The sequence below is a fragment of the Seinonella peptonophila genome (assembly GCF_900129355.1).
Classification (GTDB): Bacteria; Bacillota; Bacilli; order Thermoactinomycetales; family Thermoactinomycetaceae; genus Seinonella; species Seinonella peptonophila.
In genome coordinates, this window is record NZ_FQVL01000001.1 from 634,386 (window position 1) to 865,071 (window position 230,686).

The window sequence follows — 230,686 nt, forward strand, 5'->3', positions numbered from 1 at the left end:
TCTATTTTGCTCACGTACACGTCGCGTCATGTAAACAATAGAAATTATAAGTAATGCTAATGATGCCAAAACACAGTAAAAAATATCTTTACGTTCCCCAACCTGTAGGAGAACATAGATTAATAACAAAATGGAGGGGCTAAAAGCTAAAAGCCATTTCCTTGTTTCCGCATCCATAAATTCGCTCTCCCTTCATTCATAAAAAAAACCCTAGCAACCGAATGGCTAGGGTTCCATCAATCTTGATTAAGCTTCTGCGGTTGCTGCCACTTCCGCCTCCGTCACTGGATAGATGCTGACCTGCTTACGGCTGCGACCGACACGCTCAAAACGGACAACACCATCAGCTTTGGCAAACAGTGTATCGTCACCACCAATACCCACATTATGTCCAGGGTAAATTTTGGTTCCACGTTGACGAACTAGAATGCTTCCAGCGGACACTAATTGTCCATCTGCACGTTTAACACCTAAACGTTTTGAATGACTATCACGTCCGTTTTTTGTTGAACCAACACCTTTTTTAGAAGCAAAAAATTGAAGATCCATCTTTAACATATTCATTCACCTCTTTTCAGTTTGTAACTTTACAAAATCTGTATATCCGTCAGCAATGTTTTGTAATGAATAAATCATTGCTTCTAGTAATAATTGCAATTTTTCACTTGATGATTGATCTAGATTGGATGGTACTTCTATTGAAAGTAGACCATCTGATGTGGGCGCTGGACATATGTCAATCGATAGTAGATGTTCAATTGCATTGACAATGCCAATCGCAATTCCCGAAACAGCAGAACAGACAATATCGGAACCGTATTCAGCAAAATCTGCATGTCCTGAAATGTACACATTGGTTATTGCATCACCATGTCCGCGCCTCACACGAATATCAATCATGAGAATTGAATCTGTTCAATCTGGACTTGAGTAAACGGTTGGCGATGCCCTTTTTTCCGCTTATAATTTTTCTTTGGCTTATATTTAAAGACGATGATCTTTTTACCACGCCCATGTTTTACTATTTTAGCCGTAACTTTCGCGTTTGCAACCAGAGGTGTACCTACATTTATCTCACCATTATTGTTGACAAGTAAAACCTTATCAAAGGTAATCGTATCTCCCTCGGATACATCTAATTTCTCAACTGTCAGGACTTGATTTTCTTCCACACGATATTGCTTTCCACCTGTTTCAATAAGTGCGTACATATTGATCCCCCTTTTACTTAGGACTCGCCAGATGTGGGAGCATAGTTGCTTTTGATCCCTTTCTGAGCGGTATAACGACAATGAACAGGCCTTATTCTACCAAAAAAAAAGCTATTTGTCAAAGCGTAAGTGATCTTTAAAATATCTTTGAAGCAATCGATCCTCAGTGATCGTTTCGTGAACTTGATTCTTTTCATCAACGAGCTGGAAAAAGTGATACCTCTCTCGAAAAAGATAGTGAAACCAATATTTATAGGGTAAGCCTTTCTTTATCTTGGTCCATTCGACCTTTTGACTTATCTGCTGCTGCTGTGTGCGATGAAGTAGAAAACGCAACTGATAAAAAGGTATTTGTCTTAGAAACTGGATATTTAAAACAAATAAAAAAATACCGACTAACAGCATCGTTAAATGAACCGTTGCACCTGGTGACAACAGAGCGAAAATGATCATCAGTAGACTCAGACACAGACTTAAAATACCAGTTACCCTTAATGCAATCCGATAAGGAAAATATAAGCTTAAAAGAGCCTGTATAACTCGCCCACCATCCAAGGGATAAATAGGCAATAAATTAAAACATGCAATCATTACATTACACCAAATAAAAAACTGAGTCCATTCCTTATTCCACCAATCTACTCCATAAAAAAATAGACCAGCTATGATCAAAAATACATGTTGAAAGGGACCCGCCAAAGATACAACCAATTCCTCTTTTGCTGTAATCCCTCCCCACTGATCTAGCTGAACCAACCCACCAAAAGGAAGTAATTCAAGTCCTCTTATTGACCAGCCATAAGCCTCTGCTGCAAGTAAATGACCCCATTCATGAACCACTACTAAAACAAGCAAAGTCAATATTTCAATAAACTGCCCTGTCCAAACAGCAATCACAATGACTAAGCCCAGTAACGGATGAATCTGAACAGGGTACCTAAACAGCAAAAGGAATCACTTCCACAGGATCAATAAATCGTCCACTCTTTCGATATGCGATATAGACAAACGACCCCCGATCTTGATTCATTACTTTCCCTAATAGATCACTTGATCGAATCCATTGTTTTTTCTTTACATGTAATTCTTTTAGAAAGCCAAACCAAGTTTGTCTACCATCAGAATGTTGAATTACAACTGTTTGACCTAATCCTTTTTTCAGTCCTGCAAAAACAACCCAACCAGCAGCCGGTGCGGTTACAACAGCATTTTTTTGAGTCTTTAATAGAATCCCTTTCCGTTTTGGATCAAAAGGCATTACAACCTCACCACGAACAGGCATCGTCATGAATTCTGTTCGTTTTGTGGTGGTTGACTTCTTCGGTGAAAAAACAGGTAAAAAGGCAACTTGATTTCCCCATTTTTCACGATACCATTGGGAAAGTGCCGAAAATTGAAAATCCTGATTGACCGCTGTATTTATCCAGTACTGAACTTGATGTGCCTTGATCGAATTAGATTGATAAATTGTATAGGTAAATGCAAAGAGCAGAATCGATATAACTGTTTGAATCAGTAATTTTTGCTGGAAACTTCTCTTCTTATATGATGGATGTTTCGCTTGTCCATCCCATTTTACCTCGCTAGATCGAATTTCCTGCCAAGGAGCAGGATATGAAGCGGGCGGAATTCCATTTGAAAATCCTTGCTGAATTAGCTGGAGTTGCTCTGCTCTTCTTTTTTTAATATTGTTTTCCCAAGGTTGCATAACCTCTTCCTCCCTACCTTTGTCCACTCTGGTACAAGGTATGTGAAAAAAGTTAAGTTATGCTTATGAAGCACTAATCGTTCATTTTTTGTTGATTATCTACATGTGCATTTTCAAGGATTTCAAGCGAATCTTTATATTCTACTGATTCGATTTGGCAATTACGTCCGATTGTAATTCGATTGCCTCTTACAATTTTCGCTTTTGTGCATTCCAGATATATTTCTTCACCTTCAATCACATCAACCTCTAAAATGCCTGACCAATCAAAAAACTTCTTTATCATAGTTTGAAATAGATAATCATTGGGGTATTGAATCTTAATGTTTTGCCCACCAATTTCTTGAATTTTACTATTTGTATATGGCATTATTTCAATCGTTTCTGCATTTAGAAGACCATTTATTTTTAAAACACCTCTTGATTTGAACTCTTCAACCTCACAATCCTTTTGCACCTGTAAACTACCAAATGATTGAAGTTGATGACCTCGAAAATTGCCTTGTACACTTAAAATGCCAGGCGCATATAAAGTGTGAGCCTCTAGATCTTCCTCAAATTTTGCATGTCCATGAAGCGAGAGTTGCTTGATCTTTGATGATTTTCCTACCTGAATCACACCTGTCACTTTTACTTCTTCACCAACTAATCCTCCATTGATTGTTGAATATCCATGACAAACGAGCGAATTTGTGCGAACTGATCCTAGTACCTTGCTTGTTCCACTAATATGAAATGTCTCGCTTTCAACAGAGCCGGTAATTTTACCCGTGCCATTAATTTGAATACTTTTACCCCGTACATCACCAGTGATTTGTCCTGATCCATTAATGTGAACTTGAGAAGCATCGCCAACATTTAAGTTTGTAGAGTCATCGTGAATGAATCCCTTCTCTTCCATCCATAACACCCTTTCTATTCAGCTCTTATTTTGTCAACCATCTCTTGAAGGTCAATCTCTACAATTTTTCGTGCCTCAGGATCAATTAAAATTTTTTCTTCTGCTGATGTGATGAACCAAATACCTACTCCAAACTTCCTTAGTAAAATTAAATATTGGTGATCACCAACCGTAACGCTTTCTTTCACTAAAGCAACCATTTGTTTACCCTCGTCCCATGTAACTTGACCTGACTGCATCAAGTCCTCGAAAATACGCAAGCTAAGCAAAGCAGGGATCGTGAGGGTTTCTTCATTAGGATAAAGAGAATGATAAAGTTCAATGCTCTCTCTTCGTAATAATTCCTGCTCTTCAATCTCCGTGATCTTTAAGATGACATCATTTCTTTTTGTAAACATTTTGGCAATGTCATCTAGAGATAATTGATCTTTTAATTCCTTGATCTTTTGAATCCTTAGTAACACTTTATCTTCAGGAAAATATGTCTCTTGACCAGTATAACTAGACTTTTTTATAAACCATTCCTCAGGGATCATTTTTTTCCGTTTCCAACGATAGAGTTGTCCATATGAAATCCCGGTCAATTTGAGCAATTCTTTCTTTGAAATCAAACGAGACACCATACATCCCTCCTTTACAAGCATCGTAACATAACATTGTTTCGCTATCAAGCCGATTCCATACAATTTATGCTTTTTTTCAAATAAAATAGAAGACACCGCAGAAAACGGTGCCCTTTTAAAACACTATGCAAACCCTAGCCATTTTTTCATTCGAAAAAACATATTCGATTTCTTTTGTAAAATCATTAAGGGAACCATTTCACCTTGAATTCGTTTAGCGATATTTCTGTAAGCCTTTCCTGCTAAACTATTAGAATGGGCAACAGGTTCTCCAAGGTTTCCACCTCGTATCACCTGTTCGTCATCAGGTACGACGCCTAATAAGTCTATTGCTAGCATAGCAACCACTTCATCTATGTCCATCATTCCACCATCGCGGACCATCTGCGTACGTAGACGATTGACGACCAATTTAGGTTGTGCTATGCTCTCTTTTTCCAAAAGCCCGATAACACGATCTGCGTCACGTACTGCTGTGCATTCGGGAGTTGTCACTATAATTGCTCTATCAGCTCCAGCTATCGCATGTTGAAATCCTGTTTCTATGCCAGCAGGACAATCAATAATGACAAAATCAAATTCTTCTTTTAACTCAGCTACTAGCCAACGCAGTTGATTCGCATTGAGCGCTGTCTTATCTTTTATTTGTGCAGCAGGTAGTAAATATAATTCCTCACAACGTTTATCCTTGATAAGAGCTTGACGGATTCGACATTTCTTTTCTACTACATCGATAATATCGTAGATAATACGATTTTCTAAACCAAGTAGCACATCAAGATTCCTTAATCCAATATCGGTATCGATGAGGCATACCTTTTTATTTGACAGAGAGAGGGCGGTACCGATGTTAACCGACGTTGTCGACTTTCCCACTCCACCCTTTCCTGAAGTGATCACGATACTCTCTCCCATAATCGATTACGAGGTTGCTAGAAATTTCGGCAACATCTCGCAATTACTCCCTCCCTTCATGCTTACCCATTCAAATCCCACGATGATAAGGCTCTTTCCATTCTTTTTCGGGTCGTATTTGGCTTAGTAGATGCATTTTTTCTACAGATATTTGCTCTCCATGAACATAAGCAAACTGCATTTCAACTTCTTTCTCTTCCCAATGGTCTGGAGGACGAGATATAATTTCCGCAATACGCAGTTGAGTAGGGCGTAAAATAGATGCAGCAATAATTGCCGTATGATCTCCTTTCACTCCCGCATGTGCAAGTCCCCGTAAAGCACCTAACACAAAAATACTTCCTGTTGATTGGATAATACCGCCTGGATTTACATCGCCAGCAAAAAGTAAATCTCCAACATGTTGTAAAACCTGACCAGAGCGAACAGTACCAACAAGCATTTGAATACCATGCTCGGGTTCTAACAGATATGAGCCAGCTTCTGATTCAAACCCCTGAATCTGTAAGTTCTTTCGAATCGCAAACAAATTACGGAGTTCTAACTCTTCTTGCTTGGTAATCTGTCGTTTACCTAGTTTGATCTGTACCTTCATCTCTGGTCCATCCCAAATATGAGCAGCATTATTATGTTCTAATTTATATTTCAGCTCATTCATAATAGCTGTAAAGGGGCGCGAGTCATCAAGAAAAAAGAGGAGTCCTTCTTTTGTCCCTTTTATGGTTACGCCTGGTTTCAACACTTTCCCCATCCAACGTCACCCCGTCTCACTTTTTACATTTCGATATCTTCCTTCTTTTTCCTTCTCTATCAAGATCCGAAAAAAAAGAGAACCTGATGAAAACCTTTCATCATCTTCTCTTTCACTGGTGTATGAATCTTTCATCAGGAATCAAACCATTTTCCTTCATACTAAAATAATTAAGATCACCGATCACTATATGATCCACTACCTCGATCCCAATCATTTTTCCACTCTCCACCAATCGAAATGTAATTTCTATATCTTCTGTACTTGGACTTGGATCACCACTTGGGTGATTATGTATACAAATAATTCTGGCTGCACTACATTTTACAGCCTCACGAAAAATCTCACGTGGATGAACAACAGAAAGATTAAGACTACCAATAAAAATACATTTCTTATCTATTACCCTATTTTTCGTATTCAGAAACATACAGATAAAGTGTTCTTGTTGATAGAACCGCAATTCGTTTCTAATCATGTCTACAGCGTCAATAGGTTGATGAATAAATTGTCCATCCGTACTTGTCACTTGCCTAACTCGCTTCCCCAATTCAAGCCCCGCTAATAGTTGAACAGCCTTTGCAGGTCCTACCCCATGAATTGCTAATAACTCATGAAAAGAAATCTGCGCCAAGCTTTGTATACCACCGACTTCCACTAAAATCTTCTGAGCCAGCTCCATTACCGATTCCCCAGCACTACCTGTACGTAACAATAGTGCTATCAATTCTCCATTAGACAAAGATTTAGGACCATTCTCAATCATTCGTTCACGTGGTCGATCTTCTAATGGGAGTGATTTTAATAGCAACCCTGATTCTCCTTTCTTACAATATTCATTTTAGACTCATAGCATTTTTTCAGCGAAATTGATTCATAGACTTGTCAATTTGACGAAATAGATCCTGTAATAACACTAACGAAAGGCCTACTACATTAAAATAGCATCCATCAATTCGATCAATTAATGTCGCTCCAATCCCTTGAATGCCATATGAACCAGCCTTATCCATTGGTTCCCCTGTCAAAACATATTCTTCTATCTCACTTTTCAATAAAGTTCTCATCCAAACTCGTGTCATACGCACTCCGCTTTTACACTCTTTCACAACCCCATCAACCAGCTCTATCAATGTAATGCCTGTGTAGACTTGGTGCTCTTTCCCCTGTAGCTGAGTTAACATTTGAATCGCTTCATGTTGATCCTTAGGTTTGCCTAAGATTGATATTCCGTCAAATACTATTGTATCTGCCCCGATTATCAAGGCATCTGTAAAATCTTGTTGTGCAGCTTTGGCCTTACGTATTGATAATTCTTGAACAATCTTTTCAGGAGTTAAAGAACAATTTGTAATCGTTTCATCCACTTGATAATTAACTGGTGTAAAATGAAGACCTAACTGGGAGAGTAGTTCACGCCTTCTGGGAGAGCCAGATGCTAAAACTAATTCCATTTTACGAACCTCCGTTTATCTATGTTGTACTAAGAAACTGTTTATAAGCAATTATATATCTGATCAGCTCTTCCTGCATCTGAGCGACTGAACCATCCTTAAACAAAACATCACGCAAAGACTCGAGCATCTCAACTAGGGGCTCTTTTTGAATCATCGTTAATGAACGAGTTTGATCCTGAATCGAACTTTCTAAATCAAAGAACGAATTTTTGAGTGATTTTTTATCCGAGAATGATTGATTTGTTTGCAAATTCACCAATTGATTCCAAATTTGATTGCTTTTTCGAAGAGAAATTTGAACAGATGGGGGAACAGAAGGTTTCTCATTAGCCAAATGCCAGTTAACTGGATAAACTTGAATCCCTTTGCTTTGAAAGAGCTTAACATATTCTCTTGCCTTTTGTTCATTATTTGTTACGCTGACATAGACCCGATAAGGTGTCCTTGAGGAAATCACAGCAGATAATCCCTTTATATGTAACTTCCTAGCTTTTTGTATAGCTCCTTGCTGATTGCGATAATGACCCGCCTGTAGTAGATAAATAGTCGATAACTCATGGGATGAAGATTGGTTTTTTATGATACTCTGCTCTTTTTTCGGAGGAAGATACAAGTGAGAATCAATCGTTCGATCTGAATATTTGAATTTATCGGAAAATATAGAGAGGACTGAAAAGCCTAATACCAATCCCACCAAGATCGCACCTAAAATAGAGACCAGAAAAGGTAACGCACGACGCCATAACTCTCTAAAAGTACTTCTATTAGGAGTGATGGTCGATTCTACTGAAGGACTACGCCAATATAACGCTTCCTCATAATCATTTCCTGGGTTCTTCATTGTTTGATGTTGTACCAATTTATTTGTTACAGATGACTTAGGTAAACTTGCTAATTTCTTCTTTTGCTGTTTTCCATTTTTTGTTTGAATGTTTATTTTTGGATCTGGCAATTTACTCATCCTTTCTACCTTCTAATACAAAAGTGATGATAGCCACTGATATCCGTATATGTAACTACAGATGATACCCATTGAAAGGTGAGGAGCAAAGGGAATTTTGGCTTTCCAATCGACAGATTTACTTCTGATCCATTCAATCAAAATCATAATGAAAGTGCTCATTGAAGCAAGCCATAAAGCGAGTATAAATATATATCCATCAATAAATAATGAACTTATGGCCAGCAGTTTAACATCTCCCCAGCCCATACATCTTGTCCAACTAATAAGAAACGACAACAGAGAGGTGATCGCAAAAAAACGAATGAACTCATCAAAAGAGATGTTAGTAAGAAAAATAAATTTGCTGATGATGTAGATGATAAGTCCAATATAAATACATAAATCCGGAATAAGCCCTGTCCATTGATCAGCACAAGTAGCGATCAACAGTACAGCTAGCAAGCCAACAAACAAAAATTGTTGTTCTAATAACATTTGCTGTACCTTAGAAGCTGTCATGAAACCAATGGCAACTGAAAACAAACAAAAATATAGTGAATCAATCCGCGGAATCAATATCTGATACCTTTTTTGTAGAATCCATTTTGTCAACCATGGAGTCAATGCATAGATCATTTGAGCTAAAATGAAAGAAATGATAGACACAAGCCGTCTCACCTAATCTTGATCGTATTTTGTAAAATAAAGAATCGCTCATGTGTTCGATATTACCATATTTTACATATTTTTTCCATAGTGTTTTTTTGTAATATTTCGTCCAAATCTAGGCTGTGCGTAATAATCAAAAACCGATATTGTATAGATTATAAAATTTAATTTAGGAGGCATCTCATTATGCTACAAGTTGAAAAAGTAACAGGTGGATACTCTCTATCACATGCAGTCATCCACCAATTAACTTTTTCAGTTACAAACGCCGAAATAGTTGGGTTAATCGGTCTAAACGGAGCTGGTAAAAGTACAACGATTAAACACATATTGGGACTTATGTCTCCGCATACTGGAACGATCAAATTAGATGGAAATTCATTGAAAGAAGATACCAAATCATATCGATCAAAAATAGCATATATCCCAGAGGTTCCACAATTTTATGAAGAGCTTACTCTTTGGGAGCATCTTGAATTAACTGCTTTAGCCTATCAAATCCCTACGGAAACTTTTCTATCACGTGCTAACGACTTATTAGAACTGTTCCGTATGCAGCGCGCAAAAAAATGGTTCCCAAATACATTTTCAAAAGGGATGCAACAAAAAATTATGATCTTATGTGCCTTCTTAGTTGAGGCAAAGTATATGGTGATTGATGAACCGTTTGTTGGTCTTGATCCTCTCGCCATCCAAGCTATTCTTCAACTACTCCTAGAGATGAAACAAAAAGGAATGGGCATCCTCCTTTCAACCCATATTTTAAGTATGGCTGAAAAGTACTGTGACCGCTTTTTAATTTTAGATCAGGGACGAATCAAATTAGCAGGTACTCTACAAGATATCCAACTACAATTAAACCAACCATCTATATCATTAGAAGAATGTTTTTATAAAGTGGTGAACGACTGATGACAACGGAACAATTGTTTCAAAAGCGAATGAAGCATAGTTGGCGACAAGCGATACATATCCTCGTCTCGATCAGTAGAGGGAGTGGATTTCCAATTTTAATCGGAATGATCGTCATATTTTTCTATATGGGCTATCAACAATTTTTAACTTGGTATCCCGCTGATTTTCCATTAGCCCTAATGCTAGCTATTGTTTATGCTCCCATAATCACTTTTACAAATATTCGGACTTGGCTTCAAAAGGCAGATCTCATATTTCTATTACCCTTGGAACATCGCATGCAAAGTTATTTTAAACAAAGCTTAATCTACACAGGCAGTGTTGACCTGATTCGAATGTTATTTTTGTTTTCGGTTGCTTATCCTGTTTTCCGTTTACATATGGGCTCTTCACTCGATTATCTACTTACATTGTGTTGGATGATCGCTCTGCAAATCATGAATTTACTTCTAAAATGGAATGTTCTACGTTCTAAACAACTCTTTACTCCCTTTCAACAAAAACTATGGGATCTATTACGAGTCTTCATCATTTTTTTTGCTCTCTATACGTTTTTACAGCATTACTGGAGTGGAGCATTGATCAGCATCATCATTATGCTTGTTCTTCTCTTTCAGTCTCAACGAAATGCGTCCCGTATTTATCCTTGGGAAAAAATGATCCAAATTGAATCGAATACCCGGGTCCGGTTTTTAAATTGGGTTAATTGGTTTGTTGATCTTCCATTTCATGCCGAACGCACAATATATGCTCGTAAATGGCTCATGTGGATCATTCAAAAGACAGAGAGACATCAAGACGCATTTCTTTACCTGTATACCCGCTCTTTTATCCGTGATAGGGATTTATTTCCAATGTATTTACGTATTAACTTCTTTTTCGCATGTCTGATCATCTTTATACCTTCTGTTTTCTTCCAGTTTTTTGCCATTGCACTAAGTATGATTTTAGAAGCGATTCAACTATTAGATATTGCAAATCCAAATCGTTATCCAATCTGGATTTCACTATATCCACAGCAAAATACATTACAATGGTCGAGGCTAATCAGAAATTTACTGTTTGTACAAATGTTTTTCTTATCATTCGTCGCATATTTCTCAAACATACCTTTATTAAGTATCTGCACGCTATTATTGATTGGTGGAATTTCTATCGTTTTATATGTCTATCTTTATTTACCTTTTAAATTTAAAAAAGCTAACCCTACATTATTGGGTTAACTCTTGAATATCTTGCGCAATTTGTTTTGGATTTGGACGAAGCCCATCATAAAATTTACGAACTTTCCCTTGCCCATCTATTAAATAAAATTGTGAAGGATGATTGACTAATAAAGGCATCTCTTTTGATGGTCCAGGTTGTTGAGTGATGGTTCCTTTAAAAGCAGTCTGGACTATCTTCTGTACATCTGTTAGTGAATATCCTGTTAAAAAAGACCAGTTACTCAAGTCAGCAGAATATTTTGTAGCAAACTTTTTTAGTATCTCAGGCTGATCATAAACCGGGTCCGCACTAAATGAAACAATGGAAACATCTAATTTTTGATTCTTTAGCTCTTTTTGAACTCGGCTCATGTTTGCAGTCATGGGTGGACAAATATTAGGGCAGCGAGTAAAGATAAAATCAGCTAGCCATACCTTGCCTTTCATTTGAGGCAATCCAAATGACTGACCGTTTTGATCCACTGCCTGAAAAGAAGGTACGTGCCAATTCATATCGGATACATCATTTGTTTGCTGTTTCTCATTCGATGTTAATGACTCTTTTTGCTCCTGCGAAGAACATGCTGTAAGCAGTAGACTGATCGAAAACAAAATCATAATACTCAATCTAACTAAATTCATAAAAAGTCTCCTTTCCACTTCTCTCCTCGTCATTTTTAGCATAGCACATAAAGAAAAAGCCAGCGCTTACGTCACAAATTTGCAACGAAACCGTTGGCTTTTTCATATTAAAATAAACAGACTCACGAACGTGTGATGGTATGCTGCTTTAATCTTTCGACTAACTGATACGAAACTCGCCAGATATCACCTGCACCCATTGTGATAACCAAATCTCCCGCTTTTATCTCTGTTAGTAAATAATTTAGTACATCTTCTTTTTGATCAATAAACACTGCTTCTTCATTGCTATTTTTACGGATTAACTCTGTCAATCGTTCGCTGTTTACTCCTTCAATCGGTTGCTCACCAGGAGGAGCATAAATCGTGTTAATCACTAACTTGTCCGCTTGAGTAAAGGCGCGACTAAATTCATCCATTAAAAGATGCGTTCGTGAATAGCGCTGCGGTTGAAAAACAATGATCAGACGCCGATTTAGTGCTTTTGCAGCTTCGAGTGTAGCTTGAATCTCCGTTGGATGATGGGCATAATCATCCACTACCAAGACCTCATCGTGTTCTCCAATCACTTGAAACCTTCTTTTCGCTCCTTGAAACTGCGAAAGTGCACTTGCGATTTCTTCAAAAGATAAACCCATTTCTAAACAAACAATAATCACAGCCAAAGCATTTGAAACATTATGCTTACCAGGAATCCCTAAAGTCACGTCTCCTAGAGCTATTTCACCTTTCTTCACAGTAAATGTAATTTTCCGTTCTTGTTTACGCAAATTGACAGCTGTATAATCGGCTTGTTGATCTACACCATATGTAATAGCTCGGCCTCCTACATGATCATGAAGCTCTCGAACATAGGAGTCATCCCAACAAAGTACAGCGATCCCTTCCGAATGTACCTGACTAACAAAAGAACGATATGCTCGCAATAGCTTTTTAAAATCGCCATCATAATTTTCTAAATGGTCAGCTTCAATATTGGTGATCACAGCCATCATTGGATAGTAATTGAGAAAACTACCATCACTTTCATCTGCTTCAGCAACAACATATTCGCTTTTGCCCGCCTTTGCGTTCCCTTTTAAACCAACTACTTCACCACCAATAACATAAGTGGGATCTACACCGCAAATTTCCAATGTCTGTGCAATCATGGAAGAAGTTGTTGTTTTCCCATGTGCCCCAGCTACTGCAATTCCCCTTTTATCATTGAATAGTCTTGCCAACATCTGTGAACGGTGCAGTGTTTCAATATTGCTCTTCTCCGCAGCAACACGTTCAACATTATTTTCAGCAATACTAGTCGAATAAACGACAATATCTGCTCCATCGATATTGGACGCCTGATGTCCAATTGTTACCTTTGCTCCGCGCTGAATTAAATTTTCAACCAGTTTATTTTTTTCAACATCAGAACCGGTTACATAGCAACCTTGATCAAGTAAAACACGTGCAATCGCACTCATACCATAACCGCCGATGCCAATGAAATGAACATGTTCTTTTTCGTTCATATCAATCACCAACCTTTTTCTTAGATGTATTCAGATCACTGATGTACCAGAAGCAAACGAGCCTCTGCAACCAGATACAATGATCCAATCACAAGTATTAAATCATCTTCAGTGGCAATGTTTTTCGCCTGTTTCAAAGCCTTTTCTACAGAGGAGTTTGCTTCAATTGTGATGGAAGGAGATGTTAATAAAGCCTGCTCCGCTAGTTGATCAGCCGGAACGCTCCGCGGTTGCCTATCTACTGTTGTAGTGATCAAAAAGTCTGTGACCTCTCCCAACATTGATAACATAGACTCCACATCTTTATCTCGCATCATAGCGGTAACAACAATACACTTTCGATATGTATACAAACGTGTAATGGTTTCTAAAGACTTTCGCATACTATCTTCGTTATGAGCTCCATCCAATAAGAGAAAAGGTCGCCTTCCAATCTGCTCCAAACGACCTGGTATAAAGGCTTGTAGCATACCCATTTCAATTTGTTCTTCAGCCAGCATTACAGCATATCGCTGTTGCAAGATTTCGAGTGCCATCAATGCCACTCCGGCATTCTCAATTTGATGCTGTCCACGAAGTTGAATAGCAAGCCGAGAATATGTACGAAATAACGTTTCAACTTTAAACTCTTGACGCTCTTCATTTTCTATCAGTTTACTCACATGAAAATGTTGATTTCCTTGATAATAGGGAGCATTTCTCTCTTTTGCTATCTGTTGGATTACAGCTTGCGCCTGATCAGATGAAAAACCACAAACAACTGGAACTCCTGCTTTAATGATCCCAGCTTTCTCAAACGCGATCTGCTCCACAGTATCACCCAGTTGCTCACGATGATCAAGTCCAATTTGTGTAATCACTGAAATCAAAGGAAAAACAACATTTGTAGCATCAAATCGTCCTCCAAGACCTGTTTCTAAAACCACATAATCTGGAACCGCTTCTTTTGCAAAATAGCATAGTGCAACAACTGTCCAAAGTTCATAAAAACTAGGCGATTCAATTCCCTTTTCCTTCATTTCCTCAATAAAAGGCCAGAGCTTATTTACCCATCTTAAAAAAGATGCTTCGGAAATAAATTTACCATCTACTTGAATTCGTTCATTCCAAGCTAAGATTGGAGGAGATAAAAACACTCCTACCGAATAATTCGCTTCACGCAACACCGACGATATCATCATCGATGTTGAACCTTTCCCGTTTGTCCCAGCGATATGAATGATCCTTAACCTTCGCTGCGGATTTCCGATCCGCTCTAACAACCATTCAACACGCTCTAAACCCAATTTCATTTCATGTTCTGGTCGTAATTGTTGAAATAACTCATTCGCCGAATAAAAAAAAGGGCGATCCTCTTTCAATCTAGTTCCTTCCTTTCCCACTACTTCTCCAACAAAATCCTGCACCTCATTTTTTCATAGGATCATTTTTCCGTCAATCAAAGAATAGCAGAGATCGACATAAATAGACAATTAGTATTTTTAATAAAAAAACCTTCACCGTAGTGAAGGTCTTTAAATCAAGATACTGGCTCAATTTAGTGTTTTAATCCAAACACCTGTTTTATATGTTCAAACATTGCCATCGGATCAGCCAAAAATGTGATTAACAAAACTGTACCGATTAACAAAACACTTAAAAAAATAATAAATATCATTCCACGATACGTTTTTTTTACCATGGACTTAACCAAATTCAAGGCAATATTCTCCTTCCATAATCTCCCAAAAATCAATGGTCTCATTTGTCGACCGCTTCTTCTTTGGAAAAAAGCTCAAAATCGCCTATTCCTATTCTCCACTTTTCATTGGGTTCTGTCTAGGGGCAAATCAACGATACACATTTTACATAGGTGCATATATTTGAATAATAGCAACTTTATTTACTCAGGGAATTTTTGTTGAACACTGGGTAGTCCCCAAAAATTAGAGGGTGATCATATGGGAGAAAGTATTATCTGGACCTTACTGCTGTATCTGCCGATCTTTGGTATTCAACAAATGATTTACAAAAAAATAAAATAGTCCATTAAAAAGTCCCCATTTCTGAATTTAAAATGGGGACATATTTGATCAATCATGCCTCATTTGAAGTTGGGGTGTGAGATGCCGTTTCTTCTTTGCATTGTGGAAGATGAATAATCTGCCCTTTCGTAACACCACCTTGTTCAGAAAATCGATTTAACCTCTGTAAATGTGATGTAGAGACCCCATACTTTTCAGCTAAGCTCTCTAATGTATCCTCTTGCTGGGCAATAGCCATTCGAATCGAAGTAAAATCTTCTTTTCCTTCCCTCAGTAACCAAGATGACCATTTCTCTTCTGCTTCTGTTTTCTGCTCGATCGCTGATTCCTCAGTCTCATCAGCGGAAACATCTTCTTCAGTAACATCCTCTTCGCTGGAATCTTCTTTCATGTGTTTAGCTCTTTGATCTATCACTTCATCTGTTACATGTTCAACTTTTTCTTCCTTTGTATCAGGTGGTTGTTCATGAACATTTTCTAAATCTTTTTGTTCCTCAATAATCTGCTCCGCTTCTGTTGGTATTGCCTTTTCTTCCTCTAATCGCTCATCATCATTTTCATCTGAAAATGTATTCTGTACCTCTAAGCCAGAAAATGTTGGGGTAACACCAATTTCTTCAGATTCCAATGCTCTTTGTCTTTCTTCAGGCATTAAACCATCGATTGCTAAAATCGCCTCAATTTGTAGCTCAAATGGAGATAGAACTGTGTAATCAAAGGACTCCACTTCTGCCGATAATTGATCTTGCTGTGCACGATCTGCTGGCAAGGTGATCTCAACAGGTATAATATATGAAATCTCTTCTTGCGCTTCATTTTGTTCAAGTTCTAATAAATTACTCTCTTTTGACGAATCCCTATCTTCATCTTCAGCAAGATAATGCCCTCTCAAGCGTAAATACCCTTGAATCTTGAGATGATTTCCTTTGTCAAGAATCTCAACCTCAGGATATAAATTCAAGTCAAGCAATGAGCCAATACCCGCTTGCTGTGGATGCAAACGAACATTTTCACTGATATCAAATCGCAATTGGCTAAAATCTTTCTCTTCCAACAAGCATTCCCCCTAAGATCGCCTTATTTCCCCTATTTATATGCGATAGAAAAGGTAATATACTTGGATAGGAAGAACATAACAAAACCAAAACGATCTAAATCTACAAAAAAACCCTCTTTTCAGAGGGAGTTTTTATTTTATTCTATTCTCTAACTTTCTGTCGCTAGTTTTTTAAATACACGGCGAATAATAGCAACTGTTTGCTCAATCATTTCATCAGTATGTGCGGTTGAGACAAACATCCCTTCATACTGTGATGGTGCTAATAGAATACCTTCGTTTACCATCTGTTGATAATATTTTAGAAAAAGATCATTGTTAGATTGTAATGCCTGCTGATAATTCGTAACGGGTTGATCGCTAAAAAACAGTCCTACCATGGAACCAACACGATTTATTTGAACTGGAATCTTTGTTTCCTGTCCTGACTGTATAATACCTTCAGCTAGCTTTGCTGCTGCTCGTTCGAGCTTTTGATAAGCCTCTTCGGTTAACTGTTCTAATGTCGCTAATCCAGCCGCCATTGCCAGTGGGTTTCCAGATAATGTACCTGCCTGGTAGACAGAGCCTTGGGGAGCGACCAGCTCCATAATCTCTCTTCTTCCTCCATATGCCCCTACTGGAAGTCCACCGCCAATTACCTTACCCATTGTTGTCAAATCGGGGGTTACTTGGTACAATCCTTGCGCTGAGTAATAATCAACACGGTATCCTGTCATTACTTCATCAAAAATCAGCACTGTACCGTATTTTTCGGTTATTTCTCTCAATGTTTGCAGAAAACCGGGCAAAGGCGGAACCACGCCCATGTTTCCTGCAATGGGCTCTACAATGACGGCAGCCACATCATTACCATATTGCTCCATCACTTTGGTAAAAGATTCAGCGTTGTTATAAGGAACCGTCATCGTATATTGCGCAACCTCTTTTGGTACTCCAGGGCTATCTGGAAGACCTAAGGTTGCGACACCTGAACCGGCACGAATTAATAGACCATCCGAATGACCATGATAACTACCTACAAATTTGAGAATGCGACTGCGTCCTGTATAAGCACGTGCTAGACGCAACGCACTCATAGTTGCTTCAGTACCTGAATTCACCATACGTACTACATCAACGGATGGCATTCGCTTCGTTACTTCTCTTGCCATCTCAATTTCTAGCTCAGTTGGTAATCCAAAGCTAGTCCCTCGATGCAAAGCTTGTTCGATTCGCTTTACAACTTGAGGATGTGCATGGCCTATAATCAAAGGTCCCCAAGAACCAATATAATCGATATAAGGATTACCATCTACATCGACTACTTTAGCACCCTGTGCTTCCTTTACATAGATTGGATTCATATCAACAGAGCGAAATGCTCGTACAGGACTATTGACGCCTCCGGGAATCATCTCGACTGCCTCTTTGTGAAAGGCAATCGATTTATCAAATGTGAGAGCCATTCAGCTTTAACCTCTTTTCTTCCCATTGATCCATTTCAGGTGTAAAATACTGTAATCTTGTTTTCTTATACTCTTTTGTGGAGTAGAGCGTAATACGATTTGTAACCTTGGTTTCATCTTCAATCGCTTGAAGAATATTTTCACACTCTTCTAGTGACCGTCCATGTACCATTGTAAAGATGTTATATGGCCAATCTGAATAGGTAGGTCGAAGGTAACAATGGCTCACTGCTTTGAACGAAGCCATCTGTTGACCGATCAAATCAACCTGATCTTCTGGGACTGCCCAAACTCCCATACCATTAAAACGAAAACCCGCCTTACGATGATTAAGCACCGCTGAAAAGCGACGCATCTGTTTCCGCTCAATCATCTTTCGTCCAGCTTCGAGCAACTCTTCTTCTTGAATACCTAGTCTTGCCGCACTTTCAGCGAATGGTCGTGACGTAATCGGTAAATCACGTTGTAATTCACGTATAACAGCAATATCAAATTCAGTAAGTACTTTATCAGCTTTTTGACGATCCTCTTCATTATATGTTGGCTTTGCTTTTGCCTTTGTACCATCTTCTTTTCCTGTCATATCAAGTTGAACCCCAATTTTAAATAACTTCAAAGTTGGCATTAAACGAATCGATTCAACCTGAGCCAACTCACCTAATAATTCAACTGTGCGTTCCAGCCCAATTCGACTATTGGGAGGTACAGCAATTGTAAACCATAGATTAAAAGCATGATTACGCTTATAGTTATGGGTCACACCAGGATGATCATTAATCATTGCTGCCGCTTCATCCAAACGCTCCTCAGGAATCTTTGCAGCAACCAAACTTGACTTATAACCCAAGGTTCTCGTATCAAAAATAGCAGAAATTTGTCTGATGGGATCACCTTTTAACGCTTTCACTCGTTCTATAACTGTTGACTCATCTATTTCTAACTGCTCCGCCAGTACTTGAAATGGATTGGGTACTAGCTCGATTCCAGCTTGTAGTCGATTGAGTAACATTTTATCCAATTCGTTCATTTTCCTCATCCTTTCAGCCAATTCGCCATATCTTTTGCATGATAAGTTAAGATCAAATCAGCTCCTGCACGTTTAAAACCAACTAATGTCTCTTCTACCACTTTCCGCTCGTCGATCCAACCTTCTTTTGCTGCTGCTTTCACCATCGCATATTCTCCACTCACATTATAGGCAACAATCGGTAATGAGAAAGCTTCACGAACTCGATAAATAATATCCAGATAAGCAAGCCCTGGCTTAACCATTAATAAATCTGCACCTTCAGCTATATCAGATGTTGCCTCTCTCATCGCCTCACGTGCATTTGCTGGGTCCATCTGATAGCTTCGTCGATCTCCAAACTGAGGTTTTGACTGCGCAGCGTCACGAAAGGGCCCATAATATCCTGAAGCATACTTCACAGCATAAGACAATATCGGAATATGTTCATACCCATGTTGGTCTAATGCTAACCGTATTTCAGCAACAAACCCATCCATCATATTGGAAGGTGCAATCATGTCAGCACCAGCTTCAGCTTGTGATACTGCAGTAGCCGCTAAAAGAGAAAGGGAGGGATCATTTAACACTTCACCATTTTCTACTACACCACAATGACCGTGAGATGTATATTGACAGAGACAAGTATCCGCAATCACATAGAACTGAGGAAACCTTTCTTTGATCCATCGAATCGCTTCTTGCACGATTCCATGACTATGATAAGCTTGACTGCCTTGTTCGTCCTTTTCAAGAGGCACACCAAAGACCATGATCGACAAAATGCCCAATTGCATTAGCTCATTTAATTCAGTTTCCAATTGGTCAAGTGAATATTGATAAATACCAGGCATTGAGTGTATCTCGTTTTTCATACCCTTACCTTCCACTACAAAAAGCGGATAAATCAAATCATCAACACGAACATGATGTTCGCGAATCATAGTTCGAATAGCATCGTTCCGACGAAGTCGTCGATGTCGAATAAATGAGTTCATTTGACTACCCCCATCTGTACATCATTTTGAATTGTTTCTAACAACCCATCTATGGTGTAGGTTTTCGCTACTGCATCTGCTTTTACCCCATACTCAGACAGTGTCTGAGCAGTAACAGGACCAATACAGACTAATGACGCATGCGCAATGCATGATCGCCAATTATCAAGATGATCTTTTAAAGACTGAATAAAATTATGTACTGTTGAAGAACTAGTAAACGTGATGATATCAATTTCTTTTTGTTCCAAACGTTGAATGATCTGTTTCGCATAATGGGTATTGATCTCTGTTTGATATATGGAAAGATCGGTCACTTCCGCATTTAGCTTGGTCAAAGCATCTACTAAATACTGCCGTGCAATATTGGCACGAGGTAAAAGTACTTGATCGCCTGCTTTTATTTTCTCTTGTAGTGCCTCTACAAGCGCTTCTGCGCGGTACTCTGATGGGAGCTGGTCAATCAATAAACCTCTTTCTTGTAATGCTTGAGCAGTACTTGGACCAATTGCTGCAATCTGAGCTTTCTCCATTCTACGAATATCAACTTGATTTCGTTTTAAGCTATCGAAAAAGTATTGAACACCGTTTACGCTAGTAAAAACTACCCAATCGAAGATTGATAACTTTTGCATCGCATCATGAATCGCAGCTTGATCAGTAGATTCTTTCATTTCAATTACTGGGAATTCAATTGGCTCCCCACCCAGCTCACGAATGCGATCAGATAATTGACTTGCTTGCGTTCTAGCTCTTGTAACAAGAATGCGATTGCCAAACAAAGGCTTTTTTTCATACCATTGCAGCTTTTCCCTTAGTTGTACAACTTGTCCTACAATGATAACAGCAGGAGAGCGAAAGTTATTTTTCTCAACTTTTTCTACAATATTTCCAAGTGTGCCCACCAATGTTTCTTGTTCAATTCGAGTACCCCAACGAACAAGTGCAATCGGAGTTTGGCTATCTCGTCCATGATCGATCAATTGCTGACATATATATGGTAGATTTTTAACCCCCATTAAAAATACAATCGTCTCTGTTGCTGTAGCTAATGAAGCCCAATGAATGGATGATGATTCCTTTTCTGGACGTTCATGTCCTGTTACAATAGCAAACGATGAATTAAAATCACGATGAGTAATAGGAATCCCAGCATAAGCGGGAACAGCAACTGCTGAAGTAATACCAGGCACAACTTCGAACGGAAGATCTGCAGCCACGAGCGCCTCTGCCTCTTCGCCACCGCGTCCAAAAATAAATGGATCTCCTCCCTTTAATCGTGTCACAATCGAACCAGCAGCAGCTTTTTCAACCAATAACTGATTGATCTCATCTTGTGTCATGGTATGACGATCAGGTAGCTTACCGACATATATCCGCTCTGCGCCCGGCTTGGCGTATTCTAGCAATTGTCTAGGTGCTAAACGATCATATACTAATACATCTGCTTCCTGAATGGCTTTCTTACCCTTTAATGTGATTAAACCAGGATCACCAGGCCCAGCACCTACCAGATAAACCTTGCCACTCATGACGTTTTCCCTCCCCTCTGACCCTCGATCTGCTCTTGTAACCAAGCTTGAAAATAATCCATCACTTTTGTAGGATAATAGCGACATAGATCAAGCCAATCATCCGACATTAATTCCTGTAATAAACGCTGACGTTCTTTCCGATCTGTAATACGTTGTTGCACCTTTTTCCTTGCTTCTCCTAATAAATCAATGTATAGCGAAAACTCATCTCCATATTGCTGTTCCAAATCTTGGCGAATTCGTTTGGAAAACATAGGACTTGCCCCTTGCGTTGAAATAGCAATTGTTAACTTACCTTGTCTCATCACTGAAGGAACAGTAAAGTTACAGAGCTCTGGTTGATCGACCACATTAATCCATTGATTTCTCTTGATCGCATCCTCATAAACTGTTTTATTCACATGGGGCCAATCTGTAGCAGCAATTACTAAGAAGGCGTCCTGTCCATCATTCGAATGATAAAGTCTTTGTTCCCACTGCAAATTCCCCTTTTTTACTTGCTGCTTTAAGGATTCTGTAATGGTAGGACTTACAATCTTCACGCGGGCACCACTTTCGATTAGTGAATGCACCTTACGCTCAGCAACTCTACCACCTCCTACTACTAAACAATTACGATCTGTTAAGCTGATCATCATCGGATACATTTTTGTCATTTTTGGGAATCCTCTTTTCTACACCCAATTGTGAAATGAAAAGCTAGTATTTAAAAAATAATAATTTACCATTAACAACAGTATGGACAAAAAGTTCCACCAAGCTAGCTTTCGATTTTGACATCCTTTCATCTTCCAATACAAAAGTATACAAGTATACACGATTAAAATAATAATAGATCCAATCGTTTTAGGATCAAAGAAAATGGAATGATCCATACGTTGATAAGCAATCCAAAAACCTTGGATTAATGAACATAAAAGTAAGGTAAGCCCAATTTGCATCAATCGTTTGGATATTAACTGAACCTGTCCCAAACTAGGTAAAAGACGTAAAATAGAGTGCCATTTCTTTTTCTTCAATAAGTAATTAGTAAATAAGTACATGCCTGCGCTACAACTTGATAATGAAAATGCTGCATAAGCTACCATCGCCATTACAACATGGATAAATACCCATTTTGACATCATCAGTTCTGTTATTAAAAAATCACTGCGAGGAAAAATTAAATGTTGCAGCCAGACAAGAAAACAAAAGAAGTTGGCAAAAACCAAAAGTACATCTAATTTTACAAAGTAAAGACAAATCAATGATCCAGTTAACATAGCCCATGAATAGAGAAAGAAACTTTCAAAACCTTGAAACGAGAAAAGTTGTATCAACCATAAAATAAATAATAACGACTCCATACCCCAAGCAACGATTGTGAAGGAAATTGTAACTTGACGAAGTCGTGTTTGGGGAGAGAAAAAATAAGTTAATGCAAATAGCAGATTGAAACCAAATAGGTAAATGAAAAAATTATATAACCAACCATCTGACATAAAACTCTTCTCCCGTTAAATAGATGTTGAAGAAGATAAACGGCTTTTCGCAAATTGAGCCGGCTCTTCCTTAGATCCCTCCAATCCTTCTTCTTCAAGAGCAAACAAATGAGCAAATAAAGTAAATATCTGCTCCCGATCCGGCTGTGCGGCAAGTTCTTTCACTCTTACAATCGGATCTCGTAAAAACTGATTGATTAAGCTCTTCATTTGTTTACGAATGATCCGTCGTTCTTGCTCTGTTAGATCAGGGAGTTTGCGCTCAATGCGCTGCATGACTTCTTCTTGTGCTCCTAGAGCTTTCTGACGTAATGAGTCGATCAATGGAATCACGCCAAGCGTATTTAGCCAATCAAAGTATTTACCTACCTCTGTTGTAATCCATTCCTCAATTCGCGATGCTTCTTGCTGTCGTAATTTTAAATTCTTAGCTACAATCTCCTGTAAATCATCTATATTATATAAAAATACGTTATCTAGTTGATGTAGTTTTGGATCAATATCACGAGGTACAGCGATGTCAATTAAAAATAATGATTCTCGCCGTTTTGCTAAGATCGGGGCAAATTCTTCTTTTGTAACCACTAACTCTGAAGCTCCTGTAGAACTAACAACAATATCAACTTCTCGTAGAGTAGTCGCCAAGTCTGCCCAAGCTCGAGCCTCTCCTTGGAAGATACCAGCCATTTTTTTTGCTCGTTCAAATGTACGATTGATAACAAAAATTTGCGAAGCCTCAGCATCAGCAAAATGTTTTGCTGTAAGTTCACTCATCTTACCAGCACCAAGTAACAATATTTTCTTATTTGCAAGGGAGGTAAAGATTTTTTTCGCTAGCTCAACTGCTGCATAGCTAACAGAAACAGGGTTTTTACCAATACTTGTTTCTGTATGAACACGTTTGCCAAATTGAATTGCCTGACGAAACAACGTATTAAATAAAGTTCCTGTTGTGCCCTGTTCTTGCGCATCCAAAAAGAATCTCTTAATCTGGCCTAAAATCTGCGTTTCACCAATCACTAACGAATCCAAACCTGCTACAACACGAAGCATATGATTTACTGCACCTTGATCTTGTTTGCAATAAAGATATTCTTGAAAGTCTTCTCTGGGAATACGAAACCACTCTTCTAAAAATGTTTTGCTATAATACTCACCTGTATGTAATTGATCACAGACCACATAAAGTTCCATTCGATTACAAGTGCTGACAATGACACATTCAAGGATGCTTTTCATTTGTCGCAAGTGCTGGCGAGCCAACGCTAAACGATCATCAGCAAAGGTGAATCTCTCTCGTAATTCAATTGGTGTTGTTTGATGATTACATCCCATCACAAGAATGTGCATTTTTCTCACTCCAAACTGTCATAAAAAGAATGATATCGTATTACTTGATTTCTTCTATTCTATGAATCATGCCCATTATAGCATAGTAAAAACAAACCCTAGTAGCAGGGTGTGAACAGATTTTGAAGGGAAATCACTTCATTGGTAGAATTTTAAAATTAGCTACACACTAACAAATCATACAGTATGTTAAGATAAACAGAAGATAGACAAAGGAGGTTGCTACCTTGCCACAAAAGAAGTTCATTGGCTTTTTTTTAGTCTTTTTTAGCGCATTGCTTTTGTTGTATCAAACAGGTAAAGCGCCGATCTCATCTTTTATAACTTGGCCTTTTATTCTTTTTTTTATTGCTTCACTACTTGTATTTATAGGATTTATTAAAGAAAATGCTCAATTAGTATTAATTGCAGGAATTGCCGCTTCAGTTGGTCTCTTTATTTGGGGAATGCAAAATATTATTAATTGGCCAACTCATTGGAGTATCCTTATTGTAATGTTTGGTATTGTAATCTTTTTGCATTATCTCGTATCTAAACATCATTTAGCAATTTCAGTTGCAATCATTCTCATTTTAAGTGGGTTATGTGCTTGGCCTGGATTACGTGATGTATCAGTACTTGCCCCAATTGCACCACTTTTAAACACATACTGGCCTGTTTTCATACTGGGTTTAGGGATTTATTTTCTTTTTCGCAAGTAAAAAGGAGCCTATAACACATTGGCTCCCAAACGAATCCAAAATCTATTTTGTTCATGATCTACTACTAATGGTACTTCAAAAAATTGACTCAGCCCATCAGAAGTTAGAACTTCAGCAGTTGGCCCTGACTTCGCAGCTTGGCCATCTTTAAGCAAAAGTGTATGGCCAAAACAAGAAGCAATCTCTTCAATATGATGCGTAACATAGATCATAGTCGGCGGATTGGGCTGCTGTGCAATTCGTTTAATCATCTTTAATACCTGTTCTCGAGCCAAGATATCTAAGCCTGTACAAGGCTCATCGAAAATCAATATCTCGGGGTTCGCCATCATTGCACGTGAGATCAGCACCTTTTGTCGTTCACCCTGTGATAAGGTTCCATACGACTGTGAGGAAAGAGGTGTCAATCCAAACATATCTAGCAATTCAAGCGCAGTTTGTTCATCCTGTTTTTCGATTTGATCATATAGCCGCAATGACCCATATTTTCCACTTAAAACAATCGAAAGCACACGATCCTGAGCATGAAGTTGTTGCTGCAAAGAAGAGCTTACCCACCCGATCCGTTGGCGCACTTTTTGGATTTCAACTTCACCAAATCGCGCACCTAATACTTCTACACGACCCTTTGTTGGCCATAGATACCCTGTAATCATTTGTAATAGCGTTGTTTTTCCGGCTCCATTTCGTCCCACAATTGCCCAATGTTCATTTTCCTGGACGTCCCAAGTGATCTGTTTTAGTATCCAGCGCTCTTCACGTTTCCACGATACCTGATCCAAAAAAAGTCTTCTTTTCGACACAGGAGCCCCTTCTTTCTAAACTTTTGTGCGAAGTTGTGATTTTTGAGCATATCGCTGTAATCCTAATTCGATTAATTGATCAATCAATTCTGGATAAGATATTCCCGCATGTGCCCATACCTTCGGATACATGCTATGTTCAGTAAAACCTGGCAATGTATTGATTTCGTTAATCAGAATCTCACCTGAGTCTTGACGTACAAAAAAATCAACCCGTGCCAATCCTGACCCATCTACAGCAGAATATGCTTTCAATGCCATCTCTCTCACAATCTCGGTCTGCGTCTCCGAAATTTCGGCAGGAATATGAATAAACAACTGTTCTTCGTCAAAATATTTGGCTTCGTAATCGAAAAATTCGTTACCTCCCCCGATTTCTCCTGGTACTGAGGCTTTAGGTTGTTCATTTCCCAAAACAGCTACTTCAACTTCTTGCGCTATAACACCTTGTTCGATCAAAATTTTTCGATCAAATTCAATCGCTAATCTTAACGCACTCTTCAGTTCTTCTCTTGTGTTTGCTTTTGAGATCCCTACACTAGAACCAAGATTAGCAGGTTTTACAAAGCATGGATACCCGATTTCCTCCTCGATCTCTGTAATGAATCGTTCTTCTTCTGTTTTTATTTGTGCTGAATAATACCATAGATACTTTACTTGATTTAAACCTACTTGATCAAAAATCGTCTTAGTAGTTACTTTATCCATCGAAACAGAAGATGCCAATACACCTGCTCCCACATAAGGAAGGTTTAACATCTCTAATAATCCCTGTACTGTTCCATCTTCACCAAAGGTACCATGTAGCACTGGGAAGACAATATCAATTTGATCACGGTCGGTTAGTGAGAAGACTTGTCCATTACGATTTGAAAAACCAGGTGGTAGTTGCTCTCTGAGTTGCTCGATTTCAGTGGGCTCCAAATATTCTTGTAACATTTCGAACGCTTGTTCAGCAAATTTCCAATCACCTGTTTCTGTAATCCCTACAGGCAAAACCTGATATTTCTGTTTATCAATTGCTTTAAAAACTGAAGATGCTGAAAGGTGAGACACAATATGCTCTCCCGATTTCCCTCCAAAAAGAATTGCTACACAAATTTTTTCTTTTGTCATTCTTTTTGTCCCCTCTCCGTTGCTTAAACAATGTATGTAACTTGCTGTGAATTTAAATAAATAATAAGTCCTGAAAAAAGCATAAAAAATTAATTATTTTTTTGTCAATCCGTATCCTCAAGCAACGCTTCTAGTCGCTGCCATAATTCATCTCTACCCATTTTCGTTGTAGATGAAAAAAGAATCAAAGGATGCTCTTTCGACATTTGCAAAGTATCTTTTACGATTTTTGCATGTTTATTCCATTTATTACGTGAGATTTTATCCACTTTGGTTGCAACAACCATAATAGGTAACTCCAAATACCGAAGGAATTGATACATTTGTTGATCCTCACGTGAGGGCGCGTGGCGGATATCGACTAGTTGAATCATTCCCCTTAATGTTTCACGTTTTGTAAAATAAGTCTCCATCATTTTTTGCCATGAATTCCTTACTGATTTTGGAACTTTTGCAAACCCATAACCAGGAACATCAGCAAAATAGAAAAGATCATTGATGCGATAAAAATTAATTGTCTGGGTTTTTCCTGGCTTTGAGCTTGTCCGGGCTAAATTCTTACGTTGCAACATACAATTGATTAGAGAAGACTTTCCTACATTGGAACGCCCAGCCAGAGCAAACTCTGGCAGGGCATCATCTGGATATTGGGCAGGCTTTACTGCACTCAACACATATTCAGACTTGATTACTTTCATGTTCAAGCGGACTCCTTATCAGGGCCAATTTTAAAACTTCATCCATTTGACTGACCGGAAGAAAAGATAAATCTTTCCGTACACTCTTTGGAATCTCTTCGAGATCTTTTTCATTCTCATAAGGAAAAATAATTCTTTTAATTCCTGCACGATGAGCACTTAGTGATTTTTCCTTTAGTCCTCCAATCGGCAATACACGGCCTCGTAAAGTGACCTCGCCTGTCATTGCTACTTCTTTGGAAACAGGAATTCCTGTCAATGCTGAAATTAAAGCAGTTGCCATTGTAATACCTGCAGATGGACCATCTTTTGGAATAGCTCCTTCTGGAATATGGATATGGATATCATTCTTCTTATGGAACTGAGTGTCAATTCCCCAATCATCCGCTCTTGAGCGAATATAGCTAAAAGCTGCTTGAGCAGACTCTTTCATGACGTCACCCAATTGTCCAGTTAGGGTTAATTTTCCGGTACCCGGCATTACAGAAGCTTCCACAGAAAGTGTATCTCCACCTGCCTCAGTCCAAGCAAGTCCGGTTACTACCCCAATCTGATCCTCTTGCTCTGCTACACCATAACGATAGCGAATCGAGCCCAAAGATTTTTGCAAACTACGAGCAGTAATGGTAATTCGCTCTTTCTTGCCGGAGACTAGCTGCTTTGCCGCTTTACGGCATAATGTTCCAATCATCCGCTCTAAATTTCGCACTCCAGCTTCACGTGTATAATTTCGAATTAACTTTCGAACAGCATCCATTCGAATTTTAATTTGATCATTTGTTAGCCCATGCTCTTTTAACTGTTTAGGAATCAAGTAGTCTTTTGCAATAAATTCCTTTTCTAATTCGGTATAGCCAGAGATATAAAGCAATTCCATGCGATCTAAAAGAGGCTGCGGAATATTATGCATGGTATTTGCTGTTGTAATAAACATAACTTTTGAAAGATCATATGGAATTTCCACATAATGATCACTAAATGTAGCATTTTGATTTGGGTCTAACACTTCTAATAAAGCTGAGGCTGGATCCCCGCGAAAATCCATTGCCATCTTATCGATTTCATCGAGCAAAAAGACAGGGTTTGCACTACTCGCCGTTTTCATTCCTTGAATAATTCGCCCTGGCATTGCCCCAACGTATGTCCTCCGATGTCCCCGAATTTCCGCTTCGTCACGAACACCACCTAAAGAAACTCTGACAAATTTTCGATCTAAAGCACGTGCAATGGAACGAGCTAAAGATGTTTTTCCGACACCTGGCGGTCCTACAAAACATAAGATCGGTCCTTTTAATTTCTTAACCATCCGTTGAACTGCCAAGTACTCCAAGACTCGCTCTTTCGCTTTTTCTAAACCATAATGATCCTCATTCAGTACCTGCTCCGCCTTTTGGATGCTCAAGTCATCTTTTGTTTCTTTCTGCCAAGGTAACTCAAGTAACCATTCTACATAAGTTCGAATGACACCACCCTCTGCAGAGCTAGTTGGTACCTTCTCCAGACGATCAATCTCTTTTGCTACTTTTTCTTTTACATCGTCTGGTGCCTCCAATGCTGCAAGTTGTTCACGAAGTTCTTCAACTTCTCCTAAGCGACCCTCTTTTTCACCTAACTCATGTTGAATCGCTTTCATCTGTTCGCGCAAATAGTATTCTTTCTGGGTCTTTTCCATTTGCTTTTTTACCCGCGAACTAATTTTATGCTCAAGTTCGAGTACTTCTTTTTCGTTGTTAATAATATCTAGCAATTGATTTAATCGCTGTTGAACATCTAACTGCTCTAATAAAGCTTGTTTATCTGATATTTTCAGTGGTAAATGGGAAGCGATCAAATCAGCTAATCGTCCAGGCTCTTCAATATCAGCAACCGCAGTATAAACATCTGGGGAAATTTTCTTAGATAACCGTAAATAACTTTCAAAATGATCTAAGACTGAACGCATCAATGCTTGCGTATCCAAATCATCATGTTCTACTTCAGATAATTCTTCAATCATCACATTATGATACGTTTCATTATCCAGAAAACGTTCGATTCGAGCACGTTTTAATCCTTCCACTAAAACGCGCATGGTTCCATTAGGTAACTTTAACATTTGTCGAACACGGGCAACGGTTCCTACTTGATAGATATCCTCAGGAGACGGTTCTTCGATGTGAATCTCCTTTTGAGTTGCCAATAGAATCATGCCCTCATCCACCATCGCCTTTTCCAAGGCTTCAACCGACTTTTCTCTCCCTACATCAAGATGTAGTACCATTGCTGGAAAAACGAGTAATCCACGCAAGGGGAGGAGTGGCAGATATCGTTCCTCTTTATTTACAGCCATATATGCACCTCCATTGCTGTCTTACATAAGGAACCGATTAACATTGTGATTTTATCCTATTCGCTTTTTTTTGTCCATGATTAGCGCATATAACCCAAAGCACATACCATAGTAAAAAAGCAGGTTTACCAATTAAGACCAATCCAACTTCAAGTATACTATGTCATCATACATTCGAGAAGAAGCTTTCTGACTAATGCCCCAGCGAAAGAGGGGGATACGCAGCTGGAAATGAAGAAGGGCAAGGGAAAACTTGCTTGAGTACTTGCTCAAAGGTTTGAACAGGTATCACTTCAATTCCTTTCATCGTTTGAAATATTGCTTGTTGATTATCATATGGAATCAAGACGCGCTTCGCTCCAGCGGCTAATGCTGCTTCCACCTTTGCGATTACTCCACCTACGGGCTTTACTCGTCCATGAATGCTTAATTCTCCTGTCATTGCCAATTGATGATCAATTGGTTCACCTTGAATGGCGGAGTAAATGGCTGTTGCAATCGCTATTCCCGCAGATGGACCATCAATGGGAGAGCCACCTGGGAAATTAATATGAATATGATAATCCTCAGGTTTTAGACCACATTTACGTAATACTGTCCATACATTTTCGATTGATCCACGCGCCATACTTTTTCTTCGAAGTGTTCGGCTGCCGCCCCCCATTTCTTCTTCTTCAACAACCCCAGTAATTTGTATACTTCCTTGTCCACTCGTTGTCGGAGTGGCAGTTACTTCGATTTCAATAATCATGCCCATATTGGGTCCAAAAACAGCTAAACCATTTACAAATCCAACCTGTGGATGTGAAGGAATCTTCATTTCTGGTCTTGGAGAGAGCTGACTGCTATGCACAACCCATTCTATATCAGTAGCAGTGACTCGATTATGACCATCTGCCAAAGCTAAACCTACAGCAGTTTGAATCATATTGACAGCATCACGGCCATTATTGGCAAAACGTTTGATTACTTCAATTGCTGCTCGTTCATAGGGAAATGAAATTCGCCCTAACGCTTGACAAGAAATTTGCTCGATCTCAGTAGCTAATAATGGGCGAAAGAAAATCTCCATGCAACGTGATCGAATAGCAGGTGGAATTTCATCAGGTGTTCGTGTGGTAGCACCAATTAAACGAAAGTCAGCAGGTAATCCATTTTGGAAAATATCATGAATATGCTTAGGTGTTTGTTTATCCTCTGCATTATAATAGGCACTTTCAAAAAAAACTTTACGATCTTCCAATACTTTTAATAACTTATTCATTTGAATCGGATGAAGCTCACCAATCTCATCTATAAATAATATTCCACCATGTGCTTTCGTGACCGCCCCTGGTTTTGGTTGTGGGATTCCGGCCATGCCCATAGAACCAGCTCCTTGGTAGATTGGATCATGAACAGAACCGATTAATGGATCTGCAATTCCTCGTTCATCAAAACGAGCAGTCGTGGCATCAATTTCTACAAAACATGATTGATCATCAAAAGGTGAATGTATTTTCTGCTTTGCTTTCTCTAAGATGACGCGAGCGGCTGCTGTTTTACCAACTCCAGGAGGACCATAAATTAAAACATGTTGAGGATTAGAGCCACACAATGCTGCTTCCAATGCACGTATTCCTTCTTTTTGTCCCACGATATCATCGATCGTGGCAGGTCGTGTTTTTTCTGCAAGTGGCTCTGTCAATGAAATTTTCCTCATTCGTGCCAATTTGTCCAATTCACGACGTGATTCGCGATCCATCGCACTTCGACTTGATTGTTGATTGCGTAATAAACTCCAAAAATAAATGCCTATCACGATGGAGAAGAAAATTTGAATAAAAATCACCATCGCTGTCCAATTCATCACGGCCCCATCCCTTCCAAATTTCAAGAATATCATGTTCTACATGAGAAAGAGCTTATTCAAGAAATTAGCTTTACACTTTCATTCAGAGATAGTATGACCGTGATCTCATTGACTTATTAACGACGTTTCATATACATATCAAAAGCCCAATGTAGCATAGGAATAACCGGAAAGTCCCATTCTCCCATCAATTCGCAAGCCTCTCCAGAAAAACCTAATTTAAATTTTAATAGATCATAATCTGCATCTTGTTCATCCAAACCAATACTTACCCCTCGAAAATCAAATATTTGATCACCCATCTGATGCGCATCTTGAATCATTTTCCATCTTAATAATATACTAGCCAACTCAACTGAAGTATCTTCACCTTGTACACCGTAAATATCCCATGTATGACCCTCCACACGAATCGCTAAGGATGCACAAATGAGACGATCACCTTGTTTGGCTAAATATAGCCTAAGTCGATGAGGATCTTCAAAAGTTAATGCTTCAAACATTTTCATAAAATAGTCTAGTTCCCGAATGTGTTCACCCTCGCGCTCTCCCTGTTTTACCATCATCTGATGGAAGTTTGGCAAATCATCTTCAGTTCCCAATTCAATTTGAATTCCCTCATTTTCAGCTTGAAATATTCTTTCCTGCCATAATGGATGAAAATCATTATAAATTTCTTCTAATGTTTTTCCCTTCATTGATAAACGGTAGACAAATTGCGGTTGAACTGTATCAAAGCTATCTATCGCTGGGTTTAACTTCCAACCCATTGCAGCTAACTCTTGACGTACGTATTCTACCTCATGAAATACTTCAGAGGGTAAAATATCTGTCAGCTTTTTATTTTTCAGTCGATATTTACGAAATTGACTGAGATGTTCACGAATTGCTTCTGCTGTCCATCTTTTTCGAATCAATGGTGGATCAATCTTAACCGAAAAAGCATGTGATCTTTTTAGATGATTAAACAACGGATTAAACCATTCTTGAAGGGAATAATCGCTAAACCAATCGATCAGAGGTCCACGTGGGATATAAGCCAAATATTTATTTAATCCAGGTACTTTCCGATACAATATATTTGCTGCTCCAACTAACTGATTTTGCTGGTTAAACCAACCAACGAATTGACTTGACCATTTCCATTCTGTCTTCAAATCAGACCATGATGGATACTGTAAAAAATTTCTCAATGGATGCTTTTCGACAAATTGAATATATGGATCACGATCAACTAATTCAATTTTTAACAAACGAGTTCACTCCAATTCGATGCTGTTACTACTCATTCAAGTAATAGAAATAAAATCATATAAATTGAGATATCTAATGATCAATCGTGAAAATTGCAACAAGTTTATTGTAACACGAGTCATTTTGAATGGCGAAAAAAAACATCTGCTAAATAGCAGATGTAAGCATGTAGACAAATGAATAGCTCCATCAATATTTCACGCTTCGGATCCATTTTGGGCTGAGCAGTGTTTACAAAACGCCACATCTGCTCGCTCAGGATGGTATAAACTCGGCTATGCGCGTCATAGTAAATAATTTACAGCGTTAGTTGCTTAGCGAAACTGGTGAACGGAGAGTGCAAACAGTACTAACACCTATTCTTCGCTACACTTAACGTGTCTTCAAAGCGCCTAGAAATTCGGGTCTAGGAGCATTATTCCGCTCCGGCGCGAAATATTGACTTCACCAAAATTATCCCTATCCAAATGTTTTTAACCTCTTTTTTCATCATTTGGAGTTTTCGTAAGTCTGACAGGTTTACGCACTCTCTTCTTTTGGATTGATAACGCGACCTTCATGTGTTGTCAACTTAGGAGCAGCCTTTCTTTGGACTGTCTCTTTAGTCACAGTACATTTTGTTACATCATCACGAGAGGGCAAATCATACATAACATCAAGCATAATCGATTCAATAATCGCCCGTAACCCACGCGCGCCCGTTTTCCGTTGAATCGCTTCATTTGCAATTAATTTCAATGCTTCATTTTCAATTTTCAACTCCACATTATCCATTTCCAAGAGCTTTTTATACTGCTTGACCAAAGCATTCTTCGGCTCTGTTAAGATTCTAACCAAAGCTTGTTCATCTAATGGTTGTAATGTGGAGATAATGGGTAAGCGCCCAACAAATTCTGGGATTAAACCAAATTTAAGCAAATCCTCAGGCAGTACTTTTGACAAAAATTCACCAGCTTTTAATTCAGTTTGCTCCATGTCTGAACCAAAACCGATCACTTTCTTACCTAAACGTCGCTTAATCAGTTGCTCTAACCCGTCAAAAGCTCCACCGCAAATAAACAAAACGTTGCTCGTATCGATTTGGATAAACTCTTGATGTGGGTGTTTTCGTCCACCTTGAGGAGGAACACTTGCTACCGTTCCCTCTAAAATTTTGAGTAGAGCTTGTTGAACACCTTCACCTGAAACATCACGTGTAATCGAAGGATTTTCAGACTTGCGTGCTACTTTATCAATCTCGTCTATATAAATAATCCCTCGTTCTGCTTTTTCCACATCATAATCGGCAGCTTGAATCAGTTTGAGGAGAATATTTTCCACATCTTCACCAACATAACCTGCCTCAGTTAAAGATGTAGCATCTGCAATAGCAAACGGGACATTTAGAATTTTGGCCAAAGTTTGCGCTAACAGCGTTTTACCTGAACCCGTAGGTCCCAGCATTAAGATATTACTCTTCTGCAGCTCAACATCTTCCATCTTTGTCGAGGTATTAATTCTCTTATAATGGTTGTAAACTGCCACAGAAAGAGACTTTTTGGCAGCATCCTGCCCAATTACATATTGATCTAAAATCTCCCGAATTTCTTGCGGTTTAGGGAGGTTTTTAAGATCAATTTCTTCTTCACTTCCTAGCTCTTCTTCCACAATCTCATTACATAGTTCGATACATTCATCACAAATATAAACTCCAGGTCCTGCTACGAGTTTACGAACTTGATCTTGAGATTTACCACAAAAAGAACATTTTAATTGACCCTTGTCTTCGCTAAATTTAAACAAGATGGATCACCCCTTTTGCATGCCGGTACGTGAGATTACTTTGTCAATCAATCCATATGCCTTCGCTTCCTCTGCGGTCATAAAGTAATCACGCTCCGTATCTTGAGCAACTTTATCAATCGGTTGACCCGTTCGGTCGGCAAGAATATGATTCAGTTGGTCTTTGGTACGTAATATCCAATCCGCATGAATCTTAATGTCTGAAGCCTGACCCTGAGCACCTCCTAGAGGTTGGTGAATCATGACTTCACTATTTGGCAAAGCAAAACGCTTTCCTTTTTCACCTGCTGCCAATAAGAAAGCACCCATACTAGCTGCCAAACCGATACAAATTGTTGATACATCTGGTTTTATCAATTGCATTGTATCAAAAATTGCCAATCCCGCCGTGACAGAGCCGCCAGGAGAGTTTATGTACATCTGAATATCTTTATCCGAATCCTCAGCAGCCAAAAAAAGCAATTGGGCTACTACAAGGTTGGATATGTTATCATCTATCGGACTCCCAATTAACACAATCCGATCTTTTAGCAGTCTTGAATAAATATCGTAAGCACGTTCACCTCGATTTGACTGCTCCACAACCATTGGCACCACAGGCATGTGAGACACCTCTTTCGAGTCGGCTAGGGTTTAAGAAGCTAGGCATGTACTCCTAACAGGCCTAGCTCCTCTCCCTCCATATATCCATTATGCCGTATTTTTACTGCTTAATACAAGTAAATCGATTGTTTTCTTAATCAGTAATTGTTCTTTTAAAGGTTCAGTTCCACCCTGTGCTTCAAGCAATTTTTTGATCTCGTCAACTTCTCGACTCATCTCTTTTGCCATTCGATCAATTTCGTCTTCAATTTCCTGCTCACTTACTTCGATCTTTTCAGCCTTACCAATCGCTTCTAAGACCAAGTTTGAACGAACTTGTTTTTCAGCTTCCTCTATAAATTGCTTTTTCAGATCATCGCGACTTTGACCTGTAAACTGTGTATAAATATCCAAGTTCATGCCTTGATAACTAAGTTGATGTTCAAATTGATGCAATCGTTGGTCAGCTTCATTATCGATCATCACTTGTGGAATCTCTACTTCAGCGTTTTCACTAGCTACCTGAACTAACTCATTACGAGTATACTCTTCTTGTTGTTTTTTTGCATTTTCTTCGAGTCGATTGCGGATATCCACTTTTAATTCCCCGAGAGTATCAAATTCACTCACATCTTGCGCAAATTCATCATCTAACTCAGGAAGTTCTAAACGCTTTATTTCATGTAACTTTACTTTAAATAGTGCTTCTTTTCCTGCTAAATTCGCGGCATTATAATCCTCAGGGAACACAACATTTACATCGCGCTCTCCACCAATTTCCAATCCAATTAATTGCTCTTCAAATCCTGGAATAAAGGTACCTGAACCTATCTCAAGGTTATATCTCTCAGCTGATCCACCTTCAAAAGTTTCCCCATCAATAAAACCTTCAAAATCAAAGATAATTCGGTCACTGTTCTCCACAGCTCCCTCTTCGATTGCAACAAGCTCGCCTTGTTGTTTTTGCATTTTTTCAAGGTCTTTTTCTACATCTTCATCAGATACAGAGAAATCTTTTTCCGGTACTTCTAAGTTCTTGTACTCACCAAGCGTTACTTCTGGTTTTACAGTAACAGTTGCCTGAAAAATAAAGGCTTTTCCTTTTTCAATCTGTTCAATATCAATTTCAGGCTGATCTACAGGAACAATACCTGTTTCATCAATTGCTTCCTCATACGCTTTCGGAAGGAGAATATCTACTGCATCTTGATAGAGCGCTTCTACTCCAAAGCGTCGTTCAAAGATAGGACGTGGCACTTTCCCTTTACGAAAGCCAGGAACATTTACCTGTTTTACCACTTTTTTAAATGCTTGATCCAATGCGTTTGCTACGGATTCAATATCAGTTTCAACTGTGAGAACTCCGCGATTTTTCTCAGTTTTTTCCCAACTTGCCTTCATTTCGAAGTAACCTCCTGCTATATCTAATCATATGGATCAACTGTCCATGGAATGCCGCTCTTTTGCAACTTAATTATTATAACACAGGAAGAGGCGATTTCAATCAGTGATCTAGGGGAGAATTTTTTGGATTTTTAACGAAACCGATTCCGAGGACGATCAAGGAATGGACCACGACTTGATCGTTTTAATTTTCGTTCTGTTCTAGTGAGTAAATCACCGACTACCTCAAAATGAGGAGGAGGTAGACGTTTTTTTTGTCTAGGTCGAGCAGGGTTAAAATGACCTGTTTCTCCATAGGCCTGGATAATTAAAGGTAGTGAACCCCATAAAATTGTTTCAAATATCGATCGACGGATAAAGAGGCATTTTGAATCGATGGATATTTGAACATCTTAAATGATTTTGATCCTTGCTGAATTGGAAGACGATTCGATGCTTCATTTTTGATTAAAAACAACGGTTTTTCCGTTTTCTCCTTTGATCGATTATATTCCACAAAATGTTGCTTCACTTCAGTCCATAGAAGTGGTTTTTTCCTCCAATATGCCCGAGCACGATTAAACTTCACTGTAAATGCTTGAATTTGCTTATCCAATTCAGCCTCTGTGACTAGACCTTGTTCAAAACTTTGCTGGATACGAACTGTATCAATAATCGCTGATTTTACCATCTCATACATGGTATAGGACTCTATATCTTGTTCCGCATTACGTGTATATTGCTCTGGCATTCGTTGAAACCAGAGATTGGTAAACTGTTGCTTCTCATCTTCTTTATAGTTCATTCGTTCCAAATGAAAAACAAGTTCAGCTACAGGGTCCGACATCATCGCCTGTTGCCAGTCAATAAGAAACAACTTTCCATCTGGGTCTTTGATGATATTATTTCTCCATGAATGAGCATAAACGATCTCGGATGCATTTTGGGTACCTGTTTTTCAACTAGGAAGACGAACCTCATTTGAAAAAATCAATTTTTTTATTTTTACATCCTCTGTTTCTAACAGCTTTTTTCGCAATCGACAACGTAACAATTCCTGTTGAAATTCTTCTATATAAAAAAGCAAATAGTTACAAACTTCAATAAAATCGCTTTGTATATGATATCCTAGTGCAGTACTTGTATTTTTATTCCGATCCCTATATCGCTTCATTACATGTTCTTTTATTTTCTCATTATTTTTTTTCATATATTGTATCAAGTGTAGAACCATTGGTGATGTAGTCGGAACATGATTTGATTCAAACAAATGGTCGTTGATGATCTCTTCGATTTGATTCATGATTTCAAAGACCGATTCATATAAATACTGGGTTTTTAATACCTCCGAATCATAAGACATTCTCGAACTCTACTCCTCCTTCTGAAATAAAAGAAAATATATTAGTAACATGTAGACAAAATAAAAAGGTTTTCATTTCTGGGAGTCAAAATTTGCATTTTGCCAAAGGTTCAGGCTGCATGGCAAGCCATTTCTTCTTGTAAACAAATGTTATTTTCATTTGACTCTTAACCAAAATGTAGGTTTTTTCTACAGTATGAACATATTATAAATAATGTTTTATTGAGTTATAATAATAAAAGAGTTCAATTCAATTTTAAAATACAATATTTAGAGGTGACAATAATGAAACGGAAGCTAAAAAAATTTATTCGCCCATTTACGACTGAATATTGCCCCAAATGTAATAGTAGTGATGTCCGCAAAGACATTGGTGGAGGGCGTGTCTGCCGGGCTTGCGGACATACTTGGATGACCTATTAAAATGAACAGGGCACTTTCGGCCCTGTTTCGTCTCCATTTAGGATTCCTCTCCCCATCGATGCAGCTTCCCAGTATCAATTCCAAACAAATCTAATACGCGACCGATAGTATGCTCTACCATTTCATCGAGGGAACTTGGCTTTGTATAAAAAGCAGGTACTGGAGGTGCAATAATCCCACCATTCTCAGTAACTGCTAACATATTTTTAATATGGCCTATGGTGAAAGGTGTCTCCCGCAATAATAGTACAAGCCTTCTTCTTTCTTTTAGTGTAACATCTGCGGCTCGAACAAGTAGTTGATTCGATAAACTATTAGCAATTGCCGACAACGTATGCACAGAGCAGGGAGCAACGATCATCCCCATTGCTTGAAAAGACCCGCTTGCAATTGCAGCTCCAACATCTTGAATCGGATAAGTAATATCTGCAAGCCCTCTCAACTCTTTTACTGTCATATCTGTTTCATAATGCAATGTCATTTCCGCAGCTTTTGAAATAACCAAATGCGTCTCGATTCCTAGTTCTTTCAGTGTTTTAAGCAACTTAATTCCATAGATGATCCCAGTAGCACCACTAATTCCAACAATCATTCGCTGTTTCATATGCTGTCGCTCCTTTTTTATGCTCTGTTTCATTATAGAGATTTTCCATCCTCAGCCATACATCAGATTGAATTTCATAGAATTCAAATATGTTATAATAGAGTAGTTGAACTGAGAGTGTAGGAGAGAGATGAAAGTGCATCAACGTGAAAGAGTCAAACTATTAACCGTGACAGATGGAGATACGATCGTTGTAAACTGGCATGGAAAACGTGAACGTGTTCGACTGTTGCTAATCGATTCACCTGAAATGAATTATTCACTGAAAGACTCGTCTCCAGACCCATATGCCTTTGAAGCTAAAATTTTTCTAGAAAATGAACTATTATTAGCTGAAACAATTGAACTAGAATTTGACTCTCAACAACGAGATAACCATGGACGTCTTTTGGCTCATCTATTTGCTGATGGAAAGAATGTCAATCTAGCTTTACTCGATGAGGGTCTAGCTCGATATGCGTTTGAATTTGCTGAATACAAATACTCCGCAGACTATAAGGAAGCGGAGCGAAAAGCTAAAGAAAAGAAGCGAAATATCTGGTCTAGAGAAAATTATGTTACGCAACGTGGCTTTTATAATCCACAACCGAAACGCATTATGCGTCTACGTTGATTATTAACGCATTAACTTAGAACGAAAATTAGCAATTGTTCCATTTTCATAGCTACAAAAATGCTCGTATCGACGTGAGTCGTAAAGCATTTTTGGTAGAAAAAAGGGAACGTTGTCTGCAATTCCTTGATTTTCTTGATGCAAAACCCAAGAAATCCATTTCCAATCTAACACCCCTTCTGCAACTTTTTGAGGTGTCTTTAACTGTTGATTGTTTGGCATGATAGCAAGATAAAGATACATGCCTCCGGTCTCAACGCCATTATCTGTCCAACGGACAATTCCTTTATCAGTAACAGATGGTAACAAAATACCTGATTCCTCACAAACTTCACGGATAATCCCCTTCTGTGGAGTTTCTCCATGTTCAATTTTTCCACCAAGCCCATTCCACTTCCCCATCCATGGCGGATATTGACGATTTAGCATTAAAATTGATTCATTACAAGTGATAAAACAGAGGGTAAACAATATTTTTGGTTTTTTTCCTTGTGATTGCATCATGTTTCCCCTCACGCCCCTTCTTTTCGTTCTTACTCACAGTGTATCGATCATCATAATTGATGGAATCATCATTTGATGATCAACCGAAAAAAAAGGGCAAAGAGTAATGAACCGATCATTCCTACCAGCAGAGCAAGCCCTCCCAACTTACGGAAAGATGACCATTCTACTTGCAGCCCCAACCCCGCCATTGCCATTGCAATAAAGAAATATGCAGCTGACAAAATGATATGGGTTAAAAACGAGGGAATGTCGATCCAAGAATGAATCATGCCAACCAACAAAAAGCCAAACACAAACCATGGCATAGGGATTTTCTTCAAGCTGATCCTCTCTAATTGTGCCGATTTTCTTGAAAACCACAAACTAAGCAGAATCGACAGAGGTATAAGACATAAAACACGGATTAACTTCACTAAGATTGCCAAATCCATCACTTTGCTTCCATGAGATTGGGTAGCGGCAACGACATGTGCGACCTCATGTAAAGTTGCACCCGCAAATAATCCATATTCACCATTAGTAAGTCCTAACCAAGGATATAAAATCGTATACGAAAGTGTAAAAATAGTCCCTAATAAAGCTACAGTTGCGACACCTATTGCTGCTTCCTGCTGCTTTGCTCTGATTTGGGGAGCGATTGCTCCCACAGCAGCAGCTCCACATATAGCAGTCCCACAAGCAACCAACAAGCTGACATTTTTATTTAATTTGAAAAGATATCCAATACTAATGACAATTAGCAAAGCAAACAATACCCCACAAAGGATCGAAAACCAAGTATAGCTATCTAAAGTAATCAACTGAGAAAAATCAAAGCGAATACCAAGTAATACAATGCCTAAACGAAGTAACGTTTTACTGGCAAATTGGCTACCTGTTAACATTTCAGGTGTAAACTGAACAATGGTACGAAAGCTCATACCTAATAATATTGCAAGCATCGGGGCGCCTACTACTTGTAGATATGAGAAAGTACCTAACCAATTGGAGATCCAAGCAAGCATAGCAGTAACAAAAATCCCTAACATAAAACCTATTTTTATTGATGTATTTGGTAAACTGATTTGACGCAAATTGTAGTCACTTCCTTATCATTTTTGATTTATAACCCATGATAAGGAACAAAATGATTCATTGGAAATATATGTTTTCTATGATCAAGATTAAAAATCTTAATGATGCTCAAGGAGAAATGGTCTAATGCTTGAACCACTACTTATTTTTGTAACGGTTGTTGAACAAAAAAATTTTTCTCGAGCTGCAAAACTTCTTCATATTAGCCAACCAAGCGTAAGTCTACATATTCAGAATCTAGAAAAGGAATTTGGAAATAAATTATTTCATCGTTCTCCTCAATATGTACAAGTAACGGCGGCTGGTGAATTGCTTTATCAATCTGCCAAAAAAATGATCACTTACTATCAACTAGTACAAGAGCAAATCGATCAATTAAAAAATCGAGTAACTGGTAAAATGAACGTTGGCGCCAGTTATACCATTGGCGAATATATTCTTCCTTATTTATTGGAAAAATACATAAAACAATATCCTTTAGTCGATCTTGAAGTCACGATTAAAAATACAACTCAGATCATGAATGAACTAACCGGTGGTCAACTAGATCTGGCACTTGTGGAGGGAAAAGTACAGGATACTGGTTGTCTCATTTCAACTTTTATGATAGACGAATTGATATTATTAGTATCTCCCTCCCATCCATTGGCATCACATCCTGCTATCCAGCCCACTATGTTACATGACCATGTATGGATATTACGAGAACAAGGCTCCGGAACTCGTCACTATGAAGATCATCTGATTAATCATTTTAAACTACGAGTAAAAAAATCTTTTATTTTTAGCAGTAATCAAGGGGTCAAGGAAGCCATAATCGCTGGCTTAGGAATCGCCATTTTATCGAGGTTAACAGTACGCAGAGAAGTGGAGAACGGGGTATTGCGAGAGATTCCAATCCATAACTTTTCACTTAAAAGACCTTTAAGTATTGTACAAATGAAAAAGAATGCTATAAATTCAAAAGCGGTGGAGATTTTAACGCAACAACTACAAGATATAGCTACACGTTGAACTACTACGACCTACAGAGGTGGTAGATTCCTGCGAACACCAGACCAACGTCCAGTTATCTTAGCAGACTCTACCCGCCGTCCCAGCGGTGAAAACAAAGTATGCTCTGCTATGCTCCCTACTTTCGCTTGGTTTTCGCAACTTCGGTGAGCTGGGTGGTTGAAGATTTTACGTTACTGACCCTTTCCAGCAACAACCCCATATCTTCAGTTTTCAAAGAGCTACAACTATTCTAACAAAAAAAGCGGTTCTAAGCATCCCCGCAAAAGGGATACCGAACCACGTCCCATTCATCTCACCACTTGTAGAAGCGGGAGTACTCTTAGACGAATTTGGATAGAAATATTTTCATATTTGATCGTGATTAGATAGAGCAGTTCATTAACTTAACCTCAACAAAAGGAACTCCCTATGCTCTGCATAAGGAGTTCCTTTTTGCTTCTCAAATAAGCTATCTTTTAGCTTTAAATGGGACAATCATCATCAAGCAAAGCTTTTGCGTTTTTGGCGTCCCAGGAAGGATTCGAACCCTCGACCGACAGCTTAGAAGGCTGTTGCTCTATCCTGCTGAGCTACTGGGACAAGCAAAAGTTATTCTATCGTATATCTTATGCAGTTGTCAATAACTTATTTCTGAAATTGACCACCCAATTGTGAAATAGGTTGACCATCTACTCGATAGTAATGAATATCAATTTGCGCTGGTTGTAAATCTGCAATCACATAGCTTGGATAGGGGAAGCCACCTCTTGGAGAGGAGATGCTACCAGGATTCATGATTAGAATTCCATTGTTCTGTTCACAAAATGGAATATGGGTATGCCCGTAACAAATGAGTTGTGCTTGCTCCTCCTCACCCCGATATCGCAAGGGAAGTAGAGTTGTATTCACTTGATAGCGATGACCATGTGTTAAAAAAACTCGCCAATCCTCTCCTTCCCAGATTGTTTCACGAGGAGCATTAGCAAAATCGCAGTTTCCTTCAACATATGTTATCGATTGCTTAGGTAATTCTTCGAGTTCGGTACAAAAGTCTCCACAATGCAAGATATGTTCAGGTTGTACCTGATCAACAATTGATTTCAGTCGATCTGCCATCCCATGAGAATCACTTACAATTAATAACTTCATTTTTACACCCCCGAAAAATCATATCGACTTTCAAGTTGTTGAAGTAATTTTTGGCTTGCAATGGCACGATGACTTAATTGGTATCTTCTAGTGGCAGGTAACTCAGCCATCGTTTTTCCCTCACTGGGTATGTAAAAAAGTGGATCATATCCAAAACCATCAGTTCCTCTTCCTTCTGTCAACACAATTCCATTACATCTACCTTCAACAACTTGTGTTGTTTCTCCTGGAATGGCTAATGCCATCACACAAACATAATATGCAGCACGGTCTTTTTGACTCAAAGAAGTCATTTCCCTTATTAATTTACGATTATTCTCCTCATCAGTTGCATCAATTCCTGCATAACGAGCAGAATAAATGCCTGGGCGACCATCTAATGCTGGAACGACGATCCCCGAATCGTCAGCTACAACTGGACCATTAATCTCTTCTGCCAATGCTTCTGCTTTCTTACGGGCATTACCGGCAAATGTGTCTTGATCCTCTTTCACAGGCTGGACTCCAGGAAAATGGTCTATGCCTACAACTTCCAGTGACAAGCTTTGTCCTAACAAATCTTGAAACTGCTTGATCTTATTTTTATTTCCAGTTGCGATGATTAATTGAGAAAAAGGCCATTTTTGCTTCATAGAACAATGTTCTCCTTCATTTTATTTATCAAATGGAAGCCAAGTGGCAGTCTTTGTGAGCTCTTCCTGTTGTATCTTCACTAACGCTCGTGCCCCTTGCTCTGCCAAAGCTAATAAATCAAATAATTGCTCTTGGGAAAAAGGCTTTTCTTCCCCTGTCCCCTGTATCTCTACAAACTCTCCATTACCCGTCATGATAATATTCATATCGACTACAGCACTCGAATCTTCTTCATAACAAAGATCGAGCATCGGCTGATTGTCAACTATTCCTACACTAGTCGCAACCAAATAATCTGACACAAGATTAGCAGATATGGTTCCACTGTTTACTAAAGGTGTGAATGCATCAATCAAAGCAATATATGCACCTGTAATTGCAGCTGTTCGTGTACCTCCATCCGCCTGAATCACATCGCAATCTATCCAAATGGTTCGTTCACCTAACTTTTTTAAATCAATAACAGATCGTAAAGCTCTGCCGATCAATCTCTGAATCTCCATCGTACGTCCACCCAGCTTACCTCGACTTGCCTCACGAATCGTTCGGGTATGCGTAGCGCGCGGTAGCATTGAATATTCAGCAGTAATCCATCCTTTACCAGAGTTACGAAGAAAAGGAGGAACTCGCTCTTCAACTGATGCTGTACAGATCACCTTCGTCTCCCCTACGCAAATGAGCACGGAACCTTCCGCATTTTTGATAAAGTTTCGAGTAAGCTCTACCTTGCGCAGTTCTTCATAGCCGCGTCCATCTTTTCTTAACAATGATTCTTCCTCCTTGCTATTTCTTCCCGATCAGCATACCCATTTTCCAAAAGACAAAGAAAAAAGGAATGAGCGAACATCATTCCACAATCTTGCCAAAGAAATCAATTCTAAGATTAGAGTTTGCTTGGGTTAATCTGTTTGGGTCTTTCCACAGGCTGTTTGATCAATCGTGAATTCCCTGTAACATTGACCTGTGATCCATTTACTGTTACTTTTACTTTTTGTGCCGTTGTATTCTCTGTAATCGAAAATAGAAGCGATGTCATTACATCTTGTGAAACGCTATTCTTTCCTCCATACTGCAAAAGATTCTCGTTAAAGTCAACCATTGCAGTTTGGTCTTTTATGCTTGCCTGTTTTAAGCGTACGGAAGCATCAATAGGACCAATTAAGTCTGAACCTTGCATAGGACCACGAATCAGCTCGTTCACTGTCACTTGAGCCACATTATTCTGCCGATTTACCATCCTTGTTACAGGGACATGATACGTTTGATTATCGACTGTTTGCCCAACAAAATAGAGCGTTACAGGCATGCTTTGGGTAATATTCACACCCTCTGCTAACTCCAGGTTGATTCCTCTGTTTCGGGTTAATCCTATGAGTAAAGATTTCTTTTTAGGCATAACTGACAACTTTTTCCCTTCTACTCGTATGTTTACCTTCTCAACTGTTGGGAAACCAGTTAATGACCATGTCACAGCATCGAGAATTTTCTCTTCGTGTTCAGGTCGATAATTTAAAAATTCCTTCGAAAAATCGACTGTAGCTTCTCTTCCTCGAATATCAATCCCGTTGATCTTTGTACCTTTTGGTAATAGACATGAAAAACCTTTTGGTAATAAGTTCTCACCAGGTCCATCTTGAACCATATATTTCATCGCTTCTTTGGCAATCCCTTTTACAGCAGGAATGTTTAACGAATATGGGACAACATAATTAGTATCAGATAAAAAATAGAGTTCCATTCCATTGCGAATTGCAGGATTTTTGTGCGCCATCACTTCTTTTTCATATTTTTGCTCTACCTCTTTTGGCGGTGGATCAATTGCTCTGGCGTTTTTTTGTTCACTTACAGAACATCCCGACAAGCCAAAAGCAATCAATAAGCTCCAAAGACTTATTCTGAAAAGAAAACGCATCAACTTCCCTCCTAGGACAAGGTTTTTACCTTATGTATACGAGCCCTAGAAGGATTTAGAATCATTTTTTAGTCAACCATTGATAATCTTTTGGAAGAAGGTAGCTGTACATGCTCGACAGTCATCTGTTGATCTAGCCAAGAATTTGCAAAACTTTGAAATGCAATGGGATCACCTGTTGTAAATAAATGATGAGTTGGGTTTGGATTACTTGAGAGCATCTGTTGATGTTGCAGAATCGTGCTTAATTCCTTTGCTGTCTCTTCAGCGGAGCTAATAATCTCCACATGGGTGCCCATTGCCTTCGTAATAGGTTTTGTTAACATCGGATAATGTGTACAACCAAGAATGAGAGAATCCAGCTGATAGCTAGCCAATGGTAGTAGACTACGTTTGACAATCTCTTCTGTCTTCAGATCGTGCTGTAATCCTTGTTCAACAAGCGGGACAAAATCAGGACAAGCCAAGCTATAAACTTTTAGCCCAGGGTGAATCCGCTTCAAAGCACGTTCATAAGCCCCCGATCGAATGGTTCCAACAGTTCCAATTACGCCAATTCTACCTGTTCTACTCTCTTTAATCGCTGCTCTTGCTCCTGGATCGATTACACCTAAAATCGGGATGTCATACTTCATCCTCACATTCGTTAATCCTGCAGCTGTAGCAGTATTACATGCAACAACAATTGCTTTCAACGGAAATTGAGCTAAAAATTCGATAATCTCCTCTGTAAAACGACGCACCTCATCCTTTGGTCTAGGACCATATGGTACACGGAGATGATCACCAAAATAATAAATGGATTCTTGTGGAAGTTGACGCATCACTTCCTTTGTGACTGTAAGACCCCCAACACCTGAATCTAAAATACCGATCGCTCTTTCGCCTTTGTTTAGCTGCATATGTTTCTCCTTTCAGTAAATTAAAAGCTCTATTGTTGTTCATGCATACTTTTATGTAACAAGTTTAGATGATCTCGAATCGCTACCACTTGATGAACTGGTATCAACTGTAAGAGTTCAGTAAAATATTGTCTACGTGCTTCAAGCACCTGTCTGATCATTTCATTACCACGTTCCAGCAAATGGATTTGAATCATCCTACGGTCTTTTAGATTGCGCACCCGTTCGACTACTTTGTTCTTTTCCATACGGTCCACTAAATCGGTCATCGTACTACAAGCTAAGCTCATCCGATGGCTCAACTCCCCGATTGTCATTTGCCCCTCCTGCTTTAACAGTAAGAGGGCATTGAATTGCGGAAGAGTAATCGCATGCCTAGCAACAATTTCACGTTCTCTCAGTCTGCATAGATTATTAATTTCTCGTATATAACTTTCGATTTCATAAATTACATGCAGGGTGTCATTGTTAGTCTCCACAATCGTTCCCCTTTACCCTATTATCGTTAGAAATTATATCACAGTCACTGGGTCCATTCACTTTCGGGATTGGTGAATTGTCAAGAGTTTGTGTTTTTTAAAATATCCCCTTCTTAAAATGATCGATATACTATTCAATAGCTGCCTAATTGAAAGGAGTATTGTCATGTCCGAACAAAAAATCAAGCAACGTAACTATACACCGCTTATTGTTACACTTACTATTGTAATTAATTTGATTATTGTTGTGCTAATCTTTATGCCTAAATTTAACGGTTTCTCACATCTCGATCTTACTTTCTTACCCATGTTAAATGCAATTTTCAATAGCTTCACAACAGTGTTCTTACTCACTGCTCTCTTTTTTATCAAACAGAAAAATATTAAGATGCATCGTCGATTTATTTTTGCCGCTTTTTCATCGACTGCACTGTTTTTAATCACATATCTGACTTATCATAGCTTAGCCGAATCTACATCATATGGCGGTGAAGGTCCACTCAAATACATCTATTACTTTATTTTGATTACACATATCATCCTTGCAGCACCTACAGTCTTATTGGCATTATTAACTGCTGCACGTGGACTCAATATGCAAGTTGAAAGACACCGTAAAATAGCCCGTTGGACAATGCCAATCTGGCTTTATGTAAGCATTACAGGTGTACTCGTATATTTATTGATCGCACCTTACTATTGATATGACGTACAAGTACCAAGAATCAAATAAAGAACCATTTGGTGAATGCCAAACAGTTCTTCATTCGCAATCAAAATATCTATGCAAAGTGCATCCTGTTCATATGTTCATCATCTTTTATGCATGTCTCATTTGCTCGATCTTATGATAGATTTCTGCCCAACATTGTTCAATCATTTCTTCCACACTCTGACACTGACTAAGATGACATATGATTTTTTCTGTCTGTTTTAAGATCGGAATATAAAAATCACCCTCTTTTTTACAATACTGAAATCCAATATCGATTGAAATATTAGGGAGACCATAGTGAATCTGTAAACCGAGTACCATACATTCTTGATCTTGTTCACTTGGAATCTCCCATAACACTTTGTTTTTAAACCATGTCTTGCGCTCTCGCTCCATAACAATTCCTTTTTTAACTGCTTCCCACGTCTTTTTTTGCTCCTCCAATTTTTGCTTCTTCCACTCTAAATCCCGTCTTTGTTTTTTTAGCTTATACTCAATGTTAGAAACCTTCTCGTCTGCTTTTCGTAACTTTCGCTCTAATTCATCTCGCTCAGCTTTTCTCTGCCGATTCTTTCCGAGTAGCCATTGCAGAAATGGCACTTCTTTTAATGCGACCTGAATCGCTTCAAAACGTCTTTTTGCTGCTTGAAATTCTCTATTTGCTTGTTCAAGTTCTTTTTTTAATTTTTGTTCTCGCTCATGATAGCCTTTCACCTGCTCCTCTTGGACTTGCTCAATTTCAGCAGCAGAAGGATAATCTTTCTCCCATACTGAAGAAAAATATTCTTTTGAAAATGAAGGATCTCCCAAGCATATTGAAAAATACTCAATTCCTTTCTGAAATAATTGTTGTTGAAAGTAAATGGCAAGATCATAATTAGAAGAGTTTAAACTTGGGGTATTCAACAACCCTAAATAAGCTAGTTGGTGATGGATCGACCAAATCTCTATTTTTAGTGAACTCTCATCTACTCGTTGACCATATCCGGTCACAGCAATTCGACGACCTACTAATTGATTAATCGATAAAAATGAATATAAAAAACGTGAAAAAGATAACCAACAGGTTATTTCCTGTTCTGATTCTTCAGCCACAACTTTGACCATATATTGATGACCAACGCATTTCATTTCTTGTACATGACCTAAAAAGAGTAATAAAGTAAGTTCTTCATTTTTCAATGGATCATAGTCAATTAATTGTCGAAGCGATATCTGCTGATCATGTGCAAATTGAAGCTTCAACGTGCTTGAGTTGAGTGGCGTTAGATAAGGAAAATGACGCCCCACTTCCTGTATCCACTGATTCCATTTCTGTAGCTCTAATTGTGTAAAATAAGATCGTTTCTCTACGAATGGTCTTTCTAAAAATGTCAAAGGCTGCTTCCAAGCGATTGTGGGAAGTAAGAGGGTATTCTTTTGGATGGAGAGGTTCATATCTTTTGCTAAACGAATCATATGGGCTTCATGATTCTGATAAGGACATCCTAATAAATGTTGTTCTTCACTTGATCTTCGACGAAATTTAGCATGCTTACCGGCAACTGGAATTACTTCGATTCGACTTTCAACATCAATTTGTAAACATCCAATACAAAAAAATGGCTTCAATTCATCCTTCTCTTGTAATGCTTCCTCTATCATTACCAATCGACCTGTTGGCGAATCCTGAAAAGTAACTGCTATCGGAAACGAAATCTCTTCCTGATTCCTCTTAAAGAGGCGCATCGATATACTCCTTTATGCAAATTTTTAACGTAAAAAAAGATTCACCATACAGATTCTAAAAGAATCATCATTCAATCAATTCCACTTTTCCCTTGCATCAAAACGCTAAACATCAATAGAAATAAGGGTTTAAGCTTGCCCAACAACGGGTAGCAAAAAAAATCTTTACATTTCATAGAAAAGAAGTGAATCATTGTAACAGAGTGGTCGGGCGTCTCCGAAAATACTTCCATCTCTGATGCACTGGGTATTCTTCGAATGCTCCAAAAATGAATGTAAGAAACACCCTAGAAAAACGGAGGAAATGGCGAGGAAACGAGCTTCTTAATCTCAGGTTATTAACTGATTCTGTAAAATAAAAAAAGACGGGTACCATAAGCTAGATCACCCGTCTCTTTGATATTTCTACTCCCTTATCTGGCCTGTGCCACGAACCAGATACTTATAACTGGTCAATTCTTGCAAACCCATTGGCCCACGCGCATGAAGTTTTTGTGTCGAAATGCCAATCTCAGCACCTAGTCCGTACTCAAATCCATCTGTGAAGCGTGTTGAAACATTATGATTCACCGCTGCAGCATCCACTCGATTTAAAAATTGTTTGGCAGCCTGTTGATCTTCTGTAACGATTGCTTCTGTATGTTTGGTTCCATAATGATGAATGTGTTGAATTGCTTCCTCTAAATCTTTGACTACTTTTACAGCAATGGTTAAATCTAAAAACTCAGCCGCATAATCTTCCTCTGTGGCCACCTTCTCTACTTCGATAATGCTATTTGTTTTCTCACAACCTCGAATCTCAACCTCAGCTTCACGATATAACGGTACAATCTGAGCTAAAAAGTCATCTGCGATCTTCTGATCAACGAGCAAGGTCTCAATCGCATTACAGACAGACGGACGTTGCACTTTGGCATTAAATGCGATCTCTTTCGCCATCTTTAGATTGGCAGCCTCATGTACATATAGATGACAATTTCCTACGCCTGTTTCAATAACAGGTACCAATGACTCTTCAATGACTCGTTGAATCAAACCGGCGCCACCACGAGGAATGACTAAGTCAAGCCATTCCTTTGCGCGAATCAAAATCCCTACCGATTCACGCTCTGTCCGTTCGATTAACTGGATCGCTGTTGATGGTATGTTTGCTCTTTCTAATCCCAGGCGAAGAGCATTCACCAATGCTTGATTTGTTTTCAAAGCTTCCCGTCCTCCACGCAAAACGACAGCATTACCTGTTTTAATCGCTAAACCTGCTGCATCTACTGTAACATTTGGACGCGATTCATATACCATGCCAATTACTCCAAAAGGAACACGAACTTTTTCTAACTTCATTCCATTTGGTCTTGTCACTTGTTCGATCACTTCTCCAACAGGATCAATTAACGCAACAAGTTGATGTAAACCTTCAATCATCCCTTCAATTCGTGCTTCATCAATCATTAAACGGTCAATACGCGTTTCGGGAATCCCATTTAACTGCGCTTGCTTGATATCCTGTTTGTTCGCGTCTAATATTTTCTGCCGTTCTTGCCAGAGTAATTCCGCCATTTCAGCAAGGGCTATATTTTTCTCTTCCGTTGTTCGCATTATTAATTGATCGGATGCTTGTTTTGCCTCCTTAGCACATTTTAAAACATATGTTTCCAAATCAAATGAACTCATTTATTTCTCCTCCTCTTGTAATACTACCAATTGATCTCGATGAATACATTCATGATAATTGTTAAATCGCTCACCTAATGACTGTCTTTCTAACAAATGAACCAAATCTCGATCAGAAAAATTAACCATCCCCTTTCCAATCAATTGATCATATTCAGAAATGATGTCAACGACTGCTCCTACTGCAAAATTCCCCTTTACTCCTTTTACACCAGCTAACAGTAGACTTGAACCACGACTTGTCAATGCTTGCGCTGCCCCTTGATCAATTATTAACTTCCCTTCACTTCGTGTACTGTAGGCCAACCAAGACTTTTTGCTAGACATACGCTGTTGCGGGTAAAATCGCGTTCCAATCGGCTCATTACGGAGAACTTTTTCGACTACATTCGGTTCTTCAAAGGATGCAATGACGACATCAATACCCGAATGTGTTGCTATTTTTGCAGCACTTACCTTGGTGCGCATTCCACCTGTCCCCACCATACTTTCTGAACCAGCAGCAAGTGATTCAATCTCTTTGGTAATCTCATAAATTTTATCAATTCGCTTTGCTTCGGCCACTCGGTGTGGGTTTGCTGTATATAGTCCATCAATATCTGTTAACAGAATGAATCGTTGTGCTTCGGTTACCAAAGCGACAAAGCTTCCTAAAGAATCATTGTCACCAAATTCAATCTCTTCCACCGCAACGGTATCATTCTCATTCACAATAGGAACGATTCGATGCCGTATTAACGTCTCCATCGTATTACGAATATGAATAAAACGCTTGCGATCTTCAATATCTGCGCGAGTTAGTAGCAATTGCGCCACTTGTAAACCTTGCTTAGCAAAAAGCTGTCGATATTTTTCAATGAGTAACCCTTGACCTACTGCAGCAGCAGCTTGTTTTTCAGATACTGTAATTTGACGTGACCAGCCAAGCGATTCCAGTCCGATTGCAATGGCTCCTGAAGAGACTAACACAGGTTGCCAAACTTCCGATCTCTGTAACTTCGCTACCTGATGGACGATTTTCTTCATTTTCACTTCAGACAACTGTCCCTTTTGATCTGTAAGACTACTTGTTCCTATCTTAATTACTACTCGATTCATTTCACTTCATCCTTTATTCTAAAACATAAAAAACCTTCCATCCTGTGAAGGACGAAAGGTTCATTTCGCGGTACCACCCTCATTAACGCATCATACAGCGTTCACTCATCTTGGTTATCGGTTTTCGCCGTCCCGCTTTTCACGGGAAACTCCGGAGTTGGGTACTGCTTGTATAAGCGGTGAGAACTTCCAGCGCATCATTCTCACTCTCTGAACGCTTATTAGCTCATTTTTTACAAACAGCTTTCTCCATCATCGATCAGATATATTTAAAACATATTGTAACGAATTCATATCACCTTGACAATCCTTTAAAACTGAAAGAGTGCTAATTGATTACTATCTGGCATATCTCCTAAACAGCCTAATCGATCCAACACTTCAATCACAGTACTCGAAAGTCGAGCCCGTTTTTGCAGATCCTGTTTTGATAAAAACTCACCTTCCTTCCGCGACTCTACAATACTCTGTGCGGCACTTTCACCAATTCCTGCAACCGATGCGAAAGGAGGTAACAATTCTCCATCAACAACTCGAAACCGCGTTGCTTCTGATTGATACAGATCAATCGAGCGCATTTTTACGCCCCTAGCATACATCTCCATCACTAATTCTAACGTTGTAGCAAGTCCTTTCTCTTTCTGAGATGCTTTCATTCCTAGTTCGTTTAATTCCTGTAACCGTTTCTTAACTGATTGATACCCTTTGAGTGCTAGCTCTATATCAAAATCATCAACTCTTGTACTAAAAAGTGCAGCATAAAATTCTGCAGGATAATAGACCTTAAACCAACCGATTCGTACAGCAGAAGTAACATAGGCAGCAGCATGTGCCCTAGGAAACATATACTTGATCTTTTGACAGCAGCCAATATACCATTCTGGCACATCATGTTCACGCATTAAAGCCTCTTCTTCTTCGGTTAATCCCTTGCCTTTCCGCACCTTTTCCATGATTTTAAAGGAGTCTTTCTTGGGTAAGCCCTTTCGAATCAGATAAAGCATGATATCATCGCGACAGCAAATGGCTTCAGCAATTGTACATACATTATTATTGATCAGGTCTTGCACATTGCCTTGCCATACATCTGTTCCATGAGAGAGACCTGAGACGCGTACAAGCTCACTAAAGCGCTTCGGCTTTGCATCTTTGAGAATATTACGAGCAAAGTATGTTCCAAACTCAGGAATTCCTAAGGTTCCATGACTAATACCATTAATATCCTCAGGGGTAATATTTAAACTGTTAGTGCTTCGGAACAGCTCAATCACTTTATCATCACTTAATGGAACTTTGTTCGGGTCGACACCTGTCATATGATGTAAAAACCGCTGAATAGTTGGATTGGTGTGCCCAAGAAGATCCAGTTTTAGAATCATCCCGCTAATCGATTTATAATCAAAATGGGTCGTAATCACGCCTGATTTCATATCATCAGCAGGATGCTGAATGGGTGTAAAATCATGAACATCCATATTTTGTGGAACAACCATTAGACCACCTGGATGCTGCCCTGTTGATCGCCTGACTCCAACCACACCTGTCGCTAAACGATCAATTTCAGCTTGTCGAATCTGAAGTTCCCGCTGCTCAGCAAATTTTTTCACATATCCATAACCCGTTTTATCTTTTACTGTGTTAATACTTCCAGCACGATAGATATACTCTTTGCCAAAAAGCTCCTCAGTATAGGCATGCGCCCGAAGCTGATATTCTCCATCGAAGTTTAGATCAATATCAGGCGCTTTATCGCCTTCAAAACCTAAAAAAGTCTCAAAGGGAATATCATGTCCGTCTTTTAACAATGGATGCCCACAATTTGGACAATCCTGATCTGGTAAATCAAACCCACTCTCATATTGACCATCTGTAAAGAACTGACTATGTTTGCACTTTTCACAACGATAATGAGGGGGCAATGGGTTTACTTCGGAAATATAACTCAAAGTGGCAACGAGCGAAGAACCGACTGACCCCCGAGAACCAACCAAATACCCATCATCTAATGATTTTGCCACTATCTTTTGCGAAATCATATATAAAACACTAAACCCGTGCTTAATAATCGAACCTAGCTCTCGATCCAGCCTCTCCTCTACGATTTTAGGAATCGGATCACCATACCACTCATGAACAGTACGATAACAAATCTCTTTTAATTCATCCTCTGCTCCCTCTAATTCAGGGGTAAAGGTTCCATCTGGAAAAGGCTTCACTTGTTCAATTTGTGCTGCAATCTCTTGCGTATTTTTAACTACAACCTCCATAGCTTTTTCTTCACCAAGATATTGAAACTCTTCCAGCATCTCCTCCGTGGTTCGTAAATACGCTTTGGGCAATTCACCTTTTGGTTTTGCACCTGGACGGTTTGCTACAACTACTTCACGATATATCTTCTCATATTCATCTAAGTAATGAGCATTTGAAGTGGCAACAACTGGCTTATTGAGTTTCTCGCCCAGTTCGACAATCAACCGGTTGGCTTGACGCAGCCGCTCTTCACTATCCACCAGCCCTTTTTCGACCAAGTGGCGATTCACCTCAATCGGCTGTATTTCTAGATAATCATAAAAAGAGGCTATTTCTTCTACCTCTGCTGGCGATTTATTTAATGCAGCCTCGTAAAGCTCTCCCCTTTCACAAGCCGAACCAATCAAAAGCCCTTCACGATACTTGATTAACTCGCTTCGAGGAATCCTTGGTTCCCGATAGAAGTAATGAAGATGTGAGCGGGAAATCAATTGATATAAATTCTTCATGCCTGTCTGATTTTGTACAAGAATAATCGTGTGAAATGGGCGAATTCTCGAGTAGTCGCGACCTTCTAAATCATCATTAAACTGTGTTAAACGCTCAATTCCTCGCTCCCCTGATTCTAATAAAAGTTTCCAAAGCACATAACCTGTCGCCTCTGCATCATAGATAGCACGGTGATGTTGTTCTAATCTGACTTCCAATTTACTAGCTAAAGTATTTAATCGATGGTTCTTTAATTTTGGAAATAAATAGCGGGCTAATTCTAATGTATCAAGTACTGGATTGGTTACCTTTGGCTTATCAATTCGCTTTACTGCTTCCTGCAAAAATCCCATGTCAAAACGTGCATTATGTGCCACTAAAACCGTTCCCTCAATAAAATCTAAAAAACGCTTGACGACATCATCTATTTCAGGTGCGTCAAGGAGCATATCATCCGTAATATGAGTCAAATCAATAATCGTTTCAGAAAGTTTACGATGCGGATTTGCAAACTCCGAAAAACGATCAATAATTTCTCCATTTTTGATCTTCACTGCAGCCAACTCAATGATTACATCATGAACTGCAGATAAACCTGTGGTCTCAACATCAAAAACTACATAAGTATCATCTGTTAATTGCCCTCGATCCTCAGCAACTTGCATAGCAATGGGTACACCATCATCAACAATGTTTGCTTCAACCCCATAGATCACTTTTACACCTTGCTTTTGAGATGCCTCATATAAATCAGGAAATGCTTGTACGACAGCATGATCTGTAATCGCAACTGCGGGATGTTGCCATGAGGCGATCCGATTAATCACTTCTTTCGGTTGTGTAATCCCATCCATTGCCGACATTGCTGTATGCAGATGTAATTCAACCCGTTTCTCCTCTGCTTGATCGATTCTTTCACGCGGTGCAATCTCATTTAAATCGGTAACCATTAACACTAGATCCCGTGAAAATGTATCAAACTGCACCGAACCACGAACACGCAACCAATCACCATTATGAATTTGCTTTAATATAGCTGACTGTTCTTGGTCCTTTGGGGAGGCAAAAAACTTACAAGAGAAAGAGCTAGATAAATCTGTCAAATTAAATGTTAGCAACTGGCGTCCACTTCGAAGCTCTCGAATCTCTGCCTTAAAAACTTTTCCTTCAATGACAACACGACGCTCTTCTTCTTGGATTTGATTCATGGGAATCGAAGGGTCTGTAATGGTAATGCCAATCTTTTTTTCAATGTCTTGAGCATTCGATTCTACTACTTGACGACTCGCAATTTGTCGCTGTTCGGCCAATACTTTCTCTTTTAATACTTGCTCTTCGCGTGCTCTTTTTTCCACAAATTTCTGTCTGCGCTCCTGCTCAGACTCTACTTGTTGCTCTGCATACGATAAAAACACAGGCAATCGCTTTCCTGATATATGTAAATAATATCTTTCAATTAGACGATCGAGCTCACGTTGTTTGGCCATTTCTAATACAGCCGGATTGGGCAACTCAACTTGGATTGATTCGCCATTTGTAGACCATTCTGCTTGTCCAAACCATGTTGCAGCAGCAGGCGTCACACGTTCCTGAATCTGTTTTTGAATCAAGTATTTATAGCTTTTCAACACAATTTCATGTTGGAGATGATCATATGAGAAAGATAACATGACCCGAAAATCGGGCGTAAAATGTTCTTTTACTCTTTTTTGCAGCTCAAACCATATATCAGCGGGGATCACTTCTGGAAAATGAAAAAAAATGCGCCAACTATTTTGTTGTTCGCTTACTTGCACTTTTCGTATTGTAGCATGTCGAAAATGATCTTTTAACCAATCTTCAGGCAGTTGTACTTCAGAAAAAAAACGCTTTACAGCCTCTCTTTGTTCCAAACTTCTCCCTCCCAATGGAACTGATATGGAAAGTCTATCGTAGTTAACAACTTCTTTCAATCAACAAAAATCACTTTGGAGCTGTTTTTAAATTCTACTTGGCAACTGTGAAATTCCGGTATATAATTTAGCCTAAGGAAACTTTTTTTGACGTGGACATATTTATACGTTTACAAAATAACCTCTCTTTTTTTAGTTCTTTTTTTGCCTTTATACAAAATATATGTATATATCCACATTTTGAAGATTGGAGGGAATCATGATGAGCAGCAACTCGGAACAAGAAGCTATCCATAAACTCGGTTGGCATCAAAAACGTGATCAACCCTCTCTCACAGAAGTATATCGAAGCATGCCTGTTCCTAAAAAAGGAAACTGGTTACGTAAGTTCATGGCATTTGTTGGTCCAGGATACTTGGTTGCTGTTGGCTATATGGACCCTGGAAATTGGGCGACCGATCTCGCTGGAGGCTCCATGTTTGGCTATACACTCTTATCCATTGTTTTCATTTCCAACATCATGGCGATGGTGCTGCAATCACTCTCTGGTAAACTTGGGATTGTCACTGGTCGTGATTTAGCACAAGCATGTCGTGATCATTATTCAAAACCAATCTCTTACATGCTTTGGATTCTCTGTGAATTAGCGATTATCGCTTGTGATTTAGCCGAACTGATCGGAACAGCAATCGCTCTCAACCTATTGTTTGGCATTCCATTACTTTACGGTGTAATCTTAACAGCACTTGACGTTTTACTGATCCTTCTTCTCCAAAATAAAGGCTTTCGTTATATAGAAGCATTTGTTATTTCATTAATTGCATTAATCGGAGGATGTTTCTTGATTGAACTCTTACTGGCACAACCTTCTATCTACCAAATTGCACAAGGATTTATACCAAAAAAAGAGATTATCACCAATCCAACGATGCTCTATATCGCAATTGGTATACTTGGAGCCACAGTAATGCCACATAATCTCTACTTACATTCGTCGATTGTCCAAACACGAAAATATGAACAAACTGAGTATGGAAAAAGACAAGCCATTCGATTTGCAACACTTGATTCAACCGTAGCTCTCTTCTTTGCTTTATTCATTAATGCAGCAATCTTAATTCTGGCTGCTGCCACTTTTCATCCGATGGGCAAAGTAGTGGACGACATCAGTCAAGCATATCATCTACTAGCACCATTGATTGGCACTTCCTTGGCAAGTATTCTCTTTGGGTTAGCATTATTAGCTTCTGGACAAAATTCCACCTTAACTGGAACTTTAGCTGGTCAAATTGTAATGGAAGGTTTTCTTAACTTTCGAATCGCCCCCTGGCTTCGCAGACTCATAACAAGGTTACTCGCCATTACACCAGCTATCATTGTAACTGCCCTATATGGCGCAAAGGGAACTATGCAATTGTTAGTTCTTAGTCAAGTCGTTCTGTCATTCCAACTTCCGTTTGCTGTCATCCCGTTAGTGCAATTTACAAGTGACCGTTCAAAAATGGGTATTTTCACCAATTCAAATTGGTTAAAATGGCTCTCTTGGTTTATCGCTTTGATCATTATCGTCTTAAATATTATTTTGCTTATCCAAACCTTTCATCACTGATTGGTCATCTTACAAAAAAGACAGAGAACGAGATGGGCTTCCATCCATTCCGCTCTCTGTTTTTTAAGCTCCTTTATGAATATGGGATTCTGGTCTTTGTGATGTTATCCACTCTTCATAAAGCTGTCCTCCTTGTTGACAAATAGACAAAATAAACTTAATATTCAAACAAAAAGGAGTTGAAACAATGATTGCAGCATGTGGATGGACTATTGAAACCAAAAAGATCAAAGAAGCAGACAAAAAAATTAAGTCAGGTTGGCATGATACAAAAGACAACAAAAAAGAACTTGCAAAAATAGCTCCTTGGTTAAAATAAACACACTATTCCGCATATTAAAAACCCCGGTATATTACCGGGGTTTATCTATGAAATTAGCAACCGCAGTCGTCACCACAACCATCTCCAAAACGGATCATCTAGATACACCCCCTACCTATGTATTCGCACTTATTATACCTCTTATAGCAAAAATCTGCAAACTGTTGAAACCGCAGTAAATTTGACTTTTCATCCTTTTTTCGCTTAAAAGCTTCAGGAATTTTTCACTTTCATCGATTCAAAAACTCTCAATATTTAATTTATGATCTTACTTCAAGGAACCCATTTCTTTTCCTTGCATACGATATAAAACCGATTGGCAAAGCGCCTAAATCGCACAGTTGGACACACAATGATCCATTTTCACACATACAATAAATGGACTGAATCCCTGACCTTATGTTTCGACTGTTCAGGCAAGGAAGGGTGGCACAACATTGGCGAATCAGAAAGGAAAGCCCTTACTGACAAATCGAGAGAGGGAAGTTTTCGAATTGCTGGTACAAGATAAAATAACAAAAGAAATCGCACAACAACTCTTTATCAGCGAGAAAACTGTGAGAAACCATATCTCGAATGTTATGCAAAAATTAAATGTCAAAGGGCGTTCACAAGCAGTTGTCGAGTTAGTCAGGTTAGGTGAACTAGAGATATGAAATAATGAAAAATTACCCTACACTTAGGAGAGCTGTAGGGTTTTTTGTAGTTGATCCGAATGTCCACTCCTGATATTCATAGTAAATTTAATACTGATTGTATGATGCAAAAACGTATGATAATCTTTATTTATTCAATAATCAATCATTACTCAAAGTGTACAAATAAGAGATTAAACTGATTACTACCCGCATACTATTCAAGTTGGAAAAATATATTCACACATCAAAAACTAATGACAAAAGCTATTTCATAGAATCAGTCGATACATAATGGAATTAGTGAAATCAGTTGAAATGCCCGATCGGGGTTTTAATGATATTAATTAATGGGGGCTATATTTTGAAAAAATGGATTCTCACAGTACATATGTTAACAATCATTCATCTCTTCGTTTATATTACATTGGTAACCATTTACTGGGGTGAGGATACTGCCTTTACCAAAAACATCATGCATTATTTTGGCATCAGTATTCCTGGTTTTGGAGCAATATCCATGTGGGCCCTATGGTATCAAGAAATGAAAAAAACAGGAAAAATGGCGTTATCGGTTCTTTTGGTGGCGATTTTCTTAGTTATCTTATTTTTCGTGAACAGTATCATCATATTATTTTATCCGATATGAAGCATAAAAACGAAAGTTAGTAACCATATTTTGAACATAATGCACACCGATTACAAACAAAGAGACATATTTTTTCACTATATTTTTCAAAGATTTATATTTATATCCTTTTTACCATGAATATAATATTACTTTCTTCCGCAAGTAAAGTTTGAAATACTACAATAAATGCTCCTTTTCTACCACAAGGATTTTAAACACCTGATTGGTTGAGATTTATCCGAATTAAGGCTGACTCCTCATGAACGGTATTGGATAAAAATTTGGGAAATAGTTATAAATGAGAAATAAATGATAGCAAAACAGTTGAACCCTGATATAATGAGTTGTCATGCTTATACACAAGAACGGATTAAAAAATAAGTAAATTTAAGAATGACGTTATAAAAACCGGTCATTACTAACAACAGATACAGAAAATAAGGAGGATATTTCGTTTGACTACATCATTTTCAGAACTACATTTAAGTACTACCTTACAATACGCCCTAGAAAAAATGGGCTTTACAGAGGCTACTCCGATTCAAGCTCAGACCATTCCACTAGCATTGCAAGGATATGATGTGCTAGGACAAGCACAAACCGGTACTGGGAAAACAGCAGCTTTTGGGATTCCACTGATTGAAACAGCTTCATTAGAGGAAGAACAGATTCAATCGCTAGTGATCACCCCGACACGCGAATTAGCAATTCAAGTAGCGGAAGAGCTAAATCGAATTGGCGCTGCAAAAGGAATACGATCTATTCCCATCTACGGTGGACAGGATATAAATCGGCAAATTCGTTCTTTAAAAAAACGTCCTCAAATCATCGTCGGTACGCCTGGACGTCTTCAAGATCATATTCAACGAAGAACGATCCGCTTACAAGGAATCCAACAGGTCGTATTAGACGAGGCGGATGAAATGTTACAAATGGGATTTCGCGAAGAAATCGAAGCGATCCTTTCTCGAATCCCTTCTGAAAGACAAGTGTTACTGTTTTCAGCTACAATGCCGAATGACATACGGGCGTTGGCCAAAAAATTTATGAATGATCCAAAAGAGGTCAAAATCAAAGCGAAATCATTGACGATAGCCAATATCAAACAAGCATATATCGAAGTGACACCACGACAAAAATTTGATGCGCTATGCAATCTAATTGATTTTCAACGGCCTGAGCTCGCTATTGTATTTGGTCGTACAAGGCGTAGAGTTGATGAGCTTGTAGAGGGATTATCTAAACGTGGATACTCAGTTGAAGGTTTACATGGCGACTATTCTCAAGCTCACCGCGACCGTGTAATCAAAAGTTTACGTGAAGGACGTATTGATATCATGGTGGCAACAGATGTTGCAGCACGTGGTCTCGATATTTCAAATATCTCCCATATCTATAACTTTGACCTGACCCATGACGCCGAAATCTATGTCCATCGAATTGGTCGTACAGGTCGTGCTGGAAAAGAAGGAACCTCAGTTACATTTGTCACACCAAAAGAGCGAGATGACTTACGAAACATTGAGCGAGTAATCAAGAAGAAAATGAAAAAAATCCAAGTACCATCTGCCAAAGAAGTGACTGTGGGACATCAGCTCTTTGCCGTGAATGAATTAATCAATGTAGCAAAAAATAAACAGCATCATCAATTTATTGATCTGGCCGAAAAATTATTAGAAGAAAATGATGCTGTCACGCTTCTCTCGGCCGCTTTAAAAATGATCACCAAAGAAACAGATCAGACACCTGTTCAGATATCCCATGATTCAGGCTTGCGCAAGCGCTCTTCCAATAACAAGCGTTCTTCTGATAACAGAAGAAAAGGAAAGAGAAACTTCTCCTCTTCCCGTCGGCAGCAGAGGCGTAATAAAGCCTATAGTTAATCCCAATCAGATTTGACTATTCAAAGATAAACTGATATAGTATGTGTTTGAAAATTGACGAGAAGATACTTTTTTAAATAACTAATTCTGGTGGCGCGGTCTTCGGAGCCGCAACGATGAAAGAGAGGTTGGGCTTTCATTGTTTTAGATGTTTAATAGGTAGTCTTTTTAAAAGGAGTCAGCATTTCAGCTGACTCCATTTTTTATATCGTTACAATTATATTGATCAAATTTCACCATTGTTCGCCATTTATGCACATACATTGTCGTAAAAGGTAGTGAAGGTTTGATTCTATTCCTTTCTAAAGCGCTATACTTAATTCTTTATATTATTTTTTTGAATAGAAATTATATTTTATTGTATAATAAATTGTAAATTAACCATTCAGAGGTGAGGTTATGTCCAATTCAAGTAGAAATGGATTAAATGATCCAGAAAAATTTAAAGAGATGGTTGGCGATCTCGTATTTACAGCAACAGAACATCGAGAAGCTCGAGAATCTGGAGAACCAGCTGCAGGTAACCGGGCAGTTGATGATTTTAAAGCAAAGTATTCACCGGAAGAGCCTGAACGCGAACGATAATCTGCACACTTTACGAGTTGATAGGGAAATCATATCTCCCTATCAACTTTAGCGAATATGATGATTATAACAATTAATTAGCACTATTCAATAAAATCAACTAGGCGATTACTTTATAAATTATGTCTTCACTAACACCTTGTTGTAAATCTGATATATGAATACGATGTTTTTTTAACGCTGGCAATCTCTCCACATCGATTTCACTTTCATAAAAATGAATAAGCAAATAGACTCCATGGAACTTTTCCAAAACCTTTGTCAATTCACCAATTAATTCACTGTTGAAAAACAATCTTTGATCCATTTTTTGACTAATAAGATCACATGAACACATATGGTCAATGATGTAGAATGATTGATAGATATATTTCTGAAATCTGATAGTAGAACGATTGATTTTTCGCTTCGATAAGCTGATACTTACTGGATAAATTTGATTGTAAAAAAAGTTTTCTATCTTTCTTTTTGATTGATATCGTCATAAAATAACACAATAGATTCATATCCTCTCACTCATGTATAAACCATCATACCCTTGCTCATGATTCAAATCTGTTGTTATTCATTTGTTCAGGGTTAAGGTATTTATTGAAACTTCACTCATAACACACCCTGTAAAGAACAAGACGCTATTAAACTATGCTTTTCTATGAAAAACCCCTCTTAACACAAAGGCAACGTTAGCGGGTCGCTCTGCCAATCGCCTCATAAAGTAACCGTACCAATCCTCGCCATATGGCACATAGACACGCACACGCTCACCTTCTGCCACAAGTTTTTGCTGTAGATCAGGGCGAATTCCATATAGCATTTGAAACTCATAATGGTCAAGGGGAATATTTAACTCTTTAACAACTTGCTTTGTATAAGTAATAATCTGTGGATCATGGGTTGCAATCGCCGCATAATTCCCTTGTGCTAATTGCAACCGTATTAACTTTCGATAATTTTCATCGACATCACTTTTATTCGGGAAAGCAACTTTTGCTGATTCCTTATAGGCACCCTTTACTAAGCGCAAGTTGGTTTTCCAAGTAGAAAGCCTTTTGATATCATCCTCACTTCGATAAAGATAAGCTTGAATAACAAGCCCAAATCCTGAAAAACGTGGTCGCAATGCCTGATAAATAGCGAATGTTTTCTCTAGCCTCGTATAATCTTCCATATCAATCCGTACAAAAATCTGATTCTGTTCTGCCACCTCTAAAATACGAGTTAAATGTTTTTGACAAATTTCCGGGTCCAAATCGAGTCCTAATGAGGTTAATTTGAGTGATAAATTCCCCTTTACTTGATTGTGATTAATCTCATGGAGTGTTTTTACACAATGGTTTGCCATTTGCTCCGCCTCTTCATTCGTCTTGACAAATTCACCTAAATGATCCATGGTGACGAGCAGATTTTGATCATTGAGTTGCTTTGCAACTTGTATGACAGAGGAAAGACTTTCACCTGCTACAAAACGTCTAGCACCCAAATGCAATCCAACCTTTTTTGCTAACCGATTGAGTAACCGTTGACCTGCTAAAAAGAGAAAGAATGACCTCATCCATTGTTCAAACATTTCACTCCCTCATTTCTCCTTTGGAGTACAAACAGATATTAACCATATTATTCCCCCTATTCCCCTTGTTCATCTCTTTTATTTTTATAAAAATATAGATCGCAAAATAGCGATCTAAAACATGAAATAGGCCCTGCTCCAATTCGATCCAAATAAACCGACGGATGGGCCAAATATATAGATTAAACTAATGAAATTCTATCTACCTATCAACGTAAAGTGGAATGATGGATTAAGCAGATGTATAACGAACGAACATCATGTCCTTCATCGTTAATAACCCAAATGATTGTTGAGCAGCCATTGCCTTCGTCATATTTATAATGATCGAAGCAGTCGCTGAATCCCCAAAGATACCCTCCGGAATTACTAAGTTTATGTTCATATCTCCTTTTATTTCGATCCGATCTTCAGAGATCATATCTGTGGCCATGATTAAGTCAAGTTCAATTTGCTGATTGTTTACTGTTGTCGCTATTGACGTTTGATGGAGCCCATTTACCTGCCCAGCTTGTAGAGAAAATGATGACAATTGAACAGCCTTCGGTGTAATAGTAGGCTCAATTGTATTCGTAACTTTCCTCACATCTAAATGTAAGCCAGCAGCAAGCAAACGAAGTGATTCTTCTAAACCAACATGTCCAATTTGATCACGTTCTGCTAGTTGATTAAATTCCTCTACTGATTTACCCACTCCTACTTTTTTCTGTAAAGGTAAACGACGTTTGGTAACATCTACTCTTCTCATAACGCGAATTGAATAGATTTCACTCACTACTGAGGTTATCGTCATGGTTAAAGTATCCATGACAAATCCAGGATTTACACCTGTACCAATCACACCTCTGTTCATTTCTTTTGCATATGCATCAATCTCTTTGGATAACTCTGGATAACGAGTCCATGGGTATGAGAGCTCTTCACATGTGGATACAACATGGTAACCTAGGCTAAGTAACTCTTTAATCTGAGGCCAAACACTTGGTAAATGTGAACTCGTAGCGTGAATGGCCACCAATGGTAATTCTGTTTGTGCTTCAATTTGTTGAATAGAAGATACAACAGGAACATCGCGGTGTTTTCCACCTGTTAACACACCAATATCTTTTCCTATCTTGGATGGATCGATATCGACAGCACCTATCACTTTTCCAGGAAGCTGTTCCTCGCACTTTTTTAGAATTTCTAATCCAATTGGTCCCAAACCATAAACAACAATTTGTAAATTCATTTCATACACTCCTTGATCATTTCTTACACAAAATGCTAGCAAATGAAATAATCAAGGGGAAATATTGGATTCTTATATATTAATAAGCTCTTATTATGAAAAGAGTCATTTTAATTATTTCAATATATGTTTCATTCTTCTAAACGCTTCAACTCATGTAGAACTTTGATCAAATGTTTTGTGTTGAGCCGGATTGTGTTTTTTAGCCAAACAGCTGAAATCGAGCTTTCAATTTGTTGATCTTGAATATCTAATGAACATATTTTTGAAAATTGAATTAACGAAATCATATCTGTAGGCATAAGCGTTACCCCGATGTTTGCTGAAACCAAATAAGAGATGGTGAGTAATTCAGATCCTGTACAAATCACTTGAGGAGTAAAGCCGGCTTTTTGGCATGCCTCATTGACCAAATGAAATAAAGCAGGAGAATGAGCTGAATCATAATGCAAAAAAGGAAAATCTTTGAGTTCATTCAGTTTAATACTTTTGCGATTAGCTAAAGGATGACTTGTTGAGACAACAGCCTGAAAAGGAAAACGTCGGAATTCTAAATAATGAAGTTCCTTCGATTTTAATTGAGCAAGATTTTGTGGTGTACGAATAAATCCAACATGACATTCTTTATTATGAACAGATTCTATGACATGAAAAGAAGTTGTTTCTTTCATTTGAACTTCAAGATCAGGTTGATGTTCATGAAGCTGTTGAATCACTTTTGGTACATAAAGACTAGCTGCAGAAGGAACTGTCGCTATTTTTATTGCTCTAGGTAATGTTTTCGCTTTCATCATGCTGAAAATAGTATTTTCAATAAATGCTAATGAGCTAGCTAGTTCATCATATAGAAACCGTCCTTCCTCTGTTAATTCAACTTTGCGAGTGGTTCGGTAAAATAATTTCATTCCTAATTGTTTTTCTAACAATTTCATTTGCTGACTTAGCGCAGGCTGTGAGATATGCAGATTCTTAGATGCTTCAGTGAAATTTAATGTTCTTGCAATTTCGAGGAAGTAACGAAGTGAGAGTAAATTCATAATACCTCCAAACTTGTGGTTGATGATCATATACATATGTTTAAGCCAACTCACAAATCATAACATGTTATTTATATATAATTTTAACTTATTGTTTAATAATATTTATATATTTTTCAAATGATAAAACCAATGATATGATACGATTTACATAAATCCCACTGAGAAGGAAGGTTGTTACATGGAGCATACACAAACTGCTAAACTCAACAAGTCACAGGGGAATTTATCATTAGCAAATCTTAATTTTTGGGAAGGCGTAGCAATCATTGTAGGTGCAAATATTGGTGCTGGTATTCTAAGTATGGCCTATGGTGCCAAAAATGCTGGCTGGCCAGTATTATTATTTTGGATTGTTGTAGCAGGTATATTCACCACAATCTCTATGCTGTATATCGCTGAAACAACGCTTCGAACAAAAAAGCCTTTACAATTAAGTGGCTTAGCTGCCAAATATGTAGGAAAACTTGGCTCATGGCTCATGTTCCTCTCAGTGTTGATTAATTCAATAGGAGCTTTAATTGCTTATACTTCAGGCAGCGGAGAAATACTATCAAAATTCTTAGGAGTTCCACCTGCACTAGGCAGCATAATTTTCTTCACACCAGGAGTAATTGTAATCTGGTTCGGACTAAAAGCCACAGGTGTTGCTGAAAAAATCATTACATTTGGCATGGGAATTTTAATTCTCATTCTCGTTTTAGCATCTATATTTGGCCCTGGACTCAAATCGGAATTTCTCATGTATAACAATTTTAAATATGCTATTCCTGTATTTAGTTTAGTTATTTTTGCTTTCCTCGCACAATACACTGTCCCCGAACTAGCCAGAGGCTTTGCCAAAGGTAAAGCAAAACAACTTCCACGCGCCATTATCTTGGGAATGGTGTTAACAGGTATATTGCTAGCAATTGTACCGATGGCAGCACTTGGATTAACTGGCCCCGATAAGGTTACGCAAGTAGTAACAATTGCTTGGGGGGATGCTTTAGGTTCCTGGGCACTTTTTACTGCAAACGGTTTCGCTTTGCTGGCCATGATTACCTCTTTCTGGGCTGTTGGTGGAAGTTTTCTTACCAATATTGTTGATCAGTTCAAATTACCATCTGAAAATAATCCCAAATATCGATTCATCTCGTTAGCATTTGTTGCAATTCCTCCATTTATCCTTGCATACAGTGGACTAGTTGGTTTTGTAGATGCTCTTTCAATTGCCGGAGCCTTTGCTGGGGTCATTATGGCAATTTTACCAGTATTAATGTTAAATAAAGCTCGAAAGATAGATGAACGCGAACCAGAATGGACATGTGGTAAACTGGCTCATCCGCTCATTCAAGTATTGCTGATCATCCTATTTTCTGGTGCAGCGATCTATACTTTATTAGGTCTTTTCAATCTTTTGCCGAAAGGTTGGTAGTCAACGAGAGGAGGTTTGCTTATGAAGCGTTTTTCTAAAAACCATACGATTACTCATTTTGATCCGCAAAACAACCCTGCTTATTACTGTGATCTTGAAGAAAAGGTAACAGTTGAAGTACATGATTGTTATGGAGGTCAAATCGATAGTGAAAAAATAAAAAGACCAGATATCGATTTATCGCTGATGAACTTAGCTACTGGTCCCATTTATGTCAACCAAATTGAAAGCGGTAACTTTTTATGTGTAGAAATTTTAGATATTCGATTTCATCCCTACGGGATTATGGTGACTTCGCCAGGGCTAGGACCATTGGGAAATCACATTAAAGAGCCGACCACAAAATTATTACCCGTCTCTGAAGGACTGGTTCATTTGACCGAGAATATATCTTTTCCCATCCATCCGATGATTGGTGTGATCGGTGTAGCGCCTTTAACAGACTCTATTCACTGTGCGATTCCTGGTGCTCATGGAGGCAATATGGATACCAAAGATATCACGATTGGGAGCAAAGTCTATTTCCCTACTTTTCATGATGGTGGACTTGTTGCATTTGGAGATATGCACGCAGCTATGGGAGATGGAGAATTAGATGGAACAGGGGTCGAAATAGCTGGTGAAATCGATCTGCAATTCCATAAAAAATTATCATCTCAATCTATATCAATGCCTGTAGTTGAAACTTCCGATCATTGGCTCTTCATTTCCTCTGCCAAAAGTTATCATGATGCGATTCAAATGGGTTTAGAAGAAACCGTTCAGCACATTTCATCTTTCAATAACCTTTCGTTTGCTGATGCATATCGCTTACTAAGTGCAACTTGTGATTTAAAAATAAGTCAAATCGTTAACCAATTACTTACCATTCGCATAGCCGTTCCTAAAACCGTACTCCCTCAATTATTCTACGACGAACATGTTTAACCATATCTCAATTAAATTTTGGTTTCCATAAAGAAATAAGGTCGCTTAACTGCGACCTTGGGAAATCAAACTTTTTAATTCGTTCAAACTGGTAATCGGTTGCTGACAAGCATAATTTTCACAAATGTAGACAGCTAATGTTTGTTGACTTTTGCGTGTTGGTAGCTGTCCCAGTGAAGGAATAAGTGATTCCCGACTTGACTGTTCGCGAAATAGGATCACCGCTTCTGGCAAATATGCTTGTTGCAGTATAGCAGTTGCTTCTTGTACATCAGAATGATCTTTCTCTCCATCGATCACGATTTCCATCCGATTTGCAAAAGCGAACTGAATAGCGAGTAGAAAGAAGGAATGTGATGTAAGCGAATCTTGAATAGCACGAGCAAATGCCTTCAATTGTTGATCGGCCATTTTTTCAATCGACTGATCTCTTGTTAAGGAAGCCAACCGCAATAAATTATATCCGGCAACCGCGTTACCAGAAGGAATCGCTCCATCATAATGTTCCTTATGTCTAGTAAGTAACAACTCACCATCGCTTCCTGAAAAAAAGAAGCCACCATCATGTTCGTCCCAAAATAACTCTTTCATCTTTATTGTAAGTTCAAATGCCCAGTTTAAATACTCCTCATCTAGCGTCGCTTGATAGAGTTCAATAAATCCCCAGTTCATAAAAGCATAATCATCGATAAAACCATTTACTTTTGCATCTCCGTCTCGATAGCGAACCCAGAGACGACCATCTGATTGGGTCAATCTTGTATGAATAAATTGAGCGGCTCTTTTTGCTACATCGATATATTCAGGCAATTGAAACGCACGTCCAGCATAAGCAAAAGCGGCAATCATCAATCCATTCCATGAGGTTAGAATTTTATCATCTTTATGTGGATGCACTCGTTTTTCTCTGCATTTAAACAACTTTTCCCGGCTCTTCTCTAGCCGATCTGCTAATTCTTGCTGTGAAATCTGCCCCTGTTTGGCCATTTCTGAAGTCCTTGAACGTAAAAGATTTGGAATGCTTCCATACTCTTCAAAATTACTTGACTCACGAATATCGAAGGCTTTACAAAACAAAGCTCCATCTTCTTCCCCTAGCACTTCTTTCACCTCTTGAGGTGTCCATACATAAAACTTTCCTTCTATCCCTTCAGAATCAGCATCTTCAGCAGAATAAAACCCGCCTTTTGGATCGGTTAATTCCCGTTGTACATAAACAAAAATCTCTTCTACTACATGACGAAAATAAGGATCTTGCGTCAATTGATACGCCTCAGTATAAGCAAGAGCCAACATCGCCTGATCATAGAGCATTTTTTCAAAGTGAGGAACTAACCAATGCCGATCAACCGAATAACGTGCAAACCCAAAACCAATTTGGTCAAAAATACCACCTCGACGCATCATACGAAGGGTTCGCTCTACCATTTCTTTGGCTTTTGATTTAGGGTTTGCTCTAGCATAACGAAGTAAAAAGAGCAAGTCATGAGGTCTTGGGAATTTCGGTGCCTCACCAAATCCACCAAATATCTCATCGTACTGTTCCACAAACTCTTGGTACGCTTGGTCTAAAACCTTCTTTGAAATCTCCCCTTGCTGGGAAATCTGCAAGAATGTTTGAACACGATCTGTTACCTCTTCTCCTAGATCAATTGCACGATGGCTCTCTTCATTCCACATGATTGTGACCCGCTTTAATAAAGCTAAAAGGCCTGTTCTTCCATAGCGATCTTCCTTTGGAAGGTAGGTTCCAGCAAAAAACGGCTTCTGTTCAGGTGTCAACAAAATCGTCAACGGCCAACCACCTTGACCTGTCATCGCCTGGCACACCATCATATAGAAATGGTCAATATCAGGGCGCTCTTCCCGATCCACCTTAATTGGGACAAAATCTTGATTTAATACCTCTGCCACTTGTTCATCTGCGAACGATTCCTCTTCCATTACATGACACCAATGACAAGAACTATATCCAATAGATAGAAATATTGGTTTGTTTTCCCTTTTCGCTTTTGCAAATGCCTCATCATTCCAAGGATACCAATCGACAGGGTTATAGGCATGCTGCAAGAGATATGGTGACTTTTCATCGATCAAGCGATTTGGTTTGTGATGTTTAGGTTTCAATGAGATTCCTCCATAGTATGAAAGACTGGATGTTAACCTTTGATTTCATGAAATAATTTACTTCTACCCTATTGTATTTCCCATTCTTACCCATGATATATGATCAATAATTGTTTTGTACAATTCATTTAATTTCTCTCCTCCTAATTTTTTACTCTTTGGAAAATCCACATACTGATGAAGGAATGGTTATCTTCCCTCGAAAGGAATATCATTAATCAGATACGGAAATAATTGTATAAATTCCGGCTATCGACAATCGCTGAGAACTATAAATAAGCCTTCGCGCTGCTCATGTAGCGTTTTATCATTTTATATTACAATTTTCTAACATTATTTTCCGATGTTTTATTTAATTTTTATATAAAATTATATTGACGTAAACAATTAATTTGTTTAGTATACAAATTAATTGTAGGCATTAATATGGAGGCCATAATGAAATCAAATGTACCAAATACTTTGCGCGTGTTAAATAAAACTCTAGTCTTAAATATAATTCGCCAAAACTATCCACTATCACGTGCTCAAATTGCCAAAAAGGCAAATTTAACACGTTCCACCATTTCTGAAATTGTCCAAGAATTACTAGATGAAAATATGATCTATGAAAAAGGAGTAGATCATGGAGGTCTTGGACGTAAGGGGGTGTTACTACACTATAACGAGGATTATGGCTATGTAATTGGGGTTGACTTAGGGGGTACGAAAATCTCTCTAGGCCTCGTTGATTTCAATGGGAATCTCAAACACCAAAAAACGGTTCCAACATTTCAAGTAGCAGATAATCAAGTGTTCATCCAGATGCTTGTAAAAGAAATTGAAACACTAATACTAGAAACAAATCACGATCCTAAAAAGCTTCGAGCATTAGGGGTGGCCAGTCCAGGAATTATAGATTATCAAAATGGAGTGGTGCTTGAAGGATCTCCTAACCTACCACAATGGGAAAATTTATCATTGAGACAAATCATGACAAAACACTTCCATGTGCCTGTGGTAATCGAAAATGATGTCCGAGCTGGATTAATCGGTGAGATATGGCAAGGTTCTTGTAAAAATACGCAAAGCGCAATGCTACTTTCACTAGGGACAGGGATTGGATCAGCATTATTAATTGATGGAAAGATTGTCAGGGGTTCACATAATGCAGCAGGTGAAATTGGATATATGCTGTTCAGTAAACAAGATTTAGAGGTAGATTGGTCTGATCGAGGAGGAAGGTTTGAATCACTCGCTTCAGGACCAAGTTTTGCTAAACTTTATGCTGAACGTAACCCAACGGCCATGAACCTTTCTACGCCTGAAGTATTTCAACTTGCCCAATCAGGAAATGAAACTGCTAAACAAGTGATCGATGACATCGTTGAATACATTTGCATCGCCATTCTAAATGTGATTACCATGATTAATCCTGAAAAAGTGATTATCACAGGCGGTGTTGCTCGATCAGGGGAACTATTTTTGGACAAACTAAGAGAAAGAATTCAGTTTCATACCTTAAACCGTACAAATGTTGAGATTCAACTCTCGAATCTTTATGAACTGGCCGCAATTTATGGAATTTCCATTCTTGCCTTAAGTTCTTTAGAACCTTCCATTCAATTTGTGGATGTTGATATCTGTTAGTCAGGAAAGGAGAACACCCCTTGAACAAGCTTGAAATTCATGGACTAAGTAAAGTATTTCAGAGCCAAATGGGACCTGTTACCGCACTTGAAAACATACATTTCGATGTCAAAGAAGGGGAGTTTATTTCCATTGTTGGAACATCTGGATGTGGAAAATCTACATTACTTAACATCATTTCCGGATTAGAGTCCCATACCACAGGTGAAATTCTACTGGATCAAATTCCAGTGCAGGGTCCTGGCTCAGATCGTGCTGTTGTCTTTCAATCTGACGCCACTTTCCCTTGGCTTACCGTTTATGAAAACATTGAATATGGTTTAAAAGTAAAAAAAATAGATCCTAAACAACGTAAACAAATAGTGGAGGAACTGCTCTCTCTATTGGAATTGGACAAATTCTCCTCTGCTTACCCCAAAGAACTATCCGGAGGCATGAGAAAGCGAATTGATATTGGACGAGCATATGCTGTTCAACCTGAGATATTACTGATGGATGAACCTTTTGGTGCTTTAGATATCGTTACTCGTGAAATGATGCAAGATGAATTATTACGTATCTGGTCAGAACGAAAAAAAACAGTCATTTTTATTACCCATGACTTAGAAGAAGCAATGTATCTGTCAGACAGAATTATTTTACTAAGTCCAAGACCTGGGCGAATTAAAGAAGTGATTCCCATCGATTTTCCTAGACCACGTTCAGGGCAGCTAAGGGAATCACAGGAGTTTTATCAATTACGAAACCAATTACGTCATATTATGGGGCAATAAATATGAAAAAAATGAACATCAAGATTTTTAGTTTTCTCTCTGTATTGATCTTAATTGGGATTTGGTTGTTATTAACTTTAAGCGGATGGGTGAAACCTCTTTTTTTACCTGGACCGAAGGAATTATACGAAGTGATAACCACATCCTATAAAGATGTTTTTATGCACATGGGCTATACTTTAATTCGTCAGCTTGGTGGATTTGTTATTGGCTCTCTAGCGGGAATTATCGTAGGGCTACTGATTGCTTCCAATCGTTATATAGAGGCTTTTATGGACCCAATCATTGAGATTTTGCGTCCGATTCCTCCTTTGGCCATCATTCCTCTGTTGATCTTATGGCTAGGAATTGGAGCCTTACCACAAATGCTGTTAGTTGTGTTTGGCTGTTTTGTCATTGTGATTGTGAGCACAGTTGAGGCCGTCCGCAATGTTCCCCGCATTTATATCAATGCCGCACGAACATTAGGTGCCAATTCTTTTTCTGTATATCGCACCATCGTATTACCAGCTATTATCCCTTCGTTGGTTGGCGCTATCCGTGTAGCTGCTGGAGCTTCATTTGGACTCGTGGTTGCTGCGGAGTTTATGGGTGCACAAGAAGGTATTGGGTATTATATGATTATTGCTCAACGATATCTACGCACAGATATGATTTTACTTTCTATTATCATCATTAGCGCACTCGCTTGGTTAACAGATCAAGCAATTCGTATCCTTGAGCGACGTTTAACTCGCTGGTCAGAACGCCATAGCTAAACTGCTTCAAACACATGTAGTTGAAGTTATCGATTTATGTAATCGATTACAATATTTCTAGCTTTCTAATATATGCAGCAAGAAACCCATTATTGAGAGGAGCTCTATACATGAAAAAGTGGTCTATTCTTGTTTTAATCTTCGCATTCGCAATTAGTATGGTTGGTTGTAGCAGTGGTTCTGAATCAGGTGATTTGACCAAAGTAAACGTAGGGTTAATGCCTTATTATGATTACTCGCCTTTAGCTTTTGCAGAAGAAAAAGGTTTCTTTAAAGCAGAAGGAATCGATTTTAAATCAACAATGTTTCCAGTAGAAGGAAATGTAGCACCAGCATTGGTACAAGGTTCAATCGATATTGGGGCATTTTCAGATACACCTTCCATTACACTAGCTTCTCAATTTCCAGACCTAGAAATGGTCAGCTTTCACAATGTCTTCAAAGGGTTTGCTATTGTAGGTAGAAAAGGTAGTAAAACATACGATCAACTAATCAAAGAAGGAAAAGATGGTCAAGCAGCGGCTGTGGAGTTAGGAAAACAATTAAAAGGAAAATCTATTATTACCACATCTGGCGCTTCATTTTATATGGTCATTGAACAAGCTTTAAAAAATGCAGGTCTGTCTAAAAAAGACGTAAAAATCATTGATATGGAGCCAGATCAAGGTGCTTCGGCATTTATCTCAGGCACAGGAGATTTTTACTTAGGCGGACTTCCCCAGCGAGAAAAATTAGAACAAGAAGGCTATCCAGCTATTATCAGTGGTGATCAAATCGGTTCTGGTGCCGTTATCCTTGCCGGACTGGCATCTACGAAAAAATTTGTTTCTGAGCACCCAGAAGTGATTCAAAAAATGGAAAAAGTTTGGTTTAAAACATTGGACTATATGCAAAAACATCCAGATGAAGCATATAAATTTGTTGCTGATTGGTCTAATAAACAATCAGGAGGCAAAAGCAAACCAGCAGATGTGAAGAAATTTTTCACTGACTATATTACATTTGCTCACTCGAAAGCAGAAGCCCAAAAACTATTTTACGATCCTAATTCACCAACGAATTGGAAAAAAAGATATGAAAATTTAATCCAATATCATGAGGAAAGTAAAGAAATTAAAAAAGGGTCTGTTAAACTCGATCAATTGGTTCCTGCTGAAAAAATCTTTTCAGATCTTAAATAGAAAAAGGAGCATGTAATATGGCCGGTATTCACCTCCATCCTCATGACATCCTTGATGAAGGAATAGAAAATATTTACCGACATCTTGCGAAAATGGGTCATATCAAGACCCTTTTTCCGCAAGTGAATACCATCTTTGAACGCAATCCAAACCCAATCGGTCACTTGCCACATAATCCTGTTCATCCTGTTGTTATGGGAAATGGTAAACTTTATGCCCCGATAGATCCACAATCAGTATCTCCCCGACTCTATCAAGTTGGGGATCAAGTAATCCAAGACCATGATCCTTTACAAATGCTCTTGGATTTTAATCAAGCACAATATCAAGTAATACCTTGGGTAAATATTTTTAATGGTCAGTTTGCTGGAGAGATACAAGAAAATGCTATTTATGATTTTAGAGGAAACATAGTGAAAGAATGGCTTTGTCCCAATAGTCCCGATGTATTGCCCATGTGGACGAAAACCTTAAGACTGCTTGCCGAGAAATATGGCTTCCATACTTTTATGATTGATCGGATTCGTTATCCAGATTGGTCAGGTAAACATATCAACCCACAAGAGTTATTCACTTGTTTCTGTTCACATTGTCAATCAAAAATGAAACACCAAGGAATTGAACCCAAGCAAGTCATATTGGAAATGGAACAGATTGCTTCAATGTTGAAAAAAAATGATTTTCAAATAGCAGTGGATACCTACTTACAGTCCACATTTATACAGAATTGGTTGCGATTTCGTCAAAACAGTATTACCCAATTTGTGCAATCCTTACAACATCAAACTCCTGAACTTACTTATTGGATTGATCTATGGCCTCCCGCCTATTCATGGATTCTAGGTCAAGATTACCAGGAATTAACCAAAATATCGAAGACTCTCAAACATTTCCCCTATCACAAATTAGGGGGAGGAGCCGATGTACAAGGATTCATTGAGTACTTTGCAAAAGATGAACCAACGCAAGAAGCTGCATACCATGCTTTTGGTCAGCTTTTCAATCTTCCTTTTAAACAAACCTATCAAGAATTTAAACGGTTCGGATTTCCTATCCAATTTGTTCAAGCCGAAAACCTTAAGGCTCGTATCCTCTCGCAACCAGGAACATTTATCTATAGTGGGATCCAAATGTGGAATATCAGTAACGAACATCTATCTGAAGCAATCCAAGCAGGACGATCTTCTGAAGCTGATGATCTAATCTACTATTGTTATGGTTGGGCAGAATTAAGGCACTTTAAAGTGATTGAATCATTGACAGATTCGTAAAGGAAATGAGGAATCACTGCAAATAAAAAGACTTGAGCACCCAACAGGCGACTCAAGTTTTTTTATGTTAGCATAGGAAAGGGAGTATTCTTCATTTTACTTTATTTGGTGTTATCTTTCATAACCACTTTATCGTTCTCTTATATCTGTCTCTCTATTACGCAATTCGGGCTGTTGAGTTATTTGTTTATAGGCGCATCTTGTTAATTCGGATATTAATCTCCCATTATTTAAAAAAATCTTTTGATACTTGAATCCATTATTATCTGTTAATGTTCTATCGGTATTCGTTAATATAACTTTCTGTAGATTAATACATTCTGAAATGATATTGACCTGTTCTTCAAGCCTAAATTGTGTTAACGCCTCTACCATATCAGAAGGATTCATCCTATTAAAGCTATTATGTATTCCCAACATATTTTTCCTCAAATAATCGCTCGTTTCGATCATATCACTAATCCCACCAATTAGCTGAGGAAGTCTCTGAATATCTTTTGAGTTCAAACTTAACGGATGTTGAATAGCTCTTTTAATCACATTCAACTCTCCTCTCTCAATGTATCTACTATTAGTAGGTCTTATGGGGAAGATCCTTGCAAGGCTATTGTACAAAAAAGAAAGTGAGCGATCGACTGGAAATTGCCCCTCTGGTGGTCGCAAAGCATTCCGATAATTTAATAGTCCTAGTTTATAACCCAGCTGTGACATGCCGCTAGCCACAGCTAATCGATTATGTATTGAGTTCCCTTCAAACATCAGTGGTGTTCGTCTCTTCCTAGTCATTAACTTATTTGTCTTAATTTCAATATATTCTAAATTACGCTTCCATAATGCAATCATTTCTTTAGATACTGGTGATTTTTTTGATAAACCTACCATCTTTGTTGTCCATTTAGTTAGCAGATCAATTGCCTCAAGACCTTTCTGAGCATCTTCTCTTGCGTTTTTGTTACTCAACACTTTCGCTACCCAATCTAATCCTTGTCTATTGATAATTAGAGAATCGCCGAATTCTTTTTGCCATTCCCTTTTCTTTAGATACTGGTTATACCGTTGCGAAGTTACTTTATAAATATAACCCGAATTTTCAACCAACAAAGTTTGCACTTGAGTAGATTCATCTGGTGATAGATTCGAATCTTGTGCATATTTTTTTGTAAGCATTTGCTGTACATAAATCAACGCAGCTATAGGTTGTGCTCGAACAGACGGCTGCATAGATTCCAATAATTTACTATTACTAGGAAATATTAATTGGCTTAGCAATTTTATCTCATTCACTGATAAATCTGGTCTATTCAGTAATTTTCCCACCTTCACGATTGCACCTACATAGGACTCTAATTCATTCTTACTCAGTTCATGAGATCCAGCCGCTACCTTTTGCATAAGCCCAAACTCTTCATCTGTCAGTTGAGATGCTTCGAGACTGGTTTTTAAAGGCATAATTCTACTCATACTTTCGAGAATGAATTGTATGGTTTGTGCAAGTCTTTCTGGTGTTGAACCAGTAACAGCTGTTTCATTACGTAATCGATTCACTTGAACTAATATTTGAGAGAGTGATACCACTATTTTAAATTGCCTCATTGTTTTATGCGGGCTGATTAAGTTTTCATCAATCTGTTCAGATTGTTGTCTTACTTCCTTCTCCAAATCAAAAAGCACTGGAAAAGGATTCGTCTCATTCATTGGAAAAAGAGAAAACGTTTTAGCAAAATCATTCCAAATTCTCTCTGCTCTTGCGAAATCAGAACTACTTTGCTGTTTCATCGTAATTGTGTTAGCAATAATCATCCGTTCATTCTTTGATAACTGATAAGATTCCATGATCAACCATTCCTTTCGTATTCGATATAGATACATTACCAACTGACGAGCTCTGTAGTGTTCAAATTTAACTTTGATGAATCGTATATGGTATTAGATTTTTCTGTATTTATCTGATCGAATAATTGATAAATTCTCTTTTGGTACTGTTAGTCTGTTTCTATGAGAGGAAATAAAGCGACGGATGACTTTTTTTAACGTCGGGGGAACTCTTTTTTCCTGTAATTTTCCAAATGAATATTTATTGATCTTTTGAAGTTTGTTATACCAATCCTCCAGCTTTACTGCATCAAGTGGTTGATCAGAAACTAGACTCTGTACTGTGAATTGATTCAGTTGACGATCTTCCCATGTACTACTAGATAACATATAAACCCTTGCCTGAATACCAAGTAAAGACAGATAAACATCATGCTTATTTTCTAAAGGCGCGTGTTCTTGATGCTCTTTTGGTATCGGATGTCTACTCTTCTTCTCCAGTTGTTGCTGTAGTCGAGTGGTCATCCATCTTGCTTGCTTGACATTTCCTTTCTGCACATTTTCATCTAAAATTCCTGTAAATACTCGACAAGCTACCAGGAGATTTTCCATTTCTGCAGCATCCATCTGATATGGTGGTGACGTCCCTTGAAGAAACCGTAACCCTTTTGCAATCGGTTCAATAATACATGTATCCATCCGCTCTGTTGTAGAAATTGGATAACCATGGTATTTCAAAATACGAAAAATATTTTCCTTTTCCTGTAAAGATACAGCTAATGGATTTAGTCGAAAATCTAGAAATTGCTCAGCACCTTGAAACCAATTCCAATCTTGACTTGATCTATTTAGTTTTCCTTTACTAAGCTTAACCTGTACATATAATCTGTACCACTTCAAATCGTCTTTCATCGGTATTTCCGGCCGCTCTACCTCGGACCAAATTCGCTTTAATATACCTCGATCTCTCTCACCTTTATTCCATTGATCAAGTACGTTTAAAAATAAAGGTAAAAGTATTTCTTCTTTCTGTTGTACACTCCGAATATACTTGGGTGAAAGCAATTGACTAGGTAATTGAAAGACATAAGAAAAACGGGAAACTATTTGATAAAAATCAGAGTTAGTTTCAATTTCTAGTTGACCCCCTTTCTCTTTTATTAACTCCAATTTCAACTGAGTTTTCTGAATTAAACGAGCCAATTCCAATGAATTTCCATACAGTGATTTCTTAGCTGTAGGAAACAAATACAGTGGCTTTTGTCCGATCAAATCAGGCATTAATATTCGCGACGTTTGTTTTTCAAACGATTCTCTATCTTCTATTGTATTCAGTCGATCTAACTCTTCAGAGTAGGCTTCTAAACACTGTCTAATTTCATTCATCTTTTGGGTTGAGATTATTGTTGGTTTTGATAACTCAAATAAGCCTCTCTCTAATTTTTCAGTTTCCCATTTCTGAATCCTTGGCTGGATGTATTTATCCATGATCGGCTCTGGTATAAGATACCCTTCCTTAACTACTTGGTGCACCATTCGCTCCCTGTCCGCTTTAGTAAACAGACGACTGGAGAGCTGAATGTTCTGAGCGAAACGTTCCATCGATCTATGGAAATCCGAGTTCGTTTCAATTCCTAGTTGACTCCCTTTTTCTTTTATTAACTCCAATTTCAATTGTGTTTTCCGAATGAAACGAGCCAATTCCAATGAATTTCCATACAGTGATTTCTTAGCTATAGGAAACAAGTGCAGTGCCTGATTTCCGATCAAATCAGGCATTAAAATTCGCGACGTTTGTTTTTCAAATGATTCCCTATCTTCTATTGTATTCAGTCGATCTAACTCTTTAGAATAGATTTCTAAATGCTGTCTGATTTCATTCATCTTTTGGTTTGAGATTGTTGTTGGTTTTGATAACTCGAATAAGCCTTTCTGTAATTCCTCAATTCCCCATTTCTGAATCCTTCGCTCCATATGCTCATTGATCCGTTTAGAAGAAGATAAATTTACATTTGTAGCTTGCTGTTTCATGTTTTCTCTATCGACGGCTGTAAGAATATGGACTGGTAATTGAATCTTATTAGTAAACTGATCAATCGTCTGATAGAAATAAGATTTATTTTTAATCCCTAATTGGTTTCCGTTTTCTTTAATCGATTTGAGTCTTGACTGAGCATTCTGAAGTAAACGCGCCATCTTTATACTATCCATACTAGGCGAGGTTTCCAAAGGAAACAACTGCAATTGCTCATGTTTTCCTAAAAAATTAGGCATTAGAATTCTTGGGATTTGTGTCTCTAATATTTCTTTATCTTTGATTTTATCGAGTCGATCTAACTCCGCACAGAATTCTTCCAAAAGTTTTCTAACTTCAATCATCTGTGTAGATGAAGGCATCATTGGTTTTGATAACTCAAACAAGCTTTTCTCTAATTCTTCAATTTCCCATTCTTGTATCCTTCGCTCAATATGTTCATCAATGTCCAGTTTGGAAGGAAAGAAACCATCATTCTTTGCTTGTTGCACCAATTGTTCCCGACTCTCAGATGAAAATAAACGCCCAGATAATTGAATATTACGTGTAAAACGATTGATTGATAAATTAAAATAGCTTCGACGTCGAATCCCTAATTTCTTTCCTTTTTTTTTAAATAGCTCAAGCTTTAACTGAGCACTTTGAATCAAACACGCCAATTCCAATTCATTTCCACTCAGTGGAGTTTGTGCGGTTGAAAACAAACGAATTTGTTCATGTTTACCTAAAAGATTTTTCATTAAAATTCTTGGTGTCTGTTTTTCCAATGTTTCTTTATCTTCCGTTGAATAAAGCCGGTCTAACTCTGCATGGAACGATTCAAATAACGACTTGGCTTTATCTATCTGTTTAGGTGAAGTTGTTTTTGATAATCCAAGTAAAACATCTTCTAATTCTCGAACTTCCCATTCCCAAATCTTTCTTTTGATATATTCCTCATTAATCGCCTTTGATAGAGAAAAACCATCTTCTACTATTTGTTGTACCATTAGTTCTCGATCTTTGGTTGTAAATAAACGACTGGATAATTGAATGTAATGATTAAAGCGATCAATTGATCTATAAAAATAGGAACCTTGTTCAATTTCTAATCTCTCTCCGTTTTCTCTAATTAATTTGAGCTTTATTTGAGCCTTCTGAATGAATCGAGCCAATTCCAATTCATTTGCACTGAGCGATGTTTGCGGTTCTGAAAATAAGCGTAATTGCTTATGCTTCACTATAAAATCAAACAGTAAAATCTTAGGAGTTTGCTCCTCTAATATTTCTTTATCTTCTATCATAAAGAGTCGATTTAACTCTGTATGAAATGATTCCAAGAGCTGTTTGGTATGATCAATCTGTTGCGGTAACCGTACTGTTGGTTTTGATAACTCAAATAAGCCTTTCTGTAATTCCTCAATTTCCCATTCTTGTATCCTGCTCTCGATATATTTATCAATCGTCAATTTAGAAGGAAAAAAACCACTATATGATAATTGTTGGAGGATTTGTTCTTTATTCTCTGATGTAAACTGTCGGCTTGGTAATTGGATGTTATGATTAAAACGATCAATTGATTGATTGAAATGAGTATGCGTTTCAATTCCTAATTTATTCCCTTTTTGTTTGATTAACTCGAGTTTTAATTGAGCTGTCAGAATCAAACTAGTTAATTCCAATTCATTTTCGGTGAGAGGAATTTGTGTTGCAGAAAACAAGCGTAGTTCCTTTTTCGCTAAAAAATTATGCATTAAAATTTTTGGCGTCTGTGATGCCAAGTCATTTTTATCTTGGAGTTGAAAAAGTCGATCTAACTCTGCATGGAATGATTCAAATAGTTGTTTCGTTTCATCAATCAGTTCTGCTGATCGTAATTCGAGTTGAGCTAATTTAACTAAATTCCTCTGTATTTCGGTAGGTTTCCAGTCCTTAGTTTTCTGTAACGATTGCTCTATCTCTATGGGAGGAATATTCATTCCCTTTTCATTAGCCAGTTGCAATTCTCTTTCTCGTTCTTCTAACGATAAATAATGCTGAGGAAAACGAATGGCATTCATCAATTGATGTAACTTTTGATGAGTCAGGTCTTTTTCAGGAATTTTCGTCTCCAATATTGCTAAATTAGTCCTTATTTTTCGAAGCAAGAGAAAAAACTCGGCTTCTTGGTCTGTTAATGGAAGTTGGATTGCATTCAAGTCTAAACTTTGATCCTTTAAAAAATCTGGGATCACACTTTGGTTGAATTGTTGTCGAAGCAAAGTATGATTCTTAAATCCATTCAAACGATCCAGCTCTTGATTAAAATCATTCAATAACTTACATGAATTTTCAATCGATTCGTGATTCCTATGAATTGCAACATTATGTAAATTCCACTCTAATGATCTTTGCTGTTCAATTTTCCATGGAGTTAACCATTTTGATTCCATTTCCTCAGATAACGCAAACCCCTCAAAGGCGATCTGTTGAGCCATTTGTTGCTTGTCAGATAATGATAAAACCGAGGAAGGAATTTCAATTTTAGTTACAAATAAACGAATAGCTTCAGAAAGATTGAATCCATCTTTCATCGCAAATCGACTAGCCATTGCATCATATTTCAGTTGAGCTTGCCATAATAAATGAACTAATTTTTGCTCTTGACTTTCTAAAGGAGGTTTAAAACATCGAATTTGTATAAATTTATCTCTTAATGGATAGGTCATCAAAACATTCCAAACCTGTACTTGCACTTGCTGAAGCTCTTCTATTTCATTAAGTCGATCCAATTCAACATGAAGCTTTTCGAATAGGTCAATTAATTTTTCAAGGCTGTTTGATGAAATAACCTCCCAATTCAATTTAATTAGACCTTTTTTGAGTTCTCTTATCTCCTCTAATTGAATTGCTTGACCGTTCATTTCATCATTCACCCCAATTCACTCTGATGTGTAAGTAGATTAGATAATTTACTTGTTCATATCTGAACCATGCCAATCTACTATATCCTTATTATAATTTCTATTCTTGTAATTTCCCTTTATTATCATAACATTTCTCTTTTAGATTTAGCATACTTTGCGTACATTTCTGAGAAGTTAAAGATAGAACTGCACCAGTATTGATTGTAGTCAGTCTGTTCCAATTGATGAATCGCACAACAATTTCTAATATAATAAATGATAATGAGTAATATCCGAATTACTCGCCTAGTAATGGATGGAGTATATTCTAGGCAAGATTCAGTAAACTGAAGCAATCTGATATCCGAAGGCCCTATAGAGGGCCCATTGCTCTAGGAGCAGCCATGTGTCTGAAACAAATTGCACTCCAGATTGTGAAGCTCTCGATCTGGAGTGTGCTGACAGTTGCTGTCATGCAGAAAAAAACCCCTTGGTGGGTTAAAAGTCAGGTCATCCTCAATCTAATGTCCCTAGGTATCCTACACATTGCCAACGGACAGTTACTCTTCAACGGGATCGGCATCCATCTAGAAAGCCAAGGCAAAGGCAAGTACATCGCAGGATTTTTCATGACAGCGATGATCTGCCAAGTAGTTTCGAGCTCGATCAATGCTTGGGCAATGAAACGCTGGCGAGAAAAGACCGTACTGATGTGGTCAGTCACTCTCGAGCTAATGGGACCTGCGCTCCTGATCATCGGCATTCAGCATGGGAACATCCTATTCTACTTTGTTTCCGTGACTATCATTGCCTTTCTTGGGACACAAACCCTTCTAGCGTGTCAACTCCTGTTGCGTCAGCAACTAGGGAAGGACCACATAGTGGGAACATCTTCTCAAAAGCTGGTGTTAGCGGCGGCAATTGCCCTAGCCACATTCTTTGCCTTTCAAGCCCCACTGATCGTATGGGCATGGGTCATGGCAGGGATCGGTGTACTGAAATTGGTCATGGCGATCTTCGTCAAGCCACTGGCAGTGGAATCTGGTGATTTGACATCTGAACATCTGCCAAATCTCTTCTCCATCTCGAAAGAGATCACTGCGAAATCGATCCAACACATCCGCTGGAACTGGTTCCCGAAATGGATGCGTGATCCAGCAACTCGCGTATCACTCGGTGGATTCCCCGCTCTTATCGGCAGCTATTGCTTCGGAAAACTGCTTCCGTTAAGCTCAGTGTTCGCTAATCCACAACAAGCGGGAACGATCTTAGCACTTATCTCCTTAACCACGGGACTCCTACAGTTCCAGTTAAGCCGATTTGTGGATCAATATCGACAGTTCAACAATCTCGTCATCTCATTCTGCCATTTCTTTGCCTTGATTGGGCTCTGCTTAATCTGGTTGGAAGGATGGTGGATCATCATCGCTACTATGTCGTGGATCATGGGTTTGTGCTCGATCAGTCTGGTCAGCCATACCGCCTACGCTGTAGCACACAATAACAAACTAGGCAATAGCCTGCCAACCGTTACATCGAACACTGCGGGGGTCGCTGGTGGTTTTTACATCGGCTACTTCGAAGCTACAGCAGGATATGACGCTGCCCTAGGGTGGCTCTCCCTGTTTACTGGCGCCTCTTTCGTCTGTTCGATATTTCTGTGGCGAGTTCACAAACTGCCACAAAAATAACGGCCCCCCACTCGGTCAAGTAAGGAGACTGCGTGGGGGATATGTATAATTAACTGAAAAATCCGATATTTATAATCCCCTCTACTATGAAAGAACAGTATGTGGTTCTGCTTTGCAGAATTTCTACTGTAATTCCTACTCTTTACTATATAATATGCAACAATCTCTATTTACTTCAGATTTTAAGGCTTTCTCTTGATATTGAAAAAGCTCTAAATCCATTCCATGCTCCTATTCGTTGGGATTTTCTTGATGAAAGCGCTCTACCGTTTTATTTATTTCTTCATCTTCAGTAAAGAGCAAAGCTGTAATTACCGCTCCTTAACAAACCTAATGCCATTTGGTATAATGGCTCCGCAAACAGACTGAGTAAAGTAAAATTATTTTCTGAGGAAACAAATGAAATTTATAGATCCAAGGAGGAATACTATGAATAGATCGGTAGAGGCTTTATTCAAGCCTTTCCACACCAATAAACTAACTCTCCCCAATCGGATTGTAATGGCACCAATGACTCGTGCTTTTTCACCAAATGGAATTCCTACAGAAGAAGTTGTAGATTACTATAAACGCAGAGCAGAAAATGAGGTGGGTTTAATCATTACGGAAGGAACGGCAATTAACCACCCAGCTGCTTCTAGTGATCCAAACGTACCTTTTTTCTATGGGGAGGCAGCACTCAAAGGATGGGAAAACGTAGTAACGGCTGTTCATCAAGTAGGAGGTAAAATGATTCCTCAGCTTTGGCATGTAGGTATCCAGCGCCCTGTGGGAAGTCTACCATTTCCAGATGTAAAGCCAATCAGCCCATCTGGTATCACATCTTCTGGTGAGAAAGTAACTGAAGCAATGACAGAGAAAGAAATCCAAGCAGTTATCAAGGCTTATGCTGATGCCGCGACAAATGCCAAACGAATTGGCTTTGATGGTATTGAACTACATGGCGCACATGGATATTTAATCGATCAATTTTTTTGGAAAGCTACCAATAAGCGAACCGATAAATATGGAGGAAATATAGTAGATAGAACGCGTTTTGCAGTGGAGGTAATCAAAGCTTGTCGAGAAGCCGTTGGAGAAGACTTCCCGATTGTATTTCGATTTTCTCAATGGAAAACTGGAGCATATACAGAAAAACTAGCAAAATCTCCACAAGAACTGGAACAATTCCTGCTTGCCCTTTCCGATGCTGGTGTAGACATCTTCCACGCCTCTACTCGACGTTTTTGGGAGCCTGAGTTTAAAGATTCCACCCTGAATCTTGCTGGTTGGACCAAAAAACTGACTGGAAAACCAACGATAACAGTAGGCTCTGTCGGTTTAGATGATATATTTGCACCAGGAGTAAAGGCAAAAAATGCACCTATTGATGAATTGATCAACAGACTTGAGCAACAAGAATTTGATCTTGTAGCTGTCGGACGAGCATTACTTGTTGATCCTACTTGGGCACATAAGTTGCATACTGGGAATACAAAAGATATGATTCCTTATTCCCCTGAAGCTTTAAAAACATTGTCTTGACCACTCCACACGCATGAATGCGGGGGATTCTTGGGTAATCTCACGCAACCGAGTGAAATGGGGACCAAGTATAGACCGTGAGCCCACGGCAAGATGTTAATGGCTGCGTTCATGTCTCGATCATGATGCTTGTTACAATCTGAACATATCCATTCTCTGAAGTTTAAATCCTTCACATCCTTGCTGAAGCATCCGCTACAAAAGCAACGTTGACTGGATGGGGAATTCTTCCTCACTTTTACAAGCGTTCTTCCATACCATTTGCTTTGTATTCGAGCATGGAAACAAACTCAGACCAATGAGCTAAAAACTTCTTCTATTTATATAGACGATTATTTGTATAGTTCTTCAAAAAACTCGATTTATTAAAATCGAGGTAGCTTTTCAAAACACAGCTATAATTATATACAATCCGTACTATTGAACCTAATTCAACCGAAGATAGTATTATAAAGTTTCCAAAGCCCTAAGGACTGGTGGAGCTGAGATATTGCTTTTGGATCCATTTCGCTGGCTTCAGTCAATTGATTGAGCCGAAAGTATCCAGCTCCAGCAAGGGCACTATATGCTGACTTTTTTTGTTTTTCATGTTTCTTCAACTATGATTACCTTTTTTTGTGCCAACTCATTAAAGTGTATTTGTCAAATACATATTCTCCTACCATCTACATAACGCCCTTCACCAAATACCATATCCTTAGATCAAACATACTGCTTCCTTATCAACTCGATCTTTTTGTTTATATATTCGATCGCTTCTATCGGTTCTATAATTTTTGCCTCATGCCCTAATCCCCAAATCATATCAACATAAAAATATAGATCTTTACGAGGTATTTTTAGACGAATCGTTGTGCCTCCATCTTCATTTTTTTCATAGTCGGCAGTATGGAACCAACTATTTGAATCAATTTTTGTAATCCCATTGGGTGTAAGTTTTATGGTGAGCATGACATTTTCAAGATGCTTCTTTTCAAATGTATCCCAATTAAATACTGTTCGTTGATCAATCTCATCTTGAAAAGGAATTGAGTCATTTAGTTCAGCATGAAGAATTCGATCTGCCCGGAAAAGGCGGTATTGGTTACGCATAAAACAAAAAGCTGGGCAATACCAATATCCTTGACTGGCATAGATCCCAATCGGTTGGATATTTCTTAGGGATTCTTGTTTGTTTGAACTATATTGAATAGCTACAACTTTTTGTAGCATGATTGCCTGCAATAATGTTTTTACAATGGAAGAGGATATTGATCGTTTAGGGTTCCAGATTACAAATTTGTTTTTTAAACGATCAATTTGTTCCTTTGTATCTTTTGGTAAATAATGATAAAACTTATGCAATGCTGATGTGGCCTCATCTTCAAACGGCACTGATCCAAAATATTGCAATGATTGACAAGCGAAAAAAATAGATATCGCTTCTTTTTCCAAGAATGCAATGGGTGGAAGCATCCTTTCACGTAACAACCGATAGCCTCCTCCACGACCTTGAACAGAATAGATAGGAAACCCTAGATCACTTAAATCCTGTAAATCTCGGGAAATCGTGCGAGTGGATAAATTGAATTCCTCAGCTAATTCTCGTGCAGTGAAGCTCATTTTCATATTGATAACCATCATTAGTTGAAGCAGTCGCTGGGACTTATGCATACCCTTCTACCCTTTCAATTTTATTTTTTACATAAAATAAACGTTTTTTGTCTTATTTACGTGTTACAGTATCAATCGTACCAAAGTAGTCAAGAAAAAGATAAAAAAGGAGGGTATTTTTATGCAAATGAAGCCATTTACATTAGAGCTATCGGAAGAAATATTAGATGATTTATTTACAAGAGTAAAACATTCTCGACTTCCTGATGAATTGGATAATGCAGGTTGGGATTATGGTGTACCTCCTGCTTATATAAAAGAGCTCATCCATTATTGAACCTCTTCTTATAATTGGAGAAAACAGGAAGAACGATTAAATGAATATCCTCAATTTATAACAGAAATCGATGGAGCAAATATTCATTTTCTACATGTTCGTTCCCCTGAACCAAACGCTACACCATTATTACTTATTCATGGATGGCCAAGTTCGATTTTTGAATTTCTTGATATCATTAAGCCGCTTACTGACCCTAGAAGATTTGGAAAAGACCCAGCAGATGCCTTTCATCTAGTCATTCCATCAGTACCTGATTATGCTTTTTCAGGTCCCACTCCTGAACGTGGATGGAATCGCACACGAATTGCCAAAGCGTTCAATAAATTAATGCACCAACTTGGCTATCAGCAGTTTGCTGTACATGGTGGTGACATAGGCGCTCACATTTCTCTTGAACTAGGAGTTACCCAACCTAAGAGCCTGCTAGGTATACATGTTTTACAAGTTTTCGCGTTTCCGAATAGTCCTGAAGAGATGGAAAAGTTGTCTGAAGAAGAAATGAAACGGTTACATCATATGTTTGATTTTCAAAAACGAGCTGGATACCTAGCTATACAATCCACTCGTCCGCTGACTCTAGCCTATTCTTTGACCGATTCTCCCATTGGACAACTGAGTTGGAGCGCTGATTTTTATGCTGTTTTCGGTGACACCATTGACGAAGTAGATAAAGATTTCCTCCTCACAAATGTAATGATTTATTGGATTACTCAAACTGCCAATTCCTCTTCCTGCCTGTATTTTGAAGATGAGCAAAGTGGTGTGACGAGAGAAAAGAAATTAAATACCGTCCCTACAGGGGTAGCTGTGTTCCCTAATGATTTCCAATCATTTCGCAGATTTGCGGAACGAGAAAATCATATTGTTCACTGGTCTGAATTTGATCAAGGTGGTCATTTCGCTGCCATTGAAGAACCTGAATCGCTAGTTGGAGATATTCGCACTTTCTTTAAAGAGATTAGAAATACGCGTTAATTTGTACAAGAAGAATGAAACACAATCTAACCCTTATTTAGATCTCGCACTCTTATTTCACTTTAGATATCCAGTAAAAACAGAACATATTTTAAGTGAATTTAATCGTACATGAATAAAACCAGCCAATATTTAGGCTGGTTTATTTATTATGGAACTAAGGATTCATTCATAATGGGAGAAACTGCAACTGTCTCCTATTGCAAAACCAAAATCTGGTGGTATATCCGATTGTGTAATAATTGAATTTCTTTGGAAAAGGGGATATCCTGATCAATCTAGGTAATGGTTTTACCTTGAATCTTAGAGAGTATTTGTATAGATCGATGCGATCGCTTTCACTTGGGAGACAACCTTCGCCCGTAATTCCTCTGGTGCCAAAACTTCAACAAGAGGGCCATAGCTGAGAATAATTTCACAGGCGGATTCAAGCGTCTCGAATTCGATGTCCAGCTCCGTCCACTCACAACCTTCCTTTGTTTCATGGCTTCGCATAATTTTGGTATACCGCTCTTTCCCAATGCGCGTACGTAGCTTTTCATTGATCCTCAACCGAGCTGGATAACGGGGCAGATTTTTCTTGAACCGATCCATAGATTGCTCCCAATACCTTTCCAGATCGAAGTCGACCGGCCGCTCAAACGATTCCTCCAACATGCGGGCGTTCATAAGGCGGGAAATTCGATACGTTCGCATGTCTCCGTCCGATTCTGCGACCAAATACCAGACGTTTCGTTTGGCGACGATGCCGAGTGGATGGACGACCCTTTCCACGATCACTTCTTCCCTGCGATACTGCATGTACAGCTTCCGCTCTTCCCAGACAGCTTCCTGAACTGTCCGCAAATGTTCGAACGATTCATCCGACTGGTGCCAGCTAGCCCCGTCAATAAGCATCCTCTGACGCACCATTTCGGCATCCTTCTTTATTGACTTTGGAGACGCAGCTAATAATTTTTGAAAGACAGCTTCAAAATCAACTTTAATGCCAAGGTCATCTAGCTGTTTGGACGGATTGGACAGCAGCAGTGATAAGATTTCCTCTGTCTTCATCCCCGTCAAATTGGTCTTATATCCTTCCGATAAAACCCATCCCCCTCCGGCTCCGCGCTCAGCGTAGACCGGTATGCTCGCCGCGCTTAACGCTTCCATATCGCGAAAGATGGTACGCTCCGACACCTCCAGCTTTTCCGCTAACTCCCGCGACGTCATTTTCCCATAATTTTGCAGCAATAACAGAATAGAAAGCAATCGATCCGCTCTCAAGTCGATCCTCCTTACTGAATCGTTTATATATGTTTTTTATTGTACCACTCTAATATGACAGCAGTTGTCATATTACATTTGCTACACTGCAAATGCAGAAATAAACTTTAAAAGGATAGGGGAACGATCGCATGAGCAAACAACAAAGAAATATCGTACGATACTTTCCAATATTGCCTGGAGGGTGCATTTCATTATCCAAAGGAAAGCATTCAAAGGTTCCTTTGGGGCTGAAAGAGGTTCAGCAGCACGACATGCAAATCTTCCAGGTTCGTAATAGGCTTCACTCACAAGCAGGTGAAAAAATATGAAGGATATTATTGAAATACGGGGCGCACGAGAGAACAATTTGAAAAATATTTCTTTGACCATCCCCAAACATAAGCTCATCGTGTTAACGGGGGTCTCCGGTTCCGGCAAATCGTCGATTGCCATGCATACGCTGCAAAAAGAATGCCAAAGACAATACATGGAATCAATGGGGATGGTCACCGATTATTTAAACAAGCCTAACGTTGACTCCATAACCGGATTGTCCCCTTCCATCAGCATTGGACAGCATAATAACAATCGCAATCCGCGGTCTACTGTCGGTACTGTGACCGAGATTTATACATACCTTCGGGTACTCTATGCACGCCTTGGCGAACGTCCCTGCCCTTCCTGCGAGCGTCAGGTGAAGCCGACTTTCGAACGACAGATCAGCTTATCGACGCCCGATAAGGAAAGCGATCAATTGTTGGAGGAAGAAAGCGATGAGGAGCACATCGTGGAGTGCCCTTTTTGTCAACATAAGCTCCCCGAACTGACAATGGCTCATTTTTCTTTCAATAAAGCACAAGGTGCCTGCACGTCTTGCGGTGGACTAGGATTTACAAGCCAGATCATACAGGAGGCGATTTTCGATGAAAAGTTAGGTGTCGCTCAAGGCGGCGTCAAGGCATGGGATACAGACTTCATACTCTCGTATTATATGGATTCGCTGCAATCGGCAGCGGTTCACTATGGCTTCGAATTTGATGTTCATCTCCCGATCAAAGACTATAACGAAGTGCAGCGTACGCTGTTATTTTACGGTGTTTCCAGCGAGCCTTTCCAGGCAATGTTTCCAGGCAAAAAGCCACCGAAGAAAGTCGGAGAGGGCAAATTCGAAGGGATCATCACCACATTTCAGAAAAAATACCATGAAGCTCTGAACGATGAAGAGAGCCGCAAAAAGTGGACTTCTTATTTTGCCTCGCAAACATGCGAAGCATGCCATGGTACCCGGCTAAAGAAAGAAAGCCGGGTGGTTACGCTTGACGGAGCATCGATCGTAGAGGTTAACGAATACGCTCTGGATGAGCTGTGGGATTGGCTGCAACGGCTACATTCTAAGCTCAGCGAGGAAGCAAACGTGATCCTTCAACCGATTCTTCAGGATTTAACAGAACGAATCCGGAGATACCTCGATATCGGTCTTTACTACTTGACGTTGTCTCGTTCCGCAGTTTCCCTGTCTGGGGGAGAAGCACAACGGCTGCGGATCGCCTCCTTGCTTGGTTCGGGGTTAACCGGGGTACTGTATATTCTGGATGAGCCGACGACAGGTCTGCATCCAAGAGATTCGTACAAGCTGTTGGCAGCGCTGAAGCGTCTTCGCGATTTGGGCAATACTGTATTACTGATAGAGCATGATGTCGATGTGATGGAACAGGCCGACTACATCATCGATATCGGGCCGAAAGCCGGCAAGGACGGCGGTTATATTGTAGGAGTGGGATCACCTCAAGAGCTACAACGCATTCCCTCATCCGTTACAGGACCCTATTTGTTTACACATACACCCTATCGTGGAGCTCCAAGGCGAACAAAGGGAAATCAATCACTTGTGATTAAGAATGCTTCAGAGCATAACTTGAAAAAGGTGACAGTGTCCGTTCCACTGCATCGGTTCGTTGCAATTACCGGCGTTTCTGGCTCGGGGAAATCCACATTTTTATTCGATGTGGTGGAACAAGCAATTCAGCAGGGTCGTTCGGATGAACGTGTCAGCGGAATGGAGTATATCAGCAAAATGATCACGGTTCATCAAGAACCGGTCGGCAAAATCTCCCGCTCGAATATCGCGACCTACACGGATTTATTCACGATGATCCGCGCCCTCTACGCCGGGCTGCCAGATGCCAAACGTCGAAAACTGAGGGCCAAGCATTTTTCGTTTAACACAGCCGGTGGACGTTGCGAGAAGTGCAAAGGTCTTGGTGTGTTACAGATGGGCATGCACTTTCTGCCCAATGTCGAAGTGAAATGTCCTTCCTGTAATGGAAAAAGATTCAAGAAAGACGTTCTGGAGGTGAAATATCAAGGGTACAGCATCTCCGACATGTTGGATTTGACCGTGGAGGAGTGTCTTCCACTATTCGAGAAGCATGAGGAGATTAGGCGCAAGCTGGAGTTGCTAATCGAAGTGGGGCTCCATTATATTAAACTGGGGCAGCCTACAAGCACGTTATCCGGCGGAGAAGCGCAGAGAATGAAATTGTCCAGAGAGCTCGGGAAAAACAGGGGCAGCCATACTCTGTTTTTACTGGATGAACCAACGACAGGACTGCATCCGGCAGATGTAGAGCGGCTCATCGCTTTCCTGAACAAGCTTGTTGACCAAGGGCATACAGTCATTGCGATCGAACATCATCTGGATGTCATTTGCGCTGCCGATTGGATCATCGACTTCGGACCAGCAGGCGGCAAATCGGGTGGAACCATTATAGCGCAAGGGACGCCTGAAGAGGTGCAACATGTCGAATCCTCTTACACCGGACAGTACTTGAAAGAGCGTCTGTCGTCCGGACATTGATTCATCTGCGAAATAGAACCTAATAATTGATAGTGGTCTCATCTATGTGAGTACCGTCGGTCGAAAGCCTCAGACTGTTTCGTAATACGGGTTGGCGAAGTTATAATTGCCTGATACCTCCAGTCAAGGGAGCAGCAACGATTCGTTCTTTTTTATGTCATAAGATATATTACATTACAACCTTTGGTTTCTTATAGAGATCGAAGGTTGTTTGTTATTTAAAATAAAAAAGACCAACCAATCCCTACTCGTACATAAGTGGGTGAGATTGGTTAGAAGTCATGCATTTATCTCCATTTATTCCTCACAATAAATCACTTAATAATTCCATCACCTCTTTTACTCGTTCTGGTTGCAAACAGTAATAAATCCGTTTTCCCTCCCTCTGCTCAGTAATAAACTTCTCTTCTTTCAACAGTCTGAGATGATACGACAGCTTTGATGATGTAATTTGATCTAATTTAAATTGGAGATCAGTGGGACAAAGAGCGGTTGGTACTTCATTGCAAATAGGTGCTAGACACGTTTCATCTCGCCCATTCTTTAACAAATGCAAAATCTTGATCCGAATTGGATCACTGAGTACTTTTGCTGGTTTTGCTAACAATGATTCGTCAATGGTTTTCATAAATTAATTATAACATGTCGAATTGACATTTCAAATTTATTTGAGGTATAATCAATTCAAATTTATTTGAAATGAAGGTGTAAATATATTATGTCCACTCTTGTTAAAACTCGTTATCTCACTTTTAGCTTAGTCTTATTAGCTTTGGCTCAATTGATTTATGCCCTAGATTTAAACATTGTATTTGTGGCCTTGCCTGAAATTGGGCGCGAACTTGGATTTACAGGTCAAACTCTCCAATGGGTTGTTAGTGCTTATACAATTTTTTGCGGCGGTTTTATGCTGTTTGGAGGTCGTGCAGCCGATTTAATTGGACAAAAAAAGATGTTCATATTTGCCTTACTCGTTTATGGACTCTCATCATTACTCGGCGGATTGTCTTGGAATACAACAGTGATCATTATCGCTCGCTCTATTCAAGGGATTGGAGGAGCATTACTTTTCCCTGCTACGTTATCATTAATTAATCGCTTATTCGAAGAAGGTCCTAGTCGAAATCGTGCACTTGCAGTCTGGGGAGGTGCAGGCGCAAGTGGTTTAACAATCGGCTCACTTTTAGGTGGCGTTTTAACAAATAGCTATGGCTGGGAAGCTGTCTTTTACGTTAATGTTCCACTTGCAGGGATTGTCGCACTCGCTGCTCTATTTGTTTTACCTGCTGATCAAATAAGAGATCATAAACGAAGTTTTGATATCCCTGGTGCAATCACGGTCACTTTAGGTGCCACATTACTTGTTTACGTTCTTGTACAAGGTCCTGAATCAGGTTGGACTTCATTAAGCGTAATCATTTGTGCAATCGGTTCGATCATTCTTCTTACCAGGTTTGCTTTGATTGAGCAACGAACATCCGATCCATTAATGCCCATTAGCTTGTTACATAATCGCCATTTGGTTACTGGTTTGACCACCACGTTTATCTATATGGGTACGTTTGGTGCGCTACCTTATTTCCTAACAGTACTCTTTCAAAATGTGCAACATTTTAACGCGCTGCAAACTGGATTTGCTTTTTTCATTCCCTCAATAGCGATTGCCATTGGAACACAACTTGGTGCACAGTTTACCACACGTTTTACAGCGCGCAACACGTTATTAACAGGATTTATGATTGGAGTAATCGGCACTGCTCTACTACCCTTAGGATCATATCCAGATAGTAATTATTGGTTCATTGTACCCGGACTCGTTATCTCAGGAATTGGTCAAGGAATCACTTGGACATGTATGTGGATCATTGCTTCCATCGGCGTGAAAGATAAAGAGCAAGGAGTCGCTTCAGGCATTGCTTCAACATCTTTAAATATCGGTAACGCAATTGGTATGGCTGTTTTAATTGCCATCGCCAATGCAGGAGTACATGGAAAAACAGGTTCACTTCTTCTTACTTCTATAGCGTCTGGCAGCCGGACCGCTTTTTATCTAGCATCCGTTGGCATGCTAGTTGGAACCATCGTCGCTTTAACCCTACCGCGCCAAAAGAAACAGATCAATCAATAAAATCTCGTTCATCAGTTTGTAGACAAAGTCACATGATCAACTCGTGATCATGGTTCACGGCGACGCTCTGACTCGATTTTTCTAAAATATGGGGCTGTCCTGTGGATTTTTTTGGACCATTCAATTAAAGATCCATATGGGGTTGACATCAAACTTAAATAGAACTAGAATAGTTCCATTAAGAGGAGGTGATTGGATGGCCGTGGTAAGTCGGTATACAATTGCTCTTCACAGTTTGACATTTATTGCTTTTATGACCCAAGAGAGAGATGAATTTGTGATATCGGATCGAATTGCTAACAGTGTGAATACAAGCCCTGTCTTTATTCGGCGTATTCTAAGAATGCTTGCAAAAGCTAAATTGGTCGTTGTCCAACAAGGAGGTAAAGGAGCTGGATGGAAGCTAGCAAAGGACCCTAAAAAAATCACTTTGTTAGAAGTATACGAGGCCATTGTGGATAAACCATTGTTTGAGTTACATCATAGTCCACCAAACACCCATTGCCAAATTGGGAAAAGTATTCAACCTGTACTTAATCAAATCTACAATTACACTGAAAACACCATGAAAGAGCAGTTGAGACAAACAACAATTTCAGATCTATTGAATGAGATGATCTTTGAATAACAGCATTATTTTTTTGTATGTAAATAGAACCAAATTAGTTTCATTTATATTTTTTTACTTCCAAATAGAACCGCACCAGTTTCATTTAGACGAACAGAGAATGGAGAGTGCATATATGAATTATCGTATTCTTTTATTGGCGATTGGTACATTTGCCATCGGTATGGAAGGCTTTATGATAGCTGGCTTACTTCCAGCAATCGCCAAAGATTTCAATATTTCTTTATCTATTGCAGGTCAACTTGTAACCGTTTTTTCGATTGCTTTTGCGATTGGTTCACCGATTTTAACTACAACGACAGCATCATTAGATAGAAGAAAAGTTCTTTTTTGGTCTTTGCTTTTGTTCGCTACTGGAAATATTTTATGTGGTATAGCCACCAATTATTGGATTGAGATGGTATTTCGAGTAGTAACTGCTCTGGGAGCAGGGATATTTTCACCTGCAGCTACCCTTACAGCATCTAAATTGGTAAAGCCTGAAATGCGTGGTCGAGCGATATCAATTGTGGTAAGTGGACTTACCATTTCCCTTGTTCTTGGAGTTCCACTGGGTATATGGATTGCTTCGCTTTCAAGTTGGAGATGGACATTTTGGATTGTTGGAGGTGTATCGTTGATTGCAGCATTGTTCATTCGCCTTTTTTTCCCAACAGTTCCTGTAACAGAACAAGCGATATCAATAATGAAACGCCTTTTATTCTTGAAACGCCCTTCAATTTTATCTTCATTAATGATCACTTTAACTTGGTCCATTGGCATTTACACAGTCTACACATATATCTCTGATATTTTCGGAAGGGTTGGAGCAACTGAACAAACCATCGCCTTGATGCTTTTTATCTGTGGAATTGGAAGTTTCCTTGGAGTTACCTTTGGTGGATATTCTGCAGATCGCTTTGGTGCGGTCAAAACCATGTTTTTCGCACTTACATTGCTCTTTATTGCTAACACAGCTCTATCTTTTTTTCAAACGATTACTCTTGGGATTGCAGCCATGGCACTGTTTGGATTTAGTGGGTTTACCTTTAATCCAGCTCAACAGCACAGGCTGATTGGGATATCTAAGAAAGATTCTGGAGTTGTTCTTTCTTTGCATAGTTCATTCATTTATTTGGGAAGTGGATTAGGATCATTGTTTGGTGGGCTTGAATTGAAATATGGATCGGTGACAAACCTTGGGTTAATATCTGGGGGATCAGTGTTGATCGCAATTCTTTTTGTTTGGTTGAGTATTCGTTTCATGAAGAAAACAGCTGAAACTCATTTATCTCAGTAATATGCTTGATTTGATTTACCTTTAGATCATACGATCTACCCGTAGTACTTACTAATTGATTATAAGAAGTGGTCGTCCAATTGGATAGAAGAAGGAGAATTCGCGGAGTCAATATTTCGCTATTGAGTGACTTTCAGACGCTTCAAAGCCTTGTTAAGTGTAGCGAAGAATAGACGGTAGTATGTCTGAGGCGATAGCCGAGTTGATACCGCCCTGAACGAGCAGATGGGGCGCCTTCAAGACATCTGTGCAGCCTGAAATGGAGTCGAAGCGTGAAATATTGACGGAACCATTACTTTATCTACAAGCTGATGTCTACTATTACTTGTAGACGTGTTTATCTGTTTATGAACTGATAACTCGATGAGTGTAGACATATCTCTCGTCACAGCAGATATGTCTACATTCTGAGCAATTCTCTATCATGTGAATACTAATCATGAAATACGCTAATCTACTTAAAATTCACTTACTGGTTTTCATCCACTCGTAATCCGGGTTTGAGTTGAAATGCGAATATTAATGAAACAGCATTTATAATAAGCAGTAGAGTAAAAGGAACAGAATATCCATTAGTAATTTCTTGTAATGCACCAAGTGCAATGGGACCAATAGCAGCAACAATATAAGCAACTAGGAAGGCCATTGCTGTAAGCTGTCCTGCAATTCTAGGCTGTGGAGCAAATGCAACGAGTAGAACCAATCCAAGCGAAAAAGATGCAGTTTGTCCAAAGCCAAGAATAATAACAGTGAACCAAGATAGTGTAGCGGGTATAAACGTGAGTAAAGAAAGGCCGGTCAAAGCACAACATACAGAACCTATCATGATTGGACGCTTATCTTTCCAACGATCAGATAATGTTGGGATCAACACTGTAGCGACTAATCCTGCAATGCTGTAGATTGAAAAGAGAAAACCAGCCTCCTTTTCTGAAAAATGATTGGCTACATATAGAGGTGCCAACCATGCCATTTGACTAAAAAATAATAATGATTGAATGGTAACATAACCAGTGATCAACCATGCAACAGGATGTCTCCAAGGAAGTGAAATTCGACTCTGCTGACCTTGATGCTTCTTATTAGCTCGACTGAGAGGAATCCAAAATAGAAATGCAACAAAAGCAGGAAGTGCCCAGACAGAAAGGGATTTTTCCCAAGAATCGAATGTGTCTCTCAGTGGAACGGCAGCTCCAGCTGCAATTGTAGCTCCTAATGCCATAGCTCCAGCGTAAAGACCTGTCATCATTCCAGCTCTTGATGCAAAATGTTCACGGATTAATCCTGGAAGAACAGCTCCTGTAACAGCTATCCCACACCCCGCAACAGTAGTAGAAAAATAAAGAACCGTTAACGAATCTCCCCAAAATCGCCCGCCAATACCTAGTGTGAGCATGCCTAAAGACCAAATGATCGTATTCTCTCTTCCAAATCGATTGGTCAAACCTGGAACAATTGGAGCAACAATTCCCATCGCTAAAACTGGTAAAGTGGTAAGTAAACCTGCTCCGATTGCACCTAAACCTGTCCATCGCTCGATATCTCCTACTAATGGAGGAAGAGATGTTAAAGCAATACGAAGATTGAATCCTGTAAGGATTAATGCGATGATGAATAAACTAAATTGAGATTTCTTTTTTGACTCAATCCTAAGATTCTCCGTATGATTCATATGGTTGCCTCATTTCTTTTTTTAGTTGATCACTTAGATGTCAAGTTCTCCAAAAGATCAAATATCTGCTCTTGTCTTCATTTCGGGACTAGATGACGCAGAATTAAACTGTATATCTTTTTTAGGTGGATACTTGTCCAATGTGCAAATGAGGTTGAAATATTTGTTTGTACTTGACAACATCCGAATAAGTTCTTGCAAGCTGATCACCATACTCTAATATTTGTTCGTGTACTTTTCGACGAGGTGCGTAGCGTGATTTTAACAGTTGATTAAGCACCTGGACATCGTGAAATCCATCCAATATCACCTCTGCTAAAATTTTAGCGTCTTCAAGGGTATAGCTCATCCCAAGACCGGTCATGGGGTGGAAAGAAAAAGCTGCGTTCCCTAGTGCGATTACATTAAAGTGATGATAAATTGATGCCAATGAAGAACTGACCGGAATCTTATGAAACCTGACAGATGTGAGTCCTGTTAAAACATCAATACTTTCGGATACAAAGGTTGATAAATGGTTAATGAGCTTAGATGGGTGAATGATATTATTTAAATGAATCGTTGAGGGAATACCAATAAAGATACGGGTTATCCTTTTGTCAAGTGGATAAAAATAAGCAAACCAGCCGTCTGAACTAAAATATAGTCGATTAAACTCCCAAACACTTGGTACCGCTTGCATAAAGCCTCCATAGATGGAATGGTTATACTGTCGAGTTTCTATCTGTGCATTCATATAGGGATGTACAATAGACTGAACTCCATCGGCACCAATAAATACATCTGCTTTAATAATCCGACCATCTTGCAGATATAGACGAGAAGCTATATCTGATTCAGTCTCAATGTATGACACAGTAGAATTAAACCAATACTCTACCTTCGGATAATTACTACATGCTGTTGTCACCGTTCCTACGATCTCTTTATAGGGAGCTATTATGTAATCAGAACCATATTTTGAAAAATCGAAGTGGTCAATCAGTTGCCCATCATGATAGTATTTTATAACTTTACGTTTGAGAGCTCCTCTGTGCAAAAGTGATGACAGTAAACCATAATGCTCAAATATACGAATTCCACCAAACTTGAGAAATTCAGCTCCTCGATTTCCAATGGTTAAACCTCGTTCGAGAACTACAACGTTTAATCCTGCTCTCCCCAGTAAAAATGCGAGAAAGGCCCCTCCGATTCCGGAACCAATGATCGCTACATCGAATTTATCCCGGCTCATTTGATATCTCTCGTGTTCAGATAACGTCCTGGAGAGATAATATCTTGGGGATCAAGCAGTTTTTTGATTGCATGAAGATGATGGAGTTCTTCACCCCGATCCAATATTTCATTTTCAATGTGATCTATATTTGACCGGTAGGGAAAAGCTCCAGACTCAATAAATTTTTGTCTTGCAGAATGACGCATAGCATGAGCACGTTTGATTGCTTCTTCTGACCGTTCAAATGAGATTTGAATGACCATATTGGCTGTATGAGATGAAATAAAGTTGAATTCAGCCGCAAGTGCTGTTGGATGCTCGTTCACTGATTGTTGGAGTTGTTGTAATGCAGTTATAGGACTTGTTGCATTTAGTCCAATAAGGGGTAGAAAACAAAGAAATCCCATTGAACCATTATCTACATCACATGAATCTAAGCGTAGTCCTCTTCGGATGGGTAAACAAGTAGGGATTCCCTGCGCCAATTGTGCTCGCACATATAAAGGATCATTTTTTGGAGTATTTTTTGCATCTAAAAATCGAGCACCAGCATATCCATCTAATGAGTGAAGTTTACGAATAAGCATTTGTTCAGATATTTTTACAGTCTCAGGAGTTCCAAGTAATGGTATCAAAATAACAAAATGTTCAGGGTCGGCACCATTTGGCAAAAGATATGATCCTGTCTCAGGTACTAAATATAACTCTCGTAAACGAATCATTCCTGTTGTTGGTAACCCCACTCGATATAATTGAACAAGTGATTGAAATACCTTTGGAAAAAAGTCTTTTCGAAAACGTGCATAATATAAATAGATTGATTCTGGACGTGGAATGAGCGAAATGGCCATTGCAGTTACAATGCCTAAATTGGATTGAACAAACATCTGGGTAAAATCAGGACCTGCTGTTCGTCCAGAGTAATAATTTTTTTGATCAAGTCCCCCTGTAGTTACCACTGAACCATCTGCAAGTACTGCCTCCACACCCAGAATATCTTCAGAACGAGCTCGAATGGTGCCATCCCCTCGATCCAAAGCGTTCCCAACTACGCTAGAATCAGCACAGGAAGCAGTTACATTAAGCATCCAATTAGTGCCTTCTAATGTTTTCGAAAGTTGTCTCTGCGTTACCCCTGGTTCAATTACTGCATATCCCCGCTCTAAATCCAATGTCCGAATTTGATTCATTTGTTTTAAGTCCACAATCGTTGTTTCATCTTTTATCGGAATGCGTGAGCCCATACCCCAGTTAAACCCTGTACTGATTGGATAAATAGGATACTTTTTTGATTTAGCATCTATTACGATTTCACGAACATCTTGTAGACTCTTAGCAGTTCGTACATCTTTCACAGTACGAGGTCGGTGACCACCAACGTCTGTGAGATTTTGTTTTGAATTAAAAATGTTATTCATAACACTACCCCTTTTGGGACAATATTTATTAATACAAATATACAGTTATCAAATACTATTATCAATTAAATTTATATATTTATGTTTCGAAATATTATTGCACAATACAATCCAACATCTTGAAATCGATAGATTAGATGTGAGTTATATTGATAGTCTTTTCCTCGTAAATTCGATCATGTTAAAAATATTTTCTTACTATCCGAACTCGACATATATTAATATTAGTCTAAGGATTGAGAGTTCTTGTTTTTCTAGTTGATGGGAGCTTATTACCCCCTAGATTAATCTCGGGACAGAGCAGTCTTGAGGCAACCGTAGAAGGAATCTCTAATGCGAGACCAAACGGGAGGTACATTGGTCCAGGTGACGTTCTCTGACATTGTCCAAGCAGCGGACAATATCGAGGGAAAAGTCGAAAACACCCCACTTTTGTACTGGGATGATGTATCGAACCTAGCAAAAGCAGAAGTCTGGGTCAAGTTCGAGAATTGGCAAATCGGGGGCGCGTTTAAAGCAAGAGGAGCTTACAATTTAGTGAGCTCTCTGGGGTCAGGGGATTTCGTTACGGTTTCTTCGGGAAGTTTCGGCAAAGTGATGGCAAAAGCCATTGCCGAGAAGCCGGGAGCCTCTCTGACGACGGTAGTGCCCTTTACGGTACCTGAACACAAAATCAAAGCTATCCAGTACTATGGAAGCGAAGTGATCAAGTACGGTGCTGAGTACAAGGAAGCAGAAGCTTTCGCTTACGATCTAGCCGCTCAAACTGGACGTAGAATGCTTGATCTGGAATCCAAGGAGGCAATAGCTGGTCAAGGAACAGTAGCGCTAGAGGCATTGGAATTCGAAGATTTCGATGTGATTCTTGCACCGGCTGGTTCTGGTGGTCTAGTCTGTGCAACGGCGATTGTTGCCAAAAACTTGTGCCCCAGAGCGAAAGTCTTTGGTGTGCAAAGCGAGGCTTCACCAGCATGGTACGCCTCTTTCCAAGCGAAAAAGTTGGTGCCTGTGGAGTACAAGTCGTCAATCGCCGAATCGCTTCACGGTGGCATCTCCCAATCGTTACTCGATTTAGCACTGGAGGTTGTGGATGGGTTTGTGCTGGTGTCAGAAGCCAGCATTGAATATGCAATCAATCTTGCTGCCAAGAAGATCTGCATGATTTTTGAAGGTTCTGGTGCTGTTGGCATTGCCGCCTTGCTAAGCCGCCGAGTTCCCGATGTTGAAGGGAAGAAAGTTCTCGTCATCGCAAGTGGTGGGAATTTGAGTTTGGATGCATTGACCGATATTTTCAAGCGTTACCGAGACTAAAACACCCTGTCGCCACATGGCGGCAGGGTGCTTCTCTTTTCAACATACAAATAACCGCTGCTTACTTGCCTATGTCTATCAAGGATTTAATATCCTTTTATGGTGTTATCCAAGCAGCACCTTTTACAAACATACTTAAAATGGTTCCTCTGTTTTACAACATTTGTTGATATTGTTTCAATTGAAAATGCCAACCTTGAACAGATTCATTTTTGCTGTCAAATCACCTTTCTGAATTTGTTTCAATAGATTTACTCATGAAGCCCCCCTGTCAGTCTAGAATATGGTCTGAAAGGACCAATAGGTACTTGAATAAGGCTTGTTTGTGACAGACTATCTAACTGATAGAGTTCATCACATGATTGGACATCAAATCCTAATAAAGGATGTCCGCCCATATCCAATGATGATGCGGTGAGCAATAAGCGCTGGACTAACATACCCGCTTCCATCTGTTGGATACGATAACCCCGATAACCCCAAGTGGATTGGAGTTGTTTTTTATCACCAACTACATGAACACATACAGGAACTTGATAAAGATTCATATTGTACACTGTCAAGCTTTGCTGTAGTTTTAATCGATGATCACCTAAGCGGATGATATGTAGTTCATGGTTAATAGGATCATAGTAATAAGCACCATTTGGTATATCTTCCACTTGATAAAGACAACAATAGATGGATAACCGAGAACCGATCTTTCCGATTTCTTCATCCAGATCATTTGCATAGACAAAAGCAGCACATGCTTCATGCAACAAAATCGCCAACTGATGTTTCTTAATTTTTTTCAAGGTAAAGTCCAATCCAGGAGAGTAACGTTTTTGGCAAACAGACAACCAATCAAAAGAAAAGTCTTTAACAGGAGGAAGAGAGAGAGGATTTTCTGTTTTTGGAAGCAGTCTCATTTTTTTATTACAAAAACGAAATGATTGAGTTGATTGGATTGAGGAAGCTTTATTTAATAGGGTAATTTCGGGAAAGGTCCATTGTTTCACAGATGAATATGTCCTCTGCTTGGGTAAGACAGGTATTTCTCTGCAAAGGGATTGATCATCAAAAGATGTCTTATTGTTTAATTGATTCGTACATTGATCGAAAACAGCACTTGTAGACAGGGGAATCACGGTATACGTAACTTCCTCTTGATTATTTAATCCTAGTAAATGGTTCACCGCTTGATCTAAAAACTGAAAATGAATCCTTGCTGAAAAACCAAATCGTTTCACTACTTCTAATAACTGTCCCATTAAAGCACCTGCATCGAGAGCTTGCAAACGATATGAGAAGTTATGATATTTAAAAAAGTTCTTTTCAAATCGAGTGGTAACAAAAACTGTGCTAAATAGTGATGAATGAGCACACTGATTACCAAGAGTCTGGTCTAAGTAGTCATCCACATTCCCTTCACGCAATAAGACCAAACAATGATGAGCAACGTCATAATGATATATCCCAACTGGTAAACTTTCCATTTTTAGATAAATATACAACTCATTTGGATATAGAGCACCACCTGATGGAACAAATCGTCGATAATATTGTGTATGGTCGATTGTTGATTGATTCGGAACACGTAAAAAAGACGTCTGGCAAATATGAGAAATTCCATATACATACCAAAGAAAATGACCAATGGTATGTAAATTTGGAGTACCCGTGTAAATTCCCTTTTTTAAATTTAGCGGAATATCTAAAGGAAGAGTGATTGTTGGTAAACCCTGGTATAACTTATATGGAATCGGTGCGTTTTCCCAATCCACTTCCCAATCATCAGGATATATCTTCTCAGGCTTAAAGTGTAAATGATATAAAAAATCATGAAGATCCAAAAACAACTCCTCCTTTTGTCTTATGGGAAAGGATGTGGATGAGGATTTAATTCTTCTAAGGATAGTGGTCGCTGTACATATCCTAATTGCATAGGTACATTTCTCACCCGATCTAATCCTGTTAAACGTGTAAGGTGATGACCAAATGTCATCGGTAACATTCCTGGTATCAGAACTTTTACACAATAAAGGTTATTTCTCTTTAGTTCAGGTGTTGTCTGATTAATCACAATTACGTTCATATCTAAATCTTTAAATTTGGTAAGCATCTTTCTAAGATCACAAGTAATGTCATTCGGATCGATTGCCCATCGTAATTCATCAAACGTTTGAACTGGAGTCCGAGTATCTAATAAAAAATCGAATCGTTCTTCTGCTTCTGGTAATCCATACAGCAAGGAGTGATCTTCCATTTGTTGAACGAGAGAAGGATTGGTAAGCATCTCTCTGCACTTTTGCATATCTGATGCATGTGTTCCTGTATGCAAATTTACCATTCCTGCAATTTCATGAATGGCACTTTTAACAGCTTGGATCGGATTTAAATGAGCTCCAGCTGCACAGATAAGATGAAGTCCAGCCGATTTACGATTTTTTGCCAGTGCCCATATAGTAGGAATATCATTCTCCATCGTCGCATTGAAAAGATGAAGATTATATCCAGCAACAGATTGCAAACGTTGAACCATCCACGCAAGTTCAGTGTCATTAGCTGAAGCAAGTTCAAGTGGAGCAAGTGCTAACTTACCATACCAAGCCATTAAAAATGCATCTCTTTCCACTACTTCTAGGATGCCATAGAAAATGGCTTCTTCTAAACTTCCTCCTAAAGCACATCCATTAGAAGTTTCATATACAAAACCATCTTTGTGCCCCAAACTATAATAAGCTAACACCTCAGGAACTAAAATTGGACGTTTCTGTATCAATGAATATCCCCATACCCACTTGATGGGCTGTTGTGGATCAAAGGGACGAAAGGGAAATTTCGGAAGAGAATATTGCTCAGGCGAATGAACACCGACTTCAAAGGGATTTAATGCCTCGGTTTGGAGATGATGATAACAATCAAAAACAGCAGTTTGTTTGCCACGTGGTGATAGACCGCAATAACGTTCAAGTCCTTCTAATATGGCTGCTGATTCACTATCGGCAAATGATAGGGTACGCCCAGCTGTCGCTTCATCAACTGTAAATAAAGGGAGATTCACAACTACATCAGCAAAAGGAGTAGTCGTATCTTTTGCGCATCCATTTAAACAACCAGTTCGGTTATCTAGATAGTCATTTGCAAGAATTTGTTTAAGTTCATCAAGCGAAAGAGTACGAGATGTATATGGTTTCACTTTAGGACTAGATTGAAGTGTAATTCGTGCTTGTTCAGATGAATCAAGAGCAACCTGACTACAAACAGGACATAACGGGTTTGGTAAAAAAGAGTGCAATGAACTTTGTAAGGTACGTAAATGAAGGCAACGAATTTTTTCTTTAACATATGAAGGTTTCCCTTGTAAAATCCGATCCACTTCATATGTTACTAACTGAGCTAAATAGCGTATACTCGTGTAAGTTCCCCATATCTCTTGATTTGCATCTTTAGAAATGTTCTTTCGCTGGTAGATCTCCCACATATATTTACGGTCACGCCCTGCCATGAGTCGACGATAAATCGCACACTGAGAGCAACCAGGTGTACCTGGGTCAACAAGTGGACCGATAAATCCCTCACCAAACGAAAGATAACCACTTAACCAAGGAACTGAAGCTTTTTGAAGTAACTTTTCGGCTGTTTGATGAATAGCTGGATACCATGCATCGTGTAAAACAAGTGCTAATCTAGTGTTAGGGAGATCTTTTACAAAATCCAAGTGACGAATTATTGAATATTGACTCGATAAATTGCTTGCGACAAAATTAGCTAAATGCCCTTTTCCAACAATCCACACATCTGCACTCATTGGAAATCCCTTCCTTCCAAGCTGACTCCAAAAACGCCTCCCAGTTTCTCTTTAAAAAAAGGTTCCAAAGCGAGATCATATAAAGTGAGTTGATTCCGTCTTTTGTCTAGAGTTTTTAAAGCATCTCGTAAAAGCATCTCCATATCATGTTTTTCTTCACATGTGGGAATGGAAATTTCTTGACTATCTGCTGGATAACTAGAAATAAATAACTCCATTTGATTGGAATAGACCCCTGAGTCGCTATGCATGAATGCTTGTTTAAGCGCATTACGAAAAGCAATCGTTGTGTTTAATCCAATACCTGCATACCATTTCTCATTTACGACTACCCAAAATACGGGAAATCCAGCTACTTCTTCTCCTTGATAAATAATAGACTCCCCATTAGCTATCGTTAACATTTTTAAATAATATGAGCATCTTTCATCATCAATGGCACTTAAATGGACTCTCTTCATAAGCGAACGATAGATCGGTGACCAAGATTGTTTATTCATTTTCCTGTTCAGGATACTTTGAATACCACGACAAATACCTTCTGTCGACGACAAACCTGTACCGATACCGAAATTTTCCATTTGATCTTTAAAAGGATTTTCTATACCTTCCAAAAGACGAGAAACATATGTTTCTATACCTGTAAAGCCAGCCTCTAATTGAGCTTCCTGATGAGTATAACCAATACAGATGATCTCTGGTAACAAATGAGCTCGTTCATTTGATAAAGGATCAGCAATTTGTACTTTGCATTGTGCGAAAGGAAGTTGTTTTAAATCGCCCTCTTCCCATGTATGAAAAATCCCAGTAGTTTTAGAAGTGATTTGGTGGAAAAAGGAAAGTAATTGACTAGAATCTGATGCTGAACTTTGTTTATTGATATACTGAAGGATTTCAACCTCCTTAATAACAGGTTTTGTTCCAACTAACGGATGAGGTATAAAAGAATGCCAGTCCCCCTCCAACGTTTCTATATTTAATAAATAAAAAGGATGCTTTTTTTCTAAAGGTGTTACACCCGTTACCTGTTTAAAAAGCTCAAACACCATTGTATTAGCGAGTATTGATCCAACTGTGGCTGAAGGATAATCTGGTTGTGGTTGTTCACAAAGTGAGGTTTGATGCAGGCGTCGCCATGCTGACTCCCAACAGGTTTCTGATCCAGGATGAACGAGAGGTCCGACCATTCCAAATTGCTGTAAATGGATAGCAGGAAGAAAATTTTTTCTTTCTTGACGACATATATTGTGCAGGAGTTTTAATAATTCGATATCTCGACCTGAGGATGCGAATAAAACAGTATCAAAAGGTTCTATGATTTCTCTCCAACCGATCTCTATGTCATTTTTTATGTAAACTTCTCGAAGCGATAATTCTGGATCATCTTTCTGATAATGCTCAGTCAACTCAAGAATTCTTTGCTGTTGTCTAGAAGTAAGACCTTCCATAACAGCATGTACCTGTTTGAGTCCAGATTCAAAGAGCGCAGAAATTAGTGACACAAAAATTGAGTCAGATCCAATGGACAAAATATTGCTCTGACGATAACGTTGAAATAAATAGGCTCCTGAATGAACCAAATGGTCAACAAATTCAATTTGAGGTGCATATTTTTTTCGGATTGCCTCTGATAATTCGTCTGGAAGATCCCTACTTATATCACGAACAAAACCGTATTTGTATAAAATTTCAGCAATTTCATACACTCGTTTTTGATGCGCTTGTGACAATCCTTCTGCGATCTCACTTAATGAATATTCACCTGAAAAAAAAGGAATCAGTTTTTCAACCCACAAATCCATTTGACTTCCTTCGATTCGAAAGGAACGTTGATTGTTACGAAGATATACTCCACCTTTATGATCAGGTAAATAAAACACATCGCCCTGAATTTTCAATCGCATTGAAGCATTCAAATTTGACATTTGATGCCTCCTTTTGGAAATCATTTTTTACTTTACTACTTTATGTTCAATTTTTTGTTTTATTGCTCAATTTAAAAGCCCCCAACATTTATTAAGAATGATGGGGTATAATGCAGAAAAAGAATAACTATATGGTATCAATTTAGAAAAAGAAGAAAGGGAAACATGGAAAGCAAGGAAAACCTCCAAAACACCCTCCACATCTACCACAAACAAAGCCACATCGTCCACATCCCCCGCATCGTCCGCATCGCCCGCATCGGCCACATTGGGTAACTTGATAATCTTGATCATACATCTGTTGATAGTCCCAATCAGCCATCTCTTCTTCAGTATAATCATCAATCTTTAACTTCTTCAGATCTTTTTTCAAATCACTCATTTTTCGTAACCTCCGAATTTTAAATTGTCTGGATATATTTATGATTGGATTTATGTAGTGGTTACAAATGAATTAAATTTTTCACCCAAGTGGTTGCCGTCTATCTCATCTTTTTACATAAAGCACCAAGAAAAGCTTTGGCAAAAAGAAAAATAATTTATTTGCGAAATGGTTTTAAAGTTGCTTTTCTATGAATTAATCCAACTACTATGCAAATACTACTAGCTTAAACCATAATGAACCAGCCACAAATCATTTAGTGGCTGGTTCATCTCATTCAACTATGCTTTGTCATCGATAAATTCCAATTTCCTTTATTTGAGTTATAGGGAAAAGTCGCTCTAGATGATTACTTTGTATGGTTACAAAAGATTTATTCTCATACATGATTTGATGATAAAGCTCTTCAGCTGCTTTCCCTTTGACCTCAATCGTTTGACCACTTATTAGGTTTATAATCGCTTTCATTTAATTCCTCCGATCCCCTCTATTCAAATAGACTACAAGGCTTCAAATTCTTTAAGTTGATTTGGGATCAAACTAACTCAAATTAGATCCCTAGAAAATCACTAACCATAGACAAAATGAGTGCTAATCCCATCACTCCACTATTCAGCCAACTGAAACGAGTACTTCCACCCATTCGATAGGTATATTTACCATAGAGAATGATTGCTAACAAGATAAGAATTCCTTCAACACAAGCTGCGGTAATTGGAGAAGTCCATAATCCAAAACCGAGCAAAGGGAAATGTCCGATATTTCCAGGAAGAATTGGAAGATCTGGGCGATGTACTAACAAATCTAATAGCCAATGGCTAAAGTTAAGTCCAGCCACTGTTAGTGCACCTTTACTTCCCCAACGATTTTTTGTGATGAAGAACATAATCAAGGAGAAGAGGACAACTGTTAAGAGTGAATGGGAATATCCGGCATAAATTAAATTAGCACCATAATTCCCTTCTCCTACTTTTGTCATTTTCTCTACCCCAGATAGCATGAAAACAACAAACAAAATATCTAGCCATTGAGTCGATAACATCAAAACCCATAAAGGAACCTGTTTTTGTTTTGTTTTTACAATCGCCGCCAAAGCAAAATGTCCAGCAAACATTTTCAAACCTCCTAAGATGTTAATTTAGATTCAAGCCACGGACAAAAGATGGTGAAAATAAGCATAAATAAGATAAAGCTCAATTTGGGTCAACCCCCTTCTGTTTTCCCTCTAGAAGAGTAGAAATTCCAATAGTACCTAAAGTTACTATCTGATCACCTGGATTTCTGGAGAATTGGAGAGTTAATCCATCAATCAGTGCCAAAATCAATGTGGCATATGTTTCTAGTTGATCGGTAGACCAATCTGATGACCAACGATGTAATAATTCTTTAATCGTTTCACGCATGGCCATATAGATTTCTTCAAGCGTTTTACTTAGAGCAGGATTTCGTCGTGCTTCTAGCCACAGACTGAGCATCAAAGTAAACCAACCTTGATTCTCATTTCGAAAGTTTGCAACATGTTCAATCGCCATACGCATAAGATCATCTGAGTCTTCTGCTTTCTTTACATCTTCGAAAACTTCTACTAATCCTCGATTTACGATCCATTCTCGAACCACTTCAATCAACAAACCTTCTTTTGTCCCAAAATGATGAAGAATTAAGCCATGACCCACTCCAGCTTCTTGGGCAATCTGTTTGATCGATGTATGGACATAACCTTGCTGTCCAAATAAAGAATAAGCAGCTTCTAAAATAGCAAATCGACGATCTTCAATATCATTTTTACCTCGTACCATAAACATCCCTCCCAAACCTAACGATTTACTAGACACAGTATAACATTGACTGTACATACAGTCAATGTTATACATAGGTTATCTACCAAAATCATTGCCAACTCTATCCAATCAACTAGACTGAATGAAAATCGCTCCAAGAATGTTTATTCAAATAAATCTATTCTATAGACACTTATTTTCATTGGACGTACCAAGATATCCAGTAATCTTCGTCATCATCTCAATCATTTATCGAAAGCCCTAAACTTTTATTATGGCGTTCTCCATAGCTGATTGACCGTCCAGAGACCTGCTAGGCATGGTAGAATTCCAATCAAACCTATGCAGTCCAGTATCCCCAGAAGTATCTTTTACAAGTAGATTGAACAATGCGATGATCGTGCCGAGTGCAAACATCCCCGTTGCCACCCAATCAACTTTTAAACTCATCATCAATGCTAGATCATTGTTATTTAGTTAAAATTTTAGGATTATATTCAAGATAACAATGGATTAACTTATATAATTCCCTTATGAAAATTGTTAACCTTTGCTGTCAATCCGGGAATAACCAACAGCTATTTCAGCGCTAACGTAAACAGCCGAGTATTCCAGCTATCGTGTATCAATGTATCAATCCAGGATATTAGCTTTGGCATGAAGTATACAGAATAGCAAAATGAAATAATATTGACAATAGAAATATATAAGAATATATTTCTAATTAGAGGTATAGCTTTTCATTTCCTATTAGAAAGATAATTATATTTAAACAAATCATGGGGTGATTGAGTGAGGAAATTTAAAATAACTGTTTTACTTCTTGCTTTGTTCTTAGCGCTACCTACGACAGTTTTTGGTGCAGTAATGAATGATGCATCATACAACATTGCAGGAAATAATGAAAAGATGAATAGCCATGATGATCAGAAAAGAGATAAAATTAAATCGATGATAAAAACACTTAAAAAATTAGTAAAAAATAATGGCACTAACAACCTCCCTCGTATTGTCTATCAGATAGGAGGAAATCGACCACCAAATAGTAATTATGTCGGACATCTTGATGGTGCAAGTTTTACTCAGTGGATATATAAGAAATATTTTGGAATCAAGCTACCTCGAACAGTCTATGATCAATACAAATTGATGATAAAAGAAAAAAAAGCAGTCAAAGTTACTAAAGAGAATCTAAAACCTGGTGATTTAGTTTTTCATGAAAACACCTACAATTGCGGTGTTTGTAAGGATGATAACATTACACATGTAGGCATCTATATTGGTGATAATAAATTTGTCTATAATTCCTCCTCTAAAGGTGGAATTGTTATTAACGATCTAAGAGAACCTTATTTTACATCTCATTACTATGATGCAATCCGGATAAACGGGGTAGGAAGTAAGTAACGGCCTATTAATCACTAACCTTAAAAGATATGGGAATTAGACAACTTACTTGGTATAAAAGCTGAATTTTAACAGTAATTATTTCACCCCATTTATTCTGATCTATCCAAACATAACGGATATTCAGGGAATGAACCGCCTAGTAAAGCTATAAACGTTATCCTATTAACCTTACCCTAACGTTCACATCTAAATCTTATACAATGATTTATCAAATCATAGGATTCCTAAACTGATTATGAAAGAACCAGTTAATTAGGTATTAACTGGTTCTTTCATGCTATTGGAAGAGCGAGTCTATTTATATCCTATTACACCTTTTCAACACGTTAAATATTTGACTGACAACTAATTACTTAGTTAACTAACGTTTCAATCATAACAATTCTTAGCATCGTCCACTAAGAATTGTTTTTTATTTCAGCCAATTTTTTTTGTAAAGCTATTTCTAACCCCCCAAGAGAAATAATATTCGTAATCCATTGTGCCTAGAGTCTATTTCATCAAGAAGCAAGTGCCTTCTCAATCTGTCAGGTTCATCTTCACACTCGATAAGTGATAGAGGCTGTTTCCAAACATCGAACAAGTATTCAAAGGAACCTTGTTGAACTACTACTACCTACAGAGGTGGTAGATTCCTGCGAACACCAGACAAACGTCCAGTTATCTTAGCAGGCTCTACCCGCCGTCCCAGCGGTGAAAACAAAGTATGCTCCCTACTTTCGCTTGGTTTTCGCAACTTCGGTGAGCTGGTTGGTTGAAGATTTTACGTTACTGACCCTTTCCAGCAACAACCCCATATCTTCAGTTTTCAAAGAGCTACAACTATTCTAACAAAAAAAGTGGTTATAAGCATCCCCGCAAAAGGGATACCGAACCACGTCCCATTCACCTCACCGCTTGTAGAAGCGGGAGTACTCTTGGACGAATTTGGATAGAGCCGAAAGTATGTCAGTCAACATCAACTTTGTACTCATAGAGATGTGTTTTACAAAAAAACTTACCAACTTCCTGGAACAGTGTTCAACTTGTCACCATGTACGTTCCCGAACAGCTGAACCCGAATGAAACCTACCTTTTTATTTCGACCATTTCCATTCGTCACTTTTGCGTATGGTCAAAAGACCTTCCGAAATATCCCGAATGATCTGCTCAAGCCATATTTTTTCAGCCTCCAATAGAGCCAATTCATACTCTGTTTCAATAATAAAAAGTCTACTGACTCCTGACTGTTGTGTAATATCTATTGAGGAACGAATTGTCTTGATTTGTTCAGCTAAATTGCTTTTACGTTTTCGAAGCAGTTCATATGCCTCATGGGGTGATAAATGTGCCAGGAACGCAAGTCCTGCTGCAAATTGCGTGTATTCTTTTACTGGTTTTTGCACCAAATACCTTAGCCAATCAAAAAATTCATCGTAACCAGCAGGTGTAAGTTCGTAAATTGTCCTTGCAGGATGTTTCCCTTCTTTTAACGTTTCTTTGGCACGAATCATTTTATTTTTTAACAAATGATCAATCACAGCATAAAGGGAACCTGTATTCAGCTTAATCGTATCCGAGATTCCACGCTTCTTCATGGTAACTCCAATCTCATACGGATGCATAGGGCTCTCATTAAGCAATGATAAGACAGCTAAAGCAAGCAAATTGCTTCGCTTTGATTTAGGCATTCGACATCACTCCTTCGATCTCATTATAAAAGAACAAGTTTTTCTTTTAAATACTAGTTGACTAATTATAGTTTAAAAAATATAGTTTAATTATAGTATAATTCCAATCAAAGAACCGTCATCTATTTTAATCAATGGTAAATGCATGACATGACACCAAGCCGTTAAAAATTCATTGAAAACTCTGTTTCAATTTAACATCGAAGACAAAACAACTGGGAGGATTAAAAATGAAACAGCTTAAAGAAAGAAAATCATTTCCATTCATGCAGTTATTACCCCTCGGCGCCATTCTAGGTCCAATCATATTCACCCTCACCTGGTTCATTCTCGGTTTTATCAGCACAGGTTACACCATTTACAATGTACGAATTGAGCCTTATTCAGTTATTACTCAACCAATCAGCGGTCTAGGGATGGGTTCAACCGCACTTTTTATGAATTCGTCCTTTATCTTGAGTGGAATCTTACTTTTAATTGGTATTATTGGGATCTTCCATTCACTGAGGGGAATCGGACAGACTTTAATGCGTCGGCTTTGTATGATCTTGTTTATCCTTTCACCAATTGGACTCGTCATTTGTGGAATTTTCAATCTTGAAGCGACTTTCATGCACTCAATTGGCTTTCTATTGAGTACAGGAACTACCATTTTGAGTTTTCTAACAGCTGGTTTATATTTACGACAAATCCCGGGTTGGAAAACGCTCGGGAAAGGGCTGCTTATTGGAAGTCCCCTTACCCTTATCCTCTTCATTTTGTTCTTTCTGAATTTCGATCCAATTGCTTCGGGAGAAGGTAGAGGTATAGCTGGAATATACAGTCGACTTCTTGCTATAGAGGTGCTTATCTGGTTCGTGATCATGGGATGGTTGTCTTTTAAACGCGCTCATCACACACGATCTTAACAATATCCAAAAAATAACACTGATCATAATCGCTCAAATATAAATCAGAAGTCACAGTAGTTGTCTAACCAAACAAAACAACGTTCATTTTCCAACGTTGTTTGTAAGCGTCGTCCATAGTATTGGTCGGCGTTTTTACTTGGAATTTTTCTAATCGTGAATAGTTGTACATACAATCTAATTTGTAAACATATCATGATTTTCCTTCTAACTGTAAACTCACTTGATATAGCTGCTCGGTTAATTTGATTCCAATTTGTTCACCAATCACATCTGAATAACGATCATAGAGATTGATCCATGCTTTTTCAATGATCGGTTGGAGCTCCCTCCCTCTATCCGTTGGATAAATGAGGGATTGCCGTCCTCGTTGTTTCGTATAAACGAGATTTTTATTTAGTAGTTTTTCAATAAAACGAGTAATTGTCGAAGGGGCAATATGTAGAATTTCACCCAATTCTTTTTGTGAAATCCCTGGTTGGTCATTGACAGCGATCATAAGAAAAGCATAAGTCGGTGATAAACCTGTGATACGAAATTCATTATCTGCTAGCTTTGTAATGGATCGCGCCAATTGATTTGCAGTAAAATACATACATCCTTTTAATAGATGATCTTTCGTTGGTTTTGACATTATCTCACCACATTTCTAAAATTCATTGTTTGTACATGCAATATAAATCGCTTATCTTCAGTCGACAATCCAAAAACAAAAAAATATTAATAGAAATAACAACATATATCATTTTATTAGATAAAATCATTTGGTTTAACATAGCTATATTTGTGACTATAACCGAACTCAGATAAATCTGGGTTTTTAGTCATTTTTGAAATTAATTCTATCATTTATACATAACGCAAAAAACGAACCACCATTCGTATAAAACTATATAATAATTATAAAAAGGAGTACGCCAATGCGAAAATGGGTTTTCCTCTTCTCACTCATTGGTTTGATTGCGCTTTCTATATTTTCTTCTATTCCGAAAAATTTTACTGCAATTACAAAAACCACTGAAGACCATAATACATATATAGAAAAAAAACTACCAACCATTACAACAAATAGCGGAGTATGGGAACAAGTCTTTATTGATGATTTTCAATCGAACCAATTAAATAAGAACAAGTGGACCTCACTCTTTCAAAAAGATAATTATAACGAGGAATTGCAATTCTATACACCTAAAAATGTAAACTTATCAAATGGCTTTTTGAATTTAACCGCTAAAAAGGAACGAAAGCAAGGAAAACTATATACTTCAGGTCTCGTCAATATGAAGGATAAATTTACCTTTCTCTACGGACGTGTTGATATCCGGATGAAAGTCCCTTTTAAACCCGGTATGCTACCAGCTTTATGGCTCTTACCGGCAAACAATCAATTACCAGAAGTAGACATTTTCGAAGCACCTGGACTTGAGCCCAAACGAGTCTATATGGTAAATCATTGGCGAAAAAAAGGAGAGTTAGTCTCTAAATCTACCTTTTATGACCTACGTTACCCAAATAAATTTCATACATATACATTAGAATGGGAAAAAAATGAGCTTCGTTGGTATATTGATGACATCTTTATGAGAAAAACCAATCAGGGAGTTCCTCAAGAACGCATGTATTTGATTTTGAATTTAGCAGTTGGGGGAAAATGGCCCGGCTCTCCAAAAAAGTCAACCACATTTCCAATCACCATGCAAATCGATTCAGTGAAAATCTACAAAAAAAAGGCGGAATAACTCCATGAATCATATTGGCGCCATTGTATTTTTCTTCTGCACTTTTTTGCCATTATTCCATATGTTTCACGCACTCCCATTTTTTTCAGAAGGAAGGCGAAAAGTCAAACCCCGTATCCCTGAAGAAGGAGTTTCGATTCTAATTCCTTGTTACAACGAAAATTATATCTTGGAAACAACATTAAAAGGATTATTGCAACTCGATTATCGACATCAAGAAATCATCTTTATCAATGATGGATCGACAGATAACACATTTGAGGTCTTATATGAACTATTAGATCTCGTTCCATTACATTGGGAAAAACAACATGATTTACCTCACAAACCGATTGTTGACTTCTACCAATCAAAAATATACCCCGAAATCTTTTTGCTAGACAAAGTAAACGGAGGAAAAGCAGATGCACTCAACGCTGGATGCAACTTTGCCACAAAGCCCATAATTGTTACTTTAGATGCAGATAGCATTTTAGATCAGAAGGCATTGAAAGAAGTTAATCTTGCCTTCCATAACCCAAATGTTATTGCAGGTGGTGGAATGGTTCATATATTGCAAGGAAAAAATATGCACGATATCAACTTGAATAACAAATGGTTGATTTCCTTACAAATCTTTGAGTATCTCAAAGGTTTTTATATCTATAAGTCCTCACTGGCAAGATTAAATGCGCTTGCGATTATTTCAGGTGCCTTTGGTGTCTTTCGCAAGTCAATTCTGTTAGAACTTGGTGGTTATCGTGAGACATTAGGTGAGGATATTGATATCACATTACGCTTTCAACAATGGATCTTAAAACATCCTGGAAGTAAAATGCTGTTTATCCCAGATGCCATTTGCTATACAGAGTGCCCAGAATCATGGAGAGACTTGTTTAAACAACGAATACGCTGGCAAAAGGCATTTGTCGATTGTGTCTTACATTTTTGGGGATTTCTTGCAAGGACGATATTTCATCGGATTGTATCATTTTTCTTACTTTTTGATGCCTTCTTCATGGGAACAGTAGCCACAATTGTGACCACATGTGTACTAACTGCTTCGTTCTTTATGCCGCAAGCCGATATGCTTCAAGCGATCACAGCTTATTTCATCGGGTCACTTATTCTCAATTTTATCTATAATTTATTTACGATTTATATTTCATACAGTGAAGGAGTCCGCTTCAAAGGAAGAAACAAGTGGCGGCTAATCTTATTAATTTTTATTGATATTTTTCTATATCGATTCGTTACTCTATTTTTTATTTTTTATGGAACGATTGCCTATGTCTTTAAACCAACAGGATGGAATAAAGTGGCACGTACTGGACGAGATTATCAAATTCATGAAACCAATACTAGAGGTGAACATATTGGATAGAAAACTGATTAAAGTTTACATATTTTTATTGGTTGCTTTTATCGCTGTATTCCCTCTAGTCCGTTATAAAGATATCTTAATTACAGATATTGCCGATTCCTTCACTCAACTTATCAATCATAAAATTCAAGATATTACGATGGGTATGACGCATTGCCCACCATCTGATAACCAAAGAACAAAAAAACCTTTATCTCCAAATAAAGCTAAAATAATCTTTGTTCTTGACGATAATTGGGAATCTCAATATACATTCGCCTTTCAAGTTCTAAAAAGGAGAAATTTCCCAGCAACGATAGCTGTTATTCCATCCAAAGTCAATCAACCAGACTATATGAGTTTATCGCAATTGCAAGATGTATATAGGAATGGTTGGGATTTAGTTAACCATACGTTTGATCATAAAAATTTATCCACACTTGACCGCGAAGAACAATCTGATCAAATTATGAGAGGGACAGCTTGGCTTAATTCAAAATGCTTTACACAAGCTAGTAATATCGTGGTTTATCCATATGGTGCTTTTAATTCATCTACGATTCAAGTCTTAGCAGAGAAAAAATATCGAGGTGCTCGATCTCTAATTGAAGGCTTTGAAAAAAACCAGCCTTATACTACTTACCAAGCGAAGGTTCAAAACTTAACGACTCCAGTTACTACTGAACAAGTAAAAGACTGGATTGATGAAGCGATACAAAACAAGAAGACATTAATCTTTGTCAATCATCGCTTTGCTGATCAAACAGTTGACCCAACCAGCATGATCTATGATAAAACTCGATTTGTAGAAGTTGTTAATTATTTAGCAGAAGTGCAAGATAAGGTGCAAGTTATTACATATTCGGAATGGTTGGATAATGAGCAACAAATTCGTCCTAGTCATCCAAACTAATCCTACACAGATCAAGTTCCACTCACCCTTGCATTGTTGTTTATATGAAGCAAAATTTGCACACAATTGGAGGAATAGCTTTATGATAAAAAAAGTTTGGACTGGCTTTTTTGCTGTTCTCTTTATTCTACTCTTCTATTTTTTGTATACAGCCGCTTCCCAGAACTATATCCTTATTATGTTCATCTGCCTCAATATATTTTGGATTCCTTTATACTTCTTTGTTGATCACAATCGGATCAGAAAAAAACTCGTCTCTGGGTTCCTTTATTTTCTCATCTCAGTAATAATTAGTTTTCTTCTGATAAATTTCTCTTCCTTTCTACCTTTTTTGCTACTTACGATTGTTGTTGTCCCCTTTTTGATCTTTGGCATTCCAATCTTATTGATTGTAGAGAAACTTACACAAAAATATTTGTCAAATTACAGTTCAATCTTCGTTTTCATTTCAAACTTTGTTGGCGGCTTTCTGATCAGCTTCTTAACTTTGATTTCTATCAAGCCCTTCTCTCAACGGGATTTAACTGATCCTATCGCTTTTCTACTATATGATACTATCTTGGCATATCTATTCTTATTTTGGTTGATAGACCTCGCTGTGACGCGATTTTGGAATCGTAGAATGTTTCTCTCTCAGAAATAAAGGATCACCAATAAATACAAACTCCCCCTTCTCGTAAGGGAGAGTTTTTGCATGTGGGGCGATTTCTTATTCATGTCCGTTTTTGGAACACAAGAGGTAATTTCTGAAATCCATACATAATAGAACTAGGATAAAGATCAACGGATGTATTTGGCTCTAACTGTAGTTGTGTGGCTCTTTCTAAAATAATGTCTAGAGCAATCTTTGCCTCTAAAATAGCCAAAGGCGCTCCAATACAGTAGTGGATTCCATGACCAAAGCTAAGTTTGGCTTGATTATCCCGATAGATATCAAAAGTTCCAGGTTGCTCAAATATCGAGGGATCATGGTTAGCTGCACCAATCCAACCGCTTACATAATCTCCCTGTTTTATCCTTTTACCACCTAGTTCTATATCATGCTTAGCCTTTCGAAAGAGACTTTGGACAGGTGAGCGATAGCGCAATACTTCATCAATAGCTTGAGGAATATCTTCTCTATTTTCGAATAGATGTTCTTGCATCTCAGGATGTTCAGTAAGTGTATAGATAGCATTTCCTAACAAATTTGTGGTTGTTTCATTACCTGCGAATAATAAAATCATTGCGAATGAGATTAAATCCTCAGTCGATAATCTTTCTCCATCAACTTCTGCTGCAATTAATGAACTGATCAAATCATCTTTTGGTTCTTTATAACGCTGTTCAATCAAAGCAGTAAAATACTCCATTTGTTCTTGTTGTGCTTGGAAAAAATATCCGACTTCTTCTTCTGTTTGCGGATTGGAGGTAAATGCTTTAGCCCAATGAGAGATTTGTTCATGGTTTTGATCAGGTACACCAAGTAATTGACAAATCACTCTTACAGGAACAGGGATAGCAAAATCGCGAATAAACTCAATTTTTTCCGATTCCAAGTGTTTCTCCCATAGTTGTGTACATAGCTGACGAATCCAAGGCTCTAGATTTGAAATAACTGAAGGAACAAACGCCTTGGATATAATTTTGCGCAATGATCGATGACGAGGAGGATCAAGATTCGTAATGGAATTCGCAATAGGATTATTATCCATGCGTGGGGTTACTTCACTTGAGAAGTTTTCATAATCTCCATAAACACGTTTCACATCTTCATAACGAAATACATGCCAAACACCTTTTTCACCCCATAAATGGATGTAATCCCCATCAAAAACTACAGGATTTTCCTGTTGCATTTTATGATACCAAGAAAAGGGGTCTAACGATGGGGCAGGGATCATTACTTCAGCTCCTCGATGATGATATTGAAATAAATGAATAATAATAGAATGCTATTTATTAAATATACCCAAATATTTAATAATAAAACATGGAATTTCGAATAATTATATGTAAATCTAAAATTACATAAGTTGCAAACGCTTTTATTTACATATCAAAATCTTTCAGTGATTGTGTCGTTCGTTTTGAGGGAAAAACCTTCTTTTCTTTACCCATAAAAAGAGAAATTTTCCCTGACGGAATTTGACTAGCAGCAACGATGATTTTCTGTCCAAGTTCGGAATTAATGGTATCCCTCAAATAATCATAAGATTCATAATGTGTTTCGATTATTACTTGCATACCTGCATACTCTTCAACATTTTCTTGGCTCATCGGCATGACACTCGTAATGTTGACATGGCTTACTCCAGGTGCTTGAAGCATGAATGGTAAGACTTTATTAAAAAAATAGGCTTCGAATTCCTTTAGATCTTCAATATTACTAGCAATTCCAATTGTTTTAATCAATGTTCTTACATCCTTTCAACTATATTAGTAAAAATGTTCCTAACACTTATAAGTGGTTGCTATATTTGTACCTCATAATAAAGAATATAAACAAGCAAATAAATATATTTGAATATTAAATCATATATATACAACTGCTGCATTGCAATTCTTTTTCGCATCATCTATTCATACATGTGATTGATCACAATAAAAAACCAGCCATGTTAAATCAATGGCTGATTCGCTCCATTTTAGGTGCTATTGAACAGAATAACAATTTAATTCCTATAGATTGCCCCGTCCCCATTATGTTTTACCATAGATCAGACACAATCATTAACACGATCAATATACATTAGAAGTGCATATTAAATATGTGCCAATTTGTCCGGATTTGCTACAGTATATATAGTTTGTATCTGATTTCCTTTAAACGAAAAAGAGTAAACATATTTCAATCCGTCATTCATATAAATCACAAAACCAGGGAGACTGTTTACGGTAACAAATTGTAAAGTATATTCTCCAGCATACATCCGAGCAAAGTTCAATAACAGTTGAGCCACTTTGGATGTCCCGATAATCGGAATTTGCGCAGCTCGTACTTTTCCCCCACCATCGTTATATAAAACGACATCTTCTCGAATCAAATCTATTATATGTCCAGTATTACCTTGTAAGATTGATTGAACAAAGTCTTTCACTTTTTCCTCAGCTTCCTGCATAGGCAAAATCGTTTCTGGACTGAGATGAATGCTCTGTTTGGCTCGCCGATATATTTGCCTACAATTGGCGCTTGACTTTCCAACCATTTCAGCAATTTCATCATAGGAATACTGAAAAATTTCTCGAAGTAGAAAGACAGCCCTCTCCATCGCATTTAATTGTTGTAACAACAAAAGATAAGCAGTCGTCAATGATTCTTTTTTCATATAAGTGTTAGATGGATCATTATCATTCACTTGATCATCTAATAAAGGCTCTGGCAACCAGGGACCTACATATACCTCTCTTTTTTTCACCGATGACTTCAATAAATCTAGGCAACGATTTGTCACAATTTTACACAGATATGCTTTTTTATTTTCGAGTTGTGCACTTTCCGGCAATTGATCAAAAGTCATAAAAGCATCTTGTACGATATCTTCTGCATCCATCACACTCCCAAGCATGCGATATGCAAGGGAAAAAAGCAATGATTTATATTCTTTATACAACAACTCGATGTCCACCCACAAAAACCCCCTCTTGGTTGGGATATGCTATCAAATGTTCTACTGCTCGCTTAGCACTAGCCGCCGCTGCATCTACTAACAATTCTCCATGAGTTACCCAATCCCCAGCAACATATAATCCTTTTATTTCAGGAACATGGGGACCTGGATTCACGGTACGTTTCATATGCATAAAATCATGTGTCACCACGATTCTTGGCAAAAATTGTCTAGCTACCAACTTCTCACGCCAACCGGGTTGTGCTAAATCTAGCGTTTGTTCTAGATCTTGTTCATCTATTTTTACATTCGTATGCGTTCCTTGGTATTTAATGAGCTGCACAACCTGATCTCCATTATCACTTAAATGGGCTGCTCGTGATTGATTTGAAAGAAATACAGCTTGATCAAGCCCATAAATAAATTGGTTTTTCGGTTTTGGTAATCGACGTAGCGCAATAGACAAACAAGCTGCAGTAATAGGAATCGCTTGATCTTTCCACACCTGTAATGAGGTTTGATCTGCATATGGGACAAGTTTATAAGCTATTTCTGGTGCTGTGGTAAGAATCACATGATCGGTATAAACTCTAGTTCCATCTGCACATTTCACTGCTTCTACCCGTCTATCTTTGGTTTCTATCTCAGTTACTCTATTTCCAGTCATAAATCCAACCCCAAATTCTTCTGCTTTGTTTCGCAATTCCTTTACCAAAGCTCCCCAACCCTTGTCAAGATAGAGTACACCATTCATCGAATGTTTTAATTGCCTTAAAACCGGACCAGCCGCTTGAAGATCAGGAGCGACTACATAACTAGCTGTTCTCAGCAATGAGTAGAAAAAATTACGAACCATAGGATCTTTCAAATGACCTTCAATCCAATCCCTTACACTCATTTGGTTGTATTGACTTGTGTCTAATTTTCGTAGTTTTACCAACCAGCTTCCTATTTCTCGTTTTCCTCTAAATGAAAAGAGTGGTGTCGTAAGCAAAGACATAAAGTTCATAGGTAAAGGAATGAGTTGATTCTTCCAAATTCCGAAGGCATCTGAAGATGGTTCTTTTCCTGCAAGCTCCACATTTAGTTCCTGTAAGATCTGAACCGCATCCCCTTTGTATAAAGCATGACCTCCTAAATCAAAGTAAGCCCCATTTTTCCTTTGGGTGATAGCCCTTCCACCTAATTGTTTTTGCTGTTCCAATACAATCGTTTTCTTCCCTGCTTTAGCAGCATATATTGAAGCAATTAATCCTGCAATGCCTCCTCCAACAATTGCCACATCATATTTCCCCATCAAAATCATCCCTTTCGTTTCTTTTACTCTTATAACGATTGTGGAAATGATCTTGTGACAAGAAATAAATAAAAAGATTATTACGACAAATGAACGCCTGCTTTTAACTAGTTTTTCTAGTTGAAGGACTCTTTACGAGCCATCAACATTGATAGGAATACCTCCATACCAATTCCCATAAGCTATTCAATTCATAAGAAGCCTTTGTTAACAAGTTAGAACATCGTAAAAGGAGCAGTAGGTGAGATATAACACCTACTGCTCCTTTTATTTTATGTCTAATTATATTTCTTTAATGCTTACTCATTTATTCTTCACAGGATAACGCAAGATTGTCTGTATTTTATCAGGTGGAGTTGTTTGAAAATCGGATAGATAAATTTCATGATGAAGCCCATTTTGTACAAGGTTGTGTTTATTCATGAATGCTTCAATTTGTTGAACGGTTTCTGGCTCTTTTTCATAAGGACCTATGTGCAACATTTGTACACTTAAACCCTCTTCAATTAATTCTATATCAATCATTTGGATATGAGAAAGTTCTGGATTATTCCTTTGGATATTTTGTTTTACTTGCTCCAAATGTTCATTCAACACAAATTCTGGAACACGAATGATTAGTTTCCAGTACCATTCTTCCGTTGGCACCTCTAAAGCAGGACGTTCTTCTTCTACCCACCAAAGCCCCTCTAACACAGGAACAGCAAAATCTTTACCCAGTTCTATATAGATAGCCTTCAAAGCATAAGCAACAGTATGAATTGACTCAATTGCACTCATATGAGTCGGACTTCCAGGTGCTCCTTTGTCCGATACAGTTAAAAATGGTGCCTTTGAAAGCTCTATCAACTCAGGGTGTCTAGATGCTTGATAGTATGTTTTATTCTCTTTCATTAAATTTAACATGTTCATATCTCCTTTATGATTTATACTCTAATCATATTCGTCTAATACTGACACCAATATGTCAGTATTTAAGAGGTTCTATCAAATTTTTTCACACTAAGTATGTATATGGAGGTTAAACGTTGAAAATTGATCGATTGCTAGCTATTATTATTCTGCTTTTGAATCATCAAAAAATGACTGGGAAAGAACTTTCAGAGCGATTTGAGGTTTCATTACGAACGATCTATCGTGATATAGAAGCGATCAATCAAGCAGGAATTCCTATTATTTCTTATGCTGGCAAAAATGGAGGCTTTGAAATAATGGAGCACTACAAATTAGATCGACAACAGTTATCTTTAAAGGAAATGATCTCCATGATGACCGCACTTCAAGGATTTCATACCATGCTTGGTGATGACACAGTAAAATTACTTATAGAAAAAATACAGTCGCTAATTGACAAAGATAAACAAACTCAACTCAAAAAACACTCTGAACAAATAAATATAGACTTTAATCCTTGGAGAATAAACGACGGAGCACAAGAAAAGCTGCAACAATTACGACTTGCCATTGATAATAAACAACAGATTCAATTTATGTACACGAATTTACAGGGTCAGGATCGTTTCCGTACTGTCGAACCCTTTGCTGTAGTTTTAAAAGGTTTTGCTTGGTATGTATACGGTTATTGTACACAGCAAAAAGATTTTCGTATTTTTCGTTTGTCACGTTTGACCAATTTGCGAACAACAGACCAAACATTTACCAGACAAGCTGTGAGCATTGAAGAAATAGAAGCAAGATGGGGACGTCTACAGGCTAATACTCAGCTCAAACTGTTATTTCAGCCAACAATAAAGGCACGAGTATTTGACTATTTTCTACCAAAAGAGATTGAAGTACAAAAAGATGGCACATTGCTTGTGACCACAAAATACCATGAGGATAATTGGGTATATAACATGATTTTAAGTTTTGGGGCTGAAGTTCTTGTATTGGAACCAGAAAATGTAAGATCTATCATAGAAAAGCGTGTACGAAAAATCATTCAACTTTATGAATCACATGCAAAATAGTGACAACCAATTCCCTACAATAACCTCCTTCTTGTGTTATAAAAATATTAACAAGATAAACCAAATCATCTGACCTTAATCGATTCGAATAGCCAAACTCTCCATTTAAGAAGGGAATTTGGCTATTTTCACTATTTATCGATTCTTTAGGTCACCTTTTAATTGCTCAAGATTTTTGTGGTTTTTTTACTTTTCCCCAAGGCTTCAGGTATGATATTACAACCAAACTGATCAATACGCACAAGCTAAATATTAAACTGACTAACAGTGCTGTTCTATTTTCAAGATAAATCGGTGAATGTAACGGATTGATACCGGGAGGAAAAATTCCCTCTAAGCTGGCATGAATCCACTTACGAATAAATATACCTCCGAACAAAATCGCAAAAATATTTCCTATCGATTTTGTAATGACCCAATAGTAATTCGCAAAGCCCCAATGTGTTCGTACAGCTAGCCAGATACCTGTGATCAGACACCCCAAAGCTCCAGGAATGATCAAAAACCAGTCAAACTTTCCAGCAAATGCATGTGCGGCATATAGTAAACTATGATTTGTAGTGATCCCGTGATAAAAATAGGTCCTATGATGCCTGAAAAATATATGATGACAAATAAGATATGTGCAATTAACCAACCTTTCTTTTGATTCATGTTTAGCTTCTTTGATCGTTTTGTACGCCAATTACCAAACTTCACAAGAAAAATCACTAAGATCGCTACTGTAATAATAGTTTTCCAAAAATTGCCCCAAGTTCTTTAGCCAATATCATCATCTCCTAGGCGAGTTTTTAATCAGGTATATTGCCAGACTTTGTACCTACTTCGAAGGAAGGCATTACATTGTCATACATGAGATGTAAGGTCATCCCAACTGCTGCATGATCAAGATTATGACAATGATCCATCCACATACCTGGGTTGTCCGCGATAAAGGCCACCTCATAAGTCTCTCCCATCTGTACATTAAGTGTGTCAGTTTGCCAGGGTGTTCTTACTTTCTGTCCATTTTTCTTTAAGACAGTCATATGATGACCATGCAAATGCATAGGATGTTCAGTTAAACTTCGATTAACAAATGTTACTTTTACTAGATCTCCTTGTTTCACAACAAATGTCGGTGTTTTGGGATAAACCTCTCCATTGATTGTCCATAGATAATTTAGTTTCCCATCATAAAATCCCATCCGATTGCCCATGATCATATAAAATTCTCGATCAAATTTCTGTGTTTTTGTCAATTTGTTTTGAACACTTGTACCATATTCAGCTGGATCAAATATCTTTTTTTCAGACTTAGAGTCGGATTTAACTTGTTTGAATCCGGTATCAAACAGTAGACTGGGCGTATTGGTAATTGGTTCATCCCCATCTTGAAACTTACTCATTCCAAGTTGGACGGGATGTTTGGGCATGATAAAGGTTAGATCATATCTTCCTCCCGCGGCTATTTGTAGAGATGTATGGGAAGGTAATCGTTCAGGTTTTTTGATTGGAATGCCATCAATACTTGTTACTTGAAAATCAGCACCACTAAGAAAGTACTTGCGAGATAGATTATCACCATTTATCACACGAACTCTAATTTTTTGACCTGGTTTCACATGTTTTTTCTGTTCTTGATCATCATTACCAAACGCCATGATGGCCTTATTTCCAATACGCCAACGATGATTGATTACGGTTGCGTCCACATCATAAGGATGAACTTCTTCTTTGGGTTCCACGATGAATGAACCAAATAGACCCTTCTTCACCTGTTCTGCTGCTTGCTGATGTGAATGAAACCAATAAGTTCCTATTTGATTGGCACGAAATTTGTAGATAAAGGTTCCACCAGGTTTTACGACATTTTGAGTCATGCCTGGGACACCATCCATTGCATTTGGCACATTATAGCCATGCCAATGAATCGTAACGCCTTTGGTAATATCGCGATTAATCAACTTTATTTCAATCATCTCCCCTTCTTTCACATGTAGCTGGGGAGCGATTTGCCCGTTATATGTCCAAGCGTTTATTTTTTTTCCAGACTGTAGAACGATTGTTTTTTGTTGTGCAACAAGGGTGAATTTTTTATCAGCAGGAGCTCTTGTTTCCCCTTGTAAATTCTTTACTTCTACCATGCTATTATGAATTTGAGGGCTGTGATGCATCATATTCCCTTGCATGGTCTGACTTCCTCCACCTTCATCTAAATTGTCGTGGTTCATCATATCCGAGGAAGGGGGCAATTTTGAGGTATTGATTCCGATTTGTACATTAACAACAAAGATTGAAATCAATAATAAGATCATCATTCCGATTATGGAAAAGGACTTTATCCATCTTTTCCATCCCGTTAGCCATATATCTTGCCCTTCCTTTGCACGCTCATATTTTCGTATGATAAAGAAAGAAGGAATAAAGAGTAGTAATAGTAAAATAAGTGGCCAGGATAATGCTTCTAAGAGGCTTGGATCAATAGGCTGAGCAAAAAGTTGTAAGTAGAAATTTAATCCGGATGATAACATTGCAGCCAAAAAAGGAATGATCAACTTTGGGTTACTCGCTTTGATCTTTGTATCTACCGAGAGTTTACCCTGATGATTTCCAGTCAACTGCCTAAGTTGCGGGAGGGCCAACATTAGTACAGGTAAGTTGCCTAGTAGAACAAGAGGAACGATCGCCTTGACAATTCCTTCCACAAATATCCATCCATTAAAAATCCATGTACCAACAATTAGCAATAGCCATAGAACACCAATAGATATCGATAAAATACTCGTCCAATAAACGATCCTACTTTTTATTTTTAGATTTCTATTACGTTTAGTAAAAGGTAAACTGTTGACAAGAAAAATTGTTGCAACCCAAAGCAGCGACATCATGATAGGAATAACAATACTTAGACCGTTTAAAACAACTGACACATTTTTGCCCCCTCATACTGTGATTGATAAGTATGAAGTTAACAAGAAAAGTTTGTGATCTGGTGATGATCTTTTGCAAAGGTGTTGATAAAGATGACAAAAATTTTAGTCGTAGAAGATGAAGAAAAAATTGCTGCAATCATTGAAGAGTTTTTGATTGGAGAAGGCTTTCAAGTTATTACTGCTGAAGATGGACCAACAGCACTCCAATTGGCTGCTAAAACAAAACCTACTATAGTCCTACTCGATTGGATGTTGCCTGGGTTAAATGGAATAGAAGTGTGTAGAAAGTTGCGAGAAATGGGGAATTTGGGGATTATCATGCTTACAGCCAAAGCAGAGGAAACAGATAAAATTATTGGTTTAGGCGTTGGTGCCGATGATTATATGACAAAACCGTTTAGTTTACGAGAACTAGCAGCACGAATCCAATCTTTATTACGTCGTCTAACTCCAATAAATGCAGTGGTGCAATCTGAGCAACGAAACTTTGGCCCTTTGCAAATCATACCTATGTCGCACCGCGTTCTTTTACATAATCAAGAGCTTACTTTGACACCAACAGAATATAAAATTCTTGATTTGCTTAGTTCTACGCCTGATCAAGTTTATAGTCGTGAACAACTATTACAAAGTGTTTTTCAAGATGAAGAAATCCTTGATATTCGCACGATTGATGCTCATATCAGCCGATTACGTAGAAAATTAAATAAAGACTCCACCACCCAATATATTCAAACTGTCTATGGCTTTGGCTACCGCTTTGGTGTAAACAATGAAAATTAAATATAAACTGATCACCGCTATGACAAGTGTGGTGATTATCATGATGTTGTTATTTATCTTTCTAATTCAAATTCAATTCTTTATCTCCCGTGACCTTGCTTATTACACAAATAAAAAACAGTTGGACCAAATTGAACAGACCTTTATTCACTACTATCAAAAAAAGCACACTTGGAGTCACATTACAAAGCAGAAAAAGCCGACAACTCTTCCCTTTGTACTGATGGATCCACATGGCAAGGTGCTGTGGAAATCAGCAGATGAACAAACAAGCACCATAGTCGATGCTTCATTTCCACTCATTCTAAAAAGTAATAAAAACGAAATTGGTCACCTCTATGTTATGACCCCAAGACAATATCAAGTCTATATCATTAAAAATACCTGGAATAAGTATATGTATGGTGTGGTGGGCCTAGCTTCCCTTTTAGGCATTGTATTTGCTTTTCTACTTATTTTATTGATTTCAGGTACACTCACCCGACCAATTCGAACCATTACACAAAAGATTCGTTCTTTTGAGAGTGGTGATATGGATGTTGACTTTGAGATAGGACGCAAAGATGAGTTTAATGAGATTGGACATGCTTTGGCAAGTATGAAACAAAAACTTGAACGTACTGAAGAAGCTCGAAAAACATTGGTTTCTAATGTAGCCCATGAATTAAAGACACCTTTGATGGTGATTCATGGAGAGATCGAACTGCTGCATATTCAGCAAAAAACGATCACTGATGCAAAGTATGAATCGATATCGGAAGAAATTCAACGCTTAACTAAAATCATTCACGACATTTTACATCTATCCAAAGTAGAGGCTCAACAGGAGATCTTATCCAGAAAATGGTTTCCATTAGCCGATCTACTAGCCAAGCTAGAGAACAAGACAGCACATTTATTTCATCAATCCCGAGCAATCTTACTCTACCCAGAAACAGATCAACAGATCTATGCAGATGAAGATAAGTTGTTACAAATACTCTACAACTTGGTGCAAAATGCGTTGATTCATGGGCAAACGACATCTACTGTGACAATTAGCATCAAAACGACAGCTACAGAGACGATATTATCTGTCGCTGATGATGGTCAGGGAATGAATGACAAAGACCGCATTTTTTTATTTGAACGCTTCTATCGTGGAGATAAATCGAGAAGTAGAAAAACCGGGGGATCTGGCATTGGTCTATCCATTGTTAAAGCTTATGTTGAAATGCATGGCGGGTCCATCGATATACAGAGCAAAGAAGGGCAGGGAACTATTTTTCACCTTAAAATGCCAAATTCATCATAATCAAACGAGCTGCTGAATAGCTGTTGGTGGTTTATCTAGGATAGAGCAAAGCTGGTGACTAATTCACCAGCTTATTAAACACTTCTGCTTTCAAAAAGACTAATTAATCCATTTCTTTTCTAAAGCTTTAAACTGTCCATGTAACTGCATCTCTTCCATCCAGAGATTAATCCAGTTCTGGTAATCTACATCACTACGGTTGATCAGATATCCTTTTTGATGAAGATTAAACGGATTTTCGGTCAAGATCGCCAGTAGTTTATCATTTTGCTTTGCATAATATCGAGCTTCTGTACTATCGGTGATCATAACATCCACTTTACCTTCAGCCACCATATTCGGTATTTCCAGGTTATTTTGAACCAATACGATCTCTGCTTTCTTTAAATTTTCACGAACAAACTTTTCATTGGTTCCACCAGGATTTACTCCAATTTTTACGCCTTGCTGATCAATATCTGCTAGGCTTTTAAAACGATCTTGATCTGCTTTACGGATTAATGGGGATTTTCCATCCTTAATATATGGAAGTGTAAGATGAGCTGTTTTTTCCCGCTCTAATGTTCGAGTGATTCCTCCCATAGCAATATCAAATTTATTTGCTTTTAGATCAGACATTAATGTCGGCCAAGTCGTTTTTACAAATTTCACTTTTACACCTAAATCTTTTGCTAACATTTTTGCCGCATCGATATCATAACCTTCATATTCTTTGGTTTGCGGGTTCAAATATGTAAATGGCTTATAGTCACCTGTTGTTCCTACTCGAATCACACCTTGATCTACGATCAAATCCAGACGTGACATTTTTTTAATGGGTTGAGCATCCCCTTTTTGAATATAAGATCCTGTTACAAATCCTGTAATCAATAAAACCAAAGTTAACATAAAAATCGCTAAACGCTTCTGCAAAAGACTCACGCTCCTTCTATCTTTTGATATTCATTATGTATCACAACCTCAAATTTAAATGATTGCGAGTGTTAACATCTATTTAATATAATTTATATTTTAATAATTATATATCGCCATACACATTTCATAAAACATGTAAAATATCCCAATCTTAGTAGATTGATGACTATTTATCCGATTGCCATTTACTAAATAAATTCTCTACGCTTTCCTTGACACGAAGCTGCTCAAGCCTTCTTGAAATACTAGCTCCTTTTCATAACTCCCTAAGCTGATTCTTCTGAGTTGCTAAATCTATCATATAAAGGTTAGATCGGATTCATACCTAACTTTAAATTCTTACATTACTAACATAATATCAGTCACAATAATAATTGTTTCTTATTTTATCCTGTTCATATTCAGTTCATATTGTCTTTCTATAATCCTTTCATACATTCTAGAAAGGAAAGTTATCATATGGATACATCTATTAAAACTGACTCAATAAAGTCAGAGAAGAATCATCGATTTTTGATTATGTTTGGTCTGATTCTTGGCATGATTTTCTCAGAATTGGATGAAACCGTGGTTAATACGGCTCTACCAACCATCATTAAAGATTTGGGAGGATTATCATTATATGGATGGGTTGGAGGCATCTATATGTTAGCGATGTCTTCTTTTATGCCGATTCTAGGAAAACTTGCCGATTTATATGGGCGAAAAAAAGTATATTTAATAGCGATGGGCTTATTTATCGGAGGATCAATGGTCTGTGGATTTGCAAACTCAATGACATGGCTTTTGATTGGACGTTGCATTCAAGGTATTGGCGCTGGAGGACTGATGCCACTTGCAATGACAATTTCAAGCGATTTATTCCCGATCGAGCAACGGGCAAAATTACAAGGATTTATGGGACCGATCATGTTTATCCCCATGTTAGCAGGTCCGTTTATGGGTGGTTTTTTTGTTGATCAACTGAATTGGCATTGGATCTTCTTTATCAATATTCCAGTAGGTTTATTAGCGGCTGCATTTCTTGCTTTCGGTTTAAAAGAAAAGTTTCATTCCAAACGAGTTTCAATCGACTGGGCAGGAGCTTTTCTCCTGATGTCAACGATTGTCTCTTTCCTTATTGCTCCCGTATTGATCGAGAATGAGGGATATACTTGGGGCTCACCACTCATCATCGGGTTGCTATCACTCGGAACGGTCTTACTTGCCATATTTATCTGGGTCGAATCCAAGACAAAAGAGCCGATTATCCCACTACATCTGTTTAAAAATCGCAACATATGGGTTCTGTCAATTATCGTCTTTACAGTTGGGATTGGATTGATGGGGTCCTTTTCATCCTTTCCTTATTACGCCCAACATGTATTAGGACTCTCTCCAACCAGTGCTGGATATTTAACCATACCAATGATGGTTGGAGCAGTTATTTCTTCGATGATCTGTGGTTATCTCCTAACCAAAGTGCGTTATCGGGAATTGATGGCGATTGCTTTTATTATGCCAATCATCGGTTTTTATCTATTTACGCAAATCAATCTGCATACAACAGTAATTCAATTAATTATCTATTTCGTTATTACAGGGCTTGGACTTGGAATCTTATTTGGAGGAGACAACCTAATCATTCAAGAATCAGTAGAAGACAAGCATAAAGGTGTGGCACTGGCTACTGTACCACTTTTTCAAACAATTGGAGCCACGGTTGGAGTAAGTATTTTTGGAAGCATATTATCGTCTACGCTCACTTCCAAATTACAATCGATTAGCCATGCCTTGCCAAAAGAGATTTTAGGAAACTTGCATAATTTTGCAACATCTGGTATCCCTGATCATCTTGCACCTCATCTTGTCAATTTGCTTAAAACAGCTTTTATTCAATCGTTCCAACATATCTATTTCTACGCGCTAATCTGCTCGATTATCGCTTTTGTACTAACTTGGTTTTTGAAAAAAGAAGTATTGCTATCCAAAAATGATGATCAAAATTCCATTACGAATACTGATAAAAATGAACAAGCATCCTAGAAAAAGCCCCGTCTTTGGGAGCCTCAGAGTGAAGTAAAACGAATGAGCGAGTGGAGAGGTGAACGGCAAAGCTCCATTGCGGGCGCAACTTAGCGGAATGGCAGCTGAAGCGGCATTTTCTCCTCGGCAAACTGGTCGAGTCTCCGCAGGCGAATGCCGGAGGAGATGAGTTTTGCCCGGCCGTGAAGGCTGACAGAACGCGGACAGACCCACATCTTTGCTAGCCCAGGTCGGAGCGTCGCCGAGAACCCCGAACATGAGCCGCCAATCACGAGGCTTTATCTACAAGCTGGGAGCTTCCCACTTAGCGGGCTTTAGTTTGATTATCCTGACTAAATAAAATATGTTCAACAAAACTTTCTCAATATCGAAACAAACGTTATGATTGCCTACCATTGACATTTACAACTCATCATTTAGTATTATGATTATGAAAAAAAATTTTCATATCGATAGTAAACGACAAGACATTATACAAGCCGCAACTTTTCTTTTTGCAACGAAAGGAATAGATGGCACTTCTATGAAAAGCATCGGAAAGGCTGCTAATGTTTCAGATGCAGCCATCTATAAGCATTTTGCTAGTAAAAAGGAACTGTTACAACTAATTTACAAAAAGTATAACGATTATTTTACCCAAATGATTGATGAAATTGCACAAAGAAAACAACCTTTCAGAAAATCCTTTCAAGAACTCATTCAGCTTTTTTTCGAAGCATATGTCGCTGATCAATACGGTTTAATGCTACTTTATCAAAACCATGATTACTGCACGGAAATCGCTATAAATCTACGATTACCACTTACTGCTTTGTCCGAATTTATTCAAGGAGGAGTGGACGCAGGCGAGTTGCCTGAGCAAAATCCAGAAGTGACTGCAACAATGATCATAGGAGCACTTACCCGGTTAGCTATATTCTCAGAGATTCGTGCTCTTTCTGCTTCTTTAGATTCGTTATTTCCAGATATTCATAAAAGATTGCTTAATTTGGTAGGTCTGCTATAATCTTCAATTTTGGCAGCTTTCATCATATTAACATGGAATCAAACAAAAATATTTACTAACTTTTATGAAACACATGTACAAACTTCTAAACCTTATTCGAAAAAAGAATGAGCTGTCAGTGCCTTCGGTTGCACTGACGATTATTTCACATTCTTAGTTAGTGCTAACTTGCCAAATCTAGTAATAATTGTTATACAAAAGCAGCTATATTATGCTAAAACGATAAACAGCTATAAAAAAAAGCCTCTTGCAAGAGAGGAATTAGTTACAAAACCTTTATAAACACTACATCATATCTATCTATGCAATAGCACACGAAATAAACATAATATTATAAATAAACTTCAACCGATTGGTTTTTGGCTAATAATCACTTACAGTATGATTGTAAAAGAAATATAAAATTCTCTCTTTTGATTCAGGCTATGACATAAGAAGCTTCTAACTATGTCAATCTTTTATTCCTAATATTTTTACTGATTTACCCACTGCTATCTTTGCCGATGAAACCAACCTGCACTTCTTAATATCTCACAAATCCCAACACTTGATAAAAATGCCATTCTAGTATAACGTATAACAGGCTTGAACCACATAAATTTGTGGTATCAAGCCCTTTTATGTCTCTTCGATAAAGAAAATCTCTTGAAACCTATTGCAAATAAGAGAAGTGGTGCTCCTGAAACAACTCCTGTTCCCACTAATAACAAGATCGAATGAACGTTATAAGAAGAATTAGAAAGTAGAGCAAAACGAAAGGTGTAACGATAAACGTCTCAATCGCTAACCCCGTAATAGCGTCTAAATTTACTTTCTTCTTTAATAAACCATAGAATCCAAACGTGAATGCAAGCAGTATAGAAATCCATGGGTTCACTCGAAAGACTTTCTTAATGTTTCCGAAGTCAAAATGAAAGAGGAATCGATTAGACTGTTTCATATCTTTGTAAGGAGTGAAACAACTATGAGACAAATCTTTCAGTTCATTATGTCTATCATCCTAGTTATTGGGTTATGTATCCTTTCTATTACTCCTGTTTTTGCAGATTCTCATCTTCCTACAAAGAAGATTGACCAGTACCTGCAAGAGCAGATGAAAAAGAATCGTATTCCTGGAATGGCAGTCGCAATTACTTATCAAGATCAAGTAATTTATGCAAAAGGATTTGGTACAGCGGGTTATAATCGCTTGGTTACACCAGATACCCCTTTTGCGATTGCGTCGCTAAGTAAGGCATTTACAGCAATGGCAGTCATGCAATTAGTGGAAATGGGGAAATTAAAACTTGATACCCCTGTACAAAAGATTCTTCCTGATTTTCGCTTAAACGATCCTCGAGGATCGAAAATTACAGTTCAACATCTATTACATCAGACTAGTGGATTGGCAGATACTGTAAACGAAGATATGAAACTAAGCGTACAGCCACAATCACTCCATGATGTGATCAAACGGTTAAAAAAAGTAGAATTAGAGTCAACACCTGGTCAAAAATACAATTACCATAATCCGAACTATGAAATTCTTGCTCATATTGTAGAAGTAATAAGCCATAAGACTTTTCAAAGTTATCTACAAAAACATATTTTCCAACCACTTCAGATGAACCAGACTACTCATGCAGCAAATATTAAAGACTTTTCGAAGACTAGCAAAAACATCTCAGATGGTCATTCACTTTTCTTTGGTCTCCCTATTAAAAATCAACAGTTCGACTGGTTTACAACCGGCTCTCATGGAATCATTGCTTCTGTCAATGACATGGCACAGTGGATGATCATGCAACAAAATAATGGACTATTTCAAGGAAAACGATTACTTTCTAGTCAAGGAATCCAAACGATGCATACCCAGGCTAGTTCTTCAATCAATTATGGGATGGGCTGGATGATTGGTAAAAGCACACATGGTGAAAAGCAATTTTATCATGATGGAATACTTGGTAATTTTAAGTCCGAAATGATATTACTGCCCGAAAAAGAATTTGGTATTGTTCTTCTTTCCAATACTGGATTAAATGAGTTTATCGACTATTATTCTATGATACAGGGAGTCGTTGATTTAGTAACAGGACAAGAGCCCTCCACTTCTTGGTGGATAAATAATCTGACCTTCTCCCTTATGATGCTTGGTCTTGTACTCATTACGATTTTGCTTGGCATTCGAAATTTAAAACGAAATGACCAATGGGAGACCAAACTTTCGAAACAAGCAAAGTGGTGGGTTTGCTTAAAACTCATCTTCAGACTCTTACCACTATACCTGCTTCTTTTTTTACAACCTCTTGTTTCGCTGTTGACCAATGGAAGAGAGATGAGTTGGGAAGGATTGATTACCATTGCTCCATGCATCATGACTTTGCTTATCGTTGCATCTCTCTTTAGCGCAATCATTGTCATCACACGTTTAAATCGTTGGCTGAAAATAGCAAATCGTTAATAATGATGAATCAGATTGTATAAAAAAAGTCTCCCTTCATTCCAATCAGGGAGGCTTAAAAGCTCATTTCTCACGATACCAAAGTTATTTCCTCAATATGTAAACAGAAGCTTAACCTACAATGAGAAGCTTTAATCACGTCCAGCGACCAGAATCTTTTTCGCTATTTCCTGTGGATTGGAATACATGATTTCATGGCTTCCTTCATACTGTACAAAACGATGAATCCCTAATAATTTCGCTGTTTTCTCATAGATTCGATAGGGAACAATCGCATCTTCAGTTCCATGTAGGTAACTTTTGGAGATTTGCAGAGTATAAAATTTCTGTAGATCCACTTTATCCATAATATAGTTTATAGGATTCGGGGTTAGTTGTTTGTAAATCCGCTGGGCTGTTTGCAAATCCACATCATTCATAAAAACCTCACGCCAGATTGGGAAGGAAAATAAGATTGTTCCTTTCTCTTCATCGATCTCCGATGTCTCAAAGAACACCTGTAATTCTGGAAAAGTTTCAAGTATTGGTTTTTGATCCTCTAATACTAATGCTCCCATAAAGACCAAACGCTTGATACGTTGAGGGATCGCTTGAGCAACAAATTGAATGGTAGTTCCACCCAGACTATGCCCTAACAAAATGACATCATGCAAATCTTTCTTCTCAATCAGATCAACGATTGGTTGATAGACTTGCTGCAAAGTAACTTGTTTATCTGCACCCGGTTGATTGCCTCCTGCTGTGGGTGTATAGACCCGATGTCCTTTCGCTTCCAATATCCGAGTAACCTCACGCCAACTCTCTCCAGTATGACAAGCTCCATGAACAAGCACAAATGTCTCCATCGTGTTTACACCTCGTTTGTATGAAGGTAAATAGAAAATGATAACGCTAACACATGTCGATGGTACGTTAATCTATATAATATAATCTAGTTTTTAAATAATTATATTATACAATCAACAATAACAATTCGCTATAAAAATTATAAATAAAAAATTCCAGACTGAAGAATAAACCTTTGAGCGAGTGAGAGGTGTCCAGCAAAGCTCCATTTCGGGCGCAACTTAGCGGAATGGCGGCTGAAGCGGTATTTTCCTTTCGGGCAAACTGTTCGAGTCTCCGCAGGCGGATGCCGGAGGAGGCGAGTTTTGCCCAGCCGCGAAAGCTGACAGAACGCGACAGTCACACATCTGAGCAAGCCCGGATCGGAGCGTCGCCGAGAACCACGATCACGAGCCGAGCCATTATGTAACTTTGTCTACACTCTGAAATAAAAAGTTATCATTTTTTAGAGACAGAATGATAACTTTTCGAATGATAACAGCAATATGAGTTTAATATGCTACACTCTATAAGGATAGATAAACAGTATTTAGGCCATAAGCCAAATTCAAACAAACAGTCAGATACCTATCATGTATGGGCATATTATCTATAGAGATTCTTAAAATAAAGTGGTGATCAACATGAACGAAAAAATTCTACTAGTTGAAGATGATCCTGCAATTGGTGAAATGGTGAAAGACCATTTAGAAAAAGAAGGGTTTCAGATTCGTCATGCGACGAATGGTACAAGCGGGATCAATCTTTTTCATCAGGAACATTTTGAATTGATTTTACTTGATCTGATGTTGCCGGAAATGAATGGTCTTGACATTCTACAGGCGATTCGCCAAAAAAGCACGATCCCTATTATTATCCTCTCCGCTAAAGAGAGTGATGTTGATAAAGTATTAGGACTTGGCTTTGGGGCTGATGACTATTTGACAAAACCCTTTTCACTCATTGAACTTTCAGCACGAATCAAATCCTCCTTGCGTCGAGTTAATCAATATATACAGAATATACAGCACGATGAATCTCAACAAATTCAGATTCATGAACTTACACTGGACACCGAAACTCTACGTGTATATAAGAATGGGCGAGAAATTCCTTTAACCTCTAAAGAGTTACACATCTTAAAGCTGCTCATGACTCATCCCAAACGGGCTTTTACCAAAGCGCAAATCTATCAAGCAGTTTGGCAACAGGAATACTATGGCGATGAAAATGCAATTCAGGTACATATTAGTCGATTACGAGAGAAAATCGAGGACATACCCTCCTCTCCTCAATATATTAAAACGGTTTGGGGTATTGGATACCGATTAGGAGATTTTTAACATGGTTGTTTTCTATATCAGTCTAATCATCATACTGATCATCAGTCATTTTTGGTGGTATCACAATCGGAAAAAGCATCATCGGGATCTTCAATATATTCATGATAAATTAAACCAAATCATCGAACAGCAGACCAAAGAAAGTTTGCTGTTATTTACTGAGGATCAAGCGTTACAGCGTTTACTGATCGATCTCAACCGTTTATTACATCACACCAATCAAACGACCTCTACCTATAAAAAATTAGAACAATCTATCCATAAACTGCTTACAAACATGTCACATGACCTAAAAACGCCATTAACTGTCATCTTAGGTCTATCTGAAACACTGACACACGACCTCACGATAACTGAACAAGAACGTCAGCGACTGTTGAAAAAAATCCATGAAAAAGCAGCAGCAATTTTAGAATTAATTAACCAGTTTTTTAATCTTGCTAAACTAGAATCAGGTGATATTGAAATTGTTTTTAAGGATGTTGAGCTAAATGAGATTTGTCGAAGCAATCTTTTATTTTTCTATGAACACATCTCCTCTCTGGGATTAGAAGTATCAGTTGAAATTCCTGATAATCCTATTTATGCCCATATTGATCCAACTGCGTTAGATCGAATTTTAAAGAACTTAATTACAAATGCAATTCGATATGGTAACGATGGAAAAATTGTAGGCATTCGCTTACATTCAGATTCCCAACATGCATTTATCGATATTTGGGATCGTGGCAAAGGCATCCCTTTAAAAGATCAAAATTTGATCTTTGAGCGGTTATATACCCTAGAGAATTCTATTTCTGCTAATTATCAAGGCAGTGGATTAGGTCTTGCCATTACCAAAAGGCTAGTCGAAAAGTTGGCTGGAACACTTACATTAATGAGTAAACCTTTTGAGGAAACGGTATTTACAGTTCAATTAACTCGAATCTCTCCAAAAACACATGATGATAAAGGAAATCTTGAAAGGTTTTCTTAATGTTTTTGACGGAGAAATGAAAAAACTTTCCGATACAATACGCTATACATGAAGGAGGGAAGTACATGCAAACAATATTGTCCACAAATCAACTTTATAAACGATACTTAGATAAAAACGTGATTTCCGATGTAAATCTGAATGTTCAACAAGGAGAGATCTATGGGTTTTTAGGTCCCAATGGGGCAGGGAAAACGACGATTATGAAGATGATTACTGGCTTAATTCGTCCTACGAGTGGGCAGATTACTTTATTTAATCAACCATCCACAACTTCATCATTTGAAATTCGAAAACGGATCGGCAGCTTAATTGAGTATCCAATCTTTTATGAACATTTATCTGCCTATGAAAATTTACAACTTCACTGTGAATATATGGGTTTTTATGATCACAAAGCGATTACTGATGCACTTGAACTCACCAGCATAACTGAACCAAGAATGAAACCTGTCAAACACTTTTCTCTAGGCATGAAACAGCGACTAGGCATTGCACGAGCAATCTGTACACGTCCGGAACTCTTGCTGTTAGATGAGCCAATCAATGGAATGGACCCAGTTGGAATTCGCGAATTACGTGAATTGTTTCATGCATTGAGTAAAGAACATGGCATGACTTTATTTATATCTAGCCATATTTTACAAGAGATAGAACATTTGGCTGATACCATTGGCGTGATCAAAGAAGGGCGTTTGCTTAAAGAACTTTCCATGTCACAAATTCACTCCCAACATCGCGACTATATAGAAGTCGCCTTGACGGACAGCAAAAAAGCTGTTGCAGTGATCGAGAGAAAATTAAACATTACTAACTTCAAGGTAATAGACCCCCATTTGATTCACATTTACGAACCAAATGTTTCTTCTATAGAGCTTTCAAAATGTCTCATTTTAAACGGCATAGGTATTGAATCATTAAATAAAAAACATGTTTCACTTGAAGATTACTTTTTGCAGATCATTCAAGGAGGGGCAGTAAGTGATTAAATTAATACGTTTAGAATACAAAAAAGTACGACTCACCCGTTTTCTGCTCATCTCTGTATTGGCTGTGGTCATCCTGATGCTATGGTGTATTGGGAATAAAAGTGGCCATCCAGAAGGATATGACAGTTATCAAGCTGCATTTGCTGAAATCAACTTTTACACCAATTCGACTTTTTTAATCATCAGCTCAGTTTTAATCACTAAGATCATCCTAGATGAATATCGAAAAAAAACAATTATGATACTTTTTACTTACCCACACTCGCGCAAGAGACTAATGGTAGCCAAACTAGCCTTTATCAGCCTCTTCACTTTTTGTGTCACATTGGTGGCAAACTTCTCTGTTACAAGTCTTTTTATCTTCTTAGCACCTACAAATCAAGCAAATTTAGGTCTGCTCACAAATGACCAGATGTTGGATTCATTTCTTCGCATCTGCTTATATGCATTGGCTACCACTGGGATTAATTTCATTTCTTTCTTCTTTGGTATGTTCAAAAAATCACCTCCTGCTACGATTATTCCTCCATTTTTAATTTCTTTGATCATCAGTAGCCATTTTTATCAACTTTATTCTATATGGGATGTGTTGATCAGCACCATCAGTTGCTTAGTTATTGGTGTTCTTCTTGCCCACTATGGTATAAAAAAAGCGGTTCAATTAGATGTTGAATAGCAAAGAGATGCTATAGTGAGCCTACTCACCTTATTCTATTATTTAAGCCAAAATATACAAATACATCAACATGATTATGTTAGGACAAGTGATTTAAATACAACAAACCAGCTATTAAAGCTGGTTCCAGAGTTGGCAAAAATGTCAACCGTTACAATTATCGATCGGTTTTTCTCCACAAAACCAGTGCAAGAACGGTCCAGCATACGATGACCACGATCCCATTCTCACCTGCTACCATTGTCCACCCTTTTTGATGATGGCGAAAGAAATAGCTGCCAAAAGTTCGTAGATGATTAATAAAACCATGTAGCAAAACGACTGGCCAAATGCTATGGCTATTAAGACGCAACCAACCTAGTAAATAAAATAATGGAAAAATCATTATCATAATTTAGCAATCTATGTTTATTTCAAACAATTTATTAATATATATAAAAACCCCACCTTCTTCTAAGTTATTCGGTGGGGTTTTACTATGTTTTTTTCCTATTCATGACTCATCAACTACACCTCTAACTCTTTTTTTACCTCTTTTGCCTGAGAGCGACTTGTTCTAGCTAAATACGCTAATACTTTTACGCTTGGAAGTTTCCCTTTTTCTTCATAATACTCCAACGCCACCTTTTTTATCTGATGCTTATCGATTGTCAAAATCTTTTTGGATGCTCTCTGGAATATAGAATTTGTAACGTGGCATGGATTTGGCTTTGTCTGATCATTTGCGATTGATTTTTGCTCTTCATTTATCTGCTTTGGATGCTTGTCATTAGACTTCAAAGGAATCGAATCGTCTAAATTCCCTGTTATCGCTTCACCCACAACACCCATTGTTTTCGCTTTTTTCTGATCTACTTCAAATGATTTTGTCTGTGCATCCTGCTCAACTGAGCTGGTCGAACTTACTTTGACATTGTTATCATTCTCATTAGGAACCGATGTTTGTATAGATTGCTCACATGTTTGATTGTTTGAACTTACTGATTGATCATCATCAGAAATAAGATGATTGTTTTTTGGTTTGGAGATCTGATCATATAAAATTTTTTTCATCACAAGTATAATCGCTGGTGTTAAGATGCCAAGGGTTTTACCGAGCCAGTTATCAGCTACTGCTGCATAGTTTGACACAATTAATATGATAAATCCAAGTATAAAACCTGACCAAACATATCCAGAATGCTTTTTTCGATGTGTAATCGCGTAATCAATATGGGTGGAACAAAAGATAAACATGACTTCCCAGACATAAACTCCGACATATGCTCGCCAATCATTATAACCAGCTAAAGCCATTAATTTAATAGTATGGTTCAAAGATAAAGCAATGATGCAAATGACAACTAAAAAATTGGCAACAATCATAAAAGATTGAGATACTCTTTTTATCAACCATTTATATGGTCTTGACCTTTTCCCTTCATTCGCAAACCTATGCTTCCCTTTTTTAGTAGCATTGTAATACAATGAAATCATCTCCCAATCATTTTGGATTTGCTTGATCTCAATGTAAGAAGCCTAAGAGAAGGTTTATTCACTACTCACGGAATATTCGGTTAAATAAATTTACCTCTTTACTCAAGCTGATGTAACACATTCTTCCCATTGCTAAACACTGTCTTTACATCTAAGTCTAAAGAACCCATTATCACTTATGAATCTCAAATTACGATTGATTTGTTTCGTAAATTTATTGCGTCTACTTAGATGCTCCCTGTCTTTTTATTTTCCAGTAAATGATCTCCTAAATCAACTCTCAAATCATCTGCTCAAGCCTTCTATCAAGTTCTCCTTTTGAATAAGCGTGTTTCACATTATCCATATTTACATTTGTTCATGTTTACTTTTAAATATAGTGCTTAATTATCAAATAATATTATAGTTAATGTCAAAAAATCCTAAAAAATTCCAATTCCCCCTTCATTCTCGTAATGATTTTTCACTTTCGTTCATAAATGGTAATATGCTCTTTATTGAAACTATCATATAAATATTTGTAGTTTCACTCATTATTTCCCTAAGCGATAAAACTATATACAAATATAATAAATTAGCATTATACTATTTTTGTATTTTATATCTTTTTCCAAAGGAGGTTTTTTATGTTAAAAAAGCTAAAATATGCAGTTGGATCACTGGCTATCGCTAGCTTACTTGTCGTACCAAATCTATCGCTTGCTAAGAATCTACCTCATCAGTATGGATCAACCGCTTATCAACACGTTTATTATCTGACAGAAAAGATCGGTACTCGTGTAACTGGATCAGCTCAAGAAAAAAATGCAGGGGCATATACCTCTTCACAATTAATAAAATTAGGTCTCAAGCCAAGTACACAATCTTTTTCCTTTGTTAGCACAGACCAGACCATTTCATCCCAAAACATTATTGCCACTAGAACTGGTAAATCAAAGAAACAGATCATTATCGGTGGTCATCTCGATTCAGTGGCTGCTGGGAAAGGCGCCGACGATAATGCCTCTAGCATTGGCGTAATTTTAGAGACCCTTCAGCGGTTAAAACATCAAAAAACTCCTTATACTTTAAAATTCGTTTTCTTTGGTGCAGAGGAAAAGGGACTCAAAGGCTCTCAACATTATGTTTCACAAATGAGTGAACAAGAGAAGCAAAATACTGTGGCAATGATTAATTTGGATAGCTTAATCGCTGGTGATAAAATGTATGTTCATGGTAGTAAAACAATTGATCCGCTTCGCAATTTTGCGCTTAAAATTGCAAAACAACAGCATGTGAAATTAGAGATAAACCCTGGTAAAAATCCAGAATATCCAGCGGGCACAACAGGATCTTGGTCAGATCATGCATCTTTCCAAAAAATAGGAATCCCAATCCTTTATTTTGAAGCTACTAACTGGGATATTGGTGAACTCGATGGTTATACACAAACAGAAAAAGCAGGTTCTATTTGGCACACTACTAATGATAATCTCAGTTATCTTCAAAAGGAATTTCCTGGTCGCACACAGGATCATTTAGCTGGATTTACGAAAGTGCTATATAAACTGATCTTATCCATCCGTTAATCATAAAAAGAGTTCTCGTCTATGAGAGCTCTTTTTATATAACGATGAGCATTATCTGCTTTCAAAACATGTTGCAAGTATTTGCTCAGAAACCTTCTGTTCGTCTCATCGATGTTACAACAAAATTTGGATACGATGATCAATCGCATTTTATTCATCAATTTAAACGATACTATGGAAAAGACCAAGCCAAATTTATAGCAACAGTTGACCGTTTTTTACAATTTATCGTGATGAAATAGAGGTATCATTTTTAATAAATTCATTTAGGAGGGGTAACATGAAGGTACAACTGGACATGGTCGGGATTGTAGTAGAAGATATGAAAAAATCATTAGACTTCTATCGTCAATTAGGTCTTGAAATTCCTGAGGAAGCGAACAAGGAACCACATGTAGAGGTTCAACTAAACGGAATGCGACTAGGCTTTGATACGATCAAAACGGTTCAATCCATCTATGGTCACTGGGAGGAGCCTGTTGGTCATCGGATCGAATTAGCATTTTTATGTGATCATGTTGATGAAGTCTATCATCATTTAACCAAGCTTGGCTATACTGGGTATCGTGAACCGTGGGATGCCTTCTGGGGTCAACGTTATGCGATTGTCCTTGATCCTGATGGCAACCGAGTTAGTTTATTTGCGTAGTCTACATGAGAGTGCATGTGCCTATTGTTAAAATTATTTATTTTAGCCCCTTTATTCGCTCTAGACTAGATATTTTATCTCTTTTATGTTTATATATAAAGTAACCTTTTTTCATTGACGATCGCCACCAACCCTTTGCCGTGTGGTTGGAAGCTTACTTAAGCTGACGAATGGTAAGCACCGATCGTCTAACTTCCTGGAGGATGCAGATGACCACCGTGGTCGCCACCGAGCAGAAGAAGACCCTCCGTTCGACCCTGGACACCGGCCTCAACGCGCTGGCCGCGCTCGAAGCGCAGATCGCCGCACCCGAGAAGCGCGCCGACACCCCCGAGATCACGACACTGCTGGACAACCTGGTCGTGGCCGAGGGCGCGGCGCACAGCGCCGGCATGCTGGACGAGTCGCTCGACGACAACAAGTCCCACCCGGTCACGAGGAAGGTCATGCTCGCCGCCGGAAAGCCCAAGCTCCGGCTGAAGAAGCTCCAGGACGCCTGATCGACGATCGGCACCATCGCGTACCCGCCGCGGACGCCCCTTTCGGGGTACTCCGCAGCGGGTACGCTGTTTTTATAAAGCTTTATAACTCTTACAAAGCATCATGATCAACATATCGCTTCCCATCCCACTCACCGAGTAAGTGAACTGCTATTCTTGCACCATCTCCAGCGGTGATGATGGTATGAGAACTAGTACCCCCAGCTTGTCCTGCTGCCCAGATTCCCTCCACGCTTGTTTTTCCCAGATGATCGACTTGAATCGCTGCTTTTATCCCTGAATCTGTTCGATCTGTTAACTGTAAGCCTAAACTTTTAGCAAGTCTCATTACCTTTCCAGTTGCAATGATGACTTGATGGGCTTCATATTCGCCTTGTTCGGTTTTCACAAGAAAACCATTTTCAATCTTTTCAATAGCAGTTACTTTATCTTTCACCACTTTAGCACCAAATTGCTTTGCCTGCTTAATCCCTATCTCCAATAACTCAGGGCCAGTCGTCTCTAGAACACCATAATGATTTTTGATGAGGGCCATTTTGGTTCCACTCTGGTCACTATCGACTAGGATTGTTTTCTTACCTGCTTTTGCCAGAAATAACCCCGCGCTAGTACCTGCTGAAGCAGCTCCGACTATTAATACATCATACATTGCGTTTCTCTCCCATCCTATTTTATGTAATGAGTGTATCAAGAATCGATACACCCATTAGAATTAGTTAACTTTATACATGTTATCGTTTGATTCGTTGTAAACGTAGTGCATTGAGTACGACAGATACAGAACTGAGTGCCATCGCTGCCCCAGCAAGCCAAGGAGCTAAAAATCCAAGTGCCGCAATTGGAATGCCTAGCACATTATATCCAAGCGCCCAAAAGAGATTTTGTCGGATATTCGTCATTGTTTTCTTACTCATAAAGATCGCATCTGCAATGCTGGTTAGTTCTCCGCGAATCAGTGTTACATCAGAGGCTTCCATTGCAATATCTGTACCCGTTCCAATCGCCATTCCTATGTCTGCCGTAACGAGTGCCGGAGCATCATTAATTCCATCGCCAACCATTGCTACTTTTTTGCCTGCTTGTTGCAACTCTTTTACTTTATTCGCCTTATCCTCAGGTAGTACTTCAGCTAGAACATGATCAATCCCCACTTGATTTGCAATGGCTTGTGCTGTTCGCTCATTATCGCCTGTGATCATGTAAACTTCTATACCTTGTTGTTTCAGTGCGGCAATCGCATCTTTCGATGATTCTTTAATCGTATCAGCAACAGCGACAATCCCTGCAAATTGACCTGCAATCGAAACCAACATCGCTGTCTTACCACTTTCCTCTAATTGGTTCATATGCTCCAAGGAGACAGGGGGGACTTCAACGCCTGTTTTCACCATTAATTTACGAGTACCAATTGCCACTTCCTGTCCATCAACTACTGCTTTTACACCAAATCCAGGTACCGCCGTAAATTCATCTGTGGATGCTAATTGAATATTTTTAGCGGTGATTCCTTCAACAATCGCTTCTGCTAAGGGATGCTCAGAGTTTTTCTCCACTCCGCCAACAATTTGCAGAAATCTCTCATTATCAACCTGTTGCTCAATGATTAGATCCGTTAGCTCTGGTTTTCCTTTTGTAATCGTACCTGTTTTATCTAAAACAATCGCGTCTAACAAATGAGTGGTTTCAAGATGCTCTCCACCTTTAAACAAGATTCCTAGCTCAGCAGCACGTCCTGAACCTGCCATGATCGAAGTTGGAGTTGCAAGTCCTAAGGCACAAGGGCAAGCAATGACAAGAACAGCAATCGCTTTTTCAAGCGCTTCGGCAAATTGTCCAGGCTCTACTAAAAAATACCAAATCAGAAAGGTGACAAGTGCGATGCCCACAACAATCGGAACAAAGACGCCTGAAATTCTGTCGGCAACCCGTTGAATCGGTGCTTTTGATCCTTGTGCATCTTCAACAACTTTGATGATTTGTGCTAACGCTGTCTCTCTTCCTACTTTTATTGCTTCAATGATCAGACGACCGTTTTTATTAACCGTTGCGCCAATCACCTGATCTCCTGCATTTTTATCAATGGGTAGACTTTCTCCTGTTAACATCGATTCATCTATAGAAGAACTTCCTTCAATCACTTTACCGTCAACAGGGATTTTTTCACCTGGTTTGATGACAATGTGATCACCTACGACTACTTGCTCAACCGGAATTGTTTGTTCTTGTCCATCTCGGATGACAAGAGCAGTTTTCGCTTGTAGACCCATCAATTTCTTAATCGCTTCAGAGGAACGACCTTTTGCCCGAACTTCAAACAATTTCCCTAGCAAGATCAAAGTGATTAGTATGGAGCTTGTTTCATAATAGAGTTCAACTTGATGACCACCGTGTCCAATCGATGTTATGGAAAGATATAAACTATAAAAATAAGCGGCTGATGTGCCAAGTGCTACCAGGACATCCATATTGGCACTTTTATTGCGCAATGCTTTATAAGCTCCTACATAGAAAGGTCCACCAATAATAAATTGGACAGGCGTTGCTAAAGCCAGTTGAAACCAGGGGTTCATAAAAATATCTGGCAACCAAATAAATGAAGTAAATTGAAAATGACTAACCATCGCCCATAGTAATGGGAAAGAAAGGATTGCTGAAATGATAAATCTCCATTGCTGTTTTTTGATCTCCTTTGCACGACGATCTTCATCCGCCTGATTTTGATCGCTTTTCACATTTGCTTCATAGCCTAGTTTTTTCACTTTCTGTTGCAAATCCTGAATCGATACCTCAGCAGGATCATAGTTAACTTGTGCTGACTCAAGCGCAAAATTAACCGTTGCATTTGAGACGCCAGATAGCTTATTTAAGCCTTTTTCGATCCGATTGGCACAGGCAGCACATGTCATTCCACCAATTTGAAAATCAACTGTTTCTTTCACTGTCTTATATCCTAGCTTTTCAATCTTTGCTTCCAACTCCGCTACAGAAGCTTTATCTGCTTCATAGGTGACAGTTGCTTTCTCCAGTGCAAAATTTACTGTTGCTTCTGACACACCTTCCATTTTTGAAAGTCCCTTTTCAATCCGATTAGCACAAGCAGCACATGTCATTCCCTCAATACTAAATGTTGTCTGTTTTGTAGCAGTGCTAGTAGTCATCGTAACCCTTCCTTTCTATCTAAAATACCTATATAGGGTATATATAACTTCTAAAAAAAATTGTCTTTCAATTTCATATAAATTAGGAATGATTCCTTCTTTACATACCCTATATAAGTATAATCTCCCAACATTTTTATTCTTCCTCCATACGATCATTACCATTCTCCATCGTAGATGCTTATCGTGCAAATTTAACTGACATCATAACCTAGTTCCTCAATTGTCTCTTTAATCGTCTCAATCGACTGTTCAGACTCGTGATACTCAACCTCAACTATATGTTTTTCTAAATGAACTTTAGCTTTTACATTCTCTTTACTTAATGCATCTGTAATGATCATCACACAGTGTTGGCCATGCATTCCGTTAACATTGAATTGATGTTTCATTATCTATTCCTCCTTGTTAATTGCTTTTATCTTACGTCTTGTTCGCTGCGATGTCTACAATATACCATACCCCTATATAGTATGTAAAGACCTTTTTTATCAATTGGGTAGAAAAAGGAGAATTTGTGGAGTCAATATTTCACTGGGGACGGAAAAATGCTCCTTAACCCGTTTTGAAGACATCAACACATCCTGAAATGGAGGCTAAGTGTGAAAACCTTTACTTTGTCTACAAGCTGAAACCCCCTCTGATGAGGGGATTCAACTTCATTTGTCTATTTTATTTCATTAATTTTTTAATTGTATATAATACCTCATCTATTACCTCTGTTTCTCCATCTTGAATTCGTTCGATCACACAACTTTTCATATGAGATTCTAGAAGTAGCCGACCAACACTATTTAACGCAGATTGTACAGCCGCAATTTGATTTAAGACATCATCACAATATACATCTCGTTCAACCATACCTTTTATTCCACGTAACTGTCCTTCAATCCGATTTAAACGACTTGTTAAATTCTTTTTCTCTTTCTCAGAATGATGACTACGCCGCTCTCGATCCTGATGGCTATGTTTATCTGTTGATCCGCAACAATCATCATGTGCATCTTGCGCAGAAGTTCTTTTTTCAATAATCAATCGATCCATGACCATAACCTCCTTTATTAACATACATTATACCCGCATAAGGTATATTGATAAAGAGATTTATTTATGATGGATATGCCGAGCGTGTTCATTCTACTACATTGACAACATAAGAGACTGTTATCACCTTTCCTTGATGCTGAAATTGTCCCCAAATCTTATAGACTCCCTTGCTAGGAAATGTAGTGGCAAATTTTGCATCAGGTCCTTGTGCTTTCTCCTCGAGAGGATGAACATGTAAATATTGCTCTTGGTCATCACTGATGATCACTACATGACCCACGGCTCCTAAATATTGCTGTAAGTTTGTAATGGGTTGCTTGGTTCTTTCATCCTTTAGGGAAAAGGTTAATTGCGTTTCCCGGTTTGCCTTCAAATTTGAACCACCTTGGAGTGTGATTTCTTTTCCGTCAACTGCTTTTGTCCATGTTTTCTCCACTTCAAGTGGTTCATTCTTTGTTTCTCCCTGAATATCTAAGTCATGTTTCGCGATCACTTGCGAACCTCCCTGTGGAATAAAATCGGCATAAAGCCTATACTTCCCACCAATTGGAAACTGAGTCTTTACAATAAACTCTCCATTTCCTTTCCACTCAGGATGCAGATGATCGAAGTACGAAAGATCTTCACTAACTGCAATAAGATGTAGTTTCTTTTCATGATTGATTTTAAATTCAGGGATTGGCTTTCCCTGCTTATCTTTGATCACAATTCGTATTTCTCCTGCCTGATCTGCTTTTTGGATCATAGAACTCCACTGTGTATCTACAGTTATTTTTTCTTCTTGTCCATGTTTTTGATGATTCATATGTTCAGCTTGACCCTGCTTTCCATGCTCTTGATGTGCAGAAGCATTCTCTTGTTCTCCGCCGTTCGAATGCTGCGTATGATTCTGATGTGTAGACGTATTATTGCAGGCTGCTAAAATAAACACTGTTGCCAAAGAAAATATCAGGATACTTCGTTTATTTTTCATGATCTTCATCTCTCCTAATCTAAAAACATATACATAGTATATGTATAATAAGTCGCTGTAAAGTCCATTTCATCACGTAAATTCCACATCGTCCTCTTTTTACAAGATATTAAAATCTAGTTCTTTTTTGGTACTTTGAGCAAAATTAAGGCTAATACAGCGGCAAGGAAGGCAACGATTCCTGCACCAATAAATGCATGATGAAATCCTTCATTTAAAGCAATTATCTGCTCGACACCTTTGGCTAATTTAGATGAAGTAGTTGCTCCAGAAATGGCAACCATAATCGCTAGTCCGATGGCAGAACCTACTTGATAGGTGGTATTAACAATTCCAGATGCTAAACCGGATTCCTCAGGTTTTACACCTGACATCGAAGCCATTGTTGCTGGGATATAGGCAAAAGCCATTGCCAAAGCAGCGATGATGGAAGCAGGTAGTACATAAATCGCAAAGCTACCATTTAGAGGAGTATTTGAAAAGAGTAATAATGAGACACCTAACAATAACATCCCCACAATAAATGGACCTTTAAAGCCAAATTTACCGATTAGTTTTCCAGTAAAAGTAGTCATTAGAATCATGATTAAGACAGTCATCGGCAAAAGAGCGATCCCACCTGCAAATGAAGAATAATGAAGAATTTGTTGTAAATATAAATTTAAGAAATACCAGAGTGGAATCCAAGTAGCTGCTAGAAGAGCATTCACAATATTGCCTGCCACTAGATTAGGTGCTTTAAAGATATGCAATGGAACGAGTGGTTCTTTTTTTACTTTCTGAATTAGCAAGAATAGACCAAATAACACGACAGATGCGGCTAATAATCCGATTGTTTGCCCAGACATCCAGCCATTAAATTCTGCTCGAACAATGGCTAGAACAGCCGTTATAATCGAGGCTGTAACGGTAAATGCACCTAAAAAGTCAACTTTTCCACTACCCCTACTCCCTTTTTGCAATAACTTTGGAACAAGAAACAAAATAATCACACCGACAGGTACATTGATCAGAAAAACCCAACTCCAATCAAGCCATTCTGTAATAATACCTCCCAAAAATACACCTGCTGAACCTCCAGCTGCCGCAGAAGCCCCCCAAATTCCCATTGCTTTATTTAATTCTGCTGGTTGATTTGAAAATAACTGCATGACAATGGTTAAGGCTGATGGAGCAATCAGCGCTGCTCCTAATCCTTGTAGTGCTCTGCCGATATTCATCGATGCTTCAGACCATGCTAGTCCAGCAAATAGAGAAGCAAGTGTTAAAATAAGAAAGCCCAAGCTAAAAATTCGCCGCTGTCCAAATAAGTCGGATAATTTACCCCCTAATAACAATAGACCTCCAAATACAACAACATATGCATTAAAAATCCATTGTAAATTGGATTGAGAATATCCAAGTGCTTCTTTTATCGATGGTAATGCAACACCAATGATTGACGTATCTAAAATGACAAAGAACTGTGCTGCTGCTAGTAAAAATAATGCCATCCATCTCTTGGGATTGGGAATTGCTACTGTATTTGTATTCATTTTGATCTCCTCCACCATCTATATACGTACATAGGGTATATAAAGAGGCATAAAAATGCCCCTTTTATTCTGTTGCTTCATACCCAATATCTTCTAATGAATCTTTAATTTGTTCCAAAGAAATTTTCTGTTCATCAAATTGAATCGTGACAGTACGGTCTGCTAATTGTACATCTGCATGTACTCCCAACTCATCCAAAGTTCCTTTAACTTTCCTTGCACATCCACCACAAGTCATATCTTCTACTTTTAACCGTTTTTCCACTAATACCACTCCCACCCTAAATATACACCCATAGGGTATACTTAGATTAACATTCATCTATTGCATTTTATATCCTACACGACATAATAGATCAGATACATGATTTACATAATCATTCGATTGCTAGCCTTTCATGAAAAACAATAATTACTTAAATAAAGAAATGAACATGATATAGGGGAAAATAATTTGTTGGTGCGTGATTTACTCACATGAAATTCGTATTTCCATTCGCCAACTGAAAATGATGAGCTTCATCATAAAAAGCCTATTACCATATACTTTATGTTATATCATAACTTTTCTCCTCCTTTCACTCAATATAATACTATACCCCCCTAAAGTATGTAAAGTCTTTTTTTATCCATTTGCTTATCTTTTATAAGCTGTTAAAAATCCAAGTCCCCAGTGCACATTGATGTATGGCACTGAGGACTTGTCTCAACTTATTGAATTGAACCGAGCCCAACAACGATGAGCAATTCGCCCACTCCAAGTTTCATGACAGAGGACAAAGGTCAAGATCCAACCAAAGTAGCTATTTCCATCTCCTTTCAGTTCTTCCCGACCAAATTGTATGGCCAGGGTCGAAATAGGAAGAAAGAGGATCAATAAACCCCATATTCCCTGTTTTCCTACCACATCAACCAAAAAACCAAGCCCAAAATCAACAAGCAAATCTCCCAATGAGTTTGCAAGCCAATTGAAAGCTACAATCATTGACTTATTTGTTTGCCGCAAGAACAGTGTCTCGGACAAAATGATATTACTCAATCCGGCTCCTATCGATGTTAACATCAGGCCCAAAAAGATTGAAACAAGCGTATGTGTCATCATGAGCAAGAACAGTCCACAACCAAACAAGGCAACACACAGCTTTAGAACATGCTGGTTCCACTGCGGAGGAGACAGTGCTGCAAGGCTTTGTCCTATCAGCCCACCGACAGTGACACCCAACATCACGTTACTAACCCACATCCCTTCTACCGTTAGAGGTATATAGATATAGCCTATCTCTCTTGATACAGCATAAGGGATGATGATCCCACCTGTTATCAAGAACAACTTAAACCAATGGACATTTGAAGTTCCATGGCGGTTATTTGTCCTGCTTTTGCCCTGACTCCTCTCGTGAGGTTCATTGTTGTTCAAAAAAAAGCTAATTGCAAAGATAAGGAACGGGCTGAATCCACCAACCATACTCCAGACAATGACTGTCATGTTTTGCTCAAACCAAAATCCAAGTGCTCCGATTACAATAGACACCAAGATCCCCAAATAGTTTCGAGCAACCAGCCCTAGACGATGAGCATTGTCTGTCTTAGGTAGTCCTCGTTGAATCAATTCCAAAATAGACATGAACGTAATGGCATTGACAAAACCAGAAAATATCCGCAGTATGAACAATACCCACCATTGTGGCATCTTTGCCAAACCAACACCAAACAGTATTGTGGTGCCAATCATCGCCAAGGAGCTAAATCTCAATATGCCAATAAGTGAGAACTTCTTCCTTCTCGTCGCAAAGTAAAGATTTGCAGCAATTGAGCCAATGGCAAATCCACCTTCAATGAGATGAACATTTGACTCATTTCCTGTGCTTGATACGGCTCTAGTAATCGGTCCCGAAAAAAACGCGTTGTAAGAAATTTGCAGAACATTAAGCACTAGTGCAACAATCAACATTTGTTTCCCTATCTAAAACTCTGATGCCAGTTGCTCCACAATGGACTCTGCGCAGTTTTTTACGCTAAGAAAAACAGAGGTCAATCATATTATATCTTAATAAAAAGCGAATTCTCATAGTTATCCCGAAACTAAGAAAAAATCCATTTTAATGAAGCAGACTCTTTTTAGAACAATGATAAAACAAAAAATAGTAACCGAATAATATTAACACCTGCGCAATTGTTAATATTAGAAAAATATTGCTATAAATGAAGCCCTCATGAATACCCATTTTCCCTCCTAAATCAATCAATTTTCCGTAACTCACTGAAGCAACTGCTTGTGCTATAAAGATGACCATTGATAAAATCCCCATTCCAATTCCCGCTTGTCCTCTTGGCAAAATAGTTGAAATCGAATTGGAAATTGCAATCATAATAAAAGTTTGTCCAATTGTACCCAGTACTAGAAAAATTGAAATAAACCAAGGAGAAAATTTCAAAAACATATTTAACAAGACAAAACTAATAATCAATAACAAGGAAGATATAACGAATAAATACAGATTTCCTTTTCGATCAGCAATCCTACCTCCTGTTCTGCCTAATATAGCTGAAACGATAGCTGCAGGAACCATCATGAAAGCAATATCTTGTGGTTGAAGACGATATACCTGGGACAATAATAATGGAGTTAAAAAAGGAAGTGATAATAATATCCCACTTAAAATAAATGCTAAGATTAATCCAATAGAGTAGCCTCTACTTGCAAATAAACGAGGTTGTATAAAAGGGTTAGTTATCGTGTAGATTCGAATCACAAATAGTCCTATGCTACATCCTCCAACTAAAGAAAGTATCCAACTGCTTTTTGTGATACTTAAAAGAAGTGTAGTTACAGCTATAGCAAGGAAAATACAACCTAACCAATCCATTTGTTTGGTAAAACTTCTTTCTTCTTCACGTAAATATTTCTGATAAAAAGGTAGTGCACATAAAACGAAACAAGGTGATAGAAATAACCAGTGCCAATTTGTGATGCTTATAATAAACGCTGATAAAATGGGGCCTATAGCGCCTCCTATCGATAAACCGACAAAAGCCATCCCGATTGCAGCACCTCTTTTCTCTGGAGAAAAATAGCGTATAGGAATTATATTTGAAGTGGCTGGAATGACGGCAGCTCCAACTGCTTGCAAACACCTTCCAACAAGAACCATTGAATATGTTTGTGAAATCAAACCAACAATCGAACCAAAAGCGAAAAATAATAAACCAAAAGTGAGCAAATTTTTAAGTTTGTATTGATCTGCTAATTTTCCATATAAGACAGTACCCATTCCATATATTAAAATATAAGATGAAGTCACCCAGCTGACTTGTACTGTTGTTAAATGAAATGTCTGGCGAATTTCTGGCAGCACAAAATTAAACATAAATGCTGTCATTGCTGAAATGATGTGGGTAAACATCACCACATACATCAATTTTTCACCTGTTGGTTGAAGCATCTTCTGTGACATCGATGACAGCACCCCTTGTGCGAAAATTTCGATAAAATCGCACCGATCTGTAAAAGAAAATGGTATTGTTGAAATAAATTATATTTAACAACAATACCATTTGATCTATGCATCAAACACATGATTACTTGAATTGTTTAATTGACATCTGTAGCTTATAGTTACCAAATTGTAAAATTCGATCTAAAAATGAGTCAAGTTGTTCTACTGAGCTAACAAGAATCTCAAGCAAATAACAACCTTCTCCACTAACTCGATGAACAGTACGTATGATTATCTCATTCTGACAAAATTGAATAAATGGTTGGTGATCATTTGAGTTCATAAACATTGTTACAAATGCACGACTCGATTTTAAAAAATGATCTCGATTTACTTGAACAGTAAATTTTTCAATCACACCTATCTTCTCCATATTCTGCACACGATTTGCAACTGCTGGTCCAGTAAGATGAACAAGTTCACCAATCTCTCTCCACTGCATCCGTGAATTTTCTTCAAGTAATTTAAGAATTTTCAAGTCTGTTTGATCCAGCATATTCACCCCAACCTCAGTAAAATTCTCAAGCAAAACCTAGAATTTCTCCATTTTCTGGAATCCATACCCGATCTTTATCCTTTGTTTCACTCAAGTATTTTCTCATCTCTGCTCGAGTGAGTAAACAATGATTCCATGTTTCAAAATGAATAGCAATAATATTTAATAGTGGAGAAAAGGCAAGCATTTGTTCTAGATCATAAATGCCCATTGTAATAGGACCACCTTCTAAAAACCGGGCTTCACCACTATTGATTACTGCATATTTTGGATGATATTTTTTCAATGCTTGAGAAACATCTTCACACCATATACTATCTCCTACTATATAGAGACTTGGTTCATGCACATGCTGTAAAATAAATCCAGATACAGGCCCTAGATTTACCGCAAGCTCCCCTTTTCCATGTTTACCACCCGTACGAATGAGGCAAATATCATTCCATTCAATAAATTCCTGTATAGGAACTACATTCTTAAAACCCCAGTTACTTATTATTTCACTATCATTCGGTTGACAGAATAAAGGTAGATTCTTTGGAAGTGACTCAATCGCAGTATCATCGAAGTGATCTGGATGTAAATGAGTGACTATAATCGCATCAATATCTAGCATAGATTCAATTGTAACTGGTAATTCAACCATTGGATTTTTGATTGTATTTGCAGAATGATCTACGGGTGGTTTTGAACTTTTTTCGCTGAACATAGGATCAACTAAAATTTTTTTACCAGCATAAGTTAAAAGAACAGTAGCATGTCGAATCATATGAAATTTCATTTTAACTTCCTCCAATTTTTTCTTTATCCTTATCTAAATACTACAAAGAAAAACAATTTGCTGGAGAAAGAAAAAGTCATTTTTTATTTCTTGATAAAAGTATTCATATTTATTTACTGTTTGAATTCAAAATCATACATGAGCATAAAAATAACCCACTAGAGGTGGGCTATGCTGATCATAATTACTTATTTAAGAAATCTAATACTGTATCAAGAAATAACTTAGGCTGTTCACCACTTGGCATATGGCCCGATTGTTCAAATTCGATAAAAGTTGCGTTAGGGATTAATGATGCGATTTCTTGACCACGCTCGGGTGGATTCATTCCATCATATTTTCCACTGATAATGAGGGTTGGGGCAGTCACTTTAGGCAAATCTTCACGAAAATCGAATCCTTCTAATGCTCGATTTGCAGCATTTTGTTGCGCTGGTGTTAATACGGTAGCAACAGCATTTATTTCCCGAATGATTTTTTGAGCAAGCGGTACGTTATAAAACATGTATTTTGTAATATAAGCAAACTTTTCATCAAAAGTAAGCCCTTCTAACTCCTCTGTGTGGCGGTTCGTCAGTTCTTGTAAGGAACTTGTTTTACCATGTGCCTTAGATACAACTAGTATTAATTTCTTGATACGTTTGGGACATTGTGTTGCCACTCCTTGCGCAATATAACTTCCCATTGACTCACCAAGAACGGATGCAGAATCAATTTTTAGTAAGTTCATTAAAGCAATCACATCATGTATATGATCCTCTATTGTATAATGAGGTAGTTTTGAAGACTTCCCATGACCGCGAGCATCAAGTACAATCGTACGAAAATGATGTTTCAGTTCCTCGACGCGGCTATCAAAAGCGTGGTGATCCATTGTTAAACCATGAAGCAATAGGAGTGGTTCCCCTTGACCAATCTCTTCATAATAGAGCGTAGCACCATTTGAAAGGAATGTAGGCATCATTTTCACTCCACTAATATATTTATTTCATTGCCTCTATATCAATCATTTTGTTCGGTATCAATCCATCCTGATTTGCATTTATCATCTGTTAAACGATTGGTTTTGCGATAATCGTGATGAATGCTTTTTGCTCTAATTGATAAGGCGACTGGGAGTTGATCTAACCTTCAAAGATTACTTTTAAATGGAATGATGATGATTTCCTTTTGAAGGATTGGCAATAACAAAGCCTTCCTGTGGAATATAAAAATATTGAATCCAAACCCCGTCCAATAATTCTTCTCGACGGTCTAATAACACATCGATCTCTTTGTCCGTTTTGATAATCTCATCATGTTCAGTTGGTGTATCGAATTTCAAATCATAGTGTACATGATTACCATGTTGACTTGTTATAAAGACACGAACCATTTTCCCTTCATTTTCACCTTCACTAAGCATCCTTTTCAACACTTTTGCTGCATTGCGATTTATTTTACATTTCATCATCCATAACCTCATTTCATTAAAAGTTCTATGAACTTATTTATTATACACTTTTTGCTTTAAAAATCATTCAGTGATTCAGATAAGATGCTATATCGCCGCCAGAATGTAAGGCTCATGAAAACAAACATTCGATCATCATCATTCTTCCTCTTTCATGTTTGTTTTTAATAATAGATTCATATAAACTAATTAGAAACCAATAGCAATTTGCGGATAAAATCTTTTCTCTAGAAGATTGTTTCCCATCTTAAAGTTCAAACACCAAAAGAAAGAGTGTGTGAAGATATTGCAAGAACTCCATCAACTGCTAAAAGAACTTAACTTACTTCCTTATCAAGAGACAATTACACAATTCCTGCGTCCAGCAATCTATATGAATACGAAACCAAATAAGCATCTTCCCATTGGCGCATCAAAAATAGGCGGTAACCCTGATCTACCACCTCATTTTCAATTTCCTACCTATGCCGACGGAAAGCAACAAACTTTTTTAGCCCAATACCGACTAGCTGACCTCACCGCTTTCTCGACTGCACAGGTTCTCCCACCGTCAGGAATGCTTTATTTTTTTCATCTGGAAGAACCTTACGATAATCATGATCGGCTTCTATCTTGGCAATCGGAGTGGGCAGCTTGGAGCGTCATCTACTGGGATGGAGATGAGTCCACCCTTCAACCTTATCATCCGGAATCATTTATATACCCACAAGCACAAATTCATTTTGAATTAGGTTGGTCTGGCGATATTGAGGCATTAATTGGGAAGCTTTTCCCAAGAGAATCTGACGTTGATCCAATCAACAAGCTTTATGAACTTGAAGAACAGCTCGCGCTTTCAAATTTAACTCACCAATTATTAGGCTCTCCAATAGCTCAACAGCCATGGTACCAAGTAGAAAATCCTGAGCAAAAAACTCTACTTCTTCAACTTGATAGTGATCGACAAATTGAGATGATCTGGGGGGATTGTGGGACTGTCTATTTCTTTATTTCTCCAGAAGATCTGAAAAAAAGAGACTTCACTAAGATCGATTATGAATATCAATGGGGTTAAAGAAAAGCAAATGATCATTGACCATCTGCTATTTCAAAACTTTATTTAAAAACTCTTTGGTACGTTTTTGTGATGGGTGTTGGAATATGATATCTGGAGAATCGATTTCAATAATCTTTCCCTGATCCATGACCACTACTCGATCTGCTACTTCTCTTGCAAAGCCCATTTCATGGGTCACAACGACCATTGTCATGCCCTCTTTCGCTAAATCTTTCATTACTTGTAACACTTCTCCAACTAATTCTGGATCAAGTGCTGAGGTCGGTTCATCAAATAGCATCACATGAGGCCTCATCGCAAGCGCACGAGCGATGGCTACGCGCTGCTTTTGACCTCCTGAAAGCTGTTCGGGATATGCTTTCGCACGATCTGTCAGTCCTACTTTTAATAACAATTCATTTGCTACCTTGTTTGCTTCTTGTTTATTCACTTTCCCTAGTGTAAGTGGAGAGAGGGTGATATTCTCTTCAACTGTTAAATGAGGGAAAAGATTAAAGTTTTGAAAGACCATCCCAACTTTCTCCCGTATTAAATTTAACTGTTTTTGGGGCATCTCTTTTATTTTCCCCTGTTGTTCAATCATACCAATTGGCTGATTTTCGATCATGATCTGACCGCTCTGAATTGGCTCAAGATAGTTCATACAACGAAGTAAAGTACTCTTACCAGAGCCACTAGGACCGATAATGACTACCACCTCTCCTGAGTCAATCGTCAGATTAATCTCTTTGAGTACATGATGGGCTCCAAAGTACTTGTTCAGTTCTGTTATTTGAATCATGTTCGCACTCCCCCTACATGTAACTTGCGCTCTAAAATGCGAATGAGCGTAGAAATTACAAAGTTCACCACAAAGTAAAAGAGAGCGATGGTTAGATAAATCTCAAAGTATTTAAAGTTATCCGCTACAATCGAGTTTCCCGCTCGCATTAATTCTGGCACTGTAATGACTGATAATAATGAGGAATTCTTTGTAAGAGCAATGAACTCATTAGCAAGCGGTGGTAACATCCGTCTAACTGCTTGAGGTAAAATGACTTTTCCCATCGTTTGCCAATGACTCATTCCAAGTGAACGTCCTGCTTCCATCTGTCCCTGGTCAATTGACTGGATCGATCCTCGAACAATCTCTGATACGTATGCACCACTATACATACCTAGCCCCAGTACTCCTGCAACAGAAGCGGTTAAGTCGATCTGAAGACTGATTGCTAGCCCATAGTAGAGCAACACCAATTGCACGAGTAGTGGTGTTCCACGAAACCAAGCCAAGTAAGTAGCACAAATACCAGAAATCAATTTATTTTTTGACATTCCACCTATTCCAACAAGCAAACCAATCATACAACTTATACATAATGCAAAAAAAGTCATGCGGATTGTGACCCAGAGCCCTTTTAAAAGCAATGGTAAGTTTCCATCTTGTAATAAAATACTAAAATCTAGTTCCATCTATTTTCGCCTCCTTCAAACTAAAAATCTTCTAGCACTCCATGAGTCGAAGTGCTAGAGAGTTAATTTTTACTCACCAAACCATTTTTTTACAATCTGATCATACTTACCATTTTCTTTTAATTTTTTAAGTGCCGTATTAACCTCTTTGGCTAACTCAGGATCATTCTTTCGAATCCCATATCCATACTCTTCATGTGTTAATAACTGATCCAGAACTTTCACAGTCCCTTTCTCTTTTGCATATACTTTAGCTGCTGGTTTACCCGTTACAACTGCTTCTACTCGACCGCTTTCTAGCTCTAAAAACATATCTGTATTTTTTTCAACTTCCTTTGGCTTCACTTTTGGATACTTTTCTTTTAGAAAGCTAACCGATTTTGTTCCAATTTGAACAGCAACTTCCTTTCTGTCCAAATCTTCAATACCTTTTATTTTGCTGTCATCTTTTTTAACCATGATGGCAAGCCCACCAGGATAATAAGTATCTGAGAAGCGAATCGCCTTTTCGCGTTCTGCCGTCTTATACATAGCAGATACGATTAGATCAAATTTCTTCGCCTGCAACCCTGGAATCAATCCCTTAAATTCAGTATCCACAAATTGCACCTTTACACCCATTTCGTTTGCGATTGCTTGGATCAGCTCAACGTCAAAACCATCATATTCCTTTTTGTCATTCTTATATTCAAAGGGTGGAAAAGTGGCATCCGTTCCTACAACGATTGACTTATTCTTTTTAATTTTTCCTAATGTTGTCTCTTCTGCACCACCGCAACCAGCAATTGCAAAAATCAATAGAAAAGAAATAAACGCAAGTAATCCTTTATGGAACATTTTCATCATAATTGCCCCCTTATTTTTGGTTACAAGAGGTAGACGCAAAAATGATGCCAAAATAAAAACCCTTATTAAAAAGGGTTTGGTAAAGATAGATAGCGGCCAATTTTGCCGGTCGGCAATCTTAACCTACTCTGTCTCATATTTTTTTAGTTTCTCTCGGAGCGTTCGTTCTCCTATACCTATTATCTGAGCTGTCTTTCGTCTGTTTCCACCCATGGCAGCAAGATTATATTGGATCACTTTTTTTTCTACTTGTTGAATACTCTCCCCAACGTAGATAGGGATTAATGTATGGCTAGAAAAAACTTGTTGTTTTTGTTTCATCTCTTCAGGTAAGTCGGTGGTTTGAATCACAGATGAATTGGTTAAAGCGATCGCTCGCTCTATAATATTTTGTAATTCCCGTACATTTCCAGGGTAATCATAATGAAGCAAAACTTGTAATGCCTCCTCAGAAATCCCTTCAACAGGCTTTCCCATACGGTGACTTAACTTGTTTAAAAAGAATTCTACTAACAATGGAATATCTTCTTTTCTTTCTCGTAAGGGTGGCAAATGAATCGGGATCACATTGAGCCGATAATATAGATCTTGTCTAAACTGACGATTCTGGATTTCTTGATATAAATCACGATTTGTTGCAGAGATCAACCGAAAATCAACAGGTTTTTCTATTGTACCGCCCACTGGAGACACTTTTCGTTCTTGAATTACACGTAACAGCTTTCCCTGCAAATTTAATTCCATTTCACCTATTTCATCCAGAAAAACAGTCCCACCGTCAGCCAAAGAAAAAAGCCCTAATTTCTTCTCAGTTGCCCCTGTAAAGGCACCTCTTTCATGCCCAAATAGTTCTGATTCCAGCAACCCTTCAGGAATCGCTGCACAATTAATCGTCTGAAAACGCTTCTGATGTCTTGGACTTTGGTAGTGAATAATTTTCGCCATCAATTCCTTACCTGTGCCACTCTCCCCAGTAATCAGGACATTTGATTCGATCTTTCTAATCTGGTCTAGCATACGAAAAACTTCTTGCATTTTAGGACTTTTCCCAATGAAACCATAATCATTATGTGCTTGTTCTAACGCTTCACCTAACCATTGAACTTTTGAGTGTAATGTATAAAATTCCTCAGCTCGTTCGAGCAAAACCATTAATTCTTCTAGGTGAATCGGCTTAGTCACGTATGAAAATGCACCTTTATGCATCGCCTCCACCGAAGAAGGAATACTTCCATATGCAGTAATCATAATCACAATGGTTGCAGGAGATATTCGCTTAATATCCTGTAATATATCCAACCCACCATGTTTTCCAACTTTTAAATCTAGCAATACAAAAGCAATATCTATTTTCTTAAATAATGGAATTGCTTTTTCGGGATCAGTAAATGTATAGACATGAAAATGATCTTCTAAAGCAAAGGCAAGTGATTGGCAAATGGATGGTTCATCGTCAATAATCATGATGTGGTGCAAAGTATATTCACATCCTCTTTTGGAAGCTGATTGGGAAATGTTAACGTAAAATTGGTTCCTTTCTCCAATTGACTCTTTACATGAACAGATCCATGGTTCTCCTTGATCAATTGATAAGATATAGCTAGACCTAAACCAATTCCACCATTTTTATTAGAATAAAAAGGTTCGAATATGCGATAAATCTCTTCTTCTTCGATACCATGACCATTATCAATAACCTCAATCCTCACATGCTTTTCTATAGACCTTGCTGAAATCATGAGTTGCCCCCCTAAGTCAAGCGCTTGGATTGCATTCATAATCAGATTGAGCAAAATTTGTTGAACTTGGTGACGATCTGCGTATAATTCGCAAGAACGACTGATATCTATTTGTACAGTAAGATTTTTTTCATGGCATTTTGCATTTAAAAGCAACATAATGTGTTCAACTAAATCATGCAGTTGAAAAAGTGCGGGGGTAGATTTACGTGGTCGTGCATAATTTAATAAGTCATTCACCAAATCATTGAGACGGGTAATTTCACTTGTCACTTGTTCGGAAAAGTTCTTACAAAACGTAGGATTATTCATTTTTTGAGGGAGCAGTTGCGTATAGGTCAAAATAGATGTAAGTGGATTGCGAATTTCATGAGCAATCCCTAACATTAACTGACCTAGTGAGCGCAAGCGATTGCTTTCTGTCATTTGTATCTCCAGTCGTTGTTGAAAACGATGATGTTCTTCCAATAAGTCTAGTTTTTCTTGTAATAGCTGATTCATTCGCTCAATTTCATGGGTACGTTTTGCGACCTCCTTCTTTAGTTGACGGTTCCACCAAAAGATGCCTAATAAAAGAAGAGCTGCAACACCTACACCCACTTTTAACCAAAACATCCATCGCTCAATCTCTGCAGATAAAGGCATAATGTATTCGCCAAACCACTTTTTCTCGATCTTGATGTATGTTCCATCCTTTTTAATCATAGAGATTCCTTCATTAATTACAGTCAATAACTGCTTGTTCTTTGGCAATACTGCTAATCCATAATCTTGTGGATGTAAAGGTTCACCCACGATTTTAATCATGGACTGTTTTTTCATCGTTTGCACAAAATATTGTCCTGTTATTCGATTCCCAACAAAGGCATCTACTTTTCCATCAGCTAGTAACTGAATCGCTTCTTGTTGATTCATCACTTCGACCAATTGATTTCCATGATCACTTTGGATCAACTCGTTCGCAATATCGCCTTTTTGTACCGCTACTCTCATCTTCTTGATATCTTTCAATTCTCGAACATACAGGTTATCTTTACGAACAAAAATTGCCTGTCTGCTTGTAAAATAAGGTTTTGAAAAGTCATAGACTCGGTCACGTGCTACACTATATTTCATCCCTTGAATTGCATCCACTTGTCCACGATGAAGAGCTTTTATTGCTTGCTCCCATGGCATTGGTACAAATTCAAATCGAATCCCTGTTTGAATGGAAATAGCATTCATAACATCGACATTAAAACCTGTATATACCCCATTCTCACTTAGAAATTCAAACGGTGGAAAATGTCGATCCCCAGCAATGCGAATTGTTCGAATCGGTTCATTTCCTACAATTGATGAAATGGATGAAAAGCCGAATAAAGAAAATAGAGAAAACAGAATGATGACAAATACGAGTCTCCTCATAGCCCTACTCCTAAAATGCATTTATATAACAAATTATATTATACATTTATGAAATAAAAAGAGCGTTTCCTAACTTTTCTAGATCACCAAAATCTATCTCAAACCGATGAAACGGTCAGTCTCGCATCTTTGCAAGGCCGGATCAGTGCGTCGCCGTGAAACACGATTACGAGCCGATCACGTGACTTTGTCTACAATCTGCTATCTTTGTTCCTTTTTTTGTCGAGAAATGTTATAAAATAAAATAAATCTATCGTTAGAAAAGGAGTAACACTATTGATCATCTTTCCAATCATCTTGGTGTTTGTACTATTCGCGAACTACTACATCGGTTGGCATGGGGCATTTATTATTTCGTATTTTTCACTTCCCATTCCGATCATTTTATACTGGGTATTATTTTGGGTTGTATCTTTCTCCTATGTACTCGGTCGTATAATTCCTGGTCCAATAGGTCGACTGATTAAGGTGATGGGCTCTATTTATTTTGCCTTTATGCAATACTCTTTGATATTACTCATATTGATGGATCTATCTGCTTGGATCATGAATCTTTCGGGAATCTCTCCTACTCAATATGTACCTATACTATTGGTTGTTTATCTCATTTTACTGATCATCGTATTTGGAATCGGTTCCTTTATGGCTTGGTCACCTATTAAGCGTACATATAACGTACATATCAATAAAAAAGCTGGTTCACTTAAAGAGCTGAAAATTGCCGTGGCATCTGACCTTCATCTGGGAAATATAGTTGGCAATCGACACCTGAGCAAACTTGTAAAAGAGTTTCAAGCAATGCAGCCTGATTTAATTCTGTTGGTTGGTGATGTTCTCGATGATGTAATCGAACCATTTCTTCGTAATAAAATGGTAGATAAGTTAAAGCTACTACAAGCTAGATATGGCACTTATGCAGTCTTAGGAAATCATGAATATATAGGGAAAGATATTAAAAGATATGTAAAAGAGATGAAATCGATTCAAATTCCAGTGCTACGTGATCAAACGATTTTAGTAGAAGATTCTTTTTATATTGTAGGCAGAAAAGATAAGACTGCTGAACGCGCAGACCCAGATGGTCGTTTGAGTATGCTGGATTTGGTGAAAGATGTAGATCCATCACTACCCATTATTGCAATGGATCATCAACCTCATCAATTTGACAAGGCATTAGCAGCAGGAGTAGATATTCTCCTTTGTGGTCATACACACCGAGGTCAAATGGCTCCTAACCATCTTATTACAAAGCGGCTGTTTGAACTCGATTGGGGCTATATTCTAAAGGAGAAGATGCATGTGATTGTCTCTTCTGGATTTGGGCTGTGGGGTCCTCCTATTCGCTTGGGAAGCAGATCTGAGTTCATTGAGTTGACTGTCACCTTTGATGAATAATGAAAGAAGCCACCATCATGGTTTCTCAACACTCAATATAAATCACTCAACAGAACCAGCATAGAAGTATTGCTGGTTCTGTTATTCTTTCTGTTCTTCAATAAATCCTAAGCTAAGCAACTGAGCAATAAATCGATCTAATGCACTGCTAAGAGTCTCTCTGGATGCATCGATCTGATCTACAAGCCGATCTAAGACTACATTTTTATCATGAGATTTTTGTAATTCAATCCACATTAAATTGCCAACCTCGTTAAATCGATGATATTCTCCTGTTCTAGTATTCAACAACATAACCTCTCCATACAATTCCGTCTCGATGATCGCTTTCTGTCTACAGTAAATGATTGATCCCTCCATTTACTTCTTGCTTCGCTAAATTTCTAGACAAATTCTGCAACCAAATTTCTACCATACAGCAAAGGACGATCCCAATTGCAAGTGTTGCAGTTTTTCTGCTGCTCTTTAAGACTTTTGCTAATCGATCAGGGTCAATAATCTGAGCCTCAACTAAGAAAGAATGACTCAATAATTCACGGATTTGTTGACGATTTTGCACAACATACATCTCATCCAGCGCACTCATTTGTAAATTATAATTTTTACTTACAACAACCCAAGCATGAAATTCAAACCCTCTAATCGCCGTCATGGAACGTTTTCGGCCAATTACGACCTGAGCTGGTAAACCAAATAATCGCAAGGCACCACATATAATAGAGGCTCGTTCTAGGCAAAGCGCTTTACGATGTCTGAGATTAATCAAACGTTGGACAAAAAGATTCATTTCTCTAGCAAACAAATATTCCTCTACTTCACTATCAAATGAAAACTTCCACTGGGTTGATATTTTATCGACCTGTTGTAATGTAGCCTGTCCACCCTTTTTCTGAAAACGACTCACCATTCTCCAAACAAATAGGATTATTCTTATTTTTATATTGAAACGCGGTTTGGGTAGCAGATAGAAAACCGATTTACCTGAAATTAGACTTTGATAATATTTCATCAAAAACTCCTTTCAAGAAAATACCATAGACCCTGTTATGCTAAGGTCTATGGTATTCTACTATCAATCTTTCCTTATACCCACTGTCCATCATAGCCATCGATTAACCGACCACCAAAACCACCTGTTACTTCTTCCAGTTCACCTTCTTTAATGACTTTCGGTTCTTCATACAAGATTTTTTCCTTCTCTTTTTCCAAGTAGAAGACCTCCTCATTAAATATTGGTACACTATTATTTTAATTCAAACAAATAGTTCAGTCAAATAATTTCAATTATATTTTGTATAATACAATTATCTGATAGCATGAATAGACTGAACTCTTTCTTACATCTTTTTATTACTTCTGGTTAAAAGTAGCTCTAATAATCGATCCGACTTTGAAAAATCGATATGCGTAAAATTGTTGAGAATCTCAGTGAAAATTACCGGAGGCTTCTTGGAATATACGATTTGTTGCTTTTCGAGCTTACAAAAAAGCGAAAACGTCTTCTTTGAATTATCAATTAGGTAAACATGATCAACAAGCTTAATTGCTCGTTTTAGGTTACGATGTGACTTACGAAAACGATTTTGAATATATCTCATTTCGATCTGAGGAGTTCCTTGGGTTACGCTCCTCTCTTTCACAAAAGATGCGTGAAGTTCAGGGGTTCCTAAACTTAAATAAAATAGGATTGTCTCATCATAGTGTTGCTTAATCGCCAATTCAAGTCGGCGTATATCAGATGGCATCTGATCGAGATAATCATTTAATCCGATTTGATCCCCAGGCATGGTGATTCGGTCCAGCAATGAAGTCAACGTAGTCTCATATACTAAAGAATCACCTAAGAGGATATGATGACGAATCATAGGTTCAATCACTTGATAATGAAATGCTGGTATCCCACTCTCAAAACCAGACGCGGCAATTTTTTCATCTGGTAAAAGATAGATAACTTGATTTTGAAAATAGGGTTGTAATACTTCTTTAATAAAAGTTGTCTTACCAGCACCATAAACGCCAGCAACTATAATGAATCGTTTCTTATCTTCCCGCATGTTTGAAACCTCTCTATATTCAGTTTGAAATTGGGCAGATGGATTCATTAAGGCTTTGGATATCAGCTTATTAGTTGATAAAAAGCATTCTGTAGTTTTCTCGTTATTTTACCTGGTTGTCCTCGACCTATTTCTCGATCATCAACTTGAATCACAGGACACACTTCCATTGTTGTACTTGTAATAAAACACTCATCCGCTTGATATAACTGCTCTTTAGAAAAATGGGTTTCTTTCACTGGGATTTGCAAATCTTCTGCGATGGAGATGACAATCTGTCTTGTAATTCCATGTAAAATAAGGTGGTTGGCTGGATGTGTTAACAATTGGCCATTTTCAACAATAAAGAGGTTGGTGGAACTACCTTCAGTCACGACACCCTCTCTTACTAGAATCGCCTCATGTGCATGTTGCTGAACTGCTTTCTGCTTCGCTAATACTGCCCCAAGTAGATTCAAACTCTTAATATCGCAGCGTAACCAACGTATATCTTCTGTGGTAACAGTATGAACCCCTTTATTTAAAGCCTGAATGGGACGATCGTTCTGTTGTGTGTATGCGACTAAAATAGGCTCACTTTTTACCGGAAAATGGTGCGTACGCGAAGCAACTCCACGTGTTACTTGCAAATAAACATTTCCCTGCACTAACTGATTTTGTGCAACCAATTCCGCTAATTTCACTTTTAATTGATTGAAACCATAAGGTAAATTTATTTCAATTGCTTCTGCACTTCTTTTCAAACGTTCTAAGTGTGCATCTAAATAAAAAGGTTGCTGATGATATACACGAATCACTTCATATACCCCATCACCAAACTGGTAGCCGCGGTCTTCAATGTCGATATGGATTTCTGTTCGTTCCACTAACTGATCACGGTATAAAATCATGTAACATCCACCTCAATTCACTTCTGATTCGTTTTTGTCATGACGAGCGATAAATAAATATAAGTCCTAAAATTAGAAAAGCAATACCCCATAATCTTTGTTGGTTAAACATCACTTGCGTACTTTGAAACCATCCAAAATGATCAATTACCATACTCATCGTAATCTGACCTATAATAACCGATACAATCGCAATTCCAATCCCAACTCTTGGCACTGCAATCGTGAGGACGGTAATATAGATAGCGCCAATCACTCCACCCAATAACTGCCACTTGGGGACATGGATTACTTCCCAAAGATTTCCTTTGCCAATAAACAAAAGAACCAGCAATAAACTAAAACTCCCTACCAAAAATGAAACAAATGCAGCCTGGATTGGACCAACTGTTTTCCCTAGTGTGCCATTGATACTTCCTTGTATGCTTAAACCAAAGCCGGATAGTAATAGCAATATTAGAATGAAGATATTTTTCATAATAAACCATCCCTAAAATAAATTGTATTCTATTTAAATTACATAAATAAGTACCTTAGGTTTCTTACGATAATCCTGATTTAATCGCAAATATAGCGGCTTGCGTCCGGTCACGCAGATCAAGTTTACGAATAATGGCAGAGATGTGATTCTTAACAGTTCCTTCGCTAATAAATAGCTCTTCACCGATCTCTCTATTGTTATATCCTTTACCCAATAAACTTAATACTTCTTTTTCACGAATTGTTAAATGTGAGATTTTCTTTTGTTCTTCGCGCTCTACCTTTGACTGATATTGGTGATGTTTTCTTAGTTCATCAATAATTCGCTTGGTCACCTCGCTCTGCATCACTACTCCACCTCGATTGACGCTGTGAATAGCTTGAATAATGGCATCAGACGGCATATCTTTTAATAAATACCCCTTAGCACCTCCTTCTAAAGCTCGAAGTATTAATTCTTTATCATTAAAAGTAGTTAACATCAAGACTTTTACTTCTGTAAACTCAGCTAATATTTTCTTTGCCCCTTCAACCCCATCCATCACAGGCATACGGATATCCATCAAAACCACGTCTGGTTTCTCTTTCTTCACTAATTCGTATGCTTCTAGTCCATTTGACGCCTGTCCTACTACTTGTAAACTTTGTTCAAGATCAAAGATCATCGTTAAACCTTCTCGCATCAAACGTTGATCATCTGCGATCACAATCCGAATCATGTGCGATCACTCCTTTTAGGTTGGGTATGATGACTTCAGTGCGAAAGCCACTTCCTTTACTTGTTTGAAAGTTACATTCCCCTCCCATCTCATTTACTCTTTTCTGTAAATTCGTCAAGCCAAATCCTAATTTTAACTCATCCGCTCCGACACCATTATCTTGTATCACGAGTTGAACCTGTTCTTCTAAACAACTCAACTCAATTGCAACATGATGAGCATATCCATGTCTTTTCGCATTGGTTAATGTTTCTTGTAAAATTCGATATAAACTAAATTTAAAATCTCGTGATAATCGATTTGGAACTTCACCAAAAACTTGAAATGAAAACTTTAACTGAGTCATTTTGGCAAACTCTTGCACCACTTCCTCAAGCAATGTAGATAAACTCAGATTTTCCCAATCGCTTATATCATTCTCTTCAATAGAAAAGCGAATCTCTTGGTAAATCGACCGAGCAAGGTCTTCAATTGTTTTCATAATTTCGGTACTTTTCTTGTAATCTTTATCAATTAGTTTTCTAGCAGCTTCTAATTGAAATATTAGTGCTGTAACAGCATGACCGACTGTGTCATGTATTTCTCTAGATATTCGATTTCTTTCTTTTTCAATCGCTAAATGTTCAATTGTTTCAGCATACTCTTGTAATTTTTGATAAGAGTTTTCGAGCTTTTGATAAAGTTCTTGATAACGATTTTTCATCAAATATGCATAGCGAATAAGACCTCCTGTAACACTTGCAAATATAATAAACGAATAATCGATTAACAGCTTGCTTAACTCTTGATCCTGAATCAACATGTCAATCATTATTAAAATGATCGTTATGATTGCCCAACTAATATAGAGCAGTTTGCCTTCATAATAGAGAAAAAGCCCTAAACCAACTAGTCCAATCAGTAGTCTGATTGGCATATAAACATTAATATCTTGCACATAAAAACCAATCATCACAATCAACACAAACTCAAGCAAAAAAATAATCCAATGTCTCTTCTTCATATACAAGATAAAAAAATAACCAACCACGAAAAATAGAATGCTACTCATTACGATGAACTGGATGCTAGAATCAAATAATGATGCGCTTAACATTAGAACCATTGCCACTAAACGTAGCATCATTAATGCTTGATAGGGTGACTCTAATAATTTTCGCCATTTGATCAATCAATCTCCCTCCTTTATGAAAAAGGAACAGCCTCTCTGTTTATTACACAGAAAGGCTTTTCTCTTCCTCACTTCATTCACGTTATATAAATCTACTTTGATTCCGTTATCATCAATAATAGCCTTATTATATCGTTGTTTCATTTTCTATCACAAGCAGAATTCTAGAGAGCGTTTGCACTCAAACTCGATCAAAATCTCTTGATCTATCGTTCGATTCATCAGTTCTTTTCCATTTTCGCAATCCCTTTACGAAACCATAAATTAAGAAGCCCAATGGACCAAGCATCAAAGTGATAAAGAGCAAGATCGATTGAATAAACAAAGGGAGATAACGATTTTTCATGTTATCCTGATAAATGTAATGCCCAATCACTTGGTCAAAACATAGAATATGAATCCAGCAGAGTAGGGCAAATTGAGGATTCGACAATAAATGAATCACACCATCCGCAGAATTAAAATTCTGTACAAAACCAAATCCACTATCTAAAACAACAGAAATTATGCCAATCGTATAAAGCGTTGCAAGATAAAACGGAAAAACCAATTTACTAGAAATCCATTTAGTTAAGCTCCATTTTGGCAGCAATATCAACAATAACCAGAAAAAAACGGCAAGGCTTGCCAGTGTATATAAATAATTAATCAACATGAGCTTCTCCTTGATTCAGACGACGATTCTTTACATAATCGCTCAAGCTATAAAATGTAACCCATAACCAAATAGCAAGTGATATACCGGCTAAGAGCATCCACTCTGTCGGTTGTTCAAGTGGATATCCAAAGGTAAATTGCAATAATAGAAAAAACCATACTGCTAACCAAGCAATTCCCCCGATATGAATTCTTCGTTTTGCTCGCGGCAATGGGAGATTGGCAAAACTTAACAGCCATCCGATAATCGGAACTGCCTGATATCCATGAAACCCCACAAAATGAAGCGGCATGACATCGACATGTAATGAAGTGATCCGACCTTGTAAGGCAATCATCCAAATCCCTGAGACAAGCGCTGCCATAATCGACATGAAACCATAACGCAACGATAATAGCATTAGTTTATTTGAATTATTCTTTTGTTTAAAAATAAGAACCATTAAATAAACAAGACAAATAATCATGATTAACGAGTCAATCCCTAGACTAAGACTGATCATTTGATCAAAAGGCATCCCTGCCTTAGTAAACCGAGGATCAAACCCTCTGGCATTTTGAATCGTTTCGATCAAATAGCCTATCAAAAAGCTAGCAATCAGAGGATAGACAAACCATTTTCTTTGCTTTGGTTTCAATTGCACAAAAGGTAATAACAAAGCTGTTGTAATTGCAAAGACAGAAATTGCTAGATCAAAAGTGATCGCTTTTGTCCATTTCCCCTCGGGTGGAATTACATTTCCAAAAGCAAGATAGAAAATAATACATAGCAAACCTATTAAAATACCTAACAAACCAGTCCACATCAGCCCTTTTTCATTTCGATATGACATGAATAGATGATCTCTCACCGCTTTAGCTCTCCCCTTACATTTTTATATTTCTATCAAATTGCCCAAGAAGACTATCGCTTCGACAATCGCTGAAGTTCATAGGGCATTGTTCAGTGTAATAGTACCAAAAGAAACCTTATTCCACATCAACCAATGGATAGAAAAAATATGCGACTCTTCATAAAAAACGTTGTTACCCATGCCAAAAGTCATGCTTCCTTATCTTTCTTTAAGACGACTAATGTTGGCAATAATCCTTTTAAACTTAGTAGATAGGTCTGATCGCAGGATAAGGAAAGTGACTTTGCCAATAACAAAATTTGTTCAGGATTAGTTGTTAATAAAATCGCTTTCCCACCAGCTTTCAACACGCGGCTCATTTCAATCATCGCTTTACGAAGAAATTCCTCCATTTTTTCTCTTGTTTCAATTTGTTTTCCAAATGGAAGATTAGAAATAATCGTATCTATGCTCCCTTCTACAAGAGGTAATTTACGAATATCCCAAACGCTTAGTTTAACCTTTCGATTTCCTAAATTCCGACGTGCTACTTGAATCGATTTCGTCGAAATATCTCCCCCAAACATTTGCCGAACTGGATAATCCAAACGTTCAGCAAGCAGTGTTCCTGAACCACAACAAGGATCAACGACCAAGTCTGTCGATTGAGGTTGTGAAAGCCACACCATTGCATGTGCAACCGTAGGTAAGAGTGCAGCGGGCATAAAATCTCTTTTCTTCGTACGAAAACGAAAATCGGCCTTTGTTAATCGCAGTGAAAAAGTTGCCAGTTCATTTTCAAGATCAAGGCGAAATTCAATTTGATGATTTTCTGGTGCTCCTATCTTCCATCGTGGATTTTTCTTTTGTATGCCTTTCATTGCAGCATCAGCTAAATCAAAACGACTATAAGTTTGTTTCCCTTTTCGACTAGCATTAACGCGGAAAGTTTTCTCTCCTCTAAAAAGGGAGAAATCTAAATTTGAGACCCATTTCTCCACATCGAGTAAATGTTTTTTATGTGATCCAATCTCTGTTTGGTCAATTACTTGAAATAAATCATTTGCCGTTCGCAGAGTAAATAATACTTTGGTGGACTGATTGGTATAAAAAAACACCTTTCCTCTATTTACATTAACAATTTTTACAGGGTTTATTTTTTTACTGATTTCATCTACTAAAATCATTTCTAGCCCAGGCAAAACAGATGCAAAATAGATATTCATACATATCCTCCTATTTTTATTCAACAAAAAAAGTCGTGATGAACCTTCTAAGGATCATCACGACTTATTTTTCAGTTGAATAAATACATTGAAAATGATGATTGATGATAGTCCATTGATCATTGCTAGAAAAATGGCAAACGCAAATAAGCCTGCTTCTCAGGTTCTCAAGCAAAGTGTTATTCAATTACATATTATTGAATAACGATCAAAAAGACTGCCATTTTCATGGATATGAATGCCTCCATTTCACATATTCATTTTAGTATATCTTTAATTTTTTATTTCTTCAAGATAAAGGTTCGTAATTTGATTATTGCTATAATAGAAGAAGAGTCGGTATTTGCCCATTTTATAGAGTAATGATTTGGTCCCATTTAAACTAGTTTCGCTTTGATCTGGTTCTGGTTGTCCAAGTACTTTTTTTACCTGATCTGCTGTTAATTTTAAAAGATCTGCGTGATAAGATGTAATTCCAGTTAATTGTTTGGTATCTGCTGCAACAAGACCACATTGATGCCCTAACTTATAATCTAAATATCCAGGGTCTCCACCTTCAGGTGTCCCCCATGTATGCAGCACTGTCTCTACAGGGGTACCGATAGGAAACTTTTCCACGCCATACAGAATCCCTTTTTCCGCTTTCTGCGTAATCTGTTTGAGTAATTGTTGTTCCTTCGATAATTGATTATCTTTTTGCTCAGATTGAACTGCTTTTTGGACAGTTTGCTCTTTATTCTTTTCATTTGTTTGTGGGCTACTCTGGCATCCTGCTAACAGAAGTAATGCCATGCAAAATAAAATTTTTTTCATGCTAAATTCTCCTGATCCAATATTTTTATTCCCAAATATATCACAAAGAGCAAAAATAATAGAATACACAATAAAAATCATATAACAGCTTGTAGACAAAGACGCGTGATCGGCGGCTCGTGATCGTGGTTCACGGCGACGCTCCGACCCGGGCTAGCAAAGATGTGGGTCTGTCCGCGTTCTGTCAGCCTTCGCGGCGGGGCAAAACTCGCCTCCTTCGGCATCAGCCTGCGGAGACTCGAACAGTTTGCCCGAAAGGAAAATGCCGCTTCAGCTGCCATTCCGCTAAGTTGCGCCCGAAATGAAGCTTTGCCGGTCACCTCTCCACTCGCTCATTCGGTTTTTCATCAGTCTGAAAATCATATAAATCCAATTGAACTGGTAATCATTCGTCTTCCATCGAAGTACCAAGTGGAGTTTCATACAGTGACGTAGCCAACTTAACATGGCGCCCAATTAATGGAATCTATATTCTATTGACTGTTAAAATTAAAACATGGTAATATGCTAGGAGTAGTCAGCAATTAAATAAAGTAAGTTCTCTTATCCAGAGAGGTGAAGGGACAGGCCCGTTGATACCTCGGCAACCATCTCATATAGAAAAGGTGCCAATTCCTGCAAGATGAGAGAAGGTGACATCAGTCCGAAAAGATTCCCTTCACATTCTTCTTGTGTGAGGGTTTTTATTTTGCCTAGCAAGGTGGTGAATCAATGATCCAATTTCATCATGTGAGTAAAAGATACGAAGATAAGCAAAAGTCAACTATAGCTGTGGATCGTGTTTCCTTAGCCATTCCTGAAGGAACCATTTACGGCATTATCGGATTTAGCGGAGCTGGGAAAAGCACATTGCTACGCATGATTAATGGTTTAGAAAAACCATCAGAAGGTCAGGTTTTCGTCGCAGATCAAGAAATATCTCAATTAGCTGATACTCAACTTCGAAGCAGACGACAGAAGATGGGCATGATCTTTCAACATTTCCATCTGCTTTGGTCGCGAACAGTACGAGAAAATATTGCTTTTCCTCTCGAAATTGCGGATGTGGACCCAGCAACATTGAATAAGAAAGTAGACTATCTACTGGAAAGAGTCGGATTAACAGAAAAAGCGGATGATTATCCTTCACAGCTTTCTGGGGGACAAAAGCAACGAGTCGGCATAGCTAGAGCCCTCGCAAACGACCCATCAGTTCTTCTTTGCGATGAAGCCACCTCTGCCCTTGATCCTGAGACAACACGCTCCATTCTAAAGCTATTGCAAGAGATTAACCAAGAACTTGGGATTACCCTAGTCATCGTAACTCACGAAATGAGTGTCGTTCAATCTATTTGTCGACAGATGTCCGTCATGGATCATGGAAAAGTGATTGAGGAAGGAACAGTCGAGGAACTATTTAGCAACCCAAAACATCCAATTACGAAACGATTGGTAACAAATGAGCTTAAAAGTGTTGATCATGTTGAAGAGGTTTTATCTATTCATTTGTATGATCTTCGCAACTGGAATTCCATTCAACAATTAATTTCGAGACACCCTGTCCATCTGCAAATTCTTCCTGGAAACTTAAATGTGCATCAGCCGGTTATCTCTTTTAGAGTTCAAGGGAAATCTGAGGATATTACTGCAGTGAAGTCCATTCTTCAATCTGCAAATGAGGAGGGATTATCTTGTTAGCAGATGTTGATTGGGCACTGATTGGTCAAGCAAGTTTGGAAACACTTTACATGGTTAGTATCTCGACTCTTTTTGCTGCTTTGTTCGGAATTCCATTAGGCGTATTGCTTGTTATCACTGAAAAAGGACATCTCTGGGAACAGCCATTGATTCAATCGACACTGAGTCTGATTGTTAATATTTTTCGAGCTGTCCCTTTTATTGTACTTGTTCTATTTCTTTTTCCAGTAGCAAACTTTATTCTGAACACTTCCCTAGGTTCTACAGCAGCTACAATCCCCTTAATCGCAGGCTCTGCGCCTTTTTTTGCTCGAATGGTCGAAACGGCAATTCGCGAAATTGACCGGGGGGTAATGGAAGCAGCTCAATCAATGGGGGCTTCTCACTTTACCATTATTCGAAAAGTTCTTCTTCCCGAAGCTTTACCATCGATCATCTCCGGTTTAACCGTTACTTGTGTTTCGTTAATCAGTTTTTCCGCGATGGCTGGAATCGTAGGTGGTGGTGGACTTGGTGACGCAGCTTATCGATTTGGCTTCCAAGCCTATAATGATTCAATGCTATTCATATGTGGAATTATTTTAATTATTTTGGTTCAGCTTGTTCAAGGAATTGGAGATTGGATGAGTAAACATATAGACAAAAGATAATATCAAAAGGAGCTATTCCGAATGAAAAAGTTTTTTTCAATCATACTATTGGCGATCTTAGTACTTACCGCAATAGCCTGCAATCAAAATACAGCTAAAAAAGAACAAATTTTAACAGTAGCAGCATCGCAAGTTCCCCACTCAGAAATCTTAGAACATGTAAAACCGATTTTGCAGGAAGAAGGAATTCATTTAGAGATCAAAGTCTTTCAAGATTATGTGATCCCAAATAAAGTTGTAAATGAAGGGAAAGCAGATGCGAATTTCTTTCAACATGTTCCTTATATGGAAGAAGCAAATCAAAAAGAGCATTTTCAGTTAGTGAAAGTAACGGGCGTGCATATTGAACCACTCGGCGGATACTCCAAAAAAATAAAGAAGATTGAACAACTCACTATTGGTGCTAAAGTGGCAGTTCCAAGCGATGCAAGCAATCTTACTCGTGCCTTATTACTTCTTGACCAAAATAACATCATCAAGTTAGATAATCGTAACGGAAATAAGACCGAACGAAATATCGTGAGCAATCCTAAACAATTAAAAGTTCAACCACTAGAAGCAGCAATGCTCCCAAGAGTTCTTGATCAAGTTGATCTTGCCGTGATCAACACAAACTATGCCCTACAAGCAAAATTAAATCCAACAAAGGATAGTTTGATTATTGAAGATAAAAATTCTCCATATGTAAATATCCTTGCAACAACAAAAGCAAAACAAAATGATCCTGCTATTCAAAAGCTAGCAAAAGCTTTAAATTCACCAGAAGTAAAACAATTTATCAAGCAGAAATATAAAGGAGCCATTGTTCCAGCATTCTAATAGATGATTGACTCCGATGATCCTCTTATCTATGATCGAGTATTAGAATGAGTGATAGAATGAGGTGGATCAATGGCAACAATTGATGATTTTTTAACACTTGATATCCGGGTTGGGTCAGTTATCAAAGCAGAACCTTTTCCAGACGCACGTAAACCAGCTATAAAGTTAGAAATTGATTTTGGTGCAATAGGGATTAAGCGTTCTTCAGCCCAAATTACAAAGAGATATACGCCAGAACAATTGATCGGGCGACAAGTTGTTGCAGTGGTCAATTTACCCCCAAGGCGTATTGCTGGTTTTCAATCTGAGGTGCTTATTCTCGGCGGAGTCCCTTCAGAAGGAGATGTTGTTTTACTTGCACCCGATCAACCAATCGAAAATGGCACACCTATTGCCTAATAATGAAGAACCAATCTATCTCTCGATCTTAATGAAGATGGATTGGTTCTTTGTTTTGCCTTCTTAAAAACGGTTCCAAAATAAAATCGGCGAAAATTTCATATCCACACTCCTTCATATTAATTTTAATTTAAACAATTATTTTTACAAATAAAAGCCTGATCAGTTTTGATCTAACTGTCAGGTTTTTATTGATCACTATTCAAGTATGCATTATTCGGGAATCGGCAGATTCAATGCTTGGGCTACCCGTTGTCCATATTCAGGATCAGCTTTATAAAAATGTTGAATCTGCCGTAATAGAATCTCTTCCTTTGATACACCCTCCATAGCTGCTGCAATATTTGCTACTAGTCGAGAGCGCTCTGCTTCTGAAAGCAGTCGATATAAATCACCGGCTTGTGTATAGTGGTCATCATGATCATAGGCAACGCTAGCTGCAACTCCAGAAACAACATATTGATGGGCTTTGTTTTCAGGCGTTTCCGTAGGTCCATCAAAACTGTTTGGCTCATAATTAACAGAGTCTCCACCATTTTGATCAAAGCGCATTGCGCCATCTCGTTGATAGTGGTTTACTTCGGTACGTGGTCGATTGATAGGCAACATTTGATGATTTGTACCTACGCGATATCGATGTGCATCATGGTAAGCAAAAAGGCGTCCTTGTAACATCTTATCTGGCGATACATCAATTCCAGGAACCAGAGTTCCAGGAGAGAAAGTGGCCTGTTCCACTTCTGCAAAGTAGTTCTCGGGGTTTCTATTTAAAACCATTTGTCCAACTTCTATCAATGGATAATCTTTTTGTGACCATACTTTGGTCACATCAAATGGGTCAAACCGATATGTGTTAGCATCCTCTAAAGGCATAATCTGTACATATAGCTTCCATTTGGGGTAGTCGCCTTTTTCTATTGAATTATACAAATCTTCTATGTGATAATCAGGATTTTCACCTGCTATTTGTACTGCCACTTTTGGGTCAAGATTTTTAATACCTTGTTCAGTTTTAAAATGATACTTAATCCAGACAGCTTCTCCTTCTGCATTGACCCATTTAAATGTATGACTTCCAAAACCGTGCATATGTCGATATGTCGCTGGAATCCCACGATCAGACATCAAGATCGTTACTTGATGCAACGACTCTGGAGATAAAGACCAAAAATCCCAAACAGCAGTTGGATTTTTCAAATGTGTTTTTGGATCTCTTTTCTGTGTATGGATAAAATCAGGGAATTTAATTGCGTCACGAATAAAAAAAACAGGTGTATTATTTCCTACTAGATCATAGTTTCCATCTTCTGTATAAAATTTCACTGCAAACCCTCGAGGATCACGTACTGTATCCGCTGAACCTAGCTCACCTGCGACAGTTGAAAAACGAACAAAAAGAGGCGTTTGTTTACCAACTTCTGATAAAAAGGAGGCTTTGGTATACTTTGTTAGATCATTAGTCACTTCAAAATAACCATGGGCCCCTGCTCCCTTTGCATGTACAATTCGTTCAGGAATCCGTTCTCGATTGAAATGAGCCAATTTTTCCAATAGATGGACATCTTGAATTAATGTTGGCCCTCGAGAACCAGCCGTTACTGAATTTTGATTATCTCCTACTGGTGCTCCCCAACTTGTCGTCAACTTCTTCTTTTCTGAACCCATTCAATTGTCACCTCGCAGGTTATTAGTTACATTTACAATGATATCATTTCTCAACAAAAAATCAATCCTAATTTAAAATCATTATTAGATGACAACTATGTAATTGTTTCTTTATCTAAGGTGTTCTCTTATTCCACCATGGCTTGAGGAATCTCTCACTTCCCTCAAGCAATAAAGCGGCAGATACTAAAAATATCAATACCTTGACTAAATCTGGTGTAAAAAGATGGATATCACCATTTGAAAGAAGCATTCGGAATCCATGAACGGTATAACTCATGGGTAACCATGGATGGATATTTTGAAAAAACTTAGGCAGTAATTCAATCGGATAGGTTCCTCCACTTGAAGCGAGTTGCAGCATCAAAATAACAATCGAAAGGAAGCGACCTACATTCCCCCACCAAACCGTGAGCAACTGGTTAATCACAACAAAAGTAATCGCTGTTATCATGCTAAATATATAAAACCATACAGGTAATTTAGGCTTAATATTTAAGACTCCATGTAGAAAAGAGACACATATAACGGCTTGAGCGATTGCGATCCAGCTAACGGATAAAAAGTGGATAGGTCTTCCGTCCAGTGTATCTGAAATATGAAATAGATCGGTAACTGTGAACAGTAACATAGCACCTACCCATAAAGAGAGTGAAATAAAGTATGGAGCAAAACCGGTCGCATAATTGGGCACCTGATGAACTTGCTTCTGATTCACTTTAATGGGATTGGAAATGAGCTTTTCTTTTTCTTGCTCATGATCCAGTTCTTTTTTTGCTTGTTTTACGCCTTTTTCTAATTCCGTTGCCAACTTATGTTCTCCATTTGCCAACTGACCAAGCCCTGCATATAGTTGTGTCAATCCTTTTTGTAACTTGGTTAAACCTACACCTAACTGCTGTTGTCCATTGTTTAAACTCTTGACTCCTTGCAGCATCTCCCCTACTTTTTGATTCAGTTGCAATAACCCAATTGCTACTTTTTTGGCGCCTTGGTTTAATTTGTCCAGTTGTTGCAGCTGAAATTGTAATCGCTCTTTCAATTGATTGATCCGATCCTTTATCATATGATCCTTTAATCTTTTTCCCCTTACTTCAATTCTTGTTACAACTTGTTGTAAATCAGTGAAATTTTCATCCATTTGCAAAAAGGGATAACGATCTTTTATGAATTGTATATATGAACCTGCTTGTGCCGAATCGTTCTCTATTTGATTCAGCTTTTCTATAGCGGTAGGTACCTGATCGATTTGGATTTGACTCTTCATTTCATGAATCAGTTGTTGGAATTGCCGGACTTTTGAAACGACCAATTCGGTACCAAATACAACTTGACTTGCTCCATTGCTCAAAAGTCTCGTTGCTGTTTGCAACCGATTTACGCCACTGGTCAATTGCATGAGCCCAGCCTGTAATTTCTGATTTCCTACAATCAATTGGTTCGTGCCATTTTTTAATTTCAATGCTGCATTGCTTGCTTGTTTTCCTTTTTCTGCTAATGTTTTTGCTCCCTTAGCTGCTTGGTTAAGTTGATGAGTTGAGCGACGGATTTGCTGAAAAATCGTCTTTACATACAGTTGCGTCATGGCATGAGAAATTTGTGCTTCTAATTCGCGAATCATCGTTTTTCCAAGGCTACCAGCTAAATAGTTTTGACTTTGATCTATATAATATAAAATCTCACTCTGCTCAGGCGATGAGGTAGAGACTGATACGGCTCGTTTAGAAAATGATCTTGGAATGACCACACCCAAATAATAATTTCCAGATAAAAAGCTCTGCTCCATCTTGTTTCGATTCATAAATGTCCATTTCATATGTTTATTTTTTTTTAATTCACTTACCAATTGGTCGCCTAAATTTATTTTCCTTCCATCTACAGTTGCACCTTGATCTTCATTTACTATGGCTACGGATAATTCTTCGACATGTTTATAAGGGTCATAAAATGCAGCTAAATAAATCGAAGAATAGACAAGTGGGATCACAAGAATTCCTAATAATGAAAGGCGAAACGACTGGATCGACCACATCTTCCTTAAATCTTCTTGTCCCCAATTGATTTTAGGTAAATGCCACTTGCGTCCCATCTCGTCTCACCTCCTGCCCTTTATCTTTATCACTTCAAAAGCAATTCATGACAAAAGACATATCCATACTAAGTAAAACCTTTCATGACAAGGAAGAGCCTGATTTCTAGGAAGATGAAAATTAGTTTGTCTACACTCTAAAAGAAATAGTCATCTATCTTAGGACATCTGCCTTTCCAATATCTGGGTGATTGAATATGTTTAAGATGAAAGCCAATGGAGGTGAATATTTATGGGTAACACAAACTGTGGTTATGGATATGGCTATGGTTATGGATTTAGATCTGGCTGGCAAAGATTGTTGATCTTTTTGCTTGTCATTGCAACCATTTTTGTATTTGCTTGCCAAGGATTTGACGGTTTTTATGGAAGATGCTAGATTTTCTAGCTGAATAAAAGCAGGGGTTCCGTGGGAAATTGAACATAAGAAGAAAGGAGCCCCTGCTTTATGTATACAATCATCACATTGATCATTCTTGGGATTATTTGCTTAATCGGCTATTATTTATTTCGTAACTTGGAGCAAAAAGCGCCAAGAAAGATTCAGCTCAGACAACCATATAAACCCATTGTCATGATTGTAATTGACTCTTTGATGGATTCTACAGTTGAACAAACAATTCAAATGAAAAAGGCTCCTGCCCTTGCATTTCTCAAAGAACATGGAACATATTATGCAGAGGTAGTCAGTTGCTTTCCTACTATGTCAGTCTGCATTGATACCACTTTATTAACAGGTACATTGCCTCAGCAACATCAAATTTATGGGCTCTGTTATTATGACAGCAGTCAAAAAGAATGGATCAATATTGGAACAGGAGCAAAGGAAAGTGTAGCAGTTGGCTTTCGAGAAGTGTTGACAAATAGCTTGATTCGTCTAAATCAGCAATTGATCAGCCGTTCGGTATCAACCATTCATGAATCGACTCCCATGCCAACAGGTTCTATAGGGGCGTTTATCTATCGAGGGCTTAATAAATATCAGCTAAAGGTACCTCGTTTATTTCGATGGCTCAACATTCTTCCACCTAAGATTGAAACAGTAGGCCCTGAAGTCTTTTCTTTTGGCTCCATGCATCAAATCGGTACAAATTCAAAAGGTGGCCAACCCTGGTATCGATATGGAGAAAACGACCGTTTTTCAACGAATGAACTTCTCGCGCTTTTATATCAAAATCGTCTTCCTGTTTTTACGCTCGTTTATTTTCCTACAAATGATGATTATATTCATCAAAAAGGGACATGGGTTACAAAAGGACTCCACAAAGCTGATCTACAATTGCAACGCCTTCTTAACGCCTTTCCTTCTTGGGAAGAAGCAGTCGAGCAAATCACTTGGGTAATCCTTGGTGACAGCGGTCAAACAGATACATTACCTGATCATAAGGAAGCCTTCGTGGACATGGAAATTCTTCTTTCCAAATATCGATTAATGCCCACAAAATCAAAAAAACCGCGCGCGAATGATCAACTTGTTCTGTCTGTTAACGAACGAATGAGCTATATTCATATTCTAGATCCAAAGATCGATCCTGCCTCCCTTGCGCGAGAATTACAAACTCATCCTTTCTTTGATCTTATTGCATGGTGGGAAAAGGAAACGTGTCAAGTGGTGAGTGGGGAACGTCCTGGAGTATTTTCATTTTCTAAAAATGGGCCATTTTACGATCGCTATGATCAAAACTGGCAGCTTCAAGGAAATCATGAGATCTTAGACCTTGAATTAAAAGGTGAGGAAATCATCTATCATCGTTATCCTGATGTATTACAAAGGTTATGGGGAGTTTATGAACCAGGAGTAGCGAAATTGGTTTTAACTGTAAAACCTGGATATGAAATGATTTTCCAAAGTTCTCCTCGACATAGGGGTGCTTCACATGGATCGTTGCATGCCCAGGATTCGCTTGTTCCAATGATTATTACTGGAGAACATCACCCGCCAAAACATTTGCGGATTCTCGATTTAAAGGAATGGATTTTGGATTTAATTAAATTCCAACAAAAAAAGGTATAGGATAGGCTGTTCCATTCATACAAAATAGAGATAATCTATTTCTAAAGAGGCGGATCATTCAAAATGAAATATATATCTCTTCGTTTCATAAAAATGGAACAGCTCTGTCCCGTTTTACCGCTGGAAGTGCTCTCTTTTCAAGAAATGAAAAATGAACAAACACTTGAATCAGTCCAAATGGATCAACTACCTGAGCTGATTCAAGATGCAATCCGGATGGGTAAACTAGCAGTAGAAAGAAGACCCACGCTTGCAAACTTAACCGACTTAATCAATCATTTATTAAAACAAAAGATTCAAGTACGTTTCCTAGATCGACATCCCACTGATCAACATGTACGAGCACAATATCAAACAGGAAAGCATCCTTGCATTACCATCTATCGCTCGTCAATTCAACAGATGGAACGCTTTTTCCGGCAACAACTAGCCCCTGTTGACCCTAAGGAATTATATATGTTGCACCTGTTCCATGAATGGTTTCATCATCTTGAAGAGGTAGAAATTGGGCGTATTGATCGAAAGTTGGCAAAACAATATAGACAAAGACGCTTTCAAAGAATTGTGATACCTCAAGTACGCGAAATTGCAGCTCACGCCTTTACGCAACAAATGATGAACCTATCATGGTCTCCACTACTGTTAGATCATTTGTTATCATTTCAAAAACAACCTCACTCATCTATCAGTTTGAGAGAACATTTCCATCAATTAAAGGATGAATTTTCCAAAATGGCTGAAGTCACGAGCTCTTAATCTGTTTCTGCATTTCCTCATAGAGCATCGCTACCACCTGATGTTCAATTTGCTGCACCATTTCCTCAGGTATGGTACGGAGATAAGAATCAAATCGCTTCCACTCCTGATGGTTGAAATCATTGTTTTTGATATGAATATATTTTTGCAAATCGCGAAGCCGTATATCGAGTTTAAGCACAGAATAATCTGAATCAAACGATGAAGCGATCTCGACACCTTCTGGAAATTCTGGTTGCATTTGCTGTCGACAAAAATAAGCGATCGCTTGTCGCTCAGCTTCATTTTCCCAAATCATATAACTGAGCAATGAAAATTGTTGCCTGATCATGAATGTATCCTGACGAGTCTCAGTAGCTATATGTGCATAAACACGATCTCGAATACTCGGTGCATGATTCACATAAAGAAGCCTATGATTTTCATCATAAAAAAAATAAATACCAGGTTGCTGAGGTAAGGTCAATTTCCGAATCTCAGCACGAACTGATGGTGTAAACAGATTTTCCAGATCAATATATCCCTTTAAATATTGATCTGGAATAGAAAATTGGTATTTTTTTTGATAACGATTTCCTTCAAAACCATAAATGGAATGCTCTAAGGCAAATTGATCATCCGTGTCAAGTGCCTGCATGATAAAGAAGTCTGACTCCTCACCCCAACGAGAATTTTTCCGTATCATATCGACTGCTTGATATTCTTTGTTTGTATATGTATCCAGAATGATATCCTTTAGCTTTAACGCATAAATCTCCTCTTCATACTCAAAAGGTGCATAAAACTCCAGACAATTCCAATCTATCCTTGTCCCCGTTGCCCATGGAGAAGTGGAACTCTTTTTGGCACGAAGTAGTTGTTTCAAACGTTTCATCATATGCATTCTCCCTTCCTAAAACACCTTTGCTTTTTGAATGATCCCAGAGGCTCGCTGTTTAATCTGCTCCCAATTTTGTGTTGCGATAGATTGCGGATCAAATAAATGTGAACCAAACGCAACGCCAACTGCTCCTGCCCTTAGATAATCTTGCATATTTTCTGGCGTAACTCCACCGACAGCAATTGGTTTTACTTGTTCAAAAGGTCCTTTTAACGATTGAATATAGGAAGGTCCAAATAGAGCAATTGGAAAAATTTTCACCACTTCTAATCCCATTCGTAATGCTGCTGCTACTTCAGTAGGGGTCATTACGCCAGGCCAAATCTCTACATCTCTTTCTAAAGCTGCATCAATTACCGCTGGATCAAAGTGGGGCGTAATCAAAAAAGAGGCGCCAGCAGCAACGGCATCTTGTACCATTTGAGGTGACATAACGGTTCCTGCTCCAATTAGAACTTCTGAAGGTAGCTGCTCCCTCCACGCAGAAAGTATACTGAGTGCATCTGGTGTATTCAATGTTACTTCTATTAGACGAACTCCACCCTCGGCTAATGCGATTCCAGAGCGAATAGCTCTCTCTTGTTCAACTCCACGCATAATGGCAATAACTTTTGTTTGTTCTAACAATGCAGATGGGCTTAGATTTTTGTTCAACCTGATCGCCTCCTAGGAAAATAGAAACATCAATATCGAATAAGCAAGGGAACTCGCCCCTTATTATACAGGAAAATACGACCATTTTTTATCTCATCTTGAACTCATTCCACCTATCGCACAACTTTTGATGATGATCTATAATAGGATAGAATTCATAGATTAGATGAGAGAAGGTTTAGGCAAAATGCAAGGACTAAAAGACTCAATCTATCAATTAATTACAGAAACATCAACGAATCTTCCGCCCGATGTTCGATTTGCGATCAAACAGGGAAAAGAAAACGAGAGCGCTGGAACTCGTTCCTCCATCGCCCTGTCGACCATCACAAAAAATATCGATATGGCAGAAGAAAATATTTCTCCTATTTGCCAAGATACAGGTATGCCAACATTTGAAATCCATGTTCCTGTAGGGGTTAATCAAATAAAAATGACAAGGGCAATTAAAGAGGCCATTGTCAAAGCGACCGAGCAGGGAAAACTTCGGCCAAATTCTGTCGACTCATTAACTGGTAAAAACAGTGGAAACAACTTAGGCATTGGTGTCCCTGTTATTCATTTTACTCAGTGGGAAAAAAATGAAATCGATATCCGCTTGATCCTAAAAGGTGGCGGTTGTGAAAATAAAAATATCCAATATAGCCTTCCATGTGAGTTACCTGGACTCGGTCGAGCGGGTCGTGATTTGGATGGTATTCGTAAATGCATTCTACACAGTGTATATCAAGCACAGGGACAGGGTTGTAGTGCGGGCTTTATTGGTGTAGGCATTGGCGGAGACCGTACGAGCGGATACCAACTAGCAAAGCAACAGCTCTTTCGAAAAGTAGATGACCAAAATCCAATTCCTGATTTAGCTAAATTAGAAGCATATATCCTTGAAACAGCAAATCAACTCGGCATTGGAACAATGGGTTTCGGAGGAGAAGCGACTCTATTAGGCTGTAAAATTGGCGTGATGGATCGAATTCCTGCTAGTTTTTTTGTTTCTGTTGCCTATAATTGCTGGGCATATCGTCGACAAGGTATTATAGTCAATGCAGAAACAGGTGAAATTGAACGTTGGCTTTATAAAGATGAACCAACCTCTGCTGCTCCTCAGCAAACAAAGCAGCAAGAATCAGCAGATGTATTCTCTAATGGAAAAGTACTAACAACACCACTTAGCGAAAAAGAGGTTCGCGAATTAAAAGTAGGAGATGTGGTCATCATCAATGGTCTCATTCATACCGGGCGTGATGCGCTGCATAAATATCTGATGGACCATGATTCTCCTGTTGATCTAACGAATGGTGTACTCTATCATTGCGGGCCTGTTATGTTAAAAGACGATGATGGAAATTGGGTTGTGAAAGCGGCTGGTCCAACAACGAGCATACGAGAAGAGCCATACCAAGCCGATATTATCAAGAAGTTTGGTCTACGTGCGATTATTGGCAAAGGCGGTATGGGTGCGAAGACGTTGCAAGGGTTAAAAGAGCATGGAGCTGTCTATTTAAATGCAATTGGTGGAGCCGCACAATACTATGCGGATTGTATGGAAACTGTAGAGGGTGTGGATTTTGCTGAATTTGGAATTCCTGAGGCAATGTGGCATCTCCGAGTACAAGGATTTGCTGCCATTGTGACGATGGATGCACATGGAAACAGCTTGCATAAAGATGTGGAAATGTCTGCTCTTGAACGGCTAGCACAGTTTAAAGACCGTGTGTTTGACTAATTGTAGACTTTCAAGGTACAATTAAATTATTCATAAATAAAAGGTGCATAACCTTGCTCCTCTCTTGTAGCAATTGTAAATATTTTGTAAAATGAAAATGAGATGTAGAGAAAAAGAGAAGTACTTACAGTTGTGTCAAATTGGTCTGAACTCCTTTGGGTTCACATTTTGATACGACTGAATTTTTTGAGGGGGTTACACATTGAAAATGGGGAAAAGATTTCGTTTGCTCTTTTTATCGATCGTTCTTATTTTGGCGATGGCTTTACCTACAGCGGTCTTTGCGGATGCAGTTGCAGGTGATACCGTTGTAACACTTGGTCATGACTTAACTGAACAACAGAAAAATGCAATTTTACAAGAAATGGGTGTCGATCCAAACGCTAGTAATGTGAAAAAGATCGAAGTTACAAATGAAGAGGAACATCAATATGCTGGTAAATATGCAAGTAAAGCGCAAATTGGTACTCGCGCGCTCTCCTCTGCAAAAATTGTTCTAATAGGATCAGGAAAAGGTATTACGGTGAAGACCCATAATATCACAACTATTACTGAAGCGATGTATGCAAGTGCCGCCATTACAGCTGGTGTAAAAGATGCTGAAATATATGTAACCGCTCCTTTTGCCGTCTCAGGAACTGCTGGTTTGACAGGAATCTTAAAAGCTTATGAAACGGCAACAGGGAAAAAGATTAGCGAAGATCAAAAACAGGTAGCGAGCGAGGAATTAGCACGAACACAAGAACTAGGAAAACAATTGGGTGACAACAACAAAGCAGCTCAATTCATCACCAAAGTAAAAGAACAAATTGCTACAGAAAAACCAAAGACACCTGAAGAATATCGTGATATCATCATAAATGTCTCAAATGACTTTAACATTAACTTAAACGAAACAACCGTTAATCAATTGGTTCAGTTCAGCCAAAACTTTGCGAAGTTAAATATTGATTGGAACGTAATCAGCTCGCAAATCGAAAAATTGCAAGGTGGCTTGAGTGATATCCTAACTTCTGTTCCTGCTCAAGGGATTATTGACACAGTATTAGAATGGCTTGGTAGTGTCTTTAGTGCGATTGGAGATATCTTCACTTCAAGTTCATCACGTAATTAAGGCTAACTGCTACGATAAATCTATGGCACTATACAAAGAAACCCTTGCTTCCTAGGAAGCAAGGGTTTCTGTTTGGGTTTAAAATGATAGCCATTTTTTCAATACAAAACGTGTCGATTCACGATTCATTATCGCAATTGAAGTTGTCAATGGTATTCCTTTTGGACATGCTTGAACACAGTTTTGTGAATTTCCACATTCTTGTAATCCACCTTCACCAATTAAAGCAGATGTCCGTTCATCTTTATTTAAAGCTCCTGTTGGGTGTGCATTAAAGAGATTCACCTGACCAACAATAAAAGGTCCCATAAAATCTGAACTATTATTTACATTTGGGCAAGCCTGCAAACAAACACCACAAGTCATACATTTGGAAAGCTCATAGCGCCAATCACTTTCTTCTTGGGACTGGCGTGGGCCTGGGCCGAGATCATGGCTGCCATCGATTGGAATCCATGCTTTTACTCTTTTTAGTGCATCAAACATCCGTCCACGATCGACGATTAGATCACGAATTACTGGGAATGTGTTCATCGGTGAAATACGAATAGGTTGCTCAAGTTTATCGATCAATGCAGAACATGCCTGACGTGGACGTCCGTTGATCACCATCGAACAAGCTCCGCATACTTCTTCTAAACAGTTTGATTCCCATTGAATTGGGCGTACCTTTTCCCCTGCTGCATTGACGGGATTTCTTTGAATCTCCATAAATGCTGAGATCACATTCATATTCTGTCGATAAGGGATACGAAATTCTTCTTGGTAAGGTCTGCTATCCGGATCATCTTGTCTTGTGACAATCAAGCGGATGGTACGTTGTTCGCTCATGAATTCGCTGCCCCTTTCTTAGCAACATCATAACGACGCGGACGCGGTTTAATCAGAGAGACATCAACAGATTCATAGTCGAATTTAGGGCCATCAGGTGTAAAGCTAGCCAATGTTGTTTTTAACCAGTCTTCATCATTACGATCTGGAAAATCTGGTTTATAGTGTGCCCCACGACTTTCATTACGATTATACGCACCCAGTGTAATTACACGAGCTAATTGTAACATGTTCCACAATTGACGTGTAAATGGTACTGCTTGGTTACTCCAACGACTTGTATCTATCATATCAATCTTTTGATAGCGTTCTATCAATTCCTGAATCTTTTCATCTGTTTTTAATAAGCGATCATTATGCCGAACCACAGTTACATTATCCGTCATCCACTCACCTAATTCTTTATGAATAAGATAAGCATTTTCTGTTCCTTCCATATTCAAAAGTTGTTCATATTGATCTTCACGATCTTTGCGTTGTGATTCACCAAAATCGGGAGCAAAGCTATCGACATGTTTATCCAATCCACGAATATACGCTAATGCGTTTGGAGCTGTTACCATTCCACCATAGATACAGGAAAGGAGTGAGTTTGCACCCAATCGGTTTGCTCCATGATATTGATATTCACATTCACCAGCGGCAAATAGCCCTGGAATGTTGGTCATTTGATTAAAATCTACCCACATTCCACCCATTGAATAATGAACCGCAGGGAAAATACGCATAGGTACTTTATGTGGATCTTCTCCAATAAATTTCTCATAAATCTCAATAATCCCACCCAATTTGCGATCAAGCTCTTTTGGGTCTTTATGAGATAAATCAAGATAGACCATATTTTCTCCGTTTATGCCTAATTTATCATCAACACAAACTTTAAAAATGGCCCGTGTAGCAATATCACGTGGAACGAGATTTCCATATTCAGGATACATCTCTTCTAAGAAATACCAAGGCTTCCCATCCTTATATGTCCAGATTCGTCCGCCTTCACCTCTAGCAGATTCTGACATTAAGCGCAATTTATCATCACCAGGAATCGCTGTGGGATGAACTTGAATAAATTCACCATTCGCATAGGTAACGCCTTGCTGATAGACAGCACTAGCGGCAGTACCTGTATTAATCATGGAGTTTGTTGTCTTGCCAAAAATAATCCCAGGGCCACCTGTAGCCAAGATCACAGCATCAGCAAGGAAAGAGCGAATCTCCCCTCCACGCAAATTTTGAGCAACAATTCCACGACAGCGTCCCTCATCATCCTGAATAATACCTAGAAACTCCCAATGTTCATACTTAGTCACTTTTCCTTCTGTTTCATAGCGACGTACCTGCTCATCAAGTGCATATAACAATTGTTGTCCCGTGGTTGCGCCCGCAAAAGCAGTACGATGGTGCTTGGTGCCACCAAATCGACGAAAATCAATTAATCCCTCTGGTGTACGGGTAAAAGGTACACCCATACGATCCATTAAGTAGATAATTCCTGGAGCAGCCTCACACATGGCTTTTACAGGTGGTTGATTCGCCAAGAAATCTCCGCCGTAAATGGTATCATCAAAATGTTCCCAAGGCGAGTCTCCTTCACCTTTTGTATTAACTGCTCCGTTGATTCCACCTTGTGCACAAACCGAGTGAGAGCGTTTCACTGGAACAATCGAAAATAGTTCAATATTCGCGCCTAATTCGGCTGCCTTGATGGTGGCCATCAATCCCGCGAGACCACCACCGACAATGATACATTTTTCATTCATTGACAAGTGCTCCCTTCTAACGCTGTACCAAATGGATTCTATTTATTAGCCTAATGATGCAAAAGCTAAGATCGTGCGAATACCAACAAAAGACATGGCTACAAATACTGCTCCCCATATGTAAGTGGAAATCGTTTGCGAACGTGGTCCGACTGTAACGCCCCAGCTAACCAAAAATGACCACATACCATTACAAAAATGAAAAACCGCACATAGTAACCCAACCATATAAACAATTAGCCAGATATTGTTACTCATGATTGCAACCGTTTGGTCAGCTAGTTGAGTAGATGTCCAACCATATATTGCGACTTGCACACGTGTTTGCCAAATATGCCAAAGTACAAATATTAGTGTAATGACCCCAGTTACTCTTTGTAACATAAACATGATATTGCGAAAGGTACCAAATTGACTTACATTATTGTCTGCCCGAAAAGCAATATATAGTCCATAAATACCGTGGTACATGAGGGGTAAAAAGATAAACAAAACTTCTAATACTAAAAGAATAGGGATTCCCCATAACCAATTAACACTTTCCACAAATGATTCCTTACCACCAGTGATATGATAATTGGTGTAGAGGTGTTCGATCAAAAAAAAGCCCACCGGTATTACACCCAACAAGGAGTGTAACCGACGGTTAAAAAAACTGCGTTGAGTGCTCATCATGTGCCTCCAATCATAAAAAAGATTCCTATCAAAATTTCCCAGATTTCGTGAAACTGACGAATCCATTGTACTCCCATCATGCCCCGAAGGTCAAGGAAAGGCGATAGGAATTTCTTCAACATGATCTTATCTCTAATTATTTTTGCCGATTTATGATTTGTTCAACCCTACTTCTCATGATCATCCAGCTAAAGTAGTTTCTCTAATTGCCTCCTTACACACTGGCTGGCTGTTTCGCATCTAATTCAAAAGCAGTATGCAAAAGCTGTACAGCTTCTTTCGTTTGGGCGCGATCAATTAAACATGATATTTTAATCTCAGAAGTTGAAACCATTTTGATTCTTATGCCAGCCTGACTAAGTGTTGTAAACATTTTCGCTGCTACTCCAGGGCGAGTCATCATCCCAACACCTACAACAGATACTTTCGCCAATTCGTCCTCATAAAGCACTTTTTTAATAGCTAGTTTACTTTGTAATGATTTCAATAATCTTTTTGCATTCTCACCATCGCTCTCTTCCAAGCTAAATGCTACATCAATCAAATCTTGATCATGCTCACTCTGTACAATCATATCCACATTAATATGTTCATCTGCCAATAAAGAGAATACATGGGGTAAACTTTCAGGTTGGTTGGGGAGCCCTAAAATCTTCACCCTCGCTACATCTGAATCATGAGCCACTCCTCTAGCTGATAATGTTTGTTCCATTTGACTTGCCTCCTTTAACCATGTACCAGGTTCATCAACAAAGCTAGATCGCACGACTAAGGGAACACGATGCATCAGGGCACATTCAACAGAACGTGGATGAAGAACCCCTGCACCTAAACGCGCTAATTCTAGCATTTCTTCAAATGAAATCTCATCCATTTTGGTCGCTTGTGCGACGACACGAGGATCAGCAGTAAATACACCTGAAACATCTGTATTAATCTCACAATAATCAGCCTGTAGAGCAGCAGCTAAAGTTACAGCTGTTGTATCAGAGCCACCTCGTCCAAGTGTAGTTATTTCTCCATCTATTGACACACCCTGAAATCCAGCCACAACTGCAACTTCACCATTTGACAAGCTCTGCTGAAGTCTGACAGATTCTACATGTGTGACAGATGCCTTTCCATGAATTGAATTTGTATTGACCCCAGCCTGCCATCCAGTAAACGAGCGAGCTTTGATTCCTTTTGCTTGTAATGCCATCGTCAATAAAGCAATGGTAATCTGTTCACCAGTTGTCAACAACATATCCATTTCTCTAGCGGGTGGATGAGGTGAGATTTGCTTCGCTAATGAAATAAGCTCATCCGTTTGTTTGCCCATTGCTGAAACAACAACTACACACTGATGCCCTTCATTTAAAGTTTTTTGGATTCGTTCAGCCACATTTTGAATTCTTTCTACACTTCCAACAGATGTGCCTCCATATTTTTGTACAACGACGCCCATCTCCATTCCCACTCCTTACATAAATAAAAAAGACCACAGCAGAGAGAAAGTCTGCTGACGCCTTTTGTTAGCATAATCATCTTCACTCTCTGTGAAATAGCGCTCCATAAGCAACTACGAGTTCCTTATGACAGTACCGCCCTTATTCAGCAACGACACCAACCGATTTACTATACGAGTAGTAACCGACTTCGGCAATCTCCCCTTTCTACTCCTATCACGAGCCTCGTAGCCTCTAAAAGTATACTGATGAAGATTGCACCTCTAAATCACAAACGCACGATATACATTTATTATTAAAAAATACTCTATTATACTATCATACTGGTTGATGAATTGCAAAATAGCAAAGACTACCGATATAATGGCTTCTAGAAGTTATTATATAGGAGCGTGAATCTATGTTCGCTAATATTGGACCAATCGGTTTTATTGTGATTATCGCTGTTGCTTTATTGTTTTGGGGACCAAAGAAACTGCCTGAGTTAGGAAAGGCAACTGGAGAGACAATTCGAGCATTTCGTCAATCAATCAGTGGTAAGGATCATGATTCCAAAGAAAAAACAAAATAAAGCCACTAAAGTGGGGTTATACTTGTCTTGCATGATTTTTCAAACAAAATTTTGTCAAGCAATCATAAGCAGTTTTATACAACTCAGAGAAGTGATATTCGCATCTAAGTATAAAGTGCAAAATCTTCAACAACGCAACCAGTTAAAAAAGATTGCTAAGCAATATGGAGCAAAAGCATGTAAAGTATCAGAATTGCAAACACTCGTGTGAGATAAAGTCTATGAAAAGCATGTAACAAGCCATCCGAAACAAAGAAGGGGTGTCTGTAGTTCTCATCATCTGAATCTGACCATAGAAGAGAACTACAGACACCCCTGTATAGATATCTTGATAATTAAGTTCTTATGAAGATGTTGTCCCTTTTTTGGCATCATCTTTTTGAAGCTGTCGTAACGTGGTCTGAATTTCTTGTGCCAACTTCTCTCCAATCCCTGCTTTGCGAAATTCACTTATTGGAGCTGTCTTCATCTCCTCGATTGAAGAGAATGTTTGAAACAGACGTTGCTTTCTCTTTGCTCCAACACCTGGAATTGTATCAAGTGCTGATGTCAGCATTTCTTTACCTCGTACTTGCCGATGAAAAGTAATAGCAAAGCGATGAACTTCGGCCTGAATCCGTTGAATAAGCGCAAATGCTGCTGAATTAGTTGGGATTTCAACTCGTGTGAAATGATCTCCATGTAAAAGATAGGAGGTCTGATGTTTTTCATCCTTAACCATTCCAGCAATTGGCAAATAAAGCCCTAACTCATTTTCCAATACATCTTTTGCGGCTAATATTTGACCTCTTCCTCCATCTACCAAAATTAAGTCAGGCAAATCCTTACCTTCTCGTAATAATCGAATGTAACGCCGCCGAATCACTTCTTTCATCATACCCAAGTCATCTTTTGAATCCGCAGAGCGTATTTTATATTTTCGATATTCACTTTTAGCCGGCTTACCATCGATGAAGCAGATCATTGCAGAGACAGGGGCAGCGCCTTGAAGATTCGAGTTGTCAAATGCTTCAATTCTCGCAACTCGCCCTACGTTCAAATATTCACCTAATTGCTCAGCAGCCAGAACTGTCTTCGCCTCATCCTTTGCCATCCACTGCAACCGTTCTTGAAGTGCAATTGTTGCATTCTTCATGGCCGTATCTAATAGACGTTTTTTTGTCCCTCTTTGTGGAATATGAACACGAACTTTTGGCAGCAGTTGACTAACTAATTGAACGTCCACATCTGTTGGCAATAAGACTTCTTTTGGAAATAAAAGATATCGCTGATAAAATTGTGTGAGATAAGATAGAAAAGCCTCTTCTGGTGTTCCTACATATGGAAAAATGGCTACATCCCGCTCCATCCATTTTCCTTGACGAACAAAGAGTACTTGGACACACATTTGCCCCTGCTCAAAAGCAAAAGCAAATACATCACGGTCTGTTTGGTCTTGAAACACAACATGTTGTTTTTCCATAGTCATTTCAATATCTCGCAAAAGATCTCTTAATTCCTTTGCTTTTTCAAACTCTAACTTTTCTGCTGCCTCTTCCATCTGTTTTTTAAGATCTTGTTTTACCTGACGGGCATCTCCGCTTAAAAAGCGCACAATCTCCTCTACAATCCGCTCATATTCAGCCGAAGAAACTGGATACTCACAAGGAGCAAGACATTGACCTAAATGATAGTAGAGACAAACTCGCTTAGGTAAATTTTTACATTTTCGTAGAGGATAAAGTCGATCTAATAATTTCTTCGTTTGCGAGGCTGCACCTGCATGTGGATAAGGGCCAAAATACCGTGATCCATCATCCACTTGTTTACGGGTTACTTCTAGGCGAGGATGTTCTTCTTTCGTCAATCTGATATACGGATATGATTTATCATCTTTTAGTAGTACATTATATTTAGGGCGATGTTTTTTAATTAAATTACATTCAAGAATTAACGCTTCTAATTCACTTGCTGTTACCATATACTCAAAATCGGCAATCATCATCACAAGTTGCATCGTTTTTCCATCTTGTTGTCCTGTAAAATAAGAACCAACACGGTTCCGTAAGTTCTTTGCTTTCCCCACGTAAATAATCTGACCTTGACTATTTTTCATTAAGTAACAACCGGGCTGATGAGGGAGCAAGAGTACTTTTTCTTTTATTTTATTCATTGAGAGATGCCCCCTTTTCTATATTTATCTAATCACATATAGTATGATAGTTATGTATATTTATAACAAAATAAACTCTACTTTCGTCTGTGCCACATCTATTTTCAACTTTTAATTTAACTATTAATAGATAATGAAATCAACAGTGACTACATAAGATAACTGATTATCGGAGGTAAAAAGTTATGGATTCATTTATATCTTATTTTAGGCGTTTTGGATTAAAACTAGGGATTACAAATTTAGCAGGGATTGCGGCGACAACTTTATTAATGTTTACGATCAGTTTCGTCACCATCCTCTTTTTCTTTTTTACTTTTATTGTAAAACTAATCTCTCAACTCAAACCGTTGTTTTCGCCTAGTGCTTTACAGAATCCAGGTGTTGATCAATTTAATGCTTTAGCGAATATTGAGGCAACCCTGAATCAATCTACTGGAATTTGGATAGGTATGATCATAGCTATATTCGCTATCTTGATTATTTCGATCTTTTGCTATTCTTTCAATATGGCGGGTTCCGTTGCTAGTGTAAATGAAATCTTTCAAAGCAATCAATCTAAATTTAAAACGTATTTCAAACAAGGGTTTCGATACCTATTACGAACTTTTGGATTGATGATTGTTCTTTTCATTCTCTATCTACCAGCCCTGCTCATTTCAGCAGCAGTTTTTTATCTCCTCTTTAACACGCTTGATCCATCTACAGGAACCGCTTCAAGTTTGTTCTGGGCAAGCCTTTTCAGAGGGCTCGTAGGATTTGCAGTTCTACTCATTCTATCATTTTTTACTTTTTTAGCTCTTATGCATGCACCGTTGATCTTAATTGCTGAGAATATAGGGGTCTTTCGCTCGATTTCCTTATCTATTCAACTACTATTTCAGTCGTTTCAGAAGGTATTTGTATCTTCGATTCTCGTTTTTCTAATTGGCATCGCGATCTTCTGCATATCTTTTGCATTTCAATTGCCCAATCTGCTTACGATCTTTGATCCGATTATTACAGGGTTCCTGCTTATATTCTATAATCTATTTAATGACTTAATCTTAGCTCCTATTCTATCAACCATTGCGATCATTTTTACCACAATGATCATCAGTTATCGATATTATAAATATCTTCGCCTACGTATTTTCCCTAATTCTGAGCCTCCTAGTGGATATCATCCAAATTATTCCTTTAGTTCGGAAGAACCAAAAAAAGAAGAGGACTAGCTAGAAAGCCGCTATGGTTATAGCGGCTTTACTTATCTTTATATCTTAGCGATATTCATTTAACCAAGATAGTAATTGCTCTTTTTGTTGTAAGCCAATTATTTTCGAAACCATTTCTCCATCTTTAAAAACCACTAAAGTAGGGATACTAAGTACTCCAAATCGTTCTGATGTAGTGTTTTGATCTACATTCATTTTTGCAATTTTAATTTTGTCACCGAGTTCAGAAGCTACCTCATCCAAAATAGGCGCCTGCATCTTACAAGGACCACACCAAGGAGCCCAAAAATCAACTAGCACAAGTCCAGACTCTTTAGATTCAACTTCAGTAGCAAATGATTGATCGGTAACATCAATGATCGCCATTACCTAAATCCTCCTTCAACAAGATCAATCTTTTTAAAATACAACGTTAGTATACCACGTTTTACAAAAAGTGCTATTTCCTGAAGAGAAACAGAAGTTATCGATTGATCCGCTGCCACTCTTTTGTTAGTAGTGGCACAACTTCAAAAAGGTCTCCCACGATTCCATAGTCAGCTACCTCGAAGATTGGCGCCTCTGGGTCTATATTAATAGCAACAATTGTTTTTGACATAGACATACCTGCCAAATGCTGAATGGCACCTGATATACCACAAGCAATATAGAGATCAGGTGTTACGACTTTACCTGTCTGCCCAATCTGTAAAGCATAGTCTGCGTATCCAGCATCACACGCGCCACGTGACGCCCCAACTGCGCCTCCTAACACTACCGCTAATTCTTCAAGTGGTGCAAATCCTTCTTTACTTTTCACGCCTCTCCCACCGGCAACGATCACGTTTGCTTCACTCAAATCAACACCACTTGTCACTTTGCGAACTACATCCGTAACCACTGTACGCAATGAGATTTGTGACAAATTGGGATGAAATGTTTTAATTTCAATCGATTGATCAAGTGAAGTGTCAAAGTGAGCGACAAAATTATTGGGGCGCAATGTAACAAAAAAAGGGGGTTTTGTTATGGTGCGTTGAACATATGCTTTTCCAGCATAGATTGGACGAGTAAATACAAATTCATATGTTGAAGATGTGTCAAGTTTGATACAATCTGAAAGTAATCCAATCCGTTTTCGGGCTGCCACTCGTGGGCTTACATCCCTACCAAGTGCTGTATGACCTGTTAAAATGACATCGGGATTTAGTAGATCGATTAAATGAACCCAAGTTTCTACATAAGCGTCTAGATTAAATGTTTTTAGCAATGGATGATCAACATGCCACATTCGATCAAGTTTCAATTGTTTCAAAGATTCTATTTGGTTTGGATCAAGAGATTCTAAAATAGCAAGATGAACTTCTCCACCATTCGCCATTTGATGAGCAACTGAAATTGCTTCAAAGGTTACTTGTCGCAAAGTACCATTTCTGATATCGGCAAATATCAAGACATTATTTGCAGTCCCCATCTTCTTGCCTCCTTCTTCCCTACAGTACCTTTGCTTCTTCATGTAGTAGCCGAATCAATTCTTGACTTTGTTCCTTGATCGTTCCACTTAAAATCTGTCCAGTCTCTTTCTCTTCCACTGGTAGAATCGCAACTTTTTTTGTTCGTGCTTGGATCATCTGAACATCTACACGCAATTCATCCCACTTCATCCGATGTAACGGTTTTCTTTTTGCTTTCATGATATCTGGTAGTCGGGGATATCTTGGTTCGTTTAATCCTTGTTGAGCTGTTAATAATATCGGTAGAGATGATTCCACTTTCTCCAAATCACCTTCTACATCTCGTTCTACCTGCACTTGCCTACCATCAACAGTTAGCGAAGTAATCGTTGAAATGTGAGGGATTCCCAGCAGCTCAGCAATACGCGGTCCCACCTGAGCTGTTCCATTATCAATGGACATATATCCACATAGGATCACATCATACGGAATCTGCTTCTGCTTGATTAACTGTACGATACATTCTGATGTTGTTTGTTCATCTGAATCCGCTGGGAAATCAGTCAAATCTAATCGATATCCTTCGTCAACGCCCATTGCCATTGCAGTTCGAATAGCTGCCTCAGCCTCAGCCCCACCAATGGTAATCAATCGAACCGTTCCACCATGCGCCTCTTTAATCCGAATTCCTTCTTCAACTGCATATTCACAATAAGGATTGATGATCCTTTCTACACCATCATCATCAATTTCCCCATTTTGAATGAAAATTTTCTCCTCCGTATCAAATGTCTGCTTCATACAAATAAGAATTTCCATTTTGTTTCCTCCTAACGAGTATGCAAAATGAAATGAGCCAATTTTCCCTCTTCTCTTGACAAAGAAAAACGTCCACGTATTTAAATTGGCTTTGGACGCAAATAAAAATGCTTTGTCTATTTTATGTTTACCCTTATTTTAAATGAACTAATTCTTCTATTTGTACAGAGTTAACGATTTCGCCCTTGGTCTGTTGCTTTACTTTGATCGACATCCATAGCACCTTTTATTTTCTCTCGACTATATTCAATAAAGCGATCTAGATTCTCCGATTTAGACGAATATTTTTCATGAAGTCTCTTTAAATCAGCAAAATAATCGTTCCCGAATTCTTGTTTTAATTCTAAAACTCTTTTTTTCCAACCAAGTGAAAAAGAGAAAGAACTACCTTTCATCCGAACCGAGGGCGTGTGTAAACGAGCGATAATCGGTTGTAATTGTTGATCTACCATTTTTAGGTTTTCAGATTCTGGTATCAGTTGTTCATTATTTTTGTCTAAAAACTTCACCAATTGCTTTGTAAATAGAACAACCATCATATATTCAATTGGTTTTACGGAGTCAGCTTTATGACACAATTTTTTCATTGCCTGACCCACACTATTTAAATGGATTGATGACCATTGGGTAAACTCTTTGGGAGGAGAGAGGATATCATGTCTCTCTTGCTTTTTGTCACCAAAGATACGAGTAAACCATTCCTTTCTCGCCCTTACCATTGTTCCGTCCCTACTTCCCTCGATTATCATTTGAAAAAAGAGAGTTTGATCATCACATTGTACCACGCTTTGATCCAGTCTTTTATTTCAAATTGATTAAATTTATATCGTCATAAGAAGACAAGGCTTCATAATTAACCTAAAAGCCTTGTCTTTATTGTTATTTTGGTTCGATGGTACGTAGTGCTTCTTCTTTCATTACCCTTCGTAACACTTTTCCAATCGCTGATTTTGGAAGTTGTGATCGAAACTCTATTTGTCGAGGAATTTTATATGCGGCGAGATGCTGACGACAAAAATGCTCTAAGTCCTTCTCTGCTATCGCTTTTCCTTGCACGGGGACTACTACTGCTCTGATCAATTCTCCACGTTTTAAGTCTGGTACTCCTATTACGGCTGCCTCTTCTACTGCTTCATGCTGCAACAATACTTCTTCTACTTCCCTAGGAAAAACATTATATCCATTTGTTATGATCATATCTTTCTTTCGATCAACTACTTCAAAATATCCACTTTCATCCATTTTTACGATATCACCTGTTGCTAACCAACCATCACGTAATGCGCTTTTCGTTTCTCCAGGTTGGTTCCAGTAGCCTTTCATCACTTGAGGGCCTTTCACATGCAATTCACCTTGTTGTCCTGGCATCAATTCTGTTCCAGTTTCTGGATCAACAACACGGCAATCTGTATCTGGAAGTGGAAGACCAATTGTATGACTTCTTTTACGATCCCAAATAAGGTTAATATGTGTGACAGGTGATGCTTCTGTTAAACCATAACCTTCAGTCAAAATTCCCCCTGTCAAGGCTTCAAATTGATCTTGTAACTCTCGGTCAAGTGGTGCTGAGCCACTGATACAGGCCTGAATCGATGAAAGATCGTATTTATTTACTTGAGGATGTCGAAGCAATGAAGCATAGATAGTTGGGGCACCTGGAAAAACGTTTGGATGGTATCGATGAATGGCACGGAGCAATTGAAGAGGTTCAAATTTGGGAACAAGAATCATAGTGCCAGCTAAATATATCGCAAAATTCATTACTGTTGTCATTCCATATACATGAAAAAAGGGCATCACACCTAAAATGCGGATATCTCCTCTTTGGAAACGATAACACCAAGCATGGATTTGTCGAACATTTACCACTAAATTGCGATGTGTCAGCATAGCTCCTTTTGACAAGCCAGTTGTTCCACCTGTATACTGCAAAATTGCAAGAGAATCGTTTGAAGGTAACGGCGATTGGATGGGTGTATCTCTGACTTGTTCAAGCTCTTTTGCTAGCAAAAGTGTGCTCTCATCATAATCGATTTTTGGTTGCTTTTGCATAAATGGATATAACCAGCTCTTCAGTGGTGGAAGATAATCCTTTAGACTGGTAATGAGTAATGTTTTAAGGTGGGTTTTGGGCAGTACTTTTTTGACCCGAGGGTAAATTAGATCTAAACAAAGCAGGATTTCAGTTCCAGAATCAGAAAGTTGATGTGCTAATTCTTTCTCCTGATAAAGTGGGTTAATCTGTACAACGATGGCTCCCAACAAAAGAGTAGCAAAATAACCGATAACAGCTTGTGGAGTATTGGGTAACATAATTCCAATACGGTCGCCTTGCTTTACACCAAGTTTTTGCCAAAGATGAGCCAGTCGGTATACATGGCTGAGCAACTCCTGATAAGGAATACTTCTTCCTAAAAATTGAATCGCAGTATGTTCAGGATATTCATTTGCTGCCTGCAATAACCAGTCTGTCAGCACATGATCGGGGTAATCAATCGTCTGTGGAACCTCCTGTGGATAATGGGAACACCAAGGGCGTTTTTCCAACGACAAAATACCCCCTCCTCACTTATTTCAATCAATGGACAGCAATGTCAGATTCTAGTCTACTTTTGCTTAAAGATGCGACTAAATGAAACTTCTCTCATTACTTGACAAAATGATACAAATTGACATTACCGCTTTTGTGATTATAATATCAAATTTTTATTCTCTTTTGACCACTCTTTATACGATTATTCATTTTGGCAATAGACTTTACCTGATCACTTGAGCGATGATTAATAATCATGGGAGGCGTTATTTTGAAATCATTACCAGCAGAATATAAACAACAAATGAAACAGTTGTTAGGAAACCAATTTTCTTCTTTCTGGTCTACTTATCAACAGGAGCCAACCAAAGGACTTCGTGTTAATCGATTAAAAGTTACAACACAAATGTTAAAAGAACAAACCGAATTTCAATTACAACCCATCCCTTGGTGTAATGAAGGTTTTTCTTATGACCCTTCGCAAGATCGACCCGGCAAGCATATCTATCATAGACTTGGACTTTATTATATTCAAGATGCAAGTGCGATGTCACCAGTCGAAGCACTTGCACCACAACCAGGTGAAAAAATACTTGATCTCTGTGCCGCTCCGGGAGGAAAGACAACACAAATCGCAGCAAAAATGAATAACCAAGGATTAATCGTAGCAAACGAGATTGACACAAAACGAAGTCAGGCATTGATTGAAAACCTAGATCGCTGTGGCGTTACAATCGCGACTGTTTTAAATGAGCATCCAGAACACCTCACAAAAAATTTCAGACAATTCTTTGATCGCATCTTGATCGATGCGCCCTGTTCGGGTGAAGGAATGTTTCGTAAAGATGTGGATGCTCGAGATCGTTGGAGTCTGAAACTCGTTGATAAATGCAGTCAACTCCAACAAGAAATCTTACACGCAGCAGCACAAATGCTGCAAGCTGGAGGGCGTCTCGTATACTCTACCTGTACTTTTAATCCACATGAAAATGAAAATGTGATCGCCACCTTTTTACAACATCATCCTGAATTTAAGATTACCGAAGTACCTCAACATGATTTTTTCCAACCCGGGCAAGCAGATTGGGTACATCCACCGCTCGCTTCCTTACAAAAAACGGCCCGTCTTTGGCCCCATCACCTTCAGGGTGAAGGGCATTATGTCGCCGTACTAGAGAAAGAGGCTCATCAGGAAAAAATATCAGTATCACATCATAGGAAACGAACGAAGCATAAAACAAAATGTCTTTCAGACGATGCATATCGGAATTTGCTCACATTCTGCCAACAGCATTTAAATCAACTTCAATGGAACCCTGATCAGTTAATCTTATATGGGGAACATCTATACCAAATATCTCAATTTCTTCCGACTCTTCATCGAATTAGGGTAAAACGACCCGGGAGATATCTTGGGCAAATGAAAAGAAGCCACTTTCAGCCAAGTCATGCTCTTGCACAATCTCTGCAACCGAACCAAGTAAAACAAAGTATCAACTTTACACAACATGATCCTCAATTGCTCACCTATCTGCGTGGCGAAGTCCTAACTGCTACCGGAGAGAATGGATGGGTATTAGTTACTGTAGACCATCAGCCATTAGGCTGGGCAAAACGAACCCATTCACAATTAAAAAACCATTATCCTAAATGGTTACGCTGGGATGAGAGCATAAAGTGAGTCGATGTAACATATGTATCTGCTATGGATACGAAGTCATTTCCACCTAACCATCGTAAACCGCCTTCATTTCCATTAGAAATGAGTTTGATTCAGCCTGAGTGGATTTATTTAAGCTACTTGGATGATGAAAAAGAAACATTAGAAACGGCTCATGTTGAAAAAGAGGAGCAGACCCTGATTCATGCTGATTCGTCAATCATTATTCACATCCGATCTAGAAAATAGCTTGGCACTGATCAAAGTCGATATGATCAGTGCCATTTGTTTTGCTATTATGCATGAAGGATAAACCAAATAATACCAACAATGATAAATAAAGCCGAAATGGTCCCTAGAATGGGAGGCAAGTATTTCATACATACACCTCAATTCTACTCCAATTCAACAATTGTAACGCCTGAACCACCTTCTCCATGCGTTCCTAGTCGAATCTTCTTCACCTGGCGATGTTGTTGCAAAAATTTTTGTACCCCATTTCGCAATGCGCCCGTTCCTTTTCCATGTATAATCGAGACTCTTTTATATCCACTCATAATCGCTTGATCTAGGTAGTGATCAATCGCTTGGACCGCCTCTTCAACCATTTCACCGCGCAAGTCTAATTCAGGAGGCACTGAGTCTGTGGCCCTCCGAACCATTGTACTACCAGCAGCTTTCTTTTCTTTTTTCATCTCTGGTGTCAACTGGTTCGCATTCACCTTCATTTTCATCATGCCAATCTGCACGAAGTATTGTTTGTCACCTGCTTGCTCAACAATCGTACCCACTTGCCCTATATGACTTACTCGCACAACATCTCCTACTGAAAATGAATGAGCGATTACTTGCTGCTGGGCAGATGGCCGATTTATATCATCTGTTTCCTGTTGTGACGTTACTTGATGCAGATAGCTCTTTAAATCTGTCAGCTCATGTTCCTTGACAGATGTTGCTTGTCTTGCCGATATTTGCCGTAACTCTTTTCGCACTTGCTCTACTTCCCGTTCTGCATTGGCAATGATCCAATTCGCTTCTTGACGGGCTTTATCTTTTAGTCGCTTTTTTTCAGCATCCCAATCTGCTAATTTCTGTTTTAATTCAGCGAGCAACTGCTCACTTTCATATTGATTGTGTTCTGCTTCTTGACGAGCATACTCCATTTTCTGCTTTTCATCAGCAAACGTATGAATCATTTCATCTAATTTCCGATCTTCTGTAGATAGATGGTTTTTAGCTCGCTCAATAATCGATGGTGCTAGCCCCAAACGGCGACAAATATGAAATGCATTACTCTGCCCCGGCACCCCTATCATCAGCCGATAAGTAGGGCTTAATGTGGCCACATTAAATTCCACACTTGCGTTTACTACTTGTGGATGTGTGTGAGCAAAAGATTTTAATTCACTATAATGTGTTGTGGCGACCAACGAAGCACCAACTGATAATATCTGCTCTAAAATCGAGATCGCCAGCGCAGCACCTTCTGCAGGATCCGTTCCAGCACCTAATTCATCCAATAATACTAAACTATGTTCATCGATCCGTTCTAATATAGAAATGATATGTGTCATATGACTAGAAAAAGTACTCAGATTTTGTTCAATGCTCTGTTCATCCCCAATGTCTGCAAAGACTCCGCTATAAACAGGCATAATGGAGCCTTCCTCTGCCGTAATCGGAAACCCTGTCTGCGTCATCAAAGCAAAAAGCCCAACCGTCTTTAAGGAAACGGTTTTTCCGCCTGTATTGGGTCCTGTTATCAGAATCGCTTTTTGCTGATCGTCTAGATTTACATCAATTGGGACTACTTGATCCGCTGGAATGAGTGGATGACGCGCTTTTTTTAAACGCAGCTTACAATCTTCTGATAAAATTGGGCAAATTCCACGATAGACTCTTCCAAACTGCGCCTTCGCAAAAATAACATCCATTGTACCTAAACGGTCGACATTGATAGCCAAGGGCTCTACTACTTCTAGCACAGATTGACTCACTTCGCGAAGGATTCGTTCAATTTCTTGCTCCTCTGCAAGTTCTTGTTCACGAAGTTGATTATTTAATGACACAACTTGAGCAGGCTCAATAAAAAGCGTTGCTCCCGAAGATGATTGATCATGCACGATTCCGTCAATCGAACCACGATATTCTTGTTTTACAGGAATCACATATCGATCAAAGCGTTGTGTCACAATTGATTCTTGCAGTTGCTTTTGAATGCTGGGATTGCGCAACATTTGTTGTAATGTGTTTTGGATATTTTCCCTTAATTGCTCCATCTTTCTTCGAATCATCCGCAAACTTGGACTTGCTTCGTTACGAACTTGACCATAATCGTCAATCGTTTGCTGAATTTCTAGTTCAAGTTCGTTTAATGGTGATATCTGGTCAATATACTCTCGTAAAATCGTCAATGGAGCCTGTTCGGTATCAATTTGTTTGAACGTAGAACGAATACGACGTCCAGCACGAATTGTATCTGCAACGGCTAAAAGCTCCTCAGGATCTAAATAACCTCCCGCTAGTAACCGTTTTAAATATTCTCGTATATCGTAAAAATTGGGGAAAGAAAAATCACCCTTTAAACGCAATACATCTAATGCTTCGCCCGTTTCTGCTAAACGATGCTTGACAAGTTCATATCTGGATTCAGGTTGTAATTTCATCACATGTTCTTTTCCAAAAAATGAAGAAGCATGCTGAGAAACCAACTCTTTTATTTGTTGAAACTCAAGTGTTTGTAACGTAAAACGTTTCATCGGTCACAGCTCCCTCATAAAATCAACCCCTATTATACTGAAATTTAACGACAAAAAATATGTTTTCCGATTTTTTTAATCTGTGGACGTGACCAAATCCACTTCGAGGTCGCTGTAACTGGATTAAAATAATAGAGTGCCCCATCCGAAGGATCCCAACCATTTAAAGCATCTCGAGTTGCTTGATAAGCAGTTTGATTAGGCTGAAGCCAAATTTGACTATCTGATACTGCTGTAAATGCACCAGGTTGAAAAATAACAGCGGAAGGAGTATTGGGGAACTTTTCGCTTCTAACCCGATTCATAATTACCGCAGCTACTGCTACTTGTCCAATATATGGTTCGCCCCGTGCTTCCCCATAAACACAACGAGTAATCATATCGATCTCACGCGCACTTAAACCAGTATTAGAAGTGGGTGTTACATTCCAGTTTCTTGTCGCTTTCCACAGCATATGTTTGGTTTGCGTACCCACGATGCCATCAACAGTAAGACCAAATCGGGATTGAAAGAGACGTACGGACTGAAGTGTTCCATCGCCAAAAACACCATCAATCTTCCCACCATAAAAGCCTAAAAACTGTAAACGATTTTGCATCTCCCACACATAACCTCCTCGTTGCCCATAACGAGTTGATAGTGCAGGGCTCGCCCATGCGATTGTTTGTTTACTTAATGGTTGTAACATATAATGATATTGATATAGGCCCCAAGCTATGCTTAATAAATAGGCAACACAGAAAAAAAGAATGGATACTAGATGCCTTCGTTTCATTTATGATCCAGCCCCTTCGGAAAAAGATAAACTTATTATTCCAGGCTAGATTTTTTTGTATTCGTTACATAAAAATTTCGCTAGGGCATTTGAATTTCTAGATATCGTGCCTTCTTTAACCAACGTTTGCCTTCTAACATATTTGCTGCAATCCCATTTCCGCGCAATAGACGATTGCCTAACTCGATCATACTCTCTACGTGTCCTTTTTCTGCTGCTTTCCTCAACCAGTCTGCTCCCTGTTCTCGTTCAGACAACGATTTTCCTTTTTTCAATAAATGATTTCCCCAAGCAAACATGGCTTTATCATACTCCGCAATTGCTGCTTTTTGTAACCATGCTTCACCTTCTGTCTCATCTTTTTCTAAATTTTCTCCACTGAGCAACTGTCTCCCTAACTCATACATACTTGCTTGATGATGTTGATTAGCGGCCATGCGCAGCCACTCTTCTCCTTCAGCTACATTTTTTTTGATCCAATACCCTTCTAATAAATACCAACCTAACTCATACATACTCCAAGTATGTCCACTTTCGGCAGCCATGCGTAACCACTTTTCTCCTTCTTCTGCATGCTGAGGAACAATAATTCCACAAAGTCTCCTTCTGCCCAGCTCGTACATGCTCCAGTCATGCTTCATTTCAGCAGCTTTACGCAACCAACTCAATCCTTCTTTGATTTTTTGTGGAACACCTTCTCCAATGATTAAACGCCGCCCTAGTTCATACATACTCCATCGATCTCCTACCTCAGCAGAACGATGCAACGATTGAAATGCTGTTTGACTTGCTTTCTTTAGCCAAACATCACCTTCAACCACCATATCTACTTTTCTATTTTCTTCGCTTCTCTTCAAATATTTACCAACAGAGCTCATTGCTTCATAATTTCCTTTTTCTGCTGCTTTTTTAAGCCATACCATTGCTTCTTTTTCATTTTTGGATACCCCTTTTCCTTTTAACAGACGAATACCCAATTCATACATAGCTTCATGATTATTTCGTGCGGCAGCTCGGCGAATCAATTGCTCTCCTTCTTCTTTCCTTGGTGACAACTTTTTCCCATCGAGTAATTGTTTGCCCAGTTCATTCATCGAATAATCATGTGATGCCGCAATACCTGCACGTAACCATTTTTCTGCTTCTTGAGGTTGATGTTCAAGCGCAGTTCCATTTAATAAATGCCAAGCAAGCTCATACATAGACCAGACATCACCACGCTCGGCAGCCATTTGGAGCCATTTTCTTCCCTCTTCACCATTTTGATATTCACCAGTACTGCGCAGGAACCATCTACCTAACTCATACATTGACCATATGTGGCCCTTCTCACATGCTTTCCTGAGCCACTTTTCTCCTTCCCGAACGTCACGATCGCTTCCCTCTGCAAAGAGCAGATGCTTACCCCATTCATACATACTTTGAATATGTCCTTCTTTGGCTTCTTTGTGAATCCGTTGCCAGCGAGTCTCTTCTTCTTTTTTTAACCAACGCTTACCTTCAATCATATTTAGCGATAAACGCTTACCAGATAAGAACTGATCGCCTAATTCCTTCATCGCTTTTTCATTTTCTCGTTCTGCTGCCTTGCGTAACCAAGTTTCCCCTTCTTTTACATCTCGCTTTAAATGATCATTTACAATTTGCCAACCGAGTTCATACATAGCAGAGGCATTTCCGCTCTCTGCGCTCTGACGAAGTAATAACTCCCCTTCATGAAGGTTTTGTCCCAAATTTCTACCATTCACAAGATGCCAACCAAGCTCATACTTACTCCAAGCATCGTTTCGCTTTATCGCTTCTCTTAAAACTCGTTCGCCCATAACGGGATCTTGTGTTACATCAAAGCCATTAATCAGCTCCCGACCAGTATAATAAAGCTCCCAATCTGTGCATTCTGACATTTTTTCCGCAAACCATTCTTCTTTTTGTTCGTTATAAAATATAAATGAGGTCAAACCATTTAACGCGCTTAAACGCATTGGCTTTCCAGCCTCTTTTGCTCGCTGATAACAAGTTTCTAATAACCTTGCCAAGAGCTCACCTGTTCGATCTGACGAATCAAATTCAATCCGTGTAAATCGTTTCACAATATCATATAGAAATTGTGTAGACATCCATTGTTTTATTTGTTCAATAAAATGAAGATCGTATAATATATTACGCACTTCTGTGGAAAAACCCTGACAGTATTGAATCAAATGTTTCATTAAATCTTTCTTGTGGGAACGTAACTGGACAAAAGAATCAGGAAATGTATTATAGAAAGAGTAGTTGGAAATTTTTCTCAAGTATGAAGCCAATTCTTCCTCCTCTACACCCTCTTCCACAAAACGTTGATATGTGTGAATTACGGCACTTTTTGTAGGCATAAGTAACATATCGATTTGACGCATTAATGCAAAGGAAAGGGTCATATGTCCAGCCATTGGCATACCCAACTCTTTAACCAGTTTATCCATGATCTTATAAATAGATTTCAGTCTTTTTTCAATCGACATCATGATCGATCCCCTTCTTCTACAACATTCAATCTGATCAGAATGAATGATAAACTCATGAACTCAACTAACTTATTCATATTTTACCCCATTCAATGTTTCATTCACCATTGGCTTTCCACTCATTTCAACATTGCAAACCACAAACAGTTGTTGGAAAATGAAAGTAACGAAAAAGATGAACATGATCTGTTTTATCATGTTACATTGAAATTAATCAACCGAAATTATGAAATGAGTGGAGAGTGTGAATAACAAAGAAATTGCTGCATTTCTAGGCCAACTAGCAGATTATCTTGAACTATCAGGAGCCAATGCATTTAGAGTAAATGCTTATCGCCGTTCAGCAAGAGCCATTGAAAATCAAAGAATTAATCTTGCTGAAAAAATCGATGACTTAGAATCAATTCCTGGCATCGGAAAAGGGATTGCTGCTATGATCCGTGAAAGAGTTACCACTGGTCAGTCGAGCACCTTAGAAGAATGCAAAAGTAAGTTACCCCCGGAACTTCCTTTACTTCTTAAAATTCCTGGTCTAGGTCCAAAATCGATCGCACAGCTCTATCAAAAATTAGGAATTACCAATATAGCTGAGCTCAAACAGGCCGCATTAGAGCATCGAATACGACCGCTGAGCGGTTTTGGACCTAAAAAAGAAGAAAAGATACTGGCAGGAATTGAAACATTATCAACTCGGCGAAATCGTTATTTACTTTCTGAGGCACTTCAGGTTGCAATACATGTTAAAAAAGAATTATCAACACATCCATTAATCAAGCAAATTGAATACGCTGGGAGCGTACGTAGGCAAAAAGAGATAATCAAAGACTTAGATTTTGTGATTGCTACCCATCATCCTGCAGAGGTTCAAAAAGCAATTATCACCCTACCAGAAGTCATTGATATCATCAACCAAGGCGAAACAAAAGTTACCGTTCGTCTGTCGATGAATGATTTAGAAATAGATGCTGATTTTCGAATTGTGATTCCAGATTCATATGCAAGTGCATTACATCACTTCACTGGTTCCAGCGAACATAATATTCAAATCCGTAGACAAGCTAAACAACTTGGCTATAAAGTAAATGAATATGGAATTACTGACGATCAGACTGGTGAATTATTAACTTTCTCTGATGAAACCACCTTTTTTCATCATTTGCAACTTCCTTATATCATTCCTGAGCTGCGGGAGGATCGCGGTGAAATCGCAGCTGCACTTACAAATACTTTACCAAAAACGATGGAACAAGCAGATTACCTAGGTGATCTACACACCCATACACTTTATAGCGATGGTGCTCATTCCATCTTACAGATGGTAGAAGCGGCAAAAGCAAAAGGCTATCATTTTCTAGCAATTACCGACCATTCCCGTTCCTTAAAAGTAGCAAGTGGATTATCGATTGATGATCTATACGAACAATGGGAAGAGATTGACCGGTTGAATGAAGCACTGGATGATTTTACAATTTTAAAGGGATCCGAAGTTGATATCTTATCTGATGGTACTCTTGATTATCCAGACGATATCCTTGCACAACTAGATATCGTGATCGCTTCTGTCCATACATCAATGAATCAAGATGAAAAAACCATGACCGAGCGAATGATTCGAGCCATGCAAAATCCATATGTTCACATCATTGGTCATCCAACCGGTCGCGTTTTATTGCGTCGCGACCCCTATGCTGTAAACATTGATCAGCTTTTCCAAGCTGCCAAAGAGACAGGAACGATACTGGAACTTAATGCAAATCCTCTACGTCTAGACTTAAATGATCAACACTTAAAAAAAGCAAAGGATGAATATCAGCTTCGCTTCACAATTAATACAGACGCACATGCGATTCCACAATTTGACCTTATCGAATATGGTATTCGTACCGCACGTCGGGGTTGGCTAGAAAAAGAAGACATCTTAAACTTTCACCCCTGGTCAGAGGCAAAACAGTGGTTAAAAACTTCTACTGTATCAAGTAAATAACCCCCTCTAAAAGGAGGTTTTAGACTGAGGAAAAACCTATGTGAAAAATCAAATGAAAATAAAGCATATTTAAAGGAGGAAATGGTTTGCAATGTAGTCGACTTTCAGACGCTACTAAGCCACGACTGTGTAGCGAAGAATAGGCGATAGAACTGTCTGCACACGCCGTGCACAAGTTTCGCTAAGCAGCTAACACTGCATGTCTCACTATGACGCGATAGCCGAGTTGATACCGCCCTGAGCGAGCAGTCGCGGGGCCTTGAAGACTTCTTCGTAGCATGAACTGGAGACATCCATCCTTTTCAATAACACGGAGTCTATAAACCTTGATCCAAGAAATGAAAGCGACTTTTAACTTTGTCTACAAGCCGTAACCACCTCTAAAAAGGGGTTTTCGTGATGAGTAGGAGTTTATTTAGAAATCCTGATCACATTCAGCACGCGAATTTTTTCCTCATACATGAAAGCACTTCTGAAATCGCTTCAGAAGTGCTTTTTCTTCAATCTTCCCCAAATAGGGGGTTTACTATGGTTGTTCGTCTTCAATCAAATGTAAGATTTCATCATATTCCTGCTTTAGCTTTAAAAAATCATTTGCGATATTGACAGCAGATAAGACTGCTAGGCGTGTAGTATCTAAACGTGGATTTCCATTAGCCACTTGACGCATCATTTCATCTACATGGCTTGCTACCTCGCGCATATAACCAAGACTTTCCTTACCTACAATATGATATTGTTGACCATAAATCTCAACACTGAGTCGATTTCGATTGTTCATACGTTCCCCTCCTTCACACGGTGAAGGTCTATGTTCTCAGTTTTACATCCATTGTACTTTCTAAAAACTGAATCACTTTGGTATGAACCGCCTGCACCTCTTCATCTGTCAACGTCCGATCAAGTGCTTGATAGACGAGTGAATAAGCTACATTTTTCTTATTCGGTCCGATCTGTTCACCTATAAATACATCAAACAGGGTGACTGATCTAAGTAGTTCTCCAGCAACCTGACGAATCCCTGCTTCGATCTCCCCTACTCGGATATCTTCATCAACAATCATCGCTAAATCTCGTGTTACTGCCGGATAACGGGATAATCTTTGATAGCTGATCTTATCATCGCTTTTCGCAAATAGTTGCTGCAAATCTATTTGAAATAAAATGACTTCATGTAAATCATACTGTTTTTCTAATTTTGGGTGAAGCTGCCCAAGAATTCCGATCCGTTTTTCATCAAATAGTATTTCGGCTGTTCTTCCTGGGTGGAAGCCTGCCAACACCGCTTCATGGTACTCTACTTCCTTATGACTAATGCCGAGGCGTTTCCACAATGCATCTAGTACCCCTTTTGTGTCAAAGAACAGGGGATGTTCCTTTCCTTTTCTCCAGAAGTTTCGCTCTAGTTGACCACTCATTAACCCACCTAATTCCCAGCTTTCTTGCGGTAACCGAGTTAACCGGCGTTCCTCTGAAGTATAGACACTACTTAACTCAAAAATAGATACAAAATCGATTCCATGTTTATGGTTATGCACTGCTGTCTGTAACAAGGATGGTAAAAGGCTGGTTCGTAAAACAGCATGCTCGTTACTCATCGGCATCGCAATCTGGATTGGTTTGGTCTCAGCCTGTAAACTAACTAGCTCTTTGTCCATTTTATTTGTAATTAAGCTATAGCTAATTACTTCGTTCATACCCAATCCTCTCAAAGTTTCGCGAATGGTTCGACGGAACCCCTGTTCTTTGGTCAATCCGCCGGGTAACTGCTGCCCCCAAGGTAGGGTGGTTGGAATCCGATCATAACCATAAATTCTAGCTACTTCTTCAATAAGATCAACCTCAATCGTTATGTCAGGTCGACGTGAAGGAACTTGCACATGGTAAACATCATCTTCGTATTGAGTTGGGAATTTTAAGCGTTCAAAAATCTTGAGAACTTCACTCGGTTCAATTTGAATACCAAGTAATCCTGTCAATCGGTCATGACGAAGATCAACAACGATCTCTTCAACATCTCCGATCTCTTCAATGTAAAGATCTGAAGCTACTTGCCCTTGTGCAATCTCTTCCAATAATTGTACAGAACGGCTGAGTGCAGGAATAATCCGTTCAGGATCAACACCTTTTTCAAAACGATTACTTGCTTCAGATCGTAGACCAAGTTTACGAGAACTACGACGGATACTAATAGGATTAAAGTAGGCTGATTCGATAAGCACCCGATTGGTTGATGGTCCAACTTCTGATGATTGGCCACCCATGATGCCAGCAATTCCTAATACTTGTTTTCGATCTGAGATCAAAAGGGTTTCATCATCACAAGCACGGGTTACCCCATCCAGTGTAACTACTGATTCACCTGGATGAGCGAGCCGAACAATAATTTCCCCATCCTGAATTTGATCATAATCGAATGCGTGTAGAGGTTGCCCTGTTTCAATCATGACATAATTAGTCACATCTACAATATTGTTGATCGGTCGAACTCCTGCTGAGATCAGGCGATTTTGAATCCATTGCGGTGAGGGTCCGATGGTAAGGTTCTCAACTACCTGCGCCACATAAAAAGGACATTCTTCTTCAACTTCTAATTGAATATCAACATGATGACCATGGGTAACTGATTCGCGAATTTCAACTTCTGGCAATGTAAGTGGACGTTCAAAAATTGCGGCAATCTCATAAGCAACCCCAATCATACTTAAACAATCAGCACGATTCGGTGTAAGTTCCAATTCAATCACTTGATCGGTCATACCAAGATATAACCGAATATCCTCACCAATTGGTGCATCCTCACCTAAAACGAGGATACCTTCTGTCTGCTCTTTCATCAACACCTTATCTGGTAATCCAAGCTCTTTTGCAGAGCAGATCATGCCCATCGATTCTATGCCGCGCAATTGTGTTGCTTGAATACGTAAGTCACCAGGAAGAGTTGCTCCAACTGTCGCTACCGGTACGCGTTGTCCCACTGCCACGTTAGGTGCGCCACAAACGATTTGTAGAGGTTGTGGTTGACCAACATGAACAGAACAAACACGCAACCGATCTGCTTGTGGATGTGGAGAAACAGATAATACTTGACCAATGACAACTCCATTTAATCCATTATCCCTTGTGTAGATGACCTCGACTTCAATGCCTGTTCGATTTAATTCATCTGCTATATCTTCAGGGGAGATACCATCTAAATCCACATATTCAGATAACCAATCATATGAGACCAACATTATTCTTCACTCCATTCAGGCTCAAACAGACTGAAACTGTTTGAGAAAGCGTAGATCATTAAGGTAAAGTTGACGAATATCATCGATGTTATATTTCAACATGGTAATTCTTTCAACACCCATACCAAAGGCAAAACCCGTATAACGTTCTGGGTCATAGCCAGCTTTTTCTAAAACACGCGGATGAACCATACCTGCACCTAATATTTCTAACCATCCACGTTCTGGATCATAAATATCTACTTCTACACTAGGCTCAGTAAAGGGAAAATAACTTGGACGCAAACGCATCTCTGTTCCCTCACCAAACATTTTTTCAATGAAAGAGAGCAGCGTTCCGTTTAACTCTCCCATAGAAACTCCCCGATCAACCACAAGACCTTCAATCTGCATAAATTGATGAGAATGTGTGGAATCATCATCATCCCGACGATATACTTTTCCTGGACAGATGATTCGCACTGGTACTTTTCCTTCTTTTGCTTGCAATGTTCGTACTTGTACTGGTGATGTATGAGTGCGTAATAAAATCTCAGAAGTAATATAAAAAGAGTCATGCATATCACGAGCTGGATGCTCTTTTGTTAGATTCAACAATTCAAAATTATAAAGATCAAGCTCAACCTCTGGACCTTCAGCAATTTCAAATCCCATTCCAATAAAAATATCTTCAATTTGCTGTGTTACAGCAATCATCGGATGGGTTGCACCGACCATTGGTTCAACACTGGGGAGAGTTACATCAATCTTTTCTGATTGCAATCGCTTTTCTAATTGTTGCTCCTCTAATTCCTCTCCCTTTGTTGCAATCACATTTTCTAAATAGGATCGAATTTCATTTGCCAAGCTACCAATAATAGGTCTTTCTTCTTTAGATAGCTTCCCCATTCCTCGAAGAATCGTTGTCAATTCTCCTTTTTTTCCAAGGTACTTTACTTTCATGCCTTGTAAAGCGGTTAAATCTTCTACTACGCCAATCTCAGCAACGGCTTCTTCACGCAATCTCAATAGTTGCTCACGCAAGACCCTAACACTCCTTTCTAACAATAAAAAAACCTCTCTTCCCAAGGGACGAGAGATTTCGCGGTACCACCCTTATTAAAAAGCATTTGCTTTTTCACTCTAAAACTGATATCGGTCGCGTATAACCGGTCCCTCCTACTAAGAACGTGGTAACCATTCTGTTCAAAGAGACAGCTCCAGAGTGAACATAAGTAGTCAATCACTTAAAAACACTTCCAGTCTTGGATCATAATCGATCCAAGGTGTTTTCTCCCTGTAAGGTTGATCTACATACTATCTCTATCATCGCACTCAATATAAAATTGACTTCATTATACTCGATTCCACAAATGTGTTTCAATAGGCAAAATCAAGGTTTATCCCGTTTAAAAGCTCAATTGATAAAGCTCCTACGTCGTTCATATAAAAGCAGACCTGCTGTCATCGAAACATTTAATGACTCTGCTTCGCCCGACATAGTAATGGATACCTGACGCAAATTTCGCTTTACAAATTCATTAGCTACCCCTTCGCTCTCATTTCCCAGTAGAAAACCTACTCTGGAAGGCAACTGTATACTTTCTACACGCTCTGCAGCATATGGCGAAGTTAAATAAATCGTTACCCCTTGTTGTTCTAGGTATGAGATACAATCAGTCATCTCAACATGTGCATAAGGTACTCGAAATAAAGAGCCCATGGCACTACGGACTACTTTTGGATTTAACGGATCAACACAGCCTTCACTAAGCCAAATGTAGTCACCACCTAACGCTTCAACCGTGCGAAAAATCGCACCTAAATTTCCAGGGTCTTGTATTCGATCCAATAGAATATGCGTCTCCTGTTGTCTAGGTATTCTCTGAGATATTGAAGTTTCCACAGGAAGGTCAACCTCAGCAGCCATCCCTTGAGGATGTTCAGTCTCTACAATTGTACGAAATAAAGGAGACTCTAACAAATAGATAGAAAGCTCATCTGAAAACAAATGTTTATTTTGTTCTAGCCATGATGATTGATCAGTTGAGAGTATTAAAGATCGAAAGTTCATATTGCTTCGCACTGCCTCCAATACGAGCTTCTCACCCTCTATGATAAAGCTTCCAAACTGCTGGCGACCTTTTCGAGTGCGCAATTTACGCCAATTCTTTATTCGCTCATTTTGTTTCGAGGAAATATAATTTGGGTTATTCATCTTCAGGATATGCCTGCTCCTGTAATTTTTTTAAATCTTTATTATTTCCAATTACAAACAAAAGATCTCCTTCACGAATTTCATATGTAGCTGGTGGAGCGATAATTAATTCCCCTTGATTTTTGATAGCCATTACACTACAACCAAAGCGAACACGGAAATCTAAATCAAGCAAGGTATGATTGGCAAAGAACCGATTTGCAGTAATCTCAATGATACTATGATCTTTGGACAGCTCTACATATTCCAAAATGTTCGGTGAGATTAAACTATGTACCAGTCTTGTCCCCATATCCCGTTCTGGATAGACAACTTTATCTGCACCAATCTTTTCCAGCACTTTACCATGAAGGTTATTTTGCGCTTTCACGACAACTTTTGCAACGCCAAGTTCCTTTAACAGTAATGTAGTCATAATACTTGCTTGGATATCTTCTCCAATTGCAACGACTACAACATCAAAATTGCGAATACCAATCTCTTGCAAGGCGTTTTCATCAGTCGAATCAGCTTCGATCACATGTGTTACAAAACGGGCTATATCTTGTACATGGTTAGGGTTTTTATCAATTGCTAAGACTTCATACCCTTTTGCATGAAGTGTTTCAGCAACACTCCCTCCAAAACGCCCCAACCCTATGATAGCAAATTGCTTTTTCAATTCATGAACCCCCCATAGAAAGTGAATATTCTAGGATATAGTGCAAAAACTAGTCTTTGTTAAGATTGATTAACCCATTCAAGAGCAAAGGAGAAATTCTTATGAACTTTAATATACGTGGAGCGGTTCTCCATAATGTAAAAGAGATGGAAGAAACTGAGATCGTTAGCATGATTCAAGAATCGATTCAAAACGGCGAAGAAAAGTTTTTGCCTGGACTTGGTGTATTATTTGAAGTGATCTGGAATCATAGTGATCAGCATGCTCGGGATACGATGATCCATACATTACATGATCAATTAGAACAGAGCAACCCTTCTCCTTTTATAGGGTAGAAAGTTCTAGACAAGGAAATGGTTCCGTCAATATTTCACTCTTTGTCTCCATTTTAAGCTGCACAGAAGCATGGATGGCACCGCGTCTGCTCACTCAGGGTGGTATCAACTCGACTATGTGCGTCATAGCGAAACTTGCAGCACTACTGCTAAGCAAAATTTGTGCATGGAGTGTGCAATATCATACCACCCGTTTTTTACTACACAGACACGGCTTATAGCGTCTAGAAAACTGTGGGTTAAGGAGTATTTTTCCACCTGTTGTGAAATATTGACTCCACGATTTCTTCTATACTTAACCGCGATGAAGGGAGTCGATCATTTGTTGGTCTAAGCGTTCTATCATCGCTACCAGCCAATCGACCAAATGCATCACATCACGCTGATCGACGATTGTGGCATGACTATGGATATATCTTGCTGGGATACATAGAGAGATCGTAGGAACTCCTTGATTATACATATGAATGGCACTTGCATCTGTTGCGCCACCACGAATAAATTCAAATTGAATTGGAATCTCTTCTCTTTCCGCAACATCTTTTGCTAGATCAGCCAGCGCACCATGCGCGATATGCCCTGCATCATATAGTGTAAGCGCTGGCCCTTTACCTAAACGAACATCAGCAGGTAATTCACCGATTCCAGGTGTATCTCCAGAGATTCCTACATCAATGGCAAAAGCTACATCAGGTTGAATCGTAGCAGTAGAAGTCCTCGCCCCACGCAGTCCAACTTCCTCCATCACAGTACCGACTCCAAATAATTGATTGGCTAGACCTTTTCTTTGTGCCAAGCGCTTAAATACTTCCACAACGACTGCACATCCCAAACGATTATCCATTGCTTTACCCATCCAACGATTTGCATTACTCATCGTAATAAAATCAGAATCAGGTACGATTGGATCACCAGGGGAAATACCCATTTGCTGCACTTCTTCTTGGCTTTCGGCACCTACATCAATAAATAGATCTTCAAGTGTAACTCCTTTTTTTCGTTCATCAATCTTCATCAGATGAGGGGGCTTTGAACCAATAATGCCAATAAATTCTTCCTTTCGTGTTACAATTCTCACTCGTTGAGCTGGCAGAACTTGACTCCACCAACCACCGAGCGGTTGAAATTTAATAAATCCTTCTTTCGTAATTTTTGTAACCAGAAAGCCAACTTCATCTAAATGCCCTGCAATCATTACTTTTGGACCTGATGAGCCACGTTGCGCAATTAGACTCCCTAATTTATCTGTTGTTACATGATCCGCCCAAGGAGATATATGTTTCCGCATCACTTCTCGTACTGGACCTTCATATCCAGAAGGGCCTGCTACTTCTGTTAACTCTTTTAAGAGATTTTGAAACCCGTTTTCAGTTTCCAATTCAAACATGTATGACACCTCTCCCAAAATTAATTATTCTCTGTCATATGTAGCTAAATTCTCCCAGCATCTTCTATTGCACAGATTCATTTTATTTGTTCATTGAAAAGGTGGCAACAAAAAAAGCCCCAAAGGGGCTTTTTTTGTTCGAGGGGCTTTAACAGCCAACACCACCGAAGCCGCCATAGCCACCATAACCGCCATAGCCAAAGCCCCCAAAACCGCCACCCCACCAGCAAATGCAGCAGAGAAATAGAATAACGACGATCGCAATGATGATCCAGCTCCAACCCCAGCCAAAAAAGCCACAGCCACCGCCATTGCAATTGCAATTATATACGGGGCGAAAACGTCGTCTACGTCTGAAACTCATAGTTTATACCCCTTTCCGCCGTTGTTCACTCTACTTTATGCGGAAAGAAGTAAAACGAGTGGACCAATACGCTATAATATTAGCCTCTTTTCCTTGCTAACCATAAAAATATCGTAATGAGACAAAAGGCCGTCAAGGACAAGATAGGGATCGTGATAAAGCCCAACCAGTTGATGTAATCAACATTACATGGCACCCCAACTTTACACTGTCCCATGATTTTTAGAGCATCAACTTTTTGAATCAGTACATGCCATAAGGCAATCAATCCACCAATGATTGATAAGGGGAGTGTATAATAGACAATCTTACGATCTTGCCGATAAGTAGCAATTCCTAATACGATAACGAGCGGATACATAAAAATACGTTGCATCCAACAAAGTGTACATGGGACAAAATGCTTGATTTCGCTAAAATAGAGACTGCCTAATGTAGCCACTACCGCAACAATCCAAGCAAAATAGAGTCCATATACTTTCCATAGCTTCATCATTTTGCTTGTAACTCTTTCTCTAAGTATGCTTTTAGTTTTGGATAACTTAATGCGACTTCATTATCTAGTTGTTTACCATTGACATAGATGGAAGGAACAGCAGTTAGTTTATATTTTTGTTGTGCTTCGGCAGACTCAGTTACAACTGCTTTTTCGTATGTTTTCGCAGTTAATTCTGCCTCAATTCGCTTTACATCCACTTCAGGAATATGCTTTTTCACCAGATCAAGTAAAAATGCAGGCGTCGCCCATTCTTTTGACTCATCTTGCTGATTCTGATAAATCGCATCATAATACTTCCAGAAAGCATCATTGTTTAGCTTATAGATCGATTCCCCAACCATTCCGGCAGTTACGGAGTCCTTTCCAAGGAATTGAAGATTTTTAAAGTACATTTGTACTTTCCCTGTATCAATATATTCTTTTTTCAGTTGAGGATAGACTTCATCATGAAAAAATTTACAGGTTGGACACTTAAAATCGCCAAACTCCATAATCTTTATTGGAGCAGTAGTCTTCCCAATACGTGGCTGGTTAGCATAGTCAAAATTCTCTACTTTCTGCGTTGTTGTAGAAGTTGAATCCCCTTTCACAATGTAATCAAATAATACAAAGACACCTAAACCCAAAAAAATGATTAACAAAGAAAATAACATAACACTTTGTATATCAATGCCACTTTTTGCTTTTTTTTGCGCCATTTGCTCAACTCCATTTATTAGATTAATCCCTACCCATTATAGTAGAAAATGATTTAATAGTGGTGGTCACTTTTTTTCCATTCTAGCAAAAATAGATCATCAAAAATGATTTATCTATTCATAAAAACACCGAATACTCCCCGGGAAATTTCTAACAAGGGCGAAATATTCGGTCCATTGCCATTTTACTTCAATCAAATTGACAAGATATCTGCACATGAAGCTTTTTAGCGATATGATATACTGCAAATAGATTGACTGAGGAGCTGATCTGATGAAGTATCGTAAAATAAACGGAGTTGAAACTCCCGTATCAGAAGTCGGTTTTGGAGTATGGTCAGTAGCAACACCTTGGTGGGGCGTAAAAGATGAAAATTTTGGACGCCGTTTGCTACGCTCTGCTTATGAAAATTATGGAATTACCTTTTTCGATACAGCTGATGTCTACGGACAAGGCAAAGGCGAAACATTACTAGCTGAAGCACTTGAAGGGATCAGAGATCGCGTTGTGATCGCTACTAAGTTTGGCTATGATATCTATGCTAAGCGGGGGGATCGTCATGGGGGTCATAGTGAATTACCTCAATATTGGGATGCTGACTCGATCCGTAAATCTTGTGAAGAGAGTTTGCGGCGGTTAAAAACAGATGTTATCGATGTTTATCAGTTACATAACGCGAGAATGGAAGCAATTCAGAGTGATGAAGTTTATGAGACATTAGAACGTCTCAAAGAAGAAGGAAAAATTAAAACGTATGGTGTGGCCTTAGGTCCGGATATTGGCTGGCGTGATGAGGGTTTGGAAACGATCCGTGCGGGACGTATGCAAATGGCCCAGATTATTAATAACTTAATTGAACAAGACCCTGCTCGAGAGTTGATTCACGCTGCAGAAGAAGAACATATTTCTCTAATTGCTCGTGTTCCACATGCCTCTGGATTACTTGATGGATCATATGATCCTGATAAGCATTTTGATAAAACTGATCATCGCAACCATCGCCCCGTAAAATGGATGCAATCAGGTATGCAAGCATTACGCGATTGGAAATTTCTTTATCAAGATACAGATCGAACAATTGGACAAGCGGCTATCTTATATTCTTTAGCATCTTCAGCCATTTCATCTGTACTCCCCAATATTACTACAGAAGAGAATTTAAAAGAATTTGCTCAAGCTCCCGAAAAATCGCCTTTTACTGTTGATGAATTAGTCAAAGTGAAGGAACTTTGGGAAAATGGTCAACGAGAAGCCCTTAAACAACCCTTTTCAAATAGTAAAAGCAAGCCAACCCCAGTTGCTGCAAAATAGTAACAACTCAACAACCAGTCGTAAGACTGGTTTCAAATTGTAGACAAAGTAATCAATTTCTCTTTTTCTAGAGTCATGGTTACGCATTTCGCCTCCAGTTCAGGCTACGAAGGTGTATTCAAGGCACCACGTCTGCTTGCTCAGGGCGGTATCAACTCGGCTATGCCTCAGACAGTACTACTGCCTATTATTCGCTACACAGTCGCGGCTTTGTAGCGCCTGAAAGTCGGCTACATTGCGAACCATTTCCTCATGGGAATGATACATCTACTTTGTCTAATTCGCTTTCTCAACTTAGGGTTTTTCGTCAGACTGCAACCAGTCGTAAGACTGGTTGCAGATTGTAGACAAAGTAATCAATTTCTCTTTTTCTAGAGTCATGGTTACGCATTTCGCCTCCAGTTCAGGCTACGAAGGTGTATTCAAGGCACCACGACTGCTCGCTCAGGGCGGTATCAACTCGGCTATGCCTCAGACAGTACTACCGCCTATTATTCGCTACACAGTCGCGGCTTTGTAGCGCCTGAAAGTCGGCTACATTGCGAACCATTTCCTCATGGGAATGATACATCTACTTTGTCTAATTCGCTTTCTCAACTTAGGGTTTTTCGTCAGACTGCAACCAGTCGTAAGACTGGTTTTATTTTATGCAGATGTATTCCTTTTCACCTTTTGTCGATTGTGATAAGCGGTTGAAAAAAACATCATTTGTCGCGAATTTGAAAATAAATATTAGATAAGTTCACTTCATTTGACAAAAGGAAAGTCAGCTTATCTTGTGAAAAAGGCAAAAATTACTCTTACACGACTGTTCCCTTTTCATTCTATAAATGAGGCTAACAAGTATTCACTCCTCAAAAGATATAAAATAGGCTCCTTTGACTTTTTCTTCATCAAGATACGATAAAAATGAAATCATTTTGGTGATAATAAGCTCAAAGGAGGTCATCAATATGAACCGATGGATATACTGGGCAAAATTATATGAATCCAAATTCCAAGCCAATTGTCTTGCAGCGAGAATTCAAGAAGACTGGTGGTTACTCGGCTCCGACCATCCTAGTAAGGTAGAGGTCTACCGTTCTTATCGTGGTCGTTATGGAGTTCGTTATATGTGGCGCCATGAAAAAATAAATGAATGATTCTTTTTCAGAACAAATTTAAAAAAAGACTTGCATTGATCCTCATTATGATGTATAGTCTTACTTGTCGTCGTCAATAAGACATATGAATTAGCGCGGGGTGGAGCAGCTGGTAGCTCGTCGGGCTCATAACCCGAAGGTCGCAGGTTCAAATCCTGTCCCCGCAACCAATCTTGGAGCCGTGGTGTAGGGGTTAACATGCCTGCCTGTCACGCAGGAGATCGCGGGTTCGAATCCCGTCGGCTCCGCCATATCGAAAGGGCCTATAGCTCAGTTGGTAGAGCAGTCGGCTCATAACCGATCGGTCACAGGTTCGAGTCCTGTTGGGCCCACCATTGCAATCTATTTTCAATCATTTCGGACAGTTAGCTCAGCCGGGAGAGCGCTTCCCCGACACGGAAGAGGTCGCTGGTTCGATCCCAGTACTGTCCACCACGTAATCCCTTGTGTAGCAAGGGTTTTTATATTATGTAGACAATCAATGTGGTCATTTGACCCCATTGATTTTTTTATTCAGATGGGTCATTAAACGTAGGAATCTGCCATCTCTACAGTTGATGTTCAATGGATAGATCTTCGAAACTATCTCAAAAATCGATTGATACACATAAGTATTCATATGATGAGAAAAAATAATTTACAGTATTGGGTGTAGTAGTCATATCTAACAATAAATTCGCTAGTTCTATCCAAACTAAACGCTCGTTATAGGAATACGAATAGATTAACTTTAGAAACGAGAAACATAACCTATGCTTCTCCAGTTACCATCAAGGAAAATGTTTGGATAGGCTCAAACGCAACAATTCTACCAGGTGTAACTATCGAGAGAAACTCTGTTGTTGCAGCAGGAGCTATTGTTACGAGAGATGTGCCAGAAAACACTGTTGTTGCAGGAGTGCCAGCAAAAATTATCAAAAAAATAAATAATTGACATCATTCATCGCTAGATTTATTGCCATGATACCATCATCGGCTATAACTACCTATAAATAAGGAAGTCGCAATCTGAAAACAGAAAAGAATTTGAAAAAACATCCAGCCAACCTTTTCATTCAATGCTGGTTGCCTGACAAGTGCTCAGATATTTCCAAGAATCTATTTTAAGAATCCCTTTTTACTGAAATTACAAAATTTGCACCAGCAACCGTTCCCTTTATTACAACCATCTATGGAGCATCTACAGTAATCGGTAATATGATCACTGGTCGAACGGCAGACAGATATACAATGCAAACACTGTTCTTAGGACTTTTACTATTAGGAACATCATTACTTCTCTTTGCATTTTTTGCCGACAATAGCATCATGACTGTAATCGTAGTAATCTTGATTGGACTAACAGGTGTACCAATGAATCCAGCGATGGTTACACGAGTCATACGCATAGGCAATGCGGGAACTTTGGTGAATTCAATTCATGGTTCCATCATTAGTTTGGGTGTGGCAGTAGGCTCTTCCATCGGGGGGATGACGATTGATGCAGGTTTGGGATTACGTTCCACGATTTGGGTTGGTTTCATCCTAGCCATATTGGGACTGATTACGCTCCTTCCTTTTATGATACGATCGAAAAATATGAGTCATCATGACAAAGAGATCACCTTTATCTGAAGCCAAATTGGCTTCAAGACTAATGAAAAACCGAATGAGCGAGTGGAGAGGTGACCGGCAAAGCTCCATTTCGGGTGCAACTTAGCGGAGAGGCAGCTGAAGCGGCACTTTCCTTTTGGGCAAACTGTTCGAGTCTCCGCAGGCTGATGCCGGAGGAGACGAGTTTTGCCCGGCCGCGAAGGCTGACAGAACGCGGACAGCCCTACATCTTTGCTAGCCTGGGTCGGAACGTCGCCGTGAACCACGATCACGCGGCTTTGTCTACAAGCTGAAGCCAAATTGACTTTCTTTTTATCTTTTCATTTTCTTTGTATATAAAATGCCACATTTGTAGCTCTTTTGTGCCATGCTAAAAGTGATAGTCTTGTTATTCTATAATAGATAGAAAGGAGTTCATATTGGATGCAAGATAAAATGTTAAAATGGTTAATCTTGATTATCCCAACTGTTGTGATTGGTATATGGGAATATGTGCGGCATCGTTTTCTCCTCCCTTATATTTCTATGGAGCTGGGAAATTGGTTATCACCTCTTATCATTTTTGTGGTTACGATGACACTGCTCGTCCCTCTGTTCAGACGATATGAACATGTTCACGAACAGCTCAAACAGGAGAAAGCAGAAAAGGCGATATATCAAGAGCAAGAGCGGATCGCTCGACAACTCCATGATGGGATCGCCCAAACTTTGTTCTTATGCTCTGTTCAGGTAAAGCAGATGAAACATCAAAACAATCCAAACCAATGGAATGATCTAGAGGAAAACTTGCGTGAAATTCACGATTATGTTCGATCTGCAATCTCGCATTTAAAGACAGAGACATCTGCTTCCACTATCCGATTAAAAGAACAGATTCAAAATTTATCAGAACAATTTCAGCAACAAACTGCAATCTCTGTTCATCAACAATTAGATTTTACAGAAGAAATGTTTACAGAAAAAGAAAAGCATGAGTTAAGCTCATGTGTCCAAGAAGCATTGTTAAATGTGCAAAAACATGCACAAGCAACTCAAGTCTCAATTGAACTTCAACCTCAGCATCAAGGATGGCGTTTAGAAATTACGGACAATGGTCAAGGCTTTCAAAGGAATCCATTTCAACAAGAACAGCGATTTGGTCTTCAGATCATGCAGGAACGGGTATCAGAAATAGGCGGTACATTATCATTCACCCGACAAAAAGAGGAAACTAAAATCATCATTGCGAAAGGAAAGATATAGATGTCTGCTCGATATCGAATTTTAATCTGTGATGATCATAAACATGCTCGTAAGGCAATGCAACTGATCTTATCCAGCGATCCTTCATTTGAAATCATAGGTGAGGCTACAAATGGTCGGGAAGCTATCCAGCTCACTCAGGAAATGCAACCTGATGTAATCTTAATGGATATCAACATGCCTACCCTTAATGGTCACCACACGACCAAAGTGATTAAAGATCGCTTTCCACAGGTTAAAATAGTAATGGTGACCGTCTCCGACGATGCCTTGGATTTGTTTGAAGCATTAAAAAAGGGGGCTCAAGGCTATCTATTAAAAAATCTAAATACCGATATCTGGATCGAATATCTTCATTCATTAATGGAAGACGACGAATCCATGTCACCTGAAGTAGCACATCGAATTATACAGGGATTTCATCAAACATCTGAACATAAATCTGTATCCTCTCTGACGCAACGGGAGCAAGAAGTACTATGTCTTGTAGTAAAAGGTTGGAGCAATAAAGAAATCGCATCCACCTTGACCATCTCCGAATATACAGTCAAAAACCATTTAAAAAATATTATGCAGAAACTTCAATTAAAAAACCGGGTTCAATTAACCCGATATGCCTATGAACAAGGGCTGGTCTAATATCAGTGATGATGCCCTGATCCGTTCATTTGATGACTTGGTTGATCTGTTTCAGACTTCAGTTCCTGCTCAGACACATGTCCCACAACCACCATTTTGACTGGCATGACATGCATTCCATGAGCTGTGACATGGGTCTGTATATAATAAACACCATCGCCTGGGAATGAATTTTTAACTGTATACACACCGTTTTGTTCATGTTGGGCTTTGATCTTTTTTCCTTTGTTTAGTTGATCTTTTTTCCATATTTCAAATTGAACATCACTTGCATCATCAATTGCAGCTTTTCCTTGTTGTAAGTGGACTTGTAACACATATTCTTTTTTAGGTTCAAGCTGCGAAGGAACTTGAATCCCAACCTCAATCGGCTGCATAAATGATGTCTGTTGCTTTGGATCTTGTGTTGCTTTGTCTCCCTTTGATGAGCATGCTGTCGAAACTATCATCATGGTTACAAACACTCCGATCATCCATTTCCACAACTTAATCTCCCTCCTTATCCAAACCATCTTGTAAGTGGTATCCATCTGCTAATTACGAAATAATCCAACAAGAACACCCCGAGAATCGATATCCCAACTAAAGGCATCACCAATCCAAATCCAAGCATCAGAAAGAAGACGATTCTTGTTTTATTGCGGTCCAGTGATCGGGCTGGTGCTCCCAATTTACCAGTTGTTCTCCGTTTCCACCACATGATATAAGAACTGATTACGATTCCAACTATCCCAATACAGACGATCAGACCCAATATTTGATTAGTCAGCCCAAACAATCTTCCTTCATGAAAGGCAATGCCTACCTCAATCCATTGTGCAAGCCAACCAAAATCACGAAACCTTACATCGCTTAAAATAGCTCCACTATATTGATCCACATGGATTGTAGCGAGTTTAGTAGGATGTTCTGAATGCGATAGAGTATAAACACCTTCTGCATTTTCTGGAAACGAGATCGTATATGGCTTCTTGATTTTTTGTTGCTTTGCAATCTCCTCGATTTGATCTATGCCAAGGGGAACATAATTCCCTTTTGACGATACTGGTACTGGTAGATTCTCATTACTCCAAGGTATATTTTTAGCAATCTCTTTCGTATACGTAATCGAATCCGGTTTTTCCTCAAAACTATTTGCATATTTGGGTTTTACTGCCCATTGATTGATTTCTTCACCCAATACACCTGACCAAGGAAGACCTGTCGCAATAAAACTTAAAATAAGCAGCGAAAACCAAAAAGCAGGAACAGCATGCATATCTCTCCAAAACGTTCTACCTGTTCTTTTCAGTCTAGGCAAAAGAGTTCCCCAGATCGCTGCTTTTTTTCTTGGAAACCATAAATAAAGCCCCGTCGCGAGTAATATAGCTGCCCAACAAGCAGTTAACTCTACCCAACGATTGGCGGGAGTGCCTCCGATCCACAATTCACTATGAATTTTTTTGAAAATCTCTGTAAATCGATCATCTTCCTTTAATGTTCCTTGGATTTGCCCATTATATGGATTGATATAGACGGAAA

212 protein-coding genes, 5 tRNA genes, 2 pseudogenes, 2 riboswitches and 1 other annotated feature (2 of these 222 only partly in view) are annotated in these 230,686 nt (G+C 38.5%); of the genes and pseudogenes, 77 read left to right on the forward strand and 142 right to left on the reverse strand.

What is annotated here, in order from left to right; translation table 11 throughout:
- The 14 genes from BUB71_RS03100 to BUB71_RS03165 form a co-directional block, all read right to left on the reverse strand.
- Positions 1-177, reverse strand: partial view of a Spo0B domain-containing protein gene (locus BUB71_RS03100; protein WP_073151694.1) — the beginning only. It extends 561 nt beyond the left edge of the window; only the first 177 of its 738 coding nucleotides appear in the window; the start codon lies at positions 175-177; the stop codon falls past the left edge of the window.
- Between the two features lie 69 nt (positions 178-246).
- On the reverse strand, positions 247-558 hold the full coding sequence (rpmA, locus tag BUB71_RS03105; protein ID WP_073151697.1) for a 50S ribosomal protein L27: 312 nt from the start codon (positions 556-558) through the stop codon (positions 247-249).
- A gap of 6 nt (positions 559-564) precedes the next feature.
- On the reverse strand, positions 565-900 hold the full coding sequence (locus tag BUB71_RS03110) for a ribosomal-processing cysteine protease Prp (protein ID WP_073151700.1): 336 nt from the start codon (positions 898-900) through the stop codon (positions 565-567).
- Complete coding sequence (gene rplU, locus BUB71_RS03115) at positions 897-1,211, reverse strand: 50S ribosomal protein L21 (protein WP_073151704.1); 315 nt, start codon at positions 1,209-1,211, stop codon at positions 897-899. The genes BUB71_RS03110 and rplU overlap by 4 nt, the downstream gene beginning before the upstream one ends.
- Positions 1,212-1,322: 111 nt before the next feature.
- On the reverse strand, positions 1,323-2,159 hold the full coding sequence (locus tag BUB71_RS03120) for a M50 family metallopeptidase (protein ID WP_073151707.1): 837 nt from the start codon (positions 2,157-2,159) through the stop codon (positions 1,323-1,325).
- The gene (locus BUB71_RS03125) at positions 2,149-2,919 is read right to left on the reverse strand and encodes a M23 family metallopeptidase (RefSeq protein WP_073151710.1); all 771 of its coding nucleotides are present in this window, start codon (positions 2,917-2,919) and stop codon (positions 2,149-2,151) included. The genes BUB71_RS03120 and BUB71_RS03125 overlap by 11 nt, the downstream gene beginning before the upstream one ends.
- 73 nt (positions 2,920-2,992) lie before the next feature.
- Entirely contained in the window at positions 2,993-3,820 is an 828-nt protein-coding gene (locus tag BUB71_RS03130; RefSeq protein ID WP_073151713.1) for a polymer-forming cytoskeletal protein, read from the reverse strand.
- Positions 3,821-3,834: 14 nt separating this feature from the next.
- Positions 3,835-4,443, reverse strand: coding sequence for a DUF4004 family protein (locus tag BUB71_RS03135; RefSeq protein WP_073151716.1), 609 nt, complete (start codon positions 4,441-4,443; stop codon positions 3,835-3,837).
- A 123-nt stretch (positions 4,444-4,566) separates the two neighbouring features.
- Entirely contained in the window at positions 4,567-5,358 is a 792-nt protein-coding gene (minD, locus tag BUB71_RS03140; protein WP_073151719.1) for a septum site-determining protein MinD, read from the reverse strand.
- A gap of 70 nt (positions 5,359-5,428) precedes the next feature.
- The gene (locus tag BUB71_RS03145; RefSeq protein WP_073151722.1) at positions 5,429-6,109 is read right to left on the reverse strand and encodes a septum site-determining protein MinC; all 681 of its coding nucleotides are present in this window, start codon (positions 6,107-6,109) and stop codon (positions 5,429-5,431) included.
- Positions 6,110-6,221: 112 nt separating this feature from the next.
- On the reverse strand, positions 6,222-6,920 hold the full coding sequence (radC, locus tag BUB71_RS03150) for a RadC family protein (RefSeq protein WP_073151725.1): 699 nt from the start codon (positions 6,918-6,920) through the stop codon (positions 6,222-6,224).
- Positions 6,921-6,969: 49 nt separating this feature from the next.
- Positions 6,970-7,563: a Maf family protein gene (locus BUB71_RS03155; protein ID WP_073151728.1), complete on the reverse strand. Its 594-nt coding sequence runs from the start codon at positions 7,561-7,563 to the stop codon at positions 6,970-6,972.
- Between the two features lie 19 nt (positions 7,564-7,582).
- Positions 7,583-8,527, reverse strand: coding sequence for an SPOR domain-containing protein (locus BUB71_RS03160; RefSeq protein WP_073151731.1), 945 nt, complete (start codon positions 8,525-8,527; stop codon positions 7,583-7,585).
- Between the two features lie 12 nt (positions 8,528-8,539).
- Positions 8,540-9,175 carry a prepilin peptidase gene (locus BUB71_RS03165; RefSeq protein WP_073151734.1) on the reverse strand — a complete coding sequence of 212 codons (636 nt, stop codon included), beginning with the start codon at positions 9,173-9,175 and terminating at the stop codon, positions 8,540-8,542.
- Between the two features lie 189 nt (positions 9,176-9,364).
- Here BUB71_RS03165 and BUB71_RS03170 point away from each other — a divergent pair, with 189 nt between their 5' ends.
- Both BUB71_RS03170 and BUB71_RS03175 read left to right on the forward strand, forming a co-directional pair.
- On the forward strand, positions 9,365-10,090 hold the full coding sequence (locus BUB71_RS03170; RefSeq protein WP_175552266.1) for an ABC transporter ATP-binding protein: 726 nt from the start codon (positions 9,365-9,367) through the stop codon (positions 10,088-10,090).
- On the forward strand, positions 10,090-11,316 hold the full coding sequence (locus BUB71_RS03175) for an ABC transporter permease (protein ID WP_073151740.1): 1,227 nt from the start codon (positions 10,090-10,092) through the stop codon (positions 11,314-11,316). The genes BUB71_RS03170 and BUB71_RS03175 overlap by 1 nt, the downstream gene beginning before the upstream one ends.
- Here the strand turns inward: BUB71_RS03175 and BUB71_RS03180 are convergent.
- From BUB71_RS03180 to hemA, 12 genes are all read right to left on the reverse strand, one after another.
- Positions 11,305-11,940 (reverse strand): SCO family protein, encoded by a 636-nt coding sequence (locus BUB71_RS03180; protein WP_073151743.1) that lies wholly within the window; start codon positions 11,938-11,940, stop codon positions 11,305-11,307. The genes BUB71_RS03175 and BUB71_RS03180 overlap by 12 nt on opposite strands.
- A 122-nt stretch (positions 11,941-12,062) precedes the next feature.
- Positions 12,063-13,451: a UDP-N-acetylmuramate--L-alanine ligase gene (murC, locus tag BUB71_RS03185; RefSeq protein WP_073151746.1), complete on the reverse strand. Its 1,389-nt coding sequence runs from the start codon at positions 13,449-13,451 to the stop codon at positions 12,063-12,065.
- 35 nt (positions 13,452-13,486) lie between these two features.
- On the reverse strand, positions 13,487-14,812 hold the full coding sequence (locus BUB71_RS03190; RefSeq protein WP_084730987.1) for a bifunctional folylpolyglutamate synthase/dihydrofolate synthase: 1,326 nt from the start codon (positions 14,810-14,812) through the stop codon (positions 13,487-13,489).
- Positions 14,813-14,988: 176 nt separating this feature from the next.
- On the reverse strand, positions 14,989-15,150 hold the full coding sequence (locus BUB71_RS19375; protein WP_175552267.1) for a hypothetical protein: 162 nt from the start codon (positions 15,148-15,150) through the stop codon (positions 14,989-14,991).
- Between the two features lie 377 nt (positions 15,151-15,527).
- On the reverse strand, positions 15,528-16,529 hold the full coding sequence (locus tag BUB71_RS03195) for a LysM peptidoglycan-binding domain-containing protein (protein ID WP_073151750.1): 1,002 nt from the start codon (positions 16,527-16,529) through the stop codon (positions 15,528-15,530).
- A gap of 152 nt (positions 16,530-16,681) precedes the next feature.
- Complete coding sequence (gene hemL, locus BUB71_RS03200; RefSeq protein ID WP_073151753.1) at positions 16,682-17,980, reverse strand: glutamate-1-semialdehyde 2,1-aminomutase; 1,299 nt, start codon at positions 17,978-17,980, stop codon at positions 16,682-16,684.
- Positions 17,964-19,007, reverse strand: coding sequence for a siroheme decarboxylase subunit alpha (gene ahbA / locus BUB71_RS03205; protein ID WP_245815497.1), 1,044 nt, complete (start codon positions 19,005-19,007; stop codon positions 17,964-17,966). Before ahbA ends, hemL begins: the two co-directional genes overlap by 17 nt.
- Positions 19,008-19,012: 5 nt before the next feature.
- Complete coding sequence (gene hemB / locus BUB71_RS03210; protein WP_073151757.1) at positions 19,013-19,984, reverse strand: porphobilinogen synthase; 972 nt, start codon at positions 19,982-19,984, stop codon at positions 19,013-19,015.
- Positions 19,981-21,516 (reverse strand): uroporphyrinogen-III C-methyltransferase, encoded by a 1,536-nt coding sequence (gene cobA / locus BUB71_RS03215; protein WP_073151761.1) that lies wholly within the window; start codon positions 21,514-21,516, stop codon positions 19,981-19,983. Before cobA ends, hemB begins: the two co-directional genes overlap by 4 nt.
- Positions 21,513-22,175 (reverse strand): precorrin-2 dehydrogenase/sirohydrochlorin ferrochelatase family protein, encoded by a 663-nt coding sequence (locus BUB71_RS03220; RefSeq protein ID WP_073151764.1) that lies wholly within the window; start codon positions 22,173-22,175, stop codon positions 21,513-21,515. The genes cobA and BUB71_RS03220 overlap by 4 nt, the downstream gene beginning before the upstream one ends.
- An 18-nt stretch (positions 22,176-22,193) precedes the next feature.
- On the reverse strand, positions 22,194-23,000 hold the full coding sequence (locus BUB71_RS03225) for a cytochrome C assembly family protein (RefSeq protein ID WP_073151768.1): 807 nt from the start codon (positions 22,998-23,000) through the stop codon (positions 22,194-22,196).
- A gap of 15 nt (positions 23,001-23,015) precedes the next feature.
- A complete protein-coding gene (hemA, locus tag BUB71_RS03230) occupies positions 23,016-24,350 on the reverse strand; it encodes a glutamyl-tRNA reductase (protein WP_073151771.1) in 1,335 nt (444 codons plus the stop codon).
- 227 nt (positions 24,351-24,577) lie between these two features.
- Between hemA and BUB71_RS03235 the strand changes: the two genes are divergently transcribed.
- Positions 24,578-25,051 carry a hypothetical protein gene (locus BUB71_RS03235; protein WP_073151774.1) on the forward strand — a complete coding sequence of 158 codons (474 nt, stop codon included), beginning with the start codon at positions 24,578-24,580 and terminating at the stop codon, positions 25,049-25,051.
- 8 nt (positions 25,052-25,059) lie between these two features.
- Here BUB71_RS03235 and BUB71_RS03240 read toward each other — a convergent pair whose 3' ends face one another.
- From BUB71_RS03240 to BUB71_RS03290, 11 genes are all read right to left on the reverse strand, one after another.
- Entirely contained in the window at positions 25,060-25,854 is a 795-nt protein-coding gene (locus BUB71_RS03240) for an ABC transporter ATP-binding protein (RefSeq protein ID WP_073151896.1), read from the reverse strand.
- 15 nt (positions 25,855-25,869) lie between these two features.
- Positions 25,870-26,970 carry a D-alanine--D-alanine ligase gene (locus BUB71_RS03245; protein ID WP_073151899.1) on the reverse strand — a complete coding sequence of 367 codons (1,101 nt, stop codon included), beginning with the start codon at positions 26,968-26,970 and terminating at the stop codon, positions 25,870-25,872.
- 104 nt (positions 26,971-27,074) lie between these two features.
- On the reverse strand, positions 27,075-27,668 hold the full coding sequence (gene yihA, locus BUB71_RS03250) for a ribosome biogenesis GTP-binding protein YihA/YsxC (protein WP_073151902.1): 594 nt from the start codon (positions 27,666-27,668) through the stop codon (positions 27,075-27,077).
- A complete protein-coding gene (lon, locus tag BUB71_RS03255; protein ID WP_073151905.1) occupies positions 27,649-29,997 on the reverse strand; it encodes an endopeptidase La in 2,349 nt (782 codons plus the stop codon). The genes yihA and lon overlap by 20 nt, the downstream gene beginning before the upstream one ends.
- A gap of 193 nt (positions 29,998-30,190) precedes the next feature.
- Entirely contained in the window at positions 30,191-31,846 is a 1,656-nt protein-coding gene (gene lonB / locus BUB71_RS03260) for an ATP-dependent protease LonB (protein ID WP_073151908.1), read from the reverse strand.
- 119 nt (positions 31,847-31,965) lie between these two features.
- The gene (locus BUB71_RS03265; protein ID WP_073151911.1) at positions 31,966-33,102 is read right to left on the reverse strand and encodes a lipid II:glycine glycyltransferase FemX; all 1,137 of its coding nucleotides are present in this window, start codon (positions 33,100-33,102) and stop codon (positions 31,966-31,968) included.
- Between the two features lie 520 nt (positions 33,103-33,622).
- On the reverse strand, positions 33,623-34,885 hold the full coding sequence (gene clpX, locus BUB71_RS03270) for an ATP-dependent protease ATP-binding subunit ClpX (protein ID WP_073151914.1): 1,263 nt from the start codon (positions 34,883-34,885) through the stop codon (positions 33,623-33,625).
- Between the two features lie 6 nt (positions 34,886-34,891).
- On the reverse strand, positions 34,892-35,488 hold the full coding sequence (gene clpP / locus BUB71_RS03275) for an ATP-dependent Clp endopeptidase proteolytic subunit ClpP (protein ID WP_073151917.1): 597 nt from the start codon (positions 35,486-35,488) through the stop codon (positions 34,892-34,894).
- Between the two features lie 87 nt (positions 35,489-35,575).
- Positions 35,576-36,868: a trigger factor gene (tig, locus tag BUB71_RS03280; RefSeq protein ID WP_073151920.1), complete on the reverse strand. Its 1,293-nt coding sequence runs from the start codon at positions 36,866-36,868 to the stop codon at positions 35,576-35,578.
- Positions 36,869-37,178: 310 nt separating this feature from the next.
- Complete coding sequence (locus BUB71_RS03285) at positions 37,179-37,727, reverse strand: hypothetical protein (protein ID WP_073151923.1); 549 nt, start codon at positions 37,725-37,727, stop codon at positions 37,179-37,181.
- An 81-nt stretch (positions 37,728-37,808) separates the two neighbouring features.
- Positions 37,809-38,213 carry a hypothetical protein gene (locus BUB71_RS03290; RefSeq protein WP_073151926.1) on the reverse strand — a complete coding sequence of 135 codons (405 nt, stop codon included), beginning with the start codon at positions 38,211-38,213 and terminating at the stop codon, positions 37,809-37,811.
- Positions 38,214-38,498: 285 nt separating this feature from the next.
- On the opposite strand from BUB71_RS03290, the gene BUB71_RS19380 reads away from it, so the two are divergent.
- Positions 38,499-38,636, forward strand: coding sequence for a hypothetical protein (locus tag BUB71_RS19380; protein WP_175552268.1), 138 nt, complete (start codon positions 38,499-38,501; stop codon positions 38,634-38,636).
- A 37-nt stretch (positions 38,637-38,673) separates the two neighbouring features.
- Here the strand turns inward: BUB71_RS19380 and BUB71_RS03295 are convergent, their stop codons facing one another.
- The gene (locus tag BUB71_RS03295; RefSeq protein WP_073151929.1) at positions 38,674-39,240 is read right to left on the reverse strand and encodes a UbiX family flavin prenyltransferase; all 567 of its coding nucleotides are present in this window, start codon (positions 39,238-39,240) and stop codon (positions 38,674-38,676) included.
- A gap of 136 nt (positions 39,241-39,376) precedes the next feature.
- Between BUB71_RS03295 and BUB71_RS03300 the strand changes: the two genes are divergently transcribed.
- Entirely contained in the window at positions 39,377-39,853 is a 477-nt protein-coding gene (locus BUB71_RS03300; RefSeq protein WP_073151932.1) for a thermonuclease family protein, read from the forward strand.
- Positions 39,854-39,856: 3 nt separating this feature from the next.
- Here the strand turns inward: BUB71_RS03300 and BUB71_RS03305 are convergent, their stop codons facing one another.
- Both BUB71_RS03305 and BUB71_RS03310 read right to left on the reverse strand, forming a co-directional pair.
- Positions 39,857-40,357: an NUDIX hydrolase gene (locus BUB71_RS03305; protein ID WP_084730991.1), complete on the reverse strand. Its 501-nt coding sequence runs from the start codon at positions 40,355-40,357 to the stop codon at positions 39,857-39,859.
- Positions 40,358-40,425: 68 nt separating this feature from the next.
- The gene (locus BUB71_RS03310) at positions 40,426-41,433 is read right to left on the reverse strand and encodes a YeiH family protein (RefSeq protein ID WP_084730993.1); all 1,008 of its coding nucleotides are present in this window, start codon (positions 41,431-41,433) and stop codon (positions 40,426-40,428) included.
- 127 nt (positions 41,434-41,560) lie between these two features.
- On the opposite strand from BUB71_RS03310, the gene BUB71_RS03315 reads away from it, so the two are divergent.
- Positions 41,561-42,448: a LysR family transcriptional regulator gene (locus tag BUB71_RS03315; protein WP_073151938.1), complete on the forward strand. Its 888-nt coding sequence runs from the start codon at positions 41,561-41,563 to the stop codon at positions 42,446-42,448.
- A gap of 505 nt (positions 42,449-42,953) precedes the next feature.
- On the opposite strand, the gene BUB71_RS03320 is transcribed toward BUB71_RS03315, so the two are convergent.
- The 7 genes from BUB71_RS03320 to BUB71_RS03350 all read right to left on the reverse strand — a co-directional run bounded on the left by BUB71_RS03320 (position 42,954) and on the right by BUB71_RS03350 (position 47,505).
- Positions 42,954-43,030 (reverse strand) — tRNA-Arg (locus BUB71_RS03320).
- Between the two features lie 45 nt (positions 43,031-43,075).
- Positions 43,076-43,579 carry a metallophosphoesterase family protein gene (locus BUB71_RS03325; protein WP_073151941.1) on the reverse strand — a complete coding sequence of 168 codons (504 nt, stop codon included), beginning with the start codon at positions 43,577-43,579 and terminating at the stop codon, positions 43,076-43,078.
- Between the two features lie 2 nt (positions 43,580-43,581).
- A complete protein-coding gene (locus BUB71_RS03330; RefSeq protein WP_073151945.1) occupies positions 43,582-44,211 on the reverse strand; it encodes an XTP/dITP diphosphatase in 630 nt (209 codons plus the stop codon).
- 21 nt (positions 44,212-44,232) lie between these two features.
- Positions 44,233-44,979 (reverse strand): ribonuclease PH, encoded by a 747-nt coding sequence (gene rph / locus BUB71_RS03335; RefSeq protein ID WP_073151948.1) that lies wholly within the window; start codon positions 44,977-44,979, stop codon positions 44,233-44,235.
- A 116-nt stretch (positions 44,980-45,095) separates the two neighbouring features.
- Positions 45,096-46,124 (reverse strand): GerMN domain-containing protein, encoded by a 1,029-nt coding sequence (locus tag BUB71_RS03340; RefSeq protein ID WP_073151950.1) that lies wholly within the window; start codon positions 46,122-46,124, stop codon positions 45,096-45,098.
- A gap of 68 nt (positions 46,125-46,192) precedes the next feature.
- The gene (racE, locus tag BUB71_RS03345; RefSeq protein ID WP_073151953.1) at positions 46,193-47,026 is read right to left on the reverse strand and encodes a glutamate racemase; all 834 of its coding nucleotides are present in this window, start codon (positions 47,024-47,026) and stop codon (positions 46,193-46,195) included.
- Between the two features lie 29 nt (positions 47,027-47,055).
- Positions 47,056-47,505, reverse strand: a complete 450-nt coding sequence (locus BUB71_RS03350) for a MarR family winged helix-turn-helix transcriptional regulator (protein WP_073151956.1) — start codon at positions 47,503-47,505, stop codon at positions 47,056-47,058.
- Between the two features lie 166 nt (positions 47,506-47,671).
- Between BUB71_RS03350 and BUB71_RS03355 the strand changes: the two genes are divergently transcribed.
- Complete coding sequence (locus tag BUB71_RS03355; RefSeq protein ID WP_073151959.1) at positions 47,672-48,208, forward strand: DUF420 domain-containing protein; 537 nt, start codon at positions 47,672-47,674, stop codon at positions 48,206-48,208.
- A 117-nt stretch (positions 48,209-48,325) separates the two neighbouring features.
- Here BUB71_RS03355 and BUB71_RS03360 read toward each other — a convergent pair whose 3' ends face one another.
- The 4 genes from BUB71_RS03360 to BUB71_RS03375 form a co-directional block, all read right to left on the reverse strand.
- A complete protein-coding gene (locus BUB71_RS03360) occupies positions 48,326-49,948 on the reverse strand; it encodes a hypothetical protein (RefSeq protein ID WP_073151962.1) in 1,623 nt (540 codons plus the stop codon).
- A gap of 405 nt (positions 49,949-50,353) precedes the next feature.
- Complete coding sequence (locus BUB71_RS03365; protein WP_073151965.1) at positions 50,354-51,619, reverse strand: glutamate-5-semialdehyde dehydrogenase; 1,266 nt, start codon at positions 51,617-51,619, stop codon at positions 50,354-50,356.
- Positions 51,620-52,717: a glutamate 5-kinase gene (gene proB / locus BUB71_RS03370; RefSeq protein WP_073151969.1), complete on the reverse strand. Its 1,098-nt coding sequence runs from the start codon at positions 52,715-52,717 to the stop codon at positions 51,620-51,622.
- Positions 52,718-53,028: 311 nt separating this feature from the next.
- On the reverse strand, positions 53,029-57,348 hold the full coding sequence (locus BUB71_RS03375) for a PolC-type DNA polymerase III (RefSeq protein WP_245815498.1): 4,320 nt from the start codon (positions 57,346-57,348) through the stop codon (positions 53,029-53,031).
- Positions 57,349-57,610: 262 nt separating this feature from the next.
- On the opposite strand from BUB71_RS03375, the gene BUB71_RS03380 reads away from it, so the two are divergent.
- The 6 genes from BUB71_RS03380 to BUB71_RS03400 all read left to right on the forward strand — a co-directional run bounded on the left by BUB71_RS03380 (position 57,611) and on the right by BUB71_RS03400 (position 63,013).
- The gene (locus BUB71_RS03380; protein WP_073151972.1) at positions 57,611-58,957 is read left to right on the forward strand and encodes an Nramp family divalent metal transporter; all 1,347 of its coding nucleotides are present in this window, start codon (positions 57,611-57,613) and stop codon (positions 58,955-58,957) included.
- 187 nt (positions 58,958-59,144) lie between these two features.
- Positions 59,145-59,276 (forward strand): hypothetical protein, encoded by a 132-nt coding sequence (locus tag BUB71_RS20160; protein ID WP_281248170.1) that lies wholly within the window; start codon positions 59,145-59,147, stop codon positions 59,274-59,276.
- 440 nt (positions 59,277-59,716) lie between these two features.
- Positions 59,717-59,935 carry a helix-turn-helix domain-containing protein gene (locus BUB71_RS03385; protein WP_073151975.1) on the forward strand — a complete coding sequence of 73 codons (219 nt, stop codon included), beginning with the start codon at positions 59,717-59,719 and terminating at the stop codon, positions 59,933-59,935.
- Positions 59,936-60,278: 343 nt separating this feature from the next.
- Positions 60,279-60,563 carry a hypothetical protein gene (locus BUB71_RS03390; RefSeq protein WP_073151978.1) on the forward strand — a complete coding sequence of 95 codons (285 nt, stop codon included), beginning with the start codon at positions 60,279-60,281 and terminating at the stop codon, positions 60,561-60,563.
- Between the two features lie 437 nt (positions 60,564-61,000).
- Complete coding sequence (gene cshA, locus BUB71_RS03395) at positions 61,001-62,428, forward strand: degradosome RNA helicase CshA (protein WP_479692009.1); 1,428 nt, start codon at positions 61,001-61,003, stop codon at positions 62,426-62,428.
- Between the two features lie 399 nt (positions 62,429-62,827).
- On the forward strand, positions 62,828-63,013 hold the full coding sequence (locus tag BUB71_RS03400) for a hypothetical protein (protein WP_073151981.1): 186 nt from the start codon (positions 62,828-62,830) through the stop codon (positions 63,011-63,013).
- A 640-nt stretch (positions 63,014-63,653) separates the two neighbouring features.
- On the opposite strand, the gene BUB71_RS03410 is transcribed toward BUB71_RS03400, so the two are convergent.
- The 3 genes from BUB71_RS03410 to BUB71_RS03420 form a co-directional block, all read right to left on the reverse strand.
- Complete coding sequence (locus BUB71_RS03410) at positions 63,654-64,580, reverse strand: proline dehydrogenase family protein (protein WP_073151987.1); 927 nt, start codon at positions 64,578-64,580, stop codon at positions 63,654-63,656.
- Between the two features lie 232 nt (positions 64,581-64,812).
- Positions 64,813-65,811, reverse strand: coding sequence for an NAD(P)H-dependent amine dehydrogenase family protein (locus tag BUB71_RS03415; RefSeq protein WP_245815499.1), 999 nt, complete (start codon positions 65,809-65,811; stop codon positions 64,813-64,815).
- 131 nt (positions 65,812-65,942) lie between these two features.
- Positions 65,943-66,848: a LysR family transcriptional regulator gene (locus tag BUB71_RS03420; protein ID WP_073151993.1), complete on the reverse strand. Its 906-nt coding sequence runs from the start codon at positions 66,846-66,848 to the stop codon at positions 65,943-65,945.
- 181 nt (positions 66,849-67,029) lie between these two features.
- Here BUB71_RS03420 and BUB71_RS03425 point away from each other — a divergent pair, with 181 nt between their 5' ends.
- Positions 67,030-68,265, forward strand: coding sequence for an aromatic amino acid transport family protein (locus tag BUB71_RS03425; protein WP_073151996.1), 1,236 nt, complete (start codon positions 67,030-67,032; stop codon positions 68,263-68,265).
- Between the two features lie 21 nt (positions 68,266-68,286).
- A complete protein-coding gene (locus tag BUB71_RS03430; RefSeq protein WP_073151999.1) occupies positions 68,287-69,192 on the forward strand; it encodes an acetamidase/formamidase family protein in 906 nt (301 codons plus the stop codon).
- Between the two features lie 45 nt (positions 69,193-69,237).
- Here the strand turns inward: BUB71_RS03430 and BUB71_RS03435 are convergent, their stop codons facing one another.
- Positions 69,238-71,319, reverse strand: a complete 2,082-nt coding sequence (locus tag BUB71_RS03435; protein WP_073152002.1) for a thioredoxin domain-containing protein — start codon at positions 71,317-71,319, stop codon at positions 69,238-69,240.
- A gap of 438 nt (positions 71,320-71,757) precedes the next feature.
- Here BUB71_RS03435 and BUB71_RS03440 point away from each other — a divergent pair, with 438 nt between their 5' ends.
- From BUB71_RS03440 to BUB71_RS03460, 5 genes are all read left to right on the forward strand, one after another.
- Positions 71,758-72,948 carry an ROK family transcriptional regulator gene (locus BUB71_RS03440; protein WP_073152005.1) on the forward strand — a complete coding sequence of 397 codons (1,191 nt, stop codon included), beginning with the start codon at positions 71,758-71,760 and terminating at the stop codon, positions 72,946-72,948.
- A gap of 20 nt (positions 72,949-72,968) precedes the next feature.
- Entirely contained in the window at positions 72,969-73,721 is a 753-nt protein-coding gene (locus BUB71_RS03445) for an ABC transporter ATP-binding protein (protein ID WP_073152008.1), read from the forward strand.
- Positions 73,722-73,723: 2 nt separating this feature from the next.
- Positions 73,724-74,479 (forward strand): ABC transporter permease, encoded by a 756-nt coding sequence (locus BUB71_RS03450; protein ID WP_245815500.1) that lies wholly within the window; start codon positions 73,724-73,726, stop codon positions 74,477-74,479.
- A gap of 110 nt (positions 74,480-74,589) precedes the next feature.
- Positions 74,590-75,660: an ABC transporter substrate-binding protein gene (locus BUB71_RS03455; protein WP_073152011.1), complete on the forward strand. Its 1,071-nt coding sequence runs from the start codon at positions 74,590-74,592 to the stop codon at positions 75,658-75,660.
- 17 nt (positions 75,661-75,677) lie between these two features.
- Complete coding sequence (locus tag BUB71_RS03460) at positions 75,678-76,931, forward strand: hypothetical protein (protein WP_073152014.1); 1,254 nt, start codon at positions 75,678-75,680, stop codon at positions 76,929-76,931.
- A 129-nt stretch (positions 76,932-77,060) separates the two neighbouring features.
- On the opposite strand, the gene BUB71_RS03465 is transcribed toward BUB71_RS03460, so the two are convergent.
- Together BUB71_RS03465 and BUB71_RS03470 are read right to left on the reverse strand one after the other, a co-directional pair.
- The gene (locus BUB71_RS03465; protein ID WP_073152017.1) at positions 77,061-78,764 is read right to left on the reverse strand and encodes a hypothetical protein; all 1,704 of its coding nucleotides are present in this window, start codon (positions 78,762-78,764) and stop codon (positions 77,061-77,063) included.
- 93 nt (positions 78,765-78,857) lie between these two features.
- Positions 78,858-83,660 carry a hypothetical protein gene (locus BUB71_RS03470; RefSeq protein WP_073152020.1) on the reverse strand — a complete coding sequence of 1,601 codons (4,803 nt, stop codon included), beginning with the start codon at positions 83,658-83,660 and terminating at the stop codon, positions 78,858-78,860.
- 386 nt (positions 83,661-84,046) lie between these two features.
- Between BUB71_RS03470 and BUB71_RS03475 the strand changes: the two genes are divergently transcribed.
- A complete protein-coding gene (locus tag BUB71_RS03475; RefSeq protein ID WP_073152023.1) occupies positions 84,047-85,333 on the forward strand; it encodes a hypothetical protein in 1,287 nt (428 codons plus the stop codon).
- Between the two features lie 429 nt (positions 85,334-85,762).
- Positions 85,763-86,857: an NADH:flavin oxidoreductase gene (locus BUB71_RS03480; protein ID WP_084730999.1), complete on the forward strand. Its 1,095-nt coding sequence runs from the start codon at positions 85,763-85,765 to the stop codon at positions 86,855-86,857.
- Here the strand turns inward: BUB71_RS03480 and BUB71_RS03485 are convergent.
- The 3 genes from BUB71_RS03485 to BUB71_RS03490 form a co-directional block, all read right to left on the reverse strand.
- The gene (locus BUB71_RS03485; protein WP_073152031.1) at positions 86,824-87,093 is read right to left on the reverse strand and encodes a zinc ribbon domain-containing protein; all 270 of its coding nucleotides are present in this window, start codon (positions 87,091-87,093) and stop codon (positions 86,824-86,826) included. The genes BUB71_RS03480 and BUB71_RS03485 overlap by 34 nt on opposite strands.
- A 195-nt stretch (positions 87,094-87,288) precedes the next feature.
- Entirely contained in the window at positions 87,289-87,456 is a 168-nt protein-coding gene (locus BUB71_RS19385; protein WP_175552269.1) for a hypothetical protein, read from the reverse strand.
- Positions 87,457-87,559: 103 nt separating this feature from the next.
- Positions 87,560-88,510 carry a helix-turn-helix transcriptional regulator gene (locus tag BUB71_RS03490; protein WP_073152034.1) on the reverse strand — a complete coding sequence of 317 codons (951 nt, stop codon included), beginning with the start codon at positions 88,508-88,510 and terminating at the stop codon, positions 87,560-87,562.
- Between the two features lie 127 nt (positions 88,511-88,637).
- On the opposite strand from BUB71_RS03490, the pseudogene BUB71_RS03495 reads away from it, so the two are divergent.
- A pseudogene (locus BUB71_RS03495) lies at positions 88,638-89,765 on the forward strand (epoxide hydrolase family protein).
- A gap of 303 nt (positions 89,766-90,068) precedes the next feature.
- On the opposite strand, the gene BUB71_RS03500 reads toward BUB71_RS03495, so the two are convergent.
- On the reverse strand, positions 90,069-91,031 hold the full coding sequence (locus tag BUB71_RS03500; protein ID WP_073152037.1) for a helix-turn-helix transcriptional regulator: 963 nt from the start codon (positions 91,029-91,031) through the stop codon (positions 90,069-90,071).
- A gap of 131 nt (positions 91,032-91,162) precedes the next feature.
- On the opposite strand from BUB71_RS03500, the gene BUB71_RS03505 reads away from it, so the two are divergent.
- Both BUB71_RS03505 and uvrA read left to right on the forward strand, forming a co-directional pair.
- Positions 91,163-91,342: a hypothetical protein gene (locus tag BUB71_RS03505; protein WP_073152041.1), complete on the forward strand. Its 180-nt coding sequence runs from the start codon at positions 91,163-91,165 to the stop codon at positions 91,340-91,342.
- Positions 91,339-93,870 carry an excinuclease ABC subunit UvrA gene (gene uvrA, locus BUB71_RS03510; protein ID WP_073152044.1) on the forward strand — a complete coding sequence of 844 codons (2,532 nt, stop codon included), beginning with the start codon at positions 91,339-91,341 and terminating at the stop codon, positions 93,868-93,870. Before BUB71_RS03505 ends, uvrA begins: the two co-directional genes overlap by 4 nt.
- A gap of 304 nt (positions 93,871-94,174) precedes the next feature.
- Here the strand turns inward: uvrA and BUB71_RS03515 are convergent, their stop codons facing one another.
- Entirely contained in the window at positions 94,175-94,498 is a 324-nt protein-coding gene (locus BUB71_RS03515) for an ArsR/SmtB family transcription factor (protein ID WP_073152047.1), read from the reverse strand.
- Between the two features lie 90 nt (positions 94,499-94,588).
- On the opposite strand from BUB71_RS03515, the gene BUB71_RS03520 reads away from it, so the two are divergent.
- The 3 genes from BUB71_RS03520 to BUB71_RS03530 all read left to right on the forward strand — a co-directional run bounded on the left by BUB71_RS03520 (position 94,589) and on the right by BUB71_RS03530 (position 97,905).
- Positions 94,589-95,998 carry an MFS transporter gene (locus tag BUB71_RS03520; RefSeq protein ID WP_139278962.1) on the forward strand — a complete coding sequence of 470 codons (1,410 nt, stop codon included), beginning with the start codon at positions 94,589-94,591 and terminating at the stop codon, positions 95,996-95,998.
- A 196-nt stretch (positions 95,999-96,194) separates the two neighbouring features.
- Complete coding sequence (locus tag BUB71_RS03525; RefSeq protein WP_073152050.1) at positions 96,195-96,626, forward strand: Rrf2 family transcriptional regulator; 432 nt, start codon at positions 96,195-96,197, stop codon at positions 96,624-96,626.
- Positions 96,627-96,741: 115 nt separating this feature from the next.
- Positions 96,742-97,905: an MFS transporter gene (locus tag BUB71_RS03530; RefSeq protein WP_073152053.1), complete on the forward strand. Its 1,164-nt coding sequence runs from the start codon at positions 96,742-96,744 to the stop codon at positions 97,903-97,905.
- A 469-nt stretch (positions 97,906-98,374) separates the two neighbouring features.
- Here BUB71_RS03530 and BUB71_RS03535 read toward each other — a convergent pair whose 3' ends face one another.
- From BUB71_RS03535 to BUB71_RS03545, 3 genes are all read right to left on the reverse strand, one after another.
- On the reverse strand, positions 98,375-99,577 hold the full coding sequence (locus BUB71_RS03535; RefSeq protein ID WP_084731003.1) for an MFS transporter: 1,203 nt from the start codon (positions 99,575-99,577) through the stop codon (positions 98,375-98,377).
- Positions 99,578-99,698: 121 nt separating this feature from the next.
- Positions 99,699-100,811 (reverse strand): FAD-dependent monooxygenase, encoded by a 1,113-nt coding sequence (locus tag BUB71_RS03540; protein WP_073152056.1) that lies wholly within the window; start codon positions 100,809-100,811, stop codon positions 99,699-99,701.
- Entirely contained in the window at positions 100,808-102,211 is a 1,404-nt protein-coding gene (locus BUB71_RS03545) for an FAD-binding oxidoreductase (RefSeq protein WP_073152059.1), read from the reverse strand. Before BUB71_RS03545 ends, BUB71_RS03540 begins: the two co-directional genes overlap by 4 nt.
- Positions 102,212-102,577: 366 nt before the next feature.
- Here BUB71_RS03545 and BUB71_RS03550 point away from each other — a divergent pair, with 366 nt between their 5' ends.
- Entirely contained in the window at positions 102,578-103,522 is a 945-nt protein-coding gene (locus BUB71_RS03550) for a threonine ammonia-lyase (protein WP_245815519.1), read from the forward strand.
- 251 nt (positions 103,523-103,773) lie between these two features.
- On the opposite strand, the gene BUB71_RS03555 is transcribed toward BUB71_RS03550, so the two are convergent.
- The 7 genes from BUB71_RS03555 to BUB71_RS03580 form a co-directional block, all read right to left on the reverse strand.
- Entirely contained in the window at positions 103,774-105,357 is a 1,584-nt protein-coding gene (locus BUB71_RS03555) for a SagB/ThcOx family dehydrogenase (protein ID WP_073152068.1), read from the reverse strand.
- 20 nt (positions 105,358-105,377) lie between these two features.
- Positions 105,378-107,315, reverse strand: a complete 1,938-nt coding sequence (locus tag BUB71_RS03560; RefSeq protein ID WP_073152071.1) for a TOMM precursor leader peptide-binding protein — start codon at positions 107,313-107,315, stop codon at positions 105,378-105,380.
- Positions 107,312-109,240 carry a putative thiazole-containing bacteriocin maturation protein gene (locus BUB71_RS03565; RefSeq protein ID WP_073152076.1) on the reverse strand — a complete coding sequence of 643 codons (1,929 nt, stop codon included), beginning with the start codon at positions 109,238-109,240 and terminating at the stop codon, positions 107,312-107,314. The genes BUB71_RS03560 and BUB71_RS03565 overlap by 4 nt, the downstream gene beginning before the upstream one ends.
- Positions 109,241-109,382: 142 nt before the next feature.
- The gene (locus BUB71_RS03570) at positions 109,383-109,622 is read right to left on the reverse strand and encodes a heterocycloanthracin/sonorensin family bacteriocin (RefSeq protein WP_073152079.1); all 240 of its coding nucleotides are present in this window, start codon (positions 109,620-109,622) and stop codon (positions 109,383-109,385) included.
- Between the two features lie 291 nt (positions 109,623-109,913).
- The gene (locus BUB71_RS19390; protein ID WP_175552270.1) at positions 109,914-110,090 is read right to left on the reverse strand and encodes a hypothetical protein; all 177 of its coding nucleotides are present in this window, start codon (positions 110,088-110,090) and stop codon (positions 109,914-109,916) included.
- An 82-nt stretch (positions 110,091-110,172) separates the two neighbouring features.
- On the reverse strand, positions 110,173-110,736 hold the full coding sequence (locus BUB71_RS03575) for a hypothetical protein (RefSeq protein WP_073152082.1): 564 nt from the start codon (positions 110,734-110,736) through the stop codon (positions 110,173-110,175).
- 79 nt (positions 110,737-110,815) lie between these two features.
- Positions 110,816-111,421 carry a TetR/AcrR family transcriptional regulator gene (locus BUB71_RS03580; RefSeq protein ID WP_073152085.1) on the reverse strand — a complete coding sequence of 202 codons (606 nt, stop codon included), beginning with the start codon at positions 111,419-111,421 and terminating at the stop codon, positions 110,816-110,818.
- A 774-nt stretch (positions 111,422-112,195) separates the two neighbouring features.
- Here BUB71_RS03580 and BUB71_RS03585 point away from each other — a divergent pair.
- Positions 112,196-112,810, forward strand: coding sequence for a C40 family peptidase (locus tag BUB71_RS03585; RefSeq protein ID WP_073152088.1), 615 nt, complete (start codon positions 112,196-112,198; stop codon positions 112,808-112,810).
- A gap of 1,079 nt (positions 112,811-113,889) precedes the next feature.
- Here the strand turns inward: BUB71_RS03585 and BUB71_RS03590 are convergent.
- Positions 113,890-114,483, reverse strand: a complete 594-nt coding sequence (locus BUB71_RS03590) for a PadR family transcriptional regulator (protein WP_073152091.1) — start codon at positions 114,481-114,483, stop codon at positions 113,890-113,892.
- Positions 114,484-114,713: 230 nt separating this feature from the next.
- On the opposite strand from BUB71_RS03590, the gene BUB71_RS03595 reads away from it, so the two are divergent.
- Positions 114,714-115,391 carry a DUF998 domain-containing protein gene (locus tag BUB71_RS03595; RefSeq protein WP_073152094.1) on the forward strand — a complete coding sequence of 226 codons (678 nt, stop codon included), beginning with the start codon at positions 114,714-114,716 and terminating at the stop codon, positions 115,389-115,391.
- Positions 115,392-115,584: 193 nt separating this feature from the next.
- Here BUB71_RS03595 and BUB71_RS03600 read toward each other — a convergent pair whose 3' ends face one another.
- Entirely contained in the window at positions 115,585-116,025 is a 441-nt protein-coding gene (locus BUB71_RS03600) for a MarR family winged helix-turn-helix transcriptional regulator (protein WP_073152097.1), read from the reverse strand.
- Between the two features lie 286 nt (positions 116,026-116,311).
- On the opposite strand from BUB71_RS03600, the gene BUB71_RS03605 reads away from it, so the two are divergent.
- From BUB71_RS03605 to BUB71_RS03620, 4 genes are all read left to right on the forward strand, one after another.
- Entirely contained in the window at positions 116,312-117,130 is an 819-nt protein-coding gene (locus BUB71_RS03605; protein ID WP_073152100.1) for a glycoside hydrolase family 16 protein, read from the forward strand.
- Positions 117,131-117,134: 4 nt separating this feature from the next.
- Positions 117,135-118,493: a glycosyltransferase family 2 protein gene (locus BUB71_RS03610; protein WP_073152103.1), complete on the forward strand. Its 1,359-nt coding sequence runs from the start codon at positions 117,135-117,137 to the stop codon at positions 118,491-118,493.
- Positions 118,486-119,385, forward strand: coding sequence for a polysaccharide deacetylase family protein (locus BUB71_RS03615; RefSeq protein WP_073152107.1), 900 nt, complete (start codon positions 118,486-118,488; stop codon positions 119,383-119,385). Before BUB71_RS03610 ends, BUB71_RS03615 begins: the two co-directional genes overlap by 8 nt.
- A gap of 82 nt (positions 119,386-119,467) precedes the next feature.
- Positions 119,468-120,028 carry a hypothetical protein gene (locus BUB71_RS03620; protein WP_073152112.1) on the forward strand — a complete coding sequence of 187 codons (561 nt, stop codon included), beginning with the start codon at positions 119,468-119,470 and terminating at the stop codon, positions 120,026-120,028.
- A gap of 70 nt (positions 120,029-120,098) precedes the next feature.
- Here the strand turns inward: BUB71_RS03620 and BUB71_RS03625 are convergent, their stop codons facing one another.
- From BUB71_RS03625 to BUB71_RS03645, 5 genes are all read right to left on the reverse strand, one after another.
- A complete protein-coding gene (locus BUB71_RS03625) occupies positions 120,099-121,268 on the reverse strand; it encodes a cytochrome P450 (protein ID WP_084731009.1) in 1,170 nt (389 codons plus the stop codon).
- Between the two features lie 148 nt (positions 121,269-121,416).
- Positions 121,417-121,779, reverse strand: a complete 363-nt coding sequence (locus BUB71_RS03630) for a hypothetical protein (RefSeq protein WP_073152115.1) — start codon at positions 121,777-121,779, stop codon at positions 121,417-121,419.
- Between the two features lie 350 nt (positions 121,780-122,129).
- The gene (locus BUB71_RS03635) at positions 122,130-122,993 is read right to left on the reverse strand and encodes an RNA polymerase sigma-70 factor (protein WP_073152118.1); all 864 of its coding nucleotides are present in this window, start codon (positions 122,991-122,993) and stop codon (positions 122,130-122,132) included.
- Positions 122,971-124,272, reverse strand: a complete 1,302-nt coding sequence (locus BUB71_RS03640; protein ID WP_073152122.1) for a phytoene desaturase family protein — start codon at positions 124,270-124,272, stop codon at positions 122,971-122,973. Before BUB71_RS03640 ends, BUB71_RS03635 begins: the two co-directional genes overlap by 23 nt.
- A gap of 303 nt (positions 124,273-124,575) precedes the next feature.
- A complete protein-coding gene (locus BUB71_RS03645; RefSeq protein ID WP_175552271.1) occupies positions 124,576-125,178 on the reverse strand; it encodes a GyrI-like domain-containing protein in 603 nt (200 codons plus the stop codon).
- 122 nt (positions 125,179-125,300) lie between these two features.
- Between BUB71_RS03645 and BUB71_RS03650 the strand changes: the two genes are divergently transcribed.
- A complete protein-coding gene (locus BUB71_RS03650) occupies positions 125,301-126,242 on the forward strand; it encodes a helix-turn-helix transcriptional regulator (RefSeq protein ID WP_073152128.1) in 942 nt (313 codons plus the stop codon).
- Between the two features lie 791 nt (positions 126,243-127,033).
- Here BUB71_RS03650 and BUB71_RS03660 read toward each other — a convergent pair.
- Complete coding sequence (locus BUB71_RS03660; RefSeq protein ID WP_245815502.1) at positions 127,034-129,154, reverse strand: multicopper oxidase family protein; 2,121 nt, start codon at positions 129,152-129,154, stop codon at positions 127,034-127,036.
- A gap of 93 nt (positions 129,155-129,247) precedes the next feature.
- On the opposite strand from BUB71_RS03660, the gene BUB71_RS03665 reads away from it, so the two are divergent.
- Together BUB71_RS03665 and BUB71_RS03670 are read left to right on the forward strand one after the other, a co-directional pair.
- Positions 129,248-129,940: a response regulator gene (locus BUB71_RS03665; RefSeq protein ID WP_084731011.1), complete on the forward strand. Its 693-nt coding sequence runs from the start codon at positions 129,248-129,250 to the stop codon at positions 129,938-129,940.
- Positions 129,930-131,234, forward strand: coding sequence for a sensor histidine kinase (locus BUB71_RS03670; RefSeq protein WP_073152136.1), 1,305 nt, complete (start codon positions 129,930-129,932; stop codon positions 131,232-131,234). The genes BUB71_RS03665 and BUB71_RS03670 overlap by 11 nt, the downstream gene beginning before the upstream one ends.
- A 99-nt stretch (positions 131,235-131,333) precedes the next feature.
- Here BUB71_RS03670 and BUB71_RS03675 read toward each other — a convergent pair whose 3' ends face one another.
- Positions 131,334-132,155, reverse strand: coding sequence for a transporter substrate-binding domain-containing protein (locus tag BUB71_RS03675; protein WP_422785124.1), 822 nt, complete (start codon positions 132,153-132,155; stop codon positions 131,334-131,336).
- A 453-nt stretch (positions 132,156-132,608) separates the two neighbouring features.
- Between BUB71_RS03675 and BUB71_RS03680 the strand changes: the two genes are divergently transcribed.
- The 3 genes from BUB71_RS03680 (at position 132,609) to BUB71_RS03690 (ending at position 137,620) form a co-directional block, all read left to right on the forward strand.
- The gene (locus tag BUB71_RS03680; protein ID WP_073152140.1) at positions 132,609-134,174 is read left to right on the forward strand and encodes an MDR family MFS transporter; all 1,566 of its coding nucleotides are present in this window, start codon (positions 132,609-132,611) and stop codon (positions 134,172-134,174) included.
- A gap of 430 nt (positions 134,175-134,604) precedes the next feature.
- A complete protein-coding gene (locus BUB71_RS03685; protein ID WP_073152143.1) occupies positions 134,605-135,180 on the forward strand; it encodes a TetR/AcrR family transcriptional regulator in 576 nt (191 codons plus the stop codon).
- Between the two features lie 964 nt (positions 135,181-136,144).
- On the forward strand, positions 136,145-137,620 hold the full coding sequence (locus BUB71_RS03690) for a serine hydrolase domain-containing protein (protein WP_073152146.1): 1,476 nt from the start codon (positions 136,145-136,147) through the stop codon (positions 137,618-137,620).
- Positions 137,621-137,751: 131 nt separating this feature from the next.
- Here BUB71_RS03690 and BUB71_RS03695 read toward each other — a convergent pair whose 3' ends face one another.
- Entirely contained in the window at positions 137,752-138,465 is a 714-nt protein-coding gene (locus tag BUB71_RS03695) for an alpha/beta fold hydrolase (protein WP_073152149.1), read from the reverse strand.
- Positions 138,466-139,089: 624 nt separating this feature from the next.
- Between BUB71_RS03695 and BUB71_RS03700 the strand changes: the two genes are divergently transcribed.
- The 4 genes from BUB71_RS03700 to BUB71_RS03715 all read left to right on the forward strand — a co-directional run bounded on the left by BUB71_RS03700 (position 139,090) and on the right by BUB71_RS03715 (position 142,429).
- The gene (locus tag BUB71_RS03700) at positions 139,090-139,788 is read left to right on the forward strand and encodes a response regulator transcription factor (protein ID WP_073152152.1); all 699 of its coding nucleotides are present in this window, start codon (positions 139,090-139,092) and stop codon (positions 139,786-139,788) included.
- Between the two features lies 1 nt (position 139,789).
- Positions 139,790-140,764, forward strand: coding sequence for a sensor histidine kinase (locus tag BUB71_RS03705; RefSeq protein ID WP_073152155.1), 975 nt, complete (start codon positions 139,790-139,792; stop codon positions 140,762-140,764).
- Positions 140,765-140,829: 65 nt separating this feature from the next.
- On the forward strand, positions 140,830-141,753 hold the full coding sequence (locus BUB71_RS03710) for an ABC transporter ATP-binding protein (RefSeq protein ID WP_073152158.1): 924 nt from the start codon (positions 140,830-140,832) through the stop codon (positions 141,751-141,753).
- Positions 141,746-142,429: an ABC transporter permease gene (locus tag BUB71_RS03715; RefSeq protein ID WP_073152162.1), complete on the forward strand. Its 684-nt coding sequence runs from the start codon at positions 141,746-141,748 to the stop codon at positions 142,427-142,429. The genes BUB71_RS03710 and BUB71_RS03715 overlap by 8 nt, the downstream gene beginning before the upstream one ends.
- A gap of 157 nt (positions 142,430-142,586) precedes the next feature.
- On the opposite strand, the gene BUB71_RS03720 is transcribed toward BUB71_RS03715, so the two are convergent.
- A complete protein-coding gene (locus BUB71_RS03720) occupies positions 142,587-142,820 on the reverse strand; it encodes a hypothetical protein (protein WP_073152164.1) in 234 nt (77 codons plus the stop codon).
- Between the two features lie 116 nt (positions 142,821-142,936).
- Positions 142,937-143,896 (reverse strand): hypothetical protein, encoded by a 960-nt coding sequence (locus tag BUB71_RS03725; RefSeq protein WP_073152167.1) that lies wholly within the window; start codon positions 143,894-143,896, stop codon positions 142,937-142,939.
- A gap of 635 nt (positions 143,897-144,531) precedes the next feature.
- On the opposite strand from BUB71_RS03725, the gene BUB71_RS03730 reads away from it, so the two are divergent.
- The 4 genes from BUB71_RS03730 to BUB71_RS03745 all read left to right on the forward strand — a co-directional run bounded on the left by BUB71_RS03730 (position 144,532) and on the right by BUB71_RS03745 (position 146,622).
- Entirely contained in the window at positions 144,532-145,473 is a 942-nt protein-coding gene (locus BUB71_RS03730) for a M20/M25/M40 family metallo-hydrolase (RefSeq protein WP_073152170.1), read from the forward strand.
- Between the two features lie 68 nt (positions 145,474-145,541).
- Positions 145,542-145,715 (forward strand): helix-turn-helix domain-containing protein, encoded by a 174-nt coding sequence (locus BUB71_RS03735; protein ID WP_139278964.1) that lies wholly within the window; start codon positions 145,542-145,544, stop codon positions 145,713-145,715.
- Positions 145,716-145,753: 38 nt separating this feature from the next.
- Positions 145,754-146,122, forward strand: coding sequence for a VOC family protein (locus tag BUB71_RS03740; RefSeq protein WP_073152177.1), 369 nt, complete (start codon positions 145,754-145,756; stop codon positions 146,120-146,122).
- Positions 146,123-146,331: 209 nt separating this feature from the next.
- Entirely contained in the window at positions 146,332-146,622 is a 291-nt protein-coding gene (locus tag BUB71_RS03745; RefSeq protein ID WP_073152180.1) for a hypothetical protein, read from the forward strand.
- Between the two features lie 91 nt (positions 146,623-146,713).
- On the opposite strand, the gene BUB71_RS03750 is transcribed toward BUB71_RS03745, so the two are convergent.
- From BUB71_RS03750 to BUB71_RS03810, 13 genes are all read right to left on the reverse strand, one after another.
- A complete protein-coding gene (locus BUB71_RS03750; RefSeq protein ID WP_073152183.1) occupies positions 146,714-147,271 on the reverse strand; it encodes an NAD(P)/FAD-dependent oxidoreductase in 558 nt (185 codons plus the stop codon).
- An 82-nt stretch (positions 147,272-147,353) separates the two neighbouring features.
- Positions 147,354-149,780 carry a heavy metal translocating P-type ATPase gene (locus tag BUB71_RS03755; RefSeq protein ID WP_073152186.1) on the reverse strand — a complete coding sequence of 809 codons (2,427 nt, stop codon included), beginning with the start codon at positions 149,778-149,780 and terminating at the stop codon, positions 147,354-147,356.
- Positions 149,781-149,974: 194 nt separating this feature from the next.
- Positions 149,975-150,172, reverse strand: a complete 198-nt coding sequence (locus BUB71_RS03760) for a cation transporter (protein ID WP_073152190.1) — start codon at positions 150,170-150,172, stop codon at positions 149,975-149,977.
- A 280-nt stretch (positions 150,173-150,452) separates the two neighbouring features.
- Positions 150,453-150,824, reverse strand: a complete 372-nt coding sequence (locus BUB71_RS03765; protein WP_073152195.1) for a metal-sensitive transcriptional regulator — start codon at positions 150,822-150,824, stop codon at positions 150,453-150,455.
- Between the two features lie 88 nt (positions 150,825-150,912).
- Positions 150,913-151,800 (reverse strand): hypothetical protein, encoded by an 888-nt coding sequence (locus tag BUB71_RS03770; protein WP_073152199.1) that lies wholly within the window; start codon positions 151,798-151,800, stop codon positions 150,913-150,915.
- Positions 151,801-151,916: 116 nt separating this feature from the next.
- Positions 151,917-153,335 carry an MFS transporter gene (locus BUB71_RS03775; protein ID WP_073152202.1) on the reverse strand — a complete coding sequence of 473 codons (1,419 nt, stop codon included), beginning with the start codon at positions 153,333-153,335 and terminating at the stop codon, positions 151,917-151,919.
- Positions 153,336-153,399: 64 nt separating this feature from the next.
- A complete protein-coding gene (locus BUB71_RS03780; RefSeq protein ID WP_245815505.1) occupies positions 153,400-153,600 on the reverse strand; it encodes a heavy-metal-associated domain-containing protein in 201 nt (66 codons plus the stop codon).
- Between the two features lie 441 nt (positions 153,601-154,041).
- Positions 154,042-155,286 carry an MFS transporter gene (locus BUB71_RS03785; RefSeq protein WP_073152205.1) on the reverse strand — a complete coding sequence of 415 codons (1,245 nt, stop codon included), beginning with the start codon at positions 155,284-155,286 and terminating at the stop codon, positions 154,042-154,044.
- 148 nt (positions 155,287-155,434) lie between these two features.
- Positions 155,435-156,790 carry an MFS transporter gene (locus BUB71_RS03790; protein WP_073152208.1) on the reverse strand — a complete coding sequence of 452 codons (1,356 nt, stop codon included), beginning with the start codon at positions 156,788-156,790 and terminating at the stop codon, positions 155,435-155,437.
- 124 nt (positions 156,791-156,914) lie between these two features.
- Entirely contained in the window at positions 156,915-157,328 is a 414-nt protein-coding gene (locus tag BUB71_RS03795) for an Lrp/AsnC family transcriptional regulator (RefSeq protein WP_073152821.1), read from the reverse strand.
- A 25-nt stretch (positions 157,329-157,353) separates the two neighbouring features.
- Positions 157,354-158,109: an MBL fold metallo-hydrolase gene (locus BUB71_RS03800; RefSeq protein WP_073152212.1), complete on the reverse strand. Its 756-nt coding sequence runs from the start codon at positions 158,107-158,109 to the stop codon at positions 157,354-157,356.
- A gap of 184 nt (positions 158,110-158,293) precedes the next feature.
- Positions 158,294-159,073, reverse strand: a complete 780-nt coding sequence (locus BUB71_RS03805; protein WP_245815506.1) for an alpha/beta fold hydrolase — start codon at positions 159,071-159,073, stop codon at positions 158,294-158,296.
- A 180-nt stretch (positions 159,074-159,253) separates the two neighbouring features.
- Positions 159,254-159,559 (reverse strand): iron-sulfur cluster assembly accessory protein, encoded by a 306-nt coding sequence (locus tag BUB71_RS03810; RefSeq protein ID WP_073152824.1) that lies wholly within the window; start codon positions 159,557-159,559, stop codon positions 159,254-159,256.
- A gap of 280 nt (positions 159,560-159,839) precedes the next feature.
- On the opposite strand from BUB71_RS03810, the gene BUB71_RS03815 reads away from it, so the two are divergent.
- Complete coding sequence (locus tag BUB71_RS03815) at positions 159,840-160,616, forward strand: YwqG family protein (RefSeq protein ID WP_139278965.1); 777 nt, start codon at positions 159,840-159,842, stop codon at positions 160,614-160,616.
- 28 nt (positions 160,617-160,644) lie between these two features.
- Here BUB71_RS03815 and BUB71_RS03820 read toward each other — a convergent pair whose 3' ends face one another.
- The 5 genes from BUB71_RS03820 to BUB71_RS03840 all read right to left on the reverse strand — a co-directional run bounded on the left by BUB71_RS03820 (position 160,645) and on the right by BUB71_RS03840 (position 166,063).
- Positions 160,645-161,400 carry an amino acid ABC transporter ATP-binding protein gene (locus BUB71_RS03820; RefSeq protein WP_073152221.1) on the reverse strand — a complete coding sequence of 252 codons (756 nt, stop codon included), beginning with the start codon at positions 161,398-161,400 and terminating at the stop codon, positions 160,645-160,647.
- A complete protein-coding gene (locus BUB71_RS03825; RefSeq protein WP_073152224.1) occupies positions 161,397-162,071 on the reverse strand; it encodes an amino acid ABC transporter permease in 675 nt (224 codons plus the stop codon). Before BUB71_RS03825 ends, BUB71_RS03820 begins: the two co-directional genes overlap by 4 nt.
- A gap of 69 nt (positions 162,072-162,140) precedes the next feature.
- Positions 162,141-162,917 carry a transporter substrate-binding domain-containing protein gene (locus tag BUB71_RS03830; RefSeq protein ID WP_245815507.1) on the reverse strand — a complete coding sequence of 259 codons (777 nt, stop codon included), beginning with the start codon at positions 162,915-162,917 and terminating at the stop codon, positions 162,141-162,143.
- A 123-nt stretch (positions 162,918-163,040) separates the two neighbouring features.
- Entirely contained in the window at positions 163,041-164,393 is a 1,353-nt protein-coding gene (locus BUB71_RS03835) for a sigma-54-dependent transcriptional regulator (RefSeq protein ID WP_175552272.1), read from the reverse strand.
- Positions 164,378-166,063, reverse strand: coding sequence for a transporter substrate-binding domain-containing protein (locus BUB71_RS03840; RefSeq protein WP_073152235.1), 1,686 nt, complete (start codon positions 166,061-166,063; stop codon positions 164,378-164,380). The genes BUB71_RS03835 and BUB71_RS03840 overlap by 16 nt, the downstream gene beginning before the upstream one ends.
- Before the next feature lie 276 nt (positions 166,064-166,339).
- On the opposite strand from BUB71_RS03840, the gene BUB71_RS03845 reads away from it, so the two are divergent.
- Positions 166,340-167,458, forward strand: coding sequence for a metallophosphoesterase (locus BUB71_RS03845; protein ID WP_245815508.1), 1,119 nt, complete (start codon positions 166,340-166,342; stop codon positions 167,456-167,458).
- A gap of 81 nt (positions 167,459-167,539) precedes the next feature.
- On the opposite strand, the gene BUB71_RS03850 is transcribed toward BUB71_RS03845, so the two are convergent.
- The 12 genes from BUB71_RS03850 to BUB71_RS03900 all read right to left on the reverse strand — a co-directional run bounded on the left by BUB71_RS03850 (position 167,540) and on the right by BUB71_RS03900 (position 176,301).
- Positions 167,540-167,746 (reverse strand): PqqD family protein, encoded by a 207-nt coding sequence (locus tag BUB71_RS03850; RefSeq protein ID WP_175552273.1) that lies wholly within the window; start codon positions 167,744-167,746, stop codon positions 167,540-167,542.
- Between the two features lie 46 nt (positions 167,747-167,792).
- Positions 167,793-168,467, reverse strand: coding sequence for a transglutaminase-like domain-containing protein (locus BUB71_RS03855; protein WP_073152247.1), 675 nt, complete (start codon positions 168,465-168,467; stop codon positions 167,793-167,795).
- A 74-nt stretch (positions 168,468-168,541) separates the two neighbouring features.
- Positions 168,542-168,667 (reverse strand): hypothetical protein, encoded by a 126-nt coding sequence (locus BUB71_RS20165; protein WP_281248171.1) that lies wholly within the window; start codon positions 168,665-168,667, stop codon positions 168,542-168,544.
- A 128-nt stretch (positions 168,668-168,795) separates the two neighbouring features.
- Complete coding sequence (locus BUB71_RS03860; RefSeq protein WP_073152250.1) at positions 168,796-169,512, reverse strand: hypothetical protein; 717 nt, start codon at positions 169,510-169,512, stop codon at positions 168,796-168,798.
- Positions 169,513-169,574: 62 nt separating this feature from the next.
- A complete protein-coding gene (dat, locus tag BUB71_RS03865; RefSeq protein WP_073152254.1) occupies positions 169,575-170,402 on the reverse strand; it encodes a D-amino-acid transaminase in 828 nt (275 codons plus the stop codon).
- A gap of 37 nt (positions 170,403-170,439) precedes the next feature.
- Entirely contained in the window at positions 170,440-170,880 is a 441-nt protein-coding gene (locus BUB71_RS03870; protein ID WP_073152258.1) for a DMT family transporter, read from the reverse strand.
- A 64-nt stretch (positions 170,881-170,944) separates the two neighbouring features.
- Complete coding sequence (locus tag BUB71_RS03875) at positions 170,945-171,601, reverse strand: response regulator (RefSeq protein ID WP_073152261.1); 657 nt, start codon at positions 171,599-171,601, stop codon at positions 170,945-170,947.
- A complete protein-coding gene (locus BUB71_RS03880) occupies positions 171,576-172,772 on the reverse strand; it encodes a sensor histidine kinase (protein WP_073152265.1) in 1,197 nt (398 codons plus the stop codon). The genes BUB71_RS03875 and BUB71_RS03880 overlap by 26 nt, the downstream gene beginning before the upstream one ends.
- Positions 172,773-172,953: 181 nt before the next feature.
- A complete protein-coding gene (locus BUB71_RS03885; protein WP_245815509.1) occupies positions 172,954-173,427 on the reverse strand; it encodes an ABA4-like family protein in 474 nt (157 codons plus the stop codon).
- Positions 173,417-174,280 (reverse strand): hypothetical protein, encoded by an 864-nt coding sequence (locus tag BUB71_RS03890; protein ID WP_073152268.1) that lies wholly within the window; start codon positions 174,278-174,280, stop codon positions 173,417-173,419. Before BUB71_RS03890 ends, BUB71_RS03885 begins: the two co-directional genes overlap by 11 nt.
- 191 nt (positions 174,281-174,471) lie before the next feature.
- Positions 174,472-175,488 (reverse strand): methyltransferase domain-containing protein, encoded by a 1,017-nt coding sequence (locus BUB71_RS03895; RefSeq protein WP_073152271.1) that lies wholly within the window; start codon positions 175,486-175,488, stop codon positions 174,472-174,474.
- 273 nt (positions 175,489-175,761) lie between these two features.
- On the reverse strand, positions 175,762-176,301 hold the full coding sequence (locus tag BUB71_RS03900) for a DUF4309 domain-containing protein (RefSeq protein WP_073152275.1): 540 nt from the start codon (positions 176,299-176,301) through the stop codon (positions 175,762-175,764).
- A gap of 540 nt (positions 176,302-176,841) precedes the next feature.
- Positions 176,842-176,930: riboswitch (SAM riboswitch) on the forward strand.
- A gap of 82 nt (positions 176,931-177,012) precedes the next feature.
- Here BUB71_RS03900 and BUB71_RS03905 point away from each other — a divergent pair.
- The 4 genes from BUB71_RS03905 (at position 177,013) to csaA (ending at position 179,849) form a co-directional block, all read left to right on the forward strand.
- Positions 177,013-177,978, forward strand: coding sequence for a methionine ABC transporter ATP-binding protein (locus BUB71_RS03905; protein ID WP_073152277.1), 966 nt, complete (start codon positions 177,013-177,015; stop codon positions 177,976-177,978).
- Positions 177,972-178,628 carry a methionine ABC transporter permease gene (locus tag BUB71_RS03910; protein WP_245815510.1) on the forward strand — a complete coding sequence of 219 codons (657 nt, stop codon included), beginning with the start codon at positions 177,972-177,974 and terminating at the stop codon, positions 178,626-178,628. Before BUB71_RS03905 ends, BUB71_RS03910 begins: the two co-directional genes overlap by 7 nt.
- A 21-nt stretch (positions 178,629-178,649) precedes the next feature.
- Positions 178,650-179,447 (forward strand): MetQ/NlpA family ABC transporter substrate-binding protein, encoded by a 798-nt coding sequence (locus BUB71_RS03915; RefSeq protein WP_073152283.1) that lies wholly within the window; start codon positions 178,650-178,652, stop codon positions 179,445-179,447.
- Positions 179,448-179,519: 72 nt separating this feature from the next.
- The gene (gene csaA, locus BUB71_RS03920) at positions 179,520-179,849 is read left to right on the forward strand and encodes a chaperone CsaA (RefSeq protein ID WP_073152286.1); all 330 of its coding nucleotides are present in this window, start codon (positions 179,520-179,522) and stop codon (positions 179,847-179,849) included.
- Positions 179,850-180,062: 213 nt separating this feature from the next.
- Here the strand turns inward: csaA and katA are convergent, their stop codons facing one another.
- Positions 180,063-181,514, reverse strand: coding sequence for a catalase KatA (katA, locus tag BUB71_RS03925; protein ID WP_073152289.1), 1,452 nt, complete (start codon positions 181,512-181,514; stop codon positions 180,063-180,065).
- A 115-nt stretch (positions 181,515-181,629) separates the two neighbouring features.
- Positions 181,630-183,603 carry a YhgE/Pip domain-containing protein gene (locus tag BUB71_RS03930; protein WP_073152293.1) on the reverse strand — a complete coding sequence of 658 codons (1,974 nt, stop codon included), beginning with the start codon at positions 183,601-183,603 and terminating at the stop codon, positions 181,630-181,632.
- A gap of 232 nt (positions 183,604-183,835) precedes the next feature.
- Here BUB71_RS03930 and BUB71_RS19395 point away from each other — a divergent pair, with 232 nt between their 5' ends.
- From BUB71_RS19395 to BUB71_RS03940, 3 genes are all read left to right on the forward strand, one after another.
- On the forward strand, positions 183,836-183,982 hold the full coding sequence (locus BUB71_RS19395; RefSeq protein ID WP_175552274.1) for a hypothetical protein: 147 nt from the start codon (positions 183,836-183,838) through the stop codon (positions 183,980-183,982).
- 69 nt (positions 183,983-184,051) lie between these two features.
- Positions 184,052-185,617 (forward strand): alkaline phosphatase family protein, encoded by a 1,566-nt coding sequence (locus BUB71_RS03935; protein ID WP_084731023.1) that lies wholly within the window; start codon positions 184,052-184,054, stop codon positions 185,615-185,617.
- A 63-nt stretch (positions 185,618-185,680) separates the two neighbouring features.
- On the forward strand, positions 185,681-186,373 hold the full coding sequence (locus BUB71_RS03940; protein ID WP_073152296.1) for a hypothetical protein: 693 nt from the start codon (positions 185,681-185,683) through the stop codon (positions 186,371-186,373).
- Here BUB71_RS03940 and BUB71_RS03945 read toward each other — a convergent pair.
- Both BUB71_RS03945 and BUB71_RS03950 read right to left on the reverse strand, forming a co-directional pair.
- Positions 186,360-187,250: a GIY-YIG nuclease family protein gene (locus BUB71_RS03945; protein WP_139278966.1), complete on the reverse strand. Its 891-nt coding sequence runs from the start codon at positions 187,248-187,250 to the stop codon at positions 186,360-186,362. The two genes, BUB71_RS03940 and BUB71_RS03945, sit on opposite strands and share 14 nt — an antisense overlap.
- A gap of 15 nt (positions 187,251-187,265) precedes the next feature.
- The gene (locus BUB71_RS03950; protein WP_084731025.1) at positions 187,266-187,907 is read right to left on the reverse strand and encodes a bifunctional 4-hydroxy-2-oxoglutarate aldolase/2-dehydro-3-deoxy-phosphogluconate aldolase; all 642 of its coding nucleotides are present in this window, start codon (positions 187,905-187,907) and stop codon (positions 187,266-187,268) included.
- A gap of 187 nt (positions 187,908-188,094) precedes the next feature.
- Between BUB71_RS03950 and BUB71_RS03955 the strand changes: the two genes are divergently transcribed.
- Both BUB71_RS03955 and BUB71_RS03960 read left to right on the forward strand, forming a co-directional pair.
- On the forward strand, positions 188,095-189,630 hold the full coding sequence (locus tag BUB71_RS03955) for a fumarate hydratase (RefSeq protein WP_073152303.1): 1,536 nt from the start codon (positions 188,095-188,097) through the stop codon (positions 189,628-189,630).
- 208 nt (positions 189,631-189,838) lie between these two features.
- Entirely contained in the window at positions 189,839-190,744 is a 906-nt protein-coding gene (locus BUB71_RS03960) for a DUF1002 domain-containing protein (RefSeq protein WP_073152839.1), read from the forward strand.
- A gap of 78 nt (positions 190,745-190,822) precedes the next feature.
- Here BUB71_RS03960 and sdhB read toward each other — a convergent pair whose 3' ends face one another.
- From sdhB to BUB71_RS03980, 4 genes are all read right to left on the reverse strand, one after another.
- Entirely contained in the window at positions 190,823-191,575 is a 753-nt protein-coding gene (sdhB, locus tag BUB71_RS03965) for a succinate dehydrogenase iron-sulfur subunit (RefSeq protein ID WP_073152306.1), read from the reverse strand.
- Positions 191,572-193,332 (reverse strand): succinate dehydrogenase flavoprotein subunit, encoded by a 1,761-nt coding sequence (sdhA, locus tag BUB71_RS03970; protein WP_073152309.1) that lies wholly within the window; start codon positions 193,330-193,332, stop codon positions 191,572-191,574. The genes sdhB and sdhA overlap by 4 nt, the downstream gene beginning before the upstream one ends.
- 45 nt (positions 193,333-193,377) lie before the next feature.
- Positions 193,378-194,004, reverse strand: coding sequence for a succinate dehydrogenase cytochrome b558 subunit (locus tag BUB71_RS03975; protein ID WP_073152312.1), 627 nt, complete (start codon positions 194,002-194,004; stop codon positions 193,378-193,380).
- 217 nt (positions 194,005-194,221) lie between these two features.
- Positions 194,222-195,454 (reverse strand): aspartate kinase, encoded by a 1,233-nt coding sequence (locus BUB71_RS03980; RefSeq protein ID WP_073152843.1) that lies wholly within the window; start codon positions 195,452-195,454, stop codon positions 194,222-194,224.
- Between the two features lie 89 nt (positions 195,455-195,543).
- Positions 195,544-195,729, reverse strand: a riboswitch (Lysine riboswitch).
- A 126-nt stretch (positions 195,730-195,855) separates the two neighbouring features.
- On the opposite strand from BUB71_RS03980, the gene BUB71_RS03985 reads away from it, so the two are divergent.
- Positions 195,856-196,026, forward strand: a complete 171-nt coding sequence (locus BUB71_RS03985) for a twin-arginine translocase TatA/TatE family subunit (RefSeq protein ID WP_073152315.1) — start codon at positions 195,856-195,858, stop codon at positions 196,024-196,026.
- Positions 196,027-196,048: 22 nt separating this feature from the next.
- Positions 196,049-196,237 (forward strand): hypothetical protein, encoded by a 189-nt coding sequence (locus BUB71_RS03990; protein WP_139278967.1) that lies wholly within the window; start codon positions 196,049-196,051, stop codon positions 196,235-196,237.
- Between the two features lie 132 nt (positions 196,238-196,369).
- Here BUB71_RS03990 and uvrC read toward each other — a convergent pair whose 3' ends face one another.
- Positions 196,370-198,178: an excinuclease ABC subunit UvrC gene (uvrC, locus tag BUB71_RS03995; protein ID WP_073152322.1), complete on the reverse strand. Its 1,809-nt coding sequence runs from the start codon at positions 198,176-198,178 to the stop codon at positions 196,370-196,372.
- Positions 198,179-198,363: 185 nt separating this feature from the next.
- On the opposite strand from uvrC, the gene BUB71_RS04000 reads away from it, so the two are divergent.
- Positions 198,364-199,392 carry a hypothetical protein gene (locus BUB71_RS04000; RefSeq protein WP_073152325.1) on the forward strand — a complete coding sequence of 343 codons (1,029 nt, stop codon included), beginning with the start codon at positions 198,364-198,366 and terminating at the stop codon, positions 199,390-199,392.
- Positions 199,393-199,437: 45 nt separating this feature from the next.
- Here the strand turns inward: BUB71_RS04000 and trxA are convergent, their stop codons facing one another.
- The 5 genes from trxA to BUB71_RS04025 all read right to left on the reverse strand — a co-directional run bounded on the left by trxA (position 199,438) and on the right by BUB71_RS04025 (position 204,191).
- Positions 199,438-199,758, reverse strand: coding sequence for a thioredoxin (gene trxA, locus BUB71_RS04005; RefSeq protein WP_073152328.1), 321 nt, complete (start codon positions 199,756-199,758; stop codon positions 199,438-199,440).
- 97 nt (positions 199,759-199,855) lie between these two features.
- Positions 199,856-200,845, reverse strand: a complete 990-nt coding sequence (locus BUB71_RS04010; protein ID WP_073152331.1) for an electron transfer flavoprotein subunit alpha/FixB family protein — start codon at positions 200,843-200,845, stop codon at positions 199,856-199,858.
- 19 nt (positions 200,846-200,864) lie between these two features.
- Entirely contained in the window at positions 200,865-201,644 is a 780-nt protein-coding gene (locus tag BUB71_RS04015; RefSeq protein ID WP_073152334.1) for an electron transfer flavoprotein subunit beta/FixA family protein, read from the reverse strand.
- Between the two features lie 170 nt (positions 201,645-201,814).
- On the reverse strand, positions 201,815-202,363 hold the full coding sequence (locus tag BUB71_RS04020) for a hypothetical protein (RefSeq protein ID WP_073152337.1): 549 nt from the start codon (positions 202,361-202,363) through the stop codon (positions 201,815-201,817).
- Positions 202,364-202,523: 160 nt separating this feature from the next.
- Positions 202,524-204,191: a long-chain-fatty-acid--CoA ligase gene (locus BUB71_RS04025; RefSeq protein ID WP_073152846.1), complete on the reverse strand. Its 1,668-nt coding sequence runs from the start codon at positions 204,189-204,191 to the stop codon at positions 202,524-202,526.
- A 257-nt stretch (positions 204,192-204,448) separates the two neighbouring features.
- Between BUB71_RS04025 and BUB71_RS04030 the strand changes: the two genes are divergently transcribed.
- Both BUB71_RS04030 and BUB71_RS04035 read left to right on the forward strand, forming a co-directional pair.
- Complete coding sequence (locus BUB71_RS04030; RefSeq protein ID WP_139278968.1) at positions 204,449-205,858, forward strand: RsmF rRNA methyltransferase first C-terminal domain-containing protein; 1,410 nt, start codon at positions 204,449-204,451, stop codon at positions 205,856-205,858.
- Positions 205,859-205,882: 24 nt separating this feature from the next.
- A complete protein-coding gene (locus tag BUB71_RS04035) occupies positions 205,883-206,086 on the forward strand; it encodes a hypothetical protein (RefSeq protein WP_073152339.1) in 204 nt (67 codons plus the stop codon).
- Positions 206,087-206,232: 146 nt separating this feature from the next.
- Here BUB71_RS04035 and BUB71_RS04040 read toward each other — a convergent pair whose 3' ends face one another.
- The 3 genes from BUB71_RS04040 to BUB71_RS04050 form a co-directional block, all read right to left on the reverse strand.
- Complete coding sequence (locus BUB71_RS04040) at positions 206,233-208,596, reverse strand: endonuclease MutS2 (RefSeq protein ID WP_073152342.1); 2,364 nt, start codon at positions 208,594-208,596, stop codon at positions 206,233-206,235.
- 44 nt (positions 208,597-208,640) lie between these two features.
- Positions 208,641-209,372: a spore cortex-lytic enzyme gene (gene sleB, locus BUB71_RS04045; RefSeq protein WP_073152345.1), complete on the reverse strand. Its 732-nt coding sequence runs from the start codon at positions 209,370-209,372 to the stop codon at positions 208,641-208,643.
- Positions 209,373-209,452: 80 nt separating this feature from the next.
- Positions 209,453-211,876, reverse strand: a complete 2,424-nt coding sequence (locus BUB71_RS04050; RefSeq protein WP_084731029.1) for a tetratricopeptide repeat protein — start codon at positions 211,874-211,876, stop codon at positions 209,453-209,455.
- Between the two features lie 244 nt (positions 211,877-212,120).
- On the opposite strand from BUB71_RS04050, the gene polX reads away from it, so the two are divergent.
- Positions 212,121-213,860, forward strand: coding sequence for a DNA polymerase/3'-5' exonuclease PolX (gene polX, locus BUB71_RS04055; protein WP_073152351.1), 1,740 nt, complete (start codon positions 212,121-212,123; stop codon positions 213,858-213,860).
- Between the two features lie 526 nt (positions 213,861-214,386).
- On the opposite strand, the gene zapA is transcribed toward polX, so the two are convergent.
- From zapA to BUB71_RS04080, 5 genes are all read right to left on the reverse strand, one after another.
- Complete coding sequence (zapA, locus tag BUB71_RS04060) at positions 214,387-214,641, reverse strand: cell division protein ZapA (RefSeq protein WP_073152354.1); 255 nt, start codon at positions 214,639-214,641, stop codon at positions 214,387-214,389.
- A gap of 28 nt (positions 214,642-214,669) precedes the next feature.
- Positions 214,670-217,096: a phenylalanine--tRNA ligase subunit beta gene (gene pheT / locus BUB71_RS04065; RefSeq protein WP_073152357.1), complete on the reverse strand. Its 2,427-nt coding sequence runs from the start codon at positions 217,094-217,096 to the stop codon at positions 214,670-214,672.
- Between the two features lie 21 nt (positions 217,097-217,117).
- Positions 217,118-218,119, reverse strand: coding sequence for a phenylalanine--tRNA ligase subunit alpha (pheS, locus tag BUB71_RS04070; RefSeq protein ID WP_073152361.1), 1,002 nt, complete (start codon positions 218,117-218,119; stop codon positions 217,118-217,120).
- 41 nt (positions 218,120-218,160) lie between these two features.
- Positions 218,161-218,414, reverse strand: a binding site (T-box leader).
- A gap of 78 nt (positions 218,415-218,492) precedes the next feature.
- Positions 218,493-219,293, reverse strand: coding sequence for a TrmH family RNA methyltransferase (locus tag BUB71_RS04075; protein WP_073152365.1), 801 nt, complete (start codon positions 219,291-219,293; stop codon positions 218,493-218,495).
- A complete protein-coding gene (locus tag BUB71_RS04080) occupies positions 219,286-219,954 on the reverse strand; it encodes a potassium channel family protein (RefSeq protein WP_073152370.1) in 669 nt (222 codons plus the stop codon). The genes BUB71_RS04075 and BUB71_RS04080 overlap by 8 nt, the downstream gene beginning before the upstream one ends.
- A 101-nt stretch (positions 219,955-220,055) precedes the next feature.
- Here BUB71_RS04080 and sspI point away from each other — a divergent pair, with 101 nt between their 5' ends.
- A complete protein-coding gene (gene sspI, locus BUB71_RS04085; RefSeq protein ID WP_073152374.1) occupies positions 220,056-220,289 on the forward strand; it encodes a small acid-soluble spore protein SspI in 234 nt (77 codons plus the stop codon).
- Positions 220,290-220,584: 295 nt separating this feature from the next.
- Here the strand turns inward: sspI and BUB71_RS04090 are convergent, their stop codons facing one another.
- The 4 genes from BUB71_RS04090 to BUB71_RS04105 all read right to left on the reverse strand — a co-directional run bounded on the left by BUB71_RS04090 (position 220,585) and on the right by BUB71_RS04105 (position 223,237).
- On the reverse strand, positions 220,585-221,676 hold the full coding sequence (locus tag BUB71_RS04090) for a M42 family metallopeptidase (RefSeq protein ID WP_073152377.1): 1,092 nt from the start codon (positions 221,674-221,676) through the stop codon (positions 220,585-220,587).
- Positions 221,677-221,824: 148 nt separating this feature from the next.
- Positions 221,825-222,040, reverse strand: coding sequence for a hypothetical protein (locus tag BUB71_RS04095; RefSeq protein ID WP_073152380.1), 216 nt, complete (start codon positions 222,038-222,040; stop codon positions 221,825-221,827).
- A gap of 79 nt (positions 222,041-222,119) precedes the next feature.
- Complete coding sequence (locus BUB71_RS04100; RefSeq protein ID WP_073152383.1) at positions 222,120-222,536, reverse strand: disulfide oxidoreductase; 417 nt, start codon at positions 222,534-222,536, stop codon at positions 222,120-222,122.
- On the reverse strand, positions 222,533-223,237 hold the full coding sequence (locus BUB71_RS04105) for a thioredoxin domain-containing protein (protein WP_084731035.1): 705 nt from the start codon (positions 223,235-223,237) through the stop codon (positions 222,533-222,535). The genes BUB71_RS04100 and BUB71_RS04105 overlap by 4 nt, the downstream gene beginning before the upstream one ends.
- 274 nt (positions 223,238-223,511) lie before the next feature.
- Here BUB71_RS04105 and BUB71_RS04110 point away from each other — a divergent pair, with 274 nt between their 5' ends.
- The 10 genes and pseudogenes from BUB71_RS04110 (at position 223,512) to BUB71_RS04155 (ending at position 229,165) form a co-directional block, all read left to right on the forward strand.
- On the forward strand, positions 223,512-224,549 hold the full coding sequence (locus BUB71_RS04110) for an aldo/keto reductase (protein WP_073152386.1): 1,038 nt from the start codon (positions 223,512-223,514) through the stop codon (positions 224,547-224,549).
- Positions 224,550-225,502: 953 nt separating this feature from the next.
- Entirely contained in the window at positions 225,503-225,691 is a 189-nt protein-coding gene (locus tag BUB71_RS04115; RefSeq protein WP_073152389.1) for a hypothetical protein, read from the forward strand.
- Between the two features lie 94 nt (positions 225,692-225,785).
- A tRNA-Met gene (locus tag BUB71_RS04120) sits at positions 225,786-225,861 on the forward strand.
- 5 nt (positions 225,862-225,866) lie between these two features.
- Positions 225,867-225,942 (forward strand) — tRNA-Asp (locus BUB71_RS04125).
- 8 nt (positions 225,943-225,950) lie between these two features.
- Positions 225,951-226,026 (forward strand) — tRNA-Ile (locus BUB71_RS04130).
- 24 nt (positions 226,027-226,050) lie between these two features.
- Positions 226,051-226,126 (forward strand) — tRNA-Val (locus BUB71_RS04135).
- 337 nt (positions 226,127-226,463) lie between these two features.
- Positions 226,464-226,625 (forward strand): annotated as a pseudogene (locus BUB71_RS04140) (DapH/DapD/GlmU-related protein); the annotation flags it as partial.
- A 191-nt stretch (positions 226,626-226,816) separates the two neighbouring features.
- A complete protein-coding gene (locus tag BUB71_RS04145) occupies positions 226,817-227,305 on the forward strand; it encodes an MFS transporter (protein WP_084731037.1) in 489 nt (162 codons plus the stop codon).
- Positions 227,306-227,707: 402 nt separating this feature from the next.
- A complete protein-coding gene (locus tag BUB71_RS04150; protein ID WP_073152395.1) occupies positions 227,708-228,526 on the forward strand; it encodes a sensor histidine kinase in 819 nt (272 codons plus the stop codon).
- Positions 228,527-229,165 carry a response regulator gene (locus BUB71_RS04155; protein WP_073152398.1) on the forward strand — a complete coding sequence of 213 codons (639 nt, stop codon included), beginning with the start codon at positions 228,527-228,529 and terminating at the stop codon, positions 229,163-229,165. It begins immediately after the preceding gene.
- 2 nt (positions 229,166-229,167) lie between these two features.
- Here the strand turns inward: BUB71_RS04155 and BUB71_RS04160 are convergent, their stop codons facing one another.
- Together BUB71_RS04160 and BUB71_RS04165 are read right to left on the reverse strand one after the other, a co-directional pair.
- A complete protein-coding gene (locus tag BUB71_RS04160) occupies positions 229,168-229,650 on the reverse strand; it encodes a FixH family protein (protein WP_175552275.1) in 483 nt (160 codons plus the stop codon).
- 14 nt (positions 229,651-229,664) lie between these two features.
- On the reverse strand, positions 229,665-230,686 hold the 3' portion of the coding sequence (locus tag BUB71_RS04165; protein WP_245815511.1) for a PepSY-associated TM helix domain-containing protein. 334 nt of this gene lie beyond the right edge of the window; the window shows 1,022 of its 1,356 coding nt (coding positions 335-1,356); its start codon lies off the right edge, out of view; the stop codon is at positions 229,665-229,667.

Bases quoted from the DNA above. Each gene is read 5' to 3' on its own strand.
- rpmA (WP_073151697.1), bottom strand. From the start codon at position 558: ATGTTAAAGATGGATCTTCAATTTTTTGCTTCTAAAAAAGGTGTTGGT.
- BUB71_RS03110 (WP_073151700.1), bottom strand. From the start codon at position 900: ATGATTGATATTCGTGTGAGGCGCGGACATGGTGATGCAATAACCAAT.
- rplU (WP_073151704.1), bottom strand. From the start codon at position 1,211: ATGTACGCACTTATTGAAACAGGTGGAAAGCAATATCGTGTGGAAGAA.
- BUB71_RS03125 (WP_073151710.1), bottom strand. From the start codon at position 2,919: ATGCAACCTTGGGAAAACAATATTAAAAAAAGAAGAGCAGAGCAACTC.
- BUB71_RS03130 (WP_073151713.1), bottom strand. From the start codon at position 3,820: ATGGAAGAGAAGGGATTCATTCACGATGACTCTACAAACTTAAATGTT.
- BUB71_RS03135 (WP_073151716.1), bottom strand. From the start codon at position 4,443: ATGGTGTCTCGTTTGATTTCAAAGAAAGAATTGCTCAAATTGACCGGG.
- minD (WP_073151719.1), bottom strand. From the start codon at position 5,358: ATGGGAGAGAGTATCGTGATCACTTCAGGAAAGGGTGGAGTGGGAAAG.
- BUB71_RS03145 (WP_073151722.1), bottom strand. From the start codon at position 6,109: ATGGGGAAAGTGTTGAAACCAGGCGTAACCATAAAAGGGACAAAAGAA.
- BUB71_RS03155 (WP_073151728.1), bottom strand. From the start codon at position 7,563: ATGGAATTAGTTTTAGCATCTGGCTCTCCCAGAAGGCGTGAACTACTC.
- BUB71_RS03160 (WP_073151731.1), bottom strand. From the start codon at position 8,527: ATGAGTAAATTGCCAGATCCAAAAATAAACATTCAAACAAAAAATGGA.
- BUB71_RS03170 (WP_175552266.1), top strand. From the start codon at position 9,365: ATGCTACAAGTTGAAAAAGTAACAGGTGGATACTCTCTATCACATGCA.
- BUB71_RS03175 (WP_073151740.1), top strand. From the start codon at position 10,090: ATGACAACGGAACAATTGTTTCAAAAGCGAATGAAGCATAGTTGGCGA.
- BUB71_RS03180 (WP_073151743.1), bottom strand. From the start codon at position 11,940: ATGAATTTAGTTAGATTGAGTATTATGATTTTGTTTTCGATCAGTCTA.
- murC (WP_073151746.1), bottom strand. From the start codon at position 13,451: ATGAACGAAAAAGAACATGTTCATTTCATTGGCATCGGCGGTTATGGT.
- hemL (WP_073151753.1), bottom strand. From the start codon at position 17,980: ATGGCTCTCACATTTGATAAATCGATTGCCTTTCACAAAGAGGCAGTC.
- ahbA (WP_245815497.1), bottom strand. From the start codon at position 19,007: ATGAACGAATTGGATAAAATGTTACTCAATCGACTACAAGCTGGAATC.
- hemB (WP_073151757.1), bottom strand. From the start codon at position 19,984: ATGAACTCATTTATTCGACATCGACGACTTCGTCGGAACGATGCTATT.
- cobA (WP_073151761.1), bottom strand. From the start codon at position 21,516: ATGAGTGGCAAGGTTTATCTGGTAGGTGCTGGGCCTGGTGATCCTGGT.
- BUB71_RS03220 (WP_073151764.1), bottom strand. From the start codon at position 22,175: ATGACAAAAATGTATCCGATGATGATCAGCTTAACAGATCGTAATTGT.
- BUB71_RS03225 (WP_073151768.1), bottom strand. From the start codon at position 23,000: ATGTCAGATGGTTGGTTATATAATTTTTTCATTTACCTATTTGGTTTC.
- hemA (WP_073151771.1), bottom strand. From the start codon at position 24,350: ATGCACATTCTTGTGATGGGATGTAATCATCAAACAACACCAATTGAA.
- BUB71_RS03245 (WP_073151899.1), bottom strand. From the start codon at position 26,970: ATGACAAAAGAAAAAATTTGTGTAGCAATTCTTTTTGGAGGGAAATCG.
- yihA (WP_073151902.1), bottom strand. From the start codon at position 27,668: ATGAAAGTAATCAAGTCTGAATATGTGTTGAGTGCAGTAAAGCCTGCC.
- lon (WP_073151905.1), bottom strand. From the start codon at position 29,997: ATGGCTGTAAATAAAGAGGAACGATATCTGCCACTCCTCCCCTTGCGT.
- lonB (WP_073151908.1), bottom strand. From the start codon at position 31,846: ATGAATTGGACAGCGATGGTGATTTTTATTCAAATTTTCTTCTCCATC.
- clpP (WP_073151917.1), bottom strand. From the start codon at position 35,488: ATGCCTGTGGTGCCAATGGTTGTGGAGCAGTCAAATCGAGGTGAACGT.
- tig (WP_073151920.1), bottom strand. From the start codon at position 36,868: ATGAAGGCAAGTTGGGAAAAAACTGAGAAAAATCGCGGAGTTCTCACA.
- BUB71_RS03290 (WP_073151926.1), bottom strand. From the start codon at position 38,213: ATGTCTTATGATTCGGAGGTATTAAAAACCCAGTATTTATATGAATCG.
- BUB71_RS19380 (WP_175552268.1), top strand. From the start codon at position 38,499: ATGAAACGGAAGCTAAAAAAATTTATTCGCCCATTTACGACTGAATAT.
- BUB71_RS03295 (WP_073151929.1), bottom strand. From the start codon at position 39,240: ATGAAACAGCGAATGATTGTTGGAATTAGTGGTGCTACTGGGATCATC.
- BUB71_RS03305 (WP_084730991.1), bottom strand. From the start codon at position 40,357: ATGATGCAATCACAAGGAAAAAAACCAAAAATATTGTTTACCCTCTGT.
- BUB71_RS03315 (WP_073151938.1), top strand. From the start codon at position 41,561: ATGCTTGAACCACTACTTATTTTTGTAACGGTTGTTGAACAAAAAAAT.
- BUB71_RS03325 (WP_073151941.1), bottom strand. From the start codon at position 43,579: ATGAAGTTATTAATTGTAAGTGATTCTCATGGGATGGCAGATCGACTG.
- BUB71_RS03330 (WP_073151945.1), bottom strand. From the start codon at position 44,211: ATGAAGCAAAAATGGCCTTTTTCTCAATTAATCATCGCAACTGGAAAT.
- BUB71_RS03340 (WP_073151950.1), bottom strand. From the start codon at position 46,124: ATGCGTTTTCTTTTCAGAATAAGTCTTTGGAGCTTATTGATTGCTTTT.
- racE (WP_073151953.1), bottom strand. From the start codon at position 47,026: ATGCAGCTAAACAAAGGCGAAAGAGCGATCGGTATTTTAGATTCAGGT.
- BUB71_RS03355 (WP_073151959.1), top strand. From the start codon at position 47,672: ATGTCCGAACAAAAAATCAAGCAACGTAACTATACACCGCTTATTGTT.
- BUB71_RS03360 (WP_073151962.1), bottom strand. From the start codon at position 49,948: ATGCGCCTCTTTAAGAGGAATCAGGAAGAGATTTCGTTTCCGATAGCA.
- BUB71_RS03365 (WP_073151965.1), bottom strand. From the start codon at position 51,619: ATGAGTTCATTTGATTTGGAAACATATGTTTTAAAATGTGCTAAGGAG.
- proB (WP_073151969.1), bottom strand. From the start codon at position 52,717: ATGAATCGAGTAGTAATTAAGATAGGAACAAGTAGTCTTACAGATCAA.
- BUB71_RS03380 (WP_073151972.1), top strand. From the start codon at position 57,611: ATGAGCAGCAACTCGGAACAAGAAGCTATCCATAAACTCGGTTGGCAT.
- BUB71_RS20160 (WP_281248170.1), top strand. From the start codon at position 59,145: ATGATTGCAGCATGTGGATGGACTATTGAAACCAAAAAGATCAAAGAA.
- BUB71_RS03400 (WP_073151981.1), top strand. From the start codon at position 62,828: ATGTCCAATTCAAGTAGAAATGGATTAAATGATCCAGAAAAATTTAAA.
- BUB71_RS03410 (WP_073151987.1), bottom strand. From the start codon at position 64,580: ATGTTTGAACAATGGATGAGGTCATTCTTTCTCTTTTTAGCAGGTCAA.
- BUB71_RS03415 (WP_245815499.1), bottom strand. From the start codon at position 65,811: ATGAATTTACAAATTGTTGTTTATGGTTTGGGACCAATTGGATTAGAA.
- BUB71_RS03420 (WP_073151993.1), bottom strand. From the start codon at position 66,848: ATGAATTTACTCTCACTTCGTTACTTCCTCGAAATTGCAAGAACATTA.
- BUB71_RS03425 (WP_073151996.1), top strand. From the start codon at position 67,030: ATGGAGCATACACAAACTGCTAAACTCAACAAGTCACAGGGGAATTTA.
- BUB71_RS03430 (WP_073151999.1), top strand. From the start codon at position 68,287: ATGAAGCGTTTTTCTAAAAACCATACGATTACTCATTTTGATCCGCAA.
- BUB71_RS03440 (WP_073152005.1), top strand. From the start codon at position 71,758: ATGAAATCAAATGTACCAAATACTTTGCGCGTGTTAAATAAAACTCTA.
- BUB71_RS03450 (WP_245815500.1), top strand. From the start codon at position 73,724: ATGAAAAAAATGAACATCAAGATTTTTAGTTTTCTCTCTGTATTGATC.
- BUB71_RS03455 (WP_073152011.1), top strand. From the start codon at position 74,590: ATGAAAAAGTGGTCTATTCTTGTTTTAATCTTCGCATTCGCAATTAGT.
- BUB71_RS03460 (WP_073152014.1), top strand. From the start codon at position 75,678: ATGGCCGGTATTCACCTCCATCCTCATGACATCCTTGATGAAGGAATA.
- BUB71_RS03465 (WP_073152017.1), bottom strand. From the start codon at position 78,764: ATGGAATCTTATCAGTTATCAAAGAATGAACGGATGATTATTGCTAAC.
- BUB71_RS03470 (WP_073152020.1), bottom strand. From the start codon at position 83,660: ATGAACGGTCAAGCAATTCAATTAGAGGAGATAAGAGAACTCAAAAAA.
- BUB71_RS03475 (WP_073152023.1), top strand. From the start codon at position 84,047: ATGTGTCTGAAACAAATTGCACTCCAGATTGTGAAGCTCTCGATCTGG.
- BUB71_RS03480 (WP_084730999.1), top strand. From the start codon at position 85,763: ATGAATAGATCGGTAGAGGCTTTATTCAAGCCTTTCCACACCAATAAA.
- BUB71_RS03490 (WP_073152034.1), bottom strand. From the start codon at position 88,510: ATGCATAAGTCCCAGCGACTGCTTCAACTAATGATGGTTATCAATATG.
- BUB71_RS03505 (WP_073152041.1), top strand. From the start codon at position 91,163: ATGAGCAAACAACAAAGAAATATCGTACGATACTTTCCAATATTGCCT.
- uvrA (WP_073152044.1), top strand. From the start codon at position 91,339: ATGAAGGATATTATTGAAATACGGGGCGCACGAGAGAACAATTTGAAA.
- BUB71_RS03515 (WP_073152047.1), bottom strand. From the start codon at position 94,498: ATGAAAACCATTGACGAATCATTGTTAGCAAAACCAGCAAAAGTACTC.
- BUB71_RS03520 (WP_139278962.1), top strand. From the start codon at position 94,589: ATGTCCACTCTTGTTAAAACTCGTTATCTCACTTTTAGCTTAGTCTTA.
- BUB71_RS03525 (WP_073152050.1), top strand. From the start codon at position 96,195: ATGGCCGTGGTAAGTCGGTATACAATTGCTCTTCACAGTTTGACATTT.
- BUB71_RS03530 (WP_073152053.1), top strand. From the start codon at position 96,742: ATGAATTATCGTATTCTTTTATTGGCGATTGGTACATTTGCCATCGGT.
- BUB71_RS03535 (WP_084731003.1), bottom strand. From the start codon at position 99,577: ATGAATCATACGGAGAATCTTAGGATTGAGTCAAAAAAGAAATCTCAA.
- BUB71_RS03540 (WP_073152056.1), bottom strand. From the start codon at position 100,811: ATGAGCCGGGATAAATTCGATGTAGCGATCATTGGTTCCGGAATCGGA.
- BUB71_RS03545 (WP_073152059.1), bottom strand. From the start codon at position 102,211: ATGAATAACATTTTTAATTCAAAACAAAATCTCACAGACGTTGGTGGT.
- BUB71_RS03560 (WP_073152071.1), bottom strand. From the start codon at position 107,315: ATGAGTGCAGATGTGTGGATTGTTGGAAAAGGGCATTTAGCTAATTTT.
- BUB71_RS03565 (WP_073152076.1), bottom strand. From the start codon at position 109,240: ATGTCAAATTTGAATGCTTCAATGCGATTGAAAATTCAGGGCGATGTG.
- BUB71_RS03570 (WP_073152079.1), bottom strand. From the start codon at position 109,622: ATGAGTGATTTGAAAAAAGATCTGAAGAAGTTAAAGATTGATGATTAT.
- BUB71_RS19390 (WP_175552270.1), bottom strand. From the start codon at position 110,090: ATGAAAGCGATTATAAACCTAATAAGTGGTCAAACGATTGAGGTCAAA.
- BUB71_RS03575 (WP_073152082.1), bottom strand. From the start codon at position 110,736: ATGTTTGCTGGACATTTTGCTTTGGCGGCGATTGTAAAAACAAAACAA.
- BUB71_RS03580 (WP_073152085.1), bottom strand. From the start codon at position 111,421: ATGGTACGAGGTAAAAATGATATTGAAGATCGTCGATTTGCTATTTTA.
- BUB71_RS03590 (WP_073152091.1), bottom strand. From the start codon at position 114,483: ATGCCTAAATCAAAGCGAAGCAATTTGCTTGCTTTAGCTGTCTTATCA.
- BUB71_RS03595 (WP_073152094.1), top strand. From the start codon at position 114,714: ATGAAACAGCTTAAAGAAAGAAAATCATTTCCATTCATGCAGTTATTA.
- BUB71_RS03600 (WP_073152097.1), bottom strand. From the start codon at position 116,025: ATGTCAAAACCAACGAAAGATCATCTATTAAAAGGATGTATGTATTTT.
- BUB71_RS03605 (WP_073152100.1), top strand. From the start codon at position 116,312: ATGCGAAAATGGGTTTTCCTCTTCTCACTCATTGGTTTGATTGCGCTT.
- BUB71_RS03610 (WP_073152103.1), top strand. From the start codon at position 117,135: ATGAATCATATTGGCGCCATTGTATTTTTCTTCTGCACTTTTTTGCCA.
- BUB71_RS03620 (WP_073152112.1), top strand. From the start codon at position 119,468: ATGATAAAAAAAGTTTGGACTGGCTTTTTTGCTGTTCTCTTTATTCTA.
- BUB71_RS03625 (WP_084731009.1), bottom strand. From the start codon at position 121,268: ATGATCCCTGCCCCATCGTTAGACCCCTTTTCTTGGTATCATAAAATG.
- BUB71_RS03640 (WP_073152122.1), bottom strand. From the start codon at position 124,272: ATGGGGAAATATGATGTGGCAATTGTTGGAGGAGGCATTGCAGGATTA.
- BUB71_RS03645 (WP_175552271.1), bottom strand. From the start codon at position 125,178: ATGTTAAATTTAATGAAAGAGAATAAAACATACTATCAAGCATCTAGA.
- BUB71_RS03665 (WP_084731011.1), top strand. From the start codon at position 129,248: ATGACAAAAATTTTAGTCGTAGAAGATGAAGAAAAAATTGCTGCAATC.
- BUB71_RS03670 (WP_073152136.1), top strand. From the start codon at position 129,930: ATGAAAATTAAATATAAACTGATCACCGCTATGACAAGTGTGGTGATT.
- BUB71_RS03680 (WP_073152140.1), top strand. From the start codon at position 132,609: ATGGATACATCTATTAAAACTGACTCAATAAAGTCAGAGAAGAATCAT.
- BUB71_RS03685 (WP_073152143.1), top strand. From the start codon at position 134,605: ATGAAAAAAAATTTTCATATCGATAGTAAACGACAAGACATTATACAA.
- BUB71_RS03690 (WP_073152146.1), top strand. From the start codon at position 136,145: ATGAGACAAATCTTTCAGTTCATTATGTCTATCATCCTAGTTATTGGG.
- BUB71_RS03695 (WP_073152149.1), bottom strand. From the start codon at position 138,465: ATGGAGACATTTGTGCTTGTTCATGGAGCTTGTCATACTGGAGAGAGT.
- BUB71_RS03700 (WP_073152152.1), top strand. From the start codon at position 139,090: ATGAACGAAAAAATTCTACTAGTTGAAGATGATCCTGCAATTGGTGAA.
- BUB71_RS03705 (WP_073152155.1), top strand. From the start codon at position 139,790: ATGGTTGTTTTCTATATCAGTCTAATCATCATACTGATCATCAGTCAT.
- BUB71_RS03710 (WP_073152158.1), top strand. From the start codon at position 140,830: ATGCAAACAATATTGTCCACAAATCAACTTTATAAACGATACTTAGAT.
- BUB71_RS03720 (WP_073152164.1), bottom strand. From the start codon at position 142,820: ATGATAATGATTTTTCCATTATTTTATTTACTAGGTTGGTTGCGTCTT.
- BUB71_RS03730 (WP_073152170.1), top strand. From the start codon at position 144,532: ATGTTAAAAAAGCTAAAATATGCAGTTGGATCACTGGCTATCGCTAGC.
- BUB71_RS03735 (WP_139278964.1), top strand. From the start codon at position 145,542: ATGTTGCAAGTATTTGCTCAGAAACCTTCTGTTCGTCTCATCGATGTT.
- BUB71_RS03740 (WP_073152177.1), top strand. From the start codon at position 145,754: ATGAAGGTACAACTGGACATGGTCGGGATTGTAGTAGAAGATATGAAA.
- BUB71_RS03745 (WP_073152180.1), top strand. From the start codon at position 146,332: ATGACCACCGTGGTCGCCACCGAGCAGAAGAAGACCCTCCGTTCGACC.
- BUB71_RS03750 (WP_073152183.1), bottom strand. From the start codon at position 147,271: ATGTATGATGTATTAATAGTCGGAGCTGCTTCAGCAGGTACTAGCGCG.
- BUB71_RS03755 (WP_073152186.1), bottom strand. From the start codon at position 149,780: ATGACTACTAGCACTGCTACAAAACAGACAACATTTAGTATTGAGGGA.
- BUB71_RS03760 (WP_073152190.1), bottom strand. From the start codon at position 150,172: ATGAAACATCAATTCAATGTTAACGGAATGCATGGCCAACACTGTGTG.
- BUB71_RS03765 (WP_073152195.1), bottom strand. From the start codon at position 150,824: ATGGATCGATTGATTATTGAAAAAAGAACTTCTGCGCAAGATGCACAT.
- BUB71_RS03770 (WP_073152199.1), bottom strand. From the start codon at position 151,800: ATGAAAAATAAACGAAGTATCCTGATATTTTCTTTGGCAACAGTGTTT.
- BUB71_RS03775 (WP_073152202.1), bottom strand. From the start codon at position 153,335: ATGAATACAAATACAGTAGCAATTCCCAATCCCAAGAGATGGATGGCA.
- BUB71_RS03785 (WP_073152205.1), bottom strand. From the start codon at position 155,286: ATGTTGATTGTTGCACTAGTGCTTAATGTTCTGCAAATTTCTTACAAC.
- BUB71_RS03790 (WP_073152208.1), bottom strand. From the start codon at position 156,790: ATGTCACAGAAGATGCTTCAACCAACAGGTGAAAAATTGATGTATGTG.
- BUB71_RS03795 (WP_073152821.1), bottom strand. From the start codon at position 157,328: ATGCTGGATCAAACAGACTTGAAAATTCTTAAATTACTTGAAGAAAAT.
- BUB71_RS03800 (WP_073152212.1), bottom strand. From the start codon at position 158,109: ATGAAATTTCATATGATTCGACATGCTACTGTTCTTTTAACTTATGCT.
- BUB71_RS03805 (WP_245815506.1), bottom strand. From the start codon at position 159,073: ATGATGCCTACATTCCTTTCAAATGGTGCTACGCTCTATTATGAAGAG.
- BUB71_RS03810 (WP_073152824.1), bottom strand. From the start codon at position 159,559: ATGAAATGTAAAATAAATCGCAATGCAGCAAAAGTGTTGAAAAGGATG.
- BUB71_RS03820 (WP_073152221.1), bottom strand. From the start codon at position 161,400: ATGATTCAAATAACAGAACTGAACAAGTACTTTGGAGCCCATCATGTA.
- BUB71_RS03825 (WP_073152224.1), bottom strand. From the start codon at position 162,071: ATGGAACTAGATTTTAGTATTTTATTACAAGATGGAAACTTACCATTG.
- BUB71_RS03830 (WP_245815507.1), bottom strand. From the start codon at position 162,917: ATGATGAAAATGTTCCATAAAGGATTACTTGCGTTTATTTCTTTTCTA.
- BUB71_RS03840 (WP_073152235.1), bottom strand. From the start codon at position 166,063: ATGAGGAGACTCGTATTTGTCATCATTCTGTTTTCTCTATTTTCTTTA.
- BUB71_RS03855 (WP_073152247.1), bottom strand. From the start codon at position 168,467: ATGAAATATTATCAAAGTCTAATTTCAGGTAAATCGGTTTTCTATCTG.
- BUB71_RS03860 (WP_073152250.1), bottom strand. From the start codon at position 169,512: ATGCGGGAAGATAAGAAACGATTCATTATAGTTGCTGGCGTTTATGGT.
- dat (WP_073152254.1), bottom strand. From the start codon at position 170,402: ATGATTTTATACCGTGATCAGTTAGTGGAACGAACAGAAATCCATATC.
- BUB71_RS03870 (WP_073152258.1), bottom strand. From the start codon at position 170,880: ATGAAAAATATCTTCATTCTAATATTGCTATTACTATCCGGCTTTGGT.
- BUB71_RS03875 (WP_073152261.1), bottom strand. From the start codon at position 171,601: ATGATTCGGATTGTGATCGCAGATGATCAACGTTTGATGCGAGAAGGT.
- BUB71_RS03885 (WP_245815509.1), bottom strand. From the start codon at position 173,427: ATGTTGATTAATTATTTATATACACTGGCAAGCCTTGCCGTTTTTTTC.
- BUB71_RS03895 (WP_073152271.1), bottom strand. From the start codon at position 175,488: ATGAATATCTATTTTGCATCTGTTTTGCCTGGGCTAGAAATGATTTTA.
- BUB71_RS03900 (WP_073152275.1), bottom strand. From the start codon at position 176,301: ATGAAAAAAATTTTATTTTGCATGGCATTACTTCTGTTAGCAGGATGC.
- BUB71_RS03905 (WP_073152277.1), top strand. From the start codon at position 177,013: ATGATCCAATTTCATCATGTGAGTAAAAGATACGAAGATAAGCAAAAG.
- BUB71_RS03915 (WP_073152283.1), top strand. From the start codon at position 178,650: ATGAAAAAGTTTTTTTCAATCATACTATTGGCGATCTTAGTACTTACC.
- csaA (WP_073152286.1), top strand. From the start codon at position 179,520: ATGGCAACAATTGATGATTTTTTAACACTTGATATCCGGGTTGGGTCA.
- katA (WP_073152289.1), bottom strand. From the start codon at position 181,514: ATGGGTTCAGAAAAGAAGAAGTTGACGACAAGTTGGGGAGCACCAGTA.
- BUB71_RS03930 (WP_073152293.1), bottom strand. From the start codon at position 183,603: ATGGGACGCAAGTGGCATTTACCTAAAATCAATTGGGGACAAGAAGAT.
- BUB71_RS19395 (WP_175552274.1), top strand. From the start codon at position 183,836: ATGGGTAACACAAACTGTGGTTATGGATATGGCTATGGTTATGGATTT.
- BUB71_RS03935 (WP_084731023.1), top strand. From the start codon at position 184,052: ATGTATACAATCATCACATTGATCATTCTTGGGATTATTTGCTTAATC.
- BUB71_RS03940 (WP_073152296.1), top strand. From the start codon at position 185,681: ATGAAATATATATCTCTTCGTTTCATAAAAATGGAACAGCTCTGTCCC.
- BUB71_RS03945 (WP_139278966.1), bottom strand. From the start codon at position 187,250: ATGATGAAACGTTTGAAACAACTACTTCGTGCCAAAAAGAGTTCCACT.
- BUB71_RS03955 (WP_073152303.1), top strand. From the start codon at position 188,095: ATGCAAGGACTAAAAGACTCAATCTATCAATTAATTACAGAAACATCA.
- BUB71_RS03960 (WP_073152839.1), top strand. From the start codon at position 189,839: ATGGGGAAAAGATTTCGTTTGCTCTTTTTATCGATCGTTCTTATTTTG.
- sdhB (WP_073152306.1), bottom strand. From the start codon at position 191,575: ATGAGCGAACAACGTACCATCCGCTTGATTGTCACAAGACAAGATGAT.
- sdhA (WP_073152309.1), bottom strand. From the start codon at position 193,332: ATGAATGAAAAATGTATCATTGTCGGTGGTGGTCTCGCGGGATTGATG.
- BUB71_RS03975 (WP_073152312.1), bottom strand. From the start codon at position 194,004: ATGAGCACTCAACGCAGTTTTTTTAACCGTCGGTTACACTCCTTGTTG.
- BUB71_RS03980 (WP_073152843.1), bottom strand. From the start codon at position 195,454: ATGGGCGTCGTTGTACAAAAATATGGAGGCACATCTGTTGGAAGTGTA.
- BUB71_RS03985 (WP_073152315.1), top strand. From the start codon at position 195,856: ATGTTCGCTAATATTGGACCAATCGGTTTTATTGTGATTATCGCTGTT.
- uvrC (WP_073152322.1), bottom strand. From the start codon at position 198,178: ATGAATAAAATAAAAGAAAAAGTACTCTTGCTCCCTCATCAGCCCGGT.
- BUB71_RS04000 (WP_073152325.1), top strand. From the start codon at position 198,364: ATGGATTCATTTATATCTTATTTTAGGCGTTTTGGATTAAAACTAGGG.
- trxA (WP_073152328.1), bottom strand. From the start codon at position 199,758: ATGGCGATCATTGATGTTACCGATCAATCATTTGCTACTGAAGTTGAA.
- BUB71_RS04010 (WP_073152331.1), bottom strand. From the start codon at position 200,845: ATGGGGACTGCAAATAATGTCTTGATATTTGCCGATATCAGAAATGGT.
- BUB71_RS04015 (WP_073152334.1), bottom strand. From the start codon at position 201,644: ATGGAAATTCTTATTTGTATGAAGCAGACATTTGATACGGAGGAGAAA.
- BUB71_RS04020 (WP_073152337.1), bottom strand. From the start codon at position 202,363: ATGGTAAGGGCGAGAAAGGAATGGTTTACTCGTATCTTTGGTGACAAA.
- BUB71_RS04035 (WP_073152339.1), top strand. From the start codon at position 205,883: ATGGATACGAAGTCATTTCCACCTAACCATCGTAAACCGCCTTCATTT.
- BUB71_RS04040 (WP_073152342.1), bottom strand. From the start codon at position 208,596: ATGAAACGTTTTACGTTACAAACACTTGAGTTTCAACAAATAAAAGAG.
- sleB (WP_073152345.1), bottom strand. From the start codon at position 209,372: ATGAAACGAAGGCATCTAGTATCCATTCTTTTTTTCTGTGTTGCCTAT.
- BUB71_RS04050 (WP_084731029.1), bottom strand. From the start codon at position 211,876: ATGATGTCGATTGAAAAAAGACTGAAATCTATTTATAAGATCATGGAT.
- zapA (WP_073152354.1), bottom strand. From the start codon at position 214,641: ATGAACAATCGAAATCGACTCAGTGTTGAGATTTATGGTCAACAATAT.
- pheT (WP_073152357.1), bottom strand. From the start codon at position 217,096: ATGTTGGTCTCATATGATTGGTTATCTGAATATGTGGATTTAGATGGT.
- BUB71_RS04075 (WP_073152365.1), bottom strand. From the start codon at position 219,293: ATGAATAACCCAAATTATATTTCCTCGAAACAAAATGAGCGAATAAAG.
- sspI (WP_073152374.1), top strand. From the start codon at position 220,056: ATGAACTTTAATATACGTGGAGCGGTTCTCCATAATGTAAAAGAGATG.
- BUB71_RS04090 (WP_073152377.1), bottom strand. From the start codon at position 221,676: ATGTTTGAATTGGAAACTGAAAACGGGTTTCAAAATCTCTTAAAAGAG.
- BUB71_RS04095 (WP_073152380.1), bottom strand. From the start codon at position 222,040: ATGAGTTTCAGACGTAGACGACGTTTTCGCCCCGTATATAATTGCAAT.
- BUB71_RS04100 (WP_073152383.1), bottom strand. From the start codon at position 222,536: ATGATGAAGCTATGGAAAGTATATGGACTCTATTTTGCTTGGATTGTT.
- BUB71_RS04105 (WP_084731035.1), bottom strand. From the start codon at position 223,237: ATGGCGCAAAAAAAAGCAAAAAGTGGCATTGATATACAAAGTGTTATG.
- BUB71_RS04110 (WP_073152386.1), top strand. From the start codon at position 223,512: ATGAAGTATCGTAAAATAAACGGAGTTGAAACTCCCGTATCAGAAGTC.
- BUB71_RS04115 (WP_073152389.1), top strand. From the start codon at position 225,503: ATGAACCGATGGATATACTGGGCAAAATTATATGAATCCAAATTCCAA.
- BUB71_RS04150 (WP_073152395.1), top strand. From the start codon at position 227,708: ATGCAAGATAAAATGTTAAAATGGTTAATCTTGATTATCCCAACTGTT.
- BUB71_RS04155 (WP_073152398.1), top strand. From the start codon at position 228,527: ATGTCTGCTCGATATCGAATTTTAATCTGTGATGATCATAAACATGCT.